This is a genomic window from Pseudoalteromonas tetraodonis, assembly GCF_002310835.1.
Lineage (GTDB): Bacteria > Pseudomonadota > Gammaproteobacteria > Enterobacterales > Alteromonadaceae > Pseudoalteromonas > Pseudoalteromonas tetraodonis.
Map to the genome: position 1 here is coordinate 2,849,799 of NZ_CP011041.1, position 230,686 is coordinate 3,080,484.

The 230,686-nt window shown below is 40.3% G+C and carries 203 protein-coding genes, 1 tRNA gene and 2 pseudogenes (2 of these 206 only partly in view); 84 read left to right on the forward strand and 122 right to left on the reverse strand.

Annotation, left to right across the window (positions count from 1 at the left end):
• The 3 genes in view from PTET_RS13320 to PTET_RS13330 are tightly spaced (at most 25 nt apart) and all read right to left on the reverse strand, a layout consistent with a single transcriptional unit that may run on beyond the window.
• Positions 1–4,370, reverse strand: the 5' portion of a protein-coding gene (locus tag PTET_RS13320; RefSeq protein WP_096038767.1) for an EAL domain-containing protein. 136 nt of this gene lie to the left of the window's left edge; only the first 4,370 of its 4,506 coding nucleotides appear in the window; its start codon is at positions 4,368–4,370; the stop codon falls past the left edge of the window.
• Between the two features lie 25 nt (positions 4,371–4,395).
• Positions 4,396–4,797: a GNAT family N-acetyltransferase gene (locus PTET_RS13325; RefSeq protein ID WP_024600832.1), complete on the reverse strand. Its 402-nt coding sequence runs from the start codon at positions 4,795–4,797 to the stop codon at positions 4,396–4,398.
• A gap of 12 nt (positions 4,798–4,809) precedes the next feature.
• On the reverse strand, positions 4,810–5,013 hold the full coding sequence (locus PTET_RS13330) for a DUF3283 family protein (RefSeq protein ID WP_028835635.1): 204 nt from the start codon (positions 5,011–5,013) through the stop codon (positions 4,810–4,812).
• Between the two features lie 424 nt (positions 5,014–5,437).
• Here PTET_RS13330 and PTET_RS13335 point away from each other — a divergent pair, with 424 nt between their 5' ends.
• The gene (locus PTET_RS13335; protein WP_049775596.1) at positions 5,438–6,082 is read left to right on the forward strand and encodes a type 2 periplasmic-binding domain-containing protein; all 645 of its coding nucleotides are present in this window, start codon (positions 5,438–5,440) and stop codon (positions 6,080–6,082) included.
• Here the strand turns inward: PTET_RS13335 and PTET_RS13340 are convergent.
• Together PTET_RS13340 and PTET_RS13345 are read right to left on the reverse strand one after the other, a co-directional pair.
• Positions 6,079–6,324 (reverse strand): DUF1289 domain-containing protein, encoded by a 246-nt coding sequence (locus PTET_RS13340; protein ID WP_013465866.1) that lies wholly within the window; start codon positions 6,322–6,324, stop codon positions 6,079–6,081. The two genes, PTET_RS13335 and PTET_RS13340, sit on opposite strands and share 4 nt — an antisense overlap.
• 103 nt (positions 6,325–6,427) lie before the next feature.
• Positions 6,428–7,561, reverse strand: coding sequence for a 1-acyl-sn-glycerol-3-phosphate acyltransferase (locus tag PTET_RS13345; protein WP_013465867.1), 1,134 nt, complete (start codon positions 7,559–7,561; stop codon positions 6,428–6,430).
• Between the two features lie 440 nt (positions 7,562–8,001).
• On the opposite strand from PTET_RS13345, the gene PTET_RS13350 reads away from it, so the two are divergent.
• Together PTET_RS13350 and PTET_RS13355 are read left to right on the forward strand one after the other, a co-directional pair.
• On the forward strand, positions 8,002–8,946 hold the full coding sequence (locus PTET_RS13350) for a D-2-hydroxyacid dehydrogenase (RefSeq protein ID WP_013465868.1): 945 nt from the start codon (positions 8,002–8,004) through the stop codon (positions 8,944–8,946).
• A gap of 174 nt (positions 8,947–9,120) precedes the next feature.
• A complete protein-coding gene (locus tag PTET_RS13355) occupies positions 9,121–9,501 on the forward strand; it encodes a DUF3192 domain-containing protein (protein WP_013465869.1) in 381 nt (126 codons plus the stop codon).
• 13 nt (positions 9,502–9,514) lie between these two features.
• On the opposite strand, the gene PTET_RS13360 is transcribed toward PTET_RS13355, so the two are convergent.
• The 3 genes and pseudogenes from PTET_RS13360 to PTET_RS13370 all read right to left on the reverse strand — a co-directional run.
• Positions 9,515–10,414: a diguanylate cyclase gene (locus PTET_RS13360; RefSeq protein WP_013465870.1), complete on the reverse strand. Its 900-nt coding sequence runs from the start codon at positions 10,412–10,414 to the stop codon at positions 9,515–9,517.
• Positions 10,404–14,174, reverse strand: coding sequence for an ATP-binding protein (locus PTET_RS13365; protein ID WP_096038768.1), 3,771 nt, complete (start codon positions 14,172–14,174; stop codon positions 10,404–10,406). The genes PTET_RS13360 and PTET_RS13365 overlap by 11 nt, the downstream gene beginning before the upstream one ends.
• Positions 14,175–14,240: 66 nt before the next feature.
• A pseudogene (locus PTET_RS13370) lies at positions 14,241–14,498 on the reverse strand (PhoH family protein); the annotation flags it as partial.
• Between the two features lie 85 nt (positions 14,499–14,583).
• Here PTET_RS13370 and PTET_RS13375 point away from each other — a divergent pair.
• From PTET_RS13375 to PTET_RS13405, 7 genes are all read left to right on the forward strand, one after another.
• Positions 14,584–16,074: a site-specific integrase gene (locus PTET_RS13375; RefSeq protein ID WP_008113382.1), complete on the forward strand. Its 1,491-nt coding sequence runs from the start codon at positions 14,584–14,586 to the stop codon at positions 16,072–16,074.
• The gene (locus PTET_RS13380) at positions 16,058–18,829 is read left to right on the forward strand and encodes a hypothetical protein (RefSeq protein WP_013465872.1); all 2,772 of its coding nucleotides are present in this window, start codon (positions 16,058–16,060) and stop codon (positions 18,827–18,829) included. The genes PTET_RS13375 and PTET_RS13380 overlap by 17 nt, the downstream gene beginning before the upstream one ends.
• Complete coding sequence (locus PTET_RS13385) at positions 18,826–20,910, forward strand: site-specific integrase (RefSeq protein ID WP_008113384.1); 2,085 nt, start codon at positions 18,826–18,828, stop codon at positions 20,908–20,910. Before PTET_RS13380 ends, PTET_RS13385 begins: the two co-directional genes overlap by 4 nt.
• Positions 20,907–21,371 (forward strand): hypothetical protein, encoded by a 465-nt coding sequence (locus tag PTET_RS13390; protein ID WP_008113385.1) that lies wholly within the window; start codon positions 20,907–20,909, stop codon positions 21,369–21,371. The genes PTET_RS13385 and PTET_RS13390 overlap by 4 nt, the downstream gene beginning before the upstream one ends.
• Positions 21,372–21,593: 222 nt before the next feature.
• Positions 21,594–21,971, forward strand: a complete 378-nt coding sequence (locus tag PTET_RS13395; protein ID WP_008464133.1) for a MerR family transcriptional regulator — start codon at positions 21,594–21,596, stop codon at positions 21,969–21,971.
• Positions 21,972–22,031: 60 nt separating this feature from the next.
• On the forward strand, positions 22,032–22,421 hold the full coding sequence (gene merC, locus PTET_RS13400) for an organomercurial transporter MerC (RefSeq protein WP_008109712.1): 390 nt from the start codon (positions 22,032–22,034) through the stop codon (positions 22,419–22,421).
• Entirely contained in the window at positions 22,409–22,627 is a 219-nt protein-coding gene (locus PTET_RS13405) for a GDCCVxC domain-containing (seleno)protein (protein WP_008109710.1), read from the forward strand. Before merC ends, PTET_RS13405 begins: the two co-directional genes overlap by 13 nt.
• Before the next feature lie 22 nt (positions 22,628–22,649).
• Here the strand turns inward: PTET_RS13405 and PTET_RS13410 are convergent, their stop codons facing one another.
• The 8 genes from PTET_RS13410 to PTET_RS19220 form a co-directional block, all read right to left on the reverse strand.
• Complete coding sequence (locus PTET_RS13410; protein ID WP_008109708.1) at positions 22,650–23,189, reverse strand: manganese efflux pump MntP; 540 nt, start codon at positions 23,187–23,189, stop codon at positions 22,650–22,652.
• 51 nt (positions 23,190–23,240) lie between these two features.
• Complete coding sequence (qatD, locus tag PTET_RS13415) at positions 23,241–23,972, reverse strand: Qat anti-phage system TatD family nuclease QatD (protein WP_008109706.1); 732 nt, start codon at positions 23,970–23,972, stop codon at positions 23,241–23,243.
• Complete coding sequence (qatC, locus tag PTET_RS13420) at positions 23,969–25,303, reverse strand: Qat anti-phage system QueC-like protein QatC (RefSeq protein WP_008109704.1); 1,335 nt, start codon at positions 25,301–25,303, stop codon at positions 23,969–23,971. The genes qatD and qatC overlap by 4 nt, the downstream gene beginning before the upstream one ends.
• A complete protein-coding gene (locus PTET_RS13425) occupies positions 25,296–26,183 on the reverse strand; it encodes a hypothetical protein (protein WP_008109702.1) in 888 nt (295 codons plus the stop codon). Before PTET_RS13425 ends, qatC begins: the two co-directional genes overlap by 8 nt.
• Position 26,184: 1 nt before the next feature.
• Entirely contained in the window at positions 26,185–26,565 is a 381-nt protein-coding gene (locus PTET_RS13430) for a hypothetical protein (protein ID WP_244186363.1), read from the reverse strand.
• Between the two features lie 9 nt (positions 26,566–26,574).
• Positions 26,575–27,755 (reverse strand): IS3 family transposase gene (locus PTET_RS13435; RefSeq protein WP_096038911.1). Its coding sequence is split into 2 segments (ribosomal slippage): positions 26,575–27,497 and positions 27,497–27,755, totalling 1,182 coding nucleotides; the frame shifts between segments, so codons are not numbered across the junction.
• Between the two features lie 61 nt (positions 27,756–27,816).
• Positions 27,817–29,214 carry a KAP family P-loop NTPase fold protein gene (locus tag PTET_RS13440; RefSeq protein ID WP_244186364.1) on the reverse strand — a complete coding sequence of 466 codons (1,398 nt, stop codon included), beginning with the start codon at positions 29,212–29,214 and terminating at the stop codon, positions 27,817–27,819.
• Positions 29,215–29,232: 18 nt separating this feature from the next.
• Positions 29,233–29,478, reverse strand: a complete 246-nt coding sequence (locus PTET_RS19220; protein ID WP_016899212.1) for a helix-turn-helix domain-containing protein — start codon at positions 29,476–29,478, stop codon at positions 29,233–29,235.
• A gap of 509 nt (positions 29,479–29,987) precedes the next feature.
• On the opposite strand from PTET_RS19220, the gene PTET_RS13450 reads away from it, so the two are divergent.
• The 5 genes from PTET_RS13450 to PTET_RS13470 all read left to right on the forward strand — a co-directional run bounded on the left by PTET_RS13450 (position 29,988) and on the right by PTET_RS13470 (position 36,724).
• Positions 29,988–30,887: a cation transporter gene (locus tag PTET_RS13450; RefSeq protein WP_013465880.1), complete on the forward strand. Its 900-nt coding sequence runs from the start codon at positions 29,988–29,990 to the stop codon at positions 30,885–30,887.
• An 8-nt stretch (positions 30,888–30,895) separates the two neighbouring features.
• Positions 30,896–31,267 carry a hypothetical protein gene (locus PTET_RS13455; RefSeq protein ID WP_016899211.1) on the forward strand — a complete coding sequence of 124 codons (372 nt, stop codon included), beginning with the start codon at positions 30,896–30,898 and terminating at the stop codon, positions 31,265–31,267.
• A 72-nt stretch (positions 31,268–31,339) separates the two neighbouring features.
• The gene (locus PTET_RS13460) at positions 31,340–32,632 is read left to right on the forward strand and encodes a TolC family protein (protein ID WP_096038769.1); all 1,293 of its coding nucleotides are present in this window, start codon (positions 31,340–31,342) and stop codon (positions 32,630–32,632) included.
• Between the two features lie 71 nt (positions 32,633–32,703).
• Entirely contained in the window at positions 32,704–33,600 is an 897-nt protein-coding gene (locus tag PTET_RS13465) for an efflux RND transporter periplasmic adaptor subunit (RefSeq protein WP_058155246.1), read from the forward strand.
• 10 nt (positions 33,601–33,610) lie between these two features.
• The gene (locus PTET_RS13470) at positions 33,611–36,724 is read left to right on the forward strand and encodes an efflux RND transporter permease subunit (protein WP_058155247.1); all 3,114 of its coding nucleotides are present in this window, start codon (positions 33,611–33,613) and stop codon (positions 36,722–36,724) included.
• A 98-nt stretch (positions 36,725–36,822) separates the two neighbouring features.
• Here PTET_RS13470 and PTET_RS13475 read toward each other — a convergent pair whose 3' ends face one another.
• Together PTET_RS13475 and PTET_RS13480 are read right to left on the reverse strand one after the other, a co-directional pair.
• On the reverse strand, positions 36,823–37,710 hold the full coding sequence (locus tag PTET_RS13475) for a cation diffusion facilitator family transporter (RefSeq protein ID WP_008464143.1): 888 nt from the start codon (positions 37,708–37,710) through the stop codon (positions 36,823–36,825).
• Positions 37,697–38,428, reverse strand: coding sequence for a transglutaminase-like domain-containing protein (locus tag PTET_RS13480; RefSeq protein WP_008464145.1), 732 nt, complete (start codon positions 38,426–38,428; stop codon positions 37,697–37,699). The genes PTET_RS13475 and PTET_RS13480 overlap by 14 nt, the downstream gene beginning before the upstream one ends.
• A 79-nt stretch (positions 38,429–38,507) precedes the next feature.
• Here PTET_RS13480 and cadR point away from each other — a divergent pair, with 79 nt between their 5' ends.
• Entirely contained in the window at positions 38,508–38,897 is a 390-nt protein-coding gene (gene cadR / locus PTET_RS13485; protein WP_008109677.1) for a Cd(II)/Pb(II)-responsive transcriptional regulator, read from the forward strand.
• A 526-nt stretch (positions 38,898–39,423) separates the two neighbouring features.
• Here the strand turns inward: cadR and PTET_RS19225 are convergent.
• A pseudogene (locus PTET_RS19225) lies at positions 39,424–39,786 on the reverse strand (recombinase family protein).
• A gap of 433 nt (positions 39,787–40,219) precedes the next feature.
• On the opposite strand from PTET_RS19225, the gene PTET_RS13495 reads away from it, so the two are divergent.
• Together PTET_RS13495 and PTET_RS13500 are read left to right on the forward strand one after the other, a co-directional pair.
• The gene (locus PTET_RS13495; protein ID WP_008109672.1) at positions 40,220–40,741 is read left to right on the forward strand and encodes a DUF305 domain-containing protein; all 522 of its coding nucleotides are present in this window, start codon (positions 40,220–40,222) and stop codon (positions 40,739–40,741) included.
• A 1-nt stretch (position 40,742) separates the two neighbouring features.
• Entirely contained in the window at positions 40,743–41,474 is a 732-nt protein-coding gene (locus PTET_RS13500; RefSeq protein WP_008109669.1) for a MauE/DoxX family redox-associated membrane protein, read from the forward strand.
• Between the two features lie 216 nt (positions 41,475–41,690).
• On the opposite strand, the gene PTET_RS13505 is transcribed toward PTET_RS13500, so the two are convergent.
• The 26 genes from PTET_RS13505 to PTET_RS13635 form a co-directional block, all read right to left on the reverse strand.
• Positions 41,691–42,041, reverse strand: coding sequence for a hypothetical protein (locus tag PTET_RS13505; protein WP_004589646.1), 351 nt, complete (start codon positions 42,039–42,041; stop codon positions 41,691–41,693).
• 50 nt (positions 42,042–42,091) lie between these two features.
• A complete protein-coding gene (locus PTET_RS13510; RefSeq protein WP_008467865.1) occupies positions 42,092–42,463 on the reverse strand; it encodes a hypothetical protein in 372 nt (123 codons plus the stop codon).
• Between the two features lie 10 nt (positions 42,464–42,473).
• On the reverse strand, positions 42,474–42,896 hold the full coding sequence (locus tag PTET_RS13515) for a hypothetical protein (protein WP_008467863.1): 423 nt from the start codon (positions 42,894–42,896) through the stop codon (positions 42,474–42,476).
• The gene (locus PTET_RS13520; RefSeq protein WP_010558024.1) at positions 42,880–43,545 is read right to left on the reverse strand and encodes a methyltransferase family protein; all 666 of its coding nucleotides are present in this window, start codon (positions 43,543–43,545) and stop codon (positions 42,880–42,882) included. Before PTET_RS13520 ends, PTET_RS13515 begins: the two co-directional genes overlap by 17 nt.
• Positions 43,538–43,873, reverse strand: a complete 336-nt coding sequence (locus tag PTET_RS13525) for a DUF2933 domain-containing protein (RefSeq protein WP_008467859.1) — start codon at positions 43,871–43,873, stop codon at positions 43,538–43,540. The genes PTET_RS13520 and PTET_RS13525 overlap by 8 nt, the downstream gene beginning before the upstream one ends.
• Before the next feature lie 9 nt (positions 43,874–43,882).
• The gene (locus PTET_RS13530; protein WP_004589267.1) at positions 43,883–44,236 is read right to left on the reverse strand and encodes a cupredoxin domain-containing protein; all 354 of its coding nucleotides are present in this window, start codon (positions 44,234–44,236) and stop codon (positions 43,883–43,885) included.
• An 11-nt stretch (positions 44,237–44,247) separates the two neighbouring features.
• Positions 44,248–46,491 (reverse strand): heavy metal translocating P-type ATPase, encoded by a 2,244-nt coding sequence (locus tag PTET_RS13535; protein WP_008467856.1) that lies wholly within the window; start codon positions 46,489–46,491, stop codon positions 44,248–44,250.
• Between the two features lie 101 nt (positions 46,492–46,592).
• Entirely contained in the window at positions 46,593–47,006 is a 414-nt protein-coding gene (locus tag PTET_RS13540; RefSeq protein ID WP_008467855.1) for a MerR family transcriptional regulator, read from the reverse strand.
• A gap of 299 nt (positions 47,007–47,305) precedes the next feature.
• Positions 47,306–47,728 (reverse strand): hypothetical protein, encoded by a 423-nt coding sequence (locus PTET_RS13545; RefSeq protein ID WP_096038770.1) that lies wholly within the window; start codon positions 47,726–47,728, stop codon positions 47,306–47,308.
• A gap of 652 nt (positions 47,729–48,380) precedes the next feature.
• Complete coding sequence (locus PTET_RS13555) at positions 48,381–49,241, reverse strand: copper resistance protein B (RefSeq protein ID WP_004589262.1); 861 nt, start codon at positions 49,239–49,241, stop codon at positions 48,381–48,383.
• The gene (locus PTET_RS13560) at positions 49,238–51,061 is read right to left on the reverse strand and encodes a copper resistance system multicopper oxidase (protein ID WP_013465888.1); all 1,824 of its coding nucleotides are present in this window, start codon (positions 51,059–51,061) and stop codon (positions 49,238–49,240) included. Before PTET_RS13560 ends, PTET_RS13555 begins: the two co-directional genes overlap by 4 nt.
• A 27-nt stretch (positions 51,062–51,088) precedes the next feature.
• The gene (locus tag PTET_RS13565) at positions 51,089–51,559 is read right to left on the reverse strand and encodes a YybH family protein (protein WP_024596192.1); all 471 of its coding nucleotides are present in this window, start codon (positions 51,557–51,559) and stop codon (positions 51,089–51,091) included.
• Between the two features lie 15 nt (positions 51,560–51,574).
• The gene (locus PTET_RS13570) at positions 51,575–52,462 is read right to left on the reverse strand and encodes a copper resistance D family protein (RefSeq protein ID WP_024596191.1); all 888 of its coding nucleotides are present in this window, start codon (positions 52,460–52,462) and stop codon (positions 51,575–51,577) included.
• Between the two features lie 19 nt (positions 52,463–52,481).
• Positions 52,482–52,829, reverse strand: a complete 348-nt coding sequence (locus PTET_RS13575) for a copper resistance CopC family protein (protein ID WP_004589258.1) — start codon at positions 52,827–52,829, stop codon at positions 52,482–52,484.
• 24 nt (positions 52,830–52,853) lie between these two features.
• Positions 52,854–54,686 carry a 2Fe-2S iron-sulfur cluster-binding protein gene (locus PTET_RS13580; RefSeq protein WP_024596190.1) on the reverse strand — a complete coding sequence of 611 codons (1,833 nt, stop codon included), beginning with the start codon at positions 54,684–54,686 and terminating at the stop codon, positions 52,854–52,856.
• Positions 54,686–55,297, reverse strand: a complete 612-nt coding sequence (locus tag PTET_RS13585; RefSeq protein ID WP_232311327.1) for a PepSY domain-containing protein — start codon at positions 55,295–55,297, stop codon at positions 54,686–54,688. The genes PTET_RS13580 and PTET_RS13585 overlap by 1 nt, the downstream gene beginning before the upstream one ends.
• An 88-nt stretch (positions 55,298–55,385) precedes the next feature.
• Positions 55,386–58,550: an efflux RND transporter permease subunit gene (locus tag PTET_RS13590; RefSeq protein WP_004589255.1), complete on the reverse strand. Its 3,165-nt coding sequence runs from the start codon at positions 58,548–58,550 to the stop codon at positions 55,386–55,388.
• Between the two features lie 14 nt (positions 58,551–58,564).
• Positions 58,565–60,307 (reverse strand): efflux RND transporter periplasmic adaptor subunit, encoded by a 1,743-nt coding sequence (locus PTET_RS13595; protein WP_096038771.1) that lies wholly within the window; start codon positions 60,305–60,307, stop codon positions 58,565–58,567.
• Positions 60,307–61,734: a TolC family protein gene (locus PTET_RS13600; RefSeq protein ID WP_004589253.1), complete on the reverse strand. Its 1,428-nt coding sequence runs from the start codon at positions 61,732–61,734 to the stop codon at positions 60,307–60,309. Before PTET_RS13600 ends, PTET_RS13595 begins: the two co-directional genes overlap by 1 nt.
• Positions 61,734–62,231, reverse strand: a complete 498-nt coding sequence (locus tag PTET_RS13605; RefSeq protein ID WP_004589252.1) for a DUF411 domain-containing protein — start codon at positions 62,229–62,231, stop codon at positions 61,734–61,736. Before PTET_RS13605 ends, PTET_RS13600 begins: the two co-directional genes overlap by 1 nt.
• Before the next feature lie 107 nt (positions 62,232–62,338).
• Entirely contained in the window at positions 62,339–62,698 is a 360-nt protein-coding gene (locus PTET_RS13610; protein WP_004589251.1) for a hypothetical protein, read from the reverse strand.
• Between the two features lie 461 nt (positions 62,699–63,159).
• On the reverse strand, positions 63,160–63,477 hold the full coding sequence (locus PTET_RS13615; protein WP_008109627.1) for a hypothetical protein: 318 nt from the start codon (positions 63,475–63,477) through the stop codon (positions 63,160–63,162).
• Complete coding sequence (locus PTET_RS13620; protein ID WP_013465892.1) at positions 63,474–64,511, reverse strand: hypothetical protein; 1,038 nt, start codon at positions 64,509–64,511, stop codon at positions 63,474–63,476. Before PTET_RS13620 ends, PTET_RS13615 begins: the two co-directional genes overlap by 4 nt.
• Positions 64,512–64,719: 208 nt before the next feature.
• Entirely contained in the window at positions 64,720–65,082 is a 363-nt protein-coding gene (locus tag PTET_RS13625; protein ID WP_024595179.1) for a hypothetical protein, read from the reverse strand.
• Between the two features lie 192 nt (positions 65,083–65,274).
• A complete protein-coding gene (locus PTET_RS13630) occupies positions 65,275–66,657 on the reverse strand; it encodes a PhoH family protein (protein ID WP_008464132.1) in 1,383 nt (460 codons plus the stop codon).
• On the reverse strand, positions 66,654–68,015 hold the full coding sequence (locus PTET_RS13635) for a PhoH family protein (protein WP_013465894.1): 1,362 nt from the start codon (positions 68,013–68,015) through the stop codon (positions 66,654–66,656). Before PTET_RS13635 ends, PTET_RS13630 begins: the two co-directional genes overlap by 4 nt.
• 299 nt (positions 68,016–68,314) lie before the next feature.
• On the opposite strand from PTET_RS13635, the gene rapA reads away from it, so the two are divergent.
• The 3 genes from rapA to PTET_RS13650 all read left to right on the forward strand — a co-directional run bounded on the left by rapA (position 68,315) and on the right by PTET_RS13650 (position 73,025).
• Positions 68,315–71,209: an RNA polymerase-associated protein RapA gene (gene rapA, locus PTET_RS13640; protein ID WP_013465895.1), complete on the forward strand. Its 2,895-nt coding sequence runs from the start codon at positions 68,315–68,317 to the stop codon at positions 71,207–71,209.
• Between the two features lie 140 nt (positions 71,210–71,349).
• On the forward strand, positions 71,350–72,003 hold the full coding sequence (gene rluA, locus PTET_RS13645; RefSeq protein ID WP_028835629.1) for a bifunctional tRNA pseudouridine(32) synthase/23S rRNA pseudouridine(746) synthase RluA: 654 nt from the start codon (positions 71,350–71,352) through the stop codon (positions 72,001–72,003).
• Between the two features lie 92 nt (positions 72,004–72,095).
• Positions 72,096–73,025 (forward strand): DUF3530 family protein, encoded by a 930-nt coding sequence (locus PTET_RS13650; RefSeq protein WP_013465897.1) that lies wholly within the window; start codon positions 72,096–72,098, stop codon positions 73,023–73,025.
• On the opposite strand, the gene djlA is transcribed toward PTET_RS13650, so the two are convergent.
• From djlA to PTET_RS13665, 3 genes are read right to left on the reverse strand one after another with little or no spacing between them, the layout of a single operon-like run.
• A complete protein-coding gene (gene djlA / locus PTET_RS13655) occupies positions 73,008–73,865 on the reverse strand; it encodes a co-chaperone DjlA (protein WP_008113211.1) in 858 nt (285 codons plus the stop codon). The two genes, PTET_RS13650 and djlA, sit on opposite strands and share 18 nt — an antisense overlap.
• Positions 73,866–73,898: 33 nt before the next feature.
• Complete coding sequence (gene murU, locus PTET_RS13660) at positions 73,899–74,555, reverse strand: N-acetylmuramate alpha-1-phosphate uridylyltransferase MurU (protein WP_013465898.1); 657 nt, start codon at positions 74,553–74,555, stop codon at positions 73,899–73,901.
• Complete coding sequence (locus tag PTET_RS13665; protein WP_013465899.1) at positions 74,552–75,553, reverse strand: aminoglycoside phosphotransferase family protein; 1,002 nt, start codon at positions 75,551–75,553, stop codon at positions 74,552–74,554. Before PTET_RS13665 ends, murU begins: the two co-directional genes overlap by 4 nt.
• A 94-nt stretch (positions 75,554–75,647) precedes the next feature.
• Between PTET_RS13665 and lptD the strand changes: the two genes are divergently transcribed.
• From lptD to PTET_RS13700, 7 genes are all read left to right on the forward strand, one after another.
• The gene (lptD, locus tag PTET_RS13670; RefSeq protein WP_016899196.1) at positions 75,648–77,894 is read left to right on the forward strand and encodes an LPS assembly protein LptD; all 2,247 of its coding nucleotides are present in this window, start codon (positions 75,648–75,650) and stop codon (positions 77,892–77,894) included.
• Positions 77,895–77,990: 96 nt separating this feature from the next.
• The gene (gene surA / locus PTET_RS13675; RefSeq protein WP_008464120.1) at positions 77,991–79,286 is read left to right on the forward strand and encodes a peptidylprolyl isomerase SurA; all 1,296 of its coding nucleotides are present in this window, start codon (positions 77,991–77,993) and stop codon (positions 79,284–79,286) included.
• A 2-nt stretch (positions 79,287–79,288) separates the two neighbouring features.
• Positions 79,289–80,281 carry a 4-hydroxythreonine-4-phosphate dehydrogenase PdxA gene (gene pdxA, locus PTET_RS13680; RefSeq protein ID WP_016899195.1) on the forward strand — a complete coding sequence of 331 codons (993 nt, stop codon included), beginning with the start codon at positions 79,289–79,291 and terminating at the stop codon, positions 80,279–80,281.
• Positions 80,278–81,084 (forward strand): 16S rRNA (adenine(1518)-N(6)/adenine(1519)-N(6))-dimethyltransferase RsmA, encoded by an 807-nt coding sequence (gene rsmA, locus PTET_RS13685; RefSeq protein WP_008113221.1) that lies wholly within the window; start codon positions 80,278–80,280, stop codon positions 81,082–81,084. Before pdxA ends, rsmA begins: the two co-directional genes overlap by 4 nt.
• Entirely contained in the window at positions 81,068–81,457 is a 390-nt protein-coding gene (apaG, locus tag PTET_RS13690; RefSeq protein WP_008113223.1) for a Co2+/Mg2+ efflux protein ApaG, read from the forward strand. Before rsmA ends, apaG begins: the two co-directional genes overlap by 17 nt.
• Before the next feature lie 15 nt (positions 81,458–81,472).
• Positions 81,473–82,291 (forward strand): symmetrical bis(5'-nucleosyl)-tetraphosphatase, encoded by an 819-nt coding sequence (locus tag PTET_RS13695; RefSeq protein WP_096038772.1) that lies wholly within the window; start codon positions 81,473–81,475, stop codon positions 82,289–82,291.
• 304 nt (positions 82,292–82,595) lie between these two features.
• Positions 82,596–84,611: a methyl-accepting chemotaxis protein gene (locus PTET_RS13700; protein ID WP_013465904.1), complete on the forward strand. Its 2,016-nt coding sequence runs from the start codon at positions 82,596–82,598 to the stop codon at positions 84,609–84,611.
• A gap of 356 nt (positions 84,612–84,967) precedes the next feature.
• On the opposite strand, the gene rpmG is transcribed toward PTET_RS13700, so the two are convergent.
• The 3 genes from rpmG to radC form a co-directional block, all read right to left on the reverse strand.
• A complete protein-coding gene (rpmG, locus tag PTET_RS13705; RefSeq protein ID WP_004587947.1) occupies positions 84,968–85,123 on the reverse strand; it encodes a 50S ribosomal protein L33 in 156 nt (51 codons plus the stop codon).
• Between the two features lie 11 nt (positions 85,124–85,134).
• Positions 85,135–85,371, reverse strand: coding sequence for a 50S ribosomal protein L28 (gene rpmB / locus PTET_RS13710; protein ID WP_008464111.1), 237 nt, complete (start codon positions 85,369–85,371; stop codon positions 85,135–85,137).
• A gap of 272 nt (positions 85,372–85,643) precedes the next feature.
• Complete coding sequence (gene radC, locus PTET_RS13715; protein WP_096038773.1) at positions 85,644–86,318, reverse strand: RadC family protein; 675 nt, start codon at positions 86,316–86,318, stop codon at positions 85,644–85,646.
• A gap of 141 nt (positions 86,319–86,459) precedes the next feature.
• Here radC and coaBC point away from each other — a divergent pair, with 141 nt between their 5' ends.
• The 5 genes from coaBC (at position 86,460) to PTET_RS13740 (ending at position 94,017) form a co-directional block, all read left to right on the forward strand.
• Complete coding sequence (coaBC, locus tag PTET_RS13720) at positions 86,460–87,653, forward strand: bifunctional phosphopantothenoylcysteine decarboxylase/phosphopantothenate--cysteine ligase CoaBC (RefSeq protein ID WP_013465907.1); 1,194 nt, start codon at positions 86,460–86,462, stop codon at positions 87,651–87,653.
• A gap of 223 nt (positions 87,654–87,876) precedes the next feature.
• Entirely contained in the window at positions 87,877–88,464 is a 588-nt protein-coding gene (gene slmA, locus PTET_RS13725) for a nucleoid occlusion factor SlmA (protein WP_008113236.1), read from the forward strand.
• Positions 88,465–88,808: 344 nt separating this feature from the next.
• Entirely contained in the window at positions 88,809–91,556 is a 2,748-nt protein-coding gene (locus PTET_RS13730; RefSeq protein ID WP_013465909.1) for a S9 family peptidase, read from the forward strand.
• Between the two features lie 285 nt (positions 91,557–91,841).
• Positions 91,842–92,930: a GGDEF domain-containing protein gene (locus PTET_RS13735; RefSeq protein WP_024601749.1), complete on the forward strand. Its 1,089-nt coding sequence runs from the start codon at positions 91,842–91,844 to the stop codon at positions 92,928–92,930.
• Between the two features lie 196 nt (positions 92,931–93,126).
• Positions 93,127–94,017, forward strand: a complete 891-nt coding sequence (locus PTET_RS13740) for a Fic family protein (protein ID WP_016899194.1) — start codon at positions 93,127–93,129, stop codon at positions 94,015–94,017.
• Between the two features lie 102 nt (positions 94,018–94,119).
• Here PTET_RS13740 and PTET_RS13745 read toward each other — a convergent pair whose 3' ends face one another.
• Complete coding sequence (locus PTET_RS13745) at positions 94,120–95,304, reverse strand: BaiN/RdsA family NAD(P)/FAD-dependent oxidoreductase (protein ID WP_013465912.1); 1,185 nt, start codon at positions 95,302–95,304, stop codon at positions 94,120–94,122.
• Positions 95,305–95,712: 408 nt separating this feature from the next.
• On the opposite strand from PTET_RS13745, the gene PTET_RS13750 reads away from it, so the two are divergent.
• Positions 95,713–97,842 (forward strand): S8 family peptidase, encoded by a 2,130-nt coding sequence (locus tag PTET_RS13750; RefSeq protein ID WP_096038774.1) that lies wholly within the window; start codon positions 95,713–95,715, stop codon positions 97,840–97,842.
• A gap of 73 nt (positions 97,843–97,915) precedes the next feature.
• Here the strand turns inward: PTET_RS13750 and PTET_RS13755 are convergent, their stop codons facing one another.
• From PTET_RS13755 to rplU, 7 genes are all read right to left on the reverse strand, one after another.
• Positions 97,916–98,389, reverse strand: a complete 474-nt coding sequence (locus PTET_RS13755) for a peroxiredoxin (RefSeq protein WP_013465916.1) — start codon at positions 98,387–98,389, stop codon at positions 97,916–97,918.
• A gap of 74 nt (positions 98,390–98,463) precedes the next feature.
• On the reverse strand, positions 98,464–100,404 hold the full coding sequence (locus PTET_RS13760) for a methyl-accepting chemotaxis protein (protein ID WP_096038775.1): 1,941 nt from the start codon (positions 100,402–100,404) through the stop codon (positions 98,464–98,466).
• A gap of 183 nt (positions 100,405–100,587) precedes the next feature.
• On the reverse strand, positions 100,588–100,962 hold the full coding sequence (locus PTET_RS13765) for a DUF3718 domain-containing protein (protein WP_013465918.1): 375 nt from the start codon (positions 100,960–100,962) through the stop codon (positions 100,588–100,590).
• Between the two features lie 82 nt (positions 100,963–101,044).
• Positions 101,045–101,536, reverse strand: coding sequence for a type 3 dihydrofolate reductase (folA, locus tag PTET_RS13770; RefSeq protein WP_167378571.1), 492 nt, complete (start codon positions 101,534–101,536; stop codon positions 101,045–101,047).
• A 71-nt stretch (positions 101,537–101,607) separates the two neighbouring features.
• Positions 101,608–102,759 (reverse strand): Obg family GTPase CgtA, encoded by a 1,152-nt coding sequence (gene cgtA / locus PTET_RS13775; RefSeq protein WP_013465920.1) that lies wholly within the window; start codon positions 102,757–102,759, stop codon positions 101,608–101,610.
• A gap of 154 nt (positions 102,760–102,913) precedes the next feature.
• Complete coding sequence (gene rpmA, locus PTET_RS13780) at positions 102,914–103,171, reverse strand: 50S ribosomal protein L27 (protein WP_008114963.1); 258 nt, start codon at positions 103,169–103,171, stop codon at positions 102,914–102,916.
• Between the two features lie 16 nt (positions 103,172–103,187).
• Complete coding sequence (gene rplU / locus PTET_RS13785; RefSeq protein ID WP_004587921.1) at positions 103,188–103,499, reverse strand: 50S ribosomal protein L21; 312 nt, start codon at positions 103,497–103,499, stop codon at positions 103,188–103,190.
• Positions 103,500–103,922: 423 nt separating this feature from the next.
• On the opposite strand from rplU, the gene ispB reads away from it, so the two are divergent.
• Positions 103,923–104,894 carry an octaprenyl diphosphate synthase gene (gene ispB / locus PTET_RS13790; protein ID WP_096038777.1) on the forward strand — a complete coding sequence of 324 codons (972 nt, stop codon included), beginning with the start codon at positions 103,923–103,925 and terminating at the stop codon, positions 104,892–104,894.
• Between the two features lie 76 nt (positions 104,895–104,970).
• Here ispB and mdh read toward each other — a convergent pair whose 3' ends face one another.
• Positions 104,971–105,903 (reverse strand): malate dehydrogenase, encoded by a 933-nt coding sequence (gene mdh, locus PTET_RS13795; RefSeq protein WP_096038778.1) that lies wholly within the window; start codon positions 105,901–105,903, stop codon positions 104,971–104,973.
• Between the two features lie 215 nt (positions 105,904–106,118).
• Between mdh and argR the strand changes: the two genes are divergently transcribed.
• Positions 106,119–106,586: a transcriptional regulator ArgR gene (gene argR, locus PTET_RS13800; protein ID WP_008114955.1), complete on the forward strand. Its 468-nt coding sequence runs from the start codon at positions 106,119–106,121 to the stop codon at positions 106,584–106,586.
• 57 nt (positions 106,587–106,643) lie between these two features.
• Here the strand turns inward: argR and PTET_RS13805 are convergent, their stop codons facing one another.
• The 11 genes from PTET_RS13805 to ampD all read right to left on the reverse strand — a co-directional run bounded on the left by PTET_RS13805 (position 106,644) and on the right by ampD (position 122,945).
• A complete protein-coding gene (locus PTET_RS13805) occupies positions 106,644–107,543 on the reverse strand; it encodes a Dyp-type peroxidase (protein ID WP_013465923.1) in 900 nt (299 codons plus the stop codon).
• 39 nt (positions 107,544–107,582) lie between these two features.
• Complete coding sequence (locus tag PTET_RS13810) at positions 107,583–108,635, reverse strand: ABC transporter ATP-binding protein (protein ID WP_096038779.1); 1,053 nt, start codon at positions 108,633–108,635, stop codon at positions 107,583–107,585.
• Positions 108,636–110,267: an ABC transporter permease gene (locus PTET_RS13815; RefSeq protein ID WP_013465925.1), complete on the reverse strand. Its 1,632-nt coding sequence runs from the start codon at positions 110,265–110,267 to the stop codon at positions 108,636–108,638.
• Positions 110,267–111,271 carry a Fe(3+) ABC transporter substrate-binding protein gene (locus tag PTET_RS13820; protein ID WP_013465926.1) on the reverse strand — a complete coding sequence of 335 codons (1,005 nt, stop codon included), beginning with the start codon at positions 111,269–111,271 and terminating at the stop codon, positions 110,267–110,269. The genes PTET_RS13815 and PTET_RS13820 overlap by 1 nt, the downstream gene beginning before the upstream one ends.
• Positions 111,272–112,191: 920 nt before the next feature.
• Positions 112,192–112,878: a tRNA-uridine aminocarboxypropyltransferase gene (locus PTET_RS13825; RefSeq protein ID WP_033103968.1), complete on the reverse strand. Its 687-nt coding sequence runs from the start codon at positions 112,876–112,878 to the stop codon at positions 112,192–112,194.
• Between the two features lie 747 nt (positions 112,879–113,625).
• Positions 113,626–115,053 (reverse strand): dihydrolipoyl dehydrogenase, encoded by a 1,428-nt coding sequence (gene lpdA, locus PTET_RS13835; RefSeq protein WP_013465928.1) that lies wholly within the window; start codon positions 115,051–115,053, stop codon positions 113,626–113,628.
• 163 nt (positions 115,054–115,216) lie between these two features.
• Positions 115,217–117,142 carry a pyruvate dehydrogenase complex dihydrolipoyllysine-residue acetyltransferase gene (gene aceF / locus PTET_RS13840; RefSeq protein ID WP_096038780.1) on the reverse strand — a complete coding sequence of 642 codons (1,926 nt, stop codon included), beginning with the start codon at positions 117,140–117,142 and terminating at the stop codon, positions 115,217–115,219.
• A 10-nt stretch (positions 117,143–117,152) separates the two neighbouring features.
• The gene (aceE, locus tag PTET_RS13845) at positions 117,153–119,819 is read right to left on the reverse strand and encodes a pyruvate dehydrogenase (acetyl-transferring), homodimeric type (protein WP_024601738.1); all 2,667 of its coding nucleotides are present in this window, start codon (positions 119,817–119,819) and stop codon (positions 117,153–117,155) included.
• Between the two features lie 84 nt (positions 119,820–119,903).
• Positions 119,904–120,653, reverse strand: a complete 750-nt coding sequence (pdhR, locus tag PTET_RS13850) for a pyruvate dehydrogenase complex transcriptional repressor PdhR (RefSeq protein WP_008114937.1) — start codon at positions 120,651–120,653, stop codon at positions 119,904–119,906.
• Between the two features lie 607 nt (positions 120,654–121,260).
• A complete protein-coding gene (ampE, locus tag PTET_RS13855) occupies positions 121,261–122,112 on the reverse strand; it encodes a beta-lactamase regulator AmpE (RefSeq protein WP_096038781.1) in 852 nt (283 codons plus the stop codon).
• A 287-nt stretch (positions 122,113–122,399) separates the two neighbouring features.
• Positions 122,400–122,945, reverse strand: coding sequence for a 1,6-anhydro-N-acetylmuramyl-L-alanine amidase AmpD (gene ampD, locus PTET_RS13860; protein ID WP_096038782.1), 546 nt, complete (start codon positions 122,943–122,945; stop codon positions 122,400–122,402).
• A 404-nt stretch (positions 122,946–123,349) separates the two neighbouring features.
• Between ampD and nadC the strand changes: the two genes are divergently transcribed.
• From nadC to yacG, 7 genes are all read left to right on the forward strand, one after another.
• The gene (gene nadC / locus PTET_RS13865; protein WP_096038783.1) at positions 123,350–124,195 is read left to right on the forward strand and encodes a carboxylating nicotinate-nucleotide diphosphorylase; all 846 of its coding nucleotides are present in this window, start codon (positions 123,350–123,352) and stop codon (positions 124,193–124,195) included.
• Positions 124,196–124,715: 520 nt separating this feature from the next.
• Positions 124,716–125,153: a pilin gene (locus PTET_RS13870; protein ID WP_407681291.1), complete on the forward strand. Its 438-nt coding sequence runs from the start codon at positions 124,716–124,718 to the stop codon at positions 125,151–125,153.
• A 46-nt stretch (positions 125,154–125,199) separates the two neighbouring features.
• Entirely contained in the window at positions 125,200–126,420 is a 1,221-nt protein-coding gene (locus tag PTET_RS13875; RefSeq protein WP_096038785.1) for a type II secretion system F family protein, read from the forward strand.
• Positions 126,421–126,644: 224 nt separating this feature from the next.
• A complete protein-coding gene (locus PTET_RS13880; protein ID WP_096038786.1) occupies positions 126,645–127,556 on the forward strand; it encodes a prepilin peptidase in 912 nt (303 codons plus the stop codon).
• 2 nt (positions 127,557–127,558) lie between these two features.
• Positions 127,559–128,188, forward strand: coding sequence for a dephospho-CoA kinase (gene coaE / locus PTET_RS13885; RefSeq protein WP_096038787.1), 630 nt, complete (start codon positions 127,559–127,561; stop codon positions 128,186–128,188).
• Positions 128,189–128,321: 133 nt separating this feature from the next.
• Positions 128,322–129,998, forward strand: coding sequence for a type IV-A pilus assembly ATPase PilB (gene pilB, locus PTET_RS13890; RefSeq protein ID WP_096038788.1), 1,677 nt, complete (start codon positions 128,322–128,324; stop codon positions 129,996–129,998).
• A 65-nt stretch (positions 129,999–130,063) separates the two neighbouring features.
• Complete coding sequence (gene yacG / locus PTET_RS13895) at positions 130,064–130,294, forward strand: DNA gyrase inhibitor YacG (protein WP_008466423.1); 231 nt, start codon at positions 130,064–130,066, stop codon at positions 130,292–130,294.
• A gap of 342 nt (positions 130,295–130,636) precedes the next feature.
• On the opposite strand, the gene PTET_RS13900 is transcribed toward yacG, so the two are convergent.
• Positions 130,637–131,101 carry a periplasmic heavy metal sensor gene (locus tag PTET_RS13900; protein ID WP_008114914.1) on the reverse strand — a complete coding sequence of 155 codons (465 nt, stop codon included), beginning with the start codon at positions 131,099–131,101 and terminating at the stop codon, positions 130,637–130,639.
• Between the two features lie 167 nt (positions 131,102–131,268).
• Here PTET_RS13900 and PTET_RS13905 point away from each other — a divergent pair, with 167 nt between their 5' ends.
• From PTET_RS13905 to PTET_RS13915, 3 genes are read left to right on the forward strand one after another with little or no spacing between them, the layout of a single operon-like run.
• Entirely contained in the window at positions 131,269–131,958 is a 690-nt protein-coding gene (locus PTET_RS13905) for a response regulator transcription factor (RefSeq protein WP_008114913.1), read from the forward strand.
• Entirely contained in the window at positions 131,936–133,363 is a 1,428-nt protein-coding gene (locus tag PTET_RS13910) for an ATP-binding protein (RefSeq protein WP_096038789.1), read from the forward strand. Before PTET_RS13905 ends, PTET_RS13910 begins: the two co-directional genes overlap by 23 nt.
• Positions 133,353–134,297, forward strand: a complete 945-nt coding sequence (locus PTET_RS13915; protein WP_096038790.1) for an alpha/beta fold hydrolase — start codon at positions 133,353–133,355, stop codon at positions 134,295–134,297. The genes PTET_RS13910 and PTET_RS13915 overlap by 11 nt, the downstream gene beginning before the upstream one ends.
• Here PTET_RS13915 and PTET_RS13920 read toward each other — a convergent pair.
• Positions 134,294–135,124 (reverse strand): cation diffusion facilitator family transporter, encoded by an 831-nt coding sequence (locus PTET_RS13920; RefSeq protein WP_096038927.1) that lies wholly within the window; start codon positions 135,122–135,124, stop codon positions 134,294–134,296. The genes PTET_RS13915 and PTET_RS13920 overlap by 4 nt on opposite strands.
• A gap of 156 nt (positions 135,125–135,280) precedes the next feature.
• Here PTET_RS13920 and trmL point away from each other — a divergent pair, with 156 nt between their 5' ends.
• Entirely contained in the window at positions 135,281–135,745 is a 465-nt protein-coding gene (trmL, locus tag PTET_RS13925; protein ID WP_013465943.1) for a tRNA (uridine(34)/cytosine(34)/5-carboxymethylaminomethyluridine(34)-2'-O)-methyltransferase TrmL, read from the forward strand.
• Between the two features lie 66 nt (positions 135,746–135,811).
• Here the strand turns inward: trmL and gpsA are convergent, their stop codons facing one another.
• Genes gpsA through PTET_RS13945 form a run of 4 tightly spaced genes read right to left on the reverse strand, consistent with a single transcriptional unit; the run spans position 135,812 to position 138,071 of the window.
• Positions 135,812–136,819, reverse strand: a complete 1,008-nt coding sequence (gpsA, locus tag PTET_RS13930; protein ID WP_013465944.1) for an NAD(P)H-dependent glycerol-3-phosphate dehydrogenase — start codon at positions 136,817–136,819, stop codon at positions 135,812–135,814.
• 3 nt (positions 136,820–136,822) lie between these two features.
• Complete coding sequence (gene secB / locus PTET_RS13935) at positions 136,823–137,311, reverse strand: protein-export chaperone SecB (RefSeq protein WP_013465945.1); 489 nt, start codon at positions 137,309–137,311, stop codon at positions 136,823–136,825.
• A gap of 38 nt (positions 137,312–137,349) precedes the next feature.
• Complete coding sequence (grxC, locus tag PTET_RS13940) at positions 137,350–137,607, reverse strand: glutaredoxin 3 (RefSeq protein WP_016899746.1); 258 nt, start codon at positions 137,605–137,607, stop codon at positions 137,350–137,352.
• 32 nt (positions 137,608–137,639) lie between these two features.
• On the reverse strand, positions 137,640–138,071 hold the full coding sequence (locus PTET_RS13945) for a rhodanese-like domain-containing protein (RefSeq protein WP_013465947.1): 432 nt from the start codon (positions 138,069–138,071) through the stop codon (positions 137,640–137,642).
• 447 nt (positions 138,072–138,518) lie between these two features.
• On the opposite strand from PTET_RS13945, the gene gpmM reads away from it, so the two are divergent.
• The 4 genes from gpmM to PTET_RS13965 all read left to right on the forward strand — a co-directional run bounded on the left by gpmM (position 138,519) and on the right by PTET_RS13965 (position 143,325).
• Positions 138,519–140,063: a 2,3-bisphosphoglycerate-independent phosphoglycerate mutase gene (gpmM, locus tag PTET_RS13950; protein ID WP_013465949.1), complete on the forward strand. Its 1,545-nt coding sequence runs from the start codon at positions 138,519–138,521 to the stop codon at positions 140,061–140,063.
• Positions 140,064–140,066: 3 nt separating this feature from the next.
• Positions 140,067–141,206 carry a murein hydrolase activator EnvC family protein gene (locus PTET_RS13955; RefSeq protein WP_013465950.1) on the forward strand — a complete coding sequence of 380 codons (1,140 nt, stop codon included), beginning with the start codon at positions 140,067–140,069 and terminating at the stop codon, positions 141,204–141,206.
• A gap of 33 nt (positions 141,207–141,239) precedes the next feature.
• Positions 141,240–142,505 carry a S41 family peptidase gene (locus PTET_RS13960; protein ID WP_013465951.1) on the forward strand — a complete coding sequence of 422 codons (1,266 nt, stop codon included), beginning with the start codon at positions 141,240–141,242 and terminating at the stop codon, positions 142,503–142,505.
• Between the two features lie 67 nt (positions 142,506–142,572).
• Positions 142,573–143,325: a divergent polysaccharide deacetylase family protein gene (locus PTET_RS13965; protein WP_013465952.1), complete on the forward strand. Its 753-nt coding sequence runs from the start codon at positions 142,573–142,575 to the stop codon at positions 143,323–143,325.
• A 58-nt stretch (positions 143,326–143,383) separates the two neighbouring features.
• Here the strand turns inward: PTET_RS13965 and PTET_RS13970 are convergent, their stop codons facing one another.
• From PTET_RS13970 to ftsY, 5 genes are all read right to left on the reverse strand, one after another.
• A complete protein-coding gene (locus PTET_RS13970) occupies positions 143,384–145,255 on the reverse strand; it encodes a methyl-accepting chemotaxis protein (RefSeq protein WP_041695807.1) in 1,872 nt (623 codons plus the stop codon).
• A gap of 327 nt (positions 145,256–145,582) precedes the next feature.
• Positions 145,583–146,446, reverse strand: coding sequence for an RNA polymerase sigma factor RpoH (rpoH, locus tag PTET_RS13975; RefSeq protein ID WP_013465954.1), 864 nt, complete (start codon positions 146,444–146,446; stop codon positions 145,583–145,585).
• Positions 146,447–146,688: 242 nt separating this feature from the next.
• Positions 146,689–147,675, reverse strand: coding sequence for a permease-like cell division protein FtsX (ftsX, locus tag PTET_RS13980; RefSeq protein ID WP_013465955.1), 987 nt, complete (start codon positions 147,673–147,675; stop codon positions 146,689–146,691).
• Positions 147,672–148,349, reverse strand: coding sequence for a cell division ATP-binding protein FtsE (gene ftsE, locus PTET_RS13985; protein ID WP_013465956.1), 678 nt, complete (start codon positions 148,347–148,349; stop codon positions 147,672–147,674). Before ftsE ends, ftsX begins: the two co-directional genes overlap by 4 nt.
• An 86-nt stretch (positions 148,350–148,435) precedes the next feature.
• Positions 148,436–150,220 (reverse strand): signal recognition particle-docking protein FtsY, encoded by a 1,785-nt coding sequence (gene ftsY, locus PTET_RS13990; protein ID WP_096038791.1) that lies wholly within the window; start codon positions 150,218–150,220, stop codon positions 148,436–148,438.
• 204 nt (positions 150,221–150,424) lie between these two features.
• Between ftsY and rsmD the strand changes: the two genes are divergently transcribed.
• The 13 genes from rsmD to PTET_RS14055 all read left to right on the forward strand — a co-directional run bounded on the left by rsmD (position 150,425) and on the right by PTET_RS14055 (position 165,882).
• Entirely contained in the window at positions 150,425–151,030 is a 606-nt protein-coding gene (gene rsmD, locus PTET_RS13995) for a 16S rRNA (guanine(966)-N(2))-methyltransferase RsmD (RefSeq protein WP_013465959.1), read from the forward strand.
• A 145-nt stretch (positions 151,031–151,175) separates the two neighbouring features.
• Positions 151,176–151,391, forward strand: coding sequence for a 30S ribosomal protein S21 (rpsU, locus tag PTET_RS14000; protein ID WP_002957797.1), 216 nt, complete (start codon positions 151,176–151,178; stop codon positions 151,389–151,391).
• A gap of 19 nt (positions 151,392–151,410) precedes the next feature.
• Positions 151,411–151,857: a GatB/YqeY domain-containing protein gene (locus tag PTET_RS14005; RefSeq protein WP_016899740.1), complete on the forward strand. Its 447-nt coding sequence runs from the start codon at positions 151,411–151,413 to the stop codon at positions 151,855–151,857.
• A 166-nt stretch (positions 151,858–152,023) separates the two neighbouring features.
• Entirely contained in the window at positions 152,024–153,775 is a 1,752-nt protein-coding gene (dnaG, locus tag PTET_RS14010) for a DNA primase (protein ID WP_013465961.1), read from the forward strand.
• Between the two features lie 124 nt (positions 153,776–153,899).
• On the forward strand, positions 153,900–155,744 hold the full coding sequence (gene rpoD / locus PTET_RS14015; protein WP_013465962.1) for an RNA polymerase sigma factor RpoD: 1,845 nt from the start codon (positions 153,900–153,902) through the stop codon (positions 155,742–155,744).
• Between the two features lie 71 nt (positions 155,745–155,815).
• Positions 155,816–156,697: a 50S ribosomal protein L11 methyltransferase gene (prmA, locus tag PTET_RS14020; protein WP_008466387.1), complete on the forward strand. Its 882-nt coding sequence runs from the start codon at positions 155,816–155,818 to the stop codon at positions 156,695–156,697.
• 282 nt (positions 156,698–156,979) lie between these two features.
• The gene (gene dusB / locus PTET_RS14025; protein WP_024601713.1) at positions 156,980–157,951 is read left to right on the forward strand and encodes a tRNA dihydrouridine synthase DusB; all 972 of its coding nucleotides are present in this window, start codon (positions 156,980–156,982) and stop codon (positions 157,949–157,951) included.
• A gap of 19 nt (positions 157,952–157,970) precedes the next feature.
• Positions 157,971–158,261, forward strand: coding sequence for a DNA-binding transcriptional regulator Fis (gene fis / locus PTET_RS14030; protein ID WP_002957804.1), 291 nt, complete (start codon positions 157,971–157,973; stop codon positions 158,259–158,261).
• A 332-nt stretch (positions 158,262–158,593) separates the two neighbouring features.
• Positions 158,594–160,180: a bifunctional phosphoribosylaminoimidazolecarboxamide formyltransferase/IMP cyclohydrolase gene (purH, locus tag PTET_RS14035; RefSeq protein WP_096038792.1), complete on the forward strand. Its 1,587-nt coding sequence runs from the start codon at positions 158,594–158,596 to the stop codon at positions 160,178–160,180.
• Positions 160,181–160,289: 109 nt separating this feature from the next.
• Positions 160,290–161,108 carry a class I SAM-dependent methyltransferase gene (locus tag PTET_RS14040; RefSeq protein ID WP_013465965.1) on the forward strand — a complete coding sequence of 273 codons (819 nt, stop codon included), beginning with the start codon at positions 160,290–160,292 and terminating at the stop codon, positions 161,106–161,108.
• 14 nt (positions 161,109–161,122) lie between these two features.
• Positions 161,123–162,409 carry a phosphoribosylamine--glycine ligase gene (purD, locus tag PTET_RS14045; RefSeq protein ID WP_024601711.1) on the forward strand — a complete coding sequence of 429 codons (1,287 nt, stop codon included), beginning with the start codon at positions 161,123–161,125 and terminating at the stop codon, positions 162,407–162,409.
• Positions 162,410–162,504: 95 nt separating this feature from the next.
• Positions 162,505–165,045: an EAL domain-containing protein gene (locus PTET_RS14050; protein ID WP_096038793.1), complete on the forward strand. Its 2,541-nt coding sequence runs from the start codon at positions 162,505–162,507 to the stop codon at positions 165,043–165,045.
• Between the two features lie 21 nt (positions 165,046–165,066).
• Positions 165,067–165,882: a DUF2797 domain-containing protein gene (locus PTET_RS14055; RefSeq protein WP_096038794.1), complete on the forward strand. Its 816-nt coding sequence runs from the start codon at positions 165,067–165,069 to the stop codon at positions 165,880–165,882.
• On the opposite strand, the gene PTET_RS14060 is transcribed toward PTET_RS14055, so the two are convergent.
• Positions 165,855–168,383 (reverse strand): EAL domain-containing protein, encoded by a 2,529-nt coding sequence (locus PTET_RS14060; protein WP_167378572.1) that lies wholly within the window; start codon positions 168,381–168,383, stop codon positions 165,855–165,857. The two genes, PTET_RS14055 and PTET_RS14060, sit on opposite strands and share 28 nt — an antisense overlap.
• A gap of 77 nt (positions 168,384–168,460) precedes the next feature.
• On the opposite strand from PTET_RS14060, the gene PTET_RS14065 reads away from it, so the two are divergent.
• Positions 168,461–168,760 carry a DUF4144 family protein gene (locus PTET_RS14065; protein ID WP_096038796.1) on the forward strand — a complete coding sequence of 100 codons (300 nt, stop codon included), beginning with the start codon at positions 168,461–168,463 and terminating at the stop codon, positions 168,758–168,760.
• Here PTET_RS14065 and PTET_RS14070 read toward each other — a convergent pair.
• From PTET_RS14070 to PTET_RS14100, 7 genes are all read right to left on the reverse strand, one after another.
• Complete coding sequence (locus PTET_RS14070) at positions 168,740–169,663, reverse strand: histone deacetylase family protein (RefSeq protein WP_024601706.1); 924 nt, start codon at positions 169,661–169,663, stop codon at positions 168,740–168,742. The two genes, PTET_RS14065 and PTET_RS14070, sit on opposite strands and share 21 nt — an antisense overlap.
• 103 nt (positions 169,664–169,766) lie before the next feature.
• Entirely contained in the window at positions 169,767–171,308 is a 1,542-nt protein-coding gene (locus tag PTET_RS14075; protein WP_096038797.1) for a serine hydrolase, read from the reverse strand.
• Positions 171,309–171,335: 27 nt separating this feature from the next.
• A complete protein-coding gene (locus PTET_RS14080; protein WP_013465973.1) occupies positions 171,336–171,830 on the reverse strand; it encodes a gamma-glutamylcyclotransferase family protein in 495 nt (164 codons plus the stop codon).
• 12 nt (positions 171,831–171,842) lie between these two features.
• Complete coding sequence (locus PTET_RS14085) at positions 171,843–172,469, reverse strand: LysE family translocator (protein WP_028835584.1); 627 nt, start codon at positions 172,467–172,469, stop codon at positions 171,843–171,845.
• A gap of 2 nt (positions 172,470–172,471) precedes the next feature.
• Complete coding sequence (locus PTET_RS14090) at positions 172,472–173,254, reverse strand: hypothetical protein (protein WP_013465975.1); 783 nt, start codon at positions 173,252–173,254, stop codon at positions 172,472–172,474.
• A gap of 3 nt (positions 173,255–173,257) precedes the next feature.
• Positions 173,258–173,728, reverse strand: a complete 471-nt coding sequence (locus PTET_RS14095) for a CreA family protein (RefSeq protein ID WP_013465976.1) — start codon at positions 173,726–173,728, stop codon at positions 173,258–173,260.
• Between the two features lie 185 nt (positions 173,729–173,913).
• Positions 173,914–176,934: a TonB-dependent receptor domain-containing protein gene (locus PTET_RS14100; RefSeq protein ID WP_096038798.1), complete on the reverse strand. Its 3,021-nt coding sequence runs from the start codon at positions 176,932–176,934 to the stop codon at positions 173,914–173,916.
• A 315-nt stretch (positions 176,935–177,249) separates the two neighbouring features.
• On the opposite strand from PTET_RS14100, the gene PTET_RS14105 reads away from it, so the two are divergent.
• A complete protein-coding gene (locus PTET_RS14105; RefSeq protein ID WP_096038799.1) occupies positions 177,250–179,370 on the forward strand; it encodes a winged helix-turn-helix domain-containing protein in 2,121 nt (706 codons plus the stop codon).
• A gap of 161 nt (positions 179,371–179,531) precedes the next feature.
• Positions 179,532–179,861 carry a 5-carboxymethyl-2-hydroxymuconate Delta-isomerase gene (locus tag PTET_RS14110; RefSeq protein ID WP_013465979.1) on the forward strand — a complete coding sequence of 110 codons (330 nt, stop codon included), beginning with the start codon at positions 179,532–179,534 and terminating at the stop codon, positions 179,859–179,861.
• An 86-nt stretch (positions 179,862–179,947) separates the two neighbouring features.
• On the opposite strand, the gene PTET_RS14115 is transcribed toward PTET_RS14110, so the two are convergent.
• From PTET_RS14115 to PTET_RS14130, 4 genes are all read right to left on the reverse strand, one after another.
• The gene (locus PTET_RS14115) at positions 179,948–181,825 is read right to left on the reverse strand and encodes a methyl-accepting chemotaxis protein (RefSeq protein WP_096038800.1); all 1,878 of its coding nucleotides are present in this window, start codon (positions 181,823–181,825) and stop codon (positions 179,948–179,950) included.
• A gap of 260 nt (positions 181,826–182,085) precedes the next feature.
• Positions 182,086–182,162 (reverse strand) — tRNA-Ile (locus PTET_RS14120).
• Between the two features lie 277 nt (positions 182,163–182,439).
• Positions 182,440–182,598 (reverse strand): YqaE/Pmp3 family membrane protein, encoded by a 159-nt coding sequence (locus tag PTET_RS14125; protein WP_008466367.1) that lies wholly within the window; start codon positions 182,596–182,598, stop codon positions 182,440–182,442.
• A gap of 64 nt (positions 182,599–182,662) precedes the next feature.
• On the reverse strand, positions 182,663–183,232 hold the full coding sequence (locus PTET_RS14130; RefSeq protein WP_033103722.1) for a BON domain-containing protein: 570 nt from the start codon (positions 183,230–183,232) through the stop codon (positions 182,663–182,665).
• A gap of 313 nt (positions 183,233–183,545) precedes the next feature.
• Here PTET_RS14130 and PTET_RS14135 point away from each other — a divergent pair, with 313 nt between their 5' ends.
• Positions 183,546–184,211 (forward strand): LiaF domain-containing protein, encoded by a 666-nt coding sequence (locus PTET_RS14135; RefSeq protein ID WP_013465984.1) that lies wholly within the window; start codon positions 183,546–183,548, stop codon positions 184,209–184,211.
• Positions 184,212–184,257: 46 nt separating this feature from the next.
• On the opposite strand, the gene PTET_RS14140 is transcribed toward PTET_RS14135, so the two are convergent.
• Positions 184,258–184,674 (reverse strand): VOC family protein, encoded by a 417-nt coding sequence (locus tag PTET_RS14140; RefSeq protein ID WP_096038801.1) that lies wholly within the window; start codon positions 184,672–184,674, stop codon positions 184,258–184,260.
• Positions 184,675–184,910: 236 nt separating this feature from the next.
• Between PTET_RS14140 and suhB the strand changes: the two genes are divergently transcribed.
• Positions 184,911–185,714 carry an inositol-1-monophosphatase gene (suhB, locus tag PTET_RS14145; RefSeq protein WP_010391751.1) on the forward strand — a complete coding sequence of 268 codons (804 nt, stop codon included), beginning with the start codon at positions 184,911–184,913 and terminating at the stop codon, positions 185,712–185,714.
• 50 nt (positions 185,715–185,764) lie between these two features.
• Here suhB and PTET_RS14150 read toward each other — a convergent pair whose 3' ends face one another.
• From PTET_RS14150 to queA, 6 genes are all read right to left on the reverse strand, one after another.
• Positions 185,765–187,552: a GGDEF domain-containing protein gene (locus PTET_RS14150; RefSeq protein ID WP_033103724.1), complete on the reverse strand. Its 1,788-nt coding sequence runs from the start codon at positions 187,550–187,552 to the stop codon at positions 185,765–185,767.
• Between the two features lie 132 nt (positions 187,553–187,684).
• Positions 187,685–188,632, reverse strand: coding sequence for a protein translocase subunit SecF (gene secF, locus PTET_RS14155; RefSeq protein ID WP_013465987.1), 948 nt, complete (start codon positions 188,630–188,632; stop codon positions 187,685–187,687).
• A 9-nt stretch (positions 188,633–188,641) separates the two neighbouring features.
• Positions 188,642–190,501, reverse strand: a complete 1,860-nt coding sequence (secD, locus tag PTET_RS14160) for a protein translocase subunit SecD (protein ID WP_013465988.1) — start codon at positions 190,499–190,501, stop codon at positions 188,642–188,644.
• A 19-nt stretch (positions 190,502–190,520) separates the two neighbouring features.
• On the reverse strand, positions 190,521–190,856 hold the full coding sequence (yajC, locus tag PTET_RS14165; RefSeq protein ID WP_010391747.1) for a preprotein translocase subunit YajC: 336 nt from the start codon (positions 190,854–190,856) through the stop codon (positions 190,521–190,523).
• Between the two features lie 26 nt (positions 190,857–190,882).
• On the reverse strand, positions 190,883–192,010 hold the full coding sequence (tgt, locus tag PTET_RS14170) for a tRNA guanosine(34) transglycosylase Tgt (protein ID WP_013465989.1): 1,128 nt from the start codon (positions 192,008–192,010) through the stop codon (positions 190,883–190,885).
• A 138-nt stretch (positions 192,011–192,148) separates the two neighbouring features.
• Positions 192,149–193,180 (reverse strand): tRNA preQ1(34) S-adenosylmethionine ribosyltransferase-isomerase QueA, encoded by a 1,032-nt coding sequence (queA, locus tag PTET_RS14175; RefSeq protein WP_013465990.1) that lies wholly within the window; start codon positions 193,178–193,180, stop codon positions 192,149–192,151.
• 718 nt (positions 193,181–193,898) lie between these two features.
• On the opposite strand from queA, the gene PTET_RS14190 reads away from it, so the two are divergent.
• Both PTET_RS14190 and PTET_RS14195 read left to right on the forward strand, forming a co-directional pair.
• On the forward strand, positions 193,899–196,430 hold the full coding sequence (locus PTET_RS14190; RefSeq protein ID WP_096038803.1) for an EAL domain-containing protein: 2,532 nt from the start codon (positions 193,899–193,901) through the stop codon (positions 196,428–196,430).
• A 187-nt stretch (positions 196,431–196,617) separates the two neighbouring features.
• Positions 196,618–196,821 carry a hypothetical protein gene (locus PTET_RS14195; protein ID WP_008114823.1) on the forward strand — a complete coding sequence of 68 codons (204 nt, stop codon included), beginning with the start codon at positions 196,618–196,620 and terminating at the stop codon, positions 196,819–196,821.
• 47 nt (positions 196,822–196,868) lie between these two features.
• Here PTET_RS14195 and PTET_RS14200 read toward each other — a convergent pair whose 3' ends face one another.
• The 7 genes from PTET_RS14200 to PTET_RS14230 all read right to left on the reverse strand — a co-directional run bounded on the left by PTET_RS14200 (position 196,869) and on the right by PTET_RS14230 (position 205,493).
• Positions 196,869–197,786, reverse strand: coding sequence for a hydrogen peroxide-inducible genes activator (locus tag PTET_RS14200; protein WP_013465992.1), 918 nt, complete (start codon positions 197,784–197,786; stop codon positions 196,869–196,871).
• 81 nt (positions 197,787–197,867) lie between these two features.
• The gene (locus tag PTET_RS14205) at positions 197,868–199,136 is read right to left on the reverse strand and encodes an inorganic phosphate transporter (RefSeq protein ID WP_008114819.1); all 1,269 of its coding nucleotides are present in this window, start codon (positions 199,134–199,136) and stop codon (positions 197,868–197,870) included.
• 39 nt (positions 199,137–199,175) lie between these two features.
• Positions 199,176–199,850, reverse strand: a complete 675-nt coding sequence (locus PTET_RS14210; RefSeq protein WP_008114817.1) for a TIGR00153 family protein — start codon at positions 199,848–199,850, stop codon at positions 199,176–199,178.
• 150 nt (positions 199,851–200,000) lie between these two features.
• A complete protein-coding gene (phoU, locus tag PTET_RS14215; protein ID WP_008114815.1) occupies positions 200,001–200,702 on the reverse strand; it encodes a phosphate signaling complex protein PhoU in 702 nt (233 codons plus the stop codon).
• Positions 200,703–200,746: 44 nt separating this feature from the next.
• Positions 200,747–201,574, reverse strand: coding sequence for a phosphate ABC transporter ATP-binding protein PstB (gene pstB / locus PTET_RS14220; protein ID WP_008114812.1), 828 nt, complete (start codon positions 201,572–201,574; stop codon positions 200,747–200,749).
• Between the two features lie 19 nt (positions 201,575–201,593).
• Positions 201,594–203,243, reverse strand: a complete 1,650-nt coding sequence (gene pstA, locus PTET_RS14225; RefSeq protein ID WP_013465994.1) for a phosphate ABC transporter permease PstA — start codon at positions 203,241–203,243, stop codon at positions 201,594–201,596.
• A gap of 15 nt (positions 203,244–203,258) precedes the next feature.
• The gene (locus PTET_RS14230; protein WP_013465995.1) at positions 203,259–205,493 is read right to left on the reverse strand and encodes an ABC transporter permease subunit; all 2,235 of its coding nucleotides are present in this window, start codon (positions 205,491–205,493) and stop codon (positions 203,259–203,261) included.
• A gap of 356 nt (positions 205,494–205,849) precedes the next feature.
• On the opposite strand from PTET_RS14230, the gene PTET_RS14235 reads away from it, so the two are divergent.
• A complete protein-coding gene (locus tag PTET_RS14235) occupies positions 205,850–206,356 on the forward strand; it encodes a glycine cleavage system protein R (protein WP_013465996.1) in 507 nt (168 codons plus the stop codon).
• A gap of 70 nt (positions 206,357–206,426) precedes the next feature.
• Here the strand turns inward: PTET_RS14235 and PTET_RS14240 are convergent, their stop codons facing one another.
• The 7 genes from PTET_RS14240 to PTET_RS14270 form a co-directional block, all read right to left on the reverse strand.
• On the reverse strand, positions 206,427–206,882 hold the full coding sequence (locus PTET_RS14240) for a hypothetical protein (RefSeq protein ID WP_013465997.1): 456 nt from the start codon (positions 206,880–206,882) through the stop codon (positions 206,427–206,429).
• Positions 206,883–207,026: 144 nt separating this feature from the next.
• Complete coding sequence (locus PTET_RS14245) at positions 207,027–210,143, reverse strand: efflux RND transporter permease subunit (protein WP_096038804.1); 3,117 nt, start codon at positions 210,141–210,143, stop codon at positions 207,027–207,029.
• A gap of 8 nt (positions 210,144–210,151) precedes the next feature.
• On the reverse strand, positions 210,152–211,651 hold the full coding sequence (locus tag PTET_RS14250; RefSeq protein WP_096038805.1) for an efflux RND transporter periplasmic adaptor subunit: 1,500 nt from the start codon (positions 211,649–211,651) through the stop codon (positions 210,152–210,154).
• On the reverse strand, positions 211,641–212,966 hold the full coding sequence (locus tag PTET_RS14255) for a TolC family protein (protein WP_096038806.1): 1,326 nt from the start codon (positions 212,964–212,966) through the stop codon (positions 211,641–211,643). Before PTET_RS14255 ends, PTET_RS14250 begins: the two co-directional genes overlap by 11 nt.
• Before the next feature lie 103 nt (positions 212,967–213,069).
• The gene (locus PTET_RS14260; protein ID WP_096038807.1) at positions 213,070–213,444 is read right to left on the reverse strand and encodes a hypothetical protein; all 375 of its coding nucleotides are present in this window, start codon (positions 213,442–213,444) and stop codon (positions 213,070–213,072) included.
• A gap of 63 nt (positions 213,445–213,507) precedes the next feature.
• A complete protein-coding gene (locus PTET_RS14265) occupies positions 213,508–214,116 on the reverse strand; it encodes a paraquat-inducible protein A (RefSeq protein WP_036956722.1) in 609 nt (202 codons plus the stop codon).
• Between the two features lie 53 nt (positions 214,117–214,169).
• Positions 214,170–215,444 (reverse strand): EAL and HDOD domain-containing protein, encoded by a 1,275-nt coding sequence (locus PTET_RS14270; RefSeq protein WP_013466003.1) that lies wholly within the window; start codon positions 215,442–215,444, stop codon positions 214,170–214,172.
• A gap of 267 nt (positions 215,445–215,711) precedes the next feature.
• Between PTET_RS14270 and PTET_RS14275 the strand changes: the two genes are divergently transcribed.
• Positions 215,712–216,278, forward strand: a complete 567-nt coding sequence (locus PTET_RS14275; protein ID WP_024601949.1) for a PhnA domain-containing protein — start codon at positions 215,712–215,714, stop codon at positions 216,276–216,278.
• A 135-nt stretch (positions 216,279–216,413) separates the two neighbouring features.
• A complete protein-coding gene (locus tag PTET_RS14280) occupies positions 216,414–217,220 on the forward strand; it encodes an META domain-containing protein (RefSeq protein ID WP_096038808.1) in 807 nt (268 codons plus the stop codon).
• A gap of 69 nt (positions 217,221–217,289) precedes the next feature.
• On the opposite strand, the gene PTET_RS14285 is transcribed toward PTET_RS14280, so the two are convergent.
• Positions 217,290–218,129: a 23S rRNA (adenine(2030)-N(6))-methyltransferase RlmJ gene (locus PTET_RS14285; RefSeq protein ID WP_013466006.1), complete on the reverse strand. Its 840-nt coding sequence runs from the start codon at positions 218,127–218,129 to the stop codon at positions 217,290–217,292.
• 238 nt (positions 218,130–218,367) lie between these two features.
• Here PTET_RS14285 and PTET_RS14290 point away from each other — a divergent pair, with 238 nt between their 5' ends.
• The 9 genes from PTET_RS14290 (at position 218,368) to PTET_RS14330 (ending at position 225,619) form a co-directional block, all read left to right on the forward strand.
• Positions 218,368–218,598 carry a hypothetical protein gene (locus PTET_RS14290; RefSeq protein ID WP_008466311.1) on the forward strand — a complete coding sequence of 77 codons (231 nt, stop codon included), beginning with the start codon at positions 218,368–218,370 and terminating at the stop codon, positions 218,596–218,598.
• Positions 218,598–218,903 carry a cell division protein ZapA gene (locus PTET_RS14295; protein WP_013466007.1) on the forward strand — a complete coding sequence of 102 codons (306 nt, stop codon included), beginning with the start codon at positions 218,598–218,600 and terminating at the stop codon, positions 218,901–218,903. Before PTET_RS14290 ends, PTET_RS14295 begins: the two co-directional genes overlap by 1 nt.
• Before the next feature lie 56 nt (positions 218,904–218,959).
• Positions 218,960–219,979 (forward strand): MBL fold metallo-hydrolase, encoded by a 1,020-nt coding sequence (locus PTET_RS14300; protein WP_096038809.1) that lies wholly within the window; start codon positions 218,960–218,962, stop codon positions 219,977–219,979.
• A gap of 56 nt (positions 219,980–220,035) precedes the next feature.
• A complete protein-coding gene (locus tag PTET_RS14305) occupies positions 220,036–221,484 on the forward strand; it encodes a transglycosylase SLT domain-containing protein (RefSeq protein ID WP_096038810.1) in 1,449 nt (482 codons plus the stop codon).
• 65 nt (positions 221,485–221,549) lie between these two features.
• Entirely contained in the window at positions 221,550–222,038 is a 489-nt protein-coding gene (locus PTET_RS14310; RefSeq protein WP_096038811.1) for an FKBP-type peptidyl-prolyl cis-trans isomerase, read from the forward strand.
• A gap of 21 nt (positions 222,039–222,059) precedes the next feature.
• Entirely contained in the window at positions 222,060–222,788 is a 729-nt protein-coding gene (locus PTET_RS14315; RefSeq protein WP_013466010.1) for an SDR family NAD(P)-dependent oxidoreductase, read from the forward strand.
• Positions 222,785–223,624 carry an amidohydrolase family protein gene (locus PTET_RS14320; protein ID WP_096038812.1) on the forward strand — a complete coding sequence of 280 codons (840 nt, stop codon included), beginning with the start codon at positions 222,785–222,787 and terminating at the stop codon, positions 223,622–223,624. Before PTET_RS14315 ends, PTET_RS14320 begins: the two co-directional genes overlap by 4 nt.
• A 48-nt stretch (positions 223,625–223,672) precedes the next feature.
• Positions 223,673–225,235 carry a S41 family peptidase gene (locus PTET_RS14325; RefSeq protein WP_096038813.1) on the forward strand — a complete coding sequence of 521 codons (1,563 nt, stop codon included), beginning with the start codon at positions 223,673–223,675 and terminating at the stop codon, positions 225,233–225,235.
• Between the two features lie 3 nt (positions 225,236–225,238).
• Positions 225,239–225,619 (forward strand): hypothetical protein, encoded by a 381-nt coding sequence (locus tag PTET_RS14330; protein ID WP_013466013.1) that lies wholly within the window; start codon positions 225,239–225,241, stop codon positions 225,617–225,619.
• A gap of 51 nt (positions 225,620–225,670) precedes the next feature.
• Here the strand turns inward: PTET_RS14330 and PTET_RS14335 are convergent, their stop codons facing one another.
• From PTET_RS14335 to PTET_RS14350, 4 genes are all read right to left on the reverse strand, one after another.
• Positions 225,671–226,846 (reverse strand): mandelate racemase/muconate lactonizing enzyme family protein, encoded by a 1,176-nt coding sequence (locus PTET_RS14335; RefSeq protein WP_010391702.1) that lies wholly within the window; start codon positions 226,844–226,846, stop codon positions 225,671–225,673.
• Positions 226,847–226,873: 27 nt separating this feature from the next.
• Complete coding sequence (locus tag PTET_RS14340) at positions 226,874–227,641, reverse strand: class II aldolase/adducin family protein (protein ID WP_033103740.1); 768 nt, start codon at positions 227,639–227,641, stop codon at positions 226,874–226,876.
• 134 nt (positions 227,642–227,775) lie between these two features.
• Entirely contained in the window at positions 227,776–228,099 is a 324-nt protein-coding gene (locus PTET_RS14345; RefSeq protein ID WP_096038814.1) for a c-type cytochrome, read from the reverse strand.
• Between the two features lie 171 nt (positions 228,100–228,270).
• Entirely contained in the window at positions 228,271–228,810 is a 540-nt protein-coding gene (locus tag PTET_RS14350) for a DUF2058 domain-containing protein (protein ID WP_010391699.1), read from the reverse strand.
• A 194-nt stretch (positions 228,811–229,004) separates the two neighbouring features.
• Here PTET_RS14350 and PTET_RS14355 point away from each other — a divergent pair, with 194 nt between their 5' ends.
• Positions 229,005–230,153: an MFS transporter gene (locus PTET_RS14355; RefSeq protein WP_010391697.1), complete on the forward strand. Its 1,149-nt coding sequence runs from the start codon at positions 229,005–229,007 to the stop codon at positions 230,151–230,153.
• On the opposite strand, the gene PTET_RS14360 is transcribed toward PTET_RS14355, so the two are convergent.
• On the reverse strand, positions 230,120–230,620 hold the full coding sequence (locus tag PTET_RS14360; RefSeq protein ID WP_013466016.1) for a prolyl-tRNA synthetase associated domain-containing protein: 501 nt from the start codon (positions 230,618–230,620) through the stop codon (positions 230,120–230,122). The two genes, PTET_RS14355 and PTET_RS14360, sit on opposite strands and share 34 nt — an antisense overlap.
• Before the next feature lies 1 nt (position 230,621).
• Positions 230,622–230,686: the 3' end of a hypothetical protein gene (locus PTET_RS14365; RefSeq protein WP_013466017.1), read on the reverse strand. 322 nt of this gene lie beyond the right edge of the window; 65 of the gene's 387 nt are visible here — the last part of the coding sequence; its start codon lies beyond the right edge, outside the window — the gene reads right to left on this strand; it ends in the stop codon at positions 230,622–230,624.

Genomic DNA, 230,686 nt, shown 5'->3' on the forward strand with positions numbered 1-230,686 from the left:
CTTTCAACCCCTTCAGCAATGCACTCTTTACCTAAACTGCTTGCTAAAGTTAGTGTAGATTGAATAATCGCTTCGTTATCAGAATCAATACCAATATCTTGCACAAAGCTGCGATCTATTTTTAATACATCAATCGGAAAGCGCTTCAAATAAGTTAACGAGGCATACCCGGTTCCAAAATCATCCATGTACAACTTACAGCCTAGTTGTTTTAATAAGTCCATATTTTTAAGCGCATGTTCTGAGTCGCGCATTAAAATAGACTCTGTTATTTCAAATACAATAGCCTCGGGCGGCAGTGCTGCATTGTTTAGTGCTTGGCGAATTTCAGGGACGAGTCCGATAAATTCAAAATCCAGTGCTGAGAGGTTAATTGATAGGTATAGATCAGGACACACTTTACGCCAACGAGCTAACTGCACCAAAGCACGCTTAAATGTTTGTAGCATTATTTTAGTGATTAAACCTATATTTTCAGCTACGTTTGCAAACTCTTGCGTACTCGCTAACTGATTATCAGGCCAGCGTAGTAACACCTCAAAGCCCACTGTTTTTTGCGTAGACGCATTAATAATGGGTTGATAATAATTACAAAATTCATGTTCATGATAAGCTTTGATCAACTGTGATTCTAAATGCATCGCTCTTTCAACACGTTGATTCATTTCTTGTTTGTAAAACTTATAACACCCTTCCAAGCCATCTTTAGCATAATAAAGCGCCACATTTGATGCTTTCAATAGTGCTTTATAATGCGCGGCATCATCAGGGAAAATAGCCACACCAATACTTAGGTGCACATTGACGCTTTGCTGGTTCATAACGATGTCTTTACTCACGCAATCCATTAGTTTGGTGCATATAAGTAATACTTCTTCTATTTGCTGAATATCTTCAACTAGAATTACAAATTCATCACCGCCTAAACGCGCGACGCTATCACAAGGACGTAATGCTGTTTTCAAGCGGTTTGCCACCAGCTTTATTATCTCATCGGCGTTTTCTGTGCCAAATGAATCATTAAAATACTTAAACCGTTTTATATTAACGTGTAACAAAGCCACTTTACACTGATGGCGGCGCGCCTGATCGATGGCATGTATAGCTCTGTCGTTAAACAAGGTTCTATTTGGCAGCCCTGTAAGTGAATCGTAATTAGCCAGTATATGCAGTTCGCTCTCGGCTGACTTTTGTGCATGAATATCTGTTAAAATAATCACGAAACTACTCAGCCTTTGGCTTTCATCAGCTACGGCGCTTATTTTAACCAGTACATGGCGTTGCTCTTTGTTTGCCAGAACGACAGTGTCTTCACATGAAAAATGTTCGCCCACTTCAAGCTTTTGCATAATTCTTAAATAATCAAAATAGCTACTGCGGGACATTCCCAAATTAAGCGCACGGGTTGAACGAGGCTCTGCTGATAAGCCAAAAGCGCTTTGCAGTGATTTATTTGAGGCACGTATATTAAAGTTTTTATCTAAGATAAACACCCAATCTCGGGTTTGTTCAAACGCGGCGGTAAATAACCGTGCATGCTCTTCAAACACCCTTTCGCGTGTCATATTGGTATACGTACCGGCTACTTTTTGCGGCGTTTTTTTGTCCCATTCAACCACCTTGCCAAAATCTTTGTACCAGCGCCAATGACCTTTGGCGTGGCGTAATCGGTAGGTACAATTAAAATACCCTTTATCTGTTGATAAAAATTCTAACCACTCCAACCTAAAAATAGCACGCTCTTGAGGGTGAATTTTTTCTAGGTAGTCATCTAAACTCACCGAGTCATCCTCGTAGCCTAATTCGTTGACTAATCTAGGCTGATAAATATTTAACTGGCTCGCCTGCCAATCCCATACCCCGGACTCACTTCCCTCTAGTGCAAGCTTTAAACGCGCCTCACTGTCTTGGCTTTCTTTGTGTGCTGCCAATAAGATACGCTGTATTTTGTTGCGCCTCATTACCCATGCAGTCACTATGGTGATCAATAAAATGGCATAAAGCGCTAAAAAGTATGGAGCACGCCATAGCGGATATTTCACTTTAATATTTAACGTTGCTGGCGCAGTATAGTCGCCGGTCAGTGGATCTTTTGCCCAGACTTTTAACTGGTAACTGCCTGGGTTTAATTTAGGAAACACCACTCGATTATTTCGGGTATAACTTTTTTTACCTTTATCGAGCTGATATTCATAAATAATGCGCTCTTGGAAGCTAAATGACATCGCTGAAAATGCAATCTCAAGCCCGATATCATCATGATTTAAAGTGATATTTTTTAATGGCTGCTGTAAATTTATAGACAAGTCCCGAGACATTAAGTTGATGCGCGTGATATTGACCTGATCTAATAAACCTTGGCTATTTTTATTGTCTTTAGGGTCAAAGTAGGTAAAACCCTTGAGGCTACCGAAGGCAATTCGACCATCCGCTAACTTAGCCATAGCGCCATTATTAAACTCAGCAGAGAGCACCCCATCTGATGTTGTAAATTGCTGAAAATGAATTGTTTCAGGATTTAGTCGCCATATTCCTTTATGGCTACTCATCCAAATCATTCCCTCTTCATCAAGAACCATATCGTACAACAAGGTGCCTAGTTTATTTTTATCTAAATCAATTGTGTGCACTAACTCATAGGTTGTTGCATCTATACCAATCAGCCCAAAATTAGATAACGATAGCCAAAGTATGCCTTGCCCATCTACCACGTAGGAAAGAATACTAACGGCTACATTATCATGGTGCTTAGGCACTTTATAAATGGTGTTTAAACTTAAATCATTGGGGTTAAATTGATATAAAACGCCACCACTAAAAAATAATGGCTTCTCGGGTTGGTGCGGTAATGGGGGTAAAAAGCCATGCGCTAAAAAAGGGTCAAATTGTGCTAATTCGCCTTTTAAGTGAACTAATTGTCGGCTATCAATATTATATTTAAACATGCCATGATCTGGGTGTACAAAATACAAATCCCCGTTTGGTAGCAATGTCAGGCCATGCATCCAATCATTTAAAAAAATCTGATTGGTAGGACTGTTGGTTTTTGGTTGGGTAAGTTGCTGAGTTTGCGGGTCAAAAATGAATAATCCTCGGTTTGAGTGCAACCAGAGTTTATCTTTGTAAGGCATAATTTTGAAAATAGTAAACTCTGTGGTCAGTAAATCGACTTTATAATCTTTTAAATACACCTTTGAGCGATTACTTTTTAAATCAACCGCAGTTAAACCATTGTGTGTGCCTAACCATAGCTTTTCTTGGAACTCCTTAATTGACCATACCGAATGATGTGATAAACCATCCCCAACCAGTGCATTTCCCTCTACATTATAAAACTTGTAATTGTCGCCCGATAAATAAAACGCACCATCGGTTTTAGTGGCTAGCCACATTCCGCCCGATTTATCTTTCACCATATCAATAATACTGTTATCGGCGAGAGTGTACTTACTCTGTTGGATACGTTTATTTTTAACCACTTTTTTAGTGGTTAAATTAAAACAAAGCAGGCCTTTATCTGTTGCTAAATCGAGCACTCCTTGCTGATTATCAATATCCCAAACATTCAAATCGGCCAGTAATTTTTGGCTTGTAAATGATTGCTCGCGGTTGTTAAACATTGCCTCTAAATTACTAATATCAACAGCGTATAAGCCCTTAACCGCACCTACAAGCAACTGATTGTTATTACCTAGCGCAAATGATTTCACATTATTTTGATAAATATGTACATCCGTTTCGCTCAAGTGCTCGAGTGGCCTTACCTGCTGTGTTGCGATGTTAAAAACATACGCGCCGTCTGTGCTACCGATAAAAATATAACCGTTATAATGAAACAAAGTACGCACAAACGCATTTTCAAATTGCTCAGGAAGTGTAAATAAGGAGGTAATAGAGCCGTTGTCTATATCGAGTTTTGCAAACTCTCGGCCTTGTCCAATCCATAAGGTTTTATCATCGGTGGCTAACATAGTAAAAACGGACTGCTGTAGTATTTGCTCTTCTGTGACAGGTTTTTCTATGTATTGTTGGTAGGTATCCGTTTTCGGATCGTATCTGAACAAGCCTGCTAATAAGGAGGCAATCCAGATATGCCCTTGTTGGTCTTGATATATGCGATCGATGATCGCCTCTTCTAACTCACCATTAGGGCCATTGATTGGAATAACTTGATAGCCATCGTATCGGTTAAGGCCTCCCTCAGTAGAGAGCCATAAATACCCATTGTTATCAATAAGCATGGTATTAACGTAACTTTGAGATAAGCCTTCGCTTGGGGATAATCGTTTTACTTGCGCTGTTACTTCAACGCTTATGAGCATAAACAGCACAAATATGGCTGTGATAAACCCATTAATACTCATACCCATGCTTGTCCTATTACTAATTTATGTTTTATTGATATTTCAATGCGGTAATATTTCGGTGCTTATAAGCATCAAATAGCGTTAATAATGCAGGAGTATATGTTAACACTTGGTTAAAACCAAGTGCTTGATAAAAATCAGTAAGGCGTTGATAAGCAAAGGTGTAAACAGGTTCTGTTTGCGCATTTAAAAGGGCAACTAATAACTGGGTTGCCACCCCCTTTGAACGATAAGAAGGAGCCACGAACACCGTTGATAAAAATAAAAAAGTGGGCTTATTCTGTAACCGGCAGGCGGCAATAATCGTATTATTATCGTAAGCGACCCAGACTTGATCCTGTTTGTTAGCACGGCCGCGAACGTTATGTAACGTATAAAACTTATTAACTAAGGGCGTTTTAATTGATTCTAATTGTTTAATTACAAGCATAGTAGGCAAACCCTAGCTAAGCATAATTGCCAAATACTGCTCAAATTTTTGTTTTAAAACACCTTGCTCTGCAACAGGACGACTATGCAGAGTGTCGTACACTTGCTCACGCGTTTTTTTACCGCGCTTAATTTGATAAGCCCAAAATGAGGCCTCGTAATCTAACTGAATTTGATACTTTTGCTCTCGCGGCAAGTCACACAGATTAAAACTCATATTCACTCCAATTTTTAGGGGCTATAAACTTATTGTTGCCTGCATGAATACAGGTAAGGGCCGTGAGCAGCACACGGAGGCTTTAACTAGCCCACTAGGTAAACAAGTCGCGCCGAGGGCCCCTAGTTTGAACAAATTTTCATCCGCAAAGGTCAACAACCCCTCGCTCAATAAAACGTAGATTATACGTTTAAACTTATAAAAAACTAACTCTATAACTAATAAAAATAAGCGACTGTAAATAATTCAACGTAATCAATAATTGTTGGTGGTAACTTTTGCAAGATTACTAATGCAAACTGTGCAAAAGACAGACAATTTGTTACTATGGCTGCTTATTATCTTGCCGCAATTAATTGGAAATACTGACGTGCTTAAACGCTTTAACGGATTGCTGGTATTACTGTGCTTAGTTTTTAGTAATATGTCTTTTGCGCACAGTTATAGCTACACATTTAATCGCCCGCAAAACACTCAACAAGCAAACTATACCATTGAGCTATTACAATTGGCCTATGCAGATATGGGCTTTAAACTAAATATTGTCGATTTTAATCGTCAAAATGCATTATTTGCAGCAGATAATGGCATGTTAGATGGGCAGCTTGCTCGCGATATCAGTATTGAAAGTGCCTATAAAAATTTAATTCGAGTTAACTATCCACTCTTTAAATTTAACCTTGAACTTTATAAACGCTGTGAGCCCAGCTCCACTAAAACCATAGATAGCGTTGCTATTATTTCCAGTTACCCTGTGCAACAGCGATATTTAGACAGTATTGATTTTCAAGGTAAGGTAATTGAAGTTAAAAATAATAATACGCAGCTTAACTTACTGATCCAGCAAAAAGTACAAGGAGCGTTACTTATTGATTTTGCGATGGCAAATAAAACCATTCCTCCCTCTTTGGGCTGCTATGAAAAACAAGTAGTTGCAACCTACCCGCTTTATCATTATTTACATAACAGTCATGCGGATATTGTTCCCCAGCTAGAAGCAACACTGGATAAGTTACACAATAACGGCACAGTTGCAAAACTCAGGTCAAAATACAACCTACACTTTTAAAAATCAAAACCTTGTTGATCTGCTTGCGGTGATGATTGTGCCACTTTATTTTTTTGCTGTAAGTAACGTTTATAGCGCTGCTGGCATAAACTCAATACTTTTTTCTTTTGGGAATTCGTTAACGAATTCCAAGAAAAACGTTCATCGCGACTGCGATAGCAGCCTTTGCAATAACCGCGATTATTAACTAAGCAAATACCTTTACAAGGGCTAGGAATATCAAATATTTCAATTTGTTGCATTTTACCCTCCGGTATTAAAAGCATAGCCTGAGTATAGCGCTATTTTTGTGCAAAAAAAAAGCAGCAAATAAATTGCTGCTTTGTTGTTAGCTTAAGCTGTTAATTACTGCTCACAGCTTTGTTCATCTACTTGTGTTTTTCGATGAAATGGCTTGGCATACATAGCTAAAACCAAAGCCCTTAACTCTTCTGGCACCTTGGCCAAACGTTCTTCAAACTGTGCTGCGTCATTTTTATTGATCACCGCCTCAGTGCAGCCAGCAGCAATAAAGTTGCCTGGGTGTAAGTAAAACGAATCAATAATTTGCTTATCAATGGTTTTTGCCAGTTCATCGGCACTGTCACAACCTGACTCAATGGGCTGACCAAACGATAAATGCACATGCCCTTTGGCTGAACTAAACCCTTCAACAATGCTGGCAATATCTTCGCCCGCCGATTTAACATACTTGCCATGATGTTGTTTATGATATAGCTCTTTTGCCTTGGCAATTGCACATGGTTCGTATTGGTAAGAGATTGCAACCGGCACCACTTTGAGCTCTTTAATGTATTCGCCAAATTCTTTCTTTTGTTTACGGCCATTAAGTTGCAACATTTTTAAAAGCGCAGGATCAGTTTGATCAACCCCATCTTTAGCGCGCCCTTCTTTTTGGGCAATCCAAATTGAGTGCCCGCTACTGAGTGAATCATAAATATAAGCCGATAACTGAGTCAGCGCTTTTAACATCTCTTTTGGGGCTTTTGCTGAGCGTTTCACAATAAAACTTTTATTTAAGCGCATAAGCTCAGTAATGTAAGGAATTTGCAGCAAGTTATCGCCAATCGCAATTCTCACTGTTTTCATTTTATGCTGGAATAAGCCCCAATTAACCAGTGCAGGATCAAGTACAATATCTCTGTGGTTTGAAACAAAAAGATAGGCTTGATTAGGGTCTAAGTCTTCTAAGCCAGAAAAAGTGACTTTTGAGGTGGTACGTTTTATTAATTTATTTAAGTAATGTGCCACTTCATTTTGTACATCTTCAACCGTTTTAACTTTGCCCCACTTTTTGCGCAACTGATGCTTTATTATAGCGCGTGCTAAAAACCCAACTGCGGATATAAAGCGTGGCAAATTGTATTTTGCAATTACATCAATAAACGCATTATCGTTAATTAATCGCGTTAATGAGGCGGCAACTTCATCGTCATTGTAAGGTCTTATATCTGCGTACTTATCTTCTAATTCAATCATTTACTGCATCTACAAAGTTAAAAACGGCGCGTTAAAACGCCCCGCTGTGTCTGATTTTGATTATAACTCAATCAAAAATACGAAACTAGCAATACTAAAGTTCGATTTACTGAGTTTTCATAGCGTTATAGTTTAACGCCGAGCCAAGCTGTCTTGCTAACAACGCATACGTATAAACTATGGCTATTAATTATTAATTTAAATGGGTAGACCCTACTAACAGCACTTTGTTCAAGTTCACTTAGCAAGGCAGTTGATCATAATAACATGCAAGTTAACCGTCAGTGGGCAGACCACATTTAAATATGGCTCTACAACTGCTAATGTAAACGCAATATGATAAACCCAATAACATTCAAATAGATGATACTCTTTTTATCACAAGCACTTCGCGTACAGGGGTTATTATTCCCTTAACACATACACTATTAGGACACACCGTGAACATAACAATTCTTGATAACGCTACACTGGCAAACACCTCACTTGATTGTATCTCAGCACTGGGAAAGCTTACCGTGCATCAGCTAACTAGCCCAGAGCAAGTGCTAGCACATAGCCAAAATGCAGAGGTGTTAATCACCAATAAAGTAGTGATTAATCGTGACACCATGGCACAATTAACATCTCTCAAACTTATTTGTGTTAGTGCCACCGGCACCAATAATGTTGATTTAAATGCCGCGAAAGATTTAGGCATTGCGGTAACCAATGTTGCTGGTTATTCAACCCCCTCGGTTGTGCAGCACACCTTTTCGTTAATTACTAACTTATTAGGCAATACTCATCGCTACCAAGCGGACTGCCAACAAGGCGCATGGCAAAAAAGTGAAATGTTTTGTCGCCTTGATTACAGCTTTAATGACATTCAGGGTAAAACATTAGCCATTATTGGTGGGGGAACTCTGGGCAATGCTGTATCTAAAGTGGCTGAAGCCTTTGGTGCTCATGTCATTGTTGCAGAGCGCAAAGGTGCTGAGTGTCGCCAAGGACGCACGCCTTTTGAAACCGCAATAAAAACAGCGGATATTATCAGCGTACATTGCCCACTTAATGATGAAACGCGTGACTTAATTACGCTTAATGAATTAAAAATGATGAAACCAACTGCGCTTATTATTAACACCGCGCGCGGGGGGATCATTAACGAAGCCGACTTAGCACAAGCCTTAAAAACCAATGTGATTGCTGGTGCAGGTGTTGACGTACTAACCAAAGAGCCTGCTGAGCACAACAATCCACTGGCCAATTACACGGGAGATAACTTACTACTAACCCCACATATAGCGTGGGCCAGTACCGAATCTATTGTGCGCTTGGTTAAAGAAGTGAGTTTAAATATCGCTGCATTTAGTCAACAAGAGTCGCGTAATCGCTTGGTTTAATGCCGTTAAATTAAGTTAGTCAAAATAACTAAAAAGTGGCTTTTTAATTTTATTTCTTAAAAAAGCCACTAACTCAAAAATCACTTTAAAAATAAGCAATTGATTTTTAAGGACTAAAAAACTGGCCTAGTCTTTGCTCTAAAGTCTGTAATTAATCATCTAGGATAATAAAAAATGAAAAAAACACTTTTAATCGCCGCCCTCACCGCTCCTTTTTTAACTGGCTGTGTTATTGCTGTATCCGATGGCGAAGCGGAAGGTCATTGGGCTGGTAATAGTTCTTCTAGCTGGCAAGCAACACATAAGAATAATCGTGAAATTATTTCAGGCTTGGCAATGGATAGCTCTTATCAGTCGGTATTAAAAACCCTAAAAACACCTGACTTCACCGAATTACTCAAAAAAGAAGAGGATGTTTACCAAGTCTTATTTTATGCAACGCACAGCATCCATTCAGATGGTAAAATGACTAAAGATGAATGCACACCGTTGGTATTTAAAAATGATAAATTAGTTGGTATTGGTGCCTCAGCACTGCAAATGCTGACAAACTAAGTAACTACAGCATTTATTGGGCGCTAATTTGATTGCGCCCTAACTTTTTCGCATTATACAAACCGGAATCAGCTTCTTCTAACAATGCTTTTTCAGTGTAAGCTTGGCTACTCTCACTAGAAGCAATACCGATGCTAATGGTGACGTGTGTAGCGTTTAAAGACGCATTATGTTCAATATTCAAATCATTAACGGCGTTACGTAACTTGTTGGCAAAAGCGATTGCACCTTGCTGATTGGTTTCTGGTAATACGGCCACAAATTCTTCACCGCCGTAACGCGCAACAAAATCACTGCCACGCTCACATTGCGCGGCTAACGTTTTTGCCACTGTTTTTAAACATTCGTCTCCAGCTCGGTGGCCATAGCAGTCGTTATAACGTTTAAAATGATCAATATCTATGAGTAAAACGCACAAAGGAGAGTAGTTACGCTTACTTCTACGCCACTCTCTTTCTAAGTTCTCATCTAAATAACGTCTATTGGGTATTTCTGTTAAGCCATCAATAGAGGCAAGCATTTCTAGCAAATCATTTTTTTGCTTAATTAATAACTGGTTCCGCACTCTAACTTTCACAATAGCGGCACTAAATGGCTTACCAATATAATCCATTGCGCCGAGCTCTAGCCCCTTTGCCTCATCTTCATGACGGTTGTTTGCAGAGATAAAAATAATAGGAATAGCCTGACTTATACTGTTCTCTTTTAGCTGTACGAGTACTTCATAACCATTCATACCAGGCATCATGATATCTAAAATGATTAAGTCTACTTGTGTGTGTTTAACAAACGCCAGCGCGTCTTCGCCGCTTGTCACTAAGTAAACATCATGCTCATCGCTTAAGGTTTTTTCTAAAATGATTCGGTTAAGCGCATCGTCATCTACAATTAATATTTTTGCTTTATTTATCATTGCTTACATCTAAAATTTTTATATAAATATGAACTTGTTTTAACTGTATTATCAGCTCTTTAATTGCAGCATTGGCGCTCTTGTCGCCCACTTTTAATAATTGCTCAGTATGTTGAGCACATAATAATAATCGGTTAAACCCTAAGTTTCCTGCTATCCCTTTTAGACTATGCACTAAGCGTACCATTTCAATAGTAGGTATGTCTTTTTGAAGATCAGCTGAATATGACTCACTTAACACCGCTAACTTAGTAAGCATGCTTTGCAATAGCTTCTCATCATCATTGAACTGTGTCAAAGCGAAGGTTTTATCAAAAAAGCAAGGCTTAGATATGCCTAAATCAGCTATCGATGCAAATAAAATAGGCGCAACCACAGGCTTAGTTAAATGTTTATTCATACCACTATTCAATGAACGTGCAATGTCGGCAGGCTCACAATGTGCAGTTAATGCAAAAATAGGCAATTGCTGGGCGTCAAACTGTTGGCGTATTATTTGGGTTGCTTGATAGCCATCAATACTCGGCATTTGAATATCCATTAAAACTAAATCGGGGCGCAATATATTCACCCATTCAACCCCCTGTTTAGCATCACTAGCAGTCACAACATTCACTTCGGCTTTACACAATATACTGCTAATAATGTCGAGATTGAGCGGGTTATCATCTATGGCTAATACTAAGGTTCCCGCTATTTCTTCTTGTGGTTTATCCGCTTTATATTGAGTTACTTTCTTTAACTTTTCAGGGGTTAAACTAAGTAACCGCTGCGCCAATGCACTGCGCGGTAAATACTGGCTAATAAAAGAGTCATTTATTGAAAGCTGATTCGGTTGCGAGTGCTCTATAACGATGAGTGAAGTAGTACGAGTGTGTAATACTGCTTTTATTGCTGAGGTGAGAAAGGCAGGTACGTCATCAGCATCGATTATAATGCTATGCGCTTGTTGCAAACAATCTGGATCAGTTACGACTATTTCAAGAGCTTGATTATTGAAAAAAGGATGCGCGGTAATAACCTGATTAAGCAACTGACTCTTCGCGCTGGTGATCAGTAATAGTCTATCTGTAAAGCTTGCTGATTTCTCGGTATCTGTCGCTAAATCAAGCGTGAAGTAAAAATGACAGCCATGGCCTTTATCACTACTGAGTGCAATTTCACCTCCCATTAATGCCACACTATGCTTTACAATTGCCAGCCCTAAGCCAACCCCTTGATGCAAGCGAGTAGATGATTCATCACCTTGCGTGAAGGCATCAAATAAACGGCGTTGATCCGCTTGAGCAATCCCCACTCCCGTATCAATAACCTGAAAACAAATACGCTGCTCTATATGGCTCTGACTCGGCTGTAATGTCATTTTTAATGTCACACTGCCTTTATTGGTAAACTTAACGGCATTGGTAAGTAAGTTACCTAATACTTGTTGCAAACGAATTGTATCACCGACTAAAAATGGAGAAATTTGCGAGTCTATGTCGATTTTTAGCTGTATCTGTTTTGCTTGGCATAAAGGTAAAATTAAACTTTCGCAGGTATCAATCAAATCAACTAAGCACAATGGCGCTAATTGCAGCGTTGCTTCTTTACTTTCAACACGGGCAAAATCAAGCATACTATTTAGCATCTGCAACAAATTATTGGCCGCATATTTTGCTTGGCTAGTTTGTTGAATTTGCCGCTGTGTTAACCCGTGCTCTGCGAGCATATCCAATAATCCCAACACGGCATTGAGGGGGGTGCGTATTTCGTGGCTTAAATTAGCAATAAAACGGCTTTTAGCTAACGTGGCACGCTCTGCATCATCTTTGGCTTTGGTAAGTTCTGTAACATCTTGAATATGAATAACATAATAAAGCGGCTGACTATTTTCATTCCAAATTAACGACATACTCAACTGTAACCAGGCATTTAATTGGGTATGAGCCAAGGTTAAGTGAAACACCCTTTTCTTATTATTTAATAATTGCTGTAGTAATGCTTCAAGCTCCTGCCATTGCGTATTATTAAAAAGCGCATAAAAAGGGGTATCGGTTAATTTATCATGCTTGGAAAATAATTTTCGTGCGGCTTTGTTTATCTGTAAAATAGCGTACTCAAGCGAGAGTAAAAACACCCCATTTGCGGCAAATTCAATTGCGCTTCTAAATATAGATTCAGACTCTTTTAATGCATACAAAGTATGTTGTTGTTCTGTAATATCACGACCAACCCCCATAGTTCCTAATAAGTGTTGCTGTTCATTGTAAAAGGGAGCAATGGTTAACTGATAAGTTCGCTCAGCAACATCTATGCGCTGCTGAATTTGCATTCTATGCTGTAATACTTGATATTCCAGCAAACTAATTTGTTCATACTCGTTACTTATGTTGTGTATTTGCTGCCCAAGAAGTTCACCTTGAGTTTTTCCAATAAACAACTCAAACGCTTTATTACAGCCTAAAAAAATGCCTTCTGTATTTTTAAAATAAATAAAATCAGGCACGCTATTAAGTACTGTGTTTAATAACGCTAAATGACGCTCTTTTGCTTGGTCGCTATGTTTTAGCTTTTGCGATTGTTGCCGTACTTGATCATCTAACTTTTGATTAGCATTTTGCAAAGAAATAACTAAATGCTCATTTTTCGCAAAAATAGCTTTTACCCGAGCAAACCAAGGTTGCCAGTTTAACGGTATTTGGTAATTTAAATACCCGCTATTGTCATCGTTATGATGCTCTAAATAACGCATCAACTCGGTCATAGGTTTGATAAATATACGTTTGCTTAACCAAAAAAAGATGTAAAACATCAAACATAAAAATAAGGCTAACGAAATAAACTCTATCAATACTTCATACACAATACCGCTTGAGAGAGTGTGCTTGTCAGCAAGAAACGCCAGATGAATAGGGTTCTTTTTTGAAGGCTGAATTAAAAATAATGAGTCTGCTCGCGCATTACTCTTTTGTGAGGGGCTATTAATATTAGGCCAATAGGTCGATAACTTTATGGCTTGATTAATTGGCTGCTGTGAACTGGCAATAATTTCATTCTCTTGGTTGATAAAAACATACTCGCCTTGCTTTGAGGTTATTTTTTTCAACCAACTAGAGATAGCCTGTAAGTCATATATTAAAACAATATAATCTGAGGAGTTAAGCTCTCGCTGTCGGCCAACTGCAAAATATGCGTTATTGTCTACTTTAATAACGGCACTTGAAGTGAGTTTGTTCGCTGAAGGTAAGGGTTTAAAGTCGCCATTAAGTACCTGCGTTAAAATATAACTTTGTGTATTGTTACGCCGAGCTAAATAAGCAAAGCCGCGCTCATCAACATAGGCTACAGAATGCAGCGACGAAAGCAGCGCTAAAGCGGTATTGAAAGACGGTGCCAGCGACATGACTTTTTGCCAGCGTGATAATGCCTGTTCGGAATAGCTGAATTGGCCTTTTCCTACTATTTCGCCATTAAAATGTGCTATCTGGCTATAATAATAATGCTCGTATTGATTAATGTTTTTTGTGAAGGCATGATTCGCTGGTTGTGGGGCGTGTTTGTCATACATAATAAACATCGCATTAAGTAAATCGTCGATGGCTTGCATATCATGGTCAAGCTGCGCCGATAACGCACTAAAATCGGTGGTCTTTTTTGTTATTGCACGGTCCATTTTTATATCATAAAAATGCAAACACAAAAAAGAGGCCACCAATAAAGGGATTGCTAACGCCACAAAAACAGAGCGATGATAATGTTTTAGCGGTAAAAAATTCAACGACCTACCTAATTATTAGCTCAAAAATCAAACTGTAGACTATAGAGCCAAGATGTTAAGCGCAAGTTATAAATTTTCCTCGGCGAACGAAGCCAGTCGACTACGTACTACCCCATTAAGATTTACGGTAGCACCACCTTCAAAGTGCTTAAACCGCTCTACAATATAGGTAAGCCCCGAAGTAACCGCCGTTAAATAATTACTGTCTATTTGTGCCAAATTCCCAGTACAAATTAGTTTTGTTCCTTCTCCGCAGCGGGTAATAATGGTTTTTAGCTGAGAAGCTGTTAAGTTTTGGCTTTCATCTAAAATCACCCCCGAATTGATATAATACTATCATACCCTCAATAAACTTGAACAAAAAAGTTTTTACACACATACTCTAGCTAAGAATCAAAGGTGAACGAAAATGATACTTCGAAATACAACAAAAACTAAAATAATTAAAACATCAGTCAACTTTGGAAAAGGAATGTCTTTTCACCTCGATAAATCAGGGCAACCTATTAAGACTGAAAAAGGCATCAGAACTCACTCATATAGGCACGATAAAATAGAACCTAATTTTCCAGTGCTATATCACCCGACTCGCTTCACCGAATGCCAAGAAATGAACTTATTTTTAATGCACCGCTTTGAAGGTCATTTCAGTCTCAAAAAGAATCAAATAGACAATGAGGCTTTTAGTGACGCTTATCATGCCAGCCAACCGGGAAAGCCATTAGATGTTAAGTCTGTTCGCAGTATAGCTAAGCACTTAAAAGCTTTCTTAGATTGGTTGGATAAAGATGATGCATCCTATTTTGAAGTAATAGCTGCACCACTTTCAAAACAATCTGTAGATGATGATATTTCTAGGTTACCTGTGTGGAGATATCACAAACATTTATGTGAAAGAGTCGAAACCAAAGATAAGTCTAAACGCATAAGCTTTAACAGCGCTCAAGAACGAATTAGAGCTGTTAAAGCATTCTATATATGGAGCCATAAGCGCGGAGCTATAGATAGCCTCCCCTTCTCACTTGAATACAAACAGGTACGTATTAAATCGAAAGCTAAATCAGGTGTCAGTTCGTTGTTTCAATTACCTACCAGCAACAATCGTTCTGGGGGCTTATGGAAATGGGTCAGTAATTTGAGCATTCCAAATACATTGAAACAAAAAGAAGACTCACCAGACAAAGGTCTACAACCATATTCTCCAAAAGAACTTAAACAGTTACTGGAGACGAATACAGCTCAAAAAGAGACTTATAAACTTTATTTGCAGTGTGCCTTGTTAGGTGGACTTCGATCTTTTGAAATTTCGGCCATCGACCAGAAAGACCTCTTTAACCCTGATGAAAAAGAAAACGAGAAACGTATTCCAAAATTGAACATTGTACGAAAAGGACATAAGCCAGTGAGATTAACAATAGCGCGAGTTCTAATGAAGCTTTTGTACAATCACACTTTGACAATTCAAAATATGAAGCGACGTACCAAACATGAGACTAATCATGGTATGGACAATAGCGAACATCCGCTTCCTTTGTTTATGAATAGTTCAGGATCGCGGATAAGCGAAGATACACCGGGGAATACTATTTCCATAGTTAGAAAAGAACAAAGGAAGCAGGGATTAGAAATACTATTACGCACATTCCATGACTTACGCGCTACCTTTGCTACTTATGTCGCTAAATACCTAATTGACAAAGGTGAATCAGAAAGTTCCATCCGACAAACACTAATGACTTTGATGAGTCACGAAAGCTTTAAAACAACCAAACGTTACATCGACTTTGCCAAAAGTGTATCAGTGGATGCATACGGAGCGATGTCAGAGTGGGTAAAAGATATCTACGGTGATGTTAACGAATTGCTTATGCGTGAGGCTGAAGATGCTACAGCAAGTTAAAACGCGGAAGTCCAATCGTATTCCTGCTAGATTTAAACCTCATTCAATTGTTCTAGCCGAACAGTTAGACGTTTTATTTAACAGGGCATATGACAAAGAAAGCAATATTAGCACAGGTGACGACACTGCTATTTCAATGAGTCGCTTGCGGAATGCTTGTGTCAGTTTACAGCACATTCTTCCTCTAGCCCTTAATAAGGTTAGTGCAGATACTGCGACATCAATTCAAACTTCGGGATTAAATGCTCTATCAGACTTTGAAATTTGGCAAGAACTGGAATACTTTTGCATTAATGAAATAAATGATGTCAAGCTACCTAGTTATGCTACTCGTATAGAAGAAGCTTTAGAAAACATAGCTAAGTTTCATTTTTATGATAACGCTATCAACGCTCCTTTTAGGCTAGTAAATGGGGCTACTTCAATCGACATAACTAAATTATTCGAACTTGAATTCCATCAAGTAAAAGAGACTCGTAAATTACTAAAAAAATATCTGGACTATCTCGTCCTTCCAGAATTAAGCCTCAAAGATTCTTCTATTAGAGACAACATCCTCAAAACTGCGACTGCTATTATAAATATTTGTCTACATGATACTTTTAAGAATACTGAACGCGTCAAACTGCCATTATTGGCAACATTAAAGGATAGGGAATTCGTTTCATCATTTATATGCAATCACAACTTCCGTACTTTTTTAAAATTTATACTACCCGATGTGTGGGGTAAAGCTAGAGTCAATCAATTTAAAACTGAAGCCGAAGTGATAGGGTATGCACAAAGCATATCATCCAAATTTGGCAATGAAGTTGATGCTTTTTTGAAAAATCAGATAGCAAGCGCTTCGGAAGCTAATACAACAAGAGTTAGATCCTCAACTTTATCATTTCCAAGGTGGTTGAATAGTGCTGGTAGCGTAGCATCACCAATAATTAAGCTGCTTAGTGAGCGTGGAATTCAAGGGTTTGCAGAAAATGGCCTTCAGGGATTTAAATACCTTTATAAGCATTACCAAGAAGAAACTCAAAATAACCAGCAGTTTTTACTGCTACTAAACGCTGCATTGGACCTTTACCACTTTGTTACGGGTGAAAAAATCGCAAAGGAAAGTTTATTACCCTACTCATTGGGCTATTACCTTAAAGAAAGTGACACTACCGAATGGCAGAAGCATGAGTGGGTATATGACAATGCCTATAAATTTTATCAAAACCTAGTCGAATACCATAAAGTTTTTACAAAGCGAATTGATGGCGAGAGCATAGGCATCGTCACTCTCAAAGGTTACATAGGTAGTATGGCTAGAGCATTGAAAGAAAATGCATCATCATTAACAGATGAACAAATGAAGCTTATTGCCAATCATGGGGTTCATGCTTTTGTTGAAAATAACTGTGAGATACTAAAGGCTATAAGAGAGGCAATTCAACTAAAATCAAAACAAGGCGATTTGTCGGTTTTTGTTGGTAATCAATATCAGAGCGCTATCGACAAATTACTATCGTTTTATGGTCTAGATACTATTAAAAGCTTTCCGGTCAACACCGAATTAACTGCACAACATCAAGAGCAACTCTCTCAGAATCAAGATAAGCTCTACTCATATAGAGAAGTAGTAGAATTAGCATATTACATAGAAAAAGGGCTTTCTGAGACCTTACTCACAATTAAAGACAAAGTTACACTTTATGCAGCAAAAGTCATATTGAAAACTGGTTGGAATTCAACTCCTACGCTAGAGCTTGATACTGACGACTTATTTTTCTTTAACACGCCATTACATTCAAGTAAAACTCCTGCTCTTCGTTTATTTAAACGCCGAGCTAATTATCAAACACAATGGCATAAATTTGAAATTAAAGCCGAAGATCTAGAAAAAGAAGGCGTCTTATACGGCGACGTTGTCGAACCAGTAATATTTGATATTAAGGCTGCGACTAAACTTACGTCTATTTACCGCCCTTCTATTGAGAACCTATCAAAAAGAATTTTTGTTTTTCCCAAAGTAAATAGTATTGGAGAAGTAAAGATTCAATTATTAACAGCATCACGTTTCAAGACCACTATAGATAGGATATTGACTGAGCTTGGGTGTGATATCGTATTTAATTCGCAAAAGATCAGAAAATCAGGGCTTAACTACATTTACCGAAAAGTTGCCAAAGAATTTAAGTGGTATCAAAAAGCTGGCAAGCACTCTTATGAAACGTTCTTGCGTCATTATTTAATGCAAGATAACAAAGATGTTGCAATGACAATCAACAGAGCGACAAAAACAATGGCAGACTATTTTGTTCGCGATGTTACCGACAAAGTAATCATTTTGCAGACTCCACCAGAAGACGGTAAAAAAGTCCCGAATGGCACATGCATTAACTCAAAAGATAAATCCGCAGTAGTGGCATTCGAATCACAAAACAGGAAATTATTAGACCAGCGAGATACAAACGAGCATGCATGTGCCGACTTTAACGCATGCTTGTGGTGTCCGTTCTATCGCTGTGTTGCTGACGCATTGCATGTTTGGAAACTTTTGTCATACCGGGATTTTGTTGTTGCTGATATGGAAAACTCAGCCGCAACATTTGACTCTATAACAGAGCAACTGGAAAACATAGAGCAGTTGAAAAATAGGGTTAACGAAATATTAGCTGATATTGCCAAGCTTAATGCTCAAGCTGTGACTGATGGAAAAGAACTATTGAGAACAGAGGGTATTCATCCTCATTGGAAAAACACAGGTTTGCTATGACCAAAGAGATAACTAAAACAAAACTACTTGATATCGCTGTTGTAAAAACACATACAGGTCAAATCACTATAAAACCTTTGGTTCAGGTGTTAGAAGATTTTAAAGTTGATGATACTAGCGCTTTTAATTCGATTGCTTTGTGGGAAAACAGAGCATTGAATATTGCTAAACATGGCACTATTCACTTTGGCGATGACACTTGGATAAGCTATGAAGAAACGCAAAGAAATGTGAATTTTAAAGGTGTTGATGAATTAGCATATCAAATTCGAATTTATTCACTAATTAAACTCACACATGGTGATGTTGTAGGCGGTAAACCTCTAAAAATCTCTACACTTCAAAATGATGTAACGTATCTAAATTTATTTGCAGCCTTCTTAAGACAAAGAGGTTATCACTCATTTCATGAGTTGGAGTTCAAATCTGACTTAGTTATTAGGAATCTCATAAAAGACTATTTATATGAAGTCAGGAAAATAGCTATTTACAGACAATCACACTCATTTACTAAACTATTTGACGTGCAGCGCAGCTTTCGTCTTTTTGGCCCTAAGGTGTGTAGTGTTTTTATTGATGTACTTAACCAACTAAACGAGTTACACCATCCGAGACCAGTCACTTATTCGCACCCTGTCATTCCTACTAAAGTAATGAAAAAAATTCTGAAGTTTGCAGAAAAAATAGTTGAAAACTCTAAGGATAAGATAGAACGATGGCTAGAATTAAATGCACGCTTAATAGATAGTTTAAATGAAGGCTCCGTTGAACCACCGCCCAAAATTAGTACAGGTGAGCTAATAGCAAAACATGTAAGAAACTTACCCGATGAAGTGGAATTCATTCAATTATCCGAAGAATTAGAAGATTTAAAATTAGCCACATACATTAATATCTTGGCCTATACAGGCATGAGATATAACGAAGTACTTACATGCAAGGTTGGCTGTGCCAATTACAAAGATGATATTTATTACATTACGGCAATCATGACCAAAACCGACAACAGTAAGGTTGAGATGGAATGGTTTTCAAACGCTGAAGTACATGAGTGTGTTGGTATTTACGAAAAATATGTGTTCGGTATGCAAGAAAGGGCAAAAGCTGTACTTTCTTCATGCAGAGCCAATATAACAAGTAGTCAAGCACACAACTTGAAAGAAGGGTTAGAAAGAAACCGTCTTTTCGGGGTTTCACATAGTAGCTGTAGTGTTAGTTTTAGCGATGCTGGGCGATTCACAAAATTTGAGGTTAAAAACAGTGAAAACATTGAGCTTTTTGACTTAACTCTAGACGATGATGATATAGCAGAGCTTGAACGCCTTGAATCTAACTACAAAGAAGTTAGAGGAGAGAATAGAGGTGTCCCATACGAAGAAGGCGATACGTTTAGATTAACCGCTCACATGTTTCGACATACGTTGGCCTACTTTGTCATTGCCAATAAATTAGGTGAGCTTGATGATATTAGATATCAATTTAAACATTTAACCAGCCTAATGACGTTTGTTTATACTCGAAGAGCATTTTTGGCCTCAACAACTTTAATTAAAACTACTGAAGAGTTTAATGAGATTTTAATTGACCGTGTTGCAGAAGAGTTAATAGATGAAGCCGAGTCACAATCACTTAAAGGTGGTGCTGGTGAGCAAATTAATAAAACATCTAAAGATCTGATAATAGGTATTACTGATAGTCAAAGTAAAGATTCGACTGTGATTAAGCAGATCCATTTCAGTTCAATTGAAGAACTGAAAAAATTTCTCGTCAAAAATATTAAAAACATACGTGGCTTGCCTACGGGGTACTGCACTGCGGGAGAAGCTTGCAAGATAAAAGGAGCAGGAATCCCTAGTGGCTGTGTGTATTGTGGTAGTAAAATCATTACCAAACGCCACAAGGTCAATTGGCAAGTGATAAAAAAAGATGCGACCCAGAAACTAGAGGCATATGCAGCATCAACCACAGAAGAGCAAGAAGATTACGAGCTATTTGCTATTCACTGGAAAAATAATATAGCAGCAGCTGACTATGTATTAGATGAAGGCAAAGCGCATACAAACCAAGGAGAACAAGCATGAGTAGCGCATATGATGATATAAAACGTGCTTTTGAAGAGATGAAATCTGATGGCAGCAAGATAACCAAAAATGCAGTAGCAACGAGAGCTAAAAGAAATATTGCGAATCTATCTAAAGAAGAAGAAAAATGGGTAAAGTTACGAGAAAGTATTGAAAAAGCTCAATTAACTTGGGAAGAAAAAAATAAAGATAATTTAATAAAACAACTCAGAACAAAGGTAGCCGAACTAAAAAGCAAGCTTGCTAAAGAAAAGCAAAAAAATAATATCGGCACTAAGGAAATCGATAATAAAGATACAAAGTTATTAGTGTTGTTGAGTGAAATGTACGCAGAAATAGATAAGCTCAAACTGATTAATGCCGATTTACAAAATCAACTTCAGCATTCAGGGCAACATACAGAAATAAGAGTGGATACGTCTACTGGTGAAATTATTGAATTAGTTTCAACGAAACAATAGATTAGATGTAGTAGCTCATATCTCAACTTACAGTTTTGTTGATTAGGCTTAGACTTCACCTGACAGGCAGCAAGAGCGAACAAGAGACGGTCAGAGTGATCTGGATATGTGAACTTAATTCTACAAAGAGGACGCTTAGCGACCCCGTTCATGCAATAAAATTGAGTTTAGGCAATCCGCATTAATTGTATAATGATATTTCTGCTTCTAAAGAGTATGTTTATGAGAACCATTGGAAAACTGGCAAAAGATTTAGATATCAATGTTGAAACAATCCGTTTCTATGAGCGCCAAGGTCTGATAGAGCAACCTTTAAAACCAGAGTCTGGTTACAGAATGTATGGCGATGCCCTTACCAGTCAACTCAAATTTATTCTGAAAGCTAAAGCATTAGGGTTTACGCTGAAAGAAATTGAATCGCTTATGTCACTAAGTGACAGTTGCGCTGATATTGAGTCGATGGGGTTGCAAAAACTTAATCTCATTCGTAATAAAATTGCTGATTTACAGCGATTAGAGAAAGTAATTCAAGATATGACAGATTCTTGCAAGGCCAATCAAGACCCTCAATCCTGCCCGGTAATAAATTCACTTAAATAGCTATTGACCCCGTACTTATGTACGGAGTTTATACTACCTTAAAAATTGAGGTAGATAGTTATGATCAATAAAATTCTAGATAAAGTAGGTTCTGGTGGCGTTTGGCTAGCCGCCCTTAGCTGCACAGCATGTTTTCCTGCACTCGGCTCATTGGCATCTGCTCTTGGGTTAGGTTTTCTTTCACATTTTGAAGGGATAGCGGTGAACACCTTATTGCCATTATTTGCTTCACTAGCGTTGTTAGTTAATTTCTATAATTGGTATCAACATCGAGATTCATTGAGAGGCGTTTTAAGTGTCATTGGCCCAATTGCAGTATTGCTGACCCTTTATCCTTTATGGCAATACGACTGGAGCACTTACTTATTTTACTTTGGGATCATTTGGATGGTCGTAATGTCTATTTTAGATATTGTTAAGCCCATTAAGGAACCAGTATGCAAGGTATAGAACTAGAATCTAAAATCACTTGCCCTGAATGTGGATTTAGCAAAGTTGAAACCATGCCTACAAACGCTTGCCAATGGTATTACGAATGCGAAAGCTGTAAAGCACTACTTAAACCGTTAAAAGGTGATTGTTGCGTTTATTGCTCTTATGGAACAGTTAAGTGTCCTCCTATTCAAGAAGGCAATGCATGTTGCTCAGGTAAGTAGCCTAGTATTCGGTGGTTCTGTGTCAACCAAGTAATATCTTAAATGCGATTGCGATTAACACTAAACCACCAAATAGTTCAGCTTTAGATTCCAGCCATACGCCACTTCTTTCGCCGATATTCACACCAATCCAGCTAAAGGCAAACGTCGTGACGCCTATTATCAAGCAAGCTACGGCTATATCTACCTCAAGCAATGTGATTGCATAACCTGCCGCCATTGCATCAATACTGGTGGCAATAGCAAGAACAAATAGCACACGATGAGTAACATTAGCAATATCTTCTTCAATTCCTTCAGATTGGGACTCATAAATCATTTTGCCACCGATAAATACTAGCAAAATAAAAGCTATCCAAGGTGCATAATCTTCAATCCAAGATGATAAACCTTTACCGCTGTAATAGCCTAAAAGAGGCATAAAGCCTTGGAAAAAACCAAAATAAGCAGCGGCTTTAATAAAGAGCTTTTCAGCATTTACTACTTTTTTAGAACCTAAGCCTATGGATACTGCAAACGCGTCCATACTGAGTGCTATAGCTAATACAAATACTTCAAACAAACCGATTAAACCTGAATAAAATTGTTATAAGATTACGTGACGTATAATTAGTTACTTGACTGATGTTAAACACCTAAGATTTACTGACAATTTTTCTATTATCAAAGCCTTATTTTTACACCAAATTTCAGCCAGATATTCAGTAACAGTGCCAACACTTGAAGGAAACAGAATATTCCCCGCCACTTTGGCGAAAGGTCCATCAGTTTCGAGTAGAACTCTATCTTGAGGTATCCACGATATTACTTTTTTAGCTCTGGCTGAAGTTAGCATGGCTGGCCCAATAGAGAAGAAACAGCCTAGCTCGACGGCTTCTAGAACTTGCTTCTTAGTACCTAAAAACCAATGAAGAATAGAAGTACCAGCATTGGGATGTAACTTAAGTTGTTCAAGAACTTCACCAGTCGCGTTAAGACTATGGATAGTTAGTATTTTGTCATCAAAGCCTTCACATTTTTTTAGAATATGCGTGAAAACCTCTAATTGATCATCAAAGTAATCAGCGTAACCTTTTGAGCCATCCAGTCCAATTTCTCCAATATATCTAGTTCTATCAACTAGCTTATCGAATAGTGCTAATTCATTTTTTCTTAGATGAGCAAGTTGAGGGTGAAGCCCCAAGGCCGTCTTACAGTGTTTTATGCCACTTGTTAACTGGACAGTACCTTCAAAAGCTGAAGGCACCGTAGTTACTGATAGCACGTAATAATTACTGCTTTTTATGTCGTTCAATACCTCTTGATGATCTGGATATAAATCAACGTGGCAATGAAGATCCATCATGACGATTTATCCGCTTGGAGAAATAATTCAACCTCTGCCAATCCTCGCTTAATAGTTGATTCTAATTTTTCTCGTATATCTTTTTCTTGTGGTATTGGCCCTGAACTTCGAAGCCAAGAACGATAGTTATCGGATTGTTTCAATCTAATAATGGCAGTTTGAACCGCTTGGAGATCATCGCGAGTATCTTTTTCTTTGATAAGATCTCTCAACCGCTTTGTCTTGTATGGCGCATCTTGTGTAAAACCAGCATGAAAAACTGACGCTCTTCGAATAAGGCAAGGTACACAATGCCCACACTGTTTATGTTCTCTGTGCCAATGACTGCATGAAACACTTAGGGGAACTGCTTTTCTAATTGCGTCTTGATCAACACATTCCGCTAACATTTCACCTTTAGTTTTGAATTGATAGGGGTTTACAAATTTGACATGAAACCCAGTGTCTCTAAGCAAAGATTCAAGCCTGCTTAGAAAATTAGGATGAGTAGTTCTAGTGCTATGGCTACCAATCCGTCTTCTGGTAAGCGGCGGATTTATAGAAATATAGCCATTCTCTGGGACGACAATAGTTTCAATACTGCTATCGCAATTAGCATTTCTTAAGGCTGATATACCAAGTACCGCCATAGCTAGGAAGTTAAAGCTTCTTCCCCTCATACTAATGTCAGTTTTACCTTCTAAGTGCTTAATAATATGGGGAGACATTGAATAGGACAATTCGCCGAATGGCGGGGATAATAATTGCTTAATGTCTTCTTGCTTAGCGCCATCACCACGATAAGCGTGACTAACCAAGAGAGGCTTTAAATCTGATTCTCCGTTCAAAATATCAATTGCACCAACTGCGCTATCAAGACCACCAGAAAAAAGGCAAACAGAGTTGAGTCCAATTAATGATTTTGCTTTTGCTTTCGCTTGCTCACTTGTTTTAGGAGTCGGCATCGGCATAGTTGTTTTTTCAAAAGTAAACAGCCATTGATCGCCTGTAAGAAAGTTGAGCAAAGAACTCAGTTCAGGTTCTACAAAATTCCACATATCCTCATCAGTTACAGGAACATGCAAATGCATTTTTCTAGCCCATGCATTTTCTGCATTATCCCTTAATTCAAATGTATCAGCAGCGGTAACGGCGGTAGCAATTGTTATCAGATCTATTGAATCAGCATCTACATTCAATCCTAAATCACGAACTGTTTGTAGTAGTTGTTTTGACACCAAGCTGTGCTTAGTGATGTCATTTTGATGCGTATGAAACATTTGGACAGGATGACAATCATCAGAAAAGTCAGGCAAGTTAGCAGGGTCATGGTTAAAGTAAAAATTAGTCATTAAAGCTCTCCCATTCATCAACCGTCATAGCAATAGCATCGGCTTGAATTTTAGTAATATTTTCTTTGCTAATAGTACTGGGGTTGCCATTAGTTACTTTGTCTAACTGCTCTTGTGTAATCACTTTTATTAGTTCCCTTAATTCAACTTCCATTTGATGATGCTTGCTTGCTGGCTCAACATGAAACCAAGCTCTGCCCATGCCTTCAACCACATCCTGAAAAATAAGGTCTGTTAAATAACAGCCTATGGCTTCTTGGATAACTTCGTCAGTAAAACTGTTTGGGTCAAATTCTTCTGTATCGGGGAGTGCTTCTTCTAGTGCGTAATCCAACGCAACTCTTACAGCATCCGAATCGGCATTATCAGGCGCTAAATGGCTAGCAATTTTGTCGATTGCTTGATCAGTCGATAGCCCAGTTAGATCACCTAATGATAAGCTTTGATTATTAACCGTTACGGTGTCGCCACGCATGACACCAAGCAATCCAGAACCAGCAGTTATGCCGCTTGATAGTCTCCTGCTTGTGCTTTTACCTCCGCCAGAGCCTTTTCTAGAGTAACTTTTTAATGAACGCCTTAGATCTGAGGTTGAGCCACCTGTTTGCGCATATTTACCAAATGCTCTTCTGGCACTGGCAAACCTATTTGGAGGCGGTGTTGCTGTAGGTGAACCACCGATTTCTTGTTGAACCTTGTCATTGTCAATATCATTGCTATTGTCATTCTGATCATCAGCTTGATTATTATCAGAGCCAGCTTGCTCATCCCCATCAGTACCTGATGCAGGTTCTATTGTGACAGGATCTCCTTGCTCTGCCCAAGATGGAATAAGTGGACTCTTATTATTTGGTCCTGTTGACGATGCGGACGTACCCATATTACTTAGTTCCCTCTAGTTCTTTTAAAATTGGATTAAGCCATCTTTGGCGGGGCAAGCTTTTTAAAAATGTAAGAAGACTTAAGCTACATTTATCATCCTGCTTGGCAAGTAACACAGCCCCATAAATGCCTGTTGGTCTTTCGGTCCAATCACCAATCAACTTAAAGTTTTCAATCAAACCATCCATGACTGACATGTATTCTTCCTTCGGAGTTGTGGTAATCGCAGTAGAGTTAACGCCACTGACCCTTACCTTTTGCTTCATTAATTCTTCTACGAGTTTTTGAGCGGCTCCAGACATTACCGAATTAACAGCCCCCATTGGAATGCTTTCTCTGCTCAGATATGCCGCTGGTGTCAAATCCATTTCAGTGAACATGTGTAGTGGTCAACTAATTTTGGCCACAGTTTTAGAATCTTGGTATCTAACCTCAGATTCATTTGGTGCTAAACTTGCATTATAATGATGTGGTCTAACGTTGTTGTAATATCCGTTGATATAATCACTCACACTATATTTAGCATCTTTAAAGTTTTCGTATCCAACCTTTGGCATCCACTCCGTTTTAAAGCTTCTAAAAAATCGCTCCATTGGTGCATTATCCCAACAATTTCCGCGCCTGCTCATACTTTGTGTAATTTTATAGCGCCATAAACGTTGACGATATTTTAAACTTGTATAATGACTACCCTGATCTGAATGAAACATCAGTCCTGTCGGTTTTCCTCTGCTTTCATACGCGAGTTCAAGTGCTTTTAGCGTTAAATTAGTATCTGGCGACAACGACATGGCCCAGCCAACTACTTTACGTGCAAATAAATCAATAACAACGGCTAAATAAGCCCAGCGATTACCTACCCAAATATACGTCACATCACCGCACCACACGGTATCTGGCTCAACAACATCAAATTGTCTATAAAGCAGGTTTGGAATTTCAAGGTGTTCATTACCACCACGTTTATATGAATGTTGAGGTACTTGGCAGCTTTCAAGCTTTAATTTAACCATTAGCTTAGCAGCACGATAACGACTCAATTCAAAATCATTGTTCGTTGCTATTGCCGCGATTGTCCGCGCCCCAGCTGAGCCGCCGCTCATTGCATGTATTGCTTTAACTTCAGCCTCTAGCCTTACTTGCTCTGGCGTCGGCGTTGTATCCCGTATAGCCCAATATTTATAGCTGCTCCGATGCACATTGAATACGTTACACAGCACGCTAATTGGGTAACGCTCTCGTTGGTTTAGTTTCTCAATTAACGAGAATTGTTCAGGGAGTCGGACATCAAGAGAGCGGTAGCCTTTTTTAATATATCCTTTTCTAATTCAATGCGTTGGATTTGCTTTTTAAGTTCGCGGATTTCAATTTGTTCGGGCGTCATTGGCGAAGCAGATGGTGACTGACCATTACGCTCTTGCTTTAATTGGGTAACCCATTTACTGACGGTTGATTTACCCACCCCCATAGCCTTGACTGCATCTTCTTGTGTATAACCTTGGTCCACCACAAGCTGAGCCGTTTCTAATTTGATTGCCGCAGAGTATGTTGCGCGTTTTAATTTCGTCATTTTTTCACCCAAATTTGTATGCTTATTAGCATAACATTTCTTTCTTAATGGGTGACCAAAATCACTGTACCACTACAATGGGAGGTAATTTCGACCATTTATCAATAAAAGCTAGGTCGAGTTTCCACTCTTCAGGTAAATTAATTTCGTCAAATTCGACTTCTGAATTTTCAAGATCCGCTAATACTTTTGGATATCCGTTTTCCTTATCAATTAATTCATAAAGCTTGTTGGTAGCCTGAGTGCCTAAGCACCTCTCAAAAATTACCAGCTTAGTGATAGTTTTTTCATCAAGCTGCATTCCTCTGCGATGAGCGGTTTTCTTTCTCATCTTAACCTGATTGAGTAATCGCTTAACTATGCGAGGGTTGCCGTTAATGTTTGTGGATTCAGCTAATAGTGGAGCTAACTGTTCAGCAACCACAAATTTACTTCTGAGTTCGGAATGCTTTTCAATCTCGTGATCTTGAAGTAGCTCGTCAACGGTAATTTGTGGTTGTTTCCACGACAGCCTTAATGACTCTTCAAGGGCACATCTTATCGTTTCTAATTGCGCATCGGTAACGCCGTGATCTTGAGCAGTAAGCATCATTAAATATGCCCTTATCTCCAGAACGCCGGGTCTTGGTACATGCACAGGAATTTGAATAAGCTTGTCTAAATAATCAGTTTGATGTCGTTGAGATGCACCTTTGTGATACTCAGGCACTGCCAAGCGGATCATGTCCTCATCGGCGGCAATAACAAATGCAGTATTGGGTAAAAATAGAAATAACCTGATCGCCTCAAGGGTCGAAATAGCATTAAATGGAGAGCAGCGATCTAAATTATCGACATAGACAATAAGTGGCTTATCAAACTCCTTTAACAGATCAGAATATGCTTTTCGGAATTCTTTAATTTCTTTAGGTGGTGAAAATGATTTATTATCTTTGATCAAACCTTTGTTTTTCTTCGCGACATCCTTAGCGCCATCGACAGCACCTTTTACATCATCAACATCCAGTTCACCATCGTCACCACCACTGAATAGTCCCATGATCTTCTGTATACCACCCATAGTTGGTATACCAGCTAATGCTGCACCACCATCCATTAGCAATCCCATCAGTCTGATCTTATCTATTCGTCCAGCAAACTCTTTTGCTTTTGCACTGAGATTTTTATCGTCTGCTGCTTTTTTAACTAAAGTAGATGCAATTGTTTCTAGTAACGCCGCTTTAGCGTCATCATACCCTTGGAAAGTCCATGCATCGAAATGTACTTGGATATATTCTTGTTCATCACTTTCCAGAGAAGCCTTAGTAAGTTCAAGAATCGTCGATTTTCCAGCGCCCCAATCACCAAAAACGCCTATACTAATAGGCATTAACTCCTTTTCTGTTATAAGATCTTTTATTGACTCAGCCGTTTCATTAAAATTTAAGAAATCAATTTTTGATTCTTTATCAGACCACATAACGTCTCCTTTTATTTATTATTTCTTTTGTTCCATTCTTTCAATAATTCGGTGAACCGTGGGGCGGCTAACAGAATATTTCTTCGCTAATGCAGAGATCGATTCACCATTTAATTTATCTTTATATAATTCTTTCGCTTGTTTGTCTGATAAAGCAGGCAATCTGCCCATGTGTTTGCCTTTAGCTTTAGCCTCTTCACGACCTTCTGTGGTTCTGGCTTTTATAAGATCCCGCTCAAGTTGAGCGAATATGTGGCTACGCATAATGTTTGAGATTATTTCTCATCAAGCCAGATTGGGTGAGTACTAGGAAATCTTCGTCAGATTTGAGCCTGAAGCAGTCGTAAACGATGGTACAAAATTACTTCAGCTAAAATTCACTTTGATACGAAACCGGACATTAGGCTTAGCGTATCTCATGACAAGTGTTCCAACAATATAGTCGTTGCTCTTACTTTTAAATTTAAATCTTGTTTTAGATCCTCTGTACAATTAGTAACACACCAACGCGACTTTAATGTGGAATTAGGATCATCGGTTAATTTATTCTATCTAGATAGCTCTTCTATTTTTTATCTTTGATAAACATCGGTATAAAACGGGCAGTCCAAATAATGTTAGCAGTGTTTGCTGTCACTACCCCCCAACAATTATTTTCTTGGAATAGCTATTTGAGTTACTTCCCAATCTTTTCAAATTAAATAACTTTTTATTTGACTCTATAGCCACTATAGATTTTATACTTATTTTAATATTGTTTCGGAATGTTAAATATGTCAGAAAAATGTAGTGGTCAGTGTCAATCATCTCCTACCAACGAAGACGTAAAAATTGATACACAATTAGATAACTATAGTGGCGCGTTTGTCAGTACATATAAAGTGCCTCAAATGGACTGTCCTTCAGAAGAGAGATTGATCAGATTAGCACTTGACTCAATTCAGCCTTCAGTTGGATTGCAGTTTGATATTCCTAATCGCTTAGTCAAAGTTTTTCATGATGAAAATTTAGATGAGATAACAAAAAAGTTACAACAACTTAAACTCGGTGCAGAGTTAGAGTCAACTAAACAAAGTTGCAGTACAGAAGCTGCAAAAGCAAAAGACTTAGCCCAAAAAAATGAGATGAAAGAAGCATCAACCCTAAAATGGTTGTTAGCCATTAATGGAGTCATGTTTTTTATAGAAGTAATTGCTGGGATTATTGCACAGTCTGCTGGCCTAATTGCAGACTCATTAGATATGTTTGCTGATGCTGCTGTGTATGGTTTAGCTATTTATGCCGTAGGTAAAAGTATTAGCATGAAACTTAGAGCAGCACATATATCTGGTGTGCTTCAAGTTATTCTAGCGCTAGGTGCTTTGAGCGAAGTCGTAAGACGCTTTGTTTACGGTAGTGAACCGATCTCTTCTTTAATGATGATATTTGGTGGAATAGCACTAATCGCTAACGTTGCTTGTCTGTTTTTGATATTTGGCAACAAAGAAGACGGCGCTCATATGAAAGCGAGTTGGATTTTTTCCGCAAATGACGTTATCGCAAACGTTGGTGTAATTTTAGCTGGCTTATTAGTTACAGCAACAAGCAGTCGTTATCCAGATTTAGTGATTGGTTTGATAATTGCTCTTGTCGTTTTAAACGGTGCTCGCCGCATCTTACAGCTAAAGTATTAAGCAGAGAAATGAAAATAATGCACTCATCGTATATCAAATCAAATATATCATACGTGATAATGATTTTAATCGCGGTGCAGTCTGTGTTTTTTTCGCTAGAAGAGCTTGAAATAAACTTAAGTGAAAGTTCTTTTAGTTCATCACTAACTAAGTCTATTACCCCGCTAAAAGCTCCAGAAGACTCCAATATGCTTGAGGTGAATAATAGCAACTCTTCAATTGATAATTGTAATTTTTGTTGCTGTTGTCACTTATTTTTAAATGCTGATTCTTCCTGTAACATTTTCCAAGCAATAGAATATTTCCTTACCTACGCCTTAGTTTCTCCTGAGCTAAAAGGCTATATCTCGGTGCCATTCCGCCCACCTAAATACGCCTAAATTTTATAGAAAATTATGAAAGGTCAAATGTTAATGACCGAAAAAAACATATAAATTTATAGGAAAGTATACATGGCACTTAATACCTGTGTGCATCGCAAGATAGCAATTTTGAGGTGTGTAACACCTCGGCTTAAATATATCGCGTTTCTCGCGTTGTCACTTTTTACATTTAATGTTTATGCCTTTGAAAAGCAGTTAAATCTTCAAGAGGCAATTCAGTGGACGCTTAAACAAAATCCTGAACTCAAAATATTTGATTTCAAACAAACCGCATTAACAGGACAAGAACAAACAGCAAGTTTAAATCCTGCTTATGAACTAGAAGTTGAAGCTGAGAACTTTGCAGGCTCAGGTGAATTTAATGCATTCGACAGTGCTGAATTAACAGTCGCTCTATCTTCGGTTATCGAAATGGGAGATAAACGCTCAGCGCGGATTGGACTTGTTTCAAAATCAAGAGCACAACTCAATGCTGAGAAAGAAGTCTCTGCGCTTAATTTAATGGCTCAAGTCACTGAGAAGTACGTGGAAGTACTTGCAGCCCAACAAAGAGTTATATTGGCAGAAAATGCTTTGAGCTTAGCACAAGAAACGTTAGAGATTGTATCTCAGCGTAACCGCGCAGGTGCTACTCCTGAGGCTGAAGTGAAACGCTCAAAAGCAGTTATTGCTCAGGCTAACCTCACCCTTCAATCTGAACAAAAGCGCTTGGAATATTTGAAGCTCTCATTAGCAGCCTACTGGGGGGAAAACTCTGTAACCTTCTCTGAAGTACAAGGGGATCTTTTTCAGTTTGGCAATGATAGTGACTTTAACAGCCTTTTTGCGAAGTTAGAGAAGAACCCTGCTATTCAAATCTATGCAAGTGAACAGCGACTAAAAGAGGCTGAAATACAGTTAGCTAAAACAGAGTCAACGGCCAATATCAAATGGTCTGTTGGTGTTAGGCGCTCTCAAGAAGCCAATGATACGGCACTGGTCGCTGGCTTTAGCTTACCTTTGTTTGCTGAAAAGCGAAATTCTGGTGCAATCGCTAGTGCGCTAGCAGAGCGTGACCAAGTTGCCATAGAGAAAGAGGCGACTAAGTTGAGGTTTAGAAATCACTTACTACGAGCATACTCCAATAGAAAACAAGCCATATTAACAGCTAATTCATTAAAGCAGTCGGTTATCCCAATGCTTGAAGATGCACTGGAAGATACTCAAGACGCCTATCAAAAAGGTCGATATGGATATCTTGATTATGTATCGGCTAGACAAGAGCTGTTAAATGCTCGGCGAACCCTCATTGATGCGGCATCTGCTGCCCTAATTTATGGCGCAGAGATAGAAAAACTAACAAACGAAGCGCTGTCACTCTAAAAAAAGCATCACTTTAAGCTTAATAACAATTTATTGATTCAGTTATTAACTGAATCGTTTAGGAATTAAAAATGAAAAACTATTTACTCGCACTATTGATTTTTATTGGGTATTTGTCACCCATTCAAAGTGTTTTCGCTAGTGAAGATGAACATGAAGGCGAAGAAGGCATAAGCAAAATCGACAATAACATGGCAAAAAAGGTTGGTGTTGAAACAGCCTATTTAGCTTCAAAAACGTTGAACCAAACTATCCCTGTATACGGCTCTACGACGATAGGCGCTGAACAATTATTTCAAGTTGGCGCTAGATATAACGGCGTTATAAAGACAATAAACTCCACTGTTGGTGATACGGTAAAAAAAGGCGATCTATTAGCCGTTATTGAATCTAATGAGAGCTTAAATACTTATAAAATAACATCGCCTGTTTCTGGGACTGTTTTACAGCGAAATGGAAATATTGGCGGTATCACGCAAAACACTAGCTTGTTTGAAATCGTCAATTTTGACACCTTGTGGGCTGAATTTAAGGTGTTTACCAGCCAATATAATCAAATTAAAGTCGGTCAACCTGTTGATATTGAGCATGGTGAACAGGCATTCAACTCAACCATCACCAATATAATTCCAGCTAAAGATCAGTCTTATGTTTTAGCACGTGTACGTTTAAACAACACTGAGTTAAAGCTAACGTCAGGTCAATTATTAAAAGGCAACGTCAAAATAAATCAATTCAAGGTGGATTTAGCCGTTGAGAAAGTTGCTATCCAAGAACTGGGGGGACAATTAGGTGTATTTGTTAAAGAAGATGAAGAGTACGAATTTGCACCGCTTGTATTAGGACGTTCAGATAAGAACTATATCGAGGTTATTGGTGGCCTCAGTAAAGACACTGAATATGTAAACAAAAACAGTTATCTGATAAAAGCAGATATATTGAAATCTGAAGTAGAAGACGACGATTAGGAGACGCAATATGATTGAATCAATTTTGCGTCTTGCAATAAATAGGCGCTACTTAGTATTAAGCTTGCTGATGGTAATCATCGGCGTTGGTATGTGGAGTTATCAAAAACTTCCCATTGATGCTGTTCCAGATATAACAAACGTGCAGGTACAAATAAACACTTCTGCCCCTGGTTATTCACCTTTGGAAGCGGAACAAAGGGTGACCTTTCCTGTAGAAACAGCCTTAGCCGGATTGCCAAAGCTGTCTCACACCCGCTCCCTGTCAAGATATGGATTATCTCAAGTAACCGTTATCTTTGAAGAGGGAACCGATATTTATTTTGCTCGCAACTTAATCAATGCAAGATTAGCTGCGATAAAAGGCGTTATTCCCTCTGGCTTAGAGCCAGAAATGGGTCCTATTTCGACAGGGCTTGGCGAAATATTTATGTATACCGTACAAGCTTCTCCTGATGCTAAAATGCCTAATGGAGAGCCTTATACCGCTATTGCCTTAAGAGAAATACAAGACTGGATCATTAAACCGCAATTGGCTCAAGTTAAAGGCGTCATTGAGGTCAACAGTATCGGCGGCTACAACAAGCAATATCACATAACACCGAAACCTGAAAAATTACTTTTTTATCGTGTGAGCTTTGAAGAAATATCTGATGCATTACGTAAAAATAATGATAACCGTGGCGCGGGTTATATCGAGCAAAACGGACAGCAAGTTTTAGTACGCTCCATTGGGCAACTAGCGACAATAGATGAGATCCTCAATGTCATCATCAAAAAGAACGATGGTATTCCTGTAAAAATAAGTGATGTTGCCAATGTTGCTATAGGCAAAGAACTTAGAACAGGGGCTGCTACTCGTAATGGCATTGAGACAGTGCTTGGTACAACCATGATGCTGATTGGTGAGAATTCTCGCACCGTTGCTTTAGAAGTGGAACATAAGCTCAGCGAAATACAAAAATCTCTGCCAAAGGGCATTACCGCAGAGCCTGTTTACGACAGAACAACGTTAGTAGATAAAGCGATTGCAACCGTTACCAAAAACCTCGTTGAAGGTGCGCTTTTAGTTATTGTTGTGTTATTTATTCTACTTGGAAATTTACGTGCAGCTCTCATTACCGCTGCTGTTATCCCTATTTCCATGTTAATGACAATCACAGGTATGGTGCAAGCAGGAGTATCTGCCAATTTAATGAGTCTCGGCGCATTGGACTTTGGCTTGATAGTGGACGGGGCTGTCATCATCGTTGAAAACTCTGTCCGTAGGTTAGCACAGGCCCAACACAACGGTCATAGGCAAGACTTAAGAGAACGCCTAAATACCGTTTTTGAAGCCACTTCAGAAGTGATACGTCCAAGCTTGTTTGGTGTGGCAATTATCACTGTTGTTTACATCCCCATTTTCACGCTAACTGGCGTTGAAGGGAAAATGTTCCACCCTATGGCGGCAACTGTCGTTATGGCGTTAATTTCCGCAATGATCCTTTCAGTTACACTGGTTCCTGCTGCTGTAGCTGTTTTTATGAAAGGTAAAATCAGCGAAAAAGAAAGTGTTGTTATTCGTTCAACCAAGTCTATTTATGAACCATTGCTAAAAATGGCGTTGAAATTTCGTTGGGTTATCGTTTCATTTTCGACGCTCTTAATGGGGTATAGCCTTTGGTTAGCAACAACGCTGGGTAGTGAATTTGTTCCACAGCTAAATGAAGGGGATATAACAGTCCAAGCGCTAAGAATACCTTCTACCGGCCTAGAGCAATCAGTAGAAATGCAAGAAGTACTTGAGCAACGTATTAAAGCGTTTCCTGAAGTTGATAAAGTATTCTCGCGCATCGGCACACCAGAAGTAGCAACTGATCCAATGCCACCGAGTATTGCTGATATCTTTGTTATTTTAAAACCACGTAAAGAATGGGCCGAACCTTCAAAGCCAAAGAGTGAATTAGTTGAAGAAATGGAAGAAGTACTGAAAAACATTCCGGGCAACAACTATGAATTCACTCAGCCTATTCAAATGCGTTTCAATGAATTGATTTCTGGCGTTAGAGCTGATGTGGGCATCAAAGTATTTGGCGATGACTTAGATCGATTATTACTTACCGCAAAAGATATTCTAAATATTGTGAAAACCGTGGACGGTGCTGCTGATGCCCGAATGGAACAGGTCACAGGTGTTCCATCTTTATCAGTAATTCCTAAACGAGAAGCGCTTGGTCGATACGGTTTGAGCGTTTCAGAACTGCAAGACTGGGTTGCTACTGCAATTGGTGGAGAATCTGCGGGGATCATTTATGAAGGTGACAGACGATTTGAGTTAGTTGTTCGCCTACCAGAGCAAACAAGAACAGATATCAATGGCTTGAAGCACCTGCCGCTTCCACTTGAGGGTGGTAACTATGTGCCACTTGAAGAAGTTGCAGAGCTTAAATCAGAGTCTTTACCTGCTCAAATTAGCCGTGAGAACGGAAAAAGAAGAGTTGTGGTTACCGTCAATGTTCGTGGCAGAGATTTAGGCGGCTTTGTAAAAGAAGTGAAAGCTAAAATTAATCAGGAAGGAGAAATCCCAGCAGGATACTGGCTTGATTATGGTGGAACGTTTGAACAACTAGAGTCAGCGAGTAAAAGATTAAGCTTAGTTGTACCGATCACATTAGTTGTAATCTTAGGTATTTTGGTTATCGCATTTGGTTCATTAAAAGATGCATTAATCATTTTCAGTGGCGTGCCTTTAGCATTAACTGGGGGCGTATTTTCACTTTATTTAAGAGACATGCCCTTATCAATTTCGGCAGGTGTCGGCTTCATAGCATTGTCAGGTGTCGCCGTATTAAATGGCTTGGTTATGTTGGCTTTTATTCGAGATCTTTGGCATGAAAAAGGCGACCTTTACGTAGCGATCATTGAAGGTGCCATCATTCGTTTAAGACCTATTTTAATGACGGCACTGGTTGCTAGTTTAGGTTTTATTCCAATGGCGCTAAACACTGGAATTGGTGCAGAAGTACAACGACCACTAGCAACAGTCGTTATCGGCGGTATTGTATCTTCTACCATTTTAACTTTGTTTGTATTACCTGTTTTATATCAATGGGCGCATGGCTCTGAGAGTAACAAACAGTAATCTGACGAAATTTAAAGCCCAAAAAGCAGCTTAATTAATAGGTTATGCCTAATTAAGCTGCTTTTTATATTGTATGCCCAACATTTTATTGATAAAGCTTACTGCGCTTCATCCCGACAATTTTCATTTAAAAACTCAAACTCTATCGTTGTATGCGATAAATGATAGGAAGATAATTTAGCTGCAACTTCTTGTTTAAGCCTAATTAATTCTTTAACGTCAAAGTTGTCACTCAGCTCAAGGTGCGCTGTTAAAACGTGACTTTCACCATCTAGTGACCAAAAGTGCATGTGGTGGATACCATTAACTTCAGGAAATTCCATTAGTGATAGTTTAATACGCTTTTGAGTCTCTTTATCGGGTGCAGCTTGAAGAAATAAAACGAGTGTTGATTTCAGGTTTTTGAAAACATTAAACAAGATGAACAGCGTGAACCCTATTGATAAAAGGGGATCTAATATCGGCAGTTCAGCGAACAACAGTACGATAGAGACTATAAGAACGGCAACCCATCCAAGTACATCTTCAAGAAGGTGCCATGTCAGCACTTTCTCATTTAATGTTTCACCCGCTTTTAATTTTAATACCGCATATCCGTTAACGGCAACGCCGAGTATCGCTAGCCCTAACATCCCCTCGACTACAGGCATTTCAGGATTGGACAGCCTTGGAATTGCTTCAAATAAAATCCAAATTGAGCCAATGATTAAAACAATACTGTTTATCAATGCGCCAAAGAGAGTAAGTCTACGATAACCATAACTAAACTTATCTGATGCTTCTTTATCTGAAAAACGACTTAAAATCCACGCAAAACCTATTGAAAGACTATCACCAAGATCGTGAACTGCATCTGCCATTATCGCAGTACTGTTAGTGAGCCAACCACCTATAAATTCGATAATAGTAAATGTCACATTCAGAAAAAATGCCCAACCAATACGATCATCTTTAGAATGCTGATGACTGTGACTATGGTTGTGCATTTTGTACCTCCAGTGCTTTTGTATTTCTAATTTTTGATACATTCATATTAATCAAATGGCGAATCACACCTTGATACATCCAACGTTTTACTCCCGACAAATTAGTACCCTTTTCAAGATAAAACTCATCAGGGGAATCATAAAGCCCAAAGTCGTCATGAATACCTTCTTTTTGAATATAGGTATCTTGGCCGCACCAATTTGTGTTTGGTGAAGAGAAACACTTTGTTGCAACACCATAGACACAAAAGTCATCTTTTGCTTGGCTAAATTTCTGCTGTAGTGAGCTTAAGTATTGCTCATCCAATATAAAGCCCTCTAAGTTTATCCAGCGTCCATCGAAATAAACTTCTACCCAACTATGAATGATGTATTTAGGTGCTAACCAAAATACATAGCTAGGTATAGCCCCTTTTTGTAATTGCTGATCAATGGTAAAACCATGGAAACGACACTGGATACCTAGTCCACGCAATAGCGCCATTAACAGATTACCCTTAGTATTACATTGCCCATAACCATCTGCTAGTACATCGCTTGCTGCTATATCATCACTCTTGTTATAGCCAAACATTATTTCATCTTTCACAAATTGGTATGCTGCTCCAATTTTGTTGAAATCGTCTAAGCTTTGCCATCCTCGCTGATCGATCAGGGATTGGATATCTTTGTGTTCAAAATTAACGATATTCGTATTGTTTAAATATTTCTCGGTCATTTTTTATATATCCTTTTCGTTGCATACTTATACTACAGACTCTATAGTAACTATAGAATCAAATGTCTGGGGGAAATTGATGAAAATAGGCGAATTGTCTAAAAAATCGGGCTGTTCTATACAAACAATTAGATATTATGAAAGAGAAGGATTACTGTTAAATCCAAACCGTTCAGAAGGTAATTTCAGGCTGTATGATAGTAAAGCACTTAAACAATTGGAGTTCGTAAAACATTGTCGCAGCCTAGATATATCACTCAATGATATTAAACGTCTTATCGAATTAAAAAATAAGCCAGAAGAAAGCTGCTCTAGCGTTAATGCATTAATTGATCAGCAACTTGCACTAGTGAATAAACGCATGAAAGAATTAAGGGCGCTTAAAGCTGAATTACAACAGATGGCTAGTGCTTGTGGTTCGAACAATACTATTGAAGCATGCGGGATCATTAAGTCACTAGATAGTTAACTCTGTTAGAGGCATACGGGCAGAATATAGAACATTAATCGACTATTGCATGTCCTAAATGTGGACAGATAAAAACGGAAGAAATGCTGACAAATTCATGTCAGCGGTATCACAAGTATGAGTCACACAAGGTTTTGCCAAACTATTGAATGGTGACTGGTGTGTTTACTTCTCATATGGAACAGCAAAATTCCGCCAATTCTAGAACGACAAAATTAGTTGCAGCCGTTAATGCACTAGAGTGTTTAAATTGAAGTTTATTATTGACTCTTCAACGTCTGCTTTACACTCTGAATTTTCGTTAATAACTCAAAAGCTAACTTCCGCTTTTGGCTAAGTGAAGTCATAAGGTATTCATTGATGCTAATGTCCGCAATGTCGGAGGAGCTGCCGTTAGCAAATAGCATCAAATTATCGTAATATAACTGATTGAGTCTCAGATATTATGATTAAAAAATCATACTTTCATAAAAAGAGAGATTGGCGGCATCCCTTTAAAACCTTTCAGTCTAAAATGAGATCAATCTCAATCATTATGCACAGTCACAAATACTCCACATAGGTTGATCATGGCAGTGGCAAACGGATTATCATTTTTGGTATTGAGAGAGCCGTCGATAATATTCAAACAAGCACCTTTCTTATGGATGCTTTCAATTGCCTCAAGAATAGATTTTAACGACCGTCCCAAACGGTCGAGGCGAGTAACAATAACTTCATCACCTTCCCTGATAAAGTCGATGAGTTCCTAAAGCTTTTCTTCATTTCGAATCGAAGCACCAGACTGTTTGCCTTGGAATATTTTTTCACAGCCCTGAGCGTCCAACTTGGACAGTTGAACATTTAAATCTTGTTCTTTAGTTGAAACTCTTGCAAAACCAACTTTCATATATACGAAACCTGTAACTTTCGCACACCTTAACAATTAAATGAACGAAAGTATATTAAATAAATTTCGTACATGAACGTAATAAAAAATAGAAATTCGTACACTACGGATAGAAAATGAATGACAATTCTAACTATAAAGTGACTTAATTATTTCACACGCTTCACTTGTACACGAGCTTGCCATTTGTTGAAGCTCAGCTTGTAGTGCTTTGAGTTCTCCCATTAGATTGTTAACTAAAGCCAATTTAGCCTGTGTCTATCATAAGTTCAAAACTTAAACTTTAGATATAAGCTGAAATTGAGTCAATCGTATTACAAATACTCTTATTGATACTGGCTCATTACTTGCACTTTTTCGAGAACATGACCACATGTAGAGAATAATAGGCTAACAGTGGGAAATATTTACACTATCAATGTAAGGATTACTTATGAAATACTCAAGATTTGCTGCAATGATCATCACCTCAACCATTGCTATGTTTGTCATGATGTATCTCAACACTTACGCAGTATCACATATATGGTTTAGTGAAACGCGTATCTATATGGCGTTGTATATGGGAGCAGGTATGGCAATGATCATGCTGGCCTTTATGCTTGGCATGTACAGTAACAAGAAGCTCAACATGGCTATTTTTCTATTGGCGACAATACTGTTTGCCATATGTCTTTATCTTGTTCGCTCTCAAAGCACAATTTCTGACACTGCTTACATGAAAGCGATGATTCCTCATCACTCCATTGCTATTCTTACTAGTGAGCATTCAACTTTGGAGGATGTACGCGTGCGTGAATTGGCAAATGGTATTATTAAAGCCCAACGAAAAGAAATAAAAGAAATGGAATGGCTGATTAAAGATATTTCTGAAAATGGAAAGGTCAGCTCACAAGCTCAGGCTGAGCAACGACCGCTCCCAAAGTTTGAAGGCACACTGAACAAAGGAGACTAAGATGACTAAGACAGCTACCCTGTACAGAATGGTCACTGACGAACATATCTGCCCCTATGGTTTAAGGTCGAAAGATTTGCTGGAGAGGCAAGGGTATGATGTAGAAGATCATAAGCTCACGTCAAGACAACAAGCTGATGACTTCAAAGCTAAGCATGATGTCAAAACTACGCCACAAACCTTTATTGAAGGAAAGCGTGTCGGAGGATACGATGACTTAAGAGAGTATTTTGGTAAAGATGAAGCAGGTCAAACTGGCACAACCTACACGCCCGTTGTAGCCATTTTCTCGATAGCTGCACTTCTTGCTGTCGCATCTCAACATTTTGCTTCCGGCTCATTTATCTCCATCAGAACACTGATGCTATTTATAGCTTTTTCAATGACGCTCTTAGCGGTGCAAAAACTGAAAGACCTATACAGTTTCACAAATTCGTTTATTACTTATGATTTACTAGCGATGAGATGGATAAGATATGGTTATATTTATCCCTTCATTGAAGCATATGCAGGTATTGGTATGGTTGCCCAACTACAGCCTCTCGCAGTGGCACCATTTTCATTGTTTATCGGCACAGTTGGAGCAATTTCAGTTTTCAAAGCCGTTTACATCGACAAACGCCAGTTAAAGTGTGCCTGTGTAGGCGGCGATAGCAGTGTGCCACTTGGATTTGTATCGCTATCTGAAAACTTATTTATGATCGCGGGAGCATTGATTATGCTGCTGATGTAAAGGTATAGCTCTATTCGGCGGCCCCTTAACTGTTAAGATTAGACCTAGGATGCCAGCCCACACCTTTCTAATTCATATGTAACATTTTTTCTGTCGTACTGGCATCAAGATAACCAGAACTGAGCAAACAATCTCAAAGGTTGTACAAAATAACACTAAAGTTTTTTCATTAAGTTTTATTGTTATGCTCTTGTGGTGGCTTTCGCCACCACTTTATTAGTTTTCAAGTTCCACCATATCTTTCGCTGCAATGTCACCAGACACTAGCTTTACAGTTGCGAAATGATCATTCACAATTTTAGTAATTTGTACCGTTCCTACCTTTTCGATAGTGTAGGGATCTTCACCTTCACTCAATACTATTCTTTCATGGAATCTAATAACACTGTATTTTTGCCCAACCTCTGCGCCATGCTTAGCACCAATACAGATTAGAGTTCGATTATCAGAACTTTCTACTACCTGACCTCTCATCATGTATTTATGATAAAAAGTGGTATTGGAACAACCCACTAAATATAAACCGAATGTAAGCAATAAAAGAGCTTTTATATAGGGTGTTTTCATCACTGTTACCTCATTTGACTAACTAATTATCTATACACTTTTTTATGAATTCATTTGTTTTTCCGGCCAGCCCCCGAAGGTGCTTGATGACAACTCCAAGGCTTATGAACAGAGTTATCTTTGATGTTCTGATCAACAAATTTATAGTAACTTTCTTTAGTATGTGTCCACCAATCATCATGAACATCTGCGCCATACTTACGGATTACCTCCTCAATCCCATCAAGGCTTACGTTTGCGGCATCATAGGCAAGGTGTATTTCACCTTCTTTGATGTTGTAACTAACTTCATCTATACCAAAAAGCTGATCTATTTCTTTTACTAACTCGTCACAGCTTTCTTCTGTGACATTGCTAAGCTTTAGGTTTCGAACAACTAAATTTTGCTCTTTAACGCCAACTCTATGATTTAAATCGCTCATAATTTTTCTCCTAATGTTTGTGTGAATGCTGTTGATTGCTATCTTTCATTTCTTCCATTTTACGGTTCATCTGCGGCATCATGTTCCCCATCATTTCTAAATGATGTTCAGCCATCTTGATTTGTTGATGCATTGGCATTTCTTCCATGTTTTTGTGCATGGATTGCATCATCTTCATCATTGAACGGTGATGTTCAACCATCATCTGCTGTTGCTTTTCAGGATCTTTTTCAGTTTTAATGGCATGGACTTCCTTTTTCATTTCCATCATCTTTTTGTGCATTTCTCCCATGTTCTCATGTGGTATTGCCATGCCTTGATGCATATCAGCTTTGTTCGCACCTTCATGCTTATGCTCATTGTTTTGGGCAAATGAGCTAGTGGTTATAAGTAGTGAACTAATAAATAAAATTGATTTAGTTAACGTTTTCATGATTTTTACCTTCTACACTTTTATTAAAATTTGGGATCCAACTTGGTGTCGATTCCATATACCTGTGGTACTCCGAACCAAACTCAGCAATCGCTTGTGCTTCTTCGCGTTTCGCTAGCTTGACGTAAACAACGACTAAGATCGGAAACATCGCAAGTGTTGGGATTGTCGGCCACTGCAATAAAAAGCCGAACATGATTAGAATGAAAGCTACATACTGTGGGTGGCGACACCTTGCATACCATCCAGTTGTAGCCAATTGATGATGTTTTTGCGCGTGATGCAATACATTCCATGCTGAAGACAACATAAAGAAACCTGCAACAATTAACACCATACTCACTATATGAAATGGGTCCCAATGGGCATCACCTTGAAATCCAAAGAAAGTATGTAATAAATGCCCATTTTCATGCGCAAAGAAATTTACTTCTGGATAGGTCTCCGTCAGCCACCCCGACAGAAAATAGATAGTTAAAGGAAAGCCATACATTTCAGTAAATAGGGCAACAATAAAGGCAGAGAACGCGCTTAGACTTCTCCAATCAGTTGATGTTTTTGGTTTGACAAAACTAAAGGCAAAAAAGATAAAAATTGCTGAGTTCAGTATCACCATTGACCATAAGTCATAATCATATGTTTCATTCATCACTGCTCTCCTTTTTATGTGATTCCTTACGTGCCTTTTCTAACCCTTGTATGTAGCCATCGCGATAGGCTGCATTTTTATCCGTGAGTTCTTGAAAGCTCTCTTCCTTTTTTTCATCAGGCGCATGTGAATGATCGTGACCATGTTTACCATGACTGCCATGCATAAATACGTGCATCAAGGGGCATAGCAATAAAATCAAGTAGGGAAGAAATTGCAGCATATGTTGACCATGCTCAAGCACTAAGAAGTAGGTCACTGCGGCAATAAGTGCCAGTGCAGCCCAGCCTGTAGGTGTTGACCAAAAATTAGGGTGTTGATTTTTCATATTGCCCTCCTAAACGACTTTTAAGACACCGCGATACATTTGCATCTGACAGTGAAACTCATGCTCTCCCGGTGATAAGTTCAATAGGGTAATTTGAGTAATTTCATTTAATTTAAGCTGTTCGCTTATATCCAATGAAGGAATAAGCATTGTTTCAGCGCAGGGGGATTGATCTTTGCGCATAAACTTCAGAGTGACAGGTTGGCTAGCAGACACCTGAATTGAGGATGGGGAATACACACCATCCCTCACTTCAATGAGTACTTCATTACCTTGAACGATTGTTTTATTGGGTTTATATAGCCAAAACCACCAAACAATCAGCGCGATTAACATTAAGCCTAATAAGTTAATAACCATCATTGTGATTCTCCTTAATGCTCTTTTGCTTTAAAAAAGCGAAGTCGATTTGCATTTGACACTACAGTCAATGACGAAAACGCCATTGCAGCACCTGCAATTACAGGGCTAAGCAGAATGCCAAAGAAGGGATATAGAACCCCCGCAGCAAAAGGAATCCCGGCTACGTTATAGACAAACGCGCCAAACAAGTTTTGTTTGATATTTCGTAAAGTAGCTTTGCTTACCGCTATGGCATCAGCAAGGCCATGAAGTGAACCACGCATTAGGGTAATGTCAGCACTTTCGATAGCTACATCAGTCCCTGTGCCTATGGCGAAGCCAACATCGGCTAACGCTAGCGCAGGAGCATCGTTGATGCCATCTCCTGTCATACCAACAATTTCGCCGCCTTCTTGTAGCTCTTTCACCTTGTTGGCTTTATCTTCTGGCAGCACTTCAGCAAGAAACTCACTAATACCCACTTTTTTAGCTACGGCGGCAGCGGTTTCCTTGTTATCACCCGTTAACATGATGACGCGTATACCATTAGCCTGAAGCCGTTTGATAGCAGAGATTGAGTCTGACTTGATAGGATCTGCAACAGCAATGATTGCTGCAAGTTCACCATCTACAGCAAAGTACATAGGTGTTTTGGCTTCTTTGGCTAAAGACTGTGCTTGTTCAACAAAGCCTGTGAGGTCTATGCCTTTTAACTTCATTAGTTTATCGTTTCCGAAAAGCAGGGCTTTGTTGTTGCAGCTTGCTTCTACACCAAAACCCGTAATGGCGTTAAAGGCTTCAATTTTTAGTAACTCAATATCCTGATCTAACGCACTTTCAACAATCGCTTGCGCTAAAGGATGCTCTGAGCCGCTTTCTAAACTTGCTGCAAGCTGTAGTACGTCTTTTTCGTCAGTAGCTTTTGCTAAAATAATATCGGTTACCTTAGGTGCCCCTTCAGTAATAGTGCCCGTTTTATCTAAAATCATGGCAGTGATTTTAGAGGCGGTTTGCAGTGCCTCACCGTTGCGAATAAGCACTCCGGCTTCTGCTGCTTTTCCTACTCCCACCATGACAGACATGGGTGTTGCCAAGCCTAAAGCACACGGGCAGGCAATAATAAGCACAGTAGTTGCTGAAACGATGGCAAAAGCAATGGCTGGCTCAGGTCCAAAGTTAAGCCATGCTAGCGCACTTAACACAGAGGTGATCATCACGACAGGTACGAAAAAAGCTGAAATAACATCGGCCAAACGGCCAATCGGCGGTTTCGAATTTTGTGCTCGTTTCACCATATTGATGATCTGTGCAAGCGCCGTGTCTTTACCAACGCGTGTGGCTCTAAATAAAATCATGCCTGATTTGTTCAAAGTACCTGCGACAACCTCATCTTCTTCAGCTTTTTCAGCAGGCATAGGTTCGCCTGTCAGCATGGACTCATCAATAGAGGTGTGTCCTTCCAATACCACGCCATCGACGGGAATTTTTTCACCCGGTTTTACCTTCACAATATCGTTAAATAAAACCTGCTCAATACCTATCTGAACTTCTTTGTTGTCACGAACCACGGTTGCTGTTTTGGCTTGCAAGCCGATAAGACGTTTAATGGCCTCAGAGGTTTTACCTCTGGCTTTGATTTCTAATGCTAAACCTAAATCAATTAAGCCAATGATCATGGCGGTAGCTTCAAAATAAACATGCCGTGCCATCAATGGAACAGCGTCAGGTGCAAACACGACAACCATCGAATACAACCAAGCCGTGCCTGTTCCTAAAGCAATTAGGGTGTCCATATTGGCTGAATGATTTTTGAAGCTCTTCCATGCTCCTACATAGAAATGCTTGCCTGAAAAATACATAACACCAAAAGTTAAAATGCCTACAACCAACCAAGAAATTCGTTCAAGGTTTGTTTCAACCGTCATTTCTCCAACTACAATGCTGTAGATCATCAAAGGAACGCCGAGTGAAAGGGCAATAAACGTATCGCGCATTAGCTTTTTGTAATATGCAAAATCCGCAGCCTCTTTCTCATCAAGCGCATCTGTTGCTGAGCTATCATCAATTGGCTTCGCGTTATACCCCACTGACTCAACAGCTTTGATCAACTCTTTTGTTTTAGCTGTCCCATAAACTGTTACTGTCCTATCAGCAAAATTCATTTCCGCACTGACGACTCCAAGAGTTGCCTTCAACGCCCCTTCAATTTTGCCTACACAGCTAGCACACCCAGCACCTTCAATGATAAGCTGTTGGTTATGTGATACTTTCTCCAACGTATTCTCCTTACTTTTACACGAAGAGGATTGAGCTTTTGCCTGACAGCAACAGCCTGATTCAGTTTTTATATTTGTGTTAGTAGCCACCCTTTTTCCTCCTATGCTTTTTTAATTTGCTCAAAGTTTTCGATGAGATGACAAACCATGTTTGCAGTCGGTGCTTTGTCTTCCATTTCTTCCCATCGAGAAAGCGCAGAAGACATTTTTCCTCGAAGTGCCAACATTGCTTGAAACTGCTTTTCTGTTTCTTCAAGCCGCTCTTTGATCAGGCTTCTGACTAATGGGCACGCACTTTTACCATCTTCAGATTCATTAATAATTTCCTTGATATCTGCAACGGAAAAACCAAGGTTTCTGGCACTTAAAATGAATTTAAGTCTCGATACTTCTTTATTCGAGTATGACTTGTAGCCGTTCACTGACTTAGCAGGTTTTAACAATCCTAATCTGGTGTAATAGCGCACCGTATCAGCAGTCGTTCCAAGGCTTTTTGCCAGCTCCGCAACTTTCATATTCACTCCTCAGTTTTTTAGCTAAGTTTGTACTCTCATCTTCAGCTTAGACCTGTGTCTAAGACACAGGTCAAGTACTAATTCTAGTGAATAAGCTAAAAACTAATTTTTTGGTAAAAGAGAAATCTCGGTCAAAATCGACAGCATTAAGTACTGTAAATAGCAATAGTTTGAGCATGTTCATCATGCCTCCAAAAAATATTGTGCTAATTGTTCAAAACGGTTGGTAATTTAAACCAATCAGTAAATCGTTTTATTTTTGATGGGACTGGCGAAAAAAAGGCGCACTGATCCCGTGATTAGCCAATAATTGGTGGACGATAAAGTAAGAGATGGATACCAGATTTTGGTAGGGGTATACGCTGTAGAATTAGCTCAGAATGAATATTGCAAATACCTTCCTCTTGCGCTTGCACAAGATAGGCATTTAAATGAAAGCTTGTACAAAAACCGCCTTCACAACAAACACAATCACCAGCTTTACATTTTTCACAGTCTTCATCACCATGACGGTTTTTAGAATCTTGCGAATTTTCAGTGTGATAGTGACTATTGTCATTCATTGATTGATGATGCATATTTTTGCTTGGTTGTATAATATGCGTGTCGGAAGATCCATTTTGATGTTCTTCACAATTCATTGGTTTAGCAATAGCAAAGCCATGCTGCGTAAGCAACAGAGTAATTACCACTATTTTAAACCACTTGAAAAGTCCAAACATTTTAATTCCTTATTTATCACCTACAATATTAGCCACTTTATAAAAATAATTTTATGATCTTGATCAACCTTTGAACTAAAACCTAAACTTTTTACTTTTTACTTTTTACTTTTTACTTTTTACTTTTTACTTTTTACTTTTTTAAACAGCTTTAACTTCACAAGTATAAAAGGGGTGTCTAATTTATACTCATGAGATTGAAGCCAAGCATGAGCACCATTAAAAGAAATAAAAACCCTACGCTCATAACTAGGTATTGAGTAATGGATCATTTTTCCAATTGTTCAGCTTTAAGCGCAGTACTTTGCAACAATCGGTTCTATCCCGGGCACATCCAATTCCCGTTCATCAAAAGTGATAAAATGGCCTATTGTACGTCTTTCAATGGCGATGTTTTTTGCCTTGACTCTTTAACCTTAACCATTCGCCAACTTTACTTCTTAGCTGATATTCCACCTTGATAGGTATACACCAGACTGGCACCGATTGAAAACAAGAAGTAGCTTACTATTACTGCTCTTAGTTCTTTCCAAAAAAACTATTAGCTAGGCCTTTCCTAACATAACTAAAATGGTTTAAATCCCAAAAAACGAAAGCTACCATCAATATAGTTGCGGTAGCTCTCATCAAGTCAATATAGTATTTCTTCATATCAGAGCCAGAACTTGATACCTGCAACAAAAGCAGTATCACGAGTACTTTGCCCATTTAACTTCGCAAAGTCGGCTGTATTACCAAATTTATTTGTCCACTCAACGCCAACATAGGGAGCAAACTGGCGGGTAAACTCATAACGAACCCGAAAACCAATAGCACTGCTAGACAAGCCACTACCAAGGTTATTTTGGACGTCATCCTTACCGTAAAGCGTCAACTCTGCTCGTGGTTGAACAATTAACTTTTGAGTAAGTAATAGCTCATACTCAGCTTCGATCGAAAATGCACTATTACCTTGCTCTCCTAAATACGCAGTCATATCAATTTCAAACCAGTAGGGGGCTAGACCTTGTAAACCAAAAGCTAGCCATTTGCGGTTTTCACCTTCGTTATTGTAATCAAGTCGAATACCGACTTGTGTATCCCAATAAGCAGATATTGCGTGGCCCCATAGAAAATCTGTTTGGTTCTCCTCTAAATTACCTTCGCTAAAATCTCCTTCAGTTTTGATGACTAATCTATCAAAAGTAGTGCCATACCATGCCTGAAAGTCAAAAACACCTGCGTTTGTTTGCTCATTATATTCAAGACGATCCCCTAGTAGCGCGTAAAATGAATGCTCATCTGCCAAAGTCAGTCGTTTGTCGCTACTGAGTGCATAAGGACCTTCAGTCAAAGTTGTACCTGCTGCATAAGCATGGGGGTCTCTAGCATCTTTAGGTGCATCTCCACCTTGTGCTTGCATTTTAGAATCACCCATCTCAGTCATCTCATCTTTTGCAGATACAGATACACTTATAAGGGGCAAACCTATTAATAATAGTCTTAACGTATTGGTTAGTATTAATTTTTTCATGATACAACTACCTCTCTAAACATACCTGCATCCATGTGGAATAATAAATGGCAATGCCATGCCCAGCGACCTACGTCATGAGGTGTTGTTAAAAAACTAATTCTTTGCGCTGGTTGTACAGGGATAGTATGGCGACGAACCTGTACATCACCTTTTTCATTCTCCAAATCGCTCCACATACCATGCAGGTGCATGGGATGTGTCATCATTGTATCGTTTTGTAAAATAACTCTTAAACGTTGATTATGCTTCATGTGAACTGGCGTGCTTTTTCCAAATTCCAAGCCATCAAATGACCAGCTATAACGCTCCATGTTTCCAGTTAAATGTAATTCAATTTCAGCCTCTGGCTCTTGCTGGTTTGTAATTCCCTCAAGAGAATGTAAATCTGCAAGTGTTAAAACACGGCGTCCATTTTTACGTAAACCTATACCGGGATCATCAAGGTTTGTTCTAGGCATATCAACACGCATATCAACAGAAGCTCCATACTCTGTTTTTGCATGACGCACTTTAGTGCTAGCAACAGCTAATGGGTTTTTAGTCATTCCATGTTTACTATGATCCATTGCCATCGCTCCATGACCCATTGCACTATGATCCATTTTATTAGAATTCATGCCCGACATGTCTGCCATACCTGCCATCGCGGAATGCTCACCACCTTGGGCCATATTCCCCATCATATCTGTCATCGTTAACCATTCAACGGGATCTAGAGCAGGTACTGGTGCATCAATATTAGGTGCCATTGATAAAGTACCTTTAGCATAACCTGAGCGATCCATGCTTTGTGCAAAAATCGTATATGCATCATTTTTTGGCTCGACAAGTACATCATAAGTTTCACCGGGACCAAATCTAAATTCATCTACTGTCACAGGTTCAACATTTTGTCCATCAGCTTGTACAACTGTTAACTTCAGCTCAGGTATTCTTACATCAAAAAACGTATTGCTAGAACCGTTAATAAATCTAAGCCTAACCTTTTCGCCAGCTTTAAACATTCCACGCCAGTTTGTCAAAGGCGCACAACCATTCATTAAAAAAGTCATTGCAGATGCTGATAAGTCTGCAAGATCTGTAGGGTTCATTCTCATTTTATTCCACATTTCCCGGCGTTGTAGCGCATTTGAAACGCTGCTATTTGAAATGTCATCAAAAAACTCTGGAACAGTAGGTTGATTAAAGTTAAATACATCGCTCTGTACTTTTAACTTGCGGAACAAATCCATTGGGTCATCATCAGTCCAATCAGACAATTGGATAACATGCTCATTGTCAGCACTAATAATATCCTTTTCTCTTGGCTCAATAATTAATGCGCCGTACATACCTGTCATTTCTTGAAAGCCACTGTGTGAGTGATACCAATATGTGCCGCTTTGTTGCAGCTTAAATTTATAAACAAAGGTTTCACCCGGCATTATACCTTTAAAGCTAATACCCGGTACGCCATCCATTTGATACGGAAGAATGATCCCATGCCAATGAATTGAACTCGGCACTGATAATTTATTAGTTACCCTGATAGTAACGTCATCACCTTCTCTGAGGCGCAAGGTAGGAGCTGGTATTGAGCCATTGATTGTTGTAGCCATTCTTACAACACCTGTGAAGTTTACGGGTGACTCATCTATCACCAGATCTATTATTTCTCCACTTAGTTCGGGCACAGTACCTGTTATTGTTCCAGCCACTAAAGATGAAGCAGCATGAAGAATGCTTGGAAAAGCAGCTAATATACCGCCAGCAGCTAAACCTTGTACAAAGCGTCTACGCGGTGTAGAAATTTGATGTAATGGATCTTTAATTCTCATTTTACTCTCCGAGGTTTGACCAATAAATTAGTGTGACCAATGAATGTGCTTAATTTTCCATTCACCGTTTTGCTTTTCGAGAACCATTGTTTCCATCCCTTGATAATCACGTTCTTCACCATTGTAAGTACCTTTAGTTTGACTACGCGAGGCAGAGATAGCTGTATTTCCAAGTATCGTCACTTGATGTTCAAGTGTGTCGCTCTTCATCGCTGCTAAATACTTCATATCCGACAACATATGATGATGAGCATATTCATCAGCGCTCCTTTCAACGCGGCCTCCCTCGAAAATGGTGACATCATCCGCTAACTGCGCTCTAGCCTGTTTTTGATTGCCAGTTTCAAGTGCTTGATGAAATGCCAAAACAACTTTTGCGGCTGGTGTATCTACACCTTTAAACAATCCTTTGTCTTTATTCTTATCACCATGAGCGTTTGCTGCGAAACTAAACGTCATTAATAAAACGAGTAGGATATTTATTGTTTTCATTTTCATTTTCTCTTTTAGGTTTTAATTTGCAGGGCCAACAACACTAGTAAGCCCAGCCGTTACAGATAAAATGGCAAAAGCTACTACCATTTCTATCGAGATAGATTTAGATAAAGCCTCTCTGCCTTGACTATTTTTAAGTTGTGGAACGAGTATTAGTTTATGTTTAGCAGCAAGTGCCAAAATAGACACTACAAGGGCCAATTTAAACAACAGTGTTTGTCCGTAACTTGAGCTTATTAGTGCATCAAGACTTCCGACCAATTGAATCACGAGCCAGAGGCCTGCTACCAACAATAGGCTCAATGTAAAACTTGCTTGTTTGCCAAAGCTTTCCATCAGCAAATGAAGTTCTGCATAACTTAGCTGATGGCAAGCCTGTTTTAGTGGCAATAACGCCCCAAACCACCATGCCATAACGAGCACATGCAAAATAAGCAAGCCTTTTTCAATTGTGCCTAACTCAGAAATATGACCCAGTAACGTGAATGAGTATGCAAGGATTAATAAACTCAACATTAAAGCGCTTTGTTTTAAGTACGAGTTCACAGCGAGTTTGAACCTTAAAGCTAAAGCGATTATTGCGGTAACTAGCCCAAGCGCTCGAAGCAAAGCTCCAGTGCCGACAGAGGAGTCCCACATAATAGCCAATATATCAGCGTCTATCGCCCCCTGAATTCCCTCTTCTGCCATTGCACCAGTACTGGCAAAGAACCAAGTAATATTAGCGATCAAAGCCATAACTATATAAGTTCTTGTCCACGTTAAATTCGCTATTACAGCATTAGTATGAGATTCATTATTCTCAAATATTTGCCTGAAAAATGTATAACCAGCAATACAGGCAAAGCCGACGTAAAATACAATTTTTGACAGTACAATGACTGTATTCCAGATATACATTTCCATATCAATCACACCGCCTATTTTAGTGAACCATAAAGCCGAAGCTATGTTTCATTTTATGACCATCGTTACCTAAGAAGGTTACATCCACAGCATAGTTTGCAGGAGCTAATTTAGGTAGTTTCCATGTAAATTTGCTAGTAGCGACTTTAGAAGGCTCGAATCCAAATTTAAATTCTTCGCCTTGTTTATTGGCCAATGAAACTTTTACAACCCGTACCTCTTTGGTGAACACCAAAGTTAACTCTTCTGGAGGATTCATTAGCATTGCATTATCAGCAGGCACACTTTTTTCAAGATGCACATGCGCAAATACCGCACTACTAAAAACGACACTGATTACGGTTAAAAATTTAATTAATGTTTTCATATATACCTCTATTTATTTAATGGATTAACGACTAAATTTATCTTTGAAAATTTGATTACTTGGAATCCCAGCATCTGTAATTATTTTTTCCACTTCACTCATCATTGCTTCTGGACCGCACAAGTAAAACTCAGCCAAAAGCAGTTCTGATTTTTGGTTCATATACGGCAGAAGTACTTTTTGAACATAGCCTGAGTGCCCTTGCCATTCTTCTGAAGGATTAGAAAGAGTAGGAATATAAGAGAAGTTTTTATGCTTCTCACTCAGTGACTTCAATTCATTATGGTATAGCAAGTCATCTTCAGTTCGCGCACCATAGATAAGAGTCAAACCACTTTTATCTTTATGCTTTTTCAACTGTTCAAAAATAATAGACCTCAGTGGTGCAAGTCCTGAACCCGCACCAATAAACACGCGACTAACTTTTTTATTTGAAGTGGCATAAAAATCAGAAAAAGGGCCTTTTGCAGTTATCGTTTCACCTACTTGGAGTGAACCTAAATAACTTGAACCTATTCCTGCTTTAAAACCATTCTTTGCGGTCTGCCAACGGATATTAAACATTAACTCATCAGACTCCTCGTCAAAGTTAACTAATGAGTAGTGGCGAGTTACACCGTTATGAGAAAATTTTCCATGATAGTAGCTATCCCAGTATTTTTCATAGCACTCTGGCATATCATCTGGACGTAAGCTATTCATCCCTGCTGGCACATCAAATTGCATATATGCACCAGCTTTAAATGCCAACTGTTTGCCTGATTTCAGCTTAAATTTCACTTCCTTGATAAAAGGAGTAATGAAATTAGTCGCAACCACAACTAGCTCATGATTTTCAATATTGCGATCAGTATTAACTTCAATCGAACTAATTTCAGAGAACCTATGCTGACATCCAAGCCGATAACCTTCCTTAAGTTGCTCCTGAGATAAATGTTCCTGTTCAGATAGTGTGATAGGTAATTTAGTTGAACTTAAGAACACGCATTTGCCACAAGTACCGCCACCACCGCAACCTGAAGGAAGGTATACATGTGAACTAGCTAGCCCTTCTAGTACAGTTGAGCGACCAACTGCTGAGATGTCAGTAATAGTATTTTCATTGGAAAACGTCACTGCCACTTTTTGCCTGTTAGTGCCCCAACCTAGCTTCAGTAAACCACTTCGATACTGTTGTATCAGCCAAGTAACACCAGTAATTGAAAGGAATAGCGTTGCAAAAGCAAATGCAATGATCAACCAATGGTTAAATCCTCCAGAATTGCCATAGTCCATAAAGTGAAGCTTCATCATCAGATCTTTCAATCTGAAATCATCATTGGCATGGCGAAGTACTTGACCTGTAATACTATCTAAATAAATAGTTGTATTGTTCTCATCCTCAACGGCAACTTGCCACATAGGATTTTGCTGCCTTACGTGATCAGAAAACGGAGGTTGAGATAACACTGGAGTAGTTAACTTACCCTGTCCTGAGTAGGAGTTTTTTGCCAAAGTTAGTACTTGTTCTTCAGACAAATTAAATGGCTTTCCTGTTACAGCATCAAATAGCTTTGAGTGGCGTTCTTGATAGCTATGCTGCCCCTTATCGAACACAAAATGATAGTAAGGCTGATGTAAAACCCATATAAGGTTTACTTCCTGCGGAGCATTACTAGTAATGTCTTTAATAGGGAATAGGTCAAAGCCTGTAATGCTACCTTCATGATGAGAATGAACTCTAAGTTCATTACCACTGGCTTTACTGTGATCCATCAAATTGAAGTAAAGGCCCGTTCCCAACCAAATAAGCAGTTGTAAACCAACAAATAAAGAAAGCCACTTGTGTATCGTTGTATTTAACTTAAATAGTCGCATCAAATGACTCCCTTTTTATTTGGGGAAAGCACTCGGTAATAAGTCAATACTGCGCCAGTAATTGCTCCCATTAGACCTAGAGTTGCGACCAAGAACAAAAACCAGTTAGATACGTTTTCTCCATCATAGTAATCCATAATGTGGAACCGCCACATCCAATCAAACAATCGCCAGTAATCATGACGCTTGGCAACAAGTGATCCTGTTTGTTGACTTATATAAAATGTCGGTGTGGAGAATTGCTCAAACGTCACTCTCCAAACAGGTAAATGCCTTGGGGACAACTCAGCAGGCAAGTTTGTCGCTGACTTAATCAACCTTACGCTGTCGATTTGATGATTCAGCGCATAATGGTATTGTGCGATTTCTTTAGCCTTGATTTCATCTACAAGTGCCTGAACAGCTCCAGTTTTAGCATCTATTGCTACTTTTCCATTTTCTCCATTAATAAAAGAATACAAAGGACGGCCCATACTTTGAGTAAGTGTAACTTGGCTAGCTTTAGGATAATCCGCAGCTAGCTTTACAATGGAGTAATCCATACTTGCTAAATCTATTTTGGCTTCCTCACTCTTAGCCAAGGTTTCGCCGTGTATATAGTGAATATCCATAGTCACCATATACACGCCTGTAATAGACCAGAAGAGGAATTGTATTCCGACAAATGCCATTAGCCATTTGTGATATTTTCTAGCCGTGCTAAGCATTACTTTTTAGCTCCGCCTTAGAAAGCTCCTTGTTAAAGGCGTTTAATTCTGGCTTTTTAACGATTGAGTAAATTACTGGGAGCACAATAAGAGTGAGTAGCACAGCACTTGTCATTCCGCCTACCATAGGTGCAGCAATACGACTCATAATCTCCGAACCTGTTCCTGTACCATATAAAATGGGCATCAAGCCGATAATGATTGTTGCAACTGTCATCATTACTGGACGAACTCGTAAGCCTGCACCGTGCAATAATGCATCTTGATATGCATCATCAGAGATAGGTTCAGCTCGCTCTTCAGCTTTTTCCTTAAGCTCAGCAAGTGCCTGATTGAGATAGACCAACATTATCACACCAATCTCAACCGCTACCCCAGCTAGAGCAATAAAGCCCACGCCAACAGCCACAGAGAAGTTAAACCCTTCCAGATACATCAACCATAAGCCACCAATCATCGCCATCGGCAAGGTAACGATAATGATAGCCACCTCACTAAACGCTCTGAAGTTTAAGTAAAGTAGAATAACAATAATGGCGAGTGTTAAAGGCAATACATAGGTGAGCTTTTCTTTCGCTCTTTCCATATATTCGTATTGCCCAGCCCAAGTAATTGAATAACCTGCTGGTAGTTTTAGATTATTAGCCAAGTGTATTTTTGCACTTTCAACATAAGTACCTACGTCAACACCGTCTATATCGATAAACGTCCAGCCATTTAAACGAGCATTTTCACTCTTAATTCCCGGCGGACCGTTCTCAACTCGAATATCTGCGACATCACCTAGTGCAATGCGTTGACCACTTGGTGTTACAACAGGTAATCGTGATAGCTGCTCAGGAGAGTCTCGATAGTCTTGCGGATAGCGTAAGTTAACAGGGTAACGCTCTTGACCTTCTACCGTTTGGGTAACGTTCATACCACCAATAGCTGTAGAAACCACTTGTTGAACATCTTCGATGTTTAACCCAAAGCGACTTGCCTTATCGCGTGAAATATCAACCTTGATATATCGTCCACCTGCAACTCGCTCTGAGTAAACTGATGCTGTGCCTGTAACTTCGGGTAAAATTTGCTCTATTTGTTGGCCGATTTCCTGAATCACATCAAGCTCTGGTCCGGCGACTTTAATACCCACAGGCGTTTTTATGCCTGTTGCTAACATGTCGATTCGGGTCTTGATTGGCATAACCCAAGCATTCGTTAAGCCCGGAAACTTAACCAATTTATCAAACTCAGCTTTTAACGATTCAGTAGTCACACCCTCTCGCCACTGCTCTCGTGGCTTCAATTGAATAAAGGTTTCAATCATGGTTAAAGGTGCAGGATCGGTTGCAGTTTCAGCTCTTCCTACTTTACCAAATACAGTTTCAACTTCTGGCACAGTGCGAATAAGCTTGTCTGTTTGCTGCAATAACTCCCTTGCTTTACCAATTGAAATACCGGGATAGGTAGTAGGCATATACATGAGATCGCCTTCATCCAATGGCGGAATGAATTCACTACCAATTTTATCGACAGGCCAAAAGCCAACGATAGTCACTAATATTGCTGCTACTATTGTCGATTTTGGAAACTTCATGACTTGCTTTAAAACAGGCATGTAGATAGCAATCAATAATCGGTTTAACGGGTTTTTCTTTTCAGAAACAACTTTGCCTCGAATAAAGTAGCCCATCAAAACAGGCACCAATGTGATCGCCAAACCTGCTGATGCCGCCATTGCATAGGTTTTTGTATAGGCGAGCGGAGAGAACATTCTTCCTTCTTGCGCTTCCAAGATAAATACAGGTAAGAATGAGACTGTAATGATCAGTAAGCTAAAAAATAGTGCAGGGCCTACTTCACTCGCAGCCTTAGCAACAATTTGCCAGCGATTTTCATCTGTTAGTGGTGTTTTCTCCATATGCTTGTGCATATTTTCAATCATCACTATTGCACCATCAGTCATCGCACCAATCGCAATAGCGATACCGCCTAAAGACATAATGTTGGCATTGATGCCTTGCATATACATGATAATGAACGACACCAAGATACCTAATGGCAGAGTAACAACTGCCACAATAGATGAGCGAAGATGAAATAGGAAAGCCACACAGACAATAGCAACGACTGCAAGCTCCTCTAGCAACTTGCTCCAAAGATTATCAACAGCACGATCTATTAACTTCGATCTGTCATAAACAGGGACAATCTCCACCCCCTCTGGTAGAGAAGATTTAAGCGATTCAAGTTTTTCTTTTACCCCGTTTATGGTTTGTTGAGCGTTTTCACCAAAGCGCATAACGACAACACCACCAACAACTTCGCCTTCACCATTAAGCTCTGCGATACCACGGCGCATTTGAGGCCCTAAATTAACGGTAGCAACATCACCAATACGCAATGGCGTGCCTTGTTCGTTAATACCAAGTGGGATTTTCTCTATATCACTAACTGATTGAATATACCCCGTTGCGGTAACCATATATTCAGCTTCAGCCATTTCCACAACGGATGCGCCAGTTTCTTTGTTCCCTTTTTGTAAGGCTATTTGTATTAAACTTAGAGGAATATCGTAAGCTCTCAATTTATCAGGATCTACTTGCACTTGATACTGCTTAACCATACCACCAACGGCGGCAACTTCGGACACGCCCGGAACAGTTTGTAGTTCATACTTTAAGAACCAGTCTTGAATGCTTCTTAATTGGCTTAGATCATGGTTTCCAGACTTATCTGTTAAAGCGTAAATGTATACCCAACCCACACCTGTTGCATCAGGTCCTAATTGAGGTTTTGCCGAATCAGGCAGGCTTGATGCTACTTGGCTTAAGTATTCAAGTACTCTGCTTCTAGCCCAATACAAATCAGTATCGTCATCAAAAATAATGTAGACGTAGGAATCACCAAAAAATGAGTAACCACGAACAGTTTGCGCCCCCGGCACTGATAACATCGCTGTAGTAAGAGGAAATGTCACTTGATCCTGCACTACTTGTGGTGCCTGTCCCGGATAGCTCGTCTTAATTATCACCTGCACATCAGAAAGATCGGGGAGTGCATCTACTGGTGTTTTTTGTAATGAATACAAACCACCAAACGCGATAATTAAGGTAATCAACAAAACAAAGAAACGATTGCCGATAGACCATCTAATAATTGATTCAATCATTATTTTTCTCCCACTTAATGATTAGAATGATCAACAGCAGCTTTATTTTCCTTGCCGTGTTGTTCATCTGATTCAAGAGAAATGTCAGTGATAACTAAGTCATCTCTAACCTCAAAAGTGAAAGTGACATTATCACCGACATTGAAATCAACCATTTCTATATTGTCCGCGACGATAAAATCCATCGTCGCAGCAGGTCTATCCCATTTCTCTATTGGGCCTCTGCTAATATTTAGAATCCGTGTATCAATATCAATCGCATTAATCAAACCAGATACTGTTGCTGATGATACTTCAGGCTCACTCATGATATGAATTCCAGTAATTTCATATCCACCGTCTTCGGTTTTGCTCACTTCAAAGTGCAAAGATTGACCTGACTTTAATGAGTCAATATCGACTTTTTCAGCCACAGTAAAATCCATAACCATTTCAGGCCAATCCCAAGCTTCAGCAGGGCCATGTGAAATATTAACCATGCGGTGCCCTGCCATAACACTATTAACATCCCCTTGCATCCAAACAGAGTTAGGCACTTCATCATGAGTCATTCGTTTAAAGTCAGAGCTTTTACTTGATTCAGAATCAATCAAGAATTGGGCAGATGTCACCACAACGTCATCTTCATTTAAGCCGTCTAATATTTCGATGCTGTCGATATCAACCCGGCCAATAGTCACTTCAATAGATTTAAATTGCCCATCACCTAACGCAAGTACTACTCTGTCCTGTTTACCTGTTCTAATAACGGCTTCTTTAGGCACGAGGATGGTGCTATCAGCTTGATTAGCGTGAATAGAGACTTGTGCAAACATATTTGGTTTTAATTGATAGTCTGTGTTATCAAATTTCAATCTCACTCGGAGTGTGCGTGTTTTACTGTTCAATGTTGGATAAACATAATCAACGACACCAGCCCAGTCCTCACCGGGTAAATAATCCAGTGTCATTGATACAGGAAGTCCTTTTTTAATTAAGGCTGCGTCACGTTCAAACACTTCTGCTTCAACCCAAACTTGATCTAGCTGGCCAATGCTTAATAAGGTGTTTCCCGGCTTTACATAAAAACCTTCTCTAACCTTCAAACCATCGACAACACCTGCTTGTGGTGAATAAAAGGTAATTGCTTGCTGAACCTTTCGTGTCTTTTCTAGCTTTTGAACAAAGTCTGCTGAAAGCTGTAACGCTTTTAGGCGATCTTTGGCTGCTGAAATTAAAGAACTATTGTTGCGCTTTAACGCTATTAACAGCTCTTCCTGAGCATTAACTAACTGAGGAGAATATAGTGTATAAAGAGGCTGCCCTTTCTCTACAGGGTTACCTGCTGCTTTGATGTAAAGTTTATCAATCCAGCCATCAACCCGTGGGTGGATATGAATTAGCTTATCTTCATCATATTGAACATAACCTACCGTTGAGATTTCAGTATGCATATTTTTCAGTTCAACAGGTGCAGTGCGAACCCCAAGGTTATTCACTACATGAGGCGCAATTTTTACTGCTCCGGGGCCAAAGTCATCACCAGATGATCCTTCCTCATACACTGGAATTAGATCCATCCCCATAGGCGACTTACCGGGCTTGTCCCGGCGGTAATTAGAATCCATCGGTGCAACCCAATACAGAGGCTTTTTTTCTCCTGATGTTGCTTCATTACTATTACTGTTTGAGCCAGTACCTTGATATAAACTCAATGCTCCAGCACCAAGTGCTGCCCCAATGATGATGGCAATAATTGTTTTTGTATTCGTTGACATTATTTTTCTCCAAATTGCTGACTGGATAAGTGCTGATTAGTTTTGTGTGAAGTTTGCATCGACTTATGTTCAGCATTTGAGTTAGATTGAGAATGCGCAAAGAAATAGTTGATACGAGCAACTGTTTTAAGTGCGTCAACATCAATTCTTAAAGCTGATATTCTGGTATTTAATTCGGCAATTCTTGCTCGAACAACTTCGGCAAAATCGCCATCATCATTTGTGTAGGCTGTCAATGACGCTTCTGCTTGGTCATGAGTTTGTTTAAGGAGTTGTTCTTGATAGATAGATTGTCTATCTGATAAGCGTTTAAGCTGTCTTAGTTCTTTTTCTAAAACACTGATCATTTGCTTTGTCAGTAATAGTTTCTCGGTTTTAATAGTCTCTGAATCTGCAATAGAAGCTGCAACTTGCTTATCTTGTCTGTTCTCGGTAAACAAGGGTAAATCAAACGTTACCCCAACAGAAAATAAATCAGCTCGGCTATCACCAGAGGGCATATTGTCGCGATAGGCATAACTAGCATTAACACCCCATTGCGGCTCATATTGCTGTTTGGCTAACTCAATTCCTTTTTCTGAAGCTTTGCGTTTTATATCAATCGCAAGTATGGCTGGGTGATTCGAAAGCTCCTGAGCCAATAGATTTCTTGAGTAATTAGATGCTTTTAGGACTGTTGGATTATTCAATTGAATCGAAGGCAATTCTTTTGAGACGCTAAACTCTAATGGTTGCGCGTCAAAGTTGAATGATTCATTCAAACGATCCGCATCGTAAATATGAAGCCACTCATTGAGACGAGCGATTGTCGTTTCTAGTTTCTGCTTTTGCGAAGTTAATCTGTCATCTAACTGCACGATTTCCAACTGAGCACGAATAACATCTTGCTGTCTAGTTTTACCAACAACGTTTGAATAGCTAGCTTTAGCCACTTCCGCCATCTGCTCAAAGAGAGACCAATCATCTTCAATCAATTTAATAGTTTGTTGGGCTAAGTAAGCATCTAACCAAAGTTGTGACACTTGGCTTTTCAACTTAGCTTTACGATCCTCTCGTAACAGTGGAAATTTCGTGGACTCAATTTGTAACTGGTCTTTCTTGATCTCTAGACTGTCGCCTCTCGGAAACATTTGAGAGACGCCAACCTTTAGCTGAGTCATTCCTTCCTGATCTAAATCCCAAGTATCTGTTGGTAAATTCATTATCCCTAGCGATACTTTCGGATCAGGCAAAGTACCTGAAGCAATACTTCTATTTTCAACTGCACTTTGTTTCAATCGGCTACCATGAAGCCAAGGATCATTTTGCTGAGCTAAGGTGATAGCTTGTTCAAGCGACACTACTTTCTCAGCTTGAGCTGAGAATACAGATAAGCCGAGTATTAATGCAGTTGAAAGTGAAGTAAGGTTTGAAGAGTTCAATTTCATTAGAATTGCTCCTCGTATGTCTTAACTTTTGCATAGACTTTGCTCGTTCCATCTTTAAATAGAATTAACACGTTGTATGGCATAAAGCGGTCATCGACTTCCATACCGGGAGAGCCAACTGGCATTGCTGGAACTGAAAGCCCAATCGCATTGGGATGTTCTTCTGATAAGAACTGCTGAATAAATTTAGCAGGTATATGACCTTCAAAGGCAAATCCATTTCTACTCACTGCCGTGTGGCATGAACGGTAATTAGGTTTGATACCATACTTAGTTTTGATGTTGCCGATGTTTCGGAAATCTTTGGAATGCGCAACGATCCCTTTGTCTTCAATATGAGTTATCCATTTTTTACAACACCCACAAGTAGGGGTTTTATAAACGATTAACTCCAAAGGTGTTACGTCGTTATTGTGTGCATGGTTATGTTCGTTGGCGTTTGCAAACGCAGGTGAAAGCAGCATTACTACTGCTATTTTTAAATACTTATTGATCATTTTTGCCCCCAGACATCGCTGGAAAATATCTATAGCGCTACGACGCTATATTGACTAACAGAAAAATTAATTACATGTGCGAGAAATTTGGACGCACTAATCCTGTATTAGGCAAAAATTGGTGGACGATAAAGGGAAGTGGAAATTGAATGAGGTTGTTTAGATTGCAGAGCAGCTACAGATTCACTGAATATTTGAATATCTGTCGAATCAATACTGGAATTTAGGACTGTCGTAGATGAGCAAGCATTTGCAGGACAAATACATTCAACGTCACAACAATCTTCTGATTGACCATTACTGCTTTTATTCATATCACCATGATCCATGTTCATGTTCATGTTCATGTGTGATTCGTGAGAACCTGATGACATTTCGCAAGGCATAGCAGAATACGCAAATGCTTGCCCTACAAAGGCAACCAGCATAAGCGTCATTACTAAGACTTTTGAAAATGCTTTAGACATAAAATTCTCTTACAAATATACATCTCTAATACTAATGCAAATTTTTGACTAAGTCAATTGATGCTGTATAAACATTTATGAATATTTGATTATCGTCAAATTTTTCAAAGAGGTAAGTGACAAATAATAATCTCATCAGACTTCTTATCTTCGCTATTCAATGGCTTTTATTTTGAGACTTAAGTTGCTCTCTCATTTCTAAAACTCGATCTGCCGAATAAGCTCCTGCTCTCATAACAACTCCCACTATGTGTGTATATTTCTAACTTATCCTCATCAGCAGATTTGCTAACAATCTTTGAAGTCACGATTTGCTGAAATGGCCGAAACCTGAATGTTTCATCTTCAATAACCCCCCCTGATAAAAACTCGCCAAGAAATATTTTTTCAAATTCTTTATAGTCGTAAACAGATACTATGTAGGCATCCTTTAAATATATTCTATCCAACGTATTCCCTTACTAATAACTAGCCGGGAGCATATCTCGCAGCTCTAATAACTCATTAGGAGAATACATACACTCATGCATTAAATTAAACTCAAATGCATTTACATCAAACTCTTTAGATTCAGCATCTAAGATATAAAAGTCAACACCAAAGCACTTACTTTCTAGACCATTGATTTCCAAAACCTTTATCGTGAATAAAGCATCTCCTTCTTTACCATTTTCATTTTCGTCAGCAAATGTGCCGTAAAGCACCCGTTCAACTTTTTCCTCTGTATCAGATTGAATTGAGATAAGTTTTGCGTTGGTTAGTTTTACTCTAGGTCTCATGCTTGAACTCCTTTCATATCTTCTACAGAAAAAGGACGAAAAAAACTTAGATATTTAACCCCATCAACTTTAAGCAAATTGTTGTCAGCATCAAAATGTGACAGAACACTAGATTGATACAACGAAATGTATTTTTCATAATCGATTGTGTTAAAAAAGTTGGTATCAACGCGCCTCGCATAAAAAACAAGATCTTGCTGTTCGATACGAACAATGAACTTCTGATCGCCATCTAGATTTTTGACTCGTAGACATAAATCAGGTTTGTGCCAATCAGATACAAAGGAAGGAATCAATGGGAAGCCATATACCAAATAGCGCATACCTTCGATTTTGAAGGTTGTTGGATTGAACTGAGCCTTATTTACTTTGCCGCTACTGAATAATTCAAGTGTCAACACCAGCCAGTGCACATGCTTAGAAAATGTATTTCCTTCAGAAATACAGCCTTCAAACTCACCATTATGGTTTACATGATTGATGTACATGTATTTTCTAATGTCATCCAAGGAAAGCTTTTCAAACGGAAACTTGCAAGCGATTAGCCTGAAATAACAACCATGAACTTTTAAATCTGCATATTGAACTATCAACGGATCATCAAAGGCATCAAAGTATGGTCGCCACTCTAAGCGGAAGTCTGCACCTGTATTTACAATAAACTTGGCATTTTCAGGCAACCCTAAAACTTGGTATATCACTGAAACTAACTCTAATGTTTCGATATCTACCAGCATCAGGCTTTCAATACGGTTTGCCATTGACTCAATTTCTTTATGAAGCGATTCAATAATTTCTTGATCATCGTATTCGTTGATCATTAAATATTTCAGGGAATCGTGCTTTAGAATTGAGTCCAGCTTTTTCTTTTCAAATACTTCAGAGAGATATTTATGGGTATCAGAAAAATGAGGGCAGTTATAAACACCTCTAGCCCACAGGCCTTGGGCGTAAAGATCAGGAAACTCTAATAACTCAGCAAACTCTTTTGCTTGTTTATTGAGCTTATTCTTTAATTGATAAAGTGAGATCACTTAGTTCTCCAAACAACTTTCCAATAAACAATGGCCTACCAACACATTGCTTTATTTATTGTTCAAATAACCAAATTTTTACGGATGCTCCGCTTCACTGTTCACGTTTTTCAAGGCGAAAAACATGTGTAGGTGTAGGCTGTCCGCACAACCTTTCACTCATAATATCGCTAAATTTTTAAATGGCAACTTACGGATTTGTACAAAATCAGTCAGAAATTTTGGCTTTGAACTCATCAAAGCTAAGTCCGAAAAGGGATATGACTAATTCTTCATTTATATTGGAACCGGGAAATTTTTTTTCAAAATTTCCAATGATGCTATCTAGGTGGCTAGCTAATATTTTTACTAAAAATATTTCCGAGTTTGGTGAGAGAGCAGACAGTGCTATCAATGGGTTGTCAAAGGATTCAGCTTTTATTTTTACTAGTAAATCGCTGTAACTGTTACAGTCATACAGACAAATAGCTAGGGCTTCTTGGGCTTGTCCAAGGGGAATAGTTAATAATTTAGATAATCGTTTTGCCTGCCTTTTTATATTTACTAGCAGGTCTTCTTTATTAAAAGACATCAATACACCAAAAAACGGCAACGCTAGGCCACGCACCTATGTCACTCAGTTTTTGTGAATATTTAATCTTTTAGTTCAGAGTAAATCCATTTCGTCCTGTTTTCGTGGGAACGGGCTTCTCTGAAAAGCCACTGCAAAAAGCAGTGGCTATTGTCGCAATATTATAAGGAAATGTGAATTGTAGTTTGATGCCTACATGTTCTTTTCAGTGAATTCAGCCAAGCTACTACGCTCTACTTCATCAAATATCAATACTGAGCCTTTTTCATAGTTTCTATACACGTTAACAGCCGCGCTAGCACCTGAAGATGCGGGTGTGACAAACTTATCATCAATCTGGGCTAAGTTGCCCAACACGATTGTGCGACAATTTTTGCCACCACGGCTTAACATGCCCTTAATTTGCGCTCTAGTCATGTTTTGAGCTTCATCAATGATTAAAACAGCATCGTCTATTGAACGACCTCGGAAGTAAGCCATACTAGTAAATTCTATATTGGCTTTTTCGATCACATGCTCAACAGTTGCACTAATATTACCTTCATTGTTATCACCTGAATGCATTGATATAAGCGCATCTGTTATACCTGCTAATAACGGCATTGATTTCTCTGTCAGGTCACCGGGTAAAAACCCCGGATCATCGTCCATAAAGTCTCTGGAGCGCACCACAACGATTTTTTTGTACTTTTTTAACTCCAATACTTGATGCAGCGCCGAAGCAACTGCTAAAAAAGTTTTTCCGGAGCCAGCAGGGCCAAGGATGATATTTAAGTCATAATATGGATCTGTTAATTGGCTTAAAGCTACTGCCTGACGCTGATTTTTAGGCAAAATGCCCCATACTTTTTCTTGTTTACGAGGCAATAACTTTGTGAATACCTCAGTATCTGTTACTTCTGAAATTCGCCCAATGTGTCCAGCTTCATCGTACCAATACATGTTTGGCTGAACTTCATCATTAAATAGACTTATTGGGAAAGTATAAACTTCTCCTGAAACCTTGAAGTCTTTGTCTGATTTAATTCGATCAAAAAGATCTCCTTTAAAGGCTTGTACCCCTGTGTATAAAAGATCAATATCTGATATTTGATTATCTACGGCAACGTCTTCTGCCATGACCCCTACGGTTCGAGCTTTCAAGCGCATATTAATGTCACGGCTAACAATTACTACGTCTTTATCTAAGTCCTTCTGAAGATACAGTGCATAGTTAATTATTCTATTGTCAGCGTCACTTCCAATACCGTGCTTTAACTCTTTAGCCATATCGAGCTGGGTATCAATTCCAATAAACAGTTTTCCTCGTTTAGCTGTTTCAGTAGAAGGCAGTGGAATACCAGCTTCCATCTCTTCTGCACTGTGCCCATTGATTATATCTTCAAGCATACGAATACATACACGAGCATCAGCACTAACCGATTTGTTAGTTCTTTCTTTTAAGTTATCTAATTCTTCTAGAACTGTTAGACAGATGTAAATATCATCTTGATATGACAGGATACTTTTTGGATCATGAACCAACGCAGACGTGTCAAGAACACGAGGGTTTCGGTTTTCAACAGAGCTTTTCATGACGCAGCCCTCCAAAAGTTTGCATCGTTGCTAGAATGCGTGTTGTACTTACATCCCAAATAACAAATACTCTGTAAAGATTGGCTATTGTGGGAATGCTTAAAGTCGTTACAAAAATCCATGTTTAGAGAAATTCTTTTTACTTTTTCTACAGGCCAATAAAAACAAGGGGGTAAAAACTTTAAAATCTTTCCAATTCGGGGTTGTAAAATCACCACCGCATTTTGAATACTACGTCCGCGCATAAAGTTCACCGACTTAAACTGAATATTGGCTTTTTCCATAATGTAATTACGGCTCGAAATTGGGTTTTCATCACCTTTATGCAGCACTTCTAAGGTATCGGTTATGGCAGCCAACCAAGGCGCCATTTTTTCTTCCTCGGTACCAGGCAAAAAGCCAATTGATTCTGCAATTTCAGGGGTATTACGGGTTACAATGACTTTGTCGTAAATACCTTTTTCAATCACCATCTCTAGCGCACACGCAAGTGCCAGTAAAGTTTTACCACATCCCGCAGGGCCGGTTAAAATAACAAGCTCAATAGACGTGTCGAGCAAGGCATCAAGAGCCATTGCTTGGTAAATATTTTTTGGCTTTATTCCCCATGCACTTTGATGCATCAATCGCTCTGCACCAATATCTTTAATGGTAATATGCTCACCATCATACGATTTAACTCTAGCGGCAAACTGATCGCCATCATCAAGTAAATATTCATTACAAAACACATCAGGAATTAAATCTTTAGGGATATGATGAACTGTTTCACGTCCGTGTTGCTCAGTATTACACTGGCCGACATGCTGCCAAAAATCGCCCTCAATTTTTTTATGACCACTGGTGAGTAAATCAATATCGTCAATTAATTGATCAGTACGATAGTCTTCAACATATTTAAGCCCCGCCCCTTTGGCTTTTAAGCGCATGTTAATATCTTTAGTTACTAATATGACTTTTTTATCGCTGTGCTGGTTTTGTAAATGCACCGCACAATTAATAATACGGTGGTCGTTTTCATTGCCCGGCAAACCAGAAATAGAATCGGCAAATAAATGGTCGTTTACAATAATTAAGCTGCCTGTCGATCCGCCTTGTTTATTCCTTGGCAGCGCCACACCTTGTAACATTTGTTCGGGAGTTGCCTGACTCAACACCCCATCAAGGCCACGAATAGCCACTCGCGCATCGCGGCTCACATCGTGTTTTCTATCTTTTATATGATCAAGTTCTTCCAATACGGTCATTGGGATAACAACTTGGTGCTCTTGGAATGACAAATACGCGAGGGGTTCGTGAAGTAATACATTGGTATCTAGCACATACATTTTACTATCAAAATTTGAAGCTTTTCCCATAGTACTTTCCTTACGTTTTATGATTTTTATGCTATACCCAATAAACTAATCAGTGGTTACTAATAAACTTGATTAATTACTTAGGTATAATTTGAGTTTAGTCTATTTGTCATAAAAGTCTGTTTTATGACAAATATCATTTAGTTTGAATTTTCCACAAAATCGACGCACTAATGAGCGCTTAGGGTTGGTAATAATTCATACTTATAAAATTAATTAAAAGTCAGGCAAATAGCGCCTTGCAGTGGTGTTATCTAACAGGTAACATAGCCGCCTTTTTCTTCATAGACGAGACATACATGAATTTTTCCTTAGGTCAGCGTTGGATAAGTGACACAGAGTCAGATTTAGGATTGGGCACCGTTGTTGCCATTGATGGCCGCCAAGTCAGCATTTTATTTCCTGCCAGTGGTGAAAACCGTGTTTATTCTTCTGCAGAAGCTCCGGTAACCCGCGTAGCATTTAATCCTGGTGATGTGATCCGAAGCGTTGAGGAGTGGGAATTACAAGTTGAGTCTATTGAAGTACAGGGTGAGTTATTGTGCTATCACGGTGAACGTGTTGATAACGGTGAAAAAGCACAATTAAAAGAAACTTTTTTAGATCACTTTATCAAGTTCAATAAACCGCAAGACCGCTTATTTGCAGGCCAAGTGGACCGTTTTGATCGGTATACTTTGCGCTATCAAACTTGGTTACATCAGTTTGAACGTCAGCAGTCACCTATTAAAGGCTTAATTGGTCAACGCGCTAATCTTATTCCGCATCAGCTTTATATTGCTCAAGAAGTCGGTAAACGTTTTGCACCGCGGGTATTACTGTCTGATGAAGTAGGCTTAGGTAAAACCATCGAAGCGGGCATGATTTTACATCAACAAATTATCACCGGTCGTGCCAGCCGTGTACTTATTGTTGTGCCTGAGAACTTACAACACCAATGGTTAGTAGAAATGCTACGCCGTTTTAATTTACGTTTTTCTATTTTTGATGAAGAACGCTGCGACGAAGCGTTTGCTGATTCACCTAATGTATTTGATACCGAGCAATTGGTGCTTACTAGCCTTGAGTTTTTAACCAAGAAAAAACGCTGGTTTGAACAAGCTACGTTGGCCGACTGGGATTTATTAGTAATCGATGAAGCGCATCATTTAAGCATTAATAACAATAAACCCAGTGCTGAATACCAACGTATGGCTGAGCTGAGCCAAGATATTCCAGGGCTAATTCTTCTTACCGCTACGCCAGACCAACTGGGTCATCGTAGTCATTTTGCTCGTTTACAACTGCTCGACCCAGATCGTTTTTACGACTATGACGTGTTTAAAGAAGAAGAAGCAAACTACAAAGACGTTGCCGAAGCTGCTAATCAGTTATTACAAGAACAAGCACTGGATGACAGCGCAAAGGGCACATTAATTGAGCTATTAAAAGAAACAGATATCACCGATATCCTTGAAAAAGCCCAACAAGGCGACCTTGCTGCACGCAAAGAAATACTCAATATGTTATTAGATCGCCATGGCACTGGACGCATATTATTTAGAAATAGCCGCAGTGGCATTGATGGCTACCCTAGCCGTAAATTACATGCCTACCCAATGGCATTACCTAAGCAATACAAAACAGCAATGACCGTACTGGGTAATATGAGTGGCATTCAAAATGCCGAACTCAGTGCGCAACGTGCACTTTTCCCTGAAAAAATATTTCAAGAATTTGAAGGTGAAAGCGCAAGTTGGGGATTATTTGACCCCCGTGTAGATTGGCTAATCGAAACGCTAAAAACACTCAAGCGTGAAAAAGTACTGCTTATTTGTGCTAAAGCCGAAACAGCAATTAGCTTGGAGCAAATATTACGTGAACGCGAAGCAATTAAAGCCTCTGTGTTCCACGAGGGCATGTCGATTATTGAACGTGATCGCGCTGCGGCATTCTTTGCCGATGAATACGATAACGCACAAATATTACTGTGTTCAGAAATTGGTTCAGAAGGTCGTAACTTCCAGTTCTCACATCACTTAGTGTTATTTGATTTACCACTCAACCCCGATTTACTTGAGCAACGTATTGGTCGATTAGACCGTATAGGGCAAACACAAGATGTGAACATTCACGTGCCTTACTTTGAAAACACAGCACAAGAAGTACTACTGCGTTGGTATAACGAAGGCTTAGATGCGTTTGAAAGCACATCAACCACTGGGCAGTTGCTGTATAAAGAGTTTAGCGAAGATTTACTTGAGTACATTGCAGCTCATAATTGTGATGAAGATGAGCTAGATCCACTCCTTGAGCAAGTAGCACAGAAAAATGCAGTATTACGCAAACAAATGGAAAGTGGTCGAGATCGCTTACTAGAGCTACATTCATCGGGACAAGGTGCTGCTGACTCACTTGTAGCTGACATTGAAAAGCTCGATAACCAGTTTGAACTGCCAAGCTACATGATCAACGTGTTCGACACCTTTGGTGTAAGCCAAGAAGATAAAGGTGAAAACACCATTATTTTAAAGCCCACTGAGCACATGTTAAACGCTTCGTTCCCATCGCTAAAAGACGATGGTATGACAGTAACCTTTGACCGCGATACCGCGCTTTCTCAGGAAGATGTGCACTTTATTAGTTGGGATCACCCTATGGTGCAAGGCACTATGGATATGATTTGTGATGATGATTTTGGTAGTTCATCGGTGGCGTTACTTAAAAACAAAAAGTTACCACCAGGCACCTTTTTTGTTGAGCTAATATTTGTTGCCGAAGCCATGGCACCAAAAGTCCTGCAAGTGGGTCGCTTTTTACCCCCTACGCCAATTCGTATTTTACTCGATAAGAGCAGTAATAACTTAGGTGAAAATGTTGGTTTTGATGGCTTTAATCAGCAACTATCTGCGGTAGGTCGTCAAACAGCAAGTAAATTAGCCGGTGCATTGCAAAGTGCGGTTCATCCAATGATCAATACCGCAAAAGACATGGCGCAACAAAAGCTGGATGTTATTCGTGCCGAGTCATTAGCAAAAATGCAAACATCGTTGAGCGAAGAGCAACAGCGATTAGTTGCACTGAAACAAATTAATCCAAACATTCGCCAAGAGGAAATTACCTTTTACGATAAACAACGCAATGAGCTCACCGCACATATTGAAAAAGCGCAGTTAAAACTCGATGCGATTCGTTTGATTGTGGTTTCGCACTAGAGAATCTAGCTGTCAGTCGTTAGTTAAAGATCAACTAGCGTGTGCATTGAAAAAAGCGCGATATTTATATCGCGCTTTTTACTTGAGCCTTTGCCCTCACTCCACTAAAATAGCGCACTTCAAAATCACTGAGGTCTGCCGTGTTAGTTAACTACAATCCCCCTATGAGCCCGTATTTAACTATACTGTTTCAAGATGATGATTTACTTATTGTAAATAAGCCTAGCGAATTACTCACCGTCCCAGGTAAAGACCCAAAACATGCCGATAGCTTAATAAATCGCGTCAACCGTGTTTTTCCTAGTGCTAAAATTGTTCACCGTTTAGATATGGCTACCTCAGGCATACTTTGCTTAGCAATGAACAAAGCCGCTCATCGGCATTTAAGTATGCAATTTCAAGAGCGCGAAACAGCAAAACGTTACATTGCACGAGTATACGGACAACTTGAAACTGAAACAGGCTCCGTTGACTTACCGCTTATTTGCGACTGGCCGAACCGTCCTAAGCAAATGGTTGATCATGACAATGGCAAACCTTCGCTCACTCATTTTAAAGTCCTTGAACGTGAAGCACAGGCAACCCGTGTAGAGCTTACTCCTATTACAGGGCGCTCACATCAGCTGCGCGTGCATATGCTAAGCTTAGGCCATCCTATTTTAGGCGATCGCCTCTACGCCCATAAAGACGCACTTGCTGCTGCTCCTCGGTTACAATTACATGCACAAATGCTACAACTCAAACACCCTGTAACGGAGCAAGTACTTACTTTTGAAGCTGAGAGCGAGTTTTAACACGGTTTAATCTTTTAGCTATTTACAGTAAATAGCTAAACTTTAAGAGCACTACGCCGATACATAAATAAGATTTAAATTAAAAGCTTATTATGTTTATTACGCAGATGTTTAAAGTCATTATTACTACTCTTGTGCTTGGCTGTACGTTAATCAGTTTTCAAGCGCTGAGTGCTGAGTATATCGCTCCTCCTCCCTTTTCAAAAAATATTGATGCGGATATCTCTCGCTTAGCCCAAAGTGATGAAGTAAAGCCTATTTTAGCTGGTGATACTGAGTTTTTAACTTTATACAGTGAATATATGAGTGCGAACTTTAGAGGTGTAGTCATACTCATTCCTGACTGGCAATCAACGCCAACAAACAATGCAGGCATGAACTTTTTACGTAAAGAACTGAATAACCACGGGTATACCTCTTATGCGATGACAGTGCCTGATATTGATTGGCAAGCAGCTCAAGATGATGCAGCAAAAACGACAAATGATTCCGTGGGCACAAATAATAAAACAGCCAACGCAAATACTAAGCCAAACACCAGTACACAAAAACAGCCCCATCATGCTGACTATGTTGAGCAAGTAAATACTGAGGTGGTAGACAATTACAAGTTAAAACTACTCGCTCGCTACGACGCTTTATATCAGAAGGCTGCGATTGAGTCTGAGAATATTGTTGTTATTGCACAAGGCACCAGTGCTGGGGTGTTATTGGAGCATTACGCTGAGTTTTCAGACTCAAAAATAAACGCCTTCATTAGTTTGAGCAGTTACCTTCCTAATACAAAACGCAATGCAAAGTTAAGCCAAATAACATCTTTGGTCACCCCTGCTTTGTTAGATATTTATTTTGCTACAGACAGTAATGATATTTTAATGAATCTTAAAAACCGCCAGCGTTGGGTTAATCGAAATGCAAAGTTTGATTATCGCCAGCGCCAGCTGTTTGGATTACGCGATGCGCCGCAGCAACATGCGCGGCTAAGCAAAGAAATAGACGGGTTTTTACGCCGCCTTTTTTAAATACTCGTATGCCGCTTGAATATCTTGGCTTTTTTTAACTGCCACTTCCATCATATGCTTAGGTAAACCTTGCGATACCAGTTTATCAGGGTGGTGCTGAGCCATGAGCTTACGGTAGGCTACTTTAATATCACGTTGCGACGCGTCTTTATTTAAACCTAATAAGGCCAATGCCTGCGAACGGTTCATATCATTACTTGGTGGTACATGATGTCCTGAACCTTCGCGGTAGCTGCTACTTTGACTTTGCTGCTGTTTAAAACGCTGTTGTTGCTGCCTAAAGTTAAACTCTGCTTGATAACGTTTTAATACAAAGGCAAAGTGTGCTTTAGACACACCTAGCTGCTTACTAACTTCTTGCAGTAATTGCTTTTCTTGTGCAGCAAGTACCCCGTCAGAAAACGCCATTTGAATTTGAATTTCTAAAAATAACTGCAGTAAATCATAACGTTTAGCAAAACGTTCTTTAAAATCATAAACCGTATCTTTGAGTGAAAAGTCGCTATCTTTACCTGATTGAAATGCCTGCTGCGCTTCACGGCGCTCTTCGCCTTTTAAGCCCATTTCATCCATAAACAGCGTCGCTGCTTTAATGTGGGTTTCGCTAACACGGCCATTCGACTTGGCAATATGCCCCATTACCGCAAAGCAACTCGAAAAAAACAACGCTTGGCGTTCGTTAACATCATCGCCTTTAAAAAGGTTAGAAAAGCCGCCAGCTTTATCAAAGTCTTTTTTTAAGCTTTTATCAAACATATGGCCTAGGTATAAGCCTAAAATGGCACCAAATATTTTGCCAAACATAAAACCAAAACAGAAACCGAGAATTTTTCCCCACATTTTAAAACTTACCTCTAGTCTTTTATATTTAGCTTATGGTGCTAATTGTTGGTTAAGAGCCGATAAACGCTCTGGTGTGCCTATATCGTCCCATTGGCCAATATAGAGTTCAGTGGAGACTAAATGTTCATTTAATTTTTCACGTAGCAAAGGGCCTAATGGCCGAATGCCTGGGGCTAGCCCCTCAAAAAAGTCAGCTTGATAACGCCCTATCCCTGAAAAGGTATACCGCTGGCTATTTGTCGGTAAGTAGCTCAGTGCAAAATCGCCATCAGGATTATGCGCAGGGTTTTCAACCAATACAATGTGCGCCTCTTTAGGCTGTAAATGTAGCTGCATTAATGCACTGACATCGTAGTCGCTGTAAACATCCCCATTAATCACAATAAATGACTCACCGAGTAAAGGAAGCGCTTGAATAATACCCCCTGCAGTTTCAAGCCCGCCAGTCACCTCTTGGCTGTAGGTTATGGTTACCCCCCATGCACTGCCATCTGCAAAATAGGCTTTTATTTTATCTCCTTGCCACGCAAGGTTAATCACAATTTGGCTAATGCCAGCCGCTTTTAAGCGCATAATATGATGTTCAATAAGTGGCTTACCTGCCACACATAACATAGGTTTTGGCAGCTGTGCGGTGAGCGGCATCATACGTTTACCGCGTCCAGCAGCTAAAATCATGGCCTTCATAGTTGCTCTCCTTTTAACCGCAGCTGTACTTTTGGTATCACGTAATTTTTTATCCAATCTGATAAGTCGCAAAGCTCCGGATATTGTGCCGCTACCTCTATTACGTATTCAAGCGTAGGAAGTATATTCGCTAAGTAACCTTTTTTGCCATCACGTAGGTACAAGCGACAAAAAATCCCCGCCGCTTTTAAATGGCGCTGCAAGCCGGTTAAATCAAACCAATATTTAAATTCTGCAAATGATTCATGAGTTATTAAACCTTGGCGTTTAAATTCGTCGTAACCAAACTCAAGTAAGTGAGCAAGCTCGTCTTTAGGCAATTTAAAGTAGCAGTCTCTTAAAAGTGAGACTAAGTCGTAACATAATGGGCCTTGTACCGCGTCTTGATAATCAATAATCGCCCATTGCTGCTCGCAGCGCATAATATTACGACTGTGATAATCCCGGTGCATTGTGACTGTGGGTTGCTCAAGCAGTGTATTTATTAGCAGCGCTGTGCTTGTTTGCCAAGTCTGTTGCTGCTCAGCGCTGAGCTCTGCGCTAATAAAATCATTAACCAGCCAATTTTTAAAAATATCCAGTTCAAGTGCAATAAAATCAAGGTCATACGGATTCATTGACGGCGCGGCTGGAGTTTTTGCCCACTTGGCACTTAAACTGATCAGTTGCTGGTAATACTCGCTGCGATTGGCATCATCAAGTAAGTCGGCTAAATGGGTGCTACCTAAATCACTTAGAATAAAAAAACCTTGCTGCTCGTCACTATGAATAATGGATGGTAATAAAAAACCCTGCTCAGAAAACACCTTATTTAATGCAATATAGGGGACGTTGTTAACTTTTTTTGGATCGGAGTCCATCACAATAAAGTGATTATTTTCAGCGCTTAACCTATAATAACGGCGAAAACTGGCATCTGCGGTTATTGCATTAAGCGCATAGGATTGCTCACCAAAGTGAGTATTAATAAACTGTTGTAAACTCTCAAAGCGTGTCATTTTATAAGCTATCTATTTTTCACTAATTACTTTGCCATTGTTTTCCTTTATTATGTATAGCTTGTAACTAATCACAGAGCATAAAGGTCGATAAATGAGCAAAACCTGGGGCATTTTGATGCTAAGCGTACTGAGCGCACCATCGCTTGCCGAAACTGAACTGACACACAACTTTTGTGGCACTTCAATGCAAACCAGAGCTTGGCAACCGCTTGCTGGCCTTGAGCTTGGAACGGTTGATATCAGCGCTGATGACGTTGAGCTTTTAGGCACACAAAGCGCTGAATTTACTGGCAATGTTGATATTAACACCGTTAACATGAGTTTGTCCGCACAATCAGCACTGATTGATAAACAACGTGGCCTGCTTAATGCCACTGGCCCAATTACCTATCGCGATTATGTAAGCCACGTACAAAGTTCGGGCTTAAATGCCGATTTAAATAACTCAGCATTTAGTTTATTAGGCGCACAATACAGCCTAACACAACAACAAGGTAAAGGCGGCGCGGAAAAGCTCACCATCGATAAGTCTGGCTTAATGCTGATGAATGCAAGCTTTACTGCGTGCCCAGGTAATACGCCTGTGTGGGCTATTGAAGCCGATGAAATAAACTTATCACGTGAAGAAGGCTGGGGCGAAACCTACAATGCCGTGCTACGTATTTTAGATACGCCAGTACTCTATTTACCTTATTTTACTTTCCCACTCGATGAGCGCCGTAAGTCAGGCTTATTAACGCCCAGCTTTTCAAGTTCAGATCGCTATGGGTTAGAAACGATTACGCCTTATTATTGGAATATTGCCCCTAATTATGATGCCACTATTACCCCGCGTTATATGTCACGTAAAGGGCTACAGTTACAAACTGAATTTAGATATTTAACCCCAGAGCACCAAGGTTTAGTGGCTGTAGAATATTTAAATAATGATGACTCAGAGCCTGAACTTAACGAGCGCTTTTTGTTTCATTGGCAACAAAAAAGTTATATTGGTGAAGACTGGCGAGCCAGTATTGATATTACCAATGTTAGTGATGACAACTACCTAACTGATTTAAACTCCGCTTATGCCAGTAAAACCGATACGCAGCTTTATCGCACCGGCTCGCTAACTCATATGGGCGAAATGTGGCGTACTGATATAAAAGTGCAAAACTTTGAAGTACTCGGTGACCACTTAGAATCATACACGGCGTTACCACAAATTAGCTTTACCCAAACTACCCCATGGAAAATTGATTATTTCGACTTTAGTGTTTCAGGCGAGCTGAGCCATTTTACTAACAGCTCTGCGGTAATTGACCAAGCTACTCGGGTGCACATCGAACCTAAAGCACGCTTTGATTACAAAGAGTATGCCTGGTCATTTTTATCTGAAGTGAGCTTATTGCAAACTAACTATAAACAAGACGGTGATTTACAGGGTACACAGTATAGCGATAATGTTTCGCGTACTTTGCCTAAAGTGCGCTTATATTCTCAGCTTAACTTTGAGCGCGACACCTCAATTTTTATTGACGATGGTATTCAAACTCTAGAGCCACAAATTCAGTATTTATATACGCCTAATAAAGATCAGTCTGACATTGGCTTATACGATACCACCAAGTTACAAGATGACTTTTTTGGTTTATTCAGGGATGCGCGTTTTTCAAGTGTTGACCGAATTGCCGCAGCTAATCAATTTACGCTCGGGGCTACAACGCGTTTATTTGATAAGAAAAATGAAGAAGTATTTAACTTCAGCGCAGGCCAAATATTTTATTTAAGTGATTCAGCCAAGCCTACAGAGCAAGGGCTTAATAGCGATAGTAACTACAATGCCTTGTTTGCAGCGCAAACCATGTTACATTGGCACCGCCGCTGGTATTTATCGGGTGGTATTCAGTACGACACGGATGGCAAGCAAATTATCCAGTCAAATTTAACCTTAGACTACAAAGGTGACGATAATCAGCTGGTTCAATTGAACCATCGCTATGCAAATGATGTCTCAGGAAATACAATCGAGCAAGCGGGCTTATTTACAAGCATCCCTATCAGTGACGAGTGGCAATTTATTGCAAGTTACCATCGCGATCTTGATAATAACCGCAGTATTGAAGTATTTAGTGGATTACAGTATGAATCGTGCTGTTGGGCGTTCCAAATTACTGGCCATCGCCAAATTGAAACTGATTTAAATCAGTCAATTGGGCAACCCCAAGCCACTTTTGATTCGAGTATTCGTTTGAATTTTGTATTAAAAGGGCTTGGTAGTAAAAGCCGTTACGATGCTCAAAAATTATTACAACAAGGTATTTTTGGTTATCGTAGGCCGTATTTTCTTAATGACTAAACTGCTTTATTTATAGTAAAAATTTACAAATAACTATATCAATTTAGCCGTATTTAGCATTACAACAGTACTATTAGTAAGAGTAGTAAAAAGAATATGAATTTAAAAAAATTATTAACATCAGCAGTTTTAACGTTCAGCTTATGCCAAAGTGCATTTGCCGCCCCTGTCGAAATAGATAAAGTAATTGGTATTGTAAACCAAGGCGTTATTTTAAAAAGTGAAGTTGACACCATTGTTGATCGCGTAAAAAAACAAGCAGAAGAACAAAACCAACAGCTGCCAAAAGACGAAACACTGCGTGTTCAGGCGATTGAGCGTTTAGTAAATCAAACCTTGATGATGCAGATGGCTGAGCGTATGGGCTTAGAAATTTCAGATAGCCAGCTTGACCAAACCCTTGCCAACATGGCTAAAGAGCAAGGCGGTACAATTGCTGATTTGCGTCGTACTATTGAAGCATCGGGTGAGAGCTTTCAAGCTTACCGCGAAGAAATTCGTAAAGAGATAACCACGCAACAAGTTACGCGTGCAAACGTAGACCGCCGTATATATGTAAGCGACCAAGAAATTGATAACCTACTAAAAATTATGGATAGCCAAGGCCAAAATGCCGAAGAATATGATATTGGTCATATTCTTATCGATATTCCAAGTGGTGCAAGTGCTGACGACGTAAGCTCAGCAAAAACACGCGCAGACAAAGTTATTGAGCTGCTGCAAGACGGCCAAGAATTTAAGCGTATTGCCATTTCATCATCAAGTGGCTCAAAAGCCCTTGAGGGCGGCCAATTAGGCTGGATGGGCATTAACGAAATGCCATCGTTATTTGCAGAAGCTGTAAAAGGTAAAAAGAAAGATGCGATTATTGGTCCACTTCGTTCCGGTGCGGGTTTCCACATCATTAAAGTACAAGACGTACGTGGCCGCCAAGTAGTAGAAACCACTGAAGTTAAATCTCGTCATATTCTTATTAAGCCTTCTATCATTTTAAGTGAAGAAAAAGCACGCACTATGCTAGCAGGCTTTGTTAAAGATTTACGCGCCGGCGATGCTGACTTTGCAGAACTTGCTAAAGAGTACTCACAAGACCCCGGTTCAGCACTTAAAGGTGGTCAATACGATTGGACTGATCCAACCACCTACGTGCCTGCGTTTAGAGATACGTTACTATCACTTGATAAAAACGAAATCAGCGAACCATTTAGAAGTCAGTTTGGCTGGCACATTGTGCAGTTACTAGATAAACGTGTTGCAGATAAGACCGAGCAAGCTAAACGTAATCGTGCACATGGCATGTTGTTTAATCGTAAATTTAAAGAGGAAAGCTTTAACTGGCAGCAAGAAATGCGCGAACAAGCCCATGTTGAAATTTTCCCAATAGACGAATAATTATGACTTTAAGAATTGCGGTAACCCCCGGAGAGCCTGCAGGCATTGGCCCAGACTTGCTATTAAAACTGGCACAGCATAGCTGGGATGCGCAACTAGTAGCGATTGCAGATGCATCGCTACTAAAACAGCGCGCTAAGCATTTAGGTTTAAACATTGAATTAATTGAATTTGATGAACAAGCCAAAGCAATGCCAACAGCAGCAGGCAGCTTATATATTAAGCAGATTGATTTAGCAGAGCCCGTTGAGCTTGGCGTGCTTAATGACGCTAATGGGCAATACGTTTTAGATACATTACGTATTGCCAGCGAGAAGAATATGGATGGCACATTTGATGCCGTTGTTACGGGGCCTGTTCACAAGGGTATTATTAACCAAGCCGGCATTTCTTTTAGTGGCCATACTGAGTACTTTGCTCAGCAATCAGGTACTGCTGATGTGGTTATGTTATTAGCCACCGAAGGTCTGCGTGTTGCCCTAGTAACAACACATATTCCGCTTGCTTATGTTTCTCGTGCCATTACGCAAGAGCGACTAGTTAAAGTGGCTAATATTCTTAATCATGACTTGAAAACGAAATTTGGTATTGAGCAACCGCGTATTTTAGTCTGTGGCTTAAACCCGCACGCTGGTGAAGATGGCCATTTAGGCCGCGAAGAAATCGACACGATAACGCCTACACTTGACATACTAAGAGCTGAAGGGATGAACTTAATCGGTCCTTTACCAGCAGATACATTATTTCAAGATAAATACCTAAATGAAGCCGATGCAGTACTGGCTATGTATCACGATCAGGGATTACCTGTGCTAAAATACAAAGGATTTGGTAAGTCAGTGAATATAACTCTTGGCCTTCCATTTATCCGCACTTCAGTCGACCACGGTACTGCGCTTGATTTAGCCGGTACAGGCGATGCTGATGTTGGCAGTTTTGAATTAGCGATCCGCGAAGCAATTAAGCTCGCCCATGAAAAAGCACAGAATCAATGACCGATAAAGTACACTTAGGACACCGCGCCCGTAAACGTTTTGGCCAAAACTTTTTATTCGATGAGTCAATCATCGACAAAATCGTCACCGCTATCGATCCTAAACCGCAAGATAATTTAGTAGAAATTGGCCCAGGTCTAGGCGCTATTACCGAGCCTGTTGCCGATTTAAGTGGCCATTTAACGGTTGTTGAGCTAGATAAAGATTTAGCCCAGCGTTTAATTGAACACCCATTTTTAGGGCCAAAATTAACCGTAAACCAAGGCGATGCAATGAAGTTTGATTTTGCAAGCCTAGTTAAAGATGACAAAAAACTAAAAGTATTCGGCAACCTGCCGTACAACATTTCAACGCCTTTGTTGTTTCACCTGTTTGAATTTGCCGATCATATTGAGCACATGCACTTTATGCTGCAAAAAGAAGTGGTAAAGCGCATGGTAGCAGGCCCTGGTAGTAAAACCTTTGGTCGCTTGAGTGTGATGACTCAGTATTATTGTCATGCGATGCCTGTGGTAGAGGTACCGCCTGAATGCTTTAAACCGGCACCTAAAGTCGATTCTGCGGTTATTCGCTTAATCCCTAAAAAGGCACAGCAGCGTACCGCTAAAAGCGTTAAAATATTAAACACCGTTTGTTTAGAAGCGTTTAATCAGCGCCGTAAAACGTTGCGTAACAGCCTTGGCAACCTTCTAACCGCTGACGAATTAACCAGCATTGGCATTGATATTACTTTGCGAGCTGAGAGCCTGTCGTTACAACAATTTATTGATATAGCTAACTGGATTTATGACAACAAGCAGTAATATAGGATCACCTGTAAAGGTATCTGTTGAAACGTTTTATGTAGAAGAGCAATCGCAACCTGAACTAGATAAGTTTGTGTTCGCCTACTCCGTTACTATAAAAAACCACAGTTTATGCAGTGCAAAGTTACTTAGCCGTTATTGGCTAATTACTGATGCCAATGGCAAAGAAGTAGAAGTGCAAGGCGAAGGTGTGGTCGGTGAAACCCCAGATATAGCCCCAGGTGAAAGCTACAAATATACCAGTGGTGCAATAATAGATACACCGGTAGGCACCATGCAGGGACATTACACTTTACGTAACGAGTTTGGTGCTGAATTTAAAGCACCCATAAACGTATTCCGCTTAGCCTGTCCTAATATCTTACACTGACAAAAACAGGTAACAATGGCCGACTACGCGATAGGTGATTTACAAGGCTGCTTTGACGAATTTAGTTTATTGTTAAAGCAAGTCGACTTTAACCCTAGCAAAGATCACTTATATTTAGTGGGTGATATTGTCGCTCGCGGCCCAGACTCTAAAGCGTGCCTTGATTATATTTATCAACATCAAGACAGCGTTAGCGTCACATTAGGCAATCATGACTTACACATGATTGCCTGTTATTTAAATAATGTTACACCTAACCCCAAAGACAGACTCACTGCACTGTTTAACAGTAGTAAACTGCCCCACTACATCGCGTTTTTACAAACTCAGCCTTTAGCACTTTATTTAGAACAATATAATTGTTTTATTTCTCATGCAGGCCTTAACCCTGATTGGTCGTGCGCACACGCTATTAAACACGCTCAATTTGCTCAACAGTGTTACAGTCAAAACAATGCCGAGTTCTATTTTAAAAACATGTATCAGCCTCACCCGCTAAAATGGACTGAGCAACTTGATGATGCTGCTAAATTTCGTTACATCGTTAATTATTTCACTCGCATGCGCTTTATTACGCCTGATAATTTGCTCGATTTTAATGCAAAAGAAGCAACAACAAATTCATCATCACTAATTCCTTGGTTTTCTCATCCTGCCATTATGAACGCTCAACATGACCTAATTTTTGGACACTGGGCAGCACTTGAAGGCAAAACGCCCTACAACCACCTTTATGCTCTAGACACGGGTTGCGTATGGGGTGGCTCAATGACACTAATAGAACTGCAAAGTAAGCAAAAATTTTCAGAAAAATCACAACTTTTGTCTAAATAAACTGAAAAAAGTTAATACATCTGTTAAGTTTAAGAGTGGATGTTAAATTGTATAATTACAAAACATTCACAATAATGTGTAAAAAATAGCAATGCTCTTATAATTGAGTTAAACATAGACAGTAAACGAGTGTTATTGCCTACATTATTTTTTATCTTTAATAAAAGACTTAGTTTGTAATTAAGTTTTGCGGTAAATTTAGCAACTAACTATTAACAGTAAAAATTAATTATTTTTAATTACTTAACTTATTGTTGAAAGCGCCGATAAGTTTTAATAGACGTATTTTTGAATGGAAAACCATATGAATCTAACAGTGAGTCAACGTATTTGGGGTGGTTTTATATTTATCACTTTATTACTTTTAATTATTGGCGGTAACTCTTTAATAAAAATAGCAAATATAGATCGTTCAACTCAAAAAGTTAATCAGCTATCGCTTCCTGCATTAAACAAGAGCGCTCAGTTACAAGCAGAATTTATTTTGATGAGTAAAGCCGCTCAAGCTAGTTTCCATATAACATCGGCTCAAGAACTCGCCACGTTAAAAGCGCAAATAGAAGAGCAAAAACAAATATTTAATAAATTGCACCGCGAACTACAACAAGTTGTTAAAGACGATCCACAGTTAAACAAAAGCAGCCTTGAAGTTGAAAAAACCTACCAGAGCTTTTCAAATATCATAAACAGCCTGCTTAAAGATAAAAACACCCAGCTAGTGCTTAACAAAAAGCTCAAAGCTCAATTAGAAACCGTTGAGCTTGCGGCAGAAGATGCAAACTCTATGGTGCTTGATATTATTGATATTGATGGTTTAGAGGATAATCATCCACGCGCTTATCAAGCAGCTAATAATCTAGAAAATAACTTTATGTCCGTGGTTACCAGCAGCACCGACATGCTAACCGTTAAAACGCTTAACACGCTCGATATTATCAAAAACGAGCAAGTGTATTACTTTGAAGAAGTCGTTCGTACCGTTTCATTAATAAAGCCGGCGATAGAGCAAAGTCACAGCAGCTTGTTTAATGACTTAAAGGGTTATGTAGATACCCTAGAGAGCAATATTTTAGGTAACGATAGCCTTTCAGCTAATAAAAAACGCCTTATTGACGCAATAAGCACAACCGAGCGTGAATTAGCAGAGTCTGAAAAAGCGACTAAAACAGCGCTTAGCCAAATTGACGAATTAGTATTACAAGCCAGTGGCGTTGCATTTACATTACAAGAAGGCGTACGTAGTGACGTAAACTCAGCTAATTTATGGACATGGATAGGTATGATCATTGCGACTATTATCGCTGTGCTTGTAGCCATCATTACTGTTAACCGTATTACTAAGCCATTAGCGGAAGTAAATCGTATTCTAGATATTGTTGCAAGTGGTGATATGACTCAACGCTTAGATGACAGCGCAAAAGATGAATTTGGTGAGTTATCGAAAAGTTGTAATACCTTAATTGATAGCTTACGTAGCTTAATCACCGGTATTATTTCACGTTCAACACAACTTGCAGCCGCTTCTGAGCAAACCTCAACAATTACCGGTGAATCAAGCAAAGCAATCAGTAATCAGCAAGCGCAAGTAGAGCAAGCAGCAACCGCAACCACTGAAATGAGCAGCACATCACAAACAGTGAGTAATAGTGCGCAACAAGCACTGAGCGAAATTAAAAATGCCGATAAAGAAGCGGAGCGCGTTAAAGGTATTTCAAATCAAAATAAAGCAACCATTGAGCAACTCGCCTACGAAGTAGACGAAGCATCAAGTGTTATCAATAAACTACACAAAGATAGCGCATCAATTGGTAGTATTTTAGATGTTATTCGCGGTATTGCCGAGCAAACTAACTTACTCGCACTTAATGCAGCGATTGAAGCCGCTCGTGCCGGAGAGTACGGCAGAGGCTTTGCTGTGGTAGCTGATGAAGTAAGATCGCTTGCGAGTAAAACACAAGAGTCGACCCAAGAAATTCAATCTATGATTGAATCACTACAGTCGGGCGCTGAAGAAGCGGTTAAAGCTATGGAAAAAGGTAAAGAACGCGCGGTTTCGTGTGTTGAGCAAAGTGACTTAGCCAACAGTGCACTGGACTCAATTACCCTTGCAGTATCACAAGCGCATAATGTCAGTGAAGAGATATCAACAGCAGCACAAGAGCAACAACAAGTATCACAAGAGATCAGTGAGCGCTTAGAGTCTATTGTTGCTATTGCCGAGCAAACAGCAGAAGGCGCTGTACAAACGAATATTTCAAGTTCAGAAGTGGCTAAATTAGCCGAAGAACTAAGAATATCAGTAGAGAACTTTAAAGTATAAATATCGCGCTGTAAGTAGCCTTAGAGCTACTTACAGCTCATACCCTAGTAAGTCAGCGTAAAGCCCCCTTATTCCTCTTCAGGCATACTTAAACAGCTCATCCGCACTCTAAATCAACAACACCAAACGACTTAGCCCGTAAAGTCATTTAATGCTCATACTCTTTATGTTTTTTAGTTATAAACAACTGATGCAATTATCTACGGAATAATTCGTGGTGCTTAACAAAAGCCAATTAGCGATTTAATTCAATGGGTATCATTACGGTGATATGGTTTCGGTGGATGATAGAGCAGATTTTAAAAACAAAAAACCCAGCATAAGCTGGGTTTTTACATTTCTGAAAGAAAACTAAATTACTTGATTTTAGCTTCTTTGAAAATCACATGTTTACGAGCCTTAGGATCGAATTTTTTGATTTCCATTTTTTCAGGCATGTTACGCTTGTTCTTGTCGGTAGTGTAGAAAAAACCAGTACCAGCAGTTGAAACTAAACGGATCTTATCGCGCATAATTCAGTTCCTTAAACTTTTTCGCCACGAGCACGGATTTCAGTAAGAACCGTGTCAATGCCTTTTTTATCGATAATACGCATACCTTTAGTAGTAGTGCGTAATGTTACAAAACGTTTTTCACTTTCAACCCAAAAACGGTGTGTTTGTAGGTTAGGTAGGAAACGACGTTTAGTCGCGTTTCTCGCGTGTGAACGGTGGTTACCAACCGCTGGACGCTTACCTGTAACTTGACATACTTTAGACATGTCTATATATCTCCAATAACTTCGCTCGAGCTTAATTTTCCCTAAGGCCATGTATTTGTGCCCTAGAGATAAATCGAAGGGCGCTCTTTATACAGCTTTTACAGGCAAAGATCAAATACTGATCTTATCCAACCAGCTCATGTGTAAATTTGATAGCGGCTAATTATAAAGATCGAATGCCCTTAGGGAAAGTAAAAACTGCATTTAAATTAAACTAATTTGCCAAAACGCACTAAACCGCTCATTTTTAGCACATATCTGAAGCGATAAACTCAAATCAGTCCCCGTTCGGCAAACGAAACACTGCTTTCACCACCAATAATAATATGATCCAACACATTTATGTCGACTAATTGCAGTGCTTGGCACAACTTATTGGTAATGAGCTTATCGGCCTGACTCGGTTCTGCAATACCACTGGGGTGATTATGTGAAAAAATCACCGCCGCCGCATTATTTTTCAGTGCCGCCTTTACCACTTCACGCGGATATACACTGGCCGCATTAATTGTGCCGTAAAATAATATTTCATCTTTTAATAAACGATTTTGACTATCAAGGTACAACACCATAAATACCTCTTGCTGCAATCCACGCATTTGCAGCGTTAAATAGTCATAAACGGCTTGTGGAGAGTTAAAAACGGCGTCGCGTACAAAGCCTTCTTGCATGTAACGCTGGCTTAGCTCAAGTACTGCTTGTAGCTGAACATATTTAGCCATTCCCAAGCCTTTTTGCGCACAAAACTCATCTATGCTGGCATTAAACAAATTATGCAGGGTTTTATTTTCGTTGATCAGATGCTGCGCCAACTCTATGGCATTCATGCCGGGTAGGCCCGTGCGCAAAAATATAGCTAATAGTTCAGCATCAGAGAGTGCCTTTGCGCCCTTTTCTAGCAGTTTTTCTCGCGGGCGGAGCGAATTAGGCAGTGACGTTAATTGCATGATTCATCCTTGAAAGGTTACTGTACTGTATAACTGTAATGCAAAATCAAAAATTAGCGCGATAAAACGCATTTTATCTTAGCTGTCACGCTCAAGATTTGTTATTTTAGCCACCATATTTTATAAAATTGATGAACAACCATGATTAATTTAACAAATAAAAAAATAGTGCTGGGTATTAGCGGTGGAATTGCAGCGTATAAATGTGCTGAACTCGTAAGACGCTTAAAAGACCATGGTTGTGACGTTAAAGTAGTAATGACCGAATCAGCAAAACATTTTATCACCCCGCTAACCATGCAAGCTGTGAGTGGTGAAATGGTGTCTGACTCATTGCTAGACCCATCAGCCGAAGCCGCTATGGGACATATTGAATTTGCCAAATGGGCTGATTTAATTTTAGTTGCCCCTGCCACCAGCAATATTATTGCGAAAATGGCCGCAGGGATTGCTGACGACTTGCTCACGACTTTATTACTGGCGACCCCCGCAAAAGTTGCCATAGCGCCAGCTATGAATCAGCAAATGTACGCACACCTTGCAACGCAAACTAATATAGCCACTTTAAAGGCTCGTGGCGTTGCTGTTTGGGGACCAGGTAAGGGTGAGCAAGCTTGTGGTGATGTCGGTGCTGGGCGAATGCTTGAACCGCATGAATTAGTGAGTTTATGCACTGAACCTGCGCAACCACAACTCTTAGCAGGTAAAACAATTACAATTACCGCAGGCCCAACCCGTGAACCTCTCGATCCTGTTCGTTTTATATCAAATCATAGCTCTGGAAAAATGGGCTATGCACTGGCGCAAGCTGCGTTATCATTTGGCGCACACGTGAACTTAATTTCAGGCCCGGTAACTATTACAGCACCGCAAGGTGTTAATTTAATTAATATAGAAAGTGCTGAACAGTTACTGCATGAGTCACTCAAATATGCGCCTCACTCAGATGCCTTTATTGGTTGTGCCGCTGTGGCCGATTATCGTGCAGCAAGTATCGCCACGCAAAAAATGAAAAAACAAGGCGATGAACTCACTCTTAGCTTAGTTAAAAACCCAGATGTAATAGCCGCGGTTGCAAACCTCACACAAAACCGCCCTTACACCGTCGGCTTCGCCGCAGAAACGCAGAACGTTGCTAATTACGCAAAGGGGAAACTAACCAATAAAAACCTCGATATGATTTGTGCCAACGATGTATCGCACAGTGATGTAGGCTTTAATTCTGAGCGCAACGCACTCACCCTGTATTGGCAAAATGAACAACTCGACTTACCTGAAACCAGTAAAATAGAAATAGCGGTTAAAGTGATCGAGCAGCTCGCCAAACGATTATAAAAAGGCTGGAAACAAACTGAATAAAACATTAACATGATGACGCCTTGTGACCTTTTGGTGTAATTTTACTACGCTAAAATAGCTTAACGCTTGCGCATTACTAATGTATCGCTGTAATACGTGCAAAAACACCCCATTGAGTATTGCGCGCTGTAACACTTGGCACAAAGCTGTGTTATCGCACATTTATGTTGAAAAAAATAACTATTAAAAAGGAATGTTCATGCCTGCGACAAAAAAAAGTAATCGCAAAGAGCAAATACTGCAAGCACTCGCACAAATGTTAGAAACCAGCCCAGGCCAGCGTATTACAACAGCCAAACTTGCCGCAGAAGTTGGCGTATCTGAAGCCGCTCTTTATCGCCACTTTCCTAGTAAAGCGCGCATGTTTGAAGGGTTAATTGAATTTATTGAAGACACGCTGCTATCACGTATTAATCTTATTTTAGATAACGAGAAAGAAAGTAAAGCACGTGTATACAACACCCTATTACTGCTGCTAACGTTTGCCGAAAAAAACCCAGGCATAACCCGTATATTAACAGGCGATGCTCTACAGGGTGAACAAGAGCGACTTCGTGAGCGTGTACAAGGCTTATTTGAAAAGCTAGAAACCCAATTTAAACAAATCCTTAGAGAGCGTAAGCTACGTGAAGGTAAAAACTTCCAAAGCGATGAGTTAACCCTAGCTAACTTTTTGCTTGCCTACGTTGAAGGTAAAATGAATCAGTTTGTGCGCAGTAATTTTAGTGCACGACCTAGCGAGCAATTTGAAAAACAATGGCCAGAGCTTCAAAAAATTTGGTTATAAGGTTTTAGTTAATTTTGCTAGCAAGGTTATTAAATTAAACTATTTAGCCATTTCTTATAATCTATTCCACATAAACTCTGTGTTCTTTTTATAAATTAGACTTAAAAATAAATTTGAACACAGAGCTGAAAGTAAAAAAATTGAAAACCACAATTAAACTTCCGCTTCCCTAACTTTTTACGGATACTTAGCACCTCGCATTCCGTAGCCCGAAAGTTTTACCTTTTACCTTTTACCTTATATTTTTAACCTCTCATCTCTGCCCTGCTACCACTTATCGTATCTACTCGAATTGTTATTAAAACTCGTTACAATAAAATAATGTTAAAAAACGAGAATCTATAATGAAAACACAACTCACTCTTGTAGGCTGTGCACTTATTACCAGCTTAACGAGCGCCAGTGCTTTAGCTAATAAGCCACTAGAATTTAAAGATGTATTTGATTTTAAATCTGCAAAAGGCACGCAGCTTTCTGAAAATGGTCAAATCCTTTCTTTAAGTGCAACCCCTTATCGCGGGAATGCTACCGGGAAAGTCTACTCACTCAATAGCAATAAGCTTATTGCTGAAGTGGAACGAGGAACCCGTCCTACCATTAGCAAAATGGCTAACTGGGTCGCATTTACGCAGGTGCCTACTCTGCTTGAAAAAGAAACCACTAAGAAAAAAAGTGACTTAAAAAATAACTTAGTATTAGTGAACACCCAAACCGGTGAGCAGCAAAGCTTTAATAATGTAAAAGATTACGTGCTAGCTAATAACGGCCAGTGGCTGGCCTATCGCAAAAATGAAAACGCTGAAGAAGACGATAAAAAGCTCGACAGCGACAGCGCTATCACTGCCGACAAAAAAGATAAAAGCTATCCGCTGGTTATCATCAACTTAAGTGACAAACGCACTCATACTCTTGAAAGTGCCTTTACCTATGGCATTAGTGCCACCAGCGATCAACTATTGGTGAGTCAAAGCTATGTGGATGGCGGCAATAATCAAATTACCTTATTTTCACTCGATAATTTTACCAGCACCGTATTAATTGATGAGCCTGGTGTGGTTGCTAGCAAAATAGCGTGGCACCCAATCGAAAAAACCGTTGCGTTTACCTTAGGCAACTATGTAAACGATGATAAGCGTCGTCGTCAGTACGAATTAACGCTGTGGCAAAACGACACGCTAACCACTGTGCAATCACCTAACCCAGAATGGTTAATGGGCAAAACCGCGACATTAACTTGGGCCGAAGATGGTACACGTTTATACTTTGAAAACCGCCCAAAACTCGCAGCAAAAATTAAACAAAAAGAATACACAGATGAGTCATCACTGTATGACTTTGAGGTAATTCGCGACCATAAAGGGTTAAATGTATGGCACAACAATGACGCGCAAATTAAACCTCGCGAAGAGCAGCAATGGAATGAAAATAATAAAAACCGTCATTACACGGCGGTATACCATGTAAACTCACAGCAAGTCGTTCAGTTAAGCACGCCAAATATGCCTGAGCTGTCGCTTAATACTGAGCGTGCCACTTCATTGTTAGGCTACTCAAATTTAGCGCATCTTGAAAAAGTAATGTATGGCGGTTTTTTTGCTGACTACTTTGCTGTTGATATAAACACGGGTAAACAGACTCCTATCATTAACGACTATCCATTTAGACCGAGCCTTGCGCCCAATGGGCAGTTTGCTGCTTACTTTGATAATAACCAAGTACAGCTTAAAAACTTAGGTAATAATAAAGTGAGCGTACTCAGCAAGGCGATTAACGCCACGTTTGCCGATGACAAACACGACTATCCATCCAAGCAGCCTGGTTATGGTTTTGCAGGCTGGCTGAACGATAGCAGCGAAATACTGGTTTACAGCAAATACGATATTTGGTCGTTTAACGTCAATACCAAGCAAGCTAAACGCTTAACTAATGGTAAAAAAAGTAACACGCAATACAGAGTGATCAAACTTGATAAAAACCAAGTAGCCTTTAACAACAATGATACGCTCCTGCTTTCTGCAATTAATTTACAAAGCAAGCAAAGTGAAGTGGCAAAACTTAATTTAGCAACTCTTGAAGTCACTGAATTACTTACAGGTAATAAGCGCTTTGATGTAATTAAAAAGGCCAAACATGCCGATAAATACTTATTTACTGAGCAAACCTATCAGCAATTTCCAGACATTTATCAAACAGACTCTAACTTTAAACAACCACAACGCGTAACTAACCTTAACCCTCAGATAAGCAACTTTGCTTGGGGACAAGCACCTGAACTCATTAGCTATAAAGGCTTTGATGGTGAAGATTTACAAGGGGTATTAATCAAGCCTGCCGGCTACAAAAAAGGCGATAAAGTGCCTGTTGTGGTGTACTTTTACCGCTACATGAGCCAGCGCATGTATGACTTTCCAAAAATGGAATTAAATCATCGCCCTAATTTCCCGATGTTTACCTCAAATGGCTACGCCATTTTTTTACCTGACATTCGCTTTGAAATAGGACACCCCGGTAAATCTTCAACTCAAACCATGATCAACGCCACCCAAAAGCTGATTGATTTAGGCATTGCCGACCCAGATAAAATAGGTTTACAAGGCCACTCTTGGGCGGGTTATCAAAGTGCATTTATGATCACCCAAACTGATATGTTTAAAGCAGTGGTATCGGGCGCGCCAGTGTCTAACATGACCAGTGCTTACAGTGGCATTCGCTTAAAATCTGGACTTGCACGCCAATTTCAATACGAAACAGGGCAAAGCCGTATTGGTAAAAATTTATTTGAAGCACCTGAGCTTTATATTGAAAACTCACCGGTATTTTTTGCCGATAAAGTAAACACGCCTATCTTAATTATGTTTGGCGACAAAGATGATGCGGTGCCATGGCATGAAGGCGTGCAATATTACTTAGCGCTTCGCCGCGCAGGTAAAGATGCAACCTTTTTACAATACGAAGGTGAACCACACCACTTGAAAAAGTTTCCTAATCAGGTCGATTTTTCAGTGCGTATGATGCAGTACTTTGATCATTATCTTAAAGGCAAACCGGCCGCTAAGTGGATGAAAGAAGGTGAAGCGTTTATCGAAGAGTAACCACTAGAAGTTAAAAAACCCCGATAGCACTGCGTGATATCGGGGTTTTTAACTATGTAATCATCATCACTTTAAAGAGAGTGTCCAAAGTAATAATGTGCCCGTCATATCTCTAGCTGAAGATCTACTCGCTATCACTGCAATGCAGAACTGTATTTTGCATACAAAAATAGCGCAAGCTAGATAACCCTTTCTTTTTGTAGTTATTTACTCGGTACTTTTATATGAGCGGGTTATGAGTAATAATCAGTCAATAAAAAAGACACAGTCTAAGAGAAATAAAGCATGCTAGATTTTTGGTACAAAGGACTACCACAGTATCCAAAAGATCATAAAGACTTTTGGCGCACACGCTTAATTGCTCATTCATTATTAACGGCAACCTGCTACTTTTTAGTTTTAACCCTACTCAACCTGTTCTACTTTCACAGTTACGATATTGCCGCCATTGATGCATTAGGCTTAGTTATATCATTAGCTATTTATGGCTGGTTTAGTAAAACTGCAAATGTAAGTGCTGCGGCATGGGCAGTTACATTTATGGTCGTTAGTTTAATAATGACATTTGTTATCTCTGTCGGTGGCCTTGCTCACTCTTTATTTTGGGCAACACTTATTCCCCCTTTTGCGTTTTTTTTAGTGGGTAGAAATTGGGGGAGCATTTTTAGCGCCATTGCTTTTTGTATTTGTGCTTACCTAACTTATAAGCAACAACAGCTAACCGTCACTATCGGGCTGGGCTCTTTATTTAATATCATTGAGGTCAGCATTGCCCATATCTTAATTTTCAGATTTTATGAAAAAACACGTTTTTCTGCATATGCGCATTTAACAACCCGTAATATAGAGATTCAACATCTCGCTGAAACAGATAAACTCACAGGGCTTTATAATAGACAAAAATTTGATTATGCATTGTCGCAAGTCATTACCAGCAGCAAAGAAACAAAAACCACAAACTGCTTATTTATTTGTGATATTGATCACTTTAAGAAAATAAACGACGCCTATGGTCATTTAGTCGGTGATAAAGTGTTAGCTGAGTTTGCTAAACTAATTAAAAGTAGCATGCCCAACCATTCATTAATTGCGCGTTGGGGGGGAGAAGAGTTTACTATTATTTTACCAAACACCTCACTGACCAATGCATTAGCACAAGCAAACGCGTTAAAAGACTATATTTCGACGCACCCTGTTGCCAACATTCAGCTAACCATAAGCATAGGGGTAGCTACCATCAGTTCTGATGATTCAGTTATTAGCGTGTTAGAACGTGCCGATAGCGCACTATACGAAGCTAAAAATAATGGTCGTAATTCAGTTTATTTTAGCGACAATAAACTAACGATAGTCGCTTCAGCTAGCCTCTTATAACTAAGTAAGATAGCCAATTAATGTATCGACACACACCAAACTAATTATAAAGAACTAATAACAGCACAAAAAACCAGACTAAAAACCCATTAAAACTGACTTTTAAACTCAGTTCGCGTATTCTTAACCCCCTGATTTGAATAACCCCTATACCAAAATGAGCAACGCCACTCCCCCCTTCTCTATTTCAGCTAGCATGACTCACAGTATGGTAAATATTAGTGAAGTTTTAGGTAAAATCAGTGCCTTATATTCGCCAGCAATGCTTGAGCACTATAAGCAACAAAAAACCGCCTCCCTGCAAATCAATAACCTTGATATTCAATCAATATCATCTGGTCTATCAACCCCAGATAGCTTATTAGCCTTGCATCGAAGCTTAATCAAAGATCTGAGTGAAAAATCGGGCAGTTATAGGCAGCAAAGTTTAGCGTTAAAAAGTGGTTTGCAAATGGCACCACAAGCAATGCGAGTACCACAAATGGTAGAGGAGTTATTTGCTTGGTTTAAAACAACCGCGCATCATCCTTTAATCAGTAGTGCAGTATGCCATTATGAATTACAGTTTATTCAACCTTTTGCACAGGGTAATACTGAAATAGCGTGTACGTGGCAAACCCTGCAATTATCGCAGTGGCATTCGCTATTTTCACTAATAAATATTAACAATGTTATAGCGACAACTCGCCGACATTATTTTGAAAGCATTAACCTGAGTACCAAGTCCGGTGACTCATCCGTGTTTATTGAGTATATATTGGAAGCATTACTAGCGGCACTAAATTCATTAGAAAGTGATTTAAAATCAATAACAAAAACCAAAAACCCCCAACAACCCCCTCAAGTTAAACAGGCTATAAATGTAGACTTACAAGCCCCCCAAGTCATCGCTTTAATTAATGTATTTACCCAAAGCGAAAAGCCATTAAACCGACAAGAGCTACAAAATAAGCTTGGATTAAAAGACCGTAAACATTTTAGAGAGCGCTACTTAAAGCCAGCCATTGATGCTGGAATTATAGAAATGACTATTCCCGAAAAACCAAATAGCAAAATGCAGCAGTATAAACTTACCCAGACGAGTTAAAAACTTAAGTTATAAACAGAGCAGGAATAAACGCCACCTCAAAGATGAAGTGGCGTGTCAATACGCAGTTTGCAGCTAAATTTTATAATTGTTTAAAAACAATTACGCGTACTGCCCGGCGGCAAATCCACAGCTCCACGCATATTGGAAATTATAGCCTCCTAGCCAACCCGTTACATCGGTTACTTCGCCAATAAAGTATAAGCCTTTGGCTTTTTTAGCCTCAAATGTCTTTGAGCTCAACTCGTCGGTATCTACGCCGCCTAAAGTAACCTCTGCGGTTCTGTAACCCTCGGTACCATTTGGTTTAATTTGCCACGCATGAATATAATCAGCAAGCGCGTCTATTTGGCCATGCGTCAGTTGATTAATATTACAATCGGGAATGGCGTTACTGTCGTGGAGTATTTCTACAAAGCGCTTAGGTAGGATAGTCGCAAGGCTATTTTTCAACGATTTTTGCGCTTGTGTTTCTCGCCAATCAGCTAGCTGTTGCTTTAAATCTATTTCAGGCAGTAAATTGATCGTTACCGCCTGACCTGCTCGCCAAAATGAGCTTATTTGCAATATAGCAGGCCCAGATAGACCACGATGAGTAAATAAAATATTCTCTTTAAATACGGTGCCATCTTCGCTTGCAACTTCACAAGGAATACTAATACCCGAAAGCCCTTCAAAACGGTCTTTATCGTGCTGATGTAAGGTAAAGGGAACTAAAGCAGCCATAGTCGGCAATATCTTTAAGCCAAATTGCTCTGCAATTTTATAGCCGATTGGCGTAGCACCCAGTTTAGGCATGGTTAACCCACCCGATGCAACCACAAGCGACTCACAAGTAAGTGTTTCTTGTTCAGTGGTCACACTATAGCCGGTAGCTGTTTTAGCGACATTTAACACTTCGCTGCGCAGTTTAATAGTAACGCCCGCCCACTCACACTCGGTTAGTAAAATATCAACAATGTCTTGTGCGCTATTGTCACAAAATAATTGCCCGAGTGTCTTATGGTGATATGCCAAACCATGTCGGTCTACAAGCTCTACAAAGTCGTGTTGCGTATAACGACTTAAGCACGATTTTACAAAATGGGGGTTTGCGCATAAATAGTTGCTAGGGCTTGCATTTTCATTGGTAAAATTACAACGCCCACCGCCACTAATTAAAATTTTACGTCCTGGCTTTTTACCCATATCAAGTACTGTGACGCTTCGGCCGCGATACCCTGCTTGTGCAGCACACATTAAACCAGCGGCTCCGGCACCAATCACTATCACATCAACGTGAGTCATTTAGTTATCTCTTAAAAACTTTTGTGAATTATAACAAAGTTTCAATAATAACCAGATAGCCAGAACGTGTTTATCTTGAGCGTAAACAGGGCGCGGTAGCTTTGCTCGATTTGTTACTTAGCCTACAAGGCTTGTTTTAACCCGCAAAGGTCAACCCCCCTTTTGTATTGTTTTTAATTTATCAATAAAAGTTAATTAATGATAAAAAACACCAAAAAAAATCTAATACATTAGGATCGTCAATAGCAATAAAACAAATACAAAACAACTGAAAGCGCACTAAATACGCGGTTATAACTAAATGAAATAGGTACATACGTATTTAATATTTCAAAATAGTTAACAGATCATTTACCTTTGTACCCGCTTTGTGGATTTTCACAAATAATAATAAAACTAAGGGTAATTATGACTTCTAATAATTCATTCAAAAAATGCGCTGTTGCGCTAACAATAAGTACACTCTTTGCTGCCAGCTCAAGCATGGCAAACCCAGCGCAAGCAATCGCACCTTCAATGGCAGAAACCTCAGCTAAGTTACAAAATCAAGGTGGTTTTGAGACTCAATTCATCATTAAATATAAGAATAACAACGATATGATGAGTACCTCAACCGCTGATGTATCACCAGCAATGATGAATAAAAAAGCGCAAAGCTTTGTAAAAAACTTCACCTCAAAAAAAGGCAAAGTTAAAGCCAAGTATGTTCGCGCAATGGCACTCAATAACCATCACGTAATGCGTGCCGATAAAAAACTAAACGCTGAAGAGGCCCAGCAGTTCATGCAGGAAATGGTTAATTCGGGTAATGTTGAATATATTGAAGTCGATCAAATGCTAAAACCATTTGCGACACCAAATGACCCGCGTTATGGCGATCAATGGCATTACTATGAGCAAGCCGGTGGACTTAACTTACCAACAGCTTGGGATACGGCAACAGGCAGTGGTGTGGTTGTCGCTGTGCTTGATACGGGCTACCGCCCTCACGCTGATTTAAACGCTAATATTTTACCAGGCTACGATATGATCTCTAATCTATCAGTCGCCAATGATGGCAATGGCCGTGACAACGATGCTCGCGATCCAGGGGATGCGGTTGCAGCTGGTGAATGTGGTAATAACGGTGCACAAGGCTCTAGTTGGCATGGTACTCACGTTGCAGGCACTGTCGCTGCAGTAACGAATAACGGTGAAGGCGTTGCTGGTGTTGCTTATGACGCCAAAGTAGTACCAGTGCGTGTGTTGGGTAAATGTGGCGGTTTAACCTCAGATATTGCTGACGGTATCATTTGGGCCTCAGGTGGTAATGTATCGGGTACATCAGCAAATGCTAATCCAGCCGATGTAATTAACATGAGTTTAGGTGGTGCGGGTGCATGTAGTTCAACCACGCAAAATGCCATTAATACCGCTCGTAACAACGGCACAGTTGTTGTTATTGCTGCAGGTAACGATAACGATAATTCTGCAAACTACAACCCAGGTAACTGTAATGGTATTGTTAATGTTGCATCAGTTGGCCGTAATGGTGGCCGCGCTTATTACTCAAATTATGGAAGTAATATTGATGTGGCAGCACCGGGTGGCGCGCAAAGCTTTGCCAATGATTCTGAAGGTGTTTTATCAACTTACAATTCGGGTTCAACAACACCATCAAGCGACAGTTATGGCTTTTCGCAAGGCACCTCAATGGCGGCTCCTCATGTTGCGGGTGTTGCTGCACTGATCAAACAAGCAAAACCAAACGCGACTCCTGATGAAATAGAAAGTATTTTAAAAACAACCACTCGTCCATTCTCTGCCACGTGTACCAGCTGTGGTACAGGTATTGTTGATGCGGCCGCTGCGGTTGCTGCAGCATCTGGTGGTACACCGCCAACAACGGGTGATAACGAACTTGTTGATGGAGAAGTCAAAACCGGTTTAAGCGGTGCGGCAAGTGCACAAGACTTTTACACTATGACAGTACCAAGTGGTGCAACCAATGTTACTTTCACTATGAGTGGTGGCACAGGGGATGCTGACTTGTATGTACGTGCAGGTAGTAAACCAACCTCAACCACTTATGATTGTCGTCCATATAAAGGTGGAAACAGTGAAGAATGTTCTATTGATAGTCCAACAGCCGGCACTTACCATGTAATGCTGCGTGGTTATTCAGCCTACAGTGGCGTGAGTTTAGTCGGTAACATTACGGGTGGTTCAACAGGTGGTGGTTCAGGTACACCTCAAGCAGGTGGCGGCACAGTGTCTGATATCACAGCAAATGCAGGTCAGTGGAAACATTACACGCTAGATGTACCGGCGGGTATGGCAAACTTTACTGTTACAACGTCAGGCGGCACCGGTGATGCAGACTTATTTGTAAAATTTGGTAGCCAGCCAACAAGCTCAAGCTATGATTGTCGTCCATATAAAAATGGTAACGCCGAAACTTGTACTTTTAGTAATCCTCAAGCGGGAACATGGCACTTAAGTGTTAATGCGTATCAAACATTCTCTGGTTTAACGCTAAGCGGTCAATACCAGCCATAAAACATCCTCTCTTTAGATAAAAAAAGCCGATACACTGTATCGGCTTTTTATTCTCTGATTAAAGTCGTCAGTGTTAAAGCGTTGCTAAAACAGCTTCAGCACTGCTTATTACAAACTCTTTGTCTTGTTCTACAAATAGACCAGTAACAACACCATTATCAACAACCATCGCGTATCGTTTTGAGCGTATTCCACCAAAGCCTGCGGTATCTTTTTCAAGCCCTAAAGCACGGGTAAAACTAGCATCACCGTCTGCAAGCATATCTATATGCTCTGCATTTTGTGACTCACCCCACGCTTTCATCACAAATGCATCATTTACCGATACACAATAGATAGCGTTAATACCTTTAGCCTTAATTTTATCGGCTAGCGCGATATATCCAGGTAAATGAGCATTCGAACACGTTGGTGTAAAAGCGCCTGGCACTGCAAATAACACGACTTTTTTATCTGCAAATAATTCATTGCTTGTCAGTGTTTGCATACCGTCATCGGTTAGCTTAGATAGACTAACTGCGGGTATTGTTTGACCTTGTTCAATCATGTTAAATCCTTTGGGTAATTACGTAGACTTTTAGCATACAGGTTAATATTTACGGTTTCGAGTTTATACCGCGATTAAACTGCATCACTGTCTAAACCCAATCCCTTTCTAATTGTTGCCATTTGCAGCTCTAGCTGCGAGCGAATATCAGACACCAACTCACTCGACTCATTTACTTGGCTTTTCATATTATGCATTGATTGGGTAAAGTCACTAAGGAAATTGCTTTGCTGTTTTGCAAGCTCCATTGCTTCAACTGCAACTGTGTTTGCCTGCTGAGCATTATTTGCGACCCCTTCAGAGTTTGCTTGAAGCTCTTGGGCATTTTCGGTTTGTAGCTGTGCATCCTCAGTTAACGCATTAATTTGTGAATAGACCATTTGAGAGTTCTCACTTAATAACGCCAGCTGATCGTTAATCTCTTTTAACGAACCTTGGGTTTGCATGGCTAATTGCCTTACTTCATCAGCAACCACCGCAAAACCACGGCCTTGCTCACCGGCTCTTGCTGATTCTATTGCAGCGTTCAGTGCTAATAAATTGGTTTGTTCAGCTATGGTGCGAATAACCGTTATTATATTACTCACTCCTTGTACGCCGCTCAGTAACTCTTGCACACTGTGCATACCTTGTTCAATACGTTGCTGTGTATCAGAACTCGCATTAAGCATATTTTTAGCAAAACCAACACTTTGCTGCATTGCCTCATAAGTACTTTGAGCATTTTCAGCAGCTTGAGCGTTAATATGATTAACCTGCTCACCTATGTGTTGAATATTTACTAGTAAACTTTCATTTTTAACAACTTGTTCGTAGCTAGTCGCGCTTTTTGTACCTATTTTTTCTAAATGCTCACTCATTTGCTCCATGAAGTCACTAACGACACCAAGCATACTCGCTCTTTCTTGCGCCTCCAGACGCTGGCGCTCAATTAACAGGTTAAAATACTGCGCTATTTCACCAACCTCTGTTTTAGGATTATTCACTGTAATATTTTTTAACTCATTACTTTCGATTAAAAATGCAAACCCATCTCGTAGTTGCCGCAAAGGCTGTAAAACCTGTTTACGTTGCATCCAATAAACACCAAAAGCTAATATTACTAAACCACCTATTGCAATTCCAAACACCCAAAATACTTGTTGTTTAACGGTATCTTGCTGCGCTTTTAATGTTTGTTCTGCCTCAATCACTGTTTTTGATAACACGCTAATTTGTTCACGTAACTCATTCGTTCCAGAATTACGCTGCTTTGCTTGCGATAAAGTACTGCTTAAATCACGTAAATAGCGCTTAGGCCAACTCACCAACTCCGCTTTTATATCAGCAGCCAAATCCTCTGGCTCCTCATCTACAAATAAAGCAAATTCATCAACCTCAGTCATCACTCCTAAATTAGGCAACTGTGCAATTTTTGCAGCGAGTAAGTTTAAATTTTTTACGCTTTGTTGCAGGCTTTTTTCAATTTCAGGCTGGTAATCATTTAGCAGTTGATAGGTCGATAAAGATAAATTAACCACTTCACTATAATAATCACTCGCCAACTTATTGTAGCTTAGAGCATGGCTACTTTGAGTTGATGCTTTTTGTACATAATTTATAAGCGATGACGCTGAGCCCGCCATTTGTCTCAGTGCATTGTCTAAAAGCGCAGTTTCGTTACCTGAGAGCTTTCCTAGTGCTCTGTATTTATCGTTAATGTCTTTATTTAGTGAAAATAGCTGTGTTGAAAGGCGCACTTCTAACTCAGAGGGAAGTACCGTTAGCTGCTGCGCTTTAAGTTGTTCAATTAAAGCTGAAGATTGCGTCAGGTATTGGCTATTGCCTCGTGCCAAGTAGTCTTCTAAAAGGCCAGCAAGATCGACCATTATGGTATTTTTTAATTGGCTATAAGCAATATCTTGTTGTTGAATTTTTAGTAATGTATGACTTGCCCATAACAAGGTAGCAGCGAGCAACACACTGGCTAACGTTAATAAAATAGCTAAAAGACGGGTAAAAAATGATACACGCATAAACATATCTCAAAAGTGACATTCATACAGAGTATTGAATTTTTATGACATTTTTATGTAAAAGACTTAATTAGGGTAATAGTCAGGTGTATTGAGAGATAGATAAAGGCTCAATGAAAGGATGTTTTAGGTAACTAATAAAAAACCGCGTATAAACGCGGTTTTTTTAAATTAAGCTTTTAATTAAAGGCCTGCGCGGTCTTTAATAATAGGGATTAAAGCTGAACCAGCATGATTTGCCTCAGCCCAAGCGATATCTGCGCCATCTTCAAGTGAGCTTTTTGATAAGTTTTTAACAATGTACTCACCCGTATCAACCGCATTACTTGCAACAGCGTGACGCAATAAGTTGTTACCATTACAGAAAACTGCATCATAGATATTACGTACTTTCACACGTGAACTTTTTAGTTTGCTACGCAGACGATTTTTATCATCAGCGGCAATGTATTCACAGACTGAAACAGCTAACTGATCATCAGCGCTTACAGGCGCAGTATAAGCGAACGAACCCGCTGCAATAGCAGCAATTACAACTAGCTTTGGTAATTTAATCATTGATTGGACACCCTATATTAATACTTTTTTCGTACTCGACTGTTTAATATTGTACCAACACGCTCAGATTTTCGCAATAATGTTAAGAAACTTTATTCAAAGTTACGAACTTATAACTATATTTATTTTTATCATCGGGCGTCATCAACATTTCATCTGCAATTTGCCAGTTTGCAACACTTTTATAATCAGGAAATTGTGTATCCCCTTCAACATCTAAGTCTATAAAGGTTAAATACAAGCGCTGCGCCTGCGCTAAAAACTGCTGGTAGATGTTTCCGCCACCAATTATCATCACCTCTGCAACATCATTAACAAGCTCAAGTGCAGCTTCTGGTGTGGTTACTGTTTCAATGCCTGATGCGTGATAGTCTTTATTACGAGTAATAATAATATTACGTCGCCCAGGTAACGGTCGGCCTATTGATTCAAATGTTTTGCGCCCCATAATAACGGGTTTACCAGAGGTTACTTTTTTAAAGTGCTGAAGGTCACCAGGTAAATGCCATGGCATTTTATTGTCTAAGCCAATGACACGGTTATTTGCCATTGCTGCAATCATTGAAATTATCACACTAAATACCCAATACTTTATTATTAATCAAAGAAAAAGGAGCGTTAGCTCCTTTTAAATACAAACAATTATTAACGCTCGTAGACAACTTCTACGTCGTAATCATCTTCATCCCAATCATCCCAGTCATCATCATCGCCTTTAGTGGCTTTTTGATGGTAGGTATCCCACTTAAATTCAACCTCTTCGTCTGCCACTTCTACAAACTTCTCTTTAGGCATGTTATCAAGTAGCGTCATGATGTCGTGAATTAATGGCTGCGTATTTAATTTATTAATTGCAGCAATACTGTAAATATTTTCAGACTCACCCAACTCTTCTGCAATTTGCTCACATAAGGCTTTGGCTTCATCTTCAGGCAATAAATCAATTTTATTAAATACTAACCAGCGTGGCTTTTCAGCCAGCTTAGGGCTGTACTGGTGTAGCTCGTTGATGATTGCAAATGCATTATCAACAGGGTTAGAGCCATCAACTGGCATTACATCTATAATGTGTAAAAGCACACGACAACGCTCTAAATGCTTTAAGAAGCGAATACCTAATCCCGCACCCTCTGACGCGCCTTCAATCAAACCTGGAATATCAGCAATTACAAATGATTTATTTGCTTCAGGACGAACAACCCCTAAGTTAGGAATCAGCGTAGTAAATGGATAATCAGCTACTTTAGGTTTTGCAGCTGACACACTGCGGATAAAGGTTGATTTACCTGCATTTGGTAAGCCTAGTAAGCCGACATCAGCCAGTAGCATTAGCTCTAACTTAAGGTTACGTACTTCACCCGGTGTGCCAAGTGTTTTTTGACGTGGAGCACGATTAGTACTTGATTTAAAACGCGCATTCCCCAAGCCATGGAAACCGCCTTTTGCAACCACAATTCGTTGACCATCTTGGGTTAAATCCCCTAATGATTCCTGTGTATCAACATCAATAATACGTGTACCAACAGGCACTTTAACGATCAGGTCTTCACCTTTCTTACCCGTACAATTACGGCTTTGACCGTTTGTACCGCGTTCTGCTCTGTGAAAACGCTCAAATTGATAGTCAATAAGGGTATTTAAGTTTTCATCAGCTTGTAGATAAACACTACCACCGTCTCCACCGTCACCGCCATCAGGTCCACCATCTGGAACATATTTCTCACGACGAAAAGACACGATGCCGCTGCCACCGTCACCAGCTTCTGCGCGAATTTCTACTTCATCTACAAACTTCATGATTACTCACTTTAGGGATTGGCTTGTTAATAACTCTATTATATACCTAAGTGGCCTATAGAGCACACTGAGCATAAAAACACTTGGGTATATATTTAAACATGCTTAAAACAAAAAACCCCGCAAAGGCGGGGTTTTTTAACTACCTTACTGATTACTCAGCTACGATAGTTACGTATTTACGGTTTAAAGGACCTTTTTGTTCAAACTGAACTTTACCATCTGCTTTTGCGAAGATAGTGTGGTCTTTACCGATACCTACGTTTGCGCCTGGGTGGAAACGAGTTCCACGCTGACGAACAATGATGCTACCCGCTAGAACTGATTCGCCACCAAAACGCTTAACACCTAGGCGTTTGCTTTCTGAATCGCGACCGTTACGAGTACTACCAGCTGCTTTTTTATGTGCCATTTCTAAGTACCTCTAATTAAGCGCTAATGCCAGTGATTTTAACTTCTGTGAACCATTGACGATGGCCCATTTGCTTACGAGAATGCTTACGGCGTCTAAATTTAACAACCTTAATCTTCTCACCGCGACCGTGTGAAACAACCTCAGCTGTTACTTTACCACCGTTTACGAACGGTACACCAATCTCGATCTTCTCACCATCAGCAACTAAAAGTACTGAATCAAATTCAACTGCTGCACCAGTTTCAACGTCTAATTTCTCAAGACGAATTGTTTGACCTTCAGTCACACGGTGCTGTTTACCACCACTTTGGAAAACCGCGTACATAATTAACTCCGTCTGTGCGCCCTCAAATCGACGCAACTAAAATATTCTTCAATAGGGCGCGAAGTTTACGCTAATGCGTAAAAACTAGCAAGCCTCTTTTTGTAATTAAATGAATAAAAAGTAGCTGCATTGAGAGCAATTCAATATTTCCCCTATTTTATATTAAAATCCCCCTTTGCCAAGCGCTTTTTAACGGTTACAGAAAATAAATTAGCAATAGCAAAGCGAGTCTATGTAGTTCAATTAACCGCCAAGGGTGATTCAAAATTAAACCAGGGTGTTTAATCAATTATTCACAAGGTTAATAGGTCATTTAACCTACTTAAGGGTGTTTTTTTAAGGAATCATCACAAAATATCGAGCTAATGCATTTTTTGTTGTACAATCTGCGCCGTTCACACATTAAAATTGGCTCGGAGATCAATGGATATAAAAGCTATCCAGGCGTTAATCGAAAGCGATATGAATGACGTCAATCAACTAATACATGCGCAAATGCGCTCAGATGTGGCGTTAGTTAATCAACTTGGTTTGTATATTGTTAACAGCGGTGGCAAACGTGTTCGCCCTATGTTGGCTATTTTGGCGGCTAAAGCGCTAGGTTACCAAGGCAAAGATCACATTACGCTAGCAACTATCATTGAATTTATTCATACCGCAACGCTTTTACATGATGATGTTGTAGATGAATCTAATTTGCGCCGTGGCACACCTACAGCAAATGCTGAGTTTGGTAATGCTGCTAGCGTACTGGTGGGTGATTTTATTTACACCCGCTCGTTTCAGCTAATGGTGGGTCTTGGTAAAATGCAAATAATGCAAGTACTGGCTGATGCAACCAACATTATTGCTGAAGGTGAAGTGCTGCAATTAATGAACTGCAACGACCCTGATACCACTGAAGCCAGTTATATGCAGGTTATTTATTCTAAAACCGCCAAGCTATTTGAAGCAGCGACGGGTCTTGCGGCCATTATTACTGATCAAGACGATAGTGTACTAGAAGCACTTAATTTGTATGGCATGCATTTAGGTACTGCTTTTCAGTTAGTGGATGATGTTTTAGATTACAACGCTAATGCCGACCAACTTGGTAAAAACATTGGCGACGATTTAGCTGAAGGTAAGCCGACGTTACCTCTTATATATGCAATGCAACACGGTAGTGAGCATCAAACACAGTTAATAAGAGACGCTATTGAGCACTGTAATGGTATGGAGCACCTTGACGAGATACTGGCTGCGCTCAAACATACCAATGCCCTTGAGTTCACAATGAAAAAAGCCGAGCAAGAAGCTAATAAAGCAATTGCCTGTTTAGATTGCTTAGCTGAGTCGAGTTACAAGCAAGCACTAATTAGCTTAGCTAGAATAGCGGTTGACCGCGACCACTAAGTAATACTGTGTAGATAATTCCGAGCAATAAAAAAGCCTGCAAATGCAGGCTTTTTTTATGGGTTAATTTTGGCTATTACGCCATAAAATCAACACCTTCTTTGATATCTTTTTTCAGCGTTTCAAGCATGTCATTTTTAGCTTGCTCTTCAAATGCGCTTAGAGTGCCGTAAGAAAGAATTTCTTCTACGCCATTTTTGCCTAAACGTACCGGGTGTGCAAAGTACTCTGCATCGCCATTTTCAACAGCAACGTATGCATAATCTACAACGTCTTCACCTTGTAAGCCTTTAACTAAAGACATACAAAAACGTGCTGCAGCAGCACCCATAGATAATGTTGCAGAACCACCGCCCGCTTTAGCATTAACTACTTCAGTACCTGCGTTTTGGATACGAGGAGTTAGTGTAGCTACTTCTTCATCAGTGAAAGTAACACCTTCAACTTGAGAAAGTAACGGTAGAATGGTTGTGCCTGAGTGGCCACCAATCACTGGTACTTTAACACTTGCTACGTCTAAGCCTTTAAGTTCAGCAATAAACGCTTCAGAACGGATCACATCTAAAGTTGTAATACCAAATACACGCTTAGCATCGTAAGTACCTGCTTTTTTGAATACTTCAGCAACAATCGGTACAGTTCCATTAACTGGATTAGTGATAATACCTACAAGCGCTTTAGGACAGTTAGCAACAATGCCTTCTGCTAATGTTTTAATGATACCAGCGTTAACATTAAATAAATCAGCACGATCCATACCTGGCTTACGTGGCATACCCGCTGGGATTAAAACAATATCACAACCTGTTAATGCTTTATCTAGTGCATCTGCACCAAAACCTTCAACTTTTACATCTGTTGGGATATGAGAAAGGTCAACAGCAACACCAGGAACTACTGGCGCAACATCATATAGTGATAATTCTGAACCAGCTGGTAAGCCTGTTTTTAATAATAAAGACAACGCTTGACCGATACCACCTGCAGCACCTAATACAGCAACTTTCATTGGAATTCTCCGTGATTTGAGGAAGGAAATATTTGTGGTTTATAAGATAAAGAAATTAGCGACTAAAAACAAATTTATCCTGCCTATTTTAGCTATATTTTCGACCATAGTTGTAAACTTTGCTGTTTAAACGCAGCAAAACCTAAACAACTGCTGCATAAATATGCATTTTTGTGTAGAATTTGCAGTATCGACAACATAACTAATTAGACACTATGCAACCACAAGACAAACAAGAAGCATTGGTAAAAGCCTTTAAAGCACTTTTAAAAGAAGAGAATTTTGGCTCACAAGGCGAAATAGTTGACGCATTAAAAGAACAAGGCTTTGATAATATTAGCCAAAGTAAAGTGTCGCGGATGTTAAGTAAGTTTGGCGCGGTACGCACCCGCAATGCAAAACAAGAAATGGTGTACTGTTTACCTGCCGAAATGGGTGTACCAACCGCTAAAAGCCCGTTACGCCAGTTAGTTATTGACATTATGCATAACGAAATGATGATTATTATTCGCACCAGTCCTGGGGCTGCTCAGCTAATTGCCCGTTTACTTGACTCATTAGGTAAAGCAGATGGCGTATTAGGAACAATTGCCGGCGATGACACTATTTTTATTGCGCCAGCGAAAGTATCAGAAATAGACCTCACATTAGAGCGTGTGCGTATTTTGTTTGATACGGTTTAAACTCGTTTGGTTATCACTGTTACGGCTATACTAATACGTAGCCGTTACTGGCTTGTTTTATAGCTGCTTTAGAAATCGCACTGAGGGTGCAAAAAACGCAGAGCCCATATCTGCTTGAGTAAAATCAAGCCAATGGTCGTAATACTCCCCCTGCCCTAATCGGCTATTGAGTACTTTCTCGAACGCATCCCCTTTAGCCGAGCACGTAATCATTAACATCCCCTGCTCATACACGTCGCCATAAGGCATACTTTGATTTAGTAATAATGCTTGCCCCTGTTCATCTTTTAATTCACTTCGGGTTGCATGGCTGCTTTCAAGTGCGGGGCTTATTAGGGTATTGTCGAGACGAGTACGCCCCATTATTTGTTCTTGTTCTTGCAACGACAAGTGCTGCCATAACGTTAAGTCATGCTTATAGCGCTGAACATGAATATAGCTGCCTTGATCTTCAAAGCTATCAGGCTTATTAACGAGGGCCGTTACCCGTTTTTGACGACCATGCGGAGTATCGCCCGCATAAATAAAACCATTAAAATCACGGCCATCTAGAAAACGAAAATTACGAATTTGCTCCACCAGCTCAACATCAGGGTTGAAAAGTTTTAATATTTGCAATGCAAACAGGTGGTTTACATCTTCTCTGTCTGAGCGGATTTGTACAAATAAATCGCATGGCCTTGCACTCATCACAAAATCGCTATGGGTGATATTAGGAAAGCTTTGCAGCTCACTTGGCATATAATCGGGCAGAATGTGTGGCCAATATTGCGCGCCAATGGCGACCATACAAGAAAGCATAGATTCAGAGAACTGATCACTAAACTCATCTTCAATATCGCTCACTTTTTTAAGCTTAGCGCGAAGTGATTCGTCGTGACCATCAAGTACATTAAAAAATAAGTGCAAACCGTGTAAGTTTGCTTCAGCACAAATCCCTGATTGCGCTTGCGCCATTGTTATTCCTTACTTTTTAGAGCAAAACACAGCGATTAATTACGATTCAAAAAAATTCACCGTGTGCGGTTTTATTTTTATTATAACCTGTTCATTAATTTCAAATGACTGGCCATACTGGGCTGCAACTTCTATTTCTTGCTCAGCAATAACCACAGTGTATACATAAGCAGAGCCAATAAAGCGACTACTTAATATACTAACCCGCTCAGATTGCTGTTGAGTATCGTTATTACTAGCAAGTTCAAGTTGATGCGGACGCACATAAATAACGCCCTTATCGGCCACGCCATACTGCTGTGGCTGTATTGATTCAACCACCCCAAACTGCGTTTGATATTCAGTGGCGGTTAATACGGTTGCGCTTAAGTATATGCCCTGACCCAGAAACTCTGCAACCTCCTTTGAACGTGGTTTAGCAAAAAGCTGTTCTGGCGTACCTTGCTGCGCAATTTTACCTTGGTGCATAACCGCAAGTGTATCTGAAAAAGCAAACGCCTCTTCTTTTGAGTGAGTAACAAACACAGCCGATACTTGCTGCGCCTTAATAATGCGCCTAATGTCGGCAATTAACTCAAATCGTACTTGGGTATCAATATTAGAAAATGGCTCGTCAAGTAACAGTAAGCTAGGTTTATAAGCTAATGCGCGTGCAATCGCTACTCGTTGTTGTTGCCCACCAGAGAGTTGATGAGGGTACCTATCGGCGCAGCCCACCAAATGTACCAGCTTTAGCATTTCACTAACGCGTGCGTGTTTATCTGCTTTGCTCATGCCGCTTAGCCCAAACGCAATATTATTAGCCACCGTTAAATGCGGAAATAACGCATAGTCCTGAAACATCATGCCAATATTACGATGCTCTGGTGAAACAAACGTATTAGCATCACTGACTAGCTTACCATCAATAAATACCTGCCCTTGTTTGGCCTCAATTAAACCTGCAATCGCTTTTAATGTGGTCGTTTTACCGCAGCCACTGGCACCGAGTAAACACACTATTTCGTCTTTACCTAAGGTTAAATCTAAATTATCTATCACCTTAGTCCCGTTATATGCATAGCTCACGCCTTGTAAAATCAAACTACTCATTTAGCTACGTTGCTCCATTGAACGGTTAATAAAATATAACGGAATAAACCCCACCACCACAATAAACAAAGCCGATATAGAGGCCAGCTCTAATTGTTCATCGCTTACATACTGAAACACATGAGTTGCTAAGCTTTCAAAATCAAAAGGCCTTAACAACAAAGCTGCGGGTAGCTCTTTCATACACTCGATAAAGACCAATAAACCGGCGGTTAATAAGCCTCGGCGTAATAAAGGTAAGTGCACTAAGCGTAATGTGCGCCCTTGGCTTTTTCCCATTGACTGGCTTGCCATATCAAGGGAGGGACTAATGCGTGAAAAGCTCGACTCAATAGCTCCGTGTGCAACGGCGTAAAACCGCACTATATAAGCAAAAATAATAGTGAGTAAGCTACCAGTAAGTAATAAACCAATATCTAAATCATAAGGAGCTAAAGTGCGGTTGATAGTATTTTCTAATAGGGTGAGTGGCAACAATACCGCTATCGCTAATACTGTGCCGGGTAACGCATAGCCCGTACTGGCCAAACGCCCGGGTATTAATGGATTTGTTTGTTTAGCAATGCGCTGATAAAACACCACTAAAACACTCAGTATAATAGTCACCACACTGACTACAGCCGCCACTTTTAAACTTTGCCATGCATAGCTAAAAAACTCACTATTCCACGCTTGATCAAAATACATAACCGCGTATTTGAGCAATACAACCATTGGAATAATAAACGAAATAATTAAAATAAAGCTACAAAACCCCGTTGCTAGCCACGCAGATTTGCCTTTGAGGATATAAAGCGCCTCGCTGTTCACGCTCGATTGACGCTCAAATACCGCTTGGTTACGACGGCTAAAACGCTCGGTGATCAATGCTAAAAACAGCAATAACAACATCACCCCTGAAATTTTTGCTGCTGCAGTTAATGAATAATAGCCAAACCAAGTATCGTATACGGCAGTGGTTAATGTACTGACAGCAAAATAGCTTACAGTGGCAAAATCAGCCATGGTTTCCATGCTGATCAAAGCAAGTGCCGCTACAATGGCACCGCGGGATAATACAAGGCTGACTTTAAAAAAGCTTTTCCATGCATTTAGCCCCATTAACTGACTGGCTTGGACTAACTTAAAAGATTGTTCTCGCAGTGCAGTTTTAAAAATTAAATATAAATACGGGTAGAGTACCAGCGCAATCATAACAATAGCCCCTGGTAAGGTGCGTATATCAAAAAACCAGTAATCACTTGGCGACTGCCAACCAAACCACTCTCTTAGAGTTATTTGTACCGGCCCCGCATAATCGAGTAAATCGGTGTACACATAAGCAATAATATAAGTAGGCATGGCAAGAGGCAGCATCAATGCCCATTCAAATTGTTTTTTACCAGGAAAACGGCAATAAGCGGTTAACCAACCCAGCGGCAATGCAATGGCGCAACTAAGCAGCCCTACACCTAAAACAAGTAATACGGTATTGCTTATATAGTCCCACAGTACGGTATTCCACAGGTGGGTAAATACCTCTGAGTCGCCTTGTAAAGATTCTAATAGTAGGAAAAACAACGGGGTCGACAGCAATAACCCCGTCGACCACGCAATAAGCTGCCATTTTGACAGCTGAAATTTATAAGTCATTAAAGATCGAACTTCACCTCATCAATTAGCTTAAGGGCTAACGGACGATATTTGCTAATTTCATCAAGCGGTAAGCTGTCTTCCTTAAAGCTTCCCCATGATGCAACCAAACTAGAAAGTTTCACACCTGGCTTAACCGGATACTCCATATTGAGCGAGGCATACATATTTTGCGCCTTATTGTCTGTCATATACTCTATGAGTTTCAAGGCATTTTCAGGGTTTTTAGCATACTTAGTAATAACCGCACCCGATACATTTATATGTGATCCTCGGTCAGTTTGATTTGGAAAGTTAATATGAACGGCTTCAGCCCATGGTTTTTGTGCTTCGTCTTGCAGCATTTTGCCCAAGTAATAACTATTACCTAAGGCTAAATTACATAAACCTTCTTTAACCGCTTTAACTTGCGCTCGATCGTTACCTTGAGGTTTACGCGCTAAATTAGCTTTTACACCCTCAAGCCATGTTTTCGTCTGTGCTTCACCATGATGAGCAATCATAGAAGCCACAAGGCCTAAGTTATATGGGTGTTTGCCAGAGCGAGTACAAATTTGTCCTTTGTATTGCGGCTCAGCAAGCGCTTCGTAGGTAAGGTTAGGCAATGCGCCTAAACGCTCTTTTGAAGAGTAAACATTACGCACGCGCTTAGTGAGCGCCACCCACTGACCATCGCCATCACGAAATGCCGCCGGGACATTATTATTAACCAGCTCGCTTTCTATGGTTTGCGTAAGATTTAGCTCTTCTAATTGAATTAAAGCACTAAAGTTTGAGGTTAAAACTAAATCGGCTTTGCTGTGTTTACCTTCACGCTTAACACGTTCTATTAAGCCTTTTTTAGCAAACACCACATTGGTTTTAATGCCCGTTTGCTGTGTAAAATCGTCTAAAATAGGTTTAATTAAAAAAGGTTGTCGAAATGAGTAAATATTCACAACATCGGTTGCAACAGCCGGTGCTGAGGCAATTAACCCAACAACAAGCGCGAGTGTTTTTTTCATATTGTCTTACCTAACTAATAATTATTATCATTAATTTTACCGCGATGAACTAAAAAGTGCACACTTTATATAATCACTTCGTGATAAATACGCCCAAAAAAGAAAACCCTTGTAAGACATCTCTTACGCTTATGACAGCTAATGAGTAAAAACACTCTGTTCAACACCCCAAAAACATAGCAAGTTATTGTATTTTATATAATTTAAAAATATTTCATTTGTAAGAACCTAAACCATAAGCGGTTTTATCCTACATTTACTGCAAATCACTCTCTATAATTAACCCATAAATAAGCAACGACGCTTACCGAGTAAATGGAAACGGACTAACTACTCGAATACCAAGGTTTGGTTTTTAGGATAACAGGGATTTAAGGACAGGCTCAGGATGAGTATCGCAATGGAATGTTGCATAAGGGATAGCATCAGGATGATGCGTAATGGATAACAACACGGAAAAGTTGTTGCTAAAGGATAGGGAATAAAACGGACAGGCCTTAGGGCAACACAACGGAATGGTAGCAAAAGGAATGCACTCGGATGTGCAATAAGGATTGGTAATAGATTTTACCTTACAGGATGTTTTAGGGATTTATGGAGACAGGCCCGGATAGCCTATATTACATAGAACTAGAAAGTAATATTGTAATAACACGGAATGTAAAAATTGGAGTTGATTAGGTTCAATTGCAGGATGCAACAAAGTTAGAAGATTCCGCAAGCGCGACTAGAGATGGTTCGCGCTTTTCTTTTGCCTGAAAATCAGCGGTCAGCGGTCAGCGGTCAGCGGTCAGCGGTCAGCGGTCAGCGGTCAGCGGTCAGCGGTGAACAAACATTAAATCCAGCCTTTTCGTAGATTATATACATTCAAACTATGAACAAACATTAAATCCAGCCTTTTCGTATCAACATCTTGCAGTTTATTCCGGCCTGCCTTTGTTGCGCTTACCGAGTAAATAGGCGTCGCGAAATTTGATAAAATGCTGTTCTAATTTAGTACTCGCATCAACTTCACCAGCCAATGCCAATACCATAATAGCCACTTCTGCCGTACCTAACTGGTGAGCATGGGGTGCTACACGTAATCGGTAATCTGAGAGCTTTTGTGCGGTAATAGAAAGCACGGGCAAATTATCTAGATAAGGACTTTTGCGGATCATTTTTTTAGCTTCACGCCATGTACCATCTAAGAATATAAATAAAGGCGTTTTACCTGCAACAGGCTCTACTTGCGTTACTACTCTATCTGTTTCAACATCTTCTGCAGGAAAAATCACAAAAGGCTGATATTTATCATTATTCAATAATGCTAATAAAGCAGGATCTGGGGAGGTTCTATCCCAGCGAAACGCATAATTATCAGGGACTATTTCAGCAATTAAACGCCCTGTATTAGACGGTTTAAAACTTTCATTATGATACATCAGTAAACAAACCGCAGCGTCGCAACTTGCATACTCAGCGCCCTCACAAATACAGTAATGCTTGGCAATTAAGCATTGCTCACAGCGGTCCATCTTACCGCCCCGGGCATTAAACTCGCGTCGAGATTCACTTATTTGCTGGGCACGTAACGCTAAAACTGAATTTTTGAAACCTTGAGTCACTGTGGTTTATTACCTATAAATTGATGGCTGCGCATTGTAGCTAAAATAAAAGGGAATAGATATCAGCTATCAGCTATCAGCTATCAGCTATCAGCTATCAGCTATCAGCTATCAGCTATCAGCTATCAGCTATCAGCTATCAGCTATCAGCTATCAGCTATCAGCTATCAGCTATCAGCTATCAGCTATCAGCTATCAGCTATCAGCTATCAGCTATCAGCTATCAGCTATCAGCTATCAGCTATCAGCTATCAGCTATCAGCTATCAGCTATCAGCTATCAGCTATCAGCTATCAGCTATCAGCTATCAGCTATCAGCTATCAGCTATCAGCTATCAGCTATCAGCTATCAGCTATCAGCTATCAGCTATCAGCTATCAGCTATCAGCTATCAGCTATCAGCTATCAGCTATCAGCTATCAGCTATCAGCTATCAGCTATCAGCTATCAGCTATCAGCTATCAGCTATCAGCTATCAGCTATCAGCTATCAGCTATCAGCTATCAGCTATCAGCTATCAGCTATCAGCTATCAGCTATCAGCTATCAGCTATCAGCTATCAGCTATCAGCTATCAGCTATCAGCTATCAGCTATCAGCTATCAGCTATCAGCTATCAGCTATCAGCTCAAAATAAAAAACGATACCAACAAAAGCTAGTTTTGTTTTATCTATTTTTGAATTGGCGGCTATAAAAACAAAAACCCAGCAAAAGCTGGGTTTTTAAAAACTAAATTAAAAAGTTAAATTACTTCTTCTTTTTAACTGCTTTTTTGTTTGGTAAATCAGTGATTGAACCTTCAAAAATTTCAGCTGCAAGGCCGATTGATTCGTTCAATGTTGGGTGAGCATGAATTGTTAGCGCTAGGTCTTCACCATCTGCACCCATTTCAATACCTAGACCGATTTCGCCCAGCATTTCGCCTGCGTTAATACCAATCATAGCACCACCGATAATACGGCCGCTTTCTTTATCAAAAATAAGCTTAGTAGAACCTTCAGTACGTGAAGAAGCAATTGCACGACCCGATGCAGCCCAAGGGAATACTGCTGTTTCAATGCTTAAACCTTGCTCTTTCGCTTCTTTTTCAGTTACACCCGCCCATGCAATTTCAGGGTCAGTGTAAGCAATTGAAGGAATACACTTAGGATCAAAGTAATGTTTTTGACCAGAGATAACTTCTGCTGCAACATGACCTTCATGAACCGCTTTATGCGCAAGCATAGGCTGACCCACTAAGTCACCAATTGCAAAAATATGTTCTACGTTAGTACGTAATTGCTTATCAACGTTAATAAAACCACGCTCATCAACATTCACACCCGCTTTATCAGCGTCTAACATATTACCATTTGGTGTACGACCTACAGCAACAAGTACTTTGTCGTAACGTACTGGCTCTGCTGGTGCATTTTTGCCTTCAAACGTAACATATAAACCGTCGTCTTTTGCTTCAACGCCAGTTACTTTAGTTGAAAGCATCACGTTAAACTTGTCTTTAACATGCTTTTGGTAAATTTTTATGATGTCTTTATCAGCAGCAGGAACAAGTTGGTCTGCAAATTCTACAACATCAATTGCAGAACCTAGTGCACGGTAAACCGTACCCATTTCTAGACCAATAATACCACCACCTAAAACAAGTAGCTTTTCAGGAACATCTTTAAGCTCTAGCGCACCCGTTGAATCAATAACGCGATCATCTTCTGGGATGAAAGGTAAGTTTACAGGTTTAGAACCCGCAGCAATAATTGCGTTATCAAAGGTAATGGTTGTTTTACCGTCAGCGCCTTCAACGTCTAAAGTATTGCTACCAGTAAATTTACCGTAACCAGATACAACTTTTACTTTACGCATTTTAGCCATGCCGTCTAAGCCACCTGTAAGCTGGCCAACAACAGACTCTTTCCAAGAACGAACTTCATCTAAGTCAATTTTTGGTGCGCCAAAAGTAACGCCGTGAGATGACATTTCTGCAGCATCATCAATCACTTTAGCTACGTGTAAAAGTGCTTTAGAAGGAATACAACCAACATTAAGACATACACCGCCTAATGTCTCGCGAGATTCTACTAATGTAACTTCTAAGCCCAAGTCAGCAGCGCGAAAAGCCGCAGAGTAACCACCAGGACCACCGCCTAGTACAACAACTTGAGTTTTTAATTCGTTGCTCATGCTATTACCTTTATTGTTTGAACGGGACACAGCCCCAAAATTTAACTGCCATGTTTCTGCAAGGCAGAAAAGGGCATTTGTGCAAATATTGTATCATTGCAAATGATAAAAATCCCAGCTAAAAACAACTGGCTGGGATTTGATTTTACTCACTCTGTAGTGATCACATCACTAACTGGCGTATATCACTCATGTAACTTGCAAGAGTAACAGTAAAGCGTGCAGCAAGTGCACCGTCAATCACTCTATGGTCGTAAGACATTGAAAGTGGAACCATTAGCTTAGGTTCAAACTCTTTACCATTCCACTTAGGCTTCATTTCAGATTTAGACACACCTAAAATAGCCACCTCTGGTGCATTCACAATCGGCGTAAATGCCGTACCGCCAATACCACCTAGGCTTGAAATAGTAAAACAACCACCTTGCATATCTGATGAACTTAACTTGCCATCACGTGCTTTAACAGATACTTCCATTAGTTCACGAGAGAGTTCAATAATGCCTTTTTTATCAACATCTTTAAATACTGGCACAACCAAGCCATTAGGCGTATCAACCGCTACACCAATGTTGATGTACTTTTTAAGGATTAAGCTTTCGCCATCCTCAGAAAGTGATGAGTTAAATGTCGGGAACTCAGCAAGCGCTTTAGCTGCTGCTTTCATTACAAACACGAGTGGCGTAATTTTAACACCCAGCTTTTTCTTCTCGTTAAGCGCGTTTTGCTCTTTACGGAACTGCTCAAGGCTCGTGATATCCGCTTCATCAAACTGGGTAACATGTGGGATTTGCACCCAGTTACGGTGTAAGTTTTTACCTGATAGCTTTTGAATACGAGAGAGTTTTTTCTCTTCAATTTCACCAAACTTAGCAAAATCAACTTTTGGCCACGGAATTAATCCAAGCTCACCGCCACCGGCATTGCCTTTAGCTGCAGGTACTTGACCGGATTCAACTTGCTTAACCAGTTGCTTAACATAGTTTTGCACGTCTTCTTTAACAACACGGTTTTTACGACCTGTGCCTTTTACGTTCGCAAGGTTAATACCAAACTCACGTGCTAAACGACGAACAACTGGCGATGCATGAGCATAAGCGCTGTTGTTTTCAAAGCTTTCGGCACTTGCTTTTTCAGGCGCAGCAGTTGGTTTTGACACTGCTTGAGCCGCTGGCTTAGATTCAGCCTTTGGCTCGTCTTGTTTTGCAGGCGCGTCACTTGGTGCACTACCCGCCACTTCAAATACAAAAATCAGGGAACCCGTTTTAACTTTATCGCCTGTTGCTACTTTAATTTCTTTTACAGTACCAGCAAACGGCGCCGGTACTTCCATAGCAGCTTTATCGCCTTCAACGTTTAAGATAGATTGCTCTTCTTCTACGCTATCGCCAACCGCAACCATGACTTCTGTTACTTCAACTTCGTCATCACCAATATCCGGTACGCTAACTTCTTTAGTGCTTGATTCTGACGCTTTAGATGAAGCAGCTTTTTCAGTAGGCTTCTCTTGTGCTTTTGAATCCGCTGCAGGGGCACTTTGGTTATCACCACCTGACACTTCAAAAACAAATACTAATGAACCCGTTTTCACTTTGTCACCAGTATTTACTTTAATTTCTTTTACTGTACCGGCAAAGGGTGCTGGTACTTCCATTGCCGCTTTGTCGCCTTCAACGTTTAAGACAGATTGCTCTTCTTCTACGCTATCACCAACTGCAACCATAATTTCAGTTACTTCAACTTCGTCATCACCAATATCAGGCACAGTGACTTCTTTGATTGATGAAGCCGATGACGCAGCAGGTGCAGCTTCCTCGGTTTTTTCAGCTTCTTTAGAGTCAGCAGCAGAATCTTGCGCTTCACCTTCAAAGATGAACACTAAAGTGCCTGTGGTTACTGTATCGCCCACATTTACTTTAATTTCTTTTACCGTACCGGCTTGTTCAGCAGGTACTTCCATCGCAGCTTTATCACCTTCAACACTTAATAGTGATTGGTCAACTTCAACTTTATCGCCAACGCTCACTAGTATTTCGGTTACTTCTACTTCATCGCCACCGATATCAGGTACTTTAATTTCAATACTCATTGCAAACCTCTTATGCGTACAGTGGATTTAGTTTGTTAGTGTCGATGTTGAATTTTTTAATTGCTTCAACAACCACTGACTTTTCAACTTCACCACGTTTAGCAAGTTCAGATAATGTCGCAACTACCACGTAGCTTGCGTTAACTTCAAAGTGACGACGTAGGTTTTCACGGCTGTCTGAACGACCGTAACCATCTGTACCCAATACTTTGTAGTTACTGCTTGGGATAAATGAACGTGCTTGCTCTGCGTAGTTTTTCATGTAATCCGTTGCAGCAACAGTGACTGAATCGTTTAATACGCTTGTAATGTAAGCTGTTTTTTGCTCGCTTTCTGGATTAAGCATGTTGAAACGCTCAACATCTTGTCCATCACGCGTAAGTTCATTAAATGAAGTTACAGAGTAAACATCAGATGCAATACCATAGTCTTCGCTTAAAATTGCCGCCGCTTTACGCACTTCAGTCATGATAGTACCTGAGCTTAATAGCTGTACGTTGGCTTTTTTACCTTCGTAGCTTTCTAGCTTGTAGATACCTTTACGAATACCTTCTTCAGCGCCTTCTGGCATTGCTGGCTGATGGTAGTTTTCGTTCATTAGCGTTAGGTAGTAGTAAATGTTTTCTTGCTCTTCACCGTACATACGACGAATACCGTCTTGCACAATAACCGCTACTTCAAATGCATAAGTAGGATCGTAAGAAATACAGTTAGGTACCGTGTTTGCAAGAATGTGGCTGTGGCCATCTTCGTGCTGTAAGCCTTCACCATTTAGCGTTGTACGACCCGCTGTAGCACCTAATAAGAAACCACGTGCTTGTTGATCCCCTGCCATCCATGCCATGTCACCAACACGTTGGAAACCAAACATAGAGTAGTAAATGTAGAATGGGATCATCGGTAAGTCGTTGGTGCTGTATGATGTTGCAGCAGCAACCCATGACGACATTGCACCTAGCTCGTTAATCCCTTCTTGTAATACCTGCCCTGACGTTGCTTCTTTGTAGTAAGAAACAATATCACGGTCTTGAGGGGTGTAATTTTGGCCATGTGGGTTGTAAATACCGATTTGACGGAATAAACCTTCCATACCAAAAGTACGTGCTTCATCGGCAATAATTGGCACAATATTTTTACCAATACCTTTATCTTTTAATAAAATATTAAGAGCACGTACAAAGCCCATAGTGGTTGAAATATCACGCTTTTGCTCTTCAAGTAACGGCTTGAATGCGTCAACTTCTGGCAACTGTAACTTTTCAGAAAACTTAGCGATACGCGTTGGCGTGTAACCTTGTAATGCATCACGACGAGCATGTAGATACTTGTACTCAGGTGAATCTTTTTCAAGCTCTAAGTAAGGTAGCTCTTTTAGTTGCTCTTCTGATACTAAGTCATCTAAGCCTAAGCGTGAGCGTAAGTGAGCCACATGCGACATATCCATTTTCTTAACTTGGTGCGCAATGTTTTTACCTTCAGCCGCTTCACCCATGCCGTAACCTTTTACAGTTTTAGCTAGGATCACTGTTGGACGACCTTTCGTTTCTTCTGCTTTTTTAAATGCAGCAAACAGTTTTGAAGGCTCATGACCACCGCGCTTAAGGGCGAAAATTTCTTCATCGGTCATATCAGCAACAAGTGCTGCTGTTTCTGGGTAGCGACCAAAGAAATGTTCACGTACGTACGCGCCATCTTTCGCTTTATATGTTTGGTAATCACCATCAACAGTTTCGTTCATTAACTGTAGTAATTTACCTGTGGTGTCTTTAGCAAGGAGAATATCCCAACCGCTGCCCCAAACAAGTTTAATAACATTCCAGCCAGCGCCTTTAAATAGGCCTTCTAGCTCTTGAATGATTTTACCGTTACCCATTACAGGGCCATCTAAGCGCTGTAGGTTACAGTTAACTAAGTAACATAGGTTATCTAGCTTTTCACGGGCAGCAAAAGAAATAGCACCACGTGATTCTGGCTCATCCATTTCACCATCACCTAAAAACGCATATACACGTTGGTTTTTAGTGTCTTTTAAGCCACGGCCATCTAAGTATTTTAAGAAACGTGCTTGGTAAATTGAAGAAATTGGACCTAAGCCCATAGATACCGTTGGGAACTGCCAAAACTCTGGCATTAATTTAGGGTGAGGGTAAGAAGGTAAGCCTTTACCATCTACTTCCTGACGGAAATTATCAAGCTGCTCAGCACTTAAACGCCCTTCAACAAATGCACGCGCATAAATACCCGGAGAAATATGGCCTTGGTAATAGACTAAATCGCCACCATCAACATCATTTGGCGCTTTAAAGAAATGGTTAAAACATACTTCATAAAATGCAGCAGACGATTGGTAAGACGCCATATGGCCGCCTAAGTCGAGATCTTTTTTCGATGCACGCAATACAATCATAATCGCGTTCCAACGAATAATTGAACGAATACGGCGCTCAAGATTTACATCACCAGGGTAGGCAGGTTCTTGATCAACCGGGATCGTATTAACGTAGTTTGTGTTAATGCCAGTTGGCATATCAACACCGTCTAAGCGGGCTTGCTCTAACACTTGCTCAAGTAAAAACTGAGCTCGTTCAACACCTTCTTCGCGCACAACCGATTCAAGAGCTTGTAACCACTCTTGTGTTTCTAGCGCGTCTACGTCAATTTTATTGACTTCAGACATATGGAGGTTTCCTTATGTTTAAAATACTAATTTTATGTATTGAATACTTCACTGTTGAATCAAGTTAACAGTGAATGTACTTGCTTAATTTTGTTTGGTGCGTCTTAAACTACGTTCAATTCGCGAGTGCTCTTTACCCGCTTCAAGCAATGCTTCTTCAATATAGGCTAAATGCGCATTACTTGCTAAGCGAGCTTGTTCAGGATTACCGTCAATCACTGCATCCATTAATAAGCGTCTATGCTCGGCTAATTGGCTGCTTATATCTGACTTTTTAAGTAACACCGTTAAATTTTGTAAAACATTCTGCTCAAGTAAGCTTTGCATCCCTCTTACTAAATGCAGTAACACTACGTTATGAGACGCCTCAGCAATGCAAAAATGAAAGTCATTAATCGCTTTGGCTTTTTGCTTTAATTCATCTTTAGCTAATGCAATCTGATCAAAGCTCTGTTTTACTTTTGCAAAATCGTTACTTGTTCCGCGAAGTGCTGCGTAATAAGCCGCAATTCCCTCTAGCGCATGACGAAATTCTAATAAATCAAATTGCGATTCGGGGTGTTTACTGATCAAATCAAACAACGGATCAGTCAGTCCCTCCTCCAATTGATTTTTTACATACGTTCCACCACCTTGGCGACGGGTTACGAGCCCTTTTGCCTCAAGCTTTTGAATGGCTTCACGCAACGACGGACGCGACACTTCAAATTGCTTGGCGAGTTCACGCTCCGGTGGTAACTTTTCTCCTGGTGCTAACGACCCCTCAAGAATCATGTTCTCAAGTTGTTGTAAAATAACATCAGATAATTTTGCCGCTTTAATTTTTAAAGACATCAATCAACGTCCGCGTTGTATAAATGCTAGCAGCCCATTAAATAAGGCTTTTAACTGAATGACCTGACCAAAAGGTAAATTGGTCATACCAAATTTTGCCATACGTTATCAAAAACCGTAATTACTGTCAATTTACAGCAGTTTTAAAGCCCTAAGGCCAGCGTAACGTAATTTAAACAAAGTTCAAATAATACACAGATCACAGAGGGTAAAGAAAGGTTAATAAGATGAAAAACAAATGGTCAGACCAGCTAATTTTTAATTTTCGGGGTTCGGGGTTCGGGGTTCGGGGTTCGGGGTTCGGGAAGAGATTATTGGATGCTCCCTTTATATCAATAAGTAAAATCAAGATAAGTGTTTAATATTTACGAGGTAGACGCCGAGCTTGAAAAGCATAGCTTTAAATTATTTAAGCTCTACATTTGCTTCTAAAATATAAATTTTATTGTAATCGAGAGTTTACCTCCCGCATATTTAGGGTCTAGGTTAAAGATCAAAGGTTTTAAGCCCGTTCCCCGTTGCTCATTGCTCGTAGCCCGCCAACACCAAGCAAATCACAGTGCTTGGCTTAATTTCTACCTAATACCTAGAACCTAACCCCTGCTCTTTAACTTAAACCACCAAATAAAGTCATTAAAGCAATCAATACTAAGTAGAAAAGTACATTTCGCTTAACCAGTTTGATCATACAGGTGGCCTCAAAGGTGCAACCATAGTAGCGCTCTTCAACTTGTTCAGCCGCTAGCGCCGTATAAGTAACCACCTTGCGATTAGGGCTTGAAAAGTCAAACACGTAATGTAGCCAACAGCTAGTCCCTTTATTAAAGTTACCAATCACTAAATAGCCAAAACTGGTAATACGCGCGGGGAGCCAATCAAGCCAAAACAATAAACGGTGGAGGAGTTTAAAATGCTTAGCAATGACTTCATCACGGTTGTCACTCACTAAGTCGGCAAAGGTACGTACTAATGCATAAAAAACAGCACCAGCAACGCCCAATACCACAAACCAAAATATAACCGCACAATAAAATCGAAAGTTAACCCAAGCCAGCGTTTGCCCTAAGGTTTCGCCGCCTTGTTGCTCCTCTGTGCGTTTTTGCCCTAATTGCAAAGCGTATAAGGTAGCTGCAGTTTGATCCCCTCGGGTCAGTGCATTTAAATACGACTTATACAAAGCGCGTTGCTTAGCACAACCAAAACAAACGAGTAACACCGCCACATTAAAAACAAGCTGCCAAAGTACAAAGTCAGATAAAAAATACACACACCCAATAGCAATCACAGGCAGGAATAGCCAAATTAAAAACCCCGTAGCTGTGCCAAATAAACCTTTATTGGTCAATAAATTAACAGAGCGAGTTAAGTAGCCATTAGCGTAATAACTCATTTGCCAATGCGCAGAGCGAGCACCTAAACGCTCAAGTATCAGTGCTATTATTATTGAAACCAAAATCATGTTGTTACTCGCTTAATTTAGGGTCTGTTGACCTTTGCGGATTATAATTTGTTCAAACTAGGGGCGATTTAATCGCGGCGCGAGGTTTGTAACCTAGTGGGCTAAGTCAAAACCGAGCAACAAAGAGTAAATCGTCCCTAGGCAGAACCCGAAGGGCAGCGCCTGTTTGGCATTGATACTACGTTATCGCCTATTTATGGGGAATAACCACACCACATAGGCGCTGCCTTGCCTAAATACCAAACAGACTGCTGCAAATTTAACCTTGAAAGGTCAACAGACCCTAGTTATTCAATTAGGTTGAAAAACTTACGCCAGTTAAAACTCGCTCCAGGGTCGGTTTTTCGCCCAGGGGCTATATCGCAATGCCCAACTATATTACTGGCTGTTATTTTTGGATAGCGCTGCATAATAGCCTGCGCCAATGCAGCTAAACTTTGATATTGCGCATCGGTATAGTTAATTGTATCTGTGCCTTCAAGCTCTATACCTATACTAAAATCATTACAATTTTGTTGCCCAGCAAAGCAGGAGTGCCCCGCATGCCATGCGCGTTTTTCAAAAGGCACATACTGTATAACTTCGCCGCAGCGCTTAATAAAACAATGCGCTGACACCTTAAGCCCCTCTAGGTCACTAAAGCTAGGGTGCGCATTACAATCAATACACCCCATAAATAAGTCATCAACGTAAGAAGTGTTAAATTGCCCAGCGGGTAATGAAATATTATGAATAACCAACAGCGAAATATCGTAGTGAGCAGGTCGCTCATCAAAGTGGCTACACGCCCGCTGGCTAATATTATTTATAACGCCTAAAGAATCTATTTTCATACTATTTATTTAAAACTTATGTAGCCTAGAACCTAATACCTAATACCTAATACCGACGCGGAATAAATCCGCTGCTACATGTGCGCGGCGTAAAGCCCCGCCTACACTCAACACAAACACCGTGCTTGGCTTAATCTCTGCCTAAACCTAGAACCTTTATTTTATAAACCCGCTGCCCGCATCCCGCTGCCCGTAGCTCGCAGCGCTCAGGTTAATCAACCAAAATTGATGTATATCAAGATGCTAATAGATTTAATCCCATAAAGATAGCGTAATACTAAACGATAAAATATGATTAACGCGTTATTTAAGCGCTGGCTTTTTAGTTTAGTTGTTAGCCGCTTCTAATTAGTAATTAAACAGAGTAAAATTTAGTTAATTTATTATCTACTATGAGCTTTTTCATGTCTATTTCGCACACCCTAATTAGCCAACTTGTTACTTTAGCACTGGATGAAGACCTAAATTATCAAAGCGCAGAACAAGGCGATATTACCGCGCAGCTCATTCCTCAAGCAGAGCAAGCCAATGCGAAAGTGATCACCCGTGAAGACTGCATTTTTTGTGGTAAAGATCTAATCATTGAGGTGTTCAAACAAGTCGACCCAAGCGTGGTTGTAAACATATGCGTTAACGATGGCGACTTTGTTAGTGCCAATAGCACTCTGTTCACCGCATCAGGCTCTGCTCGCGCTATTTTAACGGCTGAACGAACTGCACTTAATTTTGTACAAACGCTTTCTGGCACAGCCACCACCACTGCGCACTATGTAAAAGAGTTAAGTGGCACTAGCACGCAACTGCTCGATACCCGTAAAACTATTCCAGGACTTAGAGCGCTACAAAAGTATGCAGTTAAGTGTGGTGGCGGTGCAAACCACCGAATTGGTTTGTTTGATGCGTTTTTAATTAAAGAAAACCACATAGCAGCCTGTGGAGGAATTAATAACGCAGTTACTCAAGCTAAGCTAAATCATGCCGATAAACCGATAGAGGTTGAAGTTGAATCGTTTGATGAGCTAGAGCAAGCCATTAACGCAGGCGCCGACATTATTATGTTAGATAATTTTAATCCAGAGCAAATACGCCAAGCAGTTAGCATTACAAATAAGCGCGCTAAGTTAGAAGTATCAGGCAATATGACCTTGGAAATACTAAAAGCCTACTCGCAAGCTGGTGTGGACTTTATCTCAAGTGGTGCGCTTACAAAAAATTTACAATCAATCGATTTATCGATGCGATTTGAGTAAACAATGTAGAATTTATTTATATATTCTTAAGCTAATTGATTGACAGCTTTTAAAAAAGGGCATTAAATAATTCAAAAGGATTATTTGTAACAAGTTATTAAATTAATGCGTTTTTTATAGTGTTTTTACATACAAAAGCGCAATAAACAGTGTTAGACTCATTCATATTGACTAGTTTTAAATTTTTAATTAGTTAAAAAGAGTGGAAAAGCATTTATAAGCGACAGAGTAAAAATAAGCGACAGGGTTTATTTTTATAATTAGCTTGTAACTTACGCGGGTTATAACTAACTTTTAATAGTTAGGTTTATACTCAAATAAGGGACGAGTAACGAATAACCGCCATGCAGTGCGTGTCTTTGCGACGAATATTTTACCGCTTATACACAGCACTAAATTTGGTAAAATGATCTTATTTTTTTGTAGTAACAGGTTAAGTGAACACATAAGTTATATTTAAAAACTTATACCCGTTTGGCTTACCACAACATTATCCTTTAGGAGAGGAAACATGCAAACAATGACACAACAAAACCAAAAGGGTTTCACCCTAATTGAATTAATGATCGTAGTAGCAATAATCGGTATTCTTGCAGCGGTAGCGCTGCCTGCATATCAAGATTACACACTGAAAGCACGTTTTGCAGAAGTAAAAACATCAGCTGCTTCTGTTAAAACAACTATGGCACAGTGCTTACAGGAAAATAACAATATTATAGCTGCTTGTAATACTTTCACAGAATTAGGCATAGCAGCTCCTGCAGCAAATGATAATTTAGCATCTGTAGCCATTGCAGCCACTGGTGTAATAACTGCTACAGGCACAGCAAGTGCTGGTGGTTATACATACACACTGACTCCACCTGTAATTGCGGCTGGTGATCCACCTCCATCAACTTTTGTATTTGCTGTAGGTGGCACATGCTCATCTCAAACAAGAATACCTAACCTTTGTTAATAATAAGTTTATAAAGGGCTATTTAGCCCTTTTTATTTGATGAACTATGAAAAAAACAAATAAGCTAGATACATTTCAATGGATAGGTGTAAGCGCAAGAGGTAAACGTCTTGAAGGAGAGCTAGCGGGTTCTAGCATAGCCTTGGTGAAAGCCCAATTACGTAAACAAGGTATTACTCCCTCAAAAGTCAAACGAAAAGCAAAACCTTTGTTTGGCCTACAAAGCGTGCAAAAAATCACCCCAAAAGATATTGCTATAGTTACTCGACAAATAGCTACTATGCTTATGGCGGGTGTGCCGTTGATACAATCCATAGAAATGATAGGTTCTGGTTCCACCAACAAAAGTGTGAGTAAATTAATGGCCGTTATTGGTGATGAAGTGAAAGCTGGTCAACCATTATCAATGGCACTCAGAAAACATCCCCGTTATTTTGATGATTTATATTGCGATTTAGTAGCATCAGGCGAGCAGTCGGGCTCGCTTGATAAAATATTTGATCGCGTTGCGCTTTATAAAGAAAAGTCAGAAGCGCTAAAATCAAAAATTAAAAAAGCCATGTTTTATCCAGCAGCAGTTTTAGTTGTGGCATTCATTGTTACCTCTATTTTGTTAATTTTTGTAGTACCGCAATTTCAGGATATTTTTGCAGGTTTTGGTGCAGAACTGCCTGCTTTTACTTTATTTGTGATTGGTATTTCAGAATTTATGCAAGCCAACTGGTGGATAGCCCTAATTGGCGTTGTGGCATTCGGTTATATATTTAAAGAAGTACATTTAAGAAGTTTAAAACTGCGTGATGCCACTGACCGCGCCATACTTAAACTCCCGGTTATTGGCATGATACTTAATAAAGCAGCGGTGGCGCGTTATGCACGTACTTTATCGACCACCTTTGCTGCGGGTGTACCATTGGTGGATGCTTTGGATTCTGCAGCAGGTGCCTCTGGTAACGCAATTTACCGGTATGCTATTTTAGAAATAAAAGCCGAGGTAAGCTCAGGCAATCAAATGAACTGGGCGATGCGTAATTCAAAAATATTCCCAGATATGGTAATACAAATGGTTGCCATTGGTGAAGAGTCAGGTTCGCTTGATGGCATGCTCGCAAAAGTAGCAACTATCTACGAGCAAGAAGTAGATGACGCGGTAGATGGCTTATCAAGCCTATTAGAGCCGTTAATAATGGCAGTACTCGGCGTACTAGTCGGTGGCTTAATTGTGGCCATGTACTTACCTATTTTCCAACTAGGTTCTGTTATTTAGCTTCGAGCTTCGAGTTTCTAGGCCCGTTACCCGAAGCCCGTTGCCCGCAACTAAAGTGCGCGGCATAAAGCCCCGCCTACAAAACAATTAAAACGCGGTGGTTCCCCACAACTCGTCGCCCGTTGCCCGAACCTCAAACCTAACACCTTGAACCTCGAACCTAATTTTGCACTTATGTAAAACCACTGTATTATCAACACAGAATTTAGTTTTAGGTAAGATAAATGCATACTTTTTTTATTGATATCACCGCCGCAATGCAAAGCCATTTATGGTTTTACTTAACCACGATTGGCCTAGTGAGTTTATGTATTGGTAGCTTTTTAAATGTGGTGATTTATCGCTTGCCACTAATGATGCAAAAAGAATGGCAAACTGAATGCCGCTTATTATTAGCCGATGAACTAACCAGCCCAAAGGCTAAACAGACCACCTCACAAACTACTGACACGTTTAACTTAGTTAAACCCAACTCATGTTGCCCAAAGTGCAAAGCGGCGATTAAACCGTGGCAAAATATTCCCATTATTAGTTGGTTATTTTTAAAAGGTAAATGCGCAACCTGTAACAACCCAATATCAGTACGTTACCCAATCGTTGAAGCCATTACTGCTATTTTAAGTTTAGTGGTTGCCTACACCTTTGGCGCTACAGAGCAGGCTTTATTATACATAGTAGTTACTTGGGCGTTGGTAGCACTGACTTTTATTGATATTGATCACATGCTACTGCCGGACCAGCTTACTTTGCCACTTTTATGGTTAGCGTTAATCGCCTCAGTTATGGGTTATACCATTGCCCCTAGCGATGCCATTATTGGCGCAGCATGTGGCTATTTAAGCTTATGGAGTGTGTTTTGGTTGTTTAAATTAATAACCGGCAAAGAAGGCATGGGCTATGGCGACTTTAAATTACTGGCGGTGTTTGGAGCCATACTGGGTTGGCAATCGTTATTGACCATTATTTTGCTCTCAAGCGTAGTTGGCGCTGTAATTGGCATTGCTCTACTGAGTATTCAAGGTAAAGACAAAGCAACCCCCATTCCTTTTGGTCCTTACTTAGCAATAGCCGGTTGGTTCACTATGCTATGGGGCACGCAACTGCAAAACAGCTATTTTAATTTTATTGGCTACTAACTATGAGCAATACACAACATCATAAAAATAACTGGGTATTGGGACTAACTGGCGGGATTGGCTGTGGTAAAACCGCCGTAAGCAATATGTTGGCAGAACTAGGTATTACTATTGTGGATGCTGATATAGTGGCTCGCCAAGTGGTTGAACCCGGCACTGATGGCCTAAAAGCGATTATTGCGCATTTTGGCAATGATATACTCGATGAACATGGCGCTTTAAATCGCAGCACGCTAAGAGCGCGCATTTTTAGTAACCCTGAGCAAAAAACATGGCTCAATGCCCTGCTGCACCCATTAATACGCACTCAGCTTATTATTGATTTAAAAAACGCGCAAAGCGACTACGTGGTGTTAGTTGCCCCACTATTATTTGAAAATGGGCTTGATGGCTACTGTCATCGTACTTTGCTAATAGATGTTCCCAAAGAGGTGCAAATTGCACGTACTACACAGCGCGACAAAATAAGCATTGAACAAGCAGAGCAAATTATTGACGCGCAAATGTCTCGAGAGCATAAACAACAAAAAGCGGATGATATTTTAAATAATAACCGCGACCTAAGCGATGTAAAACAAGACTTACTTAAACTGCATAATTATTATTTACAGCAAGCTAAGTCTACAATATAAATAAATTAACCCAATCACAGCGCAATAAACTGATATTTTTATCAGTAAAAATCGCTTGGATTGGTACGATTAATGTATTCCTTTCTTTTTTCTGATAAATTGCTGACTAAAGAAGGATTAAATCAGGTGCGCAATGAATATTAACTCACCGTTATTAAGAAAATTTATTACCCTCGGCCGGGTTGATACTGATACCGTAAAAACACGGCAGCAAGATTTTGCGTCAACTGCAGAGCTTATCTCTAAATGTGGAAAAATAGACAGTAAAGATTTAGCTGAGCAATGCATTGATTTATTTAGAGTGCCTTTTTTTGATTTAAAAGATTTTAATGTTGCACAAATATCAGCTGAGCTGGTTAAAGAAAAACTGATCCGCAAACACCATATTTTGCCTTTGGTACAAAAAGGCAGAAAAGTGTATATTGCCGCCTCAGATCCTACCGATTATGGTGCCTTCGAAAACTTTGAATTTAGCACGGGTTTATCGTGCGAAGTAGTTGTGGTTGACTACGTCCAGCTCGATAACAAAATTGAGCAATTACTCGATGCCACTGGCAGTTTAAATTTAAGTGAAGACGAATTTAAAGAGTTCGCTGAACTCGATTCTGAGCAGCACAAAGAACACACTCCTAAAGACGATGACAAAGACGACGCCCCGATTATTGTCTACATTAATAAAATTTTAATGGATGCAATAAAAAAAGGCGCCTCAGATTTACACTTTGAACCTTATGAACACAAATACCGTATTCGCTTTCGTATTGATGGTATTTTGCACGAAGTAGCCAGTCCGCCAAATACTTTAGCCAGTAAATTATCAGCGCGAATAAAAGTAATGTCGCGACTGGATATTGCAGAAAAGCGTAAACCACAAGATGGCCGTATTAAGCTTAAGGTAACAGAGCGTAAAAGCATTGATTTTCGTGTTAGTACCATGCCAACTTTGTGGGGCGAAAAAATTGTAATGCGTATTCTTGATTCATCCAGTGCCATGCTAGGTATTGATGTATTAGGCTATGAACCCGAGCAGAAAAAACTATACCTCGATGCACTTGAGCAACCGCAAGGAATGATTTTGGTTACAGGCCCAACCGGTTCAGGTAAAACGGTTTCTTTGTATACGGGCTTAAATATACTAAATCAGCCGGAGCGGAATATTAGTACCGCCGAAGATCCGGTAGAAATTAACCTCGAAGGGGTTAACCAAGTACAAATAAATACTAAAGCAGATATGACTTTTGCTAATGCACTGCGGGCGTTTTTACGTCAAGATCCCGATGTGGTGATGGTGGGTGAAATACGTGATTTAGAAACTGCAGAAATATCAATTAAAGCGGCGCAAACAGGTCACTTGGTGCTCTCAACACTGCATACCAATTCAGCGCCAGAAACGATTACTCGTTTGTTAAATATGGGTGTACCCGCGTATAATGTGGCCAGTTCTATTAGTTTAATTATAGCTCAGCGTTTAGCCCGAAGGTTATGCTCTAAATGTAAAACACCAGAGCAGTTACCTCGCGAAGAGCTTATACGCCAAGGCTTTAGTGAACAACAAATTCAAGACATGGTTTTATACGCACCTAAAGGCTGTGAAAACTGTACCGATGGCTACAAAGGCCGTGTTGGTATTTACGAAGTAATGAAAATTACGCCTGAAATTGCCCAAATTATAATGCGCGGCGGTAACTCATTAGAAATTGCTGAGGTATCACTTAAAGCAGGGTTTAATAACATACGCTTATCAGGTCTTCGAAAAGCCGCAGAGGGTGTGACCTCACTTGCTGAGATAAACCGTGTCACTAGTTTTTAAATAAAGTGCTTAGTTGCTTAACAATAAATTGAGCGGCTAAGCCTATGTTAATTTGAGAGTAAATTATGCCAACTATGGTTAACTGCCCAAACTGCAAAGCACAAGTAGAATGGTCAGCACAAAGTCCGCACCGCCCTTTTTGTTCAAAGCGTTGCCAACTTATTGATTTAGGTGAATGGTCGTTTGAAAATAATAAAATTTCCGCGCCGATTACAGCTGCAGATGAGTTCAATCAAGACATGATTGAAGACATTGAAGCAATGATGGCAAAAAACGAAGATGACTTTTTTAAGTGATTTTTAAAGGTTCGAGGTTCGAGGTTCGAGGTTCGAGGTTCGAGGTTCGAGAAATTTAAAAACCTTGCAGTTAACATAGCAAGGTTTTTTATACCTGTAGCAGCGGGTTTACCCCGCGTCAGTATTAGGTTTTAGGTCATTTATCTACCACAGAGGTGCAGAGCACACAGAGAAAGTGACAATAAATGATCTTCTCTCTGTGGAGCGCAAAGCGCCTCTGCTCCCTCTGTGGTTCAAAATATTCTGTAGATACAAGGCGGGGCTTCGGGCGACGAGTTTCGATCAGCGGGCTTCGGGTTGCGGACCTCGCCCCTCGCACCTCGCCCCTCGCACCTCGCCCTATTACCTGCGGCGCTGCTGTATTTTAGCTAACTTTTCTTTTTGCTCAGCGTTAAGCAGTTGCATTACTTGATGCTGGGTTTTCAATTTAATTAATCCCAATTGCTGCTTCTTATCTTGGCGTGCGGTTAATAACTCTTTCGCTGCATTTTCGTCAAAGTTTGGCGCTGACAATAACGCATCCATCTGCGCTTTATAAGCTTGGCGCTGTGCCTTACGCGCGTCTTTATTTTGGCTTCTTAGTGCTTTAATTTGCGTTTTTTGCGCTGTAAAAATCGCTTTTAGTTGTGTTTGTTGATCTTCAGTAAGCGCCAGTTTATCTGCAGCTCGCTCAGAGAGTAAAAAGCGTGCTTGAGAGTGCCCTTGTTTATGGCCATCACCTTTTGCAAGTGCGCTGCCCGCACTGAGCGTTGCTGCTGTTAAGCCACATATAAGTACTAATTTTGATAGCGTGTTTATCTTAGTCATAATCATCACCTTAATATTGAGTTGGTTGTTGGCTGCTAGCCAGTGTGTTCACTATAACCGGCTCAATGCAAAGTAACGCAAAGCAGTGTAAAGGTTATGTAAAGACTAACTTTTAGTACATTAAACGCGTAAAATAAAACCATAAAACAGCGCGTAAGGCTTAATGTATGAAACTATTAATGATTGATGATGACACCGGTTTATGTGAGCTATTAAGCGAGTATCTGAGCGCACAAGGCTTTAGCATACAAACCGCACATGATGGCCAACAAGGCTTAGAGCTTGCTTTACAAAACAATTACGCGCTTATATTACTTGATGTTATGTTGCCCTCTATAGATGGCTTTGAAGTACTCAAACAACTCAGGCAAAGTAAATTAACGCCGGTGATTATGTTGACCGCTAAAGGTGAAGACTTTGACCGTATTTTTGGTTTAGAGCTCGGCGCTGATGACTATATTCCAAAACCGTTTAACCACCGCGAACTCCTTGCCCGCGTTAAAGCTATTACTCGCCGTATTGAACACATTAATAGTGTAAGCAATAACAATAATAAAAAGCTCTCTTTAAACGGTATTACTATTAACTTTGCCACGCGTGAAGCCAGTGTAAATAACACCACACTCACGCTTACGGGTACCGAATACGAAATATTGGCTTTATTAGTAAAACACGCCCCTGATGTTATAAGCAAAGAGCAAATAAGCGAAGAGGTACTAGGACGGCGTTTAGCGTCATTTGATCGCTCTATTGATATGCATGTGAGTAATATTCGTAAAAAAATAGCCGAGCATATCGCGGGGGAAAAAATTAAAACTATTCGAGGGACGGGTTATGTCTTTATCCAAGGAGAGTAAATTAACGCGTTTTAGCTGGTTAAGACACCCTCGACATTATTTGTTTTTTAAAGTCTTTGCTTGGTTTTGGCTAACGATCATTGGCACTTTTACTGCGCTATTTTTCTTAAGTAATATTTCGCTGATCAATGCTATTAGCCATGACCCCCTAAAAGGGCCCATGCAAAAAAATCTAGAACACTTGGCTCGAGGTATCGAACGTAGTGCACATAAACACAAGCGATCTATTCATGACATTATTACTCACCCGCGTTTGAGTAAGCGCAAGTTACTTTATTTAAATTCACTAAGTAGTGATGAGTTTTTGATCAGTAAAAAAGTTGAGAATAATATTGATTTTAGCTTACTGAACTTTAGTGAAGGCATGCCACCTCAAATTATTTTTACTGAATATTACCAAGCTTTTGGCCCTGTGCGCATTCGAGTACCTGAAGGCGAATTTGAGTTATATGAAATCGATATAAATCAACAGCGACCGCTCTTTATTCGCTTAAGATTGTTGCCAGTTTGGTTAAAAATTTCTATCGCCATTATCGCCTCACTTACATTAAGCTTTTTATTTAGTCGTAACTTAATTGCCCCTATAAATAGCTTAAAACAAGCCGCAACTAGGCTCTCAAATGGCGATTTAAGTGCGCGCGCGGCAATAAATAGTCAACGAAAAGATGAGCTTGGAGTTTTAGGACGCGATTTTAACCGTATGGCTGTTCAATTAGAGCAACTACTTAGCGCTCAAAAGCGTTTACTTGCCGATATATCCCATGAATTGCGCTCCCCACTAACACGCTTAAAAATGGCCACAGGGCTGGCGCAAATGCAAGCGAGTGAGGCCAGCCAATCGTATTTATTGCGTATTGAAAAAGAAGCAAATCAACTTGATAAAATGATAGCCGATGTATTGCAGGTATCGCGCTTAGAAGCCAATAGCCAACCTTTATCACTGCAAGCGCAGTCGTTACAAGTTATTGTTGACCATGTGATTAACGATGCTCAGTTTGAAGCAAAACAGCACAATAAAACGCTGCATATTCAAGGTGATGCTGAGGTAAATATAGAGTGCGACGAAATGCTGATTGCCAGTGCTCTAGAAAATATTTTACGTAATGCAATTAAATACGCACAACATACTATTAGCATCACCTTAAAACACAGTGATATCATCACTATACAAATATGTGATGACGGCCCTGGCGTTCCCACAGCGCAACTTGATAAACTATGTGAGCCATTTTTTAGGCAATCAGACGCCCGCGACCGAGTCAGCGGCGGCACTGGGCTGGGTTTAGCCATTGCAAAAAATGCGGTGATTGCCCACGGCGGAAATTTAGCTTTATCAAATAAGGACGCTGGCGGGTTATGCGTTGAGATAAGCTTACCAATACAAAAGAGAGACCATGTTCTATAGCAATGAAAGCGAGCTTAAAAGTAACCTGCCTGCCATTAATGAGTTTTATACTAATACACTCAAAAAAGCCTATTTAAGCACGGCTGCCGGTAAATTATTTTATGCTTACGCTAAGCCTAAACAGGCTCACACTGCCATTGTTATTAGTTCTGGGCGCATTGAAGGACTCGATAAATACAAAGAGCTGCTTTGGGAGCTTTATTGTAATAATTTTGCTGTTTTTATTGTTGATCACCAAGGCCAAGGGCGCTCTTATCGGTTATTAAAAAACCCCCATAAAGGCTATGTCAAACAATTTGAAGATTACAGTCACGATCTCAATCAATTTAATCTTGAGGTGGTAAAGCAGCATTGGCAAGGTAAAAAACTACTGCTTAGCCATTCAATGGGCGGCGCTATTGCGTTTGATTACTTAGCACGTTACTCACATGACTTTAGTGGGGCGTTTTTATCTGCGCCCATGTTTGATATTCATACCAAAGGAATACCAAAACCCGTAGCACAGTTTATCGCCGCCAGTGCGTCATTATTAGGGTTCTCAGGGTGTTATGCGTTAGGACAAAGCGATTATACACCTGAAGAGTTTGCGCTTAACACTTTAACCAGTAGTCAAATACGCTATGATCAATTTAGGGCAACTTATCAGCAAACGCCACTATTACAATTAGGCGGTGTTACCTATGGCTGGCTGCATACTGTTTTTTCATTTATTAAAGCGCTCGATAAACTATCCATAACAACCCCGTTATTTATAGCCAGCGCAGAAAATGACGAAGTGGTTGATAACCAAGCTCAGCATAAGCTTGCAAGCCGACATAAAAACACCCTAATAAAGCAGTTTAAAGGGGCTAAGCACGAGCTGTTTTTTGAGCGGGACGAAATTCGCCAACCATTGCTAACAAGCCTTTATAAATTTTGTGATTCAATAGGTTAACTACTAAGCGACAGCGGATCTAGGTGAATCAAAATATCAACTTCAGATTCAAATTGCTGAGTGATCATCAGCTCCACTTCATCTGCCACTTTATGGGCACGAATAAGCGGTAAATTGTCATCAAGCTCTAAATGCAGTTGAATAAACTTAACTTTACCGCCCTGTCGAGTGCGAATACCGTGCACCCCATAAACATCATTATGGTTACGCGCTATTTCAAAAATACTTTGCTTTTCTTCATCGGGTAGCTCTTTGTCCATTAAATGCGAGGCACTTTCGGTTGCTATATCCCAACTGTTATACAATAAATAACCTGCCACACCGATAGCAAACAATGGGTCGGCATACAGTACGCCATAATAGGCGAGTAAAATAGCAAGCAATACCGCCGCATTTAAAATTAAATCGCCCTTGTAGTGAACGGAGTCGGCTTTTATAGCGATTGATTCTGTGTGCTTCACGACTTTATTTTGCACAAATACAATTACCAAAGTACAAGCAATGGCAAAAATACTCACCCATACACCTAATAATGAGTGCGAAAGCTCTACTGGGTTTATTAATCGCTCGATACCGTGAAACATTAATAAACAGCCCGAGCCCGCAATAAATGCGGCTTGGCCTAACCCTGCAAGCGCCTCCGCTTTACCGTGACCAAACCGGTGGTCATCATCCGCAGGACGCAGTGCATACGATAAAACTAAAAAGCTCATTAGCGTCGCGGTAATATCCATTAATGAATCAGTGAGTGAGCCAAGCATCGACGCCGAACCCGACGCAAGCCACGCCCATGCTTTGGTCGCAATCATTAGGCTGACCATAATCATGGTCACTATACTGGAGGCCTTGACCCAAAATTCATAACTGCGATTATGCACGTATCTTTCCGTTGTAAGCTGTATTTAATGTTTTCAGTATATCATTTTTTATTCATTGTTCGTGTATACTGACCCCGTCAAATTAAAGATTTTATAGGGCTTATTGTGCTGGATATTGTTTTATACCAACCTGAAATTCCGCCTAACACCGGGAATATCATTCGTTTATGTGCCAATACTGGCTATTCATTGCATTTAATTGAACCGTTAGGGTTTGAGTGGGATGACAAACGTGTAAAACGCGCTGGACTTGACTATCACGAATTTAGCCATGTACAACGCCATGCCTCATTTGATGCTTACTTAGAAAAGTGCCAACCTAAAAAAGTGTATGCTTGCACCACTAAAGGTAGCCAATTTCATCACCAAGCACAGTATGAAGCGGGTGATTGCTTAGTATTCGGACCAGAAACCCGAGGCTTACCTGATGACATGATTCAAGCACTGCCAAACGAGCAACGCGTGCGTATACCTATGCAAGCCGATAGTCGCAGTATGAATCTGTCTAATGCAGTAGCTGTGTTTGTGTATGAATCTTGGCGCCAGCTTGGCTTTGTAAACGCGCAGTAATTATTTACCAATAATAAAAAACCGACATTATGTCGGTTTTTTAATTTTTAAAGAATAGTGAAGTATTTATTCTGACTTTTGTTCACGACCTAATAACGCCATAGCAGCTGCTTTCATGTCTTTATTTTCATAGAGTACTTTGTATATTTGCTCGGTAATTGGCATTTCCACACCAGCGCGTTGAGCTAGTAAGTACACTTCTTTGGTATTTCTAAAGCCTTCAACTACTTGGCCGATTGATGCAATGGCATCATCAACACTCTCACCTTTGCCTAAGGCTAAACCAAAACGGCGATTGCGCGATTGGTTATCGGTACAGGTCAGAATTAAATCACCTAACCCGGCCATACCCATAAAGGTTTCAGGTTTTGCACCTAGTGCACACCCTAAACGCGACAACTCTGCTAAACCACGAGTAATAAGCGCGGTACGAGCATTTGCACCAAACCCCACTCCATCAGAAATTCCCGCACCAATGGCAATCACGTTTTTAACCGCACCACCTAGCTGTATACCAATAAAATCATCATTGTTATACACCCTAAACGAGCGCCCGCAATGCAATAAATCGGCTATTTGTTTAGCAAATGCCGATGATGTTGATGACACCGAAATTGCAGTTGGTGATCCCATCGCCATTTCTTTGGCAAAGGTTGGCCCTGAAAGCACCGCTAATGGCACCTCTTCACCTAGCTCTTGCACTGCTACTTCTTGTAACAAACGCCCAGTATTTGGCTCTAGTCCTTTGGTGGCCCATGCTATTTTTGCATTTGGGCGCAAAGCAGGTTTGATTTGCTTTAATGTGTCAGCAAATGCGTGGCTTGGCACAACAACCAAAACAATATCGCTACTTTGCGTTGCACGCTGTAAATCTGCTTCAAGGATTAAGGTGTCAGGAAAAGGAATATCAGGTAAGTAACGTTGATTTTTTCGCTCAGCTGCAAGCGTCGCAACGTCTTGGCTATTGCGTCCCCATAAAGTCACTTTGTGACCATTTCGGGCTAAACAAATAGCAAGGGCGGTGCCATACGACCCCGCCCCTAAAACAGTAACAGCTGATGTGGCTGTATTCATAAATTAAGCGTCTGCTGTAGCCTGCTCAGCTTGCGCTGTGCGTTGCTGCATGTACTGTGCAAATAATGCGTCAAAGTTAACTGGCGCAAGATTAAGTTGTGGGAACGTACCACGATTTACTAAGTTAGATACCGCTTCACGTGCATACGGGAATAACACGTTAGGGCAAAATGCACCTAGCATGTGCGCTAATTGCATTTCTTCAACGTCAGCAATCGTAAAGATACCTGCTTGTTGAATTTCACATAAAAACGCAGTTTCTTCACCGATAGATGCCGTTACAGTTAGTGCAAGCACTACTTCGTAAACACCTTCATCAAGTTTGTTAGAGCGTGTATCTAAATCTAATTTTACTTCTGGAGCCCACTCTTTTTGAAAAATAGCTGGCGAATTTGGCGTTTCAAACGATACATCTTTAGTGTAAATACGTTGGATAGTAAACTGTGCACCTGCATCAGCTTCTGCTGCTGCGTTTTGATTTTGTTCGTTCATTGTTATTCCTAACCTGTTATTTATTATAATTAATTAAATTAAGCACTGAGCTTAGCATCAAGGTGACCTTGCGCTTCTAGTGCCATCATGTCGTCACAGCCACCGATGTGTTCATCGTTGATAAAAATTTGTGGAACCGTGCTTGCGCCACCGGCTTTGGCGATCATTTCATCGCGAAGCTCTGGCTGAACGCCAATATCAATATTTGTGTATTTTACACCTTTACTGTCTAACAGCGCTAATGCGCGATGACAAAAAGGACAATATCCTTTGGTGTATAAAACAACGTTACTCATAATTAATCCTTAATCGGTTTAGCTAAGAGATATTAGCGACCGCTTGTTGTTGGCAGACTTGCTGATTGCCACGCACCCATACCGCCAGATAAAACATAAACTTGTTCATAGCCTGCTTTATGCATTGCGGTTGCAACACCTGAGGCAGTCATGCCTGCAGCACATACCACTATAATGGGTTTGCTCTTATACTTTTCAAGGGTTGAGAAATCAGATTCTTTAGCTTTTTCTGGGTTTAAGTGCACAGCACCGGCAATATGGCCGGTTTTAAACTCTTTTTGCCCACGCATATCAACAACCTGGCCGTCTTCGCGGTTAATAAGTAACGTTAACTGCTGAGGATTGATTTGACGAATTGCTGAAAATTTACTTTTTATTGCGCCACTAATAATAAGAAACGCAATCGCAACCCAAGCTAGGCTTAGAATTGGATGGTTTGAGACAAATTCAATATATTGATCCATTCGACTTCCACTATAAAGTTACATACTAAAACGGATGTTTTAGATATTTTAAATTCTTACCAATTGCACTTGCACAATGAGCAGTTACTCATCAGCAAATCAATAGAGCGCTGTTAGGCTACTCTGAATTTTCACCTACAAGATAGGCTTAACTTACCCCACAACCCTATTCAATACTTGAATAAAATAGAGATTAGCCGCGCAAGTATACCCAAATCAGCTAAAAATGCGAGTTTAAGCACGCTTGAAAGCCACAATGCCCTGCTCTTTTTAACTGAAAAATAACCTAGCCCTTTAAAGTTTTCAATTTAGCCAATCCTAATTGAAAATTTTTAATATCTTCTTTTCATTGCTGATCCTAGCTATAAAACGCGGTATGCTAAGACTTGGCATGTTGGCATTAATGTTAGCGTGTATTTTAGCAACGCTAATTTTTCAGGAGTGACTATGACAGAGCATAAAAAACCACTGGTATTAATGATTTTAGATGGCTGGGGATACAGAGAAGATGAGCAAAGCAATGCTATTTTAGCTGCTAACACTCCTGTATTAGATGAGCTTTGGGCCACACGTCCTCATACATTAATTTCAGCATCGGGTTTAGATGTCGGCCTTCCTGATGGCCAAATGGGTAATTCTGAGGTGGGCCATGTTAATTTAGGCGCAGGCCGTATTGTGTATCAAGATTTTACCCGTATCACCAAAGCCATTGATGATGGCGAATTTGATACAACCCCTGCACTTGTTGAAAACATTGATAAAGCCGTTCATGCCAACAAAGCTGTACACATTATGGGACTGTTAAGTCCAGGTGGCGTGCATAGCCACGAAGATCATATTGTTGCCAGTATACAACTGGCTGCAAAACGCGGCGCTAAAGAGGTGTACTTTCATGCCTTTTTAGATGGACGCGATACACCACCGCGTAGTGCTAAAGCGTCTATTGAGCGTATTGAAGCCTTATTTAGCGAACTTAAATGTGGCCGTTTAGCCTCACTAATTGGCCGTTATTATGCCATGGACAGAGACAACCGCTGGAATCGTGTTGAAAAAGCCTATAATTTAATCACCTTAGGTGAAGGCGATTTTGATTATGAAGAAGGCGTAAGTGCACTAAATGCCGCTTATGAGCGCGATGAAAATGACGAATTTGTAGCAGCCAGCACGATCACTCCTAAAGGCAGCGAATCTGTAAAAGTAAATGATGGCGACACCATTATATTTGCAAACTTTAGAGCAGACCGCGCACGCGAAATAACCCGCGCCTTTGTAGAACCGGGCTTTGACGGCTTTAATAAGAAAAAATCGCCTGAGCTTAGCGGCTTTGTGATGATGACTGAATACGCAGCCGATATAGATGCGCCTGTTGCTTTTGGCCCCACGCCGCTTAATAACGTGCTTGGCGAATGGTTTGAAAAACAAGGTAAAACTCAACTGCGTATTTCTGAAACTGAAAAATATGCTCATGTTACCTTTTTCTTCAGTGGTGGACGAGAAGATGAGTTTGACGGCGAAACCCGTGAACTTATTCCATCACCTCAGGTTGCAACATATGATTTGCAGCCAGAAATGAACTCAAAAATGCTTACCGATAAGCTAGTAGAAGCAATAAAAAGTGGAAAATACGATGCCATTATTTGTAACTACCCTAATGGCGACATGGTCGGTCATTCAGGTGTATTTGAGGCTGCAGTTAAAGCCTGTGAGGCAGTAGATAACTGTATTGGCCGTGTAGTGGATGCATTGAAAGAATATGGCGGCGAAGCACTTATTACCGCCGATCATGGCAATGCAGAGCAAATGGCAAACCTTAAAACAGGCCAAGCGCACACAGCACATACCAGTGAGCCCGTGCCGTTTATTTATGTAGGTCGCGATGCACAAGCTTATTCAGGCAAAGCCTTGAGCGATGTTGCCCCAACCATGCTGCATTTAATGGGATTAGAGCAACCTGCAGAAATGACAGGGTCGCCAATTATGGTGTTGAAATAACCTATGAAAAAAAGCGCATACCGCGTCATTGCGTGTATCTGTGTACTGCATTCATTAGTCACTGGCGTTGCCGTGGCTAATGAAGATCGTACTAAAAAAGACCTATCCCAAGTTCAAGTGGCTTTAGAGCAAAGCCAAGCTGAATATCAACAACAGCAAAAAGAAATAGCTAAACAGCAGCAAAAGCTAAAAGCACATGAACTCGCTATAGCGAAAAACGCTAAAGCACTCAATATGGCTGAGCAATCCGTTAAAAAAACACAACAACAGCAAGCAGAGCAACAACAACGCGCGGTAAAGCTTGAAAAACAACAAGCCCAATTTAAGCGTGTGTTAGCAGCACAGTTAAAAAGTGCTTATATGGCAGGTAGTGATGACTATTCAAAAATGCTGCTTAACCAAGAAGATACCGCTAAATTTGAACGTACGCTTAGCTATTACAACTACTTAAATAAAGCCCGCATAAAGCAGCTTGATGAACTTAAAGCGCTGCAAATAGAAATTGCGAAAAACCAAGCTGAGCTTGAAAAAACAAAAGAAAAGTTAGTTGCTTTATTTGATGAACAAAAAAGGCGACAAGCAGCGCTTCTTGACGCTAAAAATGAGCGCCAAGCCAGCCTAAAAAATCTAAAAAAGCAGTTAAATAAAACAAAAAATTCAATTAGTTACTTAGAAGAGAACGAACAAACGCTGATCGCAACTATTAAAGAACTTGAAGAAGAAAAAACCACAAAAATTGAGCTATTGGGCCTAAATAAAAATAAAGGAAGATTAAGCTGGCCGAGTAAAGGCAAACTAACGCACAAGTTTGGCCAACGTAAGCACGGCGGAATTAACTGGAAAGGCGTGTTAATTTCTGCTGCAGAGGGCACTTCAGTAAATAGCATTCATAACGGTCAGGTGGTATTTGCAGATTGGTTAAAAGGTTACGGCTGGGTGATTGTTGTGGACCACGGAGAAGGCTTTATGAGCTTATACGGGCATGCACAAACCTTACTCAAAGATGTGGGTGATATGGTCAGAGAGGGTGAAAGTGTTGCTTTAGTTGGGCAAAGCGGTGGACAAGCCGATTCTGGTCTATACTTTGAAATACGCCACAAAGGGCGTGCTGTTAATCCCATAAAATGGTGCAGACGTATTTAATCTTAAAATAACTGCATCCTAGTAGAGGCAGTTATGATAAACACACACATTTGCCAAAAAAAAGTATCGCAAACAAAACCAATGTTTTGGTTTTGTTTGCAGGTATTTTTTTTATTGGCACTTTTTGGCTTTATAAATAATGCTCATGCCAGTTCGGTCAAAGATTTAGAAAGCCAAAAAATAAATGAAATACTGTTTAATATTCATACCTACTACGTTGATGATTTAGCACTGCATAACAGTGAATACATTGAATACAACACCTCTCAATTTGAACGCTTATACTCTAAACTCGATCCCTACTCTAAATATTTAGATAAAAATGAGCTAAATGCGTTATTTGATAATACCAATGGTCGCTATACTGGCTTAGGCATTGAGGTCAAAAATATTGAGCAGCGCACCACGATTGTTAAAGTAATTAATAATTCGCCTGCTAAACAAGTCGGCCTGCGAGCTGGCGATATTATTACAGCAGTTAATAATCAGCAGATTAAAAATAGCCCTATTGATATAGTCGCGCAGCAAATTAAAGACAGCCCCAACAATAAAGTACAACTAAGTATTATCCGAAATAATAATCTAAAACCGCTCATATTTAACCTCAGCAGAAAACAAATAAAACTGGCCAGTGTAACTAAGCAACTACTTGATGCGGGTAGCGGTTATATTGCTATAAATACCTTTTCAAACCACACCTTGCATGAAGTTGCCTTACAAATAGCCGCTATGCAAAACCATTACGGCCACGCATTAAAAGGCTTAATTATTGATTTACGAGACAACCCTGGCGGGACTTTAAAAAGCGCGGTTGCTGTGGCAGATCTCTTTTTACAAGATGGTCTAATAGTAACAACCAAAGGACGTTTTTATGATTCTAATCAGTCGTTTTACGCTAAACGCGGCGATATTTTAAAAGGCGCACCTATTGTCGTACTGATTAACGAAAACTCAGCCTCTGCAGCAGAAATACTGGCTGCAGCACTAAAAGAAAATATGCGTGCAAAAATAGTGGGGAGTCAGTCATTTGGCAAAGGGTCGGTACAATCACTCATTCCATTAGGCGATGGTGATACCGCCTTAAAACTAACTACCGCACGCTACTTTACGCCATCAGGTGAATCGATTGAAGGTATTGGCGTGACCCCGAATGTGGCGATTAATCAAACAACGCTTCCACAAACAAATAAAGCCGTTATAATAAAAAATGAACAATTAGAACAAAACACCGTTTTTAGCACTGAAGATTTAGCCGATATCCAGTTAACTAAGGCAAAACAGCTACTCAACATGCACTAAATTCGGTAAATTATTTTAAACACGACAAAGATAATAAAAATTATAAAACGTGAAAACTATAAATTTAATGGTGTTAGCTGGGCTGTTTTTAGCCTTATTTGCAACATCGAGTGCTGTTAAAGCCAAGCAAATAGCCATAGTGATCGATGACATAGGTTATCATCAACGTGATTTAGAATTCCTGAGTTTACCTGGGCAGTTGTCCTATTCAATATTGCCCCACACCCCCTATTCTCAAATATTTGCAACCCTTGCTAGTCAGTCAAATAAAGAGCTCCTGTTGCATGTTCCTATGCAGGCTTTAAATGGTAAAAAACTCGGGCCTGGTGCGCTCACTTTAAATATGGATAAAGCACAACTTCAACAAACGCTCGGGAATGCGCTGGCCAGTTTACCGCAAGTTAAAGGAGTTAATAACCATATGGGCTCTGCGCTGACTCAACAAAGCCAAGCAATGAAATGGACCATGGAAGTACTCAAAAAACGCCAGCTGTATTTTCTTGATAGCCGTACAACTGAATTAAGCCAAGCTCAGAATGCAGCCAACTTTTTGGGAGTGGAAAACATTAGCCGACATGTATTTTTAGACAATATAACGACCACAGAGCAACTACAATTAAGGTTAGAAGAGCTAAAATCAAAAGCAACTAAGTATCAGTTTGCCATTGCAATAGCGCATCCCTATCCCGAAACCATCGATTTTTTACGCCACGCTTTGCCGCAATTAAGTGAGCAAGGATTTGAACTGGTGCCAGTATCGCAACTGGTCGAACGTAAATATGTACAAATAGCTCAGCAAGAAGCTATTTCATTAAACTGATGGGGTAAGTAAACCCCCTAACCCATCAGTTAATTTAACTCACTTATGCGCATTATATTTATAAAATAAATGTTGCTACTTTGGCATTTAAATCTGTAGCTCTGTCTTTTAATACTTCAGCTTGGCTTAAATGCGCAGTGGCTGAGGTAGTAATTTCATCGGTTACATCTTTAATGGCGACCGTATTTCTAGTAATTTCATTAGTCACTTGCGTTTGCTCTTCTGCTGCAACCGCTATTTGACCCGCCATATCAGAAATTTCATTCACTGCTAAGGTGATTTCCTCTAGTGCATGAGCTGCTGCATTAACATCATCCACACTATTGTTAGCATACCCCTTACTGCTGTCCATCAAGCTCACTGCTTTTTTGGTCGTATTTTGTAAGGTTTCTATGGTGGTGTAAATTTCTGCTGTGGAGTTTTGCGTTCTTCTTGATAGTACACGCACCTCATCGGCAACCACTGCAAAGCCACGCCCTTGTTCACCAGCACGGGCAGCCTCTATTGCGGCATTGAGTGCTAAGAGATTTGTTTGCTCAGCAATTTCTTGAATGGTAGTCAAAATACTCGATATAGCCTGAGCATGTAAGCTTAGTTCGCCAATGACGGTGGTTGTTTGGTCTATTTCACCCGCAAGTGAATTAATCGTATTTCTGGTTTTATCAACTAACAGCTTACCTTCACGGCTACTTTGCGCTGACTGCTGTGATGCCGTCGCGGTATTTTCGGCATTAGCAGCAATCTCATGGGTTGCACTCGCCATTTCTGTGACCGCAGTGGCAACCATCGCCACTTCTTGCTGCTGACGCTGCAACTCACTGACACTGTTTTGATTGGTGATTAAGCTTTTCTCTGCATCAAAATCTAAATCAGTAGCTAACTGGCGAATATGGCTTATAAGCTCATGCTGGCTGCTTACAAAGCGATTAAAACTATCAGCCAGTACCCCAACTTCATCTTGTGTATCAACACTAATACGCTGGGTCAAATCACCGTTACCATCAGCAATTGTTGATAACGCTTGTGATACTCGGCTTAACGGCGCAAGTAACACACTTAATAACCATGAAATAGCCAACACGCTCAACAAAAGTGCCACACTGACTAATACGAGTTGAGTTACTAATAAACTAATTAGCGGTGCCTCTAAGGTTTCTTTATCCAGTACAAATAGCAACTGCCAATCGGTATTATTTATATTTTCACCCCAAACAAGCTTCTCTCGGCCTTCATCTTTAAAATAAAGGGGAGTAAATTCACCGTTTTGACTATTAGATAAAATGAATTGGTGATTTATTTTCGAGTCAATATGCGTAATATCTGCCATTACTTTTTTAGTGTCTTTATAGGCAATCACAGTGCCATCTTGATGCATCATGATGGCATAGCCATTTGCCGGTAAAGACATAGTATTAACATCATTAACCAAAGACTCAATCGATAAATCACCCGCTACCACGCCACTTTGTGTGGTTTTAGCAATAGAAACAACCAACTGATTAAACGCAGTATCTAAATAAGGTTTGGTAATTACGGTGCCATTTTTCAGCTGTGCTTGTTTGTACCATGGACGAGTGCGCGGGTCGTAGCCGGTTCGATCAATACTTGGATCAGAGTCAGTCATTTTCCCGATACTATCTCCAAAGTAAGTTAATTGAAAACCACCAGACACTTGAGCTTGCTGTAATGCGCTGAGCGTATTGCCCTCAACCTTACTCGCAACTGACTCTACGATCTGCTGACGACTAGCTAGCCAATCTTCAATACTCGCAGCTTGTTGCTTACCAGACTGACTTACATTATCAATACTGCTTTTTAACAGTAACGCTTTTTGAGAGGTGTAGCTATTCCACGATAGCAATACAATAATAACGGCTAGGGCAAGAACCACCGATAGCAAGATCTTTTTCTTTAGTGAATATGAGTTCATATTGAGTGTAAATACTCGCGTTAAATGAAATTGAAAGGCAATAAGCACAGCAATTAATAATTTAATTTAGGCTACGGTTTGAACGACAAGTCGCTCAGGTGCGCGAATATTTTCATATACCCAAATTAAAAACAAACTAAAATCATGTATTTAAATTAAAACCAAACTTATTCATTAACTTTAACTAGGGTATATTTAATTAAAAGATATACAGATGTGACTAGAGGTAAGCAAAATAAGAAAAACGATACTTTTTGTTAACCTCTTTTTTTAACTAAAAAAAAGCCCCGCATTTTCATGCAGGGCTTTATAACTTTTTAAGTGCGATTAACTCATCGCACTTTGTAATTTTTTCATTGCTGTTTTTTCCAGCTGGCGAACACGCTCTGCTGATACGCTGTATTTTTCAGCCAACTCTTGCAGTGTTGCTTTATCATCTGACAACCAGCGTGCGCTAACGATATCTTGAGAACGCTCATCGAGGGTTTTCAAAGCGCTAAATAATCGCGTATGCGACTGCTCTTGCCATTGTTGCTGCTCAATATCATCGGCTAAGTCAGCAGAACCATCGGTTAAGTATTGTACCGGTGAGTAAGTACTGGTTGGCGCATCGTCGTTATCGTCGCCCGTTAAGTCAAAGCCCATGTCTTGGCCGCTCATACGCGATTCCATTTCACGCACTTCTTTTTCACTCACACCTAGCTCGCTCGCTACTGTGCTAACTTCGGCTTGATTAAACCAGCCTAAACGTTTTTTGTTTTTACGAAGATTAAAAAACAGTTTACGTTGCGCTTTGGTTGTCGCAACTTTTACGATACGCCAGTTTTTAAGCACAAACTCATGAATTTCGGCTTTGATCCAATGAACCGCAAATGAAACCAAACGTACACCCACTGATGGGTCAAAACGTTTTACTGCCTTCATCAGTCCAATGTTACCCTCTTGAATTAAATCAGCTTGGGGTAACCCGTAACCCGAGTAGCTTTTAGCTATGTGCGCTACAAAGCGCAAATGCGACATAATGAGTTGCTTTGCAGCACTAAGATCGCCTTCTTCCTGAAGTTTTTTTGCAAGTTCCTGCTCTTGCTCAACTTTAAGCATAGGAATAGTACTAACAGCCTGAAGATAGCCATCCATACTTGCGCTTTGTTGCCCAACTGTAAGTGCCATTGCGTATAAATCTTTACTCATTTTTCACCTCGGTGATAAACATTTGAAACCATCTTAGCACTCTTTTAGTAAGAGTGCTAACTTGAATTTAAAACTTTTTTGAATCATAAATCAAGTGGTTTTTTTAGTGTTAAGTCAGTCTACACTAGGCGACTGAATAACCTATGAATTGGTTTAGCCAAAGCAAAGATTAATCTTTTTGCTTTGGCTTTTTTATAATTTTAAACTTAAAACATGACAGTTTTAAGAATTATATTAGGGCCCTAAACCTTATCGGGTTCTATTTCTGAGATGTAACGGTTAACCGATAAGTAAGAACCAATAAAGCCTAAGCTAGTGGCCAATAATACCAACGCGCCAAATTCATTAAGGCTAAGCCCTATTAGCGTAAAGCTGGTTTGATATACCCCTGCAACACTGCTTACCGCAGCAGATAGCCACCACATCATTAATGCTACGCAAATAAAAGCAAACAATCCGCCAATCACGCCATACCAAATGCCAGTCCATAAAAAGGGGGCATGAATAAAGGTATTAGTTGCCCCTACGAGCTTCATTACTTGTATTTCTTCTTTTTTATCCATAATGGATAAACGAATTGTATTGCCAATTATCAGTGTCACTGAGGTCAGTAATAGTAGCGCTATGGTGATCACACTTTCCTTTAATAAGCTCAGCAATGCATTTAGACGTTCAAGCCAAGCAATATCAAGCTTACCAAAGTCGACCTCTCGCTCGCTTTCAAGTTTTTTTAGTAATTGCTTAGCCGCATTAGGTTGGCTATGTCGCTGGGTTGGTGTAACTAAAACCACATTCGGTAATGGGTTACTATCTAGGTATTCTAAAGCCTGACCAAACCCAGACATTTCTTTGAATTCATCCAAAGCCTCAGTGCGAGAAATAAAAGTCACACTTTGTATTTCAGGATATAGCGCTAAGCGTTTAACTAAAGTTTGCGTTTCTTGCTCACTCATATCCTCTTTTACAAACAAGGATATTTCGCTGGCTTGCTCAAAACCACTGCTCACTTGCTGCACATTTTTAACCACTAAGTATAACGTTGCGGGCAACGTTAAACTCAAACCCAGTACAGCAATGGTCATCATAGAGGCCAATGGCGTGCGCCACATTTCCCCAAGACTGTACACACCTTGGCGAAAAATATTAATAATGAAAAAGTAACCGCCAGAGAATACGGATTTTTTTTGTTTATCATTACTATTTTGACGGCTTTTGAACAGTAAACTCATAATACACCCTCAGCCAGTGGATCTTGGCTCATCCGCCCATCATGAAGCGTTAAGCTACGATACTTCATTCGTGATACTAACCCCAAATCATGGGTGGCAATTAAAACCGTGGTGCCATGCTTATTAAAATCTTCGAACAGGCGTAATATTTCCATCGATAACTCAGGATCAAGATTACCGGTAGGTTCATCAGCTAATAGTATAGGAGGAGAATTAACAATGGCTCGTGCAATCCCTACACGTTGCTGCTCACCGCCAGAGAGTGTGGAGGGATGACAGCGTACTTTATCTAACAAGCCCACTTTATCGAGCGCACCATGCACACGCTTGGCAATTTGCTTGTGGTGAGTCCCTTCAATAATTAAGGGCAAAGCAACGTTATCGAACACCGTGTATCGTTCTAATAGACGATGATTTTGAAAAATAATACCAATGTCGCGGCGTGCATACGGAATTTGTCGTGAATTTAACTTATTTAAATCCACGCCATTGATAAACACATTGCCCGCAGAAGGGCGTTCCATCAAGCTAATAAGCTTTAAAAGTGTACTTTTACCGGCACCACTGTGGCCCGTTAAAAAAGCCAGTTCGCCTGGTTTTATATGAAAACTCACTTTTTCAAGCGCGCGATGCCCACCGGCATAGGTTTTACTTACTTGCTGAAAATTTATCATTTTTTTATTATGCCAACCTCATTAAACGTCCTAACGCAATTGGTATTCCTTGCAATTAAAAAGGGAGCAGGCTCCCTTTTGGTAAATTAAACGTCGTCCTCATCTTGGCTAAATAGCGCGTCAATAAAGTCATCGCTCTTGAAGGTGCGTAAATCATCAATACTTTCACCTACACCAATGTAACGAATAGGAATATTAAACTTATCAGCAACGGCAAAAATAACCCCGCCTTTAGCAGTGCCATCAAGCTTTGATAGTGTGATACCTGTTAAACCTACACATTGGTTAAATAAGTTTACTTGGCTAATAGCATTTTGGCCTGTGCCAGCATCAATTGTCAGCATCACTTCATGCGGTGCATCTGGGTCTACTTTTTTCATCACACGGGCTATTTTTTCAAGCTCTTGCATTAAGTTATCTTTATTTTGCAAGCGCCCTGCTGTATCGGCAATTAACACATCAACATTACGCGCTTTAGCGGCTTGAAAGGCATCAAATACCACTGAGGCGCTATCAGCACCAGTGTGCTGAGCTATAACAGGAATACTATTACGCTCACCCCAAACTTGAAGCTGCTCTACTGCTGCGGCTCTAAATGTATCACCGGCAGCAAGCATTACCGATTTACCTTGGTTTTGAAATTGTTTCGCCATTTTACCAATGGTGGTGGTTTTACCTACGCCGTTTACACCTACCATAAGGATAACGAAAGGTTTTTTGTCTGCTGGTATTTCTAAAGGCTGCTCTGCTGTTTTCAGCATAGTTGCCATTTCTTGCTTCATTAATTCATAAAGCGCATCACCATCTTTAAGCTGCTTGCGATCAGCGGCGTCGGTCAGGCTATCGATTAGCTTCATGGTGGTATCAACACCAAGATCGGCAGTGAGTAACTGAGTCTCTAATTCTTCAAATAACTCATCGTCAATTTTTTTACCGCTGAAAATTGAGGCAAAGCCAGAACCAATATTAACGCGTGTTTTCAGTAAGCCTTTTTTGAGGCGAGAGAAAAAACCTTCTTTTTTAGGTTTTTCCGCTTTTATAGCTTCTTCCTTTGCAAGCTCTGCGGTCAGTCGCTCTTGCTCTAGGCGTTCAGACTCCTCTTCAGCAGCCAGACGCTCTTGTTCTAAACGCTCGTTCTCAGCTTGCTCTGCTGCAATACGCTGTTGTTCTAAACGCTCGTTCTCAGCTTGTTCTGCTGCAATGCGCTGTTGTTCTAAACGCTCGTTCTCAGCTTGCTCTGCTGCAATACGCTGTTGTTCTAAACGCTCGTTCTCAGCTTGCTCTGCTGCAATACGCTGTTGTTCTAAACGCTCGTTCTCAGCTTGTTCTGCTGCAATACGCTGTTGTTCTAAACGCTCGTTCTCAGCTTTTTCTGCTGCAATGCGCTCTTGCTCTAACTGCATTTGCGCTTCTTGTTCTGCTAAACGTTTGGCTTGCTCTTGTCTTTGCTGCTCTGCATCTGCCTGCTGTTTAGCTAATAGCTCTGCGTTAGCCTGTTCAATCGCTTGTTTTTCTTCTGCCGCTGCGCGCTGTGCTTGCGCCTGTTTCTCTTGCTCTAAACGCTCGGCCTCTGCTTCAACTTGTAAACGCTCTACCGCAGCTTGCTCTGCAGCTAAACGTTCTTGCTCGGCTTTTTCTGCTTGCTCTTGTGCTAAACGATCTTGTTCAGCTGCAATTCGTGCTTGTTCTATACGCTCGGCTTCTGCTTCAGCTTGTAAGCGCTCTGCCTCAGCTTGCTCTGCAGCTAAACGCTCTTGTTCGGCTTTTTCTGCCTGCTCTTTTGCGAATGCTTGTTGTTTATCAGCTTCTGCTTGTTTTTTATCTGACTTGCCAAAACCGAGCCACGACATGAATTTACTTTTTTTTGCCATACTTGCTAATAACCACTTATAAAAATCTGATAAACTAACGATAATGATAGCGTGCTTTTAAGTCTAAATAATTGCTTTTAGCAACACGTTATCCTCGAGGGTGCATAATAGTAACACTTTTAGCGCAGTTGAAAAATGACACGCCGTGATATGATTGCAATATTATCTGAGCTAGATCATAGATACCAATTTTTAGTGAGTTAAATGAGAAAAAAAACCACACAAAATAACACCACTCATAAATCAGCTGATGGGGTTATTAGAATCATTAGCGGCCAATTTCGCGGTCGAAAACTGCCAGTAAAAGATGTTCAAGGTCTGCGTCCTACAACCGACCGAATTAAAGAAACGGTGTTTAATTGGTTGATGCACGATACCCGCGATGCGCACACTCTCGATTGCTTTGCCGGTTCCGGTGGATTGGGATTTGAAGCATTGTCGCGTTTTGCAAAACACACCACATTCATAGAGCTTGATTCACAAGCAGCAAAACAATTAGAGCAAAACATTGCGACGCTTGATGCACAAAACGCGCAAGTCGTTAATACCAATACACTGACGTTTTTAGAGAGAAAAAACACCAGTGACACATTTAATTTGGTTTTTATTGACCCGCCATTTCGCAAAAATTTAGCTCAATCATGCTGTGATTTATTGGAAAATAATCAATGGCTCGACCCCGAAGCATTGATATATGTTGAAGTAGAAACTGAGCTAACCTCGTTTAAAGCACCAAATAACTGGTTGTTAATTAAAGAGAAAAAGGCAGGTCAGGTTTTTTGTAGGCTGTACCAACGCCATATAAATTAACACTGTTTTAGCTGCTGTGTTTCTGTTAATATTATCCTTTACATGTGGTGTTGCTTCGGATTACAATACCGCACCATTTTTGAACCACTTGATCAATGTTTGATCAACTTGAGCAACGCTCATAATTTAGGTAGGTGAATTTTTAATGCCAGTAATTAAAGTAAGAGAGAACGAACCGTTTGACGTAGCACTTCGTCGCTTCAAGCGTTCATGTGAAAAAGCAGGTATCCTTTCAGAAGTTCGTCGTCGCGAGCACTATGAAAAACCAACAGCTGAGCGTAAGCGTAAAAAAGCAGCTGCTGTTAAACGTCACATGAAAAAACTTTCTCGTGATAACGCTCGTCGCGTTAAATTATACTAATATATTAGGTCTTGTATAAATGAGCCTTTTAATAACGCTAAAAGATGCGCAAAAAGATGCGATGAGAGCCAAAGACAAACAACGTCTTAACCCTATTCGTATGGTACTTGCTGCAATCAAGCAACGTGAAATTGACGAGCAAATAACACTAGACGACGCAGGTATTACCTCCGTTATAGTGAAGCTTGTTAAACAACGTCGCGACTCTTACACTCAGTACAAAGATGCTGGGCGTGATGATTTAGCTGATATTGAAGCCAATGAAATTACAGCACTTGAAGCTTTTTTACCTCAACAATTGAGTGAAGAAGAAATTATTGCTCTCATTGACGCGGCTATTGCTGATACTAACGCAGCAGGTATGCAAGACATGGGTAAAGTAATGGGTATAATCAAAAGCAAAGCCGAAGGTCGTGCCGATATGGGCAAAATCTCAGGTTTAATTAAGCAACGATTAACTGCCTAATACCCCCACATACATTTAGTATGATTGAAGTAAACCGAGCCTTGAGCTCGGTTTCTTCGTTTAGATATTTAGTACTTCAAAAAATTATGCATTTGTGTTCAAATCTTTGCGTATTATAATTCGTTTTCATCACTTTTCTATTTATCTTAGGGCTGTACTTTAAACAATGGCTGGAAAGATCCCACGCAACTTTATCGATGATTTATTGGCACGAACCGATATTGTCGACCTGATTGACTCAAAGGTAGGGTTGAAAAAAGCGGGCAAAGACTATCAAGCTTGCTGTCCTTTTCATAATGAGAAGTCGCCTTCATTTACTGTATCGCAAGATAAACAGTTTTATCATTGCTTTGGCTGTGGCGCTAACGGCAATGCTATTTCTTTTGTAATGGAGTATGACAAACTCGAGTTTGTTGATGCAATTGAGGAACTAGCCAGTTTACTTAACCTTGATGTTCCTCGCGAACAAGGGAGCAGTAATGGACCAGAGCGCACAGCGGCACAAAAACGTTCAGACTATGATCTAATGCTGCATGCAGCACGCTTTTATCAACATCAGTTAAAACATCACAGTAACTCTGAAGCGGTAATCGATTACGTTAAAGGTCGCGGCTTAAGCGGTGCAACCGTTAAAAAGTTTATGATAGGTTATGCGCCCAGCGAATGGGAAGGGCTCTGCCAACAACTTGGGCGAAACCAAGAACAAAAAGAACAATTAGTTGAGCTTAAACTCGCATCTGAGAAAACCCCAGGCAAACAGTTCGACTTTTTCCGTGATCGCTTAATGTTTCCAATTCGTGATAAACGCGGCCGCGTTATTGCTTTTGGTGGGCGAGTAATGCAAGCCGATCAAGGGCCTAAATATTTAAACTCTCCGGAGACGCGCATATTTCATAAGGGCTTTGAACTCTATGGCCTTTATGAAGCTAAACAAGCACACAAGAAGCTTGACCATGTACTGATTGTTGAAGGTTACATGGACGTAGTAGCGCTGGCAGAACAAGGTATTGAATATGCCGTAGCAGCCCTTGGTACAGCGACAACCAGCGAGCACATGCACACTTTATTTAGAACCACAGATAAAGTTATTTGTTGTTACGATGGTGACCGTGCAGGTAAAGATGCTGCGTGGCGCGCACTCGAAAATGCGCTGCCTTACTTAAACGATGGCAAAGCACTGCATTTTGTATTTTTACCCGATGGTGAAGACCCTGATTCACTCGTACAACAAGAAGGTAAAGTAGCTTTTGAGCAACGCCTTGAAAACGCAGATGACTTCACTAAAGTGCTGTTTAATAAACTAAGTAAAGAGATTGATTTAACACTAGATTCCGGTAAGGCTAAGTTACTCAGTGCGGCACTGCCCCTGATTGAAAAGATCCCAAGTGAGTTTTACCAAGAAAATATCCTAGAGCAACTTGGGCGATTGATTGGCCGTACCCGTGAGCAACTCAATAATCACTTAAAAACGCCAAAACAGCAGCAAGCAATTGAACGAAAATTTAAAATTACACCCATGCGCCAAGCAATAGGGATTTTAATTCAGCACCCTAACTTGGCTAAAAGTGTGCCCTATTTACCCGATTTAGCTCAAATGAATATTGCGGGTATTGGTTTATTATTGCGACTACAACATCAAGCATTACAAAAAGATGGCATTACCACCGCACAAATTCTTGAATCATTTCGGGGCACCGATGACTACGAGCCATTAACTAAGTTAGCGACATGGCAACATCAAATAAATGAAGAGCGTTTAGAGACTGTTTTTCAAAATACTTTCAAATTTATTGAAGATCAGTGTTTAAATTATCGACTAGAGACCCTATTAATAAAAGACAAGACACAGGGCCTAAATAGCGACGAACGACTAGAATGTCATTTACTAATGACAGCGTTAAAAGCAACGAACAGCTAGTCAGATTTGATTTAGGCTGTTATACTGTGCTATTCACTGCGTCACATTATTCTGGTTAGCCTTTGAGCAAACTCCATGATGGCGCCTGTTGTATCAACTTATCAGAGTGGAAGAAACAATCTCTATGGATCCAACTCCTCAGTCACAATTAAAACTTCTGATTCAAAAAGGTAAAGAGCAAGGTTACTTAACTTTTGCAGAAGTTAATGATCACCTTCCACAAGATATTATCGACTCAGATCAAGTAGAAGATATCATTAGCATGATTAATGACATGGGTATCAAGGTTAGCGAAAACGCGCCTGATGCCGATGAATTAATGATGCAAGAAACCACGACAGACGAAGACGCAGCGGAAGCTGCCGCTGCAGCCCTTGCTACTGTAGAAAAAGAAATTGGCCGTACAACTGACCCTGTTCGCATGTATATGCGTGAAATGGGTACTGTTGAACTTCTTACCCGTGAAGGCGAAATTGTTATCGCTAAGCGTATTGAAGAAGGCATTAACCAAGTTCAAATTTCGGTTGCTGAATACCCTGAAGCGATCACTTACCTACTTGAACAGTGGGATAAGTTTGAAGCAGAAGAGATGCGTCTTAGCGATATTATCTCTGGCTTTTTCGATCCTGATGCAGAAGAAGCACCACCTATTGCTGCCACCAACATTGGTTCTGAATTAAGTGAAAAACAGCTTGATGATAGCGACGATGATGACGATGACAGCGATGATGAAGACGAAGAAGAAGTAGATACAGGTCCAGATCCTGAAGAAGCGCGCGTCCATTTCGAAAATTTACGTGATTTATACACCAAAGCACGTGAAACATTCGATAATAAAGGTCGCTCTCATCCAGAGTCTCAAGCCGCTATTTTAGAAATCGGTGAGCTGTTCAGAACCTTTAAACTCGTACCTAAACAGTTTGATCGCATGGTTAATAACATGCGTGAAATGATGGACAGAGTTCGCGTTCAAGAACGTCTTATTATGAAGCATGCAGTACAAGTTTCAAAGCTGCCAAAGAAAACCTTTGTTAAGCATTTTGCAAACAACGAAACTGACACAGCATGGCTTGATATTGAAATTGCAGCAAACGAAAAGCATTCAGCTAAACTTGAAGAAGTGAAGCCTGAAATACTTCGTTGTATTAGCAAACTTACTTCAATGGAAGAAAGCACTGGCTTAAGCATTGAACGTATTAAAGATATAAACCGTCGCATGAGTATTGGTGAAGCGAAAGCGCGCCGTGCTAAAAAAGAGATGGTAGAAGCAAACTTACGTCTTGTAATTTCAATCGCTAAAAAATACACCAACCGTGGTTTACAGTTCTTAGATTTAATCCAAGAAGGTAACATTGGTCTGATGAAAGCGGTTGATAAGTTTGAATACCGTCGTGGTTATAAGTTTTCAACTTATGCTACGTGGTGGATCCGTCAAGCAATTACGCGCTCTATTGCTGACCAAGCAAGAACAATCCGTATTCCAGTACATATGATTGAAACGATCAATAAATTGAACCGTATTTCACGTCAAATGTTACAAGAAATGGGTCGTGAGCCAAATCCAGAAGAATTAGCTGAACGCATGATGATGCCTGAGGATAAAATCCGTAAGGTACTTAAGATTGCAAAAGAGCCAATTTCAATGGAAACACCTATTGGTGATGATGAAGATTCGCACTTAGGCGACTTCATCGAAGATACCACTATTGATTCGCCAATCGATTCGGCAACAATGGAGTCTCTTCGTGGCGCAACTAACGACGTGCTCGCTGGCTTAACAGCCCGTGAAGCGAAAGTACTACGTATGCGTTTTGGTATTGATATGAATACCGACCACACGTTAGAAGAAGTAGGTAAACAGTTTGACGTAACACGTGAACGTATTCGTCAAATTGAGGCGAAGGCACTGCGTAAATTACGTCACCCTTCTCGCTCTGATTTACTGAAAAGCTTTTTAGACGCTAAATAATCTAGCGTTACATTATAAGTTAATTTAAAAGGCCGCTGTAGCGGCCTTTTTTCTATTTCAAGGAAATAAACATGGCTTGGATCCAAATCCGTATCAATGCCAATGCTGCAACCGCTGATGCAGTAAGTGACCTATTAATGGAAGCAGGCAGTGCTTCTGTTACTTTTATTGATGCCAAAGACACGCCTATCTATGAGCCTAAAATTGGCACTGTTGTATTTTGGGCTGACACCACAGTAATTGGCTTGTTCGAAGCTAATCACGATATGAACGCAGTGGTTGCGTTATTAAAACGCCATGATGAGCTAAAAGACAATTTAGTTTACAAAATTGAGCAACTCGAAGATAAAGACTGGGAACGTGAGTGGATGGATAATTTTCACCCTATTCAATTTGGCGAAAAACTCTGGATTTGTCCTAGCTGGCGCGATATTCCAGACCCTGACGCAGTCAATGTACTGCTTGATCCAGGCCTTGCATTTGGAACTGGCACACACGCCACTACAGCACTGTGTTTGAAATGGTTAGAAAGCCAAGACTTAACTGGTAAAACCGTGGTCGATTTTGGCTGTGGCTCAGGCATATTAGGCATTGCAGCAATAAAATTGGGTGCTGAGCGCATGATAGGGATAGACATTGACCCACAAGCGCTGGAAGCAAGCCTAGATAATGCTAATCGCAATGGTGTTGCTGACAAGCTTGAAGTGTACCTGCCAGAAAACCAACCTGAGTTTACTGCTGACATTGTGGTGGCAAATATTTTAGCGCAACCACTGCGTGAGCTTCATAGTGTTATTTTAGGCTTATTAAAGCCAGGCGGTAAAATTGCGATGTCGGGAATTTTAGAAGAACAAGCACAATCGGTTGCTGACATATACGCGCCCTTTATTGAGCTCGATGAAATTGCCATTGAAGGCGATTGGACCCGAGTAAGTGGCACTAAAAAAGCGTAATAGTGCGTTATTAAAAAATTTAGAGTATTAACTCAAAAGTCTTATCTAAAGCCTGTATTTAACAGGCTTTACTATTTTTTTACATAATAAAAAATAAAGATTTTTTATTATAAAAGTAACAGCCGTTCAAAATTCACACAAATAAACCGCTTCGTCATACGGTTATCAAATGTCAATACGAAAAGAGCAAAAAAAAGTCACTTTTGTTCAATTTATAGCCTTTGATTTTTGCGTAAAAAGCCGTAAACTTAGCGCCCCTTGAAAAGAGGCCTATTGAATATCGTGCGTATCGGTTCATACCAACTTGAGAATAATGTAATTGTCGCGCCTATGGCGGGCATAACGGACAGACCATTTAGACAGCTATGTCGTCGTTTAGGCGCTGGCCTTGCTGTGTCTGAAATGCTGTCGTCTAATCCGAAGGTTTGGAAAACCGAAAAGTCGATGAACCGGATGGATCATTCTGGTGAGTCGGGTATACGTGCGGTGCAAATTGCAGGAGCAGACCCTGAGCTTATGGCACAGGCCGCACAATTCAATGTTGCAAACGGTGCACAGATCATAGATATCAATATGGGGTGCCCAGCAAAAAAAGTGAACAAGAAACTTGCAGGCTCAGCCTTATTACAGTTTCCAGAACTCGTGGAAGAGATTATTGATGCCGTAGTAAACGCGGTTGATATACCTGTGACACTTAAAATCCGTACCGGATGGGATCAGGACAACCGTAATGGTGTAGAGATTGCAAGAATAGCTGAACGTTATGGCATTGCATCACTGGCTGTACATGGGCGCACGCGCGCATGTATGTATAAAGGTGATGCTGAGTACGCCACAATTAGGGATATAAAACGTTCAGTGTCGATACCTGTCGTTGCTAATGGTGATATTACATCACCTGAAAAAGCAAAGCAGGTTTTGGACTATACGGGTGCAGATGCCATTATGATTGGTCGAGCCGCCCAAGGTCGCCCTTGGATATTTAGGGAGATAGACCACTATTTGCGAACTGGTGAACATATGCAGCCACCTGCTATAGCAGAGGTGCGCAGTATTTTAATGGAGCATTTAACCAACCTCCATGTGTTTTACGGTGAGCCAATGGGAGCACGAATCGCTCGCAAACATGTATCTTGGTATTTGCAAACCCATGACAGTGACGGTCAGTTTAGGCGAGTATTTAATGCGCTCGACAATTCAGAGGCACAGGTCGTCGCATTAGAGCAATACTTTAAAACACTAGCAGCTAACTAAGAAAGAAAGAGACTTTATAATGTTCGAACAAAACGTGACTTCTCCATTTATCACTAACCCTCATGTTCAGTCACACGAGAAACCGCAGCCATTGCGTGATGCAGTGAAAAAAGCTGTTCACCACTACTTAAAGCAGCTTAACGGTCAAGATGTGCAAGACGTTTACGACCTTGTTCTTTCTGAGCTAGAAGCGCCATTGCTTGAAGAAGTAATGACTTACACACGTGGCAATCAAACTCGTGCGGCAATTTTACTAGGTATCAACCGTGGTACTTTACGTAAAAAGCTTAAAAAATACGGTATGAACTAATACCAGCTATATTGAAACCGTAATCATTCTAACGAGCTAAATAAGCCCCTAACTGCGTTAAAAATTTTTTATGTAGAATAACTACACAGCAAAATTTTTGCCTTGTTATTGACTTATTTCTCTGTCGTTATAATTGCTTACTAATCCAATACAGCTGGTATAAAGTATTTTGAGTAAAAAGCACCTTAGGGTGCTTTTTTTATTTGTAAAATTTATTAACGAAATTGCAAAATGCTCACGCTTTATGGGTCGTTATAAGTCGTTTTTTGAGTCGTAATCAGTTAAAATACGCGCTTCTAAGCTAGCTCATTAACTGAGGAAATCAAACTACAATGGATACACATCGTCCTATACGTCGCGCACTTTTGAGTGTGTCAGACAAAACCGGTATTGTTGAATTTGCCCGTGCACTAGAAGCACAAGGTGTTGAAATACTTTCAACTGGCGGCACGTGTAAACTACTTGCTGACAATGCAATTAAAGTAACTGAAGTATCAGATCACACCGGTCACCCTGAGATCATGGATGGTCGCGTAAAAACCCTACATCCAAAAATTCATGGCGGCATTCTTGCTCGTCGTGGCCAAGATGAAGACGTAATGGCAGATAACAATATCTCTGCTATCGACATCGTTGTAGTTAACTTATACCCCTTTGCGAATACTGTCGCTCAAGAAAACTGCAGCCTTGAAGATGCTATTGAAAACATCGATATTGGTGGCCCAACGATGGTACGTGCGGCAGCTAAAAATCACAAAGATGTGACGATCGTTGTTAACGCAAGCGACTACGACCGTGTTATTAGCGAAATGCAAAATAACAACGGCTCAACAACCTACAAAACACGCTTTGACTTAGCTATTGCAGCGTATGAGCATACAGCGCAGTACGATGGCATGATTGCTAACTACTTCGGTAAAATGGTTCCTGATTACACAGAAGAAGCCGCTATCGATACTAAGTTCCCGCGTACTATTAATATGCAATTCACTAAAAAGCAAGATATGCGCTACGGTGAAAATTCGCATCAAGATGCCGCGTTTTATGTTGAAAACGACATCACTGAAGCGTCAGTGGCAACAGCCACTCAACTGCAAGGTAAAGCATTATCGTTTAACAATATTGCCGACACCGATGCTGCACTTGAGTGTGTAAAAGAATTTGATGTACCTGCGTGCGTAATTGTAAAACACGCTAACCCATGTGGTGTTTCAATTGGTGATAATATCTTAGAAGCGTACGATCGCGCCTTTAAAACAGACCCAACGTCAGCATTTGGCGGCATTATTGCTTTTAACCAAGAACTTGATGCTAAGACTGCACAAGCGATTGTTGAACGTCAATTTGTTGAAGTTATTATTGCACCAAGCGTAAGCCCTGAAGCGGCTCAAATAGTCTCTGCTAAGCAAAACGTTCGCTTATTAGAGTGTGGTGAATTCTCAGCTAAAGGCACAGGTCACGACATTAAGCGTGTAAATGGCGGTGTACTTATTCAAGACCGTGATTTAGGCATGGTAACGCAAGGCGACTTAACGGTTGTGTCTAAGCGCCAACCTTCTGAGCAAGAGCTTAAAGATTTATTATTCTGCTGGAAAGTGGCTAAATTTGTTAAATCAAACGCCATTGTTTATGCCCGCGACGGTATGACTATAGGTGTAGGTGCAGGCCAAATGAGCCGCGTTTACTCAGCTAAAATTGCCGGTATTAAAGCCGCTGATGAAAGCCTTGAAGTAAAAGGCTCAGTGATGGCATCAGATGCATTCTTCCCATTCCGCGATGGTATTGATGCAGCTGCAGAGGCTGGCATTACTGCTGTTATCCAACCAGGTGGTTCAATGCGCGATGAAGAAGTGATTGCGGCCGCTGACGAAGCTGGAATGGCAATGGTGTTTACCGGTATGCGCCACTTCCGTCATTAATCGCATAAAGAGCTAACGGGTTCAGTTAGCTCTTTTTGTTTGCACCAAATTCACGTATTCTGCTTATTCTATAACCATGACTAACAATTATAATGTGAAGGATTAGACGATGAAATTTGCACTAAAATCTCTACTGGTTGCCACACTGTCATTAAGCTCAACAATGGCGTTGGCACATAACCATGGCCACGACTCAGCATTAACAAATGCAGTTAAAGCAAGCGAGCGTAGCAGTGAGCGCGATCAATACCGCAACCCTGTAGAAACACTCGAATTTTTTGGCTTTAAACCATCTATGACCGTGGTAGAAATTGCCCCAGGTGGTGGTTGGTACAGTGAAATTTTAGCGCCAGCGCTGAAAGAGCAAGGCACCTATTATGCTGCGCACTTCCCTGCTGATTCATCGGTTGGTTATTACCAACGTTCTCTTGCTGGCTTTAAGGCTAAAATCGCTGAAGATGCCCGCTTTAGTCACGTTAAACTCACTGAGTTTGCCCCATCTACACATTTAGATATTGCTCCTGCGGCTAGCGCCGATATGGTACTGACTTTTCGTAATGTCCATAACTGGTACATGAGCAAAGATAAAGAAGCTGCAAGCAATGCGTTTAAGTCTTTTTACAAAGCACTTAAACCAGGCGGCACTTTAGGTGTGGTTGAACACCGCCTACCAGAAGAGCAAGATGATGAGATGCAAAAATCATCAGGTTATATGAAGCAAAGTGTGGTTATTGCACTTGCTGAACAAGCTGGTTTTGAACTTGAAGCAAAAAGCGATATTAATGCAAACCCTCTTGATACAGCCGATCACCCTAAAGGGGTATGGACCCTTCCACCGAGCCTTAGACTTGGCGAGCAAGATGCCGCTAAATATAAAGCCATAGGTGAAAGCGACCGTATGACGCTGAAATTTAAAAAACCGCTTTAAATAGGATATTCGCCATGAATGTATTAGTCATTGGCAGCGGCGGCCGCGAACACGCACTTGCGTTTAAGGCCGCTCAAAATACAAAAGTTAACACTGTTTATGTTGCTCCAGGTAATGCGGGCACAGCTCTTGAGCCAAAACTTGAGAACGTAGCAATTAACGTTGAAGACCTTGATGGACTGCTAAGCTTTGCACAACAAAATAATGTTGAGCTAACCATTGTTGGCCCTGAAGTACCGCTAGTATTAGGGGTTGTTGATAAGTTCCGTGAACACGGCTTAGCTATTTTTGGCCCAACCGCCGGTGCTGCCCAGCTTGAAGGGTCTAAATCGTTCACTAAAGACTTTTTAGCACGTCATGCTATTCCAACCGCTGATTACCAAACGTTTGAACAAATCGACCCTGCGCTTGCCTATTTAAAAGAAAAAGGCGCACCGATTGTTATTAAAGCCGATGGTTTAGCGGCTGGTAAAGGCGTGATTGTTGCTATGGACGAACGCGAGGCTGAAGAGGCTATTCGCGATATGCTTGCGGGTAATGCCTTTGGTGACGCCGGTAGCCGTGTGGTCATTGAAGAGTTTTTAGAAGGTGAAGAAGCGTCGTTTATTGTCATGGTTGATGGTAAAAACGTACTGCCGTTTGCAACCAGCCAAGACCATAAACGCGCTTACAATGGCGATCAAGGTCCTAACACCGGTGGTATGGGTGCATACTCACCAGCGCCTGTAGTAACCGATGAAATTCATCAGCGCATTATGAACGAAGTGATCTACCCAACGGTAGAAGGTATGGCTAGCGAAGGCCATCCGTACACTGGCTTTTTATATGCAGGCTTGATGATAGATGAGACAGGTACACCAAAGGTTATTGAATATAACTGTCGTTTTGGCGACCCTGAAACACAACCTATGATGCTACGCTTACAATCAGACTTAGTTGAACTGATTGAAGCTGCTAACCGTGTAGAGCTTGATAAAACCACCATTGAGTTTGATTCACGCGCTGCAGTAGGTGTTGTTTTAGCCGCTAAAGGCTACCCTGATAGTTACCCGAAAGGCGATGCTATTAGTGGCTTGAAAGTAACTTACCCTGAAGGCGAAAAAGTCTTCCATGCAGGGACTAAGCAAGACGGCGATAGCATAGTGACTGCCGGTGGTCGTGTACTGTGTGCTACTGCACTGGGTAATACAGTTACACAAGCGCAGCAGCGTGCCTATAAACTGGTTGATGAAATCAACTGGGATGGCATGGAATACCGTACTGACATTGCTTATCGCGCAATTGCTCGTGAACAATCATAACGATTGATAACTAACGAGTAAATTTTATAAAAGCGCAGATTATCTGCGCTTTTTACTGCTACACTATAAAAAAGTAATCTGGACATAGATTAATATTGGAATTTAAAACCTTGCGCTACCATGCGGTAGCAGTTGTAATACTTATTTTTATCTTTTTTATTATCAGCACATTGGCAACAAACTTTGTGATGCCATCACGCTATACCATAGATAAAATAACCCCTGTTTACCTCGATCATGCGTATTACATAGACAAAAGCAAAACACAAAGTTTTGAAGAAGTAATGACCAAGCAGGCGCTATTTACACAGCAAGAATTTAACGATATACCTTGGAGCTTTGAACAGCAAAATTATTGGTTACGCCTCGATTTAGAAAACAAAAGCAGCCAACAAGAAGATGTGGTTGCCCACTTTGATAACCCGATGGTAGATCATCTCACCATATATCGGCTCAATAGTAACAACCAACTACTCGACACTTATAAGCTTGGCGATAAAGAGCCACGTCTTACTTTATTTAAGTACAGCGTGCCCCACATTCGCTTTAACCTCGATGGCCAATCTACACAACGACTAATTATAAAAATAGATACTGTGGGGATCAGTAAAACTCCAATTCACTTATATCGCCATAATGTATTTGTTGACTTAGTTCGCTCACAAACAGGCATTTGGGGAATTTTCGCGGGTGTCTTATTAATGGCCTCACTATATAACCTATTACTCTATTTTGGCATTAAAGACCGCGTGTACTTAGTTTATATTGGCTACATTATTAGTGCTATAGCATTAATGGGCACCGTTCTGGGGTTTAGTTTTTATTTATGGCCGCTAGAATGGCAGTTGTTTATTCACGAAAAAATAATTGTCGTTAATTACACTATTGCGTTTTTCACTCTCGCTTTTTGCACCATGTTTTTGCGATATCATAAAGACCGTTGCTGGCGTTATAAATTAAGTGTTGGTTTACTCTGGCTAATGCTAGTGCTCGGTACATTAAGCTTTTTTATTCCCGAAAATATAGCTGCCCCCATATTTTTTGTAATTTTGGGATTACTTTATATCGTCTGCTTTATTTTAATTTATAACAAATTAAAAAGTGGCTTTAGATGGGCTAAGTTTTACGTATTTTCATGGGTGCCATTGATTATTGGTGCAGCCATTCAGCCTTTAGAGCTTACAGGCGTTATCACTTATAGCTTTTCAATACGTCATGCTTTTTTAATGGCCATCTTATGTGAAATTGTCCTCATGGCCATGGCACTTGCCGATCGGGTTCGTTATCAGCGTGAGCGCGCTTTATATCATGCCACGCATACCCAGCAAACAAAACTGCTCAATAGCGCAAAGTTAAAGTATGCCTTTATGGCACTCAAAGCCCAGCAACGTTCCACCACTTTATGTTTGGTTAAAATACGTCATTTTAATTCGCTAAATACCATTATTACGCCCTCCCAAGGATATGAATTAATTAAGCATGTTGCGCACGAATTAGAATGCCAATTGAGCTTTGAGAGAGAATTTTTTAACTTAAGTAATGGCATTAATCAACCCGCTAAAATTGCTGATTTAGGTAGCGGTGTTTTTGCCTGTATCTCGACTAAAAACCAAAGCCCACACACGCTCGAAGAGTTATTAAAAAGGGTAGTAAATAAGTTACCAAAAACCTATCAAATCAAAGGGCTAGACTTACAACTCAATTACAGCGTGGGGATTAGTGCCTTTGGTAAACGTGATGACTTTGAATTTTGGTTGAAACGAGGCTACTTGGCATTACATAACGCTAAACATAGTCTAAGTAAGGTAAGCTCATCATCTGCGGACAGCAGTTTAGCTATGGACGTTGCGCTTGCTGCTAAGCTTCAACAAGCGATAAGAACGGATCAGCTCGCTCTGTTTTATCAACCACAAATTAGTTTAAAAGATAACAGTGTCAATGGTGCCGAAGCTCTACTACGCTGGCCTAATACTGAGTTTAAAAACATTTCCATAGAAAAACTAATTCTACTTGCCGAACACACCGGTATTATTAATGAATTAACACTTTGGGTGATAGAGCAAGCCTGCAAAGACATTGCAAAACTGGCAAATGAGGGCATAACTGAACATAGTATTAGCGTTAATTTAAGTGCAAAAAACCTAGCCATTGCCAATTTAACCGAAAAAGTAGAAAACCTTTTAATAAAGTATCAGGTTGCCCCTCATTTATTGAAGTTTGAGCTGACTGAATCAGCGTTTGTCGAAAATCAAGATGCGTTAGTCACCTTAGTTGGTGAACTTGCCACACTGGGCGTTAAGGTGGTGTTAGACGATTTTGGTACTGGTTATTCATCACTTAGCTACTTAGTTAACTATCACTTTAGTGAACTTAAAGTAGATAAGTCGTTTGTGTTTGATTTAACCGATAACCGGGCTCATCAGGTCATTGTGCAAACAGCCATAGATATGGCACATAACTTGGGCCTTACTATCACGATTGAGGGAGTAGAAACTCAAGAAGTTCACCAGCTGCTCAACACCATGAAAGCTGACCGTACCCAAGGCTATTTGTACGCAAAAGCACTCTCTTATGATAATTATTTAGACTTCTTGAACAGCCAATACCGCCTAAAAATGTTAAGCTCCCCTTTTTAACATCTTTGGGGCCAAGTAAAGATGCAAGGTACACTGCGTAAATTAAAGTCGAGCTTAACAGAACCCGTTCAATATCATTTACCTGTAGGTGATGAACTGGTTGATTTAAATGCTTTAATAGGTAAACAATTGACTCTCACTTTTAGTGGCACAATTTTGTGTTCTAACTGTGGTAAAAAAACAAAAAAAAGCTATTCTCAAGGGCATTGCTTTGTATGTATGCGCAAGCTTGCAAATTGCGACATGTGTATCATGAAACCTGAAACCTGCCATTACGATCAAGGCACCTGCCGCGAGCCACAGTGGGGTGAAGAAAACTGCATGATCCCGCATTATGTGTATCTAGCTAATACATCAGGGTTAAAAGTAGGCATTACTCGCCACACCCAAATACCTACCCGTTGGATTGACCAAGGGGCAACCCAAGCATTACCTATTTTTAAAGTACAAACTCGTTTACAGTCGGGCTTAGTGGAAGTGGCGCTCGCGCAGTTTATTGCTGATAAAACCAATTGGCGCAATATGCTCAAAGGACAAAACGACGTTCTTGATTTAAAAGCAGCGGCTGCTGAACTTATTCCACAAATTAGCGAAAAACTAACCGAGCTGAGTGAGTTATTTGGCGCAACCGCTATTGAACAGCTTGACCAAGACGTTGTGAATCTTGATTTTCCTGTAAGCGAATACCCAAGCAAAATCAGCTCATTTAACTTCGATAAAAACCCCGTTGTTAGCGGTATTTTACAAGGTATAAAAGGTCAGTACTTAATTTTTGATAGCGGCGTTATTAATATTCGTAAGTTCACCTCTTATGAAGTGAGTGTAGACTCAGAATAACCTTTTGCTGCTTGGTTATAAAATGCTATCCACTGCTGCTGCGTTAATGGATGGCAATAATAATAGCCCTGAATAACATTGCAGCCTATTTCGACTAAGTGTGCCTCTTGCGAGGCATGCTCAACGCCCTCAGCAACCACATCCAATCCTAAACTTGTCGCCATGGCTATAATGGCCGCCACAATTTGGCTATTGCCATACTCATCAGGAATCTTAGCAATAAAGCTCGCATCAATTTTTAATGTATTAAACGGTAATTTGGTTAAATAACTGAGTGCAGAATACCCCGTACCAAAATCATCCAGCGCAATATGCACGCCCAGCGCTTTGAGCTGTTGTAGTTGCTCTTTTGCCTGTGAAAACGAGCTAATAAAGCTGCTTTCGGTCAGCTCAATTTCAAGTAAGCTGCCAGGTAATTGGTAACGAGTAAGCATCGCTTTAATATTATCAGCCAACTTACCTTGGCTTAAATGACACGCAGAGACATTAATCGCTAAACGTCCGGCATCAATCCCCTGCGCTTGCCAAAGGGTTAACTCTTTACCTGCTTGGTTTATAACCCATAAATCTAAACGCACCACTAAACCTAGCTCTTCAGCAAGCGGAATAAACTGCGCTGGTGAAATAGTGCCTAAATCAGGGTCATGCCAACGCAGTAGTGCTTCAGCTCCCATAATCACCCCTGTTTTTAAACATTGCTTAGGCTGAAAATAAAGCTCAAACTCATCATTTTCGAGTGCATGCTGAAAGCGGCTCATCATCGCTAAGCGCTCAAGGGAGCGGGCATTCATTGAGGGTTGAAACAACTGAAACGAATTGCGACCGACATCTTTTGAGCGGTACATGGCAATATCAGCATGCTTTAATAATGTTTCACTGTCTAAGCCATCATCAGGGTAAACAGCCGCCCCTATAGACGCGGTAACACCAACCTCAAAGCCTTCAAGCTTAAACGGTGTATTTAAGTGATTTAAAATACTCTCAGCAAGGGTGATAGCACCTTCTACATTGTTTATTTCGCACAATACAATAAACTCATCGCCCCCTAATCGCGCCAGCGTATCTCCCTCATTGAGGGTGTTAATAATGCGCTCAGAGACTAATTTTAATAAGGTATCACCGGCATTATGGCCTAAGCTGTCATTCACCTCTTTAAAACGATCAAGGTCAATAAACATTACCGCTAGCATCTGTTTATCTCTGTGCGCTGAGGCCAGTGCCATAGAAAGTCTATCGTTAAATAAACGCCGGTTAGGTAAGCCAGTTAGCTCATCAAAATACGCTAACTGCACCACTTTTTCTTCTGCGCTTTTTCGCTCAGTTATGTCACTAAAAATAGCGGCGTAAATCACCTCACTATGACTTGGCTCTTTTATTTCTATAATACTGAGCCACTCAATATAAATATCGCCAGATTTTTTACGATTATGAATTTCCCCCTGCCATACCCCTGTTTTGGCAAGCGAATCCCACATTTTTATATAAAAATTTTTATCATGACGCCCTGAACTCAACATATTGGGTCGCTTACCTATCACCTCATATTCTTTGTAACCGGTTAGATGAGTAAATGCAGGGTTTACTTGCATAATCACTCCATTCGAGTCGGTGATCATGATGCCATCTAGGGAGGAGTCGATAATTTTATTGGCTAAAAATAAGTTACGCTGCGAATGCTGCAATGCAATATCACGCTGCTGAAGTACTTTTTCAAGCTCACAACAATAAGCCGTTTCAATTTCATTAATTAAGTTTTCAAGCGATAATACACCGTTAATTTGATTATTTTCGCTTACTACTAAATGTCGAATGTTACTTTCAGACATCAACCTGTAAGCATCAAAAAGGCTGTCTTGGGGGCTTATCTGATAAAGGGGGCGGCTAGCTAAATCCCAACAAACAAGATGATTGTGCTGCTCGGTGATGAGCTTTAGTAAGTCGCGCTGGGTAATAATGCCATGAACATTTTCATCCTCATTAAACACCAAAATCACTTTCTCTGCATATTCACGCATCATGCTCACCGCGTCATTGATTGCCAATGAACTTGGTACTATCCGTATGTTTTTATTATATTGATCATTAATAGGTCTAAATTGTAAGTAATGCTCTAGCCCTTGATTGTTTACAATATCTGTAATGCTGATCACGCCGCTGGGAATGTCATTTGTATCAGTGACTAACAAATGCCTTACACCCTGCTTATTAAACACCATGGCCGTCTCGGTTAATAATTGTTGGCTGGGCACACTTAGTACAGGGCTCGACATAACGCTTTCAATCGCTAACTGCCTAAGTGAGCGATTAGAAAAGTTAAGTGTTAAACAATCGGTTTCAGTCCATACGCCTATTATTTGTTGCTGTTGTTTTACAAAAATAGCGCTAACATTGTGCGCTCGCATTAGTTTCACCGCTTCAATTAAAGGGGTATCCTTAGCGCAGGCGATCACCTTATTGGTAAAAACATCGCATACTTTTTGATAGCGGCTAGTGTGAGGCATTGCTTCTACTTCCAAAATTAAACCAATTAATGATTATAAATTATTCAGTAAAAAAACAATTTGATTTAGGACAATAGATGAGCATCAGTTACCCACAAATTATTATTTATAATAATGAAATTGAGCTAATGGAGCACGCCAATGATTTACACGACTTTATTTACACTATGGAAGCAAGTGAACAGCAAAAAGTCATTATTTTAGATAAGGTTAGTGGCTATCAAAGCTTAAGCGGGCATTCGCTCACGGCGCTCAGTGCAAGCCAATTAGCAGAGCTAGTAAAAGAATATTTAGCAAAAGAAGGGCAATGCTGCTTAAGTAAAATAGAGCAGCTCACACCAAGCCAAGCGTTTGCGTTACTCGCCGAAATCAACTAACGCTTTAACGTGTGCAATCGCGCTGCGCCCGAGGGCCGACAGTGAGTACCCTCCCTCTAAATAAGAAATAATACCTAAACAATGATGCTGTTGGCTAAATTGCGCTAACTGCTCAGTAAGCCATATATAATCACTTTCAACAAACTTAAGACTGGCCATGTCATCTTCTAAATGTGCGTCAAATCCCGCGCTTATAAAAAGTAGCTCAGGCTTAAATTCTGTTAATTTTGGTAGCCATTGTTGCTCATAAAGTGCTTTTAAATCAGCACCATCACTAGCTATCGGTAAAGGTGAATTTACCAGTGTGGCATTATTTTTAATGGCGGTATTAGGATAAAATGGATATTGAAATAACGAGCACAGCAACACATTTTCATCATCCATAAAAATATCTTGAGTCCCATTGCCATGGTGTACGTCAAAATCAACAATGGCAATGCGCTTTACCCCTTTGCTTTGTGCATATTTAACCGCAATCGCAAGGTTATTAAACACACAAAAACCAGAAGAGCTATCTCGGTTAGCGTGATGTCCTGGCGGGCGTACTGAACAAAATGCAGCGTCTAACTTACCCTCTAAAATCTCATCAACAGCGAGTAACCCTGCTCCGACTGCACGCTCAATGGCCTTTAAAGAGTCGGGGCATAACCACGTATCTCCATCTAGATCGCTGAGCCCCTCGGTGGGGATCATGTCTTCTACATGCTTAATATGCTGCTCACTGTGCGCCAATAAATAGTGCTCGCGCAATGCTTTAGGCGCTTGTTTTTGCTCTATAGCCACATCCAGTCCACTAGCAAGTAAACGGTCATTAATTGCATCTAAACGCTCAGGGCATTCTGGATGATCTTCAATCATTTTATGTTTACGACAGTGAGGATGAGAAATAATCGCAGTGCGCATAGCTAACTCCAAAAATAAGTTGCTTAACGAGTATAACAAAGCCACCTTGTGGTGGCTTTGCGACTTTGGTTGATACTAAACAACTCTTTAACCAAAGTTATGATTATTTAGCTTTTAAGTCGAGATTTCTAAAATCAAAGCTAAAATCGGTTACCTGCGTTGAAACTGCATTCATTTTCGCCGATTCCACGCGGTTATCGGCGCTCATTGAAAAGCGAATAAAGGCATCTGCCTCTAATAACTTTTCATCCCACTTCACAATAAAAGTATTACCTGTGTAATGCTTCAACTCACCTTTAAGGCGTTTTGTATGGGTAAAATCAATGCGTAACTTACCATCTAGTTCTTCAACGATTACATCGCCATACCAATCATCATGTAATGTACCGGTGTAGTTTATATTAGGTAATTGCGGTTGAGTGTCTGTTGGCGCTTTTGGTGCGGCATTAGCATAGGCTTTTTCTTTCCCTGCAAAATGCTTTTTAGCTAACTCTTCAACCCAATCTTTATCTTCAAGCTCGAGTACATCTTCAAGTACTTCATGAGTCACTGCCGATAATGCAGAAAATGCTTGTTGGTTGCTTAATATCACAATCCCCACGTTTTTTTCTGGTAATAAAGTCACCTGCGATACCATACCTAAAATGCCGCCACCATGTGCCAGCTTTTTAACGCCGTGGTAATCTTCTATACTCCAACCTAATCCGTAACCTCTAAATTGTTGATGATACGCTTCATAGGCACTTTTAGATGCCAGTGACGTAATATGTGGATGCCACATTTGTGCTTGCTGCTTTTCACTAAATAACTGCTCGCCATTAGGCATTTTGCCACCCGCAAGTTGAGTACGGAGCCATTGGCTCATATCATTTACGCTTGATGCAATGGCGCCTGCCCCTCGAAAGTCTTCAAGGTAATTAACAAAAAAAGGATGCAATTTGCCATCCATTGGGATGTGTCCGATCGCCCAGTTTTTGTTGTTTTTTGCGATACGCGAAAAGCCAGCGCGCGAGTTGGTCATATTTAGCGGCTGTAGAATATTTTTTTCAATGTAGTCGTTCCAGCTCATCCCCGATATACGCGCAACAACTTCACCAGCGGTAACAAACATTAGGTTGTTGTAAGCATATTGACTACGAAAACTGCTCGCAGGTTTTAAATATTTCAGCCCAGATAAAATATCGGCTACCGATTTATCTGTACTTGGCCAAATCATTAAATCGCCTTGACCAAGCCCTAAACCGCTACGATGACTAAGTAAATCGCGTATGCGCATTTCACGAGTAACGTAAGGGTCGTACAATCTAAACTCAGGAAGATGGTCAATTACGCGGTCATCCCAGCTTAACTTGCCTTCATCCACCAGCTTAGCCAATGCTGCACTGGTAAATGCCTTGGTATTTGAAGCAATGCCAAATAAAGTGTCTTTATTCACCTTGCTATTCGTATCAAGGTTGGCAACACCAAAGCCTTTAGCGAATACAACTTTGTCATTTTCAACAATGGCAACGGCCATTCCGGGTACATCAAAACGTGTCATTGAGGCGTTGATCACCTCTGAAATTTTATCGGTATCAACTGCTGCAGAGCTCGTAAACGCCCAGCCAGCCAATAATGCGGCTGTGGCTAATTTTTTTAGTTTCATAGTGTTACCTTAGGTTATTATTTTTGTTTAATCTTGATGAACCGCAAATTCTATTTCGGCGCGCGCTTTATTAGTATCTTGCTTACTCGGGTAAGCTAAAATGCGTTGACTGTAGTGTTCGGGTACGCCCGCCTCAAGTGCGCCGCGATATACATGCTGCACGTACCAATCATAAGGTAGCAGTGTGTCGTCATGTGTGTTTGCTATGTAGCAGTGTACATTAATGTCATCGTCATCTAGAAGGCTCACGGTTAAATCAACACAGTCGTAATTAGGGCCTTCAATTTTATCTAAGATCTCTTTTTCGGCTTCATTAAGCTGATACACCACCCCATATACCACAGCATCGGGCTCATTGGTGGGCACAATAGTGCATTTACCTGAACCATCTGAAAAGGCCATATTAAAGGTTAACTTATAGCCCTTTAAAAGTGCCGTACCCACACGTTTTGCATTAGGTAAACGTGCCAATAAACGATTAGATGACATATTAGAGCCAAACGAAAAATTATATAACGCCATACTATTCCTTCTTTAAATAACAACTCGCACAGCCAGTGCGATTAAAATAATGCCAATGCCGCGGTCGAACCAATAACCACTTTGCTGAAAAAAATCACGTACACGCGCTTTTGATAACAATAGCGATAAAATAGAAAACCAAGCCCACGTAGCAAGCGCCATATAAACGCCATATCCCATTTGTACTATTACCGGCGTAGTTGGGCTAATCACTAAGGTAAACAACGACATAAAAAACAGTGTTGCCTTAGGGTTAAGTGCATTGGTAAAAAAGCCACGTCGAAACGCACGCCATGATGACTCAGCTGCAAGGCTGGGTTTTGCAGTCGGTTCTGATGAGGTATTTGTAGGTTTAGCAGCGCGCAGTGCCTGCACGCCTAAATACGCTAAATACGCGCCCGCTATATATTTAAGCGCCATAAACAACGCAGGTGATTGAGTTAACACCAGCGCAACTCCCAATACACAATAGGCTATGTGTAATAAAATAGCCGCACCAACACCTGCACTTGTCCATAAGGCATTGCGCCTGCCGTGTTGTACACTTTGTTTAAGGACTACCGCAAAGTCGGGCCCAGGGCTTGCTACCGCAAAAAAATGAGCCACCGCAATTAATAAAAATTCATCGATATAGTTCATACTTAACTGGCTTGCTCTGGCGAAAAAGCCAATAATAATGGGTTAGCCGATTGATTAACCAAGGCTTTTATTTCTTTTTGCGCTTTTTTAAATTGGCCTCGTAAATGCGGTTTTAAATGTTTTTTAGAGTGTTTATCTTGCTTAAAGTAGCTCACTAACGCATGCATAAATACGGTATGCGTTTCACTGAGCGCCGCTTCGCGATTTGCATACGGGTTATAACATGAGCCACAGCCACCTTTAAACTGGTACACGGTATTGCTCATCATTACCCCAAAGCCTAAAAAACACGCTAAAGCATCAGTAGCTTGCGGTAAGTACTCTTTACCACCTGGGGGCAGCACCCCTACGTGATGAATTAATATGGTGGCAAGCGTACCGGCAAAACTCGCCACTAAGTCTTGCGGTTGATTAATTTGATTGGGATTAAACGACACATTAATAGTATGACTGGCTGGTACTATTAAATGACACTCTTCGCCACGTAAATGCTGACTAAATTCAAAGTGTGGAAACACCTGTGGTTGTAATTGTTGCGGTGCAACCAAGGTTACTGGCCATTCATTCATACCAGCGTATTGCTTAACACGCGCAAACACTTTGCTGGCCATTTCCTCAATACTTGAAACCGAGTCAGGAAAAAACTCAACCGTTGGCAAAATAACTTGGCTGTGTTTGGTAAAAAAATCCAAATCAAAGTTTTCTGCTGCCCATATAAAGGTATCAACCAGCCATTGTTGTTCTTGTTCTGCCAATAAGGGCTTTGATTTAAATAGAGTTAACATAAACTACTCTTGCCCCTTCGCCCATTGCCATGCTTGTGTATTGTATAAAGGCACCGTAGAGAGCGCATGATGATGACTGCCCGTAGACTCTTTCGTTGAGTATGATAAATATAATAATGTATGGGTTTTAGCATCATAAATACGGCGCACTTTTAATGACTTAAACAAAATACTCTTAGATGATTTAAACACGACTTCACCGGATTTACTGCGGTCGATAGACTGTAATTGGTCTGGCGTTATTGGCCCGGTTTGACGACAGGCAATCGACATATCTGATGGGTCTGAAAAATCTAAATTCGCCTCAATATGGCTAATATGACAGGTTACACCGGTCACTAGCGGGTCTTGCTGTGAATTAACCACCACATCTTTAGTGGTAAATAGCCCAAGACTCACTGAGGCAACATCATCAGAGCACCCTGCAAGCCCTGCTAAGCATACAATTAAACCACCCATTTTGAGATACTTCATAGCAAGTCCTTCGTTCATATTAAAAATTAAGTTACGCCTTATACTAAACGCTTTCACCGCGATAAAACAAATTTTATCCACCAACTCAATACTGTAATGGTTTAAAGGGTATTTCGCAGCAAGATACACAATAAAAAAGGCACGCCCGAGGGAGTGCCTTTGCAAACAAATACAGCTAAAGATTATTAAAAGCTATATTGTGCACCTAGATAAACATAACGACCGGCACCGCCGCCGTAGCCACTATAAAAGTTACCACGACCACTTGGGTAAAATGCCCCTTTGTCGTCAAATACATTGTTAATACCGCCAAATACACGTAAGTCACTTTTATCAGTCAGTGCCAGAGTGTAAGACGCTGATAAACTATGCTTTAAAAATGAGCCATAATCTTGATACGCAAGTGGCTCTGGGTTTGCAATACAACCGGCATCGCCCGCAGCACAGCGCTCATCGTTTGCAGCAACATACTCAAGGTAGTCTTTCTCATCTTCTTGGCTTGCTTTAAACGCGCCTACGTAATTTGTACGCCAGCGAATACGTAAATCATCTATTTTCCATACAATCGACATAGCGGCTTTATCTTTTGAGCGCCCATAACCTGCATACTGTGAAGTAACACTGTTACCATCTAAGCCTTCATAGGTTTGCGAGTTTTCAATAATGTGATTGTAATCAAGCTTAAATGACAAGTTGCCATAGCTGCCGATGTCATATTTGTAAGTTGCAACGACATCGTAACCGCGCGCAGTTAACTCATCCAAGTTATATTCACGCTGTAGAATTTTTACAATGTTACCTTCGTCGTTACGGGTAATATCGTTACAGTATTCGTTATCACTGCCCCACGCAGCCTCTGAGTCATAACATTCGCGCATGATGTTTTCGTTACTTATTTCATCAATGGCATCAACAATAGCAATATCGTAGTAATCCACCGCTAAGTTAAAGCCATCTAAAAACTCAGGAGATACAGTAATACCAAAGGTATAGGTATCGGCTGTTTCTTCTTTTAAGTTTGGATTACCTGTATTTGGCGAGTAGTTATTGTCTTCACTTTCAAATTCAAAGTTAGGATCATCAGCTAGCTTTTGTGCCAAGGTTGGCTCTAAACGACAGTTATCGTGTCCTGGGTTTGTTGATGTTGCTGTTAGACCATCACAAATATCATCAAATGAATCAAAATCGCCGCGAGGGGGTGATAATAATTCCGTGATAGTCGGCGCACGCTGTGCACGTGCATAATTGGCACGTAACATGTACCCATCAATTGGTTGCCATAAAAGGCCTAGCTTATAACTGGCAACAGTGCTGATATTATCAATGCTGTAATTTGCTAAACGCAGCGACGTTTCTGCCGACAAGCTTTTAGCAAATGGCGCATCTTTAAGTAGTGGCACTGCAAGTTCAGCAAATGCCTCATACACTTCTACTTCACCGTAAAAAGAAGGCACAACATTAAACGTAATACCGCCCGCTTTCATATCATCACTGGTATCTAGGCTTTGTGAGTCTTTACGGTACTCTGCACCAAATACTGCAGACACATTACCTGCTGGTAATTCGTATAGGTCGCCGGTGATATAACCCATTACCGTGTACTGTTGAATCTCAGTATCAATAATTGGGTTTGTACGGATCCAGTCAGCCATTTCAGGGGTAATAGACCCTTCACCAAATAGATTAAGCGGGACACATCCTTGCGCTCGCGCTTCGGCGTCTTTACATTGAATAGTGCCATCGGCTAGCTTTTCAGCTTGCAGTGCTTGATTAACACGTACCGTGTTTAACTCGTTACTACGAATTTGATGTTGCTTGAATTGCCCGTATCCAGCAGAGATATCCCAATCCCATGTATCATCAAACATCATACCTTGCAGGCCTGCCCAAGTTCGGATGGTCGTACGGTCGTTATCAGTGCTGATATTACCTACTTCACCAAAACGACGATCCCAATAAATGCGGTCTTTGTATGGGTTGCTGTCAATAATTTCTTGTGGCACGTATGGGTTATCAATAGGAATGTAACCGGGCTCAATATCATCGATAGGGTCGCCAGTCACTGGGTCGTAGCGAGGTACGTAAGCCCCTTCGTATTCATCTTCTGGTGACTTATCGTTGAACGAGCCACTCTTACTATATTGAATTTGGAAGTAACTCATAATGTCGTCTGTTACATCATAATCTACTTTTATCGCGGTCGAAAAGTTATCGCTAGGTACATCAAGCATGACGTATTGTGACGAATTTATACCATAAATTTCTTCATTACCTTTCCAGTCATCACGCAGCGTTTGCCCGTCGTACCAAAACTGGGTATCGTTTCGGCTGCTTTCTAAAAATACACCGCCTAAGGTACCATCGCTTTTGCTTGCCCAATCAGCTTGTGTAATACCACTCATACACTGATAACCATCAGCAGTGTACATTTGATTACACATTAACTCATCATCATAACTATGCGCCGCTTCTATTTTTGCGCGGTCACGGTCGTAAAAGGTCATGCCAAAATCACGATCCCAGTTTGAGCTGACAAATACATAACCGCGATCATCAGCAAATGACGTTCCGTAGTTTAAATCAAGCGTAAACTCGCGACCGCCACCATCTGTTGTTTCACCGCCACGGGCTTGAAATTCAAAGCCTTCTTTTTTTGACTGGGTAATAATATTCACTACACCGGCTACCGCATCAGCTCCATAAGTGGCCGACGCACCACCACTTATAATTTCAACGCGCTCCACCATGCCACTTGGAATAGTATTTAAACTCACATAGTTACCACCATAACTATTTGATACCACACGGCGGCCATCAATAAGCGTTAGCGTTCTATTAGCGCCTAAGTCGCGAAGCTGCACCGTTGATAAACCGGTACCCGAAATACTTGATTGGCTGGTTGTATTACCAATACTTTCGCTCAGTGCAGGCATGTTATCGATTAATACATCTGAAAGGTTGCCTAGGCCTGTATCCTGAATCGACGCTCTATCCATGGTTACCAGCGGGGTCGTTACAGAAAAACTATCACGCTTTAAACGCGAACCCGTTACGGTTATTTTTTCTGGTGCTTCTTGTACCACTTCTTCGCTTGCTTTAGCGGTTGATTGACGAGCAATAGCCTCGTCATTTGCTATTGCATGTCCAGATAAACTCGCTGTTATAGCCAGTGCTAAAGCGCATTTTTTTGTTGATATATTACTCACAAACTTCCCTTATTATTTATTATTCCATTAGTACAAATCGTTTTTGATTAACTTTTTAGTTATTAAATTTGTTTTGTACCAATTGGTTTATTTTACTAATAACATGTTATAAGTAATCGTGAATAAAAGCACAATGAGAGGTGTCTCGTTTATATCCCTATTTTATATCTATTTAATATCTATTTATTTATAATCATACACTTAAGGTTTTCGTGTTAGAATGATGTAAAATCGAATGTTAACCAACTATCGCTTTATTTTGCATTAAACACTGCCTAGCAACGTACTTAATCAAGAGGTTTAAATACACAAACTATGAATACTCAACAGACATTTTCAATTGGAAAATGCCAAATATCGGTGTTTGAAAATAAGCTGTTTTGTGCCGATAAAACCTGTGTATTACAACCTAAATTTATAGAACTACTTGTTTACTTGGTAGAGTGTTATCCAAACGCAGTAACGCGTGAGCAACTAATAGAGAATGTGTGGAGTGGTAATCAATATGTGGGCGAAAAAGCACTGACAAATGCCATATGGCATCTTCGTAAAAGCTTTAAAGAACTCGACCCCGACAATACCTATATAGAAACACTGCGTAAAACGGGTTACCGCTTAGTACAAAAACCAACAACGCCAGAGCCTGTTAATAGCATTAACAATACGCCGCTTCGCTCTGGGTATATTTACGCTAGCGTACTTGCTATTGTTATATTATTAGGTAGCTATTGGGGTTATAGCGCCCTTTTTGAAAACGCAAAGCAGCCACTTGCTCAATCGCAACAAGCAGCACGTTTGTACGATTACATTGAAACAATTACCACCAGCCCAGGAAGAGAGTTGTTTCCGGCTATTTCTAATGACAGTCATTTTTTAGCGTATTCGTGGCGTCGCCCAGGACACAAAGCTAATTTATACTTACGTGATCTTCATTTACCAGAGCAAGCTGCAATAGCACTTACCGACACCCCATTCATTGAGGGCAGAGCGGTATTTAGTCCTGATTTAACGTTTATTTATTATTACCGCCGTAAAGCTGCTCAAGGCTGTGAAGTCATTCAGCAAAATATCGCCTCGGGCAATATCACTGTTATAGGGCTGTGCGGAAGTAAAACCAGTACCGATATAGACATTAATGCCACAGGCACTAAGCTGGTTTATATTAGTGAAGATGAAAAAAATAATGATTTTACCCAGCTTAACCTTGTCGATTTAACCTCATCGCCATACACAGTTACTCAAGTCCCTTGTACGTCAGCATGCCAATATACCGATGAGTCGGTTGTGTTTTCACCAGATGCGACACAGCTGGTGGTATCGCGTAATTTACCAACGGGTTTTGAAGAATTATTTTTAATCGACATAAAAACAGCTTATGCTAAGCAATTAACTTCAGGTTTTGTTGATATGAGAGGCGTTGATTGGCATCCCAATAAGCCACAACTTGTCTTTTCGGGTGTTAAAAAAGGCAAGCGCCAAGGTTATTTTTATAACCTCAAAACACAACAAATGATCAATGCGCACATCGATGGGTTAAGTTACCCAGAATATGCACATGATGGCAGTTTGTATTTTCATCAATGGAATATCGACTCTGCATTAATGCGTGTAGAAACCAGTAATGCGGTTGCAAGTTTCCCTTTTCCGGTATTATCAAGCGACTTTAATACGCGCTTTCCTGATTACAGTAAAGCCAGAAAAAAGTTAGTTTTTGTATCTAACGAATCGGGCTCAATGGAATTATGGACTGCAAATCAAGACGGCACCTCACGAAAACAGCTTACTAATCTCAGTGCAAATATTTACAACCCGGTGTGGTCACCTGATGGTAATTACATTGCCTTTGTTGCTTCTCATCTTGGTGAGCATGCGCTATACCTTTATGACTTTAACACCCAATCAAGTCAGTCATTACCCACAGGCTTTAGTTACCATGGAAAACCGAGTTGGGCTGCAGATAGTAAAAGCCTATTGGTAGCGAATGATAAACACGTTTATCGCTTCGACTTAAAGGGCAATAAACTCGCACAGGCCATAGATTCACCAACACTATACGCTTATGAAAACAAGCAAGGCGCTTTAATTTTTGCAAACCAAGCAACCAATCAGTTATGGATAAAAGACCCAGATAGCCAAACTGAGCAACCACTTGTTAGCGAAATTAATTTATCAAATCATAATTCGTGGTATTTTTTTGAAGGCGACACCTTAGCGCAATCGCGTATTTACTATTTTAATGTAAAACAAGGTGATTACCGTTTGAGTTATTACGACTTCTCAACCAACAGCCATCATGACGTAATACGCCTTCCCGAACGCGCATTTAGTCGCACCTCTGGCTTAACCTTTATTACAAATACCAACTGGCTTGTGTACTCTTCGTATAAGTCACCACAAATTGACATAAAACGTATCAACCAAAAATATTTGCCATAATAAATCTAAAATTAAACACGCTACAGGTCTTGTAATTGCTTAAATAGTTTATTGCTAAAAATATGTTCAAGCCACATTTTTAAAAATTAAGCGTTATGGGGTTAGCGTGTACAAACCCGTTTGGTATAATTAAATAAACTAATCTAAAGAGGATACGTTAAATGCCACACATTATTATTGAACACTCAGAAGATCTGCCTTTACTACCTCAAGTTCTTGTGGAAAAAATCCATACAACAACGTTTGAAAGTGGCTTATTTGATTTAGAAACAATAAAGACTCGCGCTATTGCTTATCAGCATTATCAGTTAGGTGTGGGTAAAGAAGGGTTTATTCATATTGCGGTGCATATTATGGCTGGGCGTTCCATTGAGCAAAAGCAACTACTAAGTGAGCAATTACTAGCCTGCTTGCAAACGTATTGCAGAGCCTCTGACAGTTTAAGCGTAAATATTTACGAAATGGATCACGAGATTTACCGTAAAAACTAACCGCCATTACAACATCATAGTTATAGGCGAGAACTCTATAACTATGATGGTTTCCTCGCTCAACTGATTTTTTAATTAAATCGTGTTTAAAGCGTAAACTTACCCAGTAAATCCCTTAAAATATTCGATTCTTTATTTAAACCGTTACAAAGATGCTCTGACTTTTTCATATTTTCTTTGGTTTGCTCTGCCGAATCAGAAATCATCACAATATTTTGGCTAATTTCTGAGGTTGCTAGTGTTTGCTCTCGCGTTGCAGTAGCCACTGAGTTGTTTAACTCGCTTAGTAGTACAATTTCCTGTGAAATACCATTTAATGTATGGCCGGTTTCTTTTAAGCGCTCGGCATTTTCTAGGGTGTTTTTGCTGCCCAATTCAATCGCTGTTACCGTGCTTGACGCTTTAGCATTTAACGAATCAATCATCTCATTAATTTGCTCCGTAGACTCCGCGGTACGTTGCGCAAGCGTTCTTACTTCGTCAGCAACTACCGCAAAGCCACGGCCCTGCTCACCCGCTCTAGCAGCCTCAATAGCCGCATTTAACGCCAATAAATTAGTTTGCTCGGAAATCCCTTTAATTACATCCAAGACATGAGAAATTGATTTAATCTCTGTCGAAAGCTCTAACACCGAGGCCACAGAGTTGGCCATTGACGCTTCTAGTTGTTCCATTTGTTTAATCGTGCTTTGCACAAACTCAACCCCTTTGTGCGTCGTTTCTTCGGTTTTAGTAGCAATATCTGCTGCATTACTGGCACTACCAGAAATATCCTGAACCGTAACCTCCATCTCATTAACGGCTGCCGCCACCGTTTGCGTACTCGATGATTGCACTTCAGCTAAATTTGCCGCACCTTGCACTTGCTCAAGCACATCTTGGGAAATACCTTTAACATGAATTGCCGACTCAGAAACCTGTTTGAACATATAATGTAACTGCTCTAAAAACAGATTAAACTTAACCGCTAAGTCTGAAATTTCATTATTATCATCAGTAGGGAGTCGTGCCGTTAAATCACCATCTTTTTCTGTTAACGCATTCACCGCTGCAGTAATGTTTTCGATTGGCCTAAATATTTGCCCTACTAACACGCGTGCTAACGCTAAACCTACAAGCGCAATAATTACACCAAAAATGATATTAGTATTAATAGCAGTATTAATTGCGCCATATAATTGCTCTTGGGGAATTTCAGCGACTAGATGCCAACCTAATGAATTTACTGGCGTACTTGAGACAACATAGTCATCACCATCAATTACTTTACTTTGAATTGCCCCATTTTTAATCGGCGCCAAGTCAACAGATTGCCCAATTTTAGTTTTATTACCATGCAACATAATCTCGCCACTACCAGAGACCAAATAAACAATGCCGCCCTCTCCTATTCTATATTCACTTATGAGATCCACCATAGAATCGAGCGAACGGCCTATTCCGGCAATTCCTTGTCGTTGCCCATCAAGCTCAATGGCATAATTAATAAATACCATCACCTCAGAGCTACCTTTATCTATGTCGAGTGCTACTTCAAATGGTCTATCCGATGCTAAAAAAGCATCAAACCAAGTATCACTACTGTCTATTTGCCTAGAAATACCTTCATCGGTGTAATAATTGCGGGAGTTTTTAGAAATAATGTATGCGTTACTGGCTTGGTTTTTATTTTTTATATGTTTGAGGTAATCAATGAATTTACCTCGGCTTTGCGCATCTTCATTATTATTCATCCATTGCTGCACAAATAAGTTTTGCGCTATTTCTTTGCCTACAACAATAGGTGTAGAAAGTTCCAGCTCTATTTGGCTTTTCACCTCACTAAGCGCTGTTGGTAAATCTACTTTGGCTAGTTTGTCTTCTGTATTTGAGCGAATACTATTTGAAAATATTAGAGTAGATATTGCTAAAGGAGCAACAACAGCCAAAATAAGACTGAGGTATACTTTTCGTTTTAATAACATAGAGCACCTAAGGGGTAACAAAGCGGTATTTTATATACTGCACACAATTAACAGTAGCGACATTAAAGGTCATAAAATAAAGATTTTTATAATAAAATCTCATAACACTTTAATAGTAGATTCAACTGTGTTTATTGCAATGTATTCAATAAAATTAATAAAAAAATCAGTGCGCTGATAAAAATACAATAGAAGTAATAGAAATGAAGTTTTATAAACTAGGAAGGTGAATTTCTATTTACTTGGAAAGCATTTAAAAGTGGTGGCCCCTCCCAGACTCGAACTGGGGACCTAACGATTATGAGTCGTGTGCTCTAACCAACTGAGCTAAGGGGCCATCTTTGTATAACTGTAAGCAGTTAATTTTTGAAGCGTTTAGCCACAGAGCGACTAAAGCGGGTTGCAGTATAAAAAGTTTTTAGGGGCTTGTCACTAGCAAAAAGCTTTATTTTAACAATCAAGGGGCTAACTGCTCAAATAGTAGGCTTTGAGGTTTTGTTAGTGATGAGTTTTGTAAAACAAATCCATCTATTAATAGCAGCCTGAGTAACTAATACACATACCTTTGGGAGCACTTAGCAACTCAGTATTAAATGTCCTGCTATGCTGCTACATTATTTTTTGGCGATAATATAAATCGCATGAATTAATCCTGGGAAATAGCCGAGCAAAGTTAGCAAAATATTTAACCAAAAATGCATCCCTAGTCCTACCTGTAAAAACACACCCAGTGGTGGTAATAAAATAGAAAAAATAATTCTAATGATATCCATAATTTAATCCTTATAATGTTAGCAAAGCAAAAAGCCCAGCAGGGCTGGGCTTTAGTATAGTGTATTATTCTGCAATAACAGTTAATTCATCAACTACCTTGCGAACATCTTCAGCGTTTTTAGCAATTTCCATCGCTAATTGCTTTTCAGCATCAGACTCAACTGTACCTTTAAGAGTTACCACACCATTATCGGTATCAACATCAATGTCTGTACCACCTACTTCAGAATCAAATAAGTAACGTGTTGTGATCACTGTAGTGATTTTAGCATCGGTTAAATCACTTTCAGTGTCGTTACCCATCATTTTAGAATCATGCTTCTTCATGTCGGTGTTTTTTACCACAGTTAGACTGTTTTCAACATCAGTTACACCATCTAGGCTTAGCACAAGTTCTTCAGCAAGCTCTTTATCTACTTCGCTGTTTACTTTACCTGTTAGCATTACCTTGCCGTTTTTTACGTCCGTGTTGATATCAAAGTTATTTAGATTGGTGTTCATAAGCAAGACTGTTTCTGCTTTCCCATCAATCCAAGCATCTTTACTTTCGTTTTCCCAACTGCTTGCCTGAGCACCCATTGCGGTTGTTCCTAATACTAGGGCTGCAATCATAGACTTATTAAATGTTTTCATAATCGTTCTCCTTTTGATTAAAGACACTTAAGCTAATGCGAGCATCGGGCCAACATTTTTTAATCTTTAATTTCAATAGGTTAATTTAAAATAGTAGATATTGGCTTAAACCTACTAAGTAAACATTTACAGACTATTGCGTAAAAGTTTCTCGAATAGCGAAACTTACTAAATAATTGTATATTTGGTTAATCTGTCGTTAATATAATAAAGAATCAAAAACCCAAAATCATAAACCACTGAATTTAAACAATTTAAAATTTGGTATAAGGCTTGCTTTGAAATAACCAGCAACCATAAAAGGATAATTTAAATGTCTGTTAAAATTGAAGACCGCCCTATTGAGCAAGTTCGTGAGCAAGTGATTGATCAGCTCATTTATAATTACAGCCATGGTGTTATTTCTGTTGAAGCATTTGAAAGGCGCTTAGACGACGCCATGGCAGCGAGTGACAATAAAGCACTTATGGATCTCGTTGAAGATTTAACCTTAAATACTGACCAGCAATATAAGGCGCAAAAGCACTCTCAGTTTGCACCTAATTATAGCGCGCAGCATGAGACTGATGAAGAGCCACTTACATTAAGAAGCATTCTTGGTTCGAGTGAACGAAGCGGCCAATGGGTAGTTCCTCAAAACATTTACATAGAAAACTACATGGGGTCAATCAATCTTGATTTTACAGATGCGATTTTTACCCACCAACATGTCACTATTCACGTTAATTGTTATTTTGGCAGCGAAGAAATATATGTGCCAGAGCACGTTAATGTAGTTTCTAAAATGTTTTGTATTTTAGGCAGTTTTGAAAATAAAACAGTGTCACTTAATAAACGCCAAGGGCCAACGATTCACATTGAAGGAAAAACTGTTTTAGGCTCTGTGGAAGTTAAAGTTAAACGCACTATTAAAGAAAAATTTATTAGCTTTGCAAATGATCTAAAAACTCAACTTGGCATGAATGGTAAACATTATTAAATATGCTAAACATTGAATGAAGCCAAAACAGTTGGCTTCATTCATATTATAAGTCGTTATTTCGCTCACTAGGTACATCACTCATGTACTCTACAAACTCAACTTCAAACCCTGCGGGATCAATATAATAAATGTTTTTTCTAAATGGATTTACAGCACCTTCTTTACTTATTGCAAAGCCCGCATGTTTTAGGCGCGCTATTACTGCATTTAAGTTATTGGTTACATAGGCAAAGTGTGCCAAACCAATTTGATGTCCTGATAGGTCGCGGTTTTCCCCTTCCCCATGATCGCTTATAGCAATATATTGCTCGTTATCACCAAAATGTATCCAGCGCCTTGCTTTACCATACCAGGTTCCTTCTCCCTCACTTCTAATTGACCAATAGGGAAACGCTGCTTGGTAAAACTTAAGCATAGCATTTATGTCACTAACAACTAAATTTACGTGTTCTAATTTCATAACTTTCTTCCTATTAATTGAATATAGAACATCATAAAACCTTAAGTTAACTTTAGGTAAAGCGCTAATTTACAAATTTATTGTCTGTTTTTATTCCGATAAATATATTGAAAGATCATGCCTGTACAAAAAACACTCACAAGTATTTAGGCTTTATGGTTTACTTTATGGCAAAAACCGCTAAAATACGCCGGCTTAAATATATAAACGTTCTTTTACAACCCAAAGGTAATACCATGCATCCAATGTTAAACATTGCGGTTCGCGCTGCGCGTAACGCAGGCAAGCTTATTCTTCGTGCAAGTGAAGACTTATCAAAAGTTGAAGTGCAACAAAAAGGCACTAATGATTTAGTTACGAACATTGATAAAGAAGCCGAAGCCGTAATTCGTGACACTATTTTACGTTCTTACCCTGATCACTGCATCGTTGGTGAAGAGTTAGGCGAACACAAAGGTAAGGATGCTGATTACCAATGGATTGTTGACCCACTTGATGGCACAACTAACTTCATCAAGGGTATCCCTCATTTCGCAGTATCTATTGCACTTAAAGTTAAAGGTCGTTTAGACCAAGCCGTAATTTACGATCCAATTCGAGGCGAACTTTTCACCGCTTCTCGTGGTCAAGGCGCACAGTTAAACAGCAAACGTTTACGTGTATCTAAAACGGTTGAACTTGCCGGTTCTGTTCTTGCAACAGGTTTCCCTTTCAAACAAAAACACCACTTAGATGCCTATTCTGAAGCGTTTAAAGCATTATTCGTACATACCGCTGATATTCGTCGTGCAGGCTCTGCAGCACTTGATATGGCGTATGTTGCAGCGGGTCGTGTTGATGGTTTCTTTGAAATTGGTTTAAAACCGTGGGATACAGCAGCAGGCGAGCTATTAGTTAAAGAAGCTGGCGGCATGGTTGTTGATTTTGCTGGCGGTAATAACTACAACGTGAGCGGTAACGTTATTTGTGGTGCACCTAAGCTAACACAAGCGATTGTTCGTGAAATGCGCCCAGTATTATCTGAGTCGTTATTACGTTAATCGTAATACCGCACTAAAAAAAGGAGCCGAGGCTCCTTTTTTGCTTTTTGTTAGCCACTTTTTTTACTATTGGATAAACGCACAACAGCGGGTGCAGGCCTTCTTCGATTACAAATAAATAAGTAGCTGTGACGATAACGTTTTGCTTCTTTTTTAGCATCTGTGGCTAATGCCGCTACTTGATGGCTATTTTTACACTGCTGCAGATCCGGCTCAACTAAACCTATCGATAATGTAAGTAGAGGTACAAACTGCTTTTCGCCCTCTCGATTAGTTGCCCAATACCCTTTTCCAGCAATATGCTCTGGCGTAAAAAATACGCGTGACTGCAATTCAAATTGCGTGATAATGGTATTACAAACCTCCACCGCATCTTTTTTTTCAAACACCACCATAAAGTCATCGCCACCAATATGCCCGACAAAGTTAGCGCTGTGCGCACACGCTTTTACAGTCACATCGGCCAGAAGTTTTATCACGCTGTCCCCACTGGCATAACCATACAGATCGTTAAATTGTTTAAAATGATTTAAATCGATATAAGCTAGTGAAAATGGCTGTTTATGTTGCAGACGCTGCTCTATTACTTCACTAATTGCCACATTACCCGGTAACATGGTTAGAGGGTTAGCATGTTGGGCGTGGCGGATTTTTTCAGCGGTAATGTGCTTTAATATGTCCCTTAGCGGTGCCAAACCTAAATATTTATTATTACTTGTGATAACAATATGGCGACGAATATCAAAGTCTTGCTCTGTTATTTGCTGAGAGACAATATCAAGCATTTGATTTTCATCAACCACCAAAGGCTGTTTATCCATTAACTCAGTGACTTCACATTTATCATAAAGTGCATGCCCGTATGGCGCGGCAAACACTTCTGTTAGCTGATCTTTGTGTAACAGCCCTATTGGCTGCTGATTGCTATTTAAAACGGGTAAGCTAATTATGCGCTTGTCTTGCTCAAAAAGCGCATGAGCCTCTTTACAACGCGTGTGACTGCTAATGGCAGGCTGAGCAACAGCAAGCACCCCGATAGCCATTGATTGTTCAAACTTTGACCCTGCTTGAGTCGATGTAAATGCTTGTAACTGCTTACAGTTATAGTCATAGCTTGGTTGTTGGCTGGGTCTTTCTAACAAAAATCCCTGAACATGACTTATGCCTATACTTTTAACTAAATCGAGTTCTTCAGTACGCTCAATTCCCTCTGCAATCACCGCTGTATTTGTTGCCCGTGCTAACACCACAATTGATTTTAGAAATTCTTTTTTAACTTCGCTTTGATCGCAATGATCAATAAAGTAACGATCAATTTTTACAATATCTGGGCATAACTGCGACCATTGCTTTAGACCGGAATAACCTGCACCAAGATCGTCAATAGCAATAGTAAAGCCTAGCTCTCGATAATGAGCAATGGTTTTTAACAGTAAAAAGCCATCATCTACTTTTTCTTGTTCGGTGACTTCAATCACCACACGATTAGCCGCAAGACCAAACTGTTCAATTAAATGTAAGGTTTCGCCTTTAGGGTGGCTCGGATCGAGTAGAATTTTTGGGCTGACATTTAAAAATAACTTCCCTTGTAGATTTAGTTTTACAAAGTTTTCTATGGCGCGAGAACGGCATAAAAGCTCAAGCTCTGAAATTAATTGATATTTATGAGCCGTTTCGAATAGCTTATTTGGCATCGCTAATGGGCTATTTTTAGGGCCTCGACTCAGCGCTTCATACCCAATAATAGATTGCTTAGTTATATCAAAAATAGGTTGGAACAAGGTTGTTATTGCCCCTTGTTGTAAGATTGACTCTAAGGCTTTACGTTGCTCAGTCACTACTAGCTCTGATCAAAATTAAATAAGAGTGATAAAATATCAAGCTCGTATGACAATTATATGTCTTACACGCTAAGCAATAAAAAACCGCTCACAAGGAGCGGTTTTTTAAAAAGGATAATTTAATCTCAATTAAGGCATTGAGTCTAAATCGGCACCTTCTTTTTCAATCACCTCTGGTATTAAATCTTCTTTACTTACGCCCATGGCAATAGCCACCGAGCTGGCAACGTAAACTGAAGAATAAGTACCAATAAATACACCAAATAATAGTGCGGTAGCAAAGCCATGAATAGTTTGGCCGCCCCATACAAAGAGTGCAATCAATACTAAAATAGTGGTAATTGATGTAACTAAAGTACGATTAAGTGTTTGCGTAAGTGACAGGTCAATAATTTCAATGGTGTCGTCAATACGTACTTTACGGAAATTTTCACGGATACGGTCTGATACAACAATGGTATCGTTTAGTGAGTAACCTATCACAGCGAGTATTGCAGCCAAAATAGTTAGGTCAAACTCTAAACCAAGCACCGAGAATAAACCAATCGTAATGATTACATCGTGTAATAGTGCACCCACCGCACCTACAGCAAAGCGCCATTCAAAGCGAAATGCCACGTAAATTAAGATACATATAAGCGCAGTTAACATGGCAAGGCCACCCTGCTCTTTTAAGTCTTCACCTACGCTTGGGCCTACAAACTCAATACGGCGCATTACTACGCTATCATCAGCTTGTTTAAGGGCAGCAATTACTTGGTTACCAATCACTTCTGCTTTTACATCATCACCACGAGGGGCTAAACGGACCAGTATTTCTTGGCTTGAGCCAAAAAGCTGTACCGATGCATCAGCAAAGTCGTTTTCAGCCAGTACATTACGTACTTTTTTCAGATCGGCAGGTTGTGAAAAACCTACCTCAACTGCTGTACCGCCGGTAAAATCTAAACCGAAATTTAAGCCTTTAACAAAAAGTGACGCCAGCGACGCTATGATTAATAACGTAGAAAAGCCCATTGCCACTTTTCGAAGAGACATGAAACGAAGGGTTTTTCCGCCCAATCTTAAAATTTGCATGTCTGCTCCTTAAATTGAAAGTTTATCAACACGTTTACCACCAATAAATAGGTTGATCACCGCACGGGTACCTACAATTGCTGTAAACATTGAGGTTAAAATACCAATTGCTAGGGTTACCGCAAAGCCTGCAACAGGACCGGTACCAACAGCAAACAAGATAATCGCCGCAATTAATGTGGTGATATTGGCATCAAAAATAGTACTAAAGGCGCTATCGTAACCAAAATGAACCGCTTGTTGAGGGCTGCGGCCATCAGCGAGCTCTTCACGAATACGCTCAAATATAAGTACGTTCGCATCAACAGCCATACCAACGGTTAGTACAATACCTGCGATACCCGGCAGGGTAAGCGTTGCACCTGGAATTAACGACATTACACCAATAATAAGTACTAAGTTGGCAGCCAGTGCGATATTCGCAACAAGACCAAAACCTTTGTAGTAAATAAGCATAAAGGCCAGTACAAACGCAAAACCTAAGGCTACAGCGGTCATACCTGCTTCAATGTTTTCTTGACCTAGGCTTGGCCCAACCGTACGTTCTTCTACTATTTGAATAGGCGCAACCAGTGCACCCGCGCGAAGTAGTAAACTTAAGTTATGTGCTTCAGCGGGGTTATCAATACCAGTAATACGGAATGAACGGTCAAGACGCGCTTGAATGGTTGCTACGTTAATCACTTCTTCCACTTTAATCGGTGGAAGTGCTTTACCTTCGCTATCTTTTTTACCAGATGGCTTGTACTCAATAAATACGGTAGCCATACGTTTACCAATAGCACGTTTGGTGAAGGCATTCATTTTTGCCCCACCTTTACTATCGAGTTTAATGCTTACTTGTGGACGCTGGTACTCATCTGCACCTGACTGCGCGCCAGTAATATGGCTACCTTCAAGAATAATGCGCTTTTTTAGTACCACAGGATAACCATCACGGCTCATGATCATTTCAGTACCCGGTGGGATACGACCTTGAGCAGCGGCGCTTATGTCAGCATTTTCGTCAACTTCACGAAACTCAAGCGTGGCCGTAGCACCTAAAATCTCTTTAGCGCGAGCGGTATCTTGAATCCCTGGTAATTGCACAATAATACGTTCAGCACCTTGGCGCTGTACGTTTGGCTCTGCAACCCCAATTTGGTTGATACGGTTACGAATAATCGTTTCGTTTTGCTTGATGGCATAGTCACGAATTTCTTTTAGCTTTAGCTCACTCATAGTGGCAAAGAATGCGTTATCGTTACTGCTATCATCAATGTAAACGTTTAATGGGTAACGGCTTTCTAAAAAGCGCTCTGCGGCTTCTTTGTCTTCTTCGTTACGCATTTCTACACGCATACGCTCTGAGCCTGCTACACGGCGCACACTACGATAACGTAGTTTTTCTTCGCGCAGGTCGCTACGAAAATCTTGCTCCATTTGCTCAAGCTGATTATCAACCGCAGTGACCATATCGATTTCCATGGTGAAATGTACACCACCACTTAAATCTAGGCCTAACTTCATTGGGTTACCGCCAAGCGACTTTAACCAAGCCGGTTGTGCCGGTGCCATATTGATAGCTGAGATATAATCGTCACTAAGCGAGTTACGCAATAAGTCTTGCGCTTTTAGTTGGTCTTCAACGTTTTTAAAACGAACAAGAATTTGCCCGTCTTCGAGTTTCGTCGATTTAGCGCTGACGTTATCTTTTTTGAGGATTGCGTTTACTTTGTCTACAACACTGAGGTCGACATCGGTGCCTTTAGCGCCAGAAACTTGTATGGCCGGATCGCGGCCATACAAGTTTGGTGAAGCATATAAAAGGCCAATGGCTAACACAGCTAAAACAAGTAAATACTTCCAAATTGGAAACTTGTTTAACACGGGGCCGTCCTTATTATTTTTATAGCGACTTCATTGTGCCTTTAGGCAGTACAGCAGATACTGCTGATTTTTGTACAGTTACTTCTGCTTGCTCATTTAATGAGATCACGATGAAGTCTTTATCTTCAGCAATTTTTACGATTTTACCCACTAAACCACCTTGGGTTAGCACTTCATCGCCTTTTGCCATCGCGCTCATTAAGCTTTTATGCTCTTTTACGCGCTTTGCTTGCGGGCGGTAAATTAAAAAGTAAAAAACCAAACCAAAAATCGCTAACATAATTAGCATTTCCATACCGCCGCCTGCTGCAGGTGCACCAGCGCTTGCATGTGCGTTTGAAATAAATAAACTCATAATACTTCCTCTTTAATTTTTAAATTTTAATTTGTTGTATCAGCTAGCTCTGGCACTTCTTGGCCTCGGCGAGCGTAAAAATCGTGTACAAATGTCTCTAGTTGACCTTCGCTAATAGCATTACGCAAACCTTCCATAACACGTTGATAGTATCGTAAGTTATGGATAGTGTTTAGTCGTGCGCCAAGAATTTCGTTACATTTGTCTAAATGATGCAAATAAGCACGCGAATAATTGTTACAGGTATGGCAATCACACTCTGGATCAAGTGGGCCAGTATCTGTTTTATGCACTGCGTTACGGATTTTTATGATGCCAGTAGTAATAAATAAGTGACCGTTACGTGCATTGCGCGTTGGCATTACACAGTCAAACATATCTATACCACGGCGAACCGATTCAACTAGGTCTTCTGGCTTGCCAACACCCATTAGGTAACGCGGTTTGTTTTCTGGCATTTTATAAGCACAATGATCAAGAATATTAATCATTTCATGTTTAGGCTCACCCACCGATAAACCACCGAGTGCATAACCATCAAAACCAATCTCTTCAAGGCCTGCTTGTGATTGTGCACGAAGCTCAGGATACATACCGCCTTGAATAATACCAAACAATGCTGATGGGTTGTCGCCATGCCCTTCTTTTGAACGCTTAGCCCAACGAAGAGAAAGCTCCATAGAGTCTTTGGCTTCTTTTTCTGTGGCAGGGTACGGCGTACATTCGTCAAATATCATCACGATATCTGAGCCAAGATCACGCTGCACTTCCATTGACTTTTCTGGCGACATCATAATTTGGTCACCATTTACAGGCGATTGGAACATCACGCCTTCTTCAGTGATTTTACGCATTGCACCAAGGCTAAATACTTGGAAACCGCCTGAGTCAGTTAAAATTGGGAAGTCCCAATTCATAAAGTCGTGTAAATCACCATGCTGTTTAATGATTTCAGTACCAGGGCGCAACATTAAGTGAAATGTATTGCCCAAACAAATTTGTGCACCCGTTGCTTTTACTTCATCAGGTGTCATACCCTTAACCGTGCCGTAAGTACCTACAGGCATAAACGCCGGTGTTTCTATTACACCTCGGTCAAAAATCAAGCGGCCGCGGCGCGCTTTACCATCAGTGCAGTCTAATTCAAATTTCATAATATCCTCTGTGTCGGAAAAACAGTCCAACAAGCTATAATTTAACCGCTCGATTCTACCCTTTTTACCACCCTATTACTATTAGCAGTGAGAAATTCACTGTGCTTAGGAGTAAATAAAAACCGATGACGCTGTAAATTATTTCCGGGTCAAAAACATCGCATCGCCATAGCTAAAAAAGCGATACTGTTGTTCAATCGCCGTATTGTAAGCGCCCATAATGTTGTCTTGCCCTGCAAAGGCACTAACTAACATGATCAGAGTTGATTCGGGTAAATGGAAGTTAGTTACCATGGCATCAACAACGTTAAATTGATAACCCGGAAAAATAAAGATATCGGTATCGCCAAAGTAAGTATCTAGCTTGCCACCATGTATTTTTGCTGCAGACTCAAGTGAGCGTACTGAAGTTGTACCTATAGCAATCACTCGCCCGCCTTTGGCTTTGGTGCTTGCAACCGCATCAACCACATCTTGTGGCACTTCAATATATTCAGAGTGCATGATGTGCTCATCAACACTCTCAACTCTTACAGGCTGAAAGGTGCCAGCACCAACGTGCAAGGTTACAAACGCCATTTGCACGCCTTTATCTTTGAGCGCAGCCATGAGTTTATCGTCAAAATGAAGACCTGCCGTAGGTGCAGCAACAGCGCCTGGCTTTTCGCCATATACCGTTTGGTAACGCTCACGGTCGGCTTCGTTATCTGGGCGGTCAATATAAGGAGGAAGCGGCATGTGGCCCACATCATTTAAAATATCGAGCACATTTTCACTGCGGTCAAACTCAAGCTCAAATAAGGTATCATGGCGTGCCACCATAATAGCTTTTGCTTTGCCCTCTAAAATGAGTACATTACCTGGCTTTGGGGATTTACTCGCACGAATATGCGCAAGTACGCGGTGTTCGTCTAATACGCGTTCAACGAGTACCTCAACTTTACCACCAGACTCTTTTTGACCAAACATACGCGCAGGTATAACCTTGGTATTATTAAAAACCAGTAAATCGTTTTCGTTTACAAGCTCAAGTATGTCACTAAATATTTTATGCTCAATCTCACCAGTTGGCCCGTTTAGGCTCAATAAACGGCTACTCGTTCTATCTGCTTTAGGAAAACGAGCAATTAATTCATCAGGTAAGTCAAAGCTAAAATCAGCTACGCGCATTGTTAGAATTCCACATCATTTAAAATCGCGCCAAGTGTATACCCAAACCACCTCAAAATGCGAGTTTCAGTTGGAATTAAAAGCGATTTAGGCAAGGCATTGATTGCAAATAATAGTGGTTCTATTATTAATATCAATAACGCAGTATAAATCGCTTTTAAACCAACCCGTGGGCGTTTCACAGGGGCATACTCTCATCGTTGCTACTTCTTGAAAGGGATTACCATTACTGCAAAGTATCGCCTTGATATTAAGCCCCTGTGAAGCGCTGAATTCTGCATTTTGAGGTGGTTTGGGTATATTTAAACCAACTCAAAATGCGAGTTTCAGTTGGAATTAAAAGCGATTTAGGCAAGGCATTGATTGCAAATAATAGTGGTTCTATTATTAATATCAATAACGCAGTATAAATCGCTTTTAAACCAACCCGTGGGCGTTTCACAGGGGCATACTCTCATCGTTGCTACTTCTTGAAAGGGATTACCATTACTGCAAAGTATCGCCTTGATATTAAGCCCCTGTGAAGCGCTGAATTCTGCATTTTGAGGTGGTTTGGGTATTTAACTATTACTAATGAAGCTCAAGATAACTCCTATATTCTCCCTAATTAGCCACCAATGAACTACATTTAAAATAGCGGTTAAATACGCTTGTTCTTATCGCTAAATATCATTACTCTTACTGTTTTATGATCTGCATCTCTCGGAGTGGTACCTACGTGGCAAAACAGCTTAAATTGCTAATATTGAATGCAAGTAATGATGAGCGCCAGACTATTCGTGCCACGTTAGAGAGGCTTAATGTGTTTGAGTTCATTGAAGCATCAGACAGCCAAGACGCCCTAAAAATATTAAAAAATCAAAGCGTAAATATAATCATAACCGGCTTAGATGTAGGTAAAATTGATGGTTGGCGGTTTTCCCGTATGATCCGCTCTGGATTACTAAACACGCCTAAAAACACGCCTATTTTGCTAATTCCGCCCATTTATTGTGAGCGAATCGCCGAGACTACTGCACGAAGTTATGGCATAGATGCGGTACTGCCTTTTGAGCGCCAAGATATTCTGCCGCAAATACTCGCAAATGTGTTGTCGAGCCATTTAGAAAAAAGTAGTCGCTTAAACCTGTTGTTATTAGAACCCTTTGCCAGCAGGGCAAATGATATGAGTGAGCAATTAAAACTTAACTTTGCTATCACCCATGTCACAACTGAAAAAGCGGCGCTAAGTGCTTATAATCAGCAGCCTTTTGCTATCGTGCTACTGGATGCCACAGCGGCACAAGCAGAAAGCTCAAATCAATTAGTCGAAAAAATTCTGCAGCATAACCCTCAGCAAGCCATTGTTACTATTATTGATAAAAACGATGCCGATTACGCAGAGCAGTTATTACTTTCAGGCGTTACCGACTTTATTCGCGCCCCTTACGACCCCTCATTTTTAAATAAAGTCTGTGACCACGCAGCTCGTCGTGAAGACTTTATGGTCAGCTATGCTGAATTTGCCAATAAAGTGCAGCAATTAAGTATTAGTGAAGTAAAGTATCGCGACCTGTTTTCAGCACATCAACGTATTTTATTGCACCTAAATACCGTGGTGCTTGAGCTAGACCAGCAAGGCAATATTCGCTTTATAAACCCTGCATGGGAGTCTTTGAGTGGTTTTGGGGTTAAATCGACCTTGAAACAGCCATTAACTGCATTTTGTACCAAAGAGTATAAACAGTCATTACAATCCACTATTGATGACATTTTACAAGGTGGCGCAAATAAACAAAAAATAGAAGTTAAACTGCAACAAAAAAATGGCAATTCGGTGTGGGTTGAATGCCGCCTCCAGCTAATAAAAAATAGCAGTAATAACGCGACCATTACCGCCACACTCGATAATATTCATGAGCGTAAGCAAGCTGAGCTTCAATTACGCCATTTAGCATTGCATGACACGTTAACCGGCCTACATAATCGTTATTACTTCGACCAACAACTTAACTATATTTGTCAAAGCGAAAATACCTATGCAAATATTGAGCATGCGCTTATTTATATCGATCTTGATCACTTTAAAATAATCAACGGCAGTAAAGGCCACCAACAAGGCGATATTGTTTTAAAAGAAGTGGCACAACTGTTTATTGCCAATATTAGTAATGAGCACCTGATCTGCCGTGTGGGTGGCGATGAGTTTGCGGTAATCCTTAAAAACACCAATTTATTAGACGCACATTTAATTGCAGAGGGGATTTGTAGTGCCATTGAAGGCAACCAATTTAAGTCAGAAGATCAAGTGTATTCAATTAGCTGCTCTATTGGCTTAACACAAATTACCGCTGATAACTGCGACCCAAATGAATGTTTAAAGCAATCAGATATTGCGTTATATATTGCTAAAAATTTAGGCCGTAACTTAGTACATTGTTATTCAAAACAAGATGGTGAAAACAATGCGCTGCAAACGGGCTTAGAATGGGGCCATGGCGTACGCCAAGCTCTACAACAAGACAGTATAGAACTTCATTATCAACCCATTTGGGATTTTAAAACTAATCAGGTTGCTTACTTTGAAGTACTACTGAGATTAAAGCTCGACGACGAACTTATTTACCCAAATCAGTTTATTCCCTCATTGGAAATGCTTAACGACACCTTTTTAATGGATCAATGTGTTATTCGTAACAGTATTGCGAGTGTTGCTGCGCACCCAGAGCTTCTTCAGGTTGCAATAAATTTATCGGCACAGTCATTTTTAGATGAGCGTTTACTGCCGTTAATAGAGTCGAGCCTCGAAAAATACCAAGTGTCTCCGTCAAAAATTATTTTTGAAATAACCGAATCGGCTAGCATTAATAATTTGGCTGCCACTCGTAAAATGATTGAACGGTTAAATAATTTAGGCTGCCACTTTTCGATTGATGACTTTGGTACCGGATTTAGTACCTTTAATTATCTTAAACAATTACCAGCCCAACATGTGAAAATTGACGGCTCATTTGTCCGCGATATGCTTAACGACTCCATTGATTTAGCGCTAGTAAAAGCTATAAACGACATCAGTCGGTCACTAGATAAGCGCTCTGTGGCTGAATATGTGGAAACCGCTGAAGTATTTTTTGCACTCAAAGAAATAGGCGTAGACTACGGGCAAGGCTATTTTATTGCTCGCCCTGTCCCTATCGACAAGGTACTGATTGAATTAGAAAAAATAAAGAACAACCCTATTTTTTATCAAGATACCCTCACATCACTATAAACATTAATAAACAAATTTAAGCAATTTATTACTACCAAAATTGCCCATCTAACCTATACTTTGCTTATCGGCAGCACAATGTCATGAAAATTAAGTGATTACCTTGATTTTACATGACATCTTTATTTCTTATCGTCTAGATGTCTATACTCTTAAAGATGGACATTTGGTCATAAGGAGGATGTTTATGACGCAACTAATCACGTTATTATTGTTTATACACTTTGCTATTGCGCTTCAATGTTACAAGTATGCCCAGATTAAAGGCTACCCTGTAAAAACCTTTACAGTGCTTGGACTGGTGCCTTACTTCAATGTTGTTGTGTGGGTTTACTTATTGTTTTTACCGCCTCTAGAGAGCTACCATGGCCAGCACAAGCAGCCACTTTAATTCCCTGTGTTATTGAGCGTATTATCTCTAATACGCTTTTTTTTACGTTACTTAAAATCAACACTGCACTGCTTTTTCAAAAAGACCTCTAACTGTTGGCTAAACAATTTAAAGTCACGAATCCGCCCCGTTGTTTTGCGCCACAGTACACCAATATCACGATAGGCATCACCTTGTGATGGCGTAGCAAGCATGTTTTTGTTTTCTAAAATACCCGCGTTAATCGCCATTTGCGGTAAAAAAGTCACGCCAAGTTTGTACTCAACCATACTCAATAAAGTATGTAAGCTAGCTGCCTCAAAGGGATTTATACAGCTAGAGCGGTTTAAATGGCACGCACTGAGCGCATGCCCAGTCATACAGTGCTCTCGCTCAAGTAAAAATACACTCGCTTCTGGTAGTAAATTAAAGTCTTCAATGCCTTTAGCTGGTGTGTAGTCTTTATGGTGCACTAAGCTAAAATGATCTTGTGCAAGTACTTGTGTATGAAATTTATCGGTTTCGTAGGGCAGCGCTAATAGTGCCAAGTCAATTTGCCCATGCTCTAACTTATCAAGTAGCTTGTCGCTGGTATCCTCCACTAAAACTAACTCTAAGTCAGCAAACGTTTGCTGACAAAAGTGATAAAGAGGCGCTGCAATAAAGCTCGCAATCGTGGGAATAACACCTACCGTTAATGTGCCGCTAAGCGGCGTTAAAAAGCTTTTGGTAAGCTCTTTTAAGCTAATAGTGTCGTTAATGATTTTTCTTGAACGCTCAACAACCTCTTCACCAATGGTGGTAAACATAAGGCTGCGATTTTCTCGTTCTATAAGCTGACACCCTAAGGTCTCTTCTAAGTTTTGAATTGCGGTGCTCAGCGTTGACTGGCCAATAAAGCAGGCACTTGCTGCGCGGCCAAAATGTTGATGCTGATGCACAGCTAATAAATACTGTAGCTGCTTTATACTAGGGAGATTGGTCATTTTTCTTTCCACAAATAAAAAGACCCCAACACCAAGGGCGTTGAGATCTTTTCAAGCTAAAAGTCTTTTAAGTACTTTTTATTAAACCCCAAAAGCGGTTCTTAGTACGTAGAAAATAACAATAGCAAGGGCAGCACCAACTGGCAATGTAATTACCCAAGAAACTACAATATTTCTTATTACACCCATATTAAGTGCGGCAATACCACGTGCCATACCTACACCCAACACGGCACCCACTAGGGTTTGTGTGGTTGAGATAGGTAAGCCTGTGCCCGATGCAATAACAACGGTAGATGCAGCAGCTAATTCAGCAGCAAAACCACGGCTTGGTGTTAAATGTGTAATTCCTTCACCAATGGTTTTAATTACTTTTTTGCCTAAAATAGCAAGACCGGCAACAATACCTAAACCACCCAGTGGTAATATCCACCAAGCAATAGCCGCTTTCTTCGCGATTTCACCATTATTTTCAACAATGTTTACAACAGCAGCTAGTGGTCCAATTGCATTAGCAACATCATTAGAACCATGAGCAAATGCCATACAACAGGCTGTTAGCACCATAAGTACTGCAAACACTTTTTCTACATTGTTAAACTGCATTTCTCTATCCGCTTTAGGATCGATATTTAAACGAGAAATCGCAATTTTACCAATAACAGCAACTAGTACCGCTATACCTATAGAAATAGCAAAACCTTCAAAGGTACCTAAATTAATACCAATGTGCTTTAAGCCTTTTTTAATGGTCACAAGTGCCATAATAAAGCCAGCTAAACCCATGTATATTGGTACAAAGCGCTTGGCATTTTTAAGTGGAGCGTCTGTATCAAATATCAGCTTTTGCGCACTCATAAATATTAAGTACGCTATAAAACCTGATATCGCCGGCGTTACAATCCAGCTACCTACGATACCGGCAACCTTACCCCATTGAATAGCCTCTGTGCCTACTGCAACCAGAGCAAAGCCAATAATAGCGCCAATGATTGAATGAGTCGTCGATACCGGCCAGCCTAAAAACGAGGCCATTAATAACCAACTGCCCGCGGCAAATAAAGAGGCGATCATACCTAAAATCATCAATTCAGGAATGTCGGCAAATGGGGCCGCATCAATAATCCCTTTACGAATTGTTGATGTTACTTCACCACCGGCTAAATAAGCACCTGCAAACTCAAAAATCATCGCGATAAAAATCGCTTGTTTAATGGTAAGTGCTTTTGAACCTACTGATGTACCCATCGCGTTGGCAACGTCATTTGCGCCAATACCATAAGCCATAAAAAAGCCGACTGCTGCGGCAATTAAAATTAATACCGTGCCGTAAGATGCAATGATATCCATTGTGTAACCTTAATCTTTCGTGTTTGAACTGATTTTAAATTAACGAGCTAACATCAGCTCAAGACGTGATCCTACGCGCTCTGCAATATCTGCAAGCTCGCCAACCCATTCAATGATTTTGTATAAAAACATTACATCTACTGGATTTAGCTCACTTTCTACTTTACGTAGTTGGCGGCGTATTCTAATTTGCATTTCATCCGTGTCTTGTTCTATGGCATCCAATTCTACGAGCATTTTTTCAACCAGAGTAACTTCTCTGCCTTTAAAGCCCGTTTCTAACAATTCTTCTAATTCATTAATCGCTTTAGATGCTTGTTTTGTTGCATCAACACAACGAGTTACATACGCCAAAAAGTCTTCTTGAATCTCTTTTGGTATGATCATCTCACGACCAATTACACGCCCAGCAATGTCTTTTGCCTTATTAGCAATTTTGTCTTGTTGGGTTACTAATTCGAGAAGGTCTGTACGCTCTACCGGCATGAATAATCCGCCAGGTAGTTGTAAGCGTATAGTTCTTTTCATTTCATCGGCTTCACGTTCTAAATTACGAATAGTTAAACGTAGCTCTTCAGCTTGTTGCCATTCTTCTTTAAAAACATGATTAAAAAAAGGTATCAAACTTTCGCTTGCTTGATGCGCTTTTCTGATGTGTTCTTCTATTGGTTTTATAGGTGATTTTGCAAAAACACCTAAAAAATTTGTTGGCATAACTGACCCTTTAATCAATTCAATATGCTGTTCAGCGTGAATTTTACAGCATTAAGCTAGATTGTGAACGCTTTTTCTCATTCAATTATTTACAAAAAATAAAAAAGGCAGTGTATTACTGCCTTTCTTATTTTCTAGTTATTCGTATCACTACAGTGATTTTTCAATATCTTCTTGAGATGTATGACGAATATCTTTACCGTTTACAAAATAAATGACATATTCAGCGATGTTTTGACAACGATCACCGATACGCTCTAATGAGCGAACAGACCATACTAAATCCATAATTTTTGGAATTGAGCGCGGATCTTCCATCATGTACGTCATTATTTGACGGGTGATAGCTTCATACTCTCTATCTACTTTAGCATCCTCTTTATGCACTTCAAATGCACGTTGCACATCCATACGTGCAAATGCATCTAAAACGTCATGCAGCATTTTAGATACTTGGCGACCCATATTTTCAATATTTACTAATAAATCTTGTTGATCCTTAGTAAATGAGTCTAGTGCAACTTTAGCAATTCGCTTAGCTTCATCACCAATTCGCTCTAAATCAGCAATGGTTTTTGCTATTGCAATTACTAAACGTAAATCACTGGCTGCCGGTTGGCGCTTAGCAATAATACGGGTGCAATCTTCATCAATACTGACTTCCATTGCATTAACTTTGTAGTCGTTTTCACGTACTTTTTGTGCCAATACCGCATCGTTTTTGCTAACTGCATCAAGCGCGCTATTAAGTTGTTGCTCAACCAACCCACCCATACTCAGTACATGGTTTCGCACATCTTCTAACTCTTGGTTAAAACGACCAGAAATATGTTTATTAATGTTGTGTTCCATAATGACCTTCTTTAATAATTCATTGTTTTAGCGTTTTAACCCGACTAGCCGTAGCGTCCGGTAATATAATCTTCAGTTTTTTTCTTCGTTGGTGTGGTAAATAAGGTATTGGTATCTGAATACTCAATGAGCTCACCCATATACATAAACGCGGTTTGATCAGATACCCGCGCTGCTTGTTGCATGTTATGAGTAACAATAACCACAGTAAATTTATTCTTTAAATCATTAATTAGTTCTTCAATCACTAGAGTTGAAATCGGGTCGAGTGCTGATGTTGGTTCATCAAGTAATAATACTTCTGGCTCTATCGCAATTGAGCGAGCAATAACTAAACGCTGCTGCTGACCGCCCGATAAACCGAATGCGCTATCGTGAAGTCTGTCTTTTACTTCATCCCATAATGCCGCACCACGTAGCGATTGCTCTACCACTTCATCAAGCTTACGCTTTTCTTTGATCCCTTGCAGGCGAAGACCGTAAACCACATTCTCGTAGATTGATTTAGGAAACGGGTTTGGACGCTGAAACACCATGCCAACATTACGACGAAGCGCAGCAACATCTACGCTTTTGTCGTAAATATTTTGCCCGTGCAGCATTATTTCGCCTTCTATGCGACAAATATCAACCAAGTCATTCATACGGTTAATACAACGCAGCAAAGTTGACTTACCACAACCCGACGGACCGATAAATGCCGTTACTTGGCCTTTCGGAATGTTCATATTTACTTTACTCAGTGCTTGTTTATCACCGTAGTAAAGGTCGAGATCTTTAATTTCTAGCGCTTTTTGTTCGTCTGTTAAATTATTTAAATCTAACTTCAAGCTTGGCTTTGCTTGGTTTACTTTTGGAGCGACTGTAATCATGTTTGTTACCTATACTAAATTAATGCTCAAGCGATCTGAATTTTTCACGTAAATGGTTGCGTATACCAATGGCGGTGATGTTAAGGGTAATAATAACCGACACTAACAAAAAGGCCGTTGCATATACCAGCGGACGCGCCGCTTCAACGTTAGGGCTTTGAAAGCCAACATCGTAAATATGAAAACCTAAGTGCATGAACTTTCTATCTAAGTGTATGTAAGGGAAGTTACCATCAAGCGGCAACGTTGGTGCCATTTTTACCACACCCACCAGCATAAGCGGTGCAACTTCACCCGCAGCACGAGCAACCGCTAAAATTAACCCCGTCATAATAGCAGGACTGGCCATAGGAATAATGATTCGCCATAACGTTTCTACCTTAGTCGCGCCCAGTGCTAATGAACCATCACGTACTGTGCTTGGAATACGAGATAAACCTTCCTCGGTTGACACAATTACCACAGGCAGAGTTAATATAGCCAAGGTGAGTGCCGACCACATCACACCGGGTGTACCAAATACAGGCGTAGGCGATGATTCTGGGTAAAATAGTTGGTCAACACTGCCACCTACCATATACACAAAGAAACCTAGACCGAATACACCATATACAATTGACGGAACACCCGCTAAGTTAATAACCGCAATACGGATCATTTTAGTAATTGCGTTTTTAGCTGCATATTCATGCAAATAAATAGCGGCAACCACACCAAATGGCGTCACAATCACAGCCATTAACATCACCATGAATACCGTACCAAAGATAGCAGGAAATACACCGCCTTCGGTATTGGCTTCACGTGGGTCATCTGAAACAAACTTGCCTAACTGCACAAAGTAATGGCCTAGTTTAGCAAAAAAGCCCATATCGTTTGGAAACCATACATCCAACACTTGATAAAGCGGGATAGTAACAATCTCACCACGCATATCTTTCACAGTTACTTGGTCACGCTTAGCTTGGTTACGCAGTGCAAATAACTCTTTTTCAAGCTCACCATATTGCGCACGTAAATCAGCACGGGCTTGAGCAAGTTCAGCTACGCGCTCATCAGTTAGCTCGTTATCAAGCAAATAGGCTTTTTCCTGCAAACGTAAACGCTCTAACTCGTAGTTTATATGACCAATATCACCATTTTGTAAATCCAGTGCTTCGTCATTTAAATCAACCGCACGCTCTACAAGATCATGTAATGTTTCAACTTTATCTGTAGTTATTGTTTCACCATCTTTAATTACTGATTCTACATAACCGTAAAAGTTACCGTTTTTGCTACGCTCAAATACCGCGAGTGCTTTTGGTGCTGAGCTTTGTGTAATATCAGTTTCAAGTATCCAGCGAAAGTCTAAATCTACATACTCACGGTTACCGGTTTTAATTAGTAAACGCTCAACCTCGTCTTTTTCAAATTTAGAAACATCAATACCGGTTGCCGCTAAACGCGACTTAGGTACTAATTCACGGTCGTAAATTTCACCAATAACGGTTTGTTTAGTAATCGAGCCTTCAAGCTCATATTGCATAACTTGAGATGGCCAAAAAAAGCTTAATCCCTTCCATGCAATCATGGCGAGTAAACCAATTACTGAAATTAAACTGATGCTGACGGCACCACCGGTCATCCAAATCCAAGGAGAACCAGACCTAAACCACTGCTTTACCATGTCGTGTTTCTCCACTTACATTGAGCTATATTTTTCACGCAGCTGCTGACGAACAAATTCAGCAACTGTGTTGAAAATAAAGGTAAATATGAATAATACAAAGGCGGCTAAGAATAGAATTCGATAATGCGAACTCCCCACTTCCGACTCTGGCATTTCGACGGCAATATTAGCGGCTAAGGTACGCATACCTTGGAAAATACTCCAATCCATAATCGGCGTATTACCGGTTGCCATCAGTACAATCATGGTTTCGCCTACGGCGCGACCTAACCCCATCATAACCGCAGAGAAAATACCTGGGCTAGCCGTTAGTAACACCACGCGAATTAGCGTTTGCCACTGCGTTGCACCTAATGCTAACGATCCATTGGATAAATGCTTAGGAACGCTGAATACCGCATCTTCCGCAATTGAGAAGATAGTGGGAATAACCGCAAAGCCCATCGCAATACCAACCACAAGCGAGTTACGCTGATCGAAAGTCATACCAAGCTCATTGGTTAAGTATTGACGCACATTGCCATCAAACATCCACAGTTCAATACTTTCGCTCATCGCAAATGACAACCAACCAATAAATAACACCACAGGAATTAATAAAATTGAATGTGAGCCTTCAGGAATTTTATGGCGAATAGCTGCAGGTAATTTAGTCCAACCTAAAGCGGTTGCTAAAATACCTAATGGCAGTAATACGAGTAAGCCAACAATAGCCGGCAGGTGCTCTTCAATTAAAGGCGCTAACCACAAGCCAGCTAAAAAGCCGAGTATTACCGTTGGCAAAGCTTCCATTATTTCAACGGTCGGCTTAACTACGCGACGTAATTCGCTCGACATAAAGTAAGCGGTGTAAATAGCGGCTGAAATAGCAATAGGCACAGCAAATAACATTGCATACATAGCAGCCTTTAAAGTACCAAATGAAATTGGTACCAGTGAGAACTTAGATTCAAAATCATCACTTGCAGACGTTGATTGCCAAATATAACCCGGCTCAGGGTAACCCTCGTACCATACTTCTTGCCAAAGCGCTGACCACGTAACTTCTGGGTGTTCGTTATGAATTTCTAATACCGTTAGCTTGTTATCAGCCAAAATCAACGCGGCATTTGAACGCGGAGCAATAGCAAACTGTTCAATTGCACCGTCACTGACTTTACCTTGCCACAACTTTGCTTCACTGGTTGTGTAATAAACACCTAGCTCACCATTTTGACCAGTTGTAAAAAAGGTACGGCGGTAGAATTCAGTAAAAACATTGAGCTTACTTTGCTTAGTGGTTTCAAACGAACGAATTTTTTGAAACTCGCGACCTGAGTCAGTGTTTACTTCAAACCACTGCGATATTTCACCATTATCATTGGCCAGCATCAGGGAGTTAGCACCAGCTAATAATTGTGATGACACAATATTAGCGTTTTCTTCGTTGGCAGATAATAATTGGATTTGCTCTACTTCACTTGGGTAGCGAGTATCGAATACGTAAATTTGATTAGCAGAGCGAACAAATGTGCGGGTGGTATCCGGCGACATTAATAACTCATCTACGCGACCATCAACGTTCAATTCGGTACGTTCAACTTGCCATTCGACTTCACCGGTAAACATATTTTCTTCGGCTACAAAGCTGCTAAATACCACACGTTTATCGGCGGTAAGTGCCACAACGGCTGTTTTGTCCTCATAATGGCTAAAGGCAAAACGCTTAATAGCAGCACCTTGTTCATCAACTTCTAACGCCATCTCACCCAATGGATAACCTAAACGCGGGCTTAATTTACGTTCATTATTAGGGAAGGTGACTAAAAACTTAGGCGCAACAATAGTCACGGTGCCATTTTCTAAGCCATACGCATAATGACCTTGAAAAGGAGCACTATTTGCAAAGCTGGTTACCTTCGCAGGTAAAGTGGCATTAAGTGTTTTTAGTTTTTTACCAAAGTTTGCTTTATCAACACTATAGAAGTTAACTTGACCTTGATTATCAAGTAAGTAAGCAACCTCAGTTTGCTCTTCAACACCAAGCCCAACTATTTGCTCAGCATTAGCAACATTAAAGCTAGCGCGCTTTTCAACTTTAGCTGACTCGAAAATAGGCTGCACTACATAAAGAAGGTAAAAAAAGATCAATAGCAGTGCTATTAATACCATTATACCGCCTGCGGTTATGCCAAACTTAGCAAACCGGTCTTTAAATAGACGGCTTCGATCCGTATTAAAAGTCGGTTTATTCGGATTTGAAGTCATCAAAACACCCTTATATCTTAACGTTGGGCGCATTATATTTCATCAAAGTGACAGTAATGTTACAGTCGTAATAATTCTTTACTGGAACCACAAAATAATATTAAAGTATTGTTTTATTAAATAATTGTATTTATTTATGTGTTATTAATAAACTAAATCAATTATTAATTGGACAAACTATTTATCCAAGACAATACTCAATGGGCATCTAATATAACAATAATAAAGTAACCTATTAAGATATAACAATCCTTTTGTGGTTAGCTTTTACATACATTAAGAATCACATACATTAGATCGCATCACTTAATGCCTATGCATTTATTTTTTCATTTGGGCTTAAAAAGAGAACTATTATGAAGCAGTTGGTAATAACCATTTTAGGGGAAGATCGCCCCGGTTTAGTAGAAAGTATTTCATCGGTTATATTGGAAAACCACGGTAATTGGTTAAGCAGTAATTTAAGTCATTTGCTTGGCCACTTTGCTGGCATTATACAAGTTGAGGTGGCTGAAGAGCATTTACAGGCATTTCAAGATGCGCTTAATGGGCTTCCTAAATTAGATGTCCGTATAGAAAAAGGCAACACCGAAATTGAGCCTGTTGAACTCGAGCAGCTTAATTTTGTGATCACCGGGAACGATCGCCCTGGTATAGTCCAGGAGTTGGCAAGTGTTATTCGTCATAAAGGCGCTAATATTACGAACTTAAACTCAAGGCAGCAAAGTGCGCCAAACTGGGGGGTGCCAATTTTTAGTGCCGTTGCCACCGTTAGCCTGCCTAATGGGCTTAACAAAGACGAAGTAATTAACGCTCTTGAGTCAATTACGAGTGACTTAGTGGTTGATGTAGAGCAAAGTTAAATGTGCTCTATTATTTTACACACGAAAAAGGCGCTTATTACAGCGCCTTTTTTATGCGTAACACTTGTTGCTACATATCTGCATGACGATTAATGCTTTGTATCATTTGCCTTAATCCTTGCTCTTCAAGTTGCAACAGCTCACTTAGTTTTTCTTGAGCCTCAGGTGATTGTGCTTTATCAGCCAAATAACTATATGCGTTCAATACTTTTTGATGCTGCTTTGATAAATATTCTTGAATTACTTGCTCATCTAACTGGTTACTGCGATCTAAATCAGTAAAGTTAATAATTTCTGAGTGCTCTGAAAAATACTCATAACAATACGTATCTAATGTGTTTATTTGCGTGATGGCTTTAAAGCCAATTAAATCCTCAGCGAGCTTTTTTTCATACTCAACACAATAATCAATTAGCTGTTTGTTATGCTCCCCGAGTAGGTCCTTTACACTAAAAAAATTAGCGGCCATTTGTGTGTGAAATTGAACTGTCCAATCGAACACTTCTTGGATTGTTTTAACTTGCATGTGCGTTCCTTACTATTTAACCCTAATGATTAAATAGATGCGTGAATCATGCCAACAAAAAACACAATAAAATCAGCAGGTAAAGTAAGGATGGGTAACTTGTACTGATTTTTTACAGTACAAGTTACACAACCAGTGTAAAAATTATAGGTTTCGCTTTCGCCATAATAAATACACCGCGGGTAACACCAGCAATGTTAAAACAATGGCGCTAAACATACCGCCAACCATGGGGGCGGCTATTCGACTCATTACTTCACTCCCCGTGCCTGTGCCATATAACACCGGTAACAGGCCAATCACTATGGTTGCTACCGTCATCATTACAGGGCGAACGCGCAAACCGGCGCCTTCTAATATGGCATGCTTAAGCTGCTCAATACTTATGCTTTTTCCTAATTGAGCGGCGGCCTCTACTTGCGCTTTATAGGCTTGGTTTAAATACACCAACATAATAACGCCTATTTCTACGGCCACCCCAGCAAGGGCAATAAAGCCGACCCCCACAGCAACAGAGAAATTAAAGCCTTCTAAATACATGAGCCAAATACCCCCTATCATTGCCAGTGGTAATGTCGCCATAATAATAAATACTTCAGTGAAGCTTCTAAAATTCAGGTAAAGCAGTACCACAATAATGGCTAAGGTTAACGGCAACACATAACTCAGTTTCGCCTTAGCGCGCTCCATGTATTCATATTGCCCTGCCCAAGTTATAGAATACCCTGCGGGTAAAATTAGCTGCTCGTTTAGTAACTGCTGAGCACTTTCTACGTAGCTGCCAATGTCAGTATCTTTAATATCAATAAAGCTCCAACCATTTAAACGGGCATTTTCACTTTTTATGCCAGGAGGGCCATCGCTAATGTATACATCAGCCACGTCGGCAAGTGCAATGCGTTGCCCAGCAGGGGTTACAATAGGCAGCAGCATTAACTCCTCTGGTGAATCACGATACGCTTGCGGATAACGAATATTAACCGGGTATCGCTCTTGACCCTCAACCGTTTCAGTCACGTTCATTCCCCCAATGGCGGTTGCGACCACTTGCTGCACATCTGCAATATTTAAACTATAACGCGCTGCTTTTTCACGGTTAATATCGACCTTGATATAACGCCCACCCGCTACTCGCTCTGAGTAAACCGATGCGGTACCTGGAAGATCTTTAAGCAGTACTTCTATTTGTTGACCTATTTTTTGAATTTCACTCAAATTCGGCCCCGCGACTTTTATACCCACAGGGGTTTTAATCCCTGTAGCCAGCATATCTATTCGCGTTTTGATAGGCATTACCCAAGCGTTTGTGAGTCCTGGGAACTTTACTAAAGCATCCAGCTCTTGTTTGAGCTTTTTGGTGGTCATGCCTTCGCGCCACTGATCTTTAGGCTTAAACTGTATAAAGGTTTCAATCATGGTGAGTGGTGCCGGATCGGTTGCCGTTTCCGCTCGTCCAATTTTACCAAATACGGTTTTCACCTCGGGCACAGTGGCAATCAGCTTATCGGTTTGCTGTAATAGCTCGCGCGCTTTACCAATAGAAATCCCAGGGTAAGTGGTTGGCATATACATTAAATCCCCCTCATCAAGAGGTGGAATAAACTCACTGCCTATTTTATTTACCGGATAAAAGCCCACTAAAGTAATAATCAGTGCCACCAACAAGGTGCTTTTGGGGAATTTTAAGACTGTGTTTAACAGTGGCTTATAACTATTTACTAGTAAACGGTTTACCGGATTTTTATTTTCAGATATCACCTTACCGCGAATAAAGTACCCCATCAGTACGGGTACTAAGGTAATTGCTAAGCCGGCAGATGCCGCCATTGCATAGGTTTTTGTGTAAGCCAATGGCGCAAACATTCGCCCTTCTTGAGCTTCTAAAATAAACACCGGCATAAAGCTAACTGTAATGATTAATAAGCTAAAAAATAATGCAGGCCCTACTTCACTGGCAGAATCAATCACCACTTGCCAACGATTTTCATCGGTCAGCGGTTTTTTCTCCATGTGTTTGTGCATGTTTTCAATCATCACAATCGCACCATCGGTCATGGCACCTATCGCTATAGCAATCCCGCCTAATGACATGATATTGGCGTTAATCCCTTGCCAATGCATAATAATAAAAGCGGTGAGTATGCCTAACGGTAAGGTAATAATAGCCACCAGCGATGAGCGTACATGGAATAAAAACACCACACACACTAAAGCAACTACAATCAGCTCTTCCATCAATTTAGAGGTGAGGTTATCAACTGCGTCTTTTATTAAATGAGAGCGGTCGTACACAGGTACAATTTCAACCCCCTCGGGCAGGCCTTTTTTAAGTGACTCCAATTTAGCTTTGACGAGCTCTATAGTTTTTTGCGCGTTTTCACCAAAGCGCATCACTACTACGCCACCAGCCACTTCGCCTTCGCCGTTAAGCTCGGCAACACCACGGCGCATTTGAGGACCTAAACGCACATTAGCAACATCACGTAACTGTAGTGCAGTACCGTTAGCGTTTATACCTAAAGGAATCGCTTCTAAATCAGCCACACTTTTTACATAGCCAGTGCTGGTAACCATGTATTCGGCTTCTGCCATTTCAACAACTGATGCCCCCATTTCTTGGTTGCCTTGCTTAATGGCAGTTTGAATAAGGCTTAGCGGAATACCATAGGCACGTAACTTATCGGGCTGTACGTTAACTTGGTATTGTTTCACCATGCCACCTACCGATGCTACTTCGGATACACCGGGCACAGTTTGCAGTTCAAACTTTAAAAACCAATCTTGTAAACTGCGTAGTTGGCTTATGTCATGCTTACCTGTGGTATCAGTGAGTGCATATAAATACACCCAACCAACTCCTGTGGCATCGGGGCCTAGCTCTGCAATTGCCGTATTGGGTAAACGCGCAGATACTTGACTTAAATATTCTTGAACACGACTTCGCGCCCAATATAAATCAGTGTCTTCGTCAAAAATAACGTACACGTAGGAGTCACCAAAAAACGAAAAACCGCGTACTGTTTGCGCCCCTGGTACCGATAACATCGCCGTGGTTATAGGAAATGTGACCTGATCTTGCACTACTTGCGGCGCTTGCCCAGGGTAAGATGTTTTAACAATAACCTGTACATCAGATAAATCGGGTAAGGCATCTACTGGGGTGTTTTTTACAGTATACAAGCCGCCACCAATCAATATAGCGGTCAGTAACAGTACAAAAAAACGATTAACAACAGACCAGCGAATAATTGCAGTAATCATAACCACTCCTACTCGTGCTGACTGTGCATAGCATGCACAGAAGTCATTGTATGGATCACAAACTCACCTTGCTCAATACTAAAGGTAAATGTAACTTCATCATTTAGCTTAAACGCCTCAATGGTTACATTTTTTGCTAACACAAAGTCCATAGTTGCAGGTCCGCGCCCCCACTTTTCAATCGCCTCACGGCTAATATTCATAACCCGCGTGCTAGGGTCAATGCTGTTGATAACCCCATTCACAGTAGCCATGCTTGGGTCACTATCACTCATTGCCATTGTGCTGTGCGAAGGGGCTTGCATACGCTTAAAGTCAGAGCTTTTACTCGACTCTGAATCAATTAAAAACTGTGCTGAAGTAACCACTTCATCTTCAGCCATAACACCCGATAAAATCTCAGTATGAGTCGCATCGCTTCGCCCTAAGGTTACTTCAACCGATTTAAAACGCCCCTCACCAAGCGCAATTACAATGCGGTTTTGGCTACCAGTGCGAATAACCGCCTCTTTAGGCACAATTAACTGCTTTTCAGCTTTTTGGCTATGAATACTCACTTGCGCAAACATATTTGGTTTTAACTGATGACCTTCGTTATTAAAGCGCAAACGCACTCGTAAAGTACGATTTTTAGCATCTAAAGTAGGGTAAATATAATCCACTTGCCCTTGCCAACGTTGACCACTTAAATAATCGAGTGTCATGGTTACCGGTAAGCCAACACGGATCAGCTCAGCTTGGCGTTCAAATACCTCAGCCTCAACCCACACTTCGTCAAGCTGAGCAATACTCATCATTGATGTATCTGGTTTAACGTAAAACCCTTCACGAATATTAAGCTCATCAACAACGCCACCTTGGCGAGAATAAAAAGTAATATTTTGTAGCACTTGCTGACTTTTTTGTAAGCGTGAAATAAAACCCTCAGACACATTAAGCGATTTTAAACGTGCTTTAGCCGCCCGAATTAACACCGGATTATTGCGCTTTAACGCTAAAACAAACTCTTCTTGGGCATTGACTAATTGCGGTGAATACAAGGTATAAAGTGGCTCATCTTGTTTAACCTGATCGCCTGCGGCCTTCACATATAATGTCTCTACCCAGCCCTCTACCCGCGGATGAATATGAATGAGCTGGTCTTGGTTATACTGTACATAGCCTACCGTGTTGACTTCATTTTCCAGCGCTGCAAACTCCACCGGTGTCGTACGTACACCTAAGTTGTTGATCACGGTAGGTGAAATTTTAACACTGCCGGGGCCTTCATTGGCGCCACTGTCTGACTCTTCATAAACAGGCACTAAATCCATACCCATAGGTGATAAACCCGGTTCATCACGACGATAATTACTGTCCATTGGTGCCACCCAATAAAGCGGCTCTTTTTTACTACTGGTTTTGTCATTGCTTGGCATAGTGTGCTCAGCTGGCAAGCTCAATAACACCCCGGCCGTCAGCGCTGCACTGCATATAGCCACCAATGACAATTTTAAATTAGTATTCATAGGTTAGCTCCTGCTGTGATAAGTTTTTTAAGCTGGCGTCATCAGCACTGGCGTAATAATTTAACCGTGCAATAATAATTTTTTGATCAACATGAATATTAAGTGCGTCTATTTTGGCATTTAATTCGCTAATCCGCGCTTGCATCACATCCGAAAAATTACCATCATCGCGAGTATAAGCATTAAGGGTCGCTTGGGATTGCTCGGCCATTTGCGGCAATAATTTAGTTTTATAGAGCGCTGCTCGCTGACTTAATCGTGTTAGTTGGCTGACTTCCTTAAAGTACATTCCTTGTAGCTTTTTAAGGGCAATTAATTTTTGTGTTTTTGCCTCTTCGCTATCAGCAATCGCGGCATTAACGAGTTGATCTTGGCGATTGTCGGTAAATAACGGTAAATCGATACTCACTCCCACAGAGAAAAGGTCTGCTCGCGAGCCCCCCATTGGCATATCATCACGATAACCATATCCCATATTCACACCAATTTGCGGTTTATAGCCTTGCTCAGCCACACTGATTTGAGTTTGCTTTGCCTCTATTGCATTATCAATCGCCATAATAGCGGGGTGCTTTAATAGCAATGCCATCAATTGCTGAAACTCTAACTCCGTGTAGTTTTTTAACGCTGAAACCTGTGAAAAGCCCTCACCAACAGGCTGGCTTAGCATGTCGATGGGCAACCATTGTGTTAACCGCTTTTTAGCACCTTGAAGCTGTTGATCAAGTTGCATTAGTTTATCTTCAAGGCGGGTTAGCTCTAATTGCGCACGAATAATATCTTGTTGGCGTGTTTTACCCACCGAGCTTACATAACTTGATTCGGTAATATCGATTAGCTGAGTAAACAAGGCTTTGTCCTGCTCAATAAGTGCAATAGTTCGCTGCGCTCTGAACGCATTGAGCCATGACTCGGTCACTGTGGTTTTTACCTGCGCGAGTCTATCTTTACGAAGCCAAGGCTCTGCCGCAGCCGACTGAGACAGTGCTTTTTGCTGCAATGCTAAACTATCGCCTCGGCTTAACGATTGGCTAATTCCTACTTTAAATTGGGTCATATTTTCTTGATCAAAAGCAAAACCATTAGTGGGTAAGTTCATTAACCCTAGCGTGAGTACCGGATCAGGTAAGGTACCTGCGGCAATACTTTTTGCTTCAATTGATGCTTGTTTTTGTTTGCTGGCTTTAAGCCAAGGCTCATGGTTTAAGGCATAGTTAATTGCCTCATTTAAACTCAGTTCAGCACTGTGTACAGAGACACTAATGCTCAATAAGCTGCTCACACAAACGGCTTTTAATACTGCGAAGTGATTCATCACTTGCTCCACTTAAATTTAAAAAATAAAAAACGATTAAATTTTTAAGCAGATAGATGACAAAAAGCTAAATGGCTAGATTTTGAATACACCTATCCTGCGGTTATGCAGGCATAGGAGGACGATAAAGAGATCGTGCAAAATTAGGTTGGCGCTGCATGACAGCAAGGTGCACTTTTTCAGAGGGTAATTTGGAAGCTATAAATAGCGAGTTTACATGCAAGGCCGAATGCGAATTACAAGCACTCATTGGGCAACTGCAATCTTGGGTTAACGTGCTTTGCTCACTACAGCAATCCATAGACATGGTTGTTGTATCAGCGTCGTCACTCATTGCCATTTCACTATGCTGCATCGATGCATGGGTTGCCATGTTCATATGCGGCACATCACATACCATAGATACAGACGCAACAGATTGACCCACAAAAGTGAGTAACAAAGTTAGCGTGAGTAAAATACAGTAAATACGTTGCAATGAAATAACCTAAAAGTAAATAGACGCTAAAAGTTTATGGTAACTGGCTTTAAAACTCAATCATTAACTGGTTTTTACCATTGGCTTTATCAAGCTACTAGCCGCAATGGCGAACAGGCAATAGCCGGTAAAATACCAAAAACCAGTACCAAACTCAGCATGCATATTAAGTAAGTCTTCTGAGTTCGCGTTTGCATTACCAGCCATGTAAGCCACGATTAATGCAATAACAAACACATCCACCATACTCCATTTACTTAAGCCAATTATCACTTTACCAAGCTTGTACTTAAACGAAGTCTCCTTCAGTGCACAATAAAACAATTGAAGCAGCAGCTTAATTGTTGGGATCACTATTGAAAAAAACGCCACTAATATCGCCACTAAGTAGTTTTTGTTATCGGCCAGTTCGTTAACGGTGCCCCAAATACTACGCGTTTTTTGATAAGCGCTGATCTCGCCTTCAAGTTTGTCTAATCCCAACATACTCGAGATCATCATTAGCATATTACGGGTGTTTTGATTTCCTTCATCTGCCAGCATTTCAATACCGGCTTGAGCAAGTTTAGATTTATCAATTTTGCCTTCCATACTCAACACCGGCTGGGTCACCCCGGGGATCAATAAAGCTAAGGCAATTAAAATAGTCGTGATAGGTAAAAGTAAACGCATGGTGTAATACTAAGTAAAATCAATATGTGCCAATCATACCCAAACGTTTTGCGTTAGTCTTGTTCAATAATGGTGGCTAATAACTCATCCGCATATTGGCGCGCATCTAACATGGCTGTATACACCAGCTCTATATCTGATGCAGGGCGAATAGTCTCTAGCAACTTTTTAGCCAATTGCCAGTTATCTTCTTCTACTGCTTTTATTAAATGTAATGAGTTCCCCATCATGCCATCAAAACTTAAAAGTGCACCAGATAACTCAGCCCCTAAACTAAACTCTTTGGCAATAGCTTCCAGTTCCATATCTAAAATAGCATCAAGCACCGACATCAAGCCGACTAAATAGCCTTGCTCTGCAATAATCTTTCCGCCGGGCTCTAAAATCAATTGCATAAACTGCGCTCTACATAAACCTAAACGAGTAAGTTCACTAGGTTTGTCTGAGCCAAGTTCGCTCAGCGCCAGTACTCGTACAAACTTTCTAATAGAATCTTCCCCTAAATACACAACCGCTTGTGGAATTGACGTAATCACTAAATTTTTATTAGCAGAGCGAGCATTAACTAGTTTGAGAACACGTGCGGTTAAACCCACATCTTTAGAAATACGTTGATTAATTTCGTTAAAATCCAAGTCAGGACGAGATGTGCAGCGCAATAAATCAAAAACCGCCATTTTTAACGGCTCAACATTACCGTAACTGAGCATTTCTGGCCGTGCAAAAAAGAATCCTTGAAAGTAATCGCATCCAGCTTCTTTAAGCTGCCTAAATTCGTCATAGGTTTCAATTCGCTCTACCACTATTTTAACCTCAGGGTAATTGCGTTTGAGCTTTTTAAGTAGCATGGTGGTTTTTATTATAGGCTCTTCTACTTCAAGCTTTATATAATCAACCAAACTGAGCAAAGGTTGCCATTTTTCATGCGCGTCATAATCATCTAACGCAAATACATACCCTGCTTTTTTTAGCTCAGTTACTCGTTGAGTAACAAGCTCGATATTTTCAGTACGCTCAACAATTTCAATTACAGTATTTTCAGGCTGCAATAATGTAGGTAAATCCTCTAAAAGTCCTTCACTAGATAGGTTTATAAACACGGTCTGATTAAGCGCCAGCTTTTCCACCCCAACCAGCATTAACGCATTAAAAAAAAGTCGCCCAGTGGCCTGCCCGTCGGTTGTTCCCGCAGGAAAGGCATTATTAACTGAATCGCGATAAAGTAACTCAAAGGCAAAAATGCTTCTATCAGCATGAAAAATGGGTTGCCTAGCAATATATTGAGTGACCAAAATAGATGAATTTTTTACGTCTGGATTATTTGGCATTACCCTTCCTGTTTTGCAGTGATGTGAGCGTTATTTTTATTGTTACACCTAACCAGTATAGTGAAACTTTAAAGACTTGCTGCAATTTTAATTCGAATAAAAAACAAGCGACTAAGCCTAAATTTATATTCTTAAAATAAAAACCTTTATTAACCTTATTTTTTATAAGGTTTTGCTGCTATCAGCCGCTCTGAGCATACCCAAAGGTTATGGTTATAAGGTATAATGCTCTTATAAATTTTTTATAAACTCACAAGAGCCCCTAATATGAGCATTGAACAAGCCTTAATAGAGCGTAGCAACAACCAATGTGAACTCTGCGCAGCAACAGATAACTTAACTGTATACGAAGTACCTCCAGTTACCGAAGCTCATTCAGATAAATGCATTTACACCTGTCAAACATGTAAAGATCAAATTGAGGGCACCCGCGATTTAACTCCTACTCATTGGCATTGTTTAAATGACAGCATGTGGAGCCAAACACCGGCGGTACAAGTTGTTGCTTATCGCATGCTGACACGACTAGCAGCCGATAATGGCTGGGCACAAGACGCACTTGATATGATTTACCTTGAAGAAGACACATTAACATGGGCTCAGCAAGCGCTTGCTGAAGATGATGATATTAAACACATTGATAGTAATGGCGTAGTGCTACAAGCTGGCGATACCGTCACCTTAATAAAAGACTTAGATGTGAAAGGTAGCAGCTTAACTGCAAAGCGCGGTACTGCTGTGCGCAATATTGGCTTAACCAGCAACCCAGAACATATTGAAGGGCGTGTTGATGGACAACGTATTGTAATTTTAACTAAATACGTTAAAAAATAAGTAACGAATCAAGGCGCCTAGCGTCTTTTTTTATATCTCAACTTTCTGTATTGGCTGTATTTACAAGTTAAGCGATGATTAAGTAACTTAGCCGTATGCTACTGTTTATATCGGTAATTATATCTAGGAACTGTTATGTTCTCACCAAAGCCAAACTCAATCTTAAAGTCGGTTGCAGGCCTATGTTTTTTAGCAAGTGGCACTCTTATGCTTAGCGCATGTAACGATGACACCGCACAGCAAAATAGCGCTGTGAAACAAACAACAGCCTCTCTACCAGTACAAGTTAGCTACCTAGATCGCAGCCTATTAGCGCCTAATTCACAGCTAACCGTTACCTTGGTTGATGTGTCAAAAATGGATGTAGCAGCAACCGTTATTTCTGAGCAGGTAATTGATTTAGTAGGCGCACCGCCGTATAAAGTAGAGCTTGAATACAACCTTGAAAAAATTGATCCAGCCCATCGCTACAGCGTGCGCGCAACCATTAATAATCAAGGAAACTTACTATACACCAGCACAACAAGTAACTCGCCTTTTGCTAATACGGCCTCATCAGAGCCTTTAGAAATTATTGTTTCAAAAGTAGCGCCAAAGCCAGACGTTGACTTAGTAAATACCTACTTCAAAGCCGTTTCAATCGACGGCAATCTCGTTGAAGTGAATACTAAAGAGCCATTTATTCAATTTAATAGTGACAACACTGTGCACGGTTTTTTAGGGTGCAATAACTTTAATGGCGGTTATGAAGTATCGAAGCAAATGGTTACTTTTACGCAGTTAGCAACCACGCAAAAAATGTGTCATGACAATATGGAACAAGAAAGCGCCATGGCGGGTGTGCTGCAAGCAGCAACGCAATGGCAAGTTAACGGTGAAAAATTAGTATTACAAAATGAGGCAGGCAAGCAACTTGCAACCTTTAACGCTGTTTACTTTTAATTAAGCGTAACAATACTCCGCATCTAAGCAGAACAGTATAAAGCCCAGTTAAACTGGGCTTTTTTATTTTTATTCGGCAACTAACTGCTCGCTGCGATAAAAGCCACTTGGCTTACTCAACAAGCTTACTAGTTCAGGTAACACGTCATCCATAGTTTGTTTCAGCTTCCAGGGTGGATTTATCACTATCATTCCAGAGGCGGTCATACCATGTACTTCTGTATCTGCTTCAGTACCTAATTCAAATAATTGAATATTTTTAATGCCCGCGTCAATTAAACCCTGCTCCATATTATCAATACGTTCTCTGTCCACAACCGGATACCAGATCATGTAAGTCCCTGTTGCAAAGCGTTGATGTGCTTTAACAATGGTTTGTACTACCGTATTGTAATCGTCTTTTATTTCATAAGGTGGGTCTATTAACACACAGGCTCTACGCGAAGCTGGCGGTAACAAACCAATTAAGCCTGCAAACCCATTTTCGCCGCGTACACGAATAGAACGCTTACCTTGCATGTTTTCTTCAAGTAAGACTAAATCTCGCGGATGCAGCTCAAAAAACCAGCCCTTATCTTGACGGCGTAAAAAGTGCTCGGCTATTTTTGGTGAGCCTGGGTAAAACGCCAACGATGCGCTCTCATTAAATGATTTTATTAGCTCAATGTAGTCATTTAAGGCACTGTGTTGGCTAGTATGTTGCCACAGTTTTTCAATGCCATCTTGGTACTCTTGGGTTTTTTGCGCGTCAGGCGCAGCAAGCTCAAAAAAACCAGCCCCCGAATGCGTATCAATATAGTCAAGCGGCTTATCTTTAATTGTTTGATAACCCAGTACTTGCGCTAACACTAAATGTTTAAGTACATCGGCAGGGTTACCCGCATGAAAGGAGTGTCTGTAACTAAGCATTATTTATTTTCACCATACGCTATTTAATAAAATCAGTGAACCATAAGCACACTACTTTGACAATCGATACCAGCAAAAGCGGGGGTTTACGTGAACCGCTTCTGAATGAAAAAGCTAATAGCGTGAATTATCCCTTAACATAGAATAAAAATCACCTAAAACCAGCGTAAATGCTGGCAAATAAACACACTTTGCTTTACATTTGCATGACATTAATTACAGTTATATGAGCGCATTTATGAACAACAACACTCTTCAACAACTCGAACAACTGATCGACCAACTAATTACCCGTAATAATCAGTTACAAACTGATATTTCAGAGCTTAAAGAGCAAAACAGCAAGCTACTTGATGAAAATGAGTTATTGCAGTTAGAAGCCCTTGAAAATGAAGAAAAACAAAAAGATGCAAGTACCACCTTGTCATCATTGTTAGATAAATTACAAAGCGCGCAACAGGCAAGCTAATGTCTGAGCTGCAAAACCAGCGAGTCACTGTTGAATTGCTTGGTAAAGAGCAGCAATTTGCTTGTCCTGCGGGGCAAGAAGAGGCACTAAAAGCGGCCGCCAAAAATCTGAATGATTTAGTTGAACAAATGAAACAACGTTCAACAGTCAGAAACGATCAAAAAGCATTACTTATGGCTGCCTTAAATTTAAGCCACGAATTGCTTGAAGCGAAAACTCAAAAATCAGTTGAGCTTGAATATCAAGATCAACTGATTGATAAATTGAGTCAGTACTTAAGCTCGAACTCTGAGCACACTAAATAAAAGCGCATTTTGCGCTTTTATTGTTTTTACCGTCAAAAATACAGCTAGAGATAAAGATGCAACCATTTTTAAGTAAAGCTCAAAAAATAGGTAAGTGCTTACTGCCTTTAATTTGCTTGTTTATGCAAACAAAAAGCGAGGCAGCAATTGAGTGGCAACCGTTGTCAGCTAATATTCAATTTCTTAAGCAACCTGAAAGACTTCGTTTTTACGACTCTAACCAAGTATTAATTGAAGGCAGTGAATGTGCATTACTCGTTGATGCCAGTGGTAACTTTGCGGCGGTAGAACAACTGGTAACTGAGCTAAAACAACGTCTAAAGACGCCTTTGTGTTATTTAGTTGCAACCCACTTTCATGACGATCACTTACTGGGGATGGCGGTTATGCAGCATTACTTCCCAGACGCAAAACTTATTACTCACCAACAAGTCGCTAACGACTTTTCGCTTTACCAGCAAGCTTTAACAGACAAGCTAGAGGGATTCGAGAAAAGCATTGAGCTGAGCTATCAACGATTAGCCACCTTACCCGATGCTGAGCAAGTTCAATGGCGAGAAAAGCTTACCCGCGCTAAAAAGCGCTTATTTCGCTGGCAAGACTATCAATTAACACCACCAAAAATGATTATTAGTGAATCTAAAACGTTAGATTTAGGTGGCTATACACTCACTATAAACCCGCACCAGGCACATACTAATGGCGATTTAACACTACTTGCCGACAAAGGTAAAACCTTAATTGGTGGTGATATCATCGATTGGTTACCTTACCTTGGGCATGGCGAGCTTAAGCAATGGCAACGCTTATTAAAAAAATATATAAATAATAATACGCTGTCACTTTTTATTCCTGGACATGGCGATTTAGTCGATAAAGTTAAACTAAAACAGTCACTCACGTTTTTAGAAGCGATTACGGAGCATGCTAAAAACAACCCTGAAGCCAGTATTGAGCAATTACAAAAAAACTTCCCTAGTGAGGCACTAAAACCTTATCAACAAGAACCACTTGATATAAAATCAAGTCACTTATTTTTGCAATCGGGATTACTTCGCGCTAAAAACAGTCAATAACTGAACACAATGGATTGTGTTAAAATATGGAAATATATTTTTTAAAAAGGAACAAAATGCGTCACTTGATCTTATGCTTTGCCATTGTATTGCTATGCAGCTGTAAAACCACCCGGCCAGAGATCATTGCGCCTGCAGTTCCCACACCTGTAGAGTCAAAACCGGCACTATCAAATACGCCGATCTCTATAAACACTCACAAAGTCATTAATAAAAAAGCCACCCCCAAAGCCCCTGAAATAGCTCAACCCACAGAGTTATGGGCACATATTGCTGATAACTTACATTTACCGGTTGAGCAAAATCAGGCGTTAAAAAAACGCATTAACTGGTATTTAAAACAGCCTAATTATTTAAAAATAGTGTCTCGACGTGCAGAGCCTTTTTTATACCATATTGTAAAAAAAGTTGAGCAAAAGCGCTTGCCGATGGAGCTCGCCTTGTTACCGTTTGTAGAAAGTGGCTTTAGACCTACCGCACGCTCAAGCGAGCACGCTGTGGGAGTGTGGCAACTCGTTGCAGCAACCGCGCATCATTTTGGGGTTAAATCAGATCAATGGTACGACGGACGCCAGGATGTATTAGCCTCAACCGATGCGGCACTTGATTATTTAAGCTATTTACATAAACGTTTTGATGGTAATTGGCTACATGCACTTGCGGCCTATAATACCGGTGAAGGCCGAGTTAAGCGCGCTATAAAACGCAATCAAAAACGAGGTAAATCAACTGACTTTTGGGCACTAACACTGCCAAAAGAAACCGCTGACTATGTACCAAAACTATTAGCACTGAGCTATTTAGTGAAACACCCTAAGGCAAATTTTAAACGGCCAAAGCTTCCTTATAAAGCACTGACTACCTCGCTAAATGTGGCAAAACAGTTTGATTTTTCAGTTATGGCCAAGCTCTCTGGCATGGGCGCCAAACAACTGCATGCCCTTAATCGGGGTTATTTAAAAAATCAAAGCTCTCCCCATGGACCGCACACTCTGTTATTACCTATAGAGCAACAAGCTTTATTAAAAAACCGCTTTTTTAAAGCCAATTTTGCAGGCGAATACATCGTTAAGAAAAATGACACGCTGTACGGTATTGCTAGGCATTTTGGCTTGCCTTTAGAAGTATTAAAACAGCTCAATAATAAGCAAAATAACTTTATTGGCGTTGGCGAAAAGCTTATTTTAGGGGAGCCGCAAACTTTGCCTGAGTCGCTCACTATTAACTATAAAATAAGCCCTTATCTAGAACAAAAAGAGCAAATCATTCCAACCATCGAGGTAGATTACCACGTAAAACCCGGTGATAACCTTTGGAATATAAGTCAGTTATACGGCGTTGCTCATAGCGATTTAGCGCGTTGGAATAAATTATCTGCCTCAAGCGTATTAAAACCTGGGACTCAGTTGGTTTTATTTATACCTCAAGCCGCTACGCCAAAAACTACACCGGCGAAAAAAGACCTGTTACTCGACTTACAAAATACATTAAATCATCCACGTTAAGTTTCTAAAGCGCAGTATTTCGCGTAAAATTGCCTTTAATTAATTTAAAACTCAAAGAGACAAGCATGCAAATCAGTAAAAATTCGGCCGTTGAATTTCATTACACCCTAAGCGAAGCGGGTGAACAAATCGAAAGCAGCCTAAACAACGCGCCATTAAGTTATATTCACGGCAGCGAAGGCATGCTTCCAGGTTTAGAAACCGCACTTGAAGGTAAAGCCGCTGGTGATAAATTTAGCGTTACGTTATCTCCAAGTGAATCATACGGTGAGCGTGTTGATGACTTAATTCAGCGCATTCCGCTTAAGCACCTTCAAGGTGATGTAAAAGTATGGAAACCAGGCATGACTGCTATGGTGCAATCAAACCAAGGTCGCCACCAAGTAACCATTGTAAAAGTAGGCCGCTTTAATGCTGATTGTGATTTAAACCACCCATTTGCTGGTAAAACGCTGACTTTTGATGTTGAGGTTGTCTCAGTTCGAGAAGCAACAAACGAAGAGATTTCTCACGGCCATGTTCATGCTGAAGGTGGTTGCGGCCACGCACATTAATTGCTAATTAAAGGAACAAGTATGTCAAAAGTTGCAATAGTAACGGGTGGCTCTAAAGGCATTGGCTTTGCTGTGGTTCAGCGATTATTAACGAGCGGCTATCAGGTTCATAACCTAGATATTGAACCCAGTGAGAGTGGTGTTTTTCATCAATGTGATGTTAGTAATGTAACCGCCGTACGCCAGTGTATACAGGCTATTATTGAAAAAACACAACGCATTGATGTACTTGTTTCAAATGCTGGCAAGCACCTAAGTGCCACAATTGAGCAAACCGATGAAGCGACATTCGATGCGTTAATGGCACTGAATGTTAAAGGTGCGTACGCGGCTATACAAAGCGTATTACCAGCCATGAAAGCACAACAAGATGGCGCTATTGTGTTAATTGCCTCAGATCAGGCCATTATTGGCAAACAAAACTCATTTGCTTATAACCTGACTAAACATGCATTAGCTTCGATGGCTAAAACCACCGCCTTAGATTACGCAAGCTTTAATATTCGCACTAATGCCGTGTGTCCTGGCACCATAGAAACGCCATTATTTCATAATGCGATTGATGCATACTGCAAAAAAAGTGGCGCAAATAAGGCAGATATTGTTGCCGAAGAAGCTGCTTTACAACCACTTAATCGTTTAGGCCAAGCCGATGAAGTTGCAGCACTGGTAAACTTTTTAGTAAGTCCAGAAGCCAGCTTTATTACCGGCAGTTTGCAACGCATTGATGGCGGTTACACAGCGCAATGAGTACTAAAATTATTGACCCGCATGTGCATTTTTTTAATTTGCTGGAGGGTCAATACACCTGGCTGCAAGGTGCTAACCCACCCGCTTGGCCTAACTTAGATAAAATAAAACAACCGATTAGCGTTGCTAAACTAATCAAAAGTACGGACTTTGAACTCGTTGGTTTAGTGCATATAGAAGCTGGCTTTGATAATGAGCAACCTATTAATGAATTAAACTGGTTAGCAAAGCATATAAAAAGGCTACCTTACAAATCGATTAGCTTTGCAACAATTAACCAGCCAAATAACGCATTTAAACTAGCGCTTAAACATCTAAAACATTCATCCCTTGTCGGCATTAGAGATATCACTGAAGGTCATGATGCCACGCGCTTATTGAACCCTAATTGTCTCGATAACCTGCGCCACTTGTGCCACTTAAAACTGCATTTTGAAGCGCAATTTGAAATAGAAAACCTCAACATCACCGAGCAACTTATTTCTTATGCCAACCAAGTTAGTGACTTACAAATCATCATTAATCACGCAGGGCTTGCACACAACCTTGCTAACTGGCAACGCGCCATTGAATTACTCGCACAACAGCCTAATGTTGCGATGAAGTTTTCAGGCTTTGAATTGCTTATGCTTAATAGCGAGCAGCAAAGGCAGTGTTTAACACATATTTTAAAGCATTTTGGTATGCAAAGAGTGATGTTTGCCAGCAACTTCCCCGTGTGCCAAATTAACATTAACTACAATGAGTTATGGCATCATTATCGAAGCCTATGTAGCGATGATCTTACATGGCAACACTTGAGTTACAAAAATGCAGCGCGCCTCTATCAACTCTAAATAAAAACCGCTATATTTAGCTCAACAGTTTAAAAAACGAGCATGCGTATGGCCATTTTTAATTCATCTTCTCTCAAATACACATTACTCCCTTTTTCGCTAGCCGCTTTATTAACAGGTTGTGGCGGTGGAGGTAGCGACAATGCGACCAACCCAACAACAGACAATAGCGGCTGGACTTCTGGTGTATTTGCTAGCTCAGGGCAATTTAAAGGTCAATGCCAAGCAATTAATGAAAAAAACTGGCTACGCTCTTGGAGTAACGAAACCTACTTATGGTACGACGAAATTATTGATACTAATCCGGCATTAACGTCAGGCGTCATTGATTACTTTAATACTTTAAAAACGGAGCAACTGACTGAGTCGGGTGCGAAAAAAGATAACTTTCACTTTAGTTTGCCAACCGATGAGTGGCAAAGACAAAATCAATCAGGCCTAAGCTTTGGTTATGGCTTTAATATAAAAATAATCGCTGGTAGTGCGCCGCGCCAAGCAATTGTTAGCTATACCGAGCCAAATACCCCTGCTAGTAATCAAAATATTATTAGGGGCTTTGAGCTTTTAGAAGTTGATGGTGTTGATTTTATTAACACGACCTCATCAAGCGAGGTAGCTATTATTAACGCAGGTTTATTCCCAGAACAAACAGGTAAAGTTACCGAATTTGTATTTAGGGATATCAGCACTAATGAAAATCGCATTGTTACGCTCACATCTCAAAATATCGAGTCGCAACCAGTAATGAACGTACGTACTGATTTAGCAAACGGCGATGTGGGTTACTTTCAATTTAATAGCCACAACGCGATAGCCGAAACGCAGCTTTACAACGCCTTTAACCAACTCGCTGCCAGCAGCATTAAAGATTTAGTCATTGATGTGCGCTATAACGGCGGTGGTTTGTTACAAATGGCCAGCCAAGTAGGCTATATGGTGGCAGGTAGCAATACCCAAGGCAAAATATTTGAACGCACTATTTTTAACGATAAATACCCCAATACCAACCCTATCACAGGGCAAACACTGACCCCCATGCCCTTTACAAATCGTTTTGTCGGGTTTGAAAATAACCCTGCAATAGCTGCAGGCACTCCATTACCAACGTTAAATTTAGATCGGGTATTTGTACTCACCACCAGCAGTACCTGCTCAGCCAGTGAGGCTATAATTAACGGGCTGCGCGGAGCCGATGTTGAAATCATTCAGATAGGGGCTGGCACCTGTGGTAAACCGTATGGCTTTTACCCAACCGATAACTGCGACACTACTTATTTTACCATTCAATTTACTGGCGAAAATAACAAAGGTTTTGGTGAATATTCAGATGGCTTTGCACCGCAAAATACCATTGATAATGCGCGCCAGCCCGTACTTATTGCAGGCTGTGCTGTTGCCGATGACTTTAGCAAACGCTTAGGTGATGCAAGTGAAGGCTTACTTAATACCGCACTTAGTTATAGAGCAACCGGCAGTTGCCCAGCCCCAAGCTCAATAAATAGTGTTCTCGGTTTTGCGCCCACTATCGCCACCGATATGCCTGAAGTAAAAGACGCGCGAATTCAGACTGTACTTAAACAGAATATTATTCTTAGCGATAACATGAGATAAGCAATGAAGATTTTATTAGCAATAACTGCAATTTCGCTATTTTTAAGTGGTTGCTTAGCACAAAGCTCAGAGCCCACACCTAAATTGCAACATGCGTTACTAATTGAGCCTAATAGCGCTAAAGTAGCCGACGCAATTGCGCAGCTGCTGCATAGCTCGCAGGTTCAATTAGCAGACGATGTTTTTGTCACCTCAAGCACAGTTACCCTTGAGCAACTTAATCATAAAGATCCTCAGGGCAACCCTATTTTGGGCAAGCAACTTAATATGCCAGATCAATTTGAGCTCGTGACTAAGGGAGAGCGCTGTTTTGTTCGCCACCTTGATAGCAAAGCAACCATTGAACTAAAACAAGTACTTTGTAAAATAAACCCACAGCGATAAAAAAGCCGGTAAGTGACAACTCACTTACCGGCTATTTCTCAACAGAGTAAACTATTTTATTTCTACGCGTTGTGAGCGCATTACAATTTCATCGTTAAGCTCAATCCCAAGACCTGGTTCTTCAGATACTTCAAAAAAACCATTTTTAGGTTGTGGATCTTGTAAGCATAGCTCTCTATTCCACTTTTTAATCGCGTAAGTATGATGCTCGTGAATTAAAAAGTTAGGGATCGCTGTTTCTAAGTGCAATGATGCCGCCGTTGCAACCGGCCCTCCACATACGTGTGCCTGAATACGCACATCAAAAATATCAGCGTAATCACATACTTTTTTAGTTTCGGTAAAGCCACCACATAAGCCGATATCTGGCTGTAGTACATCAATACTTTGATCTTCTAAATAAGGACGTACACCCCAGCGGTTATACAAGCGCTCGCCGCCTGCAATAGGCACAGCCACTTTGTCAGCCACTTTGGCATGTAATGAATGGTTTAGGTAATTCACCGGCTCTTCAAAATACATACAGTCAAATTCTTCTGCAATTTCACCAATTTGAATTGCCGATGTCGCCCCTGGTAAGCTATGACATTCAAAAATAATATCTACTTCGTCACCCACGGCTTCACGAATAGCCTGCATACGAGCGCGGTATAGTTTCATTTCTGGACGAGAAATAATATTTGTGCGGTCGTAATAGGTGTTGCCGTCTTTATCGTATTGAATTGGATCGACCTTTACCGCATCGTAACCTTCCGCCACCGCTTTTAGTGCCGCTTCTGCATATTCTTGTGGCTGTACCAGCGCTTTAAATTCACTGTCCCAGTCAAACTGCAGCTGTGATGCATAAGTACGCAGCTTGTCGTTAACTTTACCGCCAAGCAACTGATAAACCGGTAAACCTAATGCTTTACCTTTTATATCCCAAAGTGCCGTATCAATCGCACTCATTGCTGCGTAAACCACCGGCCCACCGCCTAGACCCCAAAAACTTTCACGCAACATGCGCGACCATAGTTTTTCAGTTTGAAACGGGTCATGGCCAATTAAAAAGGCATCGGCCATTTCTTTGATCATCGCAGCAGCGGCACTGTGGCCTAAATCGTATGCAAGACCTGCTTCACCCACACCGCTAATACCTTCATCGGTATGAATTCGAACAAATACCGGCGTCCATGCAGGACGATCAGGGCAATGAATATCAAAGACTTCAACGCGATTTACTTTCATAAAAATTCCTTATTAACCTTCAGTGGGTTATTTTGCAAAACTAGGATCAAGACGATACGCTTTTCGTAACATGGCAGGCCATGCTAGCTGGCCCCCTGTACTGCCGCTGTGAACGACGTTCGCTTGGTTATAAATGTTATCAATAATAGCTTGAGGCACAGCAGTCGCTTCTTGCGCACTTGATTGAATGGCTAACTGTATTTCACAGGCACGCTGAAGGTCATAAAAGCGCATAAACGCATCGCCTACCGTCGGGCCTACTGTTAAACCGCCGTGGTTGACCAATAGCATATGATTGGTGGTGCCTAAATCTGTTTGCAGGCGTTTACGTTCATCGTCATTCACCGCTAAACCTTCATAGCCATGGTAAGACAGAGACGGCAATGAAAACATCGAATACTGACTTAGCGGTAACAGCCCTTCTTTTTGTGTTGCAACCGCAATGGTTTCTTTGGTGTGCAGGTGTATAACGCAATGAGCATCCTCACGTACTTCGTGAATGGCACTGTGAATAGTGAACCCTGCAGGGTTAATATTAAAGGGTGTATCGTCAATAATGCGGCCATTTAAATCTACTTTGACTAAGTTAGATGCAGTGATCTCATCAAACGTTAAGCCAAAGGCATTCACTAAATAATGATCAGTGCCCGGTAGGCGAGCAGAAAGGTGCGTATAAATTAAATCCCCCCAACGAAAATGGTCAACTAATCGATAACATGCGGCTAAATCAACACGTAGTTGCCACTCTTGTTCTGATACTTTATTTTTTAAATTGAGCTGGGGTAAATCAAACATAACAAGCCTTTTAAAACACAGCATAGCGCTAGTGATTGTAGATGTTTAGAAGTCTAAATGAGTATTAGCATGATGGCAATCACCAAATAAAAAAGCCACACATAGGTGTGGCTCTTTTTAATTAGCGTTAACGGTTATTGTACTTTTGATAGGTAATCGGCAATCGCTTCAAATTCTTCATCAGACACAGTCGCAACCATCGCTTTCATCGCCATAGACATACCGTTGTTACGAGCGCCTGACTTGATGTCTTTCATTTGCGCTACTAAATATTCTTTGTTTTGACCATTTAGTTTAGGGTACATCGCCATAATAGGTGCTTTACCTTCTGCACCATGACATGTTTGACAATTTTTAGCTGTGTAAAGTGCAGCGCCATCTGCAGCGGCTGCTGAAAATGAAAAACTTGCGGCTAAACCAATACCCGCGCCTAATAAAAGTGTTTTTATCTTGCTCATTGTATTTACTCTTCTTTTTACGGTTAAAAAAAACGGTTGTGATTATTGTAGTCAATAAATCTTTAAAAAGCATACGTCCTTGGTAAGGTTTGACGATCAATCAGAACAAATACGTGTATCCCTCATAAAACACATACTAGCTTGCTTTAACTGAGCAGATACTTAATAGGCTTACCAAATAAGATCGTCTGGCACTTCAAAATCAGCATACGGATCGTCTTCATCTTTGGCTTTATTTTCAGGCTCAACATGAAACACAATATACTTTTCATCCACCTCAGCCACTTTACGCGCAGGCTCATCTTCTAATACGTAAAACTGACCTTCTAACACACAAATAGCTAAACGCCCGCCCGAGAGCGCCTTTTGCGTTTGCTCATTCACATCAAGCCCTTTCACTTTATTTTCATAAGTGAAGTTAAAGGTACGCTCACCGCGAATTGACTCTTGATTATGATGCTCTAAAATTTGCTTAACACGGGCGACTTGCTCGCGCTGCTTTAATTCTTCTTGGCGCGCTTTATTGAGCTCTTCAGCTTTTTGCTGCTGCTCCAACTTAGTTTGCTGAATATGCTTTTGTAAATCGTTCGGGTTGCTCGTCGCTCCCTTCTTTTGCTTTTTCTGTTGCTTGCGCTTTTCTGATTTAGCAACTTTAGCTTTATGTGATGTTGTTAAACCAGCTTGGAGCAATTGCTCTTGTAGTGACCCCATGGCGTGTTCCCACTAAAAACGAATATTAATGCTATTTTAATCACCAACGAGCGTAAATAACAGCGCTATTGGTATTAATCTAACAAACTACTGAAAACAAAGCATGATTTAGCGCAATAAAGGTTAATTTATGAAAACCCTAGCAGTTTTGTATATAATGCAGCTCAACTAATAAGCAATGTATATGGCAGTTAATGCGCTTACCTCACCTACTCATCTGTTCAGTTTTCATTTTTTTTGTTTTATACGCACCACAGCCATTATTAAGTTTATTTGCTACTGAATTTAATGTTGCTCCTGCTGTTGCAGGCAGCTTAATGACGGCCACTATGTTGCCTTTAGCTATTGCCCCTTTGGTGTATGGACTGTTTTTAGCTAAGCGAAACCCTTTATTGATATTACGCTTCGCTATGTTGTTACTGGGTGTGGGTTGTATCTTATTTATTTATGCCCCGAGTTTTGAATTACTTCTACTGGTAAGGTTTTTACAAGGACTGACTTTACCTGCCGCATTGACTGCCATGACCAGCTTTATTGGTATGAGCTATCAAGCCGATACATTACAAAAAAATATGACGCTATATATAGGTAGTACGATTGTCGGTGGTTATTTTGGTCGTGTATTGGCTGCGCTCTTTAGCGATGTTTGGTCGTGGCAGAGTTTTTATTACCTAATAGCAGCCATGCTGATTATTCTAGCGTTAAGTATTCCCCATAAACGTTTTAATCTCGTTAAATCAACCGAGGTTTTATCACCATTAGATTATATAAAACAACTTAAAGAGGGCTCTGCACTTAAGCTCTATGGTGCCATTTTTTGTATGTTTTTTTGCTTTGCAGCATTATTAAACTACTTGCCTTTTATTTTAAAAAATACCTTTTTAATTAATAACACGCGCGACATTGGCTTTGTTTATAGTGGCTATTTGGTGGGTGCTTTGGCTTCTATTTTCACTCCTTGGCTATTAAAAAAAATGACTTCAGCCTGGCGATTGTTGGCCGCGGTATTCGTGTTTTATAACCTCAGTATTGTGTTATTAATGAGTCATTCACTGTTGTTGTTTTTAATTGCATTCACACTCTTTTGCGGCGCTATGTTTGTGATTCATTCCACAGCGGCACCACTGGTTAATAAAATCAGTCACGCACCGCCAAGCGTTACCAACGGGTGCTATGTATCATTTTATTACAGCGGCGGCGCACTGGGCTCGTTATTACCAGGGGTGGTTTATCAAACTCATGGACAAACGGCGTTTATGGCAACATTACTCGCTGTATGTTTGTGTGGACTGGGGCTTATTTTGTGGGCTCAACGCGATGGCAAAAACATCACCCGCGGCTGATGCTCAGTAAAGTCAAAAAAACGCAGTAAATCAGGCTTAGTTAATAACCATGTTTGGGTATTTTCAAACGGGTGGCAATGAAATAAATCGCCAAACCAAATATCTTGATCAAGCCAAAGCGTTACATCACGCTGTTTGTCGTTCATTAAGCTGAGCATTGACACGCAACCCGGTGCAACCTTTAAGTACTTAGCCAAGCGCTCATTAGAGGCAAAGCCTAAGCGCGATAGCCCTTGCTGTTTGGCAAGTGACTTTAAATCCAACTGTTTATCATGCGCGGTGATCACTAAAAAATGACGCTTACCTTCATTGTCTCGCAAAAATAGGTTTTTTAAACGTGTTCCTGGGCGATTTACCATCAGTTCATCGGCATCTAAACTGCCATGTAGCGCTGGATGTTCTATTACGTCATATTCTATATTTAGTTGGGTTAACACTGCCGCTAGTTTTTGTTTATCCGCTAACATATTACAAACAACGCCCTCTTAATTGCACACTTAAATCACGCCATAGTACTTCGTTTATTTCATGCT

Excerpts from the sequence above, each read along its gene's own strand:
- yajC (WP_010391747.1), bottom strand. The coding sequence starts at position 190,856 with ATGAGTTTATTTATTTCAAACGCACATGCAAGCGCTGGTGCACCTGCA.
- PTET_RS14210 (WP_008114817.1), bottom strand. The coding sequence starts at position 199,850 with ATGCCAACAAATTTTTTAGGTGTTTTTGCAAAATCACCTATAAAACCA.
- PTET_RS13580 (WP_024596190.1), bottom strand. The coding sequence starts at position 54,686 with ATGCGACTATTTAAGTTAAATACAACGATACACAAGTGGCTTTCTTTA.
- PTET_RS14305 (WP_096038810.1), top strand. The coding sequence starts at position 220,036 with ATGCGTCACTTGATCTTATGCTTTGCCATTGTATTGCTATGCAGCTGT.
- PTET_RS13875 (WP_096038785.1), top strand. The coding sequence starts at position 125,200 with ATGAAAAAAACAAATAAGCTAGATACATTTCAATGGATAGGTGTAAGC.
- PTET_RS14095 (WP_013465976.1), bottom strand. The coding sequence starts at position 173,728 with ATGAAGTATCTCAAAATGGGTGGTTTAATTGTATGCTTAGCAGGGCTT.
- PTET_RS13455 (WP_016899211.1), top strand. The coding sequence starts at position 30,896 with ATGAAAATAATGCACTCATCGTATATCAAATCAAATATATCATACGTG.
- PTET_RS13335 (WP_049775596.1), top strand. The coding sequence starts at position 5,438 with ATGTCTTTTGCGCACAGTTATAGCTACACATTTAATCGCCCGCAAAAC.
- PTET_RS13805 (WP_013465923.1), bottom strand. The coding sequence starts at position 107,543 with ATGGCGCAAGCGCAATCAGGGATTTGTGCTGAAGCAAACTTACACGGT.
- secF (WP_013465987.1), bottom strand. The coding sequence starts at position 188,632 with ATGCAAATTTTAAGATTGGGCGGAAAAACCCTTCGTTTCATGTCTCTT.
- PTET_RS13970 (WP_041695807.1), bottom strand. The coding sequence starts at position 145,255 with ATGAACTCATATTCACTAAAGAAAAAGATCTTGCTATCGGTGGTTCTT.
- PTET_RS13910 (WP_096038789.1), top strand. The coding sequence starts at position 131,936 with ATGTCTTTATCCAAGGAGAGTAAATTAACGCGTTTTAGCTGGTTAAGA.
- PTET_RS13395 (WP_008464133.1), top strand. The coding sequence starts at position 21,594 with ATGAGAACCATTGGAAAACTGGCAAAAGATTTAGATATCAATGTTGAA.
- PTET_RS13960 (WP_013465951.1), top strand. The coding sequence starts at position 141,240 with ATGATAAACACACACATTTGCCAAAAAAAAGTATCGCAAACAAAACCA.
- ftsE (WP_013465956.1), bottom strand. The coding sequence starts at position 148,349 with ATGATAAATTTTCAGCAAGTAAGTAAAACCTATGCCGGTGGGCATCGC.
- queA (WP_013465990.1), bottom strand. The coding sequence starts at position 193,180 with ATGCGCGTAGCTGATTTTAGCTTTGACTTACCTGATGAATTAATTGCT.
- PTET_RS13700 (WP_013465904.1), top strand. The coding sequence starts at position 82,596 with ATGAATCTAACAGTGAGTCAACGTATTTGGGGTGGTTTTATATTTATC.
- PTET_RS14005 (WP_016899740.1), top strand. The coding sequence starts at position 151,411 with ATGAGCCTTTTAATAACGCTAAAAGATGCGCAAAAAGATGCGATGAGA.
- PTET_RS13385 (WP_008113384.1), top strand. The coding sequence starts at position 18,826 with ATGACCAAAGAGATAACTAAAACAAAACTACTTGATATCGCTGTTGTA.
- PTET_RS14270 (WP_013466003.1), bottom strand. The coding sequence starts at position 215,444 with ATGCCAAATAATCCAGACGTAAAAAATTCATCTATTTTGGTCACTCAA.
- surA (WP_008464120.1), top strand. The coding sequence starts at position 77,991 with ATGAATTTAAAAAAATTATTAACATCAGCAGTTTTAACGTTCAGCTTA.
- aceE (WP_024601738.1), bottom strand. The coding sequence starts at position 119,819 with ATGTCTGAAGTCAATAAAATTGACGTAGACGCGCTAGAAACACAAGAG.
- PTET_RS14085 (WP_028835584.1), bottom strand. The coding sequence starts at position 172,469 with ATGAACTATATCGATGAATTTTTATTAATTGCGGTGGCTCATTTTTTT.
- coaBC (WP_013465907.1), top strand. The coding sequence starts at position 86,460 with ATGATTAATTTAACAAATAAAAAAATAGTGCTGGGTATTAGCGGTGGA.
- PTET_RS13560 (WP_013465888.1), bottom strand. The coding sequence starts at position 51,061 with ATGAGAATTAAAGATCCATTACATCAAATTTCTACACCGCGTAGACGC.
- rplU (WP_004587921.1), bottom strand. The coding sequence starts at position 103,499 with ATGTACGCGGTTTTCCAAAGTGGTGGTAAACAGCACCGTGTGACTGAA.
- rpmG (WP_004587947.1), bottom strand. The coding sequence starts at position 85,123 with ATGCGCGATAAGATCCGTTTAGTTTCAACTGCTGGTACTGGTTTTTTC.
- PTET_RS13730 (WP_013465909.1), top strand. The coding sequence starts at position 88,809 with ATGAAAACACAACTCACTCTTGTAGGCTGTGCACTTATTACCAGCTTA.
- PTET_RS13505 (WP_004589646.1), bottom strand. The coding sequence starts at position 42,041 with ATGAAAACACCCTATATAAAAGCTCTTTTATTGCTTACATTCGGTTTA.
- PTET_RS14315 (WP_013466010.1), top strand. The coding sequence starts at position 222,060 with ATGTCAAAAGTTGCAATAGTAACGGGTGGCTCTAAAGGCATTGGCTTT.
- PTET_RS14360 (WP_013466016.1), bottom strand. The coding sequence starts at position 230,620 with ATGTTAGCGGATAAACAAAAACTAGCGGCAGTGTTAACCCAACTAAAT.
- PTET_RS13360 (WP_013465870.1), bottom strand. The coding sequence starts at position 10,414 with ATGATAAATAAAGCAAAAATATTAATTGTAGATGACGATGCGCTTAAC.
- PTET_RS14070 (WP_024601706.1), bottom strand. The coding sequence starts at position 169,663 with ATGCGCACTGCGATTATTTCTCATCCTCACTGTCGTAAACATAAAATG.
- PTET_RS14275 (WP_024601949.1), top strand. The coding sequence starts at position 215,712 with ATGAGCATTGAACAAGCCTTAATAGAGCGTAGCAACAACCAATGTGAA.
- purH (WP_096038792.1), top strand. The coding sequence starts at position 158,594 with ATGGATACACATCGTCCTATACGTCGCGCACTTTTGAGTGTGTCAGAC.
- PTET_RS13590 (WP_004589255.1), bottom strand. The coding sequence starts at position 58,550 with ATGATTGAATCAATTATTAGATGGTCTATCGGCAATCGTTTCTTTGTT.
- rapA (WP_013465895.1), top strand. The coding sequence starts at position 68,315 with ATGAATTTTTCCTTAGGTCAGCGTTGGATAAGTGACACAGAGTCAGAT.
- PTET_RS13695 (WP_096038772.1), top strand. The coding sequence starts at position 81,473 with ATGGCCGACTACGCGATAGGTGATTTACAAGGCTGCTTTGACGAATTT.
- PTET_RS13965 (WP_013465952.1), top strand. The coding sequence starts at position 142,573 with ATGGTGTTAGCTGGGCTGTTTTTAGCCTTATTTGCAACATCGAGTGCT.
- PTET_RS14230 (WP_013465995.1), bottom strand. The coding sequence starts at position 205,493 with ATGACTTCAAATCCGAATAAACCGACTTTTAATACGGATCGAAGCCGT.
- PTET_RS13545 (WP_096038770.1), bottom strand. The coding sequence starts at position 47,728 with ATGTTTGGACTTTTCAAGTGGTTTAAAATAGTGGTAATTACTCTGTTG.
- PTET_RS14340 (WP_033103740.1), bottom strand. The coding sequence starts at position 227,641 with ATGTTTGATTTACCCCAGCTCAATTTAAAAAATAAAGTATCAGAACAA.
- rpsU (WP_002957797.1), top strand. The coding sequence starts at position 151,176 with ATGCCAGTAATTAAAGTAAGAGAGAACGAACCGTTTGACGTAGCACTT.
- aceF (WP_096038780.1), bottom strand. The coding sequence starts at position 117,142 with ATGAGTATTGAAATTAAAGTACCTGATATCGGTGGCGATGAAGTAGAA.
- dnaG (WP_013465961.1), top strand. The coding sequence starts at position 152,024 with ATGGCTGGAAAGATCCCACGCAACTTTATCGATGATTTATTGGCACGA.
- gpsA (WP_013465944.1), bottom strand. The coding sequence starts at position 136,819 with ATGAATACAGCCACATCAGCTGTTACTGTTTTAGGGGCGGGGTCGTAT.
- secB (WP_013465945.1), bottom strand. The coding sequence starts at position 137,311 with ATGAACGAACAAAATCAAAACGCAGCAGCAGAAGCTGATGCAGGTGCA.
- PTET_RS13575 (WP_004589258.1), bottom strand. The coding sequence starts at position 52,829 with ATGAAAACATTAATTAAATTTTTAACCGTAATCAGTGTCGTTTTTAGT.
- PTET_RS14075 (WP_096038797.1), bottom strand. The coding sequence starts at position 171,308 with ATGAAACTAAAAAAATTAGCCACAGCCGCATTATTGGCTGGCTGGGCG.
- phoU (WP_008114815.1), bottom strand. The coding sequence starts at position 200,702 with ATGGAACACAACATTAATAAACATATTTCTGGTCGTTTTAACCAAGAG.
- PTET_RS13340 (WP_013465866.1), bottom strand. The coding sequence starts at position 6,324 with ATGCAACAAATTGAAATATTTGATATTCCTAGCCCTTGTAAAGGTATT.
- PTET_RS13475 (WP_008464143.1), bottom strand. The coding sequence starts at position 37,710 with ATGCACAACCATAGTCACAGTCATCAGCATTCTAAAGATGATCGTATT.
- tgt (WP_013465989.1), bottom strand. The coding sequence starts at position 192,010 with ATGAAATTTGAATTAGACTGCACTGATGGTAAAGCGCGCCGCGGCCGC.
- PTET_RS13630 (WP_008464132.1), bottom strand. The coding sequence starts at position 66,657 with ATGAAAAGCTCTGTTGAAAACCGAAACCCTCGTGTTCTTGACACGTCT.
- pdhR (WP_008114937.1), bottom strand. The coding sequence starts at position 120,653 with ATGTCTTTAAAAATTAAAGCGGCAAAATTATCTGATGTTATTTTACAA.
- PTET_RS14055 (WP_096038794.1), top strand. The coding sequence starts at position 165,067 with ATGCAAGGTACACTGCGTAAATTAAAGTCGAGCTTAACAGAACCCGTT.
- PTET_RS13600 (WP_004589253.1), bottom strand. The coding sequence starts at position 61,734 with ATGAAATTGAACTCTTCAAACCTTACTTCACTTTCAACTGCATTAATA.
- PTET_RS13540 (WP_008467855.1), bottom strand. The coding sequence starts at position 47,006 with ATGAAAGTTGCGGAGCTGGCAAAAAGCCTTGGAACGACTGCTGATACG.
- PTET_RS13815 (WP_013465925.1), bottom strand. The coding sequence starts at position 110,267 with ATGACTTATAAATTTCAGCTGTCAAAATGGCAGCTTATTGCGTGGTCG.
- mdh (WP_096038778.1), bottom strand. The coding sequence starts at position 105,903 with ATGAAAGTTGCTGTATTAGGTGCTGCAGGTGGTATCGGTCAAGCGTTG.
- PTET_RS13480 (WP_008464145.1), bottom strand. The coding sequence starts at position 38,428 with ATGACCGAGAAATATTTAAACAATACGAATATCGTTAATTTTGAACAC.
- djlA (WP_008113211.1), bottom strand. The coding sequence starts at position 73,865 with ATGTGGGGAAAAATTCTCGGTTTCTGTTTTGGTTTTATGTTTGGCAAA.
- PTET_RS13330 (WP_028835635.1), bottom strand. The coding sequence starts at position 5,013 with ATGAGTTTTAATCTGTGTGACTTGCCGCGAGAGCAAAAGTATCAAATT.
- PTET_RS14265 (WP_036956722.1), bottom strand. The coding sequence starts at position 214,116 with ATGCGTTTACTTTTACCTATCACGACTATTTTAATTGCCTTAGCTTTA.
- PTET_RS13530 (WP_004589267.1), bottom strand. The coding sequence starts at position 44,236 with ATGATGGTTATTAACTTATTAGGCTTAATGTTAATCGCGCTGATTGTT.
- slmA (WP_008113236.1), top strand. The coding sequence starts at position 87,877 with ATGCCTGCGACAAAAAAAAGTAATCGCAAAGAGCAAATACTGCAAGCA.
- PTET_RS13450 (WP_013465880.1), top strand. The coding sequence starts at position 29,988 with ATGTCAGAAAAATGTAGTGGTCAGTGTCAATCATCTCCTACCAACGAA.
- PTET_RS13605 (WP_004589252.1), bottom strand. The coding sequence starts at position 62,231 with ATGATCAATAAGTATTTAAAAATAGCAGTAGTAATGCTGCTTTCACCT.
- purD (WP_024601711.1), top strand. The coding sequence starts at position 161,123 with ATGAATGTATTAGTCATTGGCAGCGGCGGCCGCGAACACGCACTTGCG.
- PTET_RS19220 (WP_016899212.1), bottom strand. The coding sequence starts at position 29,478 with ATGCGTAGCCACATATTCGCTCAACTTGAGCGGGATCTTATAAAAGCC.
- ftsY (WP_096038791.1), bottom strand. The coding sequence starts at position 150,220 with ATGGCAAAAAAAAGTAAATTCATGTCGTGGCTCGGTTTTGGCAAGTCA.
- fis (WP_002957804.1), top strand. The coding sequence starts at position 157,971 with ATGTTCGAACAAAACGTGACTTCTCCATTTATCACTAACCCTCATGTT.
- merC (WP_008109712.1), top strand. The coding sequence starts at position 22,032 with ATGATCAATAAAATTCTAGATAAAGTAGGTTCTGGTGGCGTTTGGCTA.
- PTET_RS13915 (WP_096038790.1), top strand. The coding sequence starts at position 133,353 with ATGTTCTATAGCAATGAAAGCGAGCTTAAAAGTAACCTGCCTGCCATT.
- pstB (WP_008114812.1), bottom strand. The coding sequence starts at position 201,574 with ATGATTACAGTCGCTCCAAAAGTAAACCAAGCAAAGCCAAGCTTGAAG.
- ampD (WP_096038782.1), bottom strand. The coding sequence starts at position 122,945 with ATGAAAATAGATTCTTTAGGCGTTATAAATAATATTAGCCAGCGGGCG.
- PTET_RS13765 (WP_013465918.1), bottom strand. The coding sequence starts at position 100,962 with ATGATTAAATTACCAAAGCTAGTTGTAATTGCTGCTATTGCAGCGGGT.
- PTET_RS14115 (WP_096038800.1), bottom strand. The coding sequence starts at position 181,825 with ATGTTATTAAAACGAAAAGTATACCTCAGTCTTATTTTGGCTGTTGTT.
- PTET_RS13520 (WP_010558024.1), bottom strand. The coding sequence starts at position 43,545 with ATGAATGAAACATATGATTATGACTTATGGTCAATGGTGATACTGAAC.
- PTET_RS14325 (WP_096038813.1), top strand. The coding sequence starts at position 223,673 with ATGGCCATTTTTAATTCATCTTCTCTCAAATACACATTACTCCCTTTT.
- PTET_RS14090 (WP_013465975.1), bottom strand. The coding sequence starts at position 173,254 with ATGTTAACTCTATTTAAATCAAAGCCCTTATTGGCAGAACAAGAACAA.
- rpmA (WP_008114963.1), bottom strand. The coding sequence starts at position 103,171 with ATGGCACATAAAAAAGCAGCTGGTAGTACTCGTAACGGTCGCGATTCA.
- PTET_RS14130 (WP_033103722.1), bottom strand. The coding sequence starts at position 183,232 with ATGAAAACATTTAATAAGTCTATGATTGCAGCCCTAGTATTAGGAACA.
- radC (WP_096038773.1), bottom strand. The coding sequence starts at position 86,318 with ATGCAATTAACGTCACTGCCTAATTCGCTCCGCCCGCGAGAAAAACTG.
- suhB (WP_010391751.1), top strand. The coding sequence starts at position 184,911 with ATGCATCCAATGTTAAACATTGCGGTTCGCGCTGCGCGTAACGCAGGC.
- PTET_RS14255 (WP_096038806.1), bottom strand. The coding sequence starts at position 212,966 with ATGAATCACTTCGCAGTATTAAAAGCCGTTTGTGTGAGCAGCTTATTG.
- PTET_RS14250 (WP_096038805.1), bottom strand. The coding sequence starts at position 211,651 with ATGAATACTAATTTAAAATTGTCATTGGTGGCTATATGCAGTGCAGCG.
- PTET_RS13465 (WP_058155246.1), top strand. The coding sequence starts at position 32,704 with ATGAAAAACTATTTACTCGCACTATTGATTTTTATTGGGTATTTGTCA.
- PTET_RS13595 (WP_096038771.1), bottom strand. The coding sequence starts at position 60,307 with ATGTCAACGAATACAAAAACAATTATTGCCATCATCATTGGGGCAGCA.
- coaE (WP_096038787.1), top strand. The coding sequence starts at position 127,559 with ATGAGCAATACACAACATCATAAAAATAACTGGGTATTGGGACTAACT.
- PTET_RS13510 (WP_008467865.1), bottom strand. The coding sequence starts at position 42,463 with ATGAGCGATTTAAATCATAGAGTTGGCGTTAAAGAGCAAAATTTAGTT.
- PTET_RS13390 (WP_008113385.1), top strand. The coding sequence starts at position 20,907 with ATGAGTAGCGCATATGATGATATAAAACGTGCTTTTGAAGAGATGAAA.
- rpoD (WP_013465962.1), top strand. The coding sequence starts at position 153,900 with ATGGATCCAACTCCTCAGTCACAATTAAAACTTCTGATTCAAAAAGGT.
- nadC (WP_096038783.1), top strand. The coding sequence starts at position 123,350 with ATGTCTATTTCGCACACCCTAATTAGCCAACTTGTTACTTTAGCACTG.
- PTET_RS13375 (WP_008113382.1), top strand. The coding sequence starts at position 14,584 with ATGATACTTCGAAATACAACAAAAACTAAAATAATTAAAACATCAGTC.
- PTET_RS14060 (WP_167378572.1), bottom strand. The coding sequence starts at position 168,383 with ATGCCTCACACTAGCCGCTATCAAAAAGTATGCGATGTTTTTACCAAT.
- PTET_RS14235 (WP_013465996.1), top strand. The coding sequence starts at position 205,850 with ATGAAGCAGTTGGTAATAACCATTTTAGGGGAAGATCGCCCCGGTTTA.
- PTET_RS13750 (WP_096038774.1), top strand. The coding sequence starts at position 95,713 with ATGACTTCTAATAATTCATTCAAAAAATGCGCTGTTGCGCTAACAATA.
- ampE (WP_096038781.1), bottom strand. The coding sequence starts at position 122,112 with ATGATTTTGGTTTCAATAATAATAGCACTGATACTTGAGCGTTTAGGT.
- rsmD (WP_013465959.1), top strand. The coding sequence starts at position 150,425 with ATGAGAAAAAAAACCACACAAAATAACACCACTCATAAATCAGCTGAT.
- PTET_RS14125 (WP_008466367.1), bottom strand. The coding sequence starts at position 182,598 with ATGGATATCATTAGAATTATTTTTTCTATTTTATTACCACCACTGGGT.
- PTET_RS14110 (WP_013465979.1), top strand. The coding sequence starts at position 179,532 with ATGCCACACATTATTATTGAACACTCAGAAGATCTGCCTTTACTACCT.
- PTET_RS13585 (WP_232311327.1), bottom strand. The coding sequence starts at position 55,297 with ATGGATATTCACTATATACACGGCGAAACCTTGGCTAAGAGTGAGGAA.
- PTET_RS13470 (WP_058155247.1), top strand. The coding sequence starts at position 33,611 with ATGATTGAATCAATTTTGCGTCTTGCAATAAATAGGCGCTACTTAGTA.
- PTET_RS14335 (WP_010391702.1), bottom strand. The coding sequence starts at position 226,846 with ATGAAAGTAAATCGCGTTGAAGTCTTTGATATTCATTGCCCTGATCGT.
- rpmB (WP_008464111.1), bottom strand. The coding sequence starts at position 85,371 with ATGTCTAAAGTATGTCAAGTTACAGGTAAGCGTCCAGCGGTTGGTAAC.
- yacG (WP_008466423.1), top strand. The coding sequence starts at position 130,064 with ATGCCAACTATGGTTAACTGCCCAAACTGCAAAGCACAAGTAGAATGG.
- PTET_RS14290 (WP_008466311.1), top strand. The coding sequence starts at position 218,368 with ATGAACAACAACACTCTTCAACAACTCGAACAACTGATCGACCAACTA.
- PTET_RS14205 (WP_008114819.1), bottom strand. The coding sequence starts at position 199,136 with ATGGATATCATTGCATCTTACGGCACGGTATTAATTTTAATTGCCGCA.
- argR (WP_008114955.1), top strand. The coding sequence starts at position 106,119 with ATGCAACCACAAGACAAACAAGAAGCATTGGTAAAAGCCTTTAAAGCA.
- PTET_RS14065 (WP_096038796.1), top strand. The coding sequence starts at position 168,461 with ATGAGCATCAGTTACCCACAAATTATTATTTATAATAATGAAATTGAG.
- pstA (WP_013465994.1), bottom strand. The coding sequence starts at position 203,243 with ATGGTAAAGCAGTGGTTTAGGTCTGGTTCTCCTTGGATTTGGATGACC.
- PTET_RS13665 (WP_013465899.1), bottom strand. The coding sequence starts at position 75,553 with ATGACACGCTTTGAGAGTTTACAACAGTTTATTAATACTCACTTTGGT.
- PTET_RS13500 (WP_008109669.1), top strand. The coding sequence starts at position 40,743 with ATGACTAAGACAGCTACCCTGTACAGAATGGTCACTGACGAACATATC.
- qatC (WP_008109704.1), bottom strand. The coding sequence starts at position 25,303 with ATGACTAATTTTTACTTTAACCATGACCCTGCTAACTTGCCTGACTTT.
- PTET_RS13380 (WP_013465872.1), top strand. The coding sequence starts at position 16,058 with ATGCTACAGCAAGTTAAAACGCGGAAGTCCAATCGTATTCCTGCTAGA.
- PTET_RS14350 (WP_010391699.1), bottom strand. The coding sequence starts at position 228,810 with ATGGGGTCACTACAAGAGCAATTGCTCCAAGCTGGTTTAACAACATCA.
- PTET_RS13955 (WP_013465950.1), top strand. The coding sequence starts at position 140,067 with ATGAAAAAAAGCGCATACCGCGTCATTGCGTGTATCTGTGTACTGCAT.
- PTET_RS14330 (WP_013466013.1), top strand. The coding sequence starts at position 225,239 with ATGAAGATTTTATTAGCAATAACTGCAATTTCGCTATTTTTAAGTGGT.
- PTET_RS13355 (WP_013465869.1), top strand. The coding sequence starts at position 9,121 with ATGAAAAAAACACTTTTAATCGCCGCCCTCACCGCTCCTTTTTTAACT.
- PTET_RS13755 (WP_013465916.1), bottom strand. The coding sequence starts at position 98,389 with ATGATTGAACAAGGTCAAACAATACCCGCAGTTAGTCTATCTAAGCTA.
- PTET_RS13810 (WP_096038779.1), bottom strand. The coding sequence starts at position 108,635 with ATGAGTAGTTTGATTTTACAAGGCGTGAGCTATGCATATAACGGGACT.
- PTET_RS14245 (WP_096038804.1), bottom strand. The coding sequence starts at position 210,143 with ATGATTACTGCAATTATTCGCTGGTCTGTTGTTAATCGTTTTTTTGTA.
- PTET_RS14345 (WP_096038814.1), bottom strand. The coding sequence starts at position 228,099 with ATGAGCAAGATAAAAACACTTTTATTAGGCGCGGGTATTGGTTTAGCC.
- PTET_RS13615 (WP_008109627.1), bottom strand. The coding sequence starts at position 63,477 with ATGAGACCTAGAGTAAAACTAACCAACGCAAAACTTATCTCAATTCAA.
- PTET_RS14295 (WP_013466007.1), top strand. The coding sequence starts at position 218,598 with ATGTCTGAGCTGCAAAACCAGCGAGTCACTGTTGAATTGCTTGGTAAA.
- PTET_RS13740 (WP_016899194.1), top strand. The coding sequence starts at position 93,127 with ATGACTCACAGTATGGTAAATATTAGTGAAGTTTTAGGTAAAATCAGT.
- PTET_RS14135 (WP_013465984.1), top strand. The coding sequence starts at position 183,546 with ATGTCTGTTAAAATTGAAGACCGCCCTATTGAGCAAGTTCGTGAGCAA.
- lpdA (WP_013465928.1), bottom strand. The coding sequence starts at position 115,053 with ATGAGCAACGAATTAAAAACTCAAGTTGTTGTACTAGGCGGTGGTCCT.
- grxC (WP_016899746.1), bottom strand. The coding sequence starts at position 137,607 with ATGAGTAACGTTGTTTTATACACCAAAGGATATTGTCCTTTTTGTCAT.
- gpmM (WP_013465949.1), top strand. The coding sequence starts at position 138,519 with ATGACAGAGCATAAAAAACCACTGGTATTAATGATTTTAGATGGCTGG.
- cadR (WP_008109677.1), top strand. The coding sequence starts at position 38,508 with ATGAAAATAGGCGAATTGTCTAAAAAATCGGGCTGTTCTATACAAACA.
- PTET_RS14200 (WP_013465992.1), bottom strand. The coding sequence starts at position 197,786 with ATGACCAATCTCCCTAGTATAAAGCAGCTACAGTATTTATTAGCTGTG.
- PTET_RS13745 (WP_013465912.1), bottom strand. The coding sequence starts at position 95,304 with ATGACTCACGTTGATGTGATAGTGATTGGTGCCGGAGCCGCTGGTTTA.
- PTET_RS14240 (WP_013465997.1), bottom strand. The coding sequence starts at position 206,882 with ATGCAAGTTAAAACAATCCAAGAAGTGTTCGATTGGACAGTTCAATTT.
- PTET_RS14300 (WP_096038809.1), top strand. The coding sequence starts at position 218,960 with ATGCAACCATTTTTAAGTAAAGCTCAAAAAATAGGTAAGTGCTTACTG.
- PTET_RS14195 (WP_008114823.1), top strand. The coding sequence starts at position 196,618 with ATGACGCAACTAATCACGTTATTATTGTTTATACACTTTGCTATTGCG.
- PTET_RS13525 (WP_008467859.1), bottom strand. The coding sequence starts at position 43,873 with ATGAAAAATCAACACCCTAATTTTTGGTCAACACCTACAGGCTGGGCT.
- qatD (WP_008109706.1), bottom strand. The coding sequence starts at position 23,972 with ATGATGGATCTTCATTGCCACGTTGATTTATATCCAGATCATCAAGAG.
- PTET_RS13325 (WP_024600832.1), bottom strand. The coding sequence starts at position 4,797 with ATGCTTGTAATTAAACAATTAGAATCAATTAAAACGCCCTTAGTTAAT.
- PTET_RS13735 (WP_024601749.1), top strand. The coding sequence starts at position 91,842 with ATGCTAGATTTTTGGTACAAAGGACTACCACAGTATCCAAAAGATCAT.
- PTET_RS13570 (WP_024596191.1), bottom strand. The coding sequence starts at position 52,462 with ATGGAAATGTATATCTGGAATACAGTCATTGTACTGTCAAAAATTGTA.
- rsmA (WP_008113221.1), top strand. The coding sequence starts at position 80,278 with ATGACCGATAAAGTACACTTAGGACACCGCGCCCGTAAACGTTTTGGC.
- lptD (WP_016899196.1), top strand. The coding sequence starts at position 75,648 with ATGAGCAAAACCTGGGGCATTTTGATGCTAAGCGTACTGAGCGCACCA.
- PTET_RS14355 (WP_010391697.1), top strand. The coding sequence starts at position 229,005 with ATGCGCTTACCTCACCTACTCATCTGTTCAGTTTTCATTTTTTTTGTT.
- PTET_RS14310 (WP_096038811.1), top strand. The coding sequence starts at position 221,550 with ATGCAAATCAGTAAAAATTCGGCCGTTGAATTTCATTACACCCTAAGC.
- apaG (WP_008113223.1), top strand. The coding sequence starts at position 81,068 with ATGACAACAAGCAGTAATATAGGATCACCTGTAAAGGTATCTGTTGAA.
- PTET_RS13440 (WP_244186364.1), bottom strand. The coding sequence starts at position 29,214 with ATGTGGTCTGATAAAGAATCAAAAATTGATTTCTTAAATTTTAATGAA.
- PTET_RS13635 (WP_013465894.1), bottom strand. The coding sequence starts at position 68,015 with ATGGGAAAAGCTTCAAATTTTGATAGTAAAATGTATGTGCTAGATACC.
- PTET_RS13495 (WP_008109672.1), top strand. The coding sequence starts at position 40,220 with ATGAAATACTCAAGATTTGCTGCAATGATCATCACCTCAACCATTGCT.
- ftsX (WP_013465955.1), bottom strand. The coding sequence starts at position 147,675 with ATGAGTTTACTGTTCAAAAGCCGTCAAAATAGTAATGATAAACAAAAA.
- PTET_RS14140 (WP_096038801.1), bottom strand. The coding sequence starts at position 184,674 with ATGAAATTAGAACACGTAAATTTAGTTGTTAGTGACATAAATGCTATG.
- PTET_RS13920 (WP_096038927.1), bottom strand. The coding sequence starts at position 135,124 with ATGATTATGGTCAGCCTAATGATTGCGACCAAAGCATGGGCGTGGCTT.
- murU (WP_013465898.1), bottom strand. The coding sequence starts at position 74,555 with ATGAAGGCCATGATTTTAGCTGCTGGACGCGGTAAACGTATGATGCCG.
- cgtA (WP_013465920.1), bottom strand. The coding sequence starts at position 102,759 with ATGAAGTTTGTAGATGAAGTAGAAATTCGCGCAGAAGCTGGTGACGGT.
- rpoH (WP_013465954.1), bottom strand. The coding sequence starts at position 146,446 with ATGAGTAAAGATTTATACGCAATGGCACTTACAGTTGGGCAACAAAGC.
- PTET_RS13820 (WP_013465926.1), bottom strand. The coding sequence starts at position 111,271 with ATGAAAAAAACACTCGCGCTTGTTGTTGGGTTAATTGCCTCAGCACCG.
- pilB (WP_096038788.1), top strand. The coding sequence starts at position 128,322 with ATGAATATTAACTCACCGTTATTAAGAAAATTTATTACCCTCGGCCGG.
- PTET_RS13345 (WP_013465867.1), bottom strand. The coding sequence starts at position 7,561 with ATGATTGAATTAGAAGATAAGTACGCAGATATAAGACCTTACAATGAC.
- PTET_RS14040 (WP_013465965.1), top strand. The coding sequence starts at position 160,290 with ATGAAATTTGCACTAAAATCTCTACTGGTTGCCACACTGTCATTAAGC.
- PTET_RS13565 (WP_024596192.1), bottom strand. The coding sequence starts at position 51,559 with ATGAAAATGAAAACAATAAATATCCTACTCGTTTTATTAATGACGTTT.
- ispB (WP_096038777.1), top strand. The coding sequence starts at position 103,923 with ATGGATATAAAAGCTATCCAGGCGTTAATCGAAAGCGATATGAATGAC.
- PTET_RS13430 (WP_244186363.1), bottom strand. The coding sequence starts at position 26,565 with ATGTTCACTGAAATGGATTTGACACCAGCGGCATATCTGAGCAGAGAA.
- PTET_RS13870 (WP_407681291.1), top strand. The coding sequence starts at position 124,716 with ATGACACAACAAAACCAAAAGGGTTTCACCCTAATTGAATTAATGATC.
- PTET_RS13650 (WP_013465897.1), top strand. The coding sequence starts at position 72,096 with ATGTTTATTACGCAGATGTTTAAAGTCATTATTACTACTCTTGTGCTT.
- PTET_RS13625 (WP_024595179.1), bottom strand. The coding sequence starts at position 65,082 with ATGTCTTTTAATAAAGAAGACCTGCTAGTAAATATAAAAAGGCAGGCA.
- PTET_RS14320 (WP_096038812.1), top strand. The coding sequence starts at position 222,785 with ATGAGTACTAAAATTATTGACCCGCATGTGCATTTTTTTAATTTGCTG.
- prmA (WP_008466387.1), top strand. The coding sequence starts at position 155,816 with ATGGCTTGGATCCAAATCCGTATCAATGCCAATGCTGCAACCGCTGAT.
- PTET_RS14280 (WP_096038808.1), top strand. The coding sequence starts at position 216,414 with ATGTTCTCACCAAAGCCAAACTCAATCTTAAAGTCGGTTGCAGGCCTA.
- PTET_RS13760 (WP_096038775.1), bottom strand. The coding sequence starts at position 100,404 with ATGCGTGTATCATTTTTTACCCGTCTTTTAGCTATTTTATTAACGTTA.
- PTET_RS13515 (WP_008467863.1), bottom strand. The coding sequence starts at position 42,896 with ATGAAAACGTTAACTAAATCAATTTTATTTATTAGTTCACTACTTATA.
- PTET_RS13405 (WP_008109710.1), top strand. The coding sequence starts at position 22,409 with ATGCAAGGTATAGAACTAGAATCTAAAATCACTTGCCCTGAATGTGGA.
- pdxA (WP_016899195.1), top strand. The coding sequence starts at position 79,289 with ATGACTTTAAGAATTGCGGTAACCCCCGGAGAGCCTGCAGGCATTGGC.
- PTET_RS14285 (WP_013466006.1), bottom strand. The coding sequence starts at position 218,129 with ATGCTTAGTTACAGACACTCCTTTCATGCGGGTAACCCTGCCGATGTA.
- PTET_RS13610 (WP_004589251.1), bottom strand. The coding sequence starts at position 62,698 with ATGTCTAAAGCATTTTCAAAAGTCTTAGTAATGACGCTTATGCTGGTT.
- PTET_RS14105 (WP_096038799.1), top strand. The coding sequence starts at position 177,250 with ATGAATACTCAACAGACATTTTCAATTGGAAAATGCCAAATATCGGTG.
- PTET_RS13425 (WP_008109702.1), bottom strand. The coding sequence starts at position 26,183 with ATGGGTACGTCCGCATCGTCAACAGGACCAAATAATAAGAGTCCACTT.
- PTET_RS13905 (WP_008114913.1), top strand. The coding sequence starts at position 131,269 with ATGAAACTATTAATGATTGATGATGACACCGGTTTATGTGAGCTATTA.
- PTET_RS13900 (WP_008114914.1), bottom strand. The coding sequence starts at position 131,101 with ATGACTAAGATAAACACGCTATCAAAATTAGTACTTATATGTGGCTTA.
- PTET_RS14080 (WP_013465973.1), bottom strand. The coding sequence starts at position 171,830 with ATGGCGTTATATAATTTTTCGTTTGGCTCTAATATGTCATCTAATCGT.
- PTET_RS13555 (WP_004589262.1), bottom strand. The coding sequence starts at position 49,241 with ATGAAAAAATTAATACTAACCAATACGTTAAGACTATTATTAATAGGT.
- PTET_RS13460 (WP_096038769.1), top strand. The coding sequence starts at position 31,340 with ATGGCACTTAATACCTGTGTGCATCGCAAGATAGCAATTTTGAGGTGT.
- PTET_RS13945 (WP_013465947.1), bottom strand. The coding sequence starts at position 138,071 with ATGGATCAATATATTGAATTTGTCTCAAACCATCCAATTCTAAGCCTA.
- PTET_RS13880 (WP_096038786.1), top strand. The coding sequence starts at position 126,645 with ATGCATACTTTTTTTATTGATATCACCGCCGCAATGCAAAGCCATTTA.